We start from the raw sequence: 228,280 nt of genomic DNA, 5'->3' as shown, positions 1-228,280 counted from the left end.
TTGCTGGTTTCATGTTGAACTCCGGTTGAAAAAAGGAAGCTCATTCTAGCCAGCGCCTCCGTCAGATTCTGTCAGGAGTCGTTGCCTGCCTCGGCCGTTGCGGTATCGGCCATTTAGGGTGAGAATGCGTCGCTTGAACATTACGGCGGCGCCATCATGCAGAAACCATCGATCAGATATTTACACCTCGCTCCGGAAAACGAACTGCCGGTGCTGGAAGGCTTGACCGCCTTCAAAGCCATCATCATGGTCGAGGCCGAAGTGCCCGAGATGACGCGCTGGGACGTCAGCCGCTGGCTGGTCGAGTCCGGCTGCAAATACGCGCTCGCGTGGGGCGACCAATGCGAGGCGTGGCGCGAGTCGATCGACGACGCCAGCCTTGAGGCGACGGACTACGAGGACGTGCCGGAAGACCAGCAGTTGATGGCCACCGCGCACGAGGACGAGGACTTGAGCGAAGTCTTCTGGTTCGCCAAACACCGCGCCTCGCATCCGGCGCTGGAGCTGGCCGAGACGTTGATCCTGCACATCGCCGACGAGCCGCGCCGCGAAGCGATCGAAGCGGAGTTCCGCGACGCCTGAGTCTTCGGCTCCTTCATGATGGCGGTCAAACGTGGGCCGCGCCCGGCAAAAGGACGGCGGAAGGCCGGCTTATCATCAAAGCCCATGTTCACGCTGCGACGGAGGCCGGCGTCATGAATCACAAGCGTATCTATTATTCCTGCTGCACGATGCTCGCCTACTTCATTTGTGAGCGCTATAACGGCAAGCATCATTACGTCTGGTGCACGCCTTATTTTGATGCTTCGTCGCGTATGAGCCAGAACAATTGCGTGCCAACGACGTCTAACCCGAGAGAGATTTATTAGTCGTTAAGAAAAGAGGTGGAGGCCGGCGATCTGCATTCGACCAAGGTATTTAGCACCCGGAGAAATATTCAGGGTGGCGCGGACGCCAAACTTAGCGCAGGTCTGATCAGCGCCGCAACGCATAGGGAGATACTGGACGTCGTTTTGCGAGCGCAACTGCACGAGTTTAAGCCGCTGTTGTTGGTGATTCCTGGGCTGCCGGTATGTCGCCTCTTGCGGCCTGTGCCTGTTAGCGAGAGGGCGGCTGTGCTGTCAGAAGAATTTCTTATCGAAAACTTGCCTAGAAAGCTATTCGATGCCATCGAACTGTAACGGGAGATGATGATGAATTGGCGAACCTTGCTTGAATCTGTTCCACGAATGGCCGCGACGGAAGCCGTTGGTTATTGCATGAGCGCCCTGTCGCAGGTCGGCGTACCTGCGATGTCGAAGACAGACTACTTCTTTCCCATGTTCGCAGCATGCCGACGCCTGAAGCTGTTGAGCTTGCCAAGAAAATACTTAGCAAGATTGAAGAAGCGGAGGGCAAGGAAATCGAGGATCTGGACACGAAGATGGCCAATAGGTACATATGTGAGCTTGGCACCGCAAACGATGAACTGATCGAGCGTGTGGAGGGATTAAGCCGGGAGCGCGGCGCCGAGCTAATTCGACGGCTCCATAGTGAACAGTAACGCCGATGCTCACACTGGCTTGTTTCGGTTCATGTCCAACCCCAGCGCCGCCCTGCGCAGGCGGCCGTTGCGGCGCACGTAATCGAAAGCGGCGCGCGTGTCGTACATCAGTTGGTAGTGATAATAGTTGATGTGCTCCAGCGCGGCGAATGCCAGCAGGCCGCACGACCACCACAGGTCTGCGGAGCGGCTACCGGTCAACGCGATAAACATCACCACCCCCGAGATCGCCACGATGTTCGAATATTTAAAGAAGCTGTACAGCGGCTGGAAATACGCGGGCAAGGGCTGACGCCGCACCGTCGACTGTAGCTTCAGCTGCCAGTACAGCATGCCCTGCAACAGGATGTAGACGACCATCGCAATGGCCGCGCCTCGCATGCCCCATGCCACCGGAGCGCCCGATGTTTCCCATACCATTGACAGGACGGTGGGCAAGGCCACGGCGGCGAATCCTTCGCCGTTGCGCAAATAGGTCATCCGGGCGCGTATCGTCTGCATGTGTTGGGCATGTTGTTGCGGAATTGCCAACTCTATCATAGACGAAACAAAATCATGGCATAAAAAAAGCCAGCTTCCGAAGAAGCTGGCTTTTCCATGCAGCGAGGCTGGCTCAGCCTGGGCTGAGCCGGCCGGCAATTACATCATGCCGTCCATGCCACCCATGCCGCCCATGCCACCCATACCGCCCATGCCGCCGCCAGCTGCCTTGTCGTCGGTGACTTCGGCGACCATGCAATCGGTGGTCAGCATCAGGCCGGCGATCGACGCTGCGTTTTGCAGTGCCGAGCGGGTGACCTTGGCTGGATCCAGCACGCCCATTTCAACCATGTCGCCATAGGTGCCGTTGGCGGCGTTGTAACCGTAGTTACCGGTGCCGGCCAGAACCGCTGCAACCACCACCGAAGCTTCTTCGCCGGCGTTTTGCACGATCATGCGCAGTGGCTCTTCCATGGCGCGCAGAACGATCTTGATGCCTGCGTCCTGGTCCGGGTTGTCGCCTTTGACGGTGATCGAAGCGCGGGCGCGCAGCAGGGCCACGCCGCCGCCTGGCACGATGCCTTCTTCCACGGCAGCGCGGGTAGCGTGCAGTGCATCTTCAACGCGGGCTTTCTTTTCTTTCATTTCAACTTCGGTGGCGGCACCGACTTTGATCACGGCAACGCCGCCGGCCAGCTTGGCCACGCGCTCTTGCAGTTTTTCACGGTCGTAGTCCGAGGTCGCTTCTTCGATCTGCACGCGGATTTGCTTGACGCGGCCTTCGATGCCTTCGGCCTGGCCGGCACCGTCGATGACGATGGTGTTTTCCTTGCCGACTTCGATACGCTTGGCTTGGCCCAGCTCTTCCAGCGTGATTTTTTCCAGCGTCAGGCCGACTTCTTCCGCCACCACTTGACCGCCGGTCAGGATCGCGATGTCTTCCAGCATGGCCTTGCGACGGTCGCCGAAGCCTGGCGCTTTGACGGCGCAGGTTTTCAGGATGCCGCGGATGTTGTTCACTACCAGGGTCGCCAGCGCTTCGCCTTCGATGTCTTCGGCGATGATCAGCAGTGGACGGCCGGCTTTAGCGACTTGTTCCAGTACCGGCAGCAGATCGCGGATGTTCGAGATCTTCTTGTCGCACAGCAGGACGAATGGATTGTCCAGGATCGCGACTTGCTTTTCCGGGTTGTTGATGAAGTATGGTGACAGGTAGCCGCGGTCGAACTGCATACCTTCAACGATGTCGAGCTCGTCGTTCAGCGACTTGCCGTCTTCCACGGTGATGACGCCTTCCTTGCCGACTTTTTCCATCGCTTCAGCGATGCGCTCGCCGATCGATGCGTCCGAGTTGGCCGAGATCGAACCGACTTGGGCGATTTCCTTGGTGGTGGTGCATGGACGGGCGATCACGGCGATCTGCTCGACGGTGGCGGCGACGGCCTTGTCGATGCCGCGCTTCAGGTCCATCGGGTTCATGCCGGCGGCCACGAACTTCATGCCTTCGCGCACGATGGCCTGGGCCAGCACGGTGGCGGTGGTGGTGCCGTCGCCGGCGTTGTCGCTGGTGCGGGAAGCAACTTCCTTGACCATTTGCGCGCCCATGTTCTGCAGCTTGTCTTTCAGTTCGATCTCTTTGGCGACCGACACGCCGTCCTTGGTGACGGTAGGGGCGCCGAACGAGCGTTCCAGCACGACGTTGCGGCCTTTCGGGCCCAGGGTGACTTTGACGGCGTTGGCCAGGATGTTGACGCCTTCGACCATTTTGGCGCGCGCTGCGTCGCCGAAGATTACTTCTTTAGCTGCCATGTTGTTTCTCCAGAATTAGGTGAGTACTGTTTGCAAGCGTGCGGTCAATTACTTGACGACGATTGCCATGATGTCTTCTTCGCGCATGACCATCAGTTCTTGACCGTCAACTTTGACGGTCTGGCCGGCGTATTTGCCGAACAGAACGCGGTCGCCTACTTTGACATCCAGCGGACGGACTTTGCCATCTTCGAGAATCTTGCCATTGCCGACGGCGAGCACTTCGCCTTGATCCGGTTTTTCAGCGGCCGCATCAGGGATGATCAGGCCGGACGCAGTTTTGGTTTCCTGGTCGAGGCGTTTGACGATTACGCGATCGTTCAAAGGGCGAAGGTTCATACAAAACTCCTTAATTAGCATTGGTACAGTTTGTTGTCGTGCCAAACTTGCCTAAATGAGCAGATTGCCACAACGGAAAGTTGTCGAGGGTGCTGTTAGCACTCTCTCGGAACGAGTGCCAATTATAGGGACGACCCAACCGTATTTCAAGGCGCATACCTTGAGAAGGCGCAAAAAAGAAGGGGAATGTTGTAAAGATGACTACAAAATGCTAGCGTCCCTCCGGGGATCATCACCGATTTCGCGGAGTTCCGTCAGGGCGAGCGGCGCCAGACGGCCACCTTCGCCAACATCCTGGTCATATTTAAAGCAGGCGGCGCGGCATCGCTGGCGATGGTGGGCTGGACTTCGGAGCGGCTGGGCTACGTGCCCGGCGTGGCGCAGTCGGAGTCCGTGATCCAGGGCATGAAGCTGTTTGCTTACGGCGTTCCCGGTCCTCGGCTCGCTGGTGGTGATCCTGACGTCGCGGCACCTCGCGATCGGGCATAGGGCGCACGCCCGCGTGTTGCGGGCGAACCAGCGGTGAGTTCTAGCGGCCGCGCGAAAAATAACAGTCGAAGGCGTGGCGGATGGCGCACGCGAACAGCATCATTTGCAGGTAGGTTGTGGCCGTGGCCCTTGGTGAGGCGCTGAAGCAGGAAAATAACAGCACCAGCGCGCAGGTGATGAAGCCGAATTGCACCGTCCGGCGCGCCGGGGTGGACAGTGGCGTTCTTCCCGAGAAATACCAGGCGAAGACCGAATACAAGCCGCTGGCGATGGCGGTCATGGGCGCCAGCGTGGTGAGCGCCCAAGGCAACTGTTCCGACGAAAAATACGACGCCCCCACCGACAGGATTGCCGCCAGCAGGGCGATCAGGCCGACCACCCGGTACTGCTTTGGCGCCGCGACGACAGGCGAAGACGAAGGCGGCGGCGATGGCGGTTCGGGTAAGGCGGCCTCCGGTTCGGCCAGATCGCGGATATCGATATCGAAGGCGGCGGCGAGGGCCATCCTGGTTTCCCGCGAGGCGCTGCCGTCGGACTCGACCCGCTGGATTGTGCGTAGGCTGACGTCGGCGATCTCCGCCAGTTGCTCTTGAGACCAGGCGCGTTCGGCGCGCAGGCGCTTGACGGTTTTTGCACTTAACTTCATATCATCATCCATTGTTGGCTCCAGTTGTCAGTAATGAAACTGGAGGATGGGCGAATTATGCCCGAAACACTACGACAGTTTGCCGCCAGACCGCCGACATCGGGCCGCCACACTCGGGATAGGATTGCCGCCACCTGTAACTTGCGCCCTCGGATCGCATGCCTCCGGACCCGACTACCGTATTGGACCCGCGACGTGTTTGAGTTTTCTCAAAACCATCATTACGCAGGGCTCCAATACTAAATCCATCAATCTTGTTGAGAAAAGTTATGAACGTTACACCATCACACTCGGTGCGCCGACTACGTCGGGCGGCAAGGTCATTTCAGCGAGCGCCAATGGCGGTATAAATGGTGTGTCCATCGCCTTGGAAAATGACCTGATTTCTTGTCCGGCATGCAAATCGCAAGGTCAAATTCTGTGTGTCGGTCCAAGAATTCCAGAGCATTGGAACGGTAAGCAAGTGGCGCTGGAAAACGATCTCTGCCTGTGCGGTTGCATCCCCTCGCCCCGTCTTGTTGCAAGCCAATCATTGCGATGTCACGTAGTGGAAGTAACGCGCGGGACTAACGCTTCGTCAAGCGTGGACGTATCAGCTGCGGAACATTCAATTCTGGCGAAAGTGGACGAGGATTACGATCTCGACTTTCTGCTGACGGATAAAGTGTCCGGCGTTCCTATGGTCGACTGGCCTTACGTTATCGAACTCGCTGGTGGCAAGCATTTGGATGGCGCACCAATTCCAGTGGAAGAACCGCGAAGGTCTCCGCTCGACACGCCGACCATGCCATTTTGCGTGTTTTCGCGCCAGAGCCTTGTCCGATCAATCCCAACTGGGACCATTGAAATGACACAGCGGAGACCCGTCAAAACTCACACGGCAAAGCTGACACCTGTGTCCGATACGAAGTCAGAAATAGTAAAAGTAGATGATTCCTCGAAACTAAGGGAAATCAGGGCGCTTGTCGAAGCCAATAATCGATTTTCAGTGGGGACCGACGTTATCATCTGCCAGATTTACATGGAGTCGAGATTTGATAAGGATGCTCGAGCCCAGGGAAGTTCCGCGCGCGGATTAATGCAGTTGCTGAAAGCGCCGTTACGGGAACTCGCACGCTTGAAGAACTTGGAGAGACCGCGCAAGGAGCGGCGCCCAGAGGCCGAACTATACGCAGAAGCAGATGCCTTTCATGACAGTCCAGCGCTCGCTGACGAGGCGGTAAATATTCGCACGGGTACTGCGTATCTTCAGGCGTTAATATCCAAGAACAGCGCTGCCGGCGCGACTTCCCCAGTCGTGGAGGCATACAAGGACTACAGGGGGCTGCGCAACGGAATTTACTATGACAAGATCAAAGCTGCTGCCGAAAAATTATCAGCAAATCCTGATTCGATGGAAGTGTTGCGAGACATGGTCAAATGAAAAAAATCTTCAGTGTTATCGCTGTGTGTCTCGCCACCAGCGCCGTCGCGGCAGAGCAGGTTCTTACCTGTAAGTTGGGGCCTCGACCCTCTCAACATGTCGCTGTGGTTCGGGACTTGAAAATCGCTTCGACGTACATCTATTATCTTCAATATGGAAAAGTGCGCACACCGTTCTTTGGAAGTCTTGATAACTCGCGAGGCGCCATGGTTAATGCGCAGTGCGTGGGCAAGACGCAGCGCGCGCTGATTGTGTCCGGTGAATTTACTGCGAACGCGCTACAGGGTTTCGCCATCACATACTTTGCGGATTCAGACCGTCCAGATCGGTTGGACTTTGCGGAGAAGAACCGTCCAATGAGGTTTTACGTTGCGCCGCACGAGATGCTTATTGTGGTGGCCACGGGTGGCCTTGGCGAGACTGGGGGGAAATATTTGGCCTATCGTCATGTTGCGGGGCGCAGTGAACAAGACGAAGCTCAGGGAATGAACGAACTTCCATCATCGTCAGGATTTGACGTGTTCAACTTGCACGCGCGCTAACGGGGGCCGGCGGTTTATTCGTGGTACAGCTGCGAACGGCCGCCGTCGATCAGGATGTCGGTGGCGTTGATGAACGGGGCTTCGTCGCTGGCGAGGAACAGCGCGGTGGCGGCGACTTCCTCCGGCGTGCCGAGGCGCTTGCAGGGCAGCAGCGCGGCCTGGCGAGTGCGTTCGGCCTCCGGGTCCGGAAAGCCGGCAAAGTGGCGTTCGACCATGTCGGTGACGATCAGCCCCGGCGAGATCGAGTTGACGCGGATGCCGCGCGCGGCGTATTCCAGGCCCAGCGCGCGCGTCAGGCCGATCAGCGCGTGCTTGGCGACCGGGTAGGGGAAGCAACCGGGAATGATCTTGTGGCCGTGGACCGATGCGATGTTGACGATGCTGCCGCCGCCTTGCACCAGCATGGCCGGCAGCACGGCGCGCGCGGCGTTCCAGGCGCCTTCCAGGTCGACGGCGAAGCAGCGCTTCCAGTCGTCGTCGCTCAAGGTCAGCGGATCGCCGAAGACGTTCATGCCGGCGTTGTTGACCAGGATGTCGATTTTGCCGAAGCGCGCCACGGTGCGCGCGACGAGCAGTTCCATCGCGGCGCGGTCGGCGACGTCCGCTGCGATGAAGAAGGCGCGTTCGGGGCCGAGTTCGTCGGCGATGGCGCGGGCATGGTCGTCGTCGCGGTGGCTATTGAGGACGACCAGCGCGCCTTCCGCCACGAAGCGGCGGGCGATGGCCGCGCCGATGCCTTGTGTCGAGCCGGTGACGATGGCGACCTCGTTTGATAAGCGATTTGTCACGCGGGCCCCGGCGAATCACGGTTAGCGGGGTTAATGGCGGTCGCCGCGCGTCTTCAGCTGGTCCAGCAGCACCGCCACCAGCAGGATCACGCCGCGCATCAGATACTGGTAAAACGCGTCGACATCCATCAGGTTCATGACGTTTTCCACCGTGCCCATGATCAGCACGCCGATCAGCACGCCGAAGATGCGCGCCTTGCCGCCCTGTAGCGAAACGCCGCCCAGCACGCAGGCCGAGATCACATCGAGCTCGAAGCCCTGCGCCGCATTCGGCTGGCCACTGGTGATGCGCGAGGCCAGGATCAGGCCCGCCATCGCGGTGACCAACCCTTGCAGCAGGAAGATCCACACGCGCAGCCGCTCGACGCGCACGCCGGCCAGCCGCGCCGCCTCCGGATTGCCGCCGATGGCCAGCGTGTTGCGGCCGAAGACCGTCTGGTTCAGCAAAACACCGAACACCACGAAGCAGCAGGCGCAGATCAGCACCGGCAGCGGCATGCCGAAGATGCGGGTGTCGCCGAAGTCGATGAAGGCGTCGTTGTTGATGCCGACCGCCTGGCCCTGCGAGACGATGAAGGCCAGGCCGCGCACCATCAGCATCGTCGCCAGGGTGGCGATCAAGGCGTTCACCCGCAGGTAGGCGATCAACACGCCATTGAGCGCGCCGATCAGGGCGCCGGCCGCGAGACCGGCGCCCACCGCCAGCGCCACGCTGCCGCTATGTTCCAGCACGATCGCCCCCAGCACGCCGGCGAAGGCGATGGTGGAACCGACCGACAAATCGAAGTCGCGCGAGGCGAGGCACAGCATCATGGTGCACGCGACCATGCCGATCTGCGCCACCGACAGCATCAGCCCGACGACGTTGGTCACCGAGAAGAAGTTTTCGACGGTGACGGCCAGCACCGCGAACAGTACGACATACGCCAGCGGCATGCTGTATTCGATCAGCCATTGACGCGAGACCAGGGGAGCCGCCGGCTTGGCGGCGGGATTGATGGATGAGACGTTCATGCGATGCTCCGGGTATGAAGGGCTGGCGTTTCAATGTGGGCGGGGGCGGGGGCAAGGCCGCCGGCGGTCGCATCGGGCAGCGCCAGGCGCAGCACCTCGGTTTCGCTGGCGTCGGCGCGCGACAGTTCGCCGCAGATGGCGCCTTCGCGCATGACGATCACGCGGTCCGAGATGCCCAGCACCTCCGGCAGTTCGCTCGAGACGACGATCACGCAGCAACCGCGTTCGGCCACCTCGTGGATGATGCGGTAGATGTCGTTTTTGGCGCCGACGTCGATGCCGCGCGTCGGTTCGTCGAGGATCAGCACCTTCAGCCCGGGTTCGGCCAGCCAGCGCGCCAGGATCACCTTCTGCTGGTTGCCGCCCGAGAGCAGGCGGATCTCCTGCTCGCGGTTGGGCGTCTTGATGCGCAGCCGGGCGATGAATTCGTCGGCCAGCGCCGCCTCCTTCTTATGGCGCAGGAACAGGCCCGCGCGCAGGTCGATGCGGCGCACGCTGATGTTGATGTTCTCCGCCACCGAGGCGGTGGCCAGGATGCCTTGCTCCTTGCGGTCCTCCGGACACAGCACGATGCCGGCGGCGATGGCGTCGGTCGGCGCGCCGGTCGGCACGATCGCGCCGTCGAGCAGCACCTGGCCGGCGCTGCGCGGATCGGCGTTGTACAGCAACCGCATCAACTCGCTGCGGCCGGCGCCGACCAGGCCGAAAAAGCCCAGCACTTCGCCGCCGCGCACGGAAAAGCTTTGCGGACCTCGCATGTGGCGGCCGTTGAGGCCTTGTATCCGCAGGCGTTCCGCGCCGAGCGCGCGCGGACGGTAATCGTAGATGTCGCTCAGTTCACGCCCCACCATGTCGCTGATCAGGCGGTCGCGCGGAACCTCGGCCATGACGTGGTGCGTGACGATCTTGCGGCCGTCGCGGAAGATGGTGCAGGCGTCGCACAGCGCGTACAGTTCCTCCAGCCGGTGCGAGATGTAGATCAGCGTGCGGCCGTCGGCGCGCAGTTCGCGCACCAGGCGGAACAGGATTTCGGTCTCGCGGTGCGACAGGCTGCTGGTCGGTTCGTCGAAGGCGATGACCTGGGCATCCTGCATGATGGCCTTGCAGATCTCGACCATCTGCCGCTGCGCGATCGACAGGTCGGCCAGCCTGGCGTCCGGCGCCAGGTCGACGCCGATGGCGGCCAGCTTCTCCGACACCATGCGGTGGGCCTTGGGTTTGTCCAGTATCCCGAAGCGGGTCGGCATGCGGCCCAGCAGCACGTTCTCCGCCACCGTCAGCTCGGGCACGTACTGCAGCTCCTGGTGGATGACGGCGATGCCGGCGCCGATGGCGTCCTTGGCGCTGGTGAAGCGGCACTCGGCGCCGTCGACCAGCAGGCGGCCGCCGTCGGGTTTATATTGGCCGCCCAGTATTTTGAGCAGGGTCGACTTGCCCGCGCCGTTCTCGCCCAGCAGGCCATGCACCTGGCCGGCGTGCGCGTCGAAGCTCACGCCGTTCAGGGCTTTCACGCCGGGGAAGAATTTGCAGACCTCGTCGAATTGGAGGTAAGCCGCCATGGCTTACATCCCCATTTGCTTGCGGACGTCGGCCTGGTTGGCGCGCGTCATCAGCATGCCCTTGGTCAGCACTTCGGCCGGCGGGGTCGCTTTCCCGGTGATCCAGTTGTACATGTTGACCGACGTCTCGTAGCCGTGCTGCCTGGCGCTGATCATCACCGAGCCATAAAAGCCGGTGGGCGCCGGTTTGTTCAGTTCATTCTCGGCGGCCTTGGCGCCGCCGATGCCGACGCCGACCATCGCGTCGGCCTTGATGCCGCGGCCTTCGGCGGCGCGCACGGCGCCCAGCACCGCTTCATCGTTCAGGCCCACGGCCACCCAGTGCTTGAAGCGCGCGTTCTTGGTCAGCGCGATGTTGGCGGCGTTGAAGGCGCTCTCGGTGTCGGTCTTCGCTTGCGGCGCGTCGACGATGTTCGCGACCGGGAAGCCGGCCGCCTTGAGCGCGTCGATGGCGCCGGTGGTGCGTTCCTTGGCGGTCGGCAGCTGGTCGTAGGCGACGCGGATTACGCCCACGTCGGCGATGTTCCATTTGCGGTTCTTGACTTCGGCGGCGATGCCTTCGCCGACCTGCTTGCCGATGGCGTAGCCGGAGATGCCCATGTGCGGGATCGAGGCGATCGGCTTGCCGCTGCCGTCGACCAGCCGGTCGTCGACCGAGATCACCTTGAGGTTGTTGCGCTTGGCCGAGCGCTCGATGGCCTTGCCCAGCTTGACGTCCGGGGCGCAGATGACGAAGCCCTGGGCTTTTTGCGCGGCCAGGTTGTCGATCGCGGCGATCATTTTCTCGCCGTTGGGGATGCCGATCTTGACCAGGGTGAAGCCCTTGTCCTTGGCCGCCTGCTCGGCGTAGCGCCATTCGTCCTGGAACCACGGCTCCTCCGCCTGTTTGACGAGGAAGCCGATCTTGACCGGATCGGCGGCGTGGGCGACGCCGATGAGTTGGGTCGCGGCGATCAGGCATAGCGATGCTGCGGCGAGCAAGGTACGTTTCATGGTAAGTCTCCGTTGATTTTGTTTTCAAGCTTGGTACGATGCGCATATGTTTGCGCATTCGTTTTGTATTTCTTCAGGCAGAAAAAAGCCGGCGTCGAAGCGCCGGCTCGTTCACTACCGCATCACCATTCGGCGACGCTGCCATCCGCATGGCGCCATACAGGATTGCGCCAGTCGGGTGCGTTTTTGCTCGCGGCGATCACCCGTTCCTCGTCCACTTCCACGCCCAAACCTGGTTTAGGCAGCGGCTTGCAGTAGCCGTCGGTGATCGTGAAGTCTTCCTTGTTGATCACGTAGTCGAGCAGCTCGCCGCCCTTGTTGTAGTGGATGCCCATGCTTTGCTCTTGCAGCACGGCGTTGTACGACACGAAGTCGACCGCCAGGCACGAGGCCAGCGCCACCGGACCCAGAGGGCAGTGCGGCGCCAGGGTGATGTCGTAGGCTTCGGCCATCGAGGCGATCTTCAGGCATTCGGTGATGCCGCCGGCGTGCGACAGGTCCGGCTGCACGATCGACAGGCCGCCGGCCGCGAACACGTTCTTGAATTCGAAGCGCGAGTACATGCGCTCGCCGGCGGCCAGCGGAATCGCCGTCATTTCGGCCAGGCGCGCGTAGTACTCGGCCTGCTCGGCCAGCACCGGCTCTTCGACGAACAATGGACGGAACTGCTCCAGTTCGCGCAGCAGCGTCTTGGCCATCGGCGCGGCCACGCGGCCGTGGAAGTCCAGGCCGAATTCGATGGTGTTGCCGAACGCTTCGCGGATCTCGGCCACGCGCTGCACCGCCTTGTCGACGGCCGCCGAGGTGTCGAGCATGCCCAGTTCCTCGGTACCGTTCATCTTGAAGGTGTCGAAGCCGCCGGCCTTGAGTTTGGTGATCTGTTCGATGATGTCGGACGGACGGTCGCCGCCCACCCAGCTGTACATCTTCATGCGGTCGCGCACCAGGCCGCCCAGCAGTTCATAGACAGGCTTGCCCATCACTTTGCCCTTGATGTCCCACAGCGCCTGGTCGATGCCGGCGATCGCGCTCATCAGGATGGCGCCGCCACGGTAGAAGCCGGCGCGGTACATGGTCTGCCACAGGTCGTTGATGCGGGCCGGGTCGGCGCCGATCAGGTATGGTTCCATTTCCTGGACGGCGGTCTCCACGGTGCGCGCGCGGCCTTCGATGACCGGTTCGCCCCAGCCGACCACGCCTTCATCGGTCTCGATTTTCAGCAGCATCCAGCGCGGTGGAACACGATAGGTCGTCAGTTTGGTGATTTTCATAGGAGAAGGAGAATAAGTTCGGGGAACAGCCTTCAGTCTAAGCGTCCCGCCTAGACAGGAAATATGATTAATTCAACACGAGCCATATCATTATCGAATAGCAGAAATAAGCCAGCCAGCTATCTGATATCAGCATAGCTGATAGTTGCAAATTCATACCAATTGTAAACCTTGTCCCTTTAGACTGGCGCAATTCTATCCTCCGGAGCACGGCCAGCATGATCGATTCCAGTACGCATGTCGCGTCGACCCCCGGCATCATGCTGCTGCGCGTCGGCCAGGCCGGCACCGCGCTGCGCTGGGACCCCGCCGGCCGCTGCTGGCGCTGGCCCGATCCGCAGGGCGGCCAGTTGTACGCCTGGCCGGCCCCGGCCGGCATGCCCAGCGGCCAGCGCCTGCAGGAAAACGCCTGCGTGCTGGCGTGCTGCACCTCCGGCCGCGTGCTGCTGGGGCAGGGCAAGCGCCTTGGCATGGTCGAGTTGCCGGCGCCCGGCCAGGCCAGCCGGCCGCTGCAAAGCCAGGTCCTGCTCACCGTCGACGCCGCCGAGCCGCGCACCAGCATCAGCGACGGCTGCACCGACCGCGGCGGCAATTTCGTCTTCGGCACCGCCAACACGGCCAGCGACCAGCGTCCGATCGGCAGTTTTTACCAGTATTCGCACCAGCACGGGCTGCGCCGGCTGGCCTTGCCGGTGGTCGTCAAGGCCGGCGGCATCGCCTTCAGCACGGACGGGCGCCGCATGTACTTCGCCGACACCGCCCAGGGCGACATCATGCAATGCGAATATGATTCGGAGCGCGCCAAGGTGAGCAACGTGAAAACCTTTGCGCCGGTGCTGGCGCGCGGCGCCGGCGCGGCCGTGGTCGACAGCGGCGACCGGCTGTGGAGCGTGCAGGGCGGCGCCCTGGTCCAATACGCGCCGCACGGCGGCGCGCTGCGCCGCATCGGCATGGCGCGCGAGGCGGCCGCCGGCGTGGCGTTCGGCGGCGAGGGCCTGCGCCAGCTGCTGGTGCTCGGCGCGAACGGCGGCCTGTACGGCCTGCCGCCCGACCTGGCGCCAGATTCGCCGGCGGATCTGGCGCGCCATCCGTCCCGGGGCGTGCCGGACGTGCCGTTCGACGATGGCGGCGCCGCCCGCTTCGCCGTTCTGCCCGGACCTGCCATCGGTGATTGACGCTGCACCAGCCCGCCATATATGATGGGCGATCAAGATAATCACCCATATGACCGATTCCCGCTCAGACCGCTTTGTTCGTTCCCATCTAAAAACCCGCCATCTGGTCTTGCTGGTAGAACTGGGCCGCCATGGCTCCATCGCCCACGCGGCGCAAGCCGCCAACCTGACTCAGCCAGGTGCGTCCAAATTACTGGGCGAGCTTGAACACGCGCTCGGCGTTCAGCTGTTCGAGCGGCTCTCGCGCGGCGTCTCGCCGACCTGGTACGGGAAAGTACTGATCCGCCGCGCCGGCGCGGCGCTGGCCGAGATGGACGCCGCCCACCAGGAAGTGATGGAGCTGCTGTCCGGCCTGCGCGGACGCGTGGGCATCGGCACCGTGCTGGCGCCGGCCACCAGCCTGGTGCCGAAGGCGATCAACCTGCTCAAGTCGCGCCACGCGCGCGTGCATGTCGCGGTCAAGATGTCGACCAGTAAAGTGCTGGTCGAGCGCCTGCGCAGCGGCGAGCTCGATCTGGTGGTCGGCCGCATCCTCGACACGGCCGCCGCCGACGAACTCAATTTCGAACCGCTGACCGACGAGCCGCATCTGCTGATCGCGCGCAGCGGCCATCCGCTCGCCGGCCGCACCGACCTGCAACTCGAAGAGCTGATGCACCAGTGCTGGGTGTTGCCGCCTGCCGGCAGCATCCTGCGCGACCGCCTGACCGCGTTGTTTTTATCGCACGGCCTGGAGCAGCCCGGCGAGACGGTGGAGACGCAAGACTTGCCGGTGGTCGCCAGCCTGTTGATGAGCAGCGACATGGTGGTAGCGCTTCCGGCGGACGCCGTGCAAGCGTATCTGCAAGCCGGATTGATGACCGTGCTGCCGTTCGACCTGGGCGTGAGCATGGATTCGTTCGGCATCGTCACGCGCAAACGGCACCAGCTCTCGCCTGGCGCCGATGCAATGTTGTTGGCTTTGCGCGACGCCGCCGCCAGCATGTACCCGCATTACCTGCCGCCGGCTTGATCTTCTTTCTATTCCTGTTGCCATAGCTGAGCTATTGCTGTTTGCGTCATTGTGTATGTCTGATATACGAACTTGATATGGGCAGATTGCAATTAGCTATTGGCTTCTGAACTCGTGTTTCGCTTAGCATCCAGTCTATCCGTCCGCTCTGTACCAGAGACGGAACTCATACAAACACTGGAGATGCACATGAAACACAAGAAAATGAGCTTGCTCATCGCGGCGCTTTTCACCACCCCGTTGATGGCGCAGCAAGCCTTGGCACAAGAAGCCGCAGCGGCAGCCGCCGCGCCCGCGGCACCGTCGGCGCCAGTGGCCGGCGATATCCAGCAAGTCAACGTGACCGGCATCCGCGCCTCCGTGCGCAACGCGCTGGCGGCCAAGGAAGCCAGCAACAGCATGGTGGAAGTCGTATCGTCGGAAGACATCGGCAAGCTGCCCGACACCACCATCGCCGAATCGTTGGCGCGCCTGCCTGGCCTGTCGTCCGGCCTCGATCGCGGCAACGCGTCGCAAATCGTCGCGCGCGGCATGGGCCCACGCTTCATCGGCGCCACGCTGAACGGCCGCGAACTGGCATCGTCGGAGCCTAACCGCGCCGTGCGTTTCGAGCAGTTCCCGTCGGAGTCGCTGAGCGGCGCCACCGTCTACAAATCGCAGAACGCCGAGCTGGTTGAAGGCGGCATCGCCACCTCGATCGACCTGCAAACGGTTTCGCCGCTGAAATACAATGGCCGCCAGATTTCGCTCAAGGCCGACGCCCTGTACTACGCGATCTCCAAGGACATTCCGGGCGCCGACAAGACCGCGCCGCGCCTGGGCGGCGTCTACATCGACCAGTTCCTGAACAAGACATTGGGCGCGGCCATCGCGTTCAGCTATCAGGACCAGCCGTCGGTGCAAAAGAACGTTCGCCACTGGGGCTTTGACGAAGGCGCCAATCCAAAGACGCCATGGGGCTTCCAGGACGATGTCCGTCGTGGCAGCAATGAGCGCAGCAGCGTGCTGGCCAAAGTCGAGTGGAAGCCGAACAACAACGTGCTGATCACCGCCGACACCTATTACGCCAAGTCGTCGGTCGACGAAGACCAGTTGCAGCACTGGACGGATGGACTGAGCAACTTCTCGAACTACAGCAATGTCAACGTGAGCAACGGCTATGTCGCCGGCGCCACCGCCGACTGGACCAAAGTGGTGAACAACCACTCGCGCTGGACCCAGGATAGCAGCGTCGCCGCCAGCGGCTTGAACGGCAAGTTCAACGCCGGCGACTGGAAAGTCGAAACCGATCTGTCGACCTCGCACGCGATGCGCGGCAGCGCCTGGGTAGACGTGCGCCAGACCAGCAACGACTTCACCAAGACCACCTGGAATTTCACCGGCAACGAGAACCAGTCATATAACTTCGGCGGTCTGAATACCGGCAACCCGGCCAACTTCGGCGCCGCCCAACTGTACGTCGATACCGACGGCCACGTGAAGGATCTGCTGAACGCCGCGTCGGTGAGCGCCGCCCGTCCGATCGAGAACAGCATCATCAACCGCATCAAGGTCGGCGTACGCGCGTCCGACCGCGAAAAGAGCTATCGCCAGACCACCTGGCAGTTCGATGGCGTGACCATTCCACAATCGGCTTACGAGACCGTCACCGTCGATGGCTTCCCGTCGTACATCGCGCTCAAGGATTTCAACGGCAGCATCGCCACCGCCTTCGGCCCGAACGCCTCCAATCCGACCGGCCGCGCGCAGACGCAAAACGATCTGCTGTCCGGCTGGAAGGTCAAGGAGCGCAGCACCTCGGCCTACATCCAGGGCGACCTCGATGGCGAAGCGTTCGGCAAGACCTACCGCGGTAACGTCGGCGTGCGCGTCGTGCACACCAAGACCGACAGCTACGGCAACGAGTCGCTGGGCGGCGCTCCGGCGACCCCGGTGTCGGCCGGCACCTCGTACACCGAGATCCTGCCTAGTCTGAACCTGATCCTCAATCTGGACGAGAAGCAGGAACATCAGGTTCGTTTCAGCCTGGCCCGCGCCATGTCGCGCGCGCCGCTGGACGAACTGCGCGCCTCGCGTAATCTGAGCCTGTCGACCGGCGGCCAGCCAATCACCGGCAGCGCCGGTAATCCCGAGCTGAAGCCGATGATGGCCAACCAGGTCGATCTGGCGTACCAGTGGTACTTCTCGAAGGGTTCGTTGCTGTCGGCCGGCGCCTTCTACAAGGAAGTGCAGCGCTACATCGCCATCACCCAGTCGGAGAACATCACCCGTTCGGTCAACGGCAAAGGTGGCAACATCCGTGGCCTGGAACTGGTGTACCAGCAAGCCTTCACCGGTTTGCCCGCGCCGTTCGATGGTCTGGGTATCGCCAGTAACTACGCTTACACGGCCAGCACCATCCGTGAGCAGACCCCGCGCGTGAATCCCTACCCGATCGAGGGCCTGATGAAGCACAACGGCGGCGTGACGCTGTGGTATGAAAAAGCGGGTTACGAAGCGCGCCTGTCGGCCAACTATCACAGCTCGTTCGTGCGCAATCCAACCTGGAGCGCCGGCCAGTTGCTGGTCAACGAAGACGAAACCTATCTGACGCTGAACCTGGCCAAGCAAATCACGCCTAACATCCAGCTGCGCTTCGGTGTCGACAACCTGACCAATCAGAAGGCCGTCTACACCAGTGCTAACAACCCGCTGCAGCAGGAAGTGACCGAGTTCGGTCGCCGCTTCAACCTGGGCCTGTCGTTCAAGCTGTGATGTCCTAGTCTCTTGTAACTTTTTTATCGTGGTTTTACGGAGCGGTGCGTGAGAGCGCTGCTCCGTTTTTTTTAACCCGCACGGCTAGGCGGGGTCGTACCCCCAGGGGTACGACCCCAGGTTTGCGGGTTTCGCCTATCGGGAGTCCAATTTGAATTCCAACATCTTCAATTGGCGGGGCTTTGGCTCCGCTTTTTTGCTGCTGGCGGCCTGCGTGTCGGCCCACGCGGCCACCACCTCCACCACTTCCACCAAGCCTGACGTCAAAGCGGGGCGCGAGCGCCTGTCGCTCGATCGCGGCTGGCTGTTCCACCTGGGCGACGTTGTCCACCCGCCCATCGTCGGCCACGAGGAATCGTATAGCAACGCCAAAGCCGGCAACGCGCCCGGCGCGGCCGGCACCGAATTCGATGACTCCGACTGGCGCCGCCTCGATCTGCCGCACGATTGGGCCGTCGAAGGGCCGTTCGATCCGAAGGCCAATATCTCGCAGGGCTACCGTCCGCGCGGCATCGGCTGGTATCGCCGCTACCTGAAGGTCGACCCGGCCGATCGCGGCCGCCATTTCGAGCTACAGTTCGACGCCATCGCCACCCACGCCACGGTCTGGGTCAACGGCAATGTGGTCAACCGCAACTGGTCCGGCTACAACGCCAGCAACATCGACATCACGCCGTATCTGAATTATGGCGACTCGCTCAACACCATCTCGATCCGCGCCGATGCGGAGGCGATGGAGGGCTGGTGGTACGAGGGCGCCGGCATGTACCGCCACGCGTGGCTGGTCAAGCGCGCGCCGCTGCACGTGGCGACCGACGGCGTGTACGCCGTGCCGCGCGCCGGTAAAGGAAAACAGTGGACCTTGCCGGTGGAAGTCACCGTCAACAACAGCGGCAAGAAGGTCTCCGACGTCACCGTCGAAGTCACGCTGTTCGACCCGGCCGGCAAGCAGGTCGGCCGCCAGACCGCCAAGGCGTCGGTCGGCGTATTGAAGGATGCCGTCGTCAAGCTGCCGTTTTCCATCAACGATCCGGCCCTGTGGTCGATCGAGAAAACCAATCTGTACCGCGTCACCACGCGCGTGATCCAGGACGGCAAGGCGCAGGACGAGGTGTCGCTGCACACCGGCTTCCGCACCATCCGCTTCGACGCCCAGCAGGGCTTCTTCCTCAACGGCCAGCACGTCAAGCTGCAGGGCGTGTGCATCCACCAGGACCACGCCGGCGTCGGCGTGGCGATCCCGGATTCGGTGTGGGAATACCGCCTGCGCCGTCTCAAGGAATTGGGCGTGAACGCGATCCGCTTCTCGCACAACGCGCCGGCGGCCGAGGTGCTGGACATGGTCGACCGCATGGGCTTTGTCGTCATGGACGAGAACCGCAACTTCAATCCGTCGCCGGACTACATGAAGCAGCTGGAGTGGATGGTCAAGCGCGACCGCCACCATCCGGGCATCATCCTGTGGTCGGTCTTCAACGAGGAGCCGGTGCAGGGTTCGGAAGTCGGCTACGAGATGGTGCGCCGCATGGCGGCCGTGGTCAAATCGCTGGACGACACGCGTCCGGTGACGGCGGCGATGAACGGCGGCTTCTTCAGCGACCTGAATGTCTCGCACGCGGTCGACGTGGTCGGCGCCAACTACCAGGTGCCGGATTACGACCGCTATCACAAGGCCTTCCCGGACAAGCCTTTCACCAGCTCGGAGGACACGTCGGCCTTCATGACGCGCGGCGAGTTCAAGACCGTCAAGGAAAAGGGCATCATCGCCAGCTACGACGACCTGGCCGACGCCGCGCAGTGGGGTAATACCCACCGCGACGCGTGGGAGGCGATCGCCACCCGTCCTTACGTGGCCGGCGGCTTCGTCTGGACCGGTTTCGATTATCGCGGCGAACCGACGCCCAACGAGTGGCCCGCTGTCAGCTCGGTGTTCGGCATCATGGACTTGAACGGCTTCCCGAAGAACGCCTACTATATCCATCAGGTGCAGTGGATCAAGGACCGTCCGCTGATCCACATCGCGCCGCACTGGAACTGGAGCGGCAGCGAGGGCAAGGAGATCCGCGTGATGGTGATGGCCAACGTCGAGAAGGTGCAGCTGCTGTTGAACGGCAAAGCGCTCGGCGAGCAGCAGGTCGATCCGTTCCGCATGAACTTCTTCAATGTCGCCTACGCGCCGGGCAAGCTGGAGGCGGTCGGTTATCGCGGCGGCAGGGAAGTCGCGCGCACGTCGGTGGAGACCACCGGCGCCGCCGTCGCGCTGGAGCTGGTGCCGGACCGCGCGCAACTGGCCGGCGATGGCCGCGACGCCATGCCGATCACGGTGCGCGCGCTGGACGCGCAAGGCCGCGCGGTGCCGCTGGCCGACGCCAATGTCACCTTCGCGGTGACGGGCGGCGGCCGCTCGATCGGCCATGGCAACGGCGATCCGACCTCGCACGAGGACGAGAAGGGCGCCACGCGCCGTCTGTTCAACGGCCTGGCGCAATTGATCGTGCAGACCAACTGGGACAGCAATCAGCCGGTAGAGGTGGTCGCCACGGCGCCCGGCCTGCACGCGGCGAAGATCGCGATTCCGGTCAAGGCGGTGGCGCCCGAGCCGTTCGTCGCCAGCGCCGACGCGCCGACGACCTTCGTGCGCAGCTGGCGCGTGGCGCCGGTCAGCGACCAGCGTCCGGACCCGAACCAGAAACTGGCCGGCTTCGATATGAACACCTGGGGATGGGGTTCGCCGCCGCTATGGGCCGACGCCGGCGCGAAATATCACCTGTACCGCTCCAGCTTCACGCCGCGCAAGAACCTCGCCAACGGCAACGGCTTGATCCGCTTCGGAGGCATCCGTGGCAAGGCCGAAGTGTGGGTCGACGGCGCGCTGGTGGGGAAGAAGGACACGTACGCGCCCGCGCCACTGGACCTGTCATTGCCGGCGGGCACTGGCAAACGTGAGATCAATGTGATCGTCGAAGCCGAGCCAGGTCAGGGCAGCGGCATCGAAGGGCACGTCACGATCGAGCCGCGGGTAAAGTGATGACGCTGGCAAAGCAATAAGAATGTGTCTTGTATTCTTAGCCATTAATTAAATCCATCGTAAATCCCGTGTCCGCAGCCCCAAATTGGTGCTGCGGACACGGGATTCGGTTGACGGCGCCCCGCGCGCTGCCTATAGTGGCGGGATGATTTCCGAATTTGAAGAACTATCCGACAAGATCGACCAGTTGGCCGAGATGACCAATGCCTTGCGCCGCGAGAATGCACAGTTGCGTCAAGCGAATGCCGCCATCGTGGCCGAGAACCTGGGCTATCAGCGCCGCCTCAACGACGCCTCCGCGCGCATCGTGGCGCTGCTGGAAAAAGTGCCGTCGCTGGATCAGGAGTCCAAGCCCGAGTCCGACCAGGACGATGCTGAGCAAGCCGCAACCGACAAACTGGCTGAAAAAGAGGATGTACGATGATTCAGCTGGATGTGTCCATCATGGGACAGCCATACCGTCTGGTGTGCAAACCCGAGGAAGAGCGCGCGCTGCGCGAAGCGGCCGCTTTGCTGGACAAGAAGATGACCGGCATCCGCGATGGCGGCAAGATCAAGGGCAACGACCGCATCGCCGTGATGGCCGCGCTGGGCATGGCGGCGGAATTCCTGTCGGTGAAATCGCCGCAAGGTCCGTTGTCTGACATGTCGATCCTGGAAGTGCAGACCAAGATCGCGGCCATGCACAAAGTGCTCGATAGCGCACTTACCCCGCAAGAAACCCTGTTTTAATTCGCTAAACTCCTTCCTTTGCGGCGGACAAGAGAGTAAACTTCTTCGTACCCTGCGGTGTTCGCGATTGCCATATATTCCTTGAACCATTTATGTGCACCGGTTGCGGAATTTTGTTCGATGGGCGTGAGCGTCGCTAGACCGATGAACCCGAAATTGAACTAACTGTGACCACCTTGAACCGTTTGGTTCGGGATGCCGGCAAAGACGGCACAGGCGGGGCCTAATCTTAGAAAGCGGTTGTTAGCATGTGAATGCGCAGCCGCTTTTTTTCGTCTGGAGAAAAGCGATGCAATACTGGTTGATGAAGTCCGAGCCCGATGAAGTCAGTATCGACGACGTGATGGCGTCAAAGGATCAGACCACGCCGTGGTTCGGCGTGCGTAACTACCAGGCGCGCAATTTCATGCGCGACCAGATGCGGGACGGCGACGGCGTGCTGTTCTACCACTCGAGCTGCCCGGAGCCGGGCATCGCCGGCCTGGCGGTGGTGGCGGGCGGGCCGTATCCCGACGCCACGCAGTTCGACAAGACCAGCAAGTACTACGACGCCAAGGCGACGCCGGAGCAGCCGCGCTGGATTTCGGTCGATGTGAAGGGCACGGAGAAAACCCGTTTGCTGTCGCTGGCCGAGATGCGGACCATCCCGGCGCTGGAGGATATGGTGGTGCTGCAGAAGGGCAGCCGCCTGTCCATCACGCCCGTCACGGCGGCGCAATGGAAAGCGATCGTCAAGCTTTTGAAGAAATGACCGGCGCGCGGCCTTTCTGTTTGACCTTGTAGGCCCACACCAGCATGGCGATGGCGCCGACGATCATCGGCAGCGACAGCACCTGGCCGGAGGTGATCGGCATGCCCAGGATGGTGGTCTCCCAGTCCGGCGTGCGGAAGTACTCGGTGAAGAAGCGCGCGCACCCGTACAGCAGCGTATAAAAGGCGCCCACCGCCAGGCGCGGACGCTCCTTGCGGGCGTACAGCCACAGGATCGCGAACACCAGCAAGCCGTCGATCAGCATCTGGTAGATCGGCGACGGATGGCGCAGCCCTTGCAGGAACACGGGGTTGGGGAACAGCGGGTACGAGATGTCCGGCCACATCATCGCCCATGGCAGCGACGGATCGGACACCACGCGGCCCGGCAGCTCCGAGTTGATGAAGTTACCAAGGCGTCCCGCCGCGTACCCGAGCGGCACCAGCGGCGCGATGAAGTCGTAGACGTCGAGCAGATTGCGCCCGGCGCGTCGCGCCCATACGGCCATCGCGATCAACACGCCGATAAAGCCGCCGTGGAACGACATCCCGCCATGCCAGATCTTGAAGATCTCGATCGGGTTGGAGAAGTATTTGACCGGCTCATAAAACAGCACCTCGCCCAGGCGGCCGCCGATGACTACGCCGAGCATGCCGTAGAACAGCATGTCGTCCAGGTCCTCCTTGCGCCAGCCCTGCGCGGCGATGTGCGGCTGCTTGATGCGCACCCGGCCCAGGGTGATGAACAGCGCGAAGGCCAGCACGTACATCAGGCCATACCAGTGGATCGCGACCGGTCCCAGATGAATGGCGACCGGATCGGGCATCGGATGTATCAGCATAGAGCGTTCTTTCCCAAGTTCTTATTCAGTAGTTCCAAAAAGCCGCGCAGCACCGGCGAGGTATTGTCGCGGCGCCAGGCCAGGCCGGTTTCGACCAGCGGGCCTGCGCCGGCCAAGGCCCGGTATTCTACCCCGGGCCGCATCAGGTTGGAGACCGACTGCGGCACCAGCGCCATGCCCATGCCGGCCGACACCAGGCTGACGATGGTCTGCATCTGGATCGCCTGCTGGCCGATCTCCGGCGTGATGCCGGCGTCGCGGAACACCGACAGGATGGCGTCGTACAGCGCCGGCGAGATCGCGCGCGGGAACACGATCAGCGGTAACCGTGGCAGCGCGGCCAGCGCCACCTTGCCCTTCTTCGCCAGCAGGCCGGCCGGCACGGCCAGCACCAGCGGCTCGTTGAGCACCGGCAGATAGTCCAGTTCCAGCCTGGCCTTGTCGGGCAGCGGTGGAATCAGCAGGCCGGCGTCGATGCGGTTGTGCAGCAGGTCGTCGAGCTGCAGGTCGGAGGTGGCCTCCTGCAGCGTGATCTGCACCTGCGGATAGGCGGCGCGGTAGGCGCGCAGGAACGGCGGCAGCACGCTGTAGTCGGCCGAGGAGACGAAGGCCAGCGTCAGGCGTCCCACCTCGCCGGCGGCGGCCCGCTGGACCAGCTGCGGCAGCTCCAGCGCCCGCGCCAGCAGCCGCCTGGCCTCCGGCAGCAGCGCGATGCCGGCCGGCGTCAGCGCCACGCCACGGCGGTTGCGCTCGAACAGCGCCGCGCCCAGTGACTGCTCCAGCGCCTGGATCGTTTGCGACAGCGGCGGCTGCGTCATGTGGAGGCGCAGCGCGGCCTTGCCGAAGTGGAGTTCCTCGGCCACGGTGACGAAGTAGCGCAGTTGCCGGAGTTCCAGGTTCATCCTCGTTCCAGATTCATATGTGTTTGTATTGAAATTTACTCTGGTGATATTTTATACGACTCACAGAGGCGGAAATCATATATTTGACACCGGCGCAGGGGCAAGGCAATCTGTCAGGCTACGCTCAAAGCCTTAGAGCCGCCTTATCACTGGAGAAACATCATGCCTGTATACCGTTCCCGCACCACCACCCACGGCCGCAACATGGCCGGCGCGCGCGCCCTGTGGCGCGCCACCGGCATGAAGGATGGCGATTTCGACAAGCCTATCGTCGCCGTGGTCAACTCCTTCACGCAGTTCGTGCCCGGCCACGTGCACCTGAAGGACCTGGGACAGCTGGTGGCGCGCGAGATCGAGAAGGCCGGCGGCGTGGCCAAGGAATTCAACACCATCGCCGTCGACGACGGCATCGCCATGGGCCACGGCGGCATGCTGTACTCGCTGCCGTCGCGCGACCTGATCGCCGACTCGGTCGAATACATGGTCAACGCCCACTGTGCCGACGCCATGGTCTGCATCTCCAACTGCGACAAGATCACGCCGGGCATGCTGATGGCGGCCATGCGCATCAACATCCCGGTGGTGTTCATCTCCGGCGGCCCGATGGAGGCCGGCAAGGTGGTCAAGGTGGTCAACGGCACGCAGAAGATCATCAAGCTCGATCTGGTCGACGCCATGATCAAGGCCGGCGACCAAACCGTCAGCGACGCCGACGTCGCCGAAATCGAACGTTCCGCCTGTCCGACCTGCGGTTCGTGCTCGGGCATGTTCACCGCGAACTCGATGAACTGTTTGACCGAGGCGCTGGGCCTGGCCTTGCCGGGCAACGGCACCATCCTGGCCACGCACTCGGACCGCGAACAGCTGTTCCTGCGCGCCGGCCGCCTGGTGGTCGAACTGGCCAAGCGCCATTACGAGCAGGACGACTATTCGGTGCTGCCGCGCTCCATCGCCACCAAGGCCGCGTTCGAGAACGCCATGGCGCTCGACGTCTCGATGGGCGGCTCCACCAACACCGTGCTGCACCTGCTGGCGGCCGCGCACGAGGCGGGCGTCGACTTCAACATGGCCGACATCGACCGCATCTCGCGCAAGGTGCCATGCCTGTGCAAGGTCGCGCCGATGACCGACAAATACCACATCGAAGACGTGCACCGCGCCGGCGGCATCATCGGCATCCTGGGCGAACTGGCGCGCGGCGGCCTGCTCGACACCTCGCTGCCGACCATCCACGCGGCCACCATGGCCGAGGCGATCGAACGCAACGACGTCAAACGCAGCGACGATCCGGCGGTGCACCAGCTGTTCCGCGCCGCGCCGGGCGGCGTGCCGACGCAGACCGCGTTCTCGCAGTCCGAGCGTTTCGCGACCCTGGACCTGGACCGCAGCGCCGGCTGCATCCGCGACAAGGCGCACGCCTATTCGCAGGACGGCGGTCTGGCCGTGTTGTACGGTAACCTGGCCGAGAAGGGCTGCATCGTCAAGACGGCCGGCGTCGACGAGAGCATTTTGAAATTCAGCGGCAAGGCGCGCGTATTCGAGAGCCAGGATGCGGCGGTCGAGGCGATCCTGGGCGACACGGTGCACGAGGGCGACGTCGTGGTCATCCGCTACGAAGGTCCGAAAGGCGGCCCGGGCATGCAGGAGATGCTGTATCCGACCTCGTACATCAAGTCCAAGGGCTTGGGCAAGGCGTGCGCGCTGTTCACCGATGGCCGCTTCTCGGGCGGTTCGTCGGGGCTGGTGATCGGCCACGCGTCGCCGGAGGCGGCCGAGGGTGGCGCCATCGGCCTGGTGGAAGAGGGCGACATGATCGACATCGATATCCCGAACCGCAGCATCAACCTGCGCATCAGCGACGCCGACCTGGCGGCGCGCCGCCAGGTGATGGAGGCGAAGGGCGGCGACGCCTGGCAGCCGGTCAACCGCGAGCGTTATGTGTCGCAGGCGTTGCAGGCGTATGCGGCGTTGACCACGTCGGCCGACCGTGGCGCCGTGCGCGATTTGTCGCAGTTGAAGCGTTAAGCCATCACGTCGGGGCGGCCGGCTTCAATCGGTCACCTCGAACGCCGCCGGGTCCAACTCGTCCAACGTGACGATGGTATTGCGTCCCGGATGCGCCGCCTGCTGCGTCAACCTGGCCGCCAGCTGCGCCAAGTAATCGGCGCGGCAGCGGCGCAGCACATAATCCCTGAAATTGTCCAGTTCCAGATCGCGCCACGCGCGCTCGCGCCCCTCGTCCGAGCGCAGGCGCGCCTGCGCCTTGAGTTCCGGCGTGATCTCGGCGTCCCCCGCCGTCAGGCGCGTGTAGCCATAGCGATCCATGTACTCGCCCGTCAGCGTCTCGATGGCGTTGATCTCCGGCGTCGTCAGCTGCTGCTTGAACTTGTCGATATTGGCGGCGATCGGCGGGTAGCAGTTCGACGACCACAGCGCCGACAATTGCGAGAGCTGCCTGGCCTCCTGCGAGCCCGCCACGTCCAGCATTTGCGGCAAAAAGTCGATGCCGAGGAAGACGCACACCTGCCGCAGCGTGACCTCCTGCTGCGACAGGAAATCCTCGTAGCGTATCGTCAGCACCCGGTCGGGCCAGCGCGTGCGTACATGGTCGGCGGCGCGGTGCGCGGCGAGCCAGGTCTGCGCGTTGAGCAAGCTGTCGAAGTCGTGGATGATGGCGCGGTTCATCGACGCCACCTGCGCGCGCGGATCGCGCACCACGTTGACGAACAACATATCCGGATACAGCGCCATTTGCTGGTCCGCGTAGTGCACGCTGTCGAGCGACTTGTCCATCACCACGCCGGCGTGCTGGCGCTCGCCGGCGCGCAGCAGCAGCTCCCACACCACGCGGTGGATGCTGCGCGGCTCATTGCGGATGGTCTCGAAAATCTCGACCGGATCGAACACGGTGCCCGGCCACTTGACCATGCTGACCGCCTGCAGCCCGATCACGTCGGTCACCATGCGGAAGTAGCTGCGGTCGTCGCGCAGGTCGCCGTACAGCGGCACCAGCGGCATCAGGTCGACGATGTGCAGCGGGTAGGGCGAGTAGAACTGCGGCGACATGTTCAGCCGCAGGCGCAGCGCGTGGCTGCCGCAGCGCCGCAACGGTATCATCATCACGGGGCGCGGGCGGGCGCCTTGGGCCGCGTGGAGGCTAGGAGTTTTGGGGGCGGTGGTCATTCCATGTTCCTTTCAATTCGAAATACTCGCAAAAGCGTTTCATGAAGCTGGCCAGTTGCTGGCGCGGCAAGCGGTTGATGCCGGCGGCGGCGACCCTGCCGCCGCCGCTGTCGAATTGCTGGCACAGGCCACAGGCGCTGCGCAGCGACGGCGCCCCGGAGCGCACGCTGACCAGATAGGAGCCGTCGGCCCGCTCATTGAGCACGGCAAAGGAGGCGCCGTCGCGCCGCGCCGCCAGCCGGTTGGCCAGCACGCCGCTGACGCGGCGCGACCAAGCCGTCGCCGGCAGCAGGTAGATGGCGCCACCCGGCCGCTCCAGGTACGGTTGCAGCTCGTGCAGGCGGGCGCAGTCCTCGCGGTAACCTTCGCGCAGGTCGCGGTAGATGGCGCTGGCGGCGACGAAGTCGAACGGATTTTCGTAGCCGCTCAATTCGCGGTACAGCGCTTCGGGGGCGATGTGCAGGTCTTCGGTGCATTCGCCGTAGGCGTTGTAGTTGATGGTCCGGCCCAGCCGCGCCAGGTCGGCGATGGCGTCGTCGCGCAGGCCCATGTCCGTGGCCATGGTTTGTCCGACCTGTTCCAGGTTGTCGCCGAAAGCGGCCGCCACCGCCCACAGCCGGTGGCGGCCGCCGAGCTGGCGGTCGACCAGGATGCTGGTGCAGACGTCGGGCGAGCCGTCGCAATGCAGGCGCAGGTTGGCATGTTCGAAGGCGCAATCGGCCGAGTGGTGGTCGTAGTAGTCGACCCGCGCGCCGCCGTCCAGCAGGCGCCGCAGCTCGCCGGCGTTGGCGTCGAGCGAGATGTCGAGCACCACCACCTCGGCCGCGCCTTGCGGCACGCGCCGCAGCAGGTCGATATCGCGCTTGACGCCGGTGATCAGCGTGGTCTCGGCCGGCGCGTGCAGGCGTAGCTGGTGCAGCGCGCAGATGCCGTCGGCGTCGCCGTTGAAGACGTCGTACTTGGTCGGCGATCCCGTCGCCATCATAGGAACCGGAACGACAGGTGCTCGAGCAACCGTTCGCACGACTGCTCCAGCGACAGTTCGCCGGTGTCGAGCGACATGGCGGGATCGAGCGGCACCTCGTACGGCGCCGAGACGCCGGTGAACTCCGGTATCAGGCCGGCGCGGGCCTTTGCGTACAAGCCCTTGGGATCGCGCTCCTCGCACACCGCGCACGGCGTGCTGACGTAGGTCTCGACAAAATTGCCGCTGCCGATGATGTCGCGCGCAATTTCACGGTCGCTGCGCAATGGCGAGATGAAGGCGCAGATCACGATCAGGCCCGCGTCGTTCATCAGCCGCGCCACTTCGGCGCTGCGGCGGATGTTCTCGCGGCGGTCGGCGGGGGAGAATCCCAGGTCGCGGTTCAGGTGGTGGCGCAGGTTGTCGCCATCGAGGACGTAGGCCATGTGGCCGGCGGCCATCAGCTTTTTCTCCAGCGCGCAGGCCAGCGTGGATTTGCCGGCGCCGCTCAAGCCGGTGAGCCAGATGGTGGCCGCCTGCTGGCCCGCCTGGTGCGTGCGCGCCTGCGCCGTCACCTGGCTGGCATGCCAGAAGAGATGGGGTACGTTGCCGGCCGCGCCGGTGGGTGCGAGTTTGTCCAGTTTGCCCATGATCGTTTCTCCGTTGGCGGGTGGCGTGGCGACTTAAAATTGTTCCCAGCTGTCCGAAGCCAAGGCCGGCGCCTTGGCCTTGGCCGGCTTGGCCGGCGGGCGTGACGGCGCGTGCGCCAGACGCTGAACCGGCGCCGCCTTGGCCAGCGCCTTCATCGGCGGGCGCCGCGCGCCGGCTTGCGCCTCGACGCGGAAGATGCCGACCACCTGATTGAGGCTGTTGACCTGTTCCTGCATCGCCTGCGCGGCGGCCGCCGCCTCCTCGACCAGCGCGGCGTTCTGCTGCGTCACGTCGTCCATCTGGGTGACGGCGGTGTTGATTTGTTCGATGCCGTTCGACTGCTCCTGGCTGGCCGACATGATCTCGGACATGATGTCGGTCACGCGCTTGACGCTGGCGACCACCTCATGCATCGTCGAACCGGCCTGCTCGACCAGGCGGTTGCCCGCTTCGACCTTGTCGACCGAATCGCCGATCAGGTCTTTGATCTCCTTGGCCGCCGCCGCCGAGCGCTGCGCCAGATTGCGCACCTCGGTCGCCACGACGGCGAAGCCGCGTCCCTGCTCGCCGGCGCGCGCCGCCTCGACGGCCGCGTTCAGCGCCAGGATATTGGTCTGGAAGGCGATGCCGTCGATGACGCCGATGATATCGACGATCTTGCGCGCCGAGATATTGATGGCGGCCATCGTGTCGACCACTTGCGCGACCACGGCGCCGCCCTTGACCGCCACCGAGGAGGCCGATTCGGCCAGGCCGTTGGCCTGGCGCGCGTGGTCGGTGTTCAGGCGCACGGTGCTGGTCAACTCCTCCATCGACGAGGCGGTTTCCTCCAGCGTGCTGGCCTGCTGCTCGGTGCGCGAGGACAGGTCGAGGTTGCCGGAGGCGATCTGGCTGGCGGCGGTGGAGATGGTTTCGGTGCTGGCGTGCACCTGGGTGACGATCTGCGCCAGGCTGTCGCGCATCGAGCGCATCGCGAACAGCAGGCTGTGGTCGTCGCCCGGCTTGGTGTCGATCTGCACGGCCAGGTTGCCGGCGGCGATCTGGCCGGCGATCTCGGCGGCGTGCTCCGGCTCGCAGCCCAGTTCGCGCACCACGCCGCGCGTGATCATCACGGCGGCGACCAGGCTGGTCAGCAGGGCCAGCGAGCCGATGATCAGCATCACCGTGCGCGCCCGTTCATAGGCCGCGGCGGCGGCCTGGGTGGCTTCCAGGTTCTGCTGCTCCTCGACGGCGATCAGCTTGCGGATCATGTCCCACCAGGCGCGTTGCACCGGGCGGAATTCGTAGCGCAGCAGTTTGTACGCGTCGTCCTGTTTTTGCTCCAGCGCCAGCGCGGCGGCGCGCGCGATGAAGGGGGCGGCCAGCGCGGCCTGCTTCTTGATCTGGTCCAGCAGCTGCTTTTCCTCGGCCGAGGTTTCCGCCTGCGCGCCGAACATCTGCACCAGCTTGTCCTGGGCGGCGGTGTATTTTTTCTCCTGCTCGGCGATGCGCTTGATCTCGATCTGGATCTCTTTATCTTCTTTCAACAAAATCAGATTGCGCATCGCCAGTGCGCGCTCGGTGACGGTCAAATCCATGGTCTGGGCGAGCCGGGTTTCGACGCCGTTGACGTTGATGATCTCGTCCATGCGGCCCTGGATCTGGCGCATGCTGACCAACCCGAGCGCTATCACTACGATGAGGAACACCGAAACGAGGCCAAATCCCATGCCCAGCCGTTTCGCAATTGTCATGTTACGCGCGTTCATACTTCCTCCTAAGGTCCATCATGATCCGCATATGCAAATAAGAATTCCGCATATCGGACAATTGATCTTAGTGAGTGCTTTGCCTCAAATAGTCTCCAATAGTCACTTTTTGTTGAGATGCAACAATGCGCGCCGGCATTGACGGCGGCCCAAAGAAGGCATAGTTAGAGGCTGTGACAGGCAAGAAGCCGAGCGCGACACTACCGGCGCGGACGGGCGACTTGCATCGTGCAACAGAAAAAGAGCGTGGCGGGCTGTGCGGCCACTGTTGCGGTGTTACGACTTCTTGTCGAAGTTATCTTTTACGCGGGCCTGGCGGCGCCGTTCGTCTTCGTTGTGCGCTTTGCGTTTGTCCAGGCCAAACAGCGGTTCCAGAAATTCGAACCAGACGAAGGCGAACACGCTCAACGCGACGATCCACCACCACGAGAGCTGGGCGAACTTCCACACTTCAAAATAACGCAGCCCGCACAGCGCCACGATGAGCAAAATGATCGGCATGATGGTTTTCCTCCTGCCCTCATCTTACAAAGATTCCAGCTTTACTGGGAGCAATATTCTAATGTCAGGTCAACCCTTGGGTGGTTTATGCGTTAAATGCACAAAGGCAAAACGCGGTAGAATGATTGGCGGATCGAAAACACGAAATTGATAGCACGCATTGATGGACGCATTGATGGCACAAACACTGGAGAGCATGATGAAGCGCAATTTGATGATGGTAGGGATGGTAGTGGCCACGGCTTTTGCATCGTCGTCGGCGATGGCGGATGCCGGCCTGGATCTGGCGAAGGCCAAGAACTGCATGGCGTGCCATGCGGTCGCGACCAAGCTGGTCGGCCCGGCCTATAAGGACGTGGCGGCGAAATACGCCGGTCAAAAGGACGCCGAAGGCAAGCTGGTCACCAAAGTGATCAAGGGCGGCTCGGGCACCTGGGGCGCGATCCCGATGCCGGCCAATCCGCAGGTGAGCGAGGCGGAAGCCAAGACCCTGGTCAAATGGGTACTGGCGCAGAAGTAATCCACTTCTGGTCGGCATAAAAAAACGCACCCTCGGGTGCGTTTTGCGTTTACCCGACGGCGGGCAGTTTATTTGACCACTTCGACCTTGGTTTTCTTGCCGTCGGTGTAGGTGTACAAGGTCAGCGCGCCGTCCTTGATGTCGCCTTTGGTGTCGAACGAGATCAGGCCGGTCACGCCCTGGTACTTGATCTTGTGCAGGAACGGCAGGTACTTGGCCGGCTGCGACGATTTGGCGTCGGCCATGGCGGTGGCCATCGTCATGATGGCGTCGTACACGTACGGCGCGTAGATCTGCACGTCGGCGTTGTATTTCTTTTTGTAGCGGGCGACGAAGTCGTCCATGTTCTTTTGCTGCTCCGGCGAGACGCCGCCCGCTTCGGCGCAAATCACCGTGCCGTTGGTGGCGGCGTCGCCGGCCAGCTTGGCGAACGGCTCGGTGCAGATGCCGTCGCCGCCCATGTACTTGGCCTTGATGCCCAGCGCCTTCATCTGGCGCAGCAGCGGGCCGCCGACCGAGTCCATGCCGCCGAAGAACACCAGGTCCGGATTCTTGCCCTTGATGGTGGTCAGGATGGCGTTGAAGTCGGTGGCCTTGTCGTTGGTGAATTCCTTGCCGACGATTTGCACGCCCGGCAGCGCTTTTTTTGCGCCCTTGATGAATTCGTCGGCGACGCCCTGGCCGTAGGCGGTGCGGTCGTCGATGACGGCGATTTTCTTGGCGCCCATCTTGCCGACCGCGTAGGAACCCAGCGTGCTGCCCAGCTTGGCGTCGTTGGCGACCACGCGGAACGTCGAGTTGAAGCCTTGCTGCGTGTACTTGGTCTGCGTGGTGGCAGGCGAAATCTGTGGAATGCCGGCGTCGTAGTAGATCTTCGAGGCCGGGATGCTGGTGCCCGAGTTCAAGTGGCCGATCACGCCGTTGACCTTGGCGTCGACCAGCTTCTGCGCGACCGCCGTGCCTTGCTTCGGATCGCTGGCGTCGTCTTCCAGTTGCAGAACAAACTTGACCGGCTTGCCGTCGATCTTGAAGCCTTTGGCGTTCAATTCCTCGACGGCCATCTTGGCGCCGTTTTCATTGTCCTTGCCCAGGTGAGCCGACGGACCCGAGACCGGGCCGACGTGGCCGATCTTGATCACTTCTTGCGCACTGGCGCTGCCGGCGAAAGCCAGGGCGATGGCGAGTGGAATGAATTTAGATTTGAACAGCATATACATTCTCCAATGGTTGAATAGTCGACGGCTGTCTTGTGAACGCCGCAGTTTTTTCTGCAAGGCCAAAAGGTACAACAAATAATTGCCCGCGCAAAGGAGGAAACACGAAAGAAGTGCGAAAGTTTTGCGCTTTGCTGATACAGATCCAGAATTGGTACGGCTATCTATGATGCATTACCAAAATTGGTGCGGCGGTGCGCGCAAACGGGGCGATCCGCGCACCGTCCGGGCGCGGATCTGGAGGATGGAGGATTATTTCTTCTGCGCTTGCAGATGCGTCAGTTCCTGCGACACGGCGCGGGCGACGATCTTTTCGATGGTGTCGTGCAGGCCGATGCGGATCTCGTTGGTCAGGCCGTGCAGCGCGTGCGTCAACACCTCGGCCATGCTGTCCTTGATGCGCTGCTCGAGCACGAAGTCGACCCGCGATTGCAGCTTGCCCATGATGCGCTCGGACAGGCGGTGTTCCAGCATCGCCCATTCGGCGTCGCTCCAGCCGTCGACGGCGTCGGCTTCGAGCTGCGCGGCCATCTCGGCGCGGGTGGAGGTGGCGAGCGGCGCGTTGGCCGTCTCGCCGGGCAGCAGGTCCCCGCCCAGCGGCTCGGCTTTGAGGACTTCCGTCAATACAGGGATACTGGCGTCAAACGATTGGGCTTGGCTCATGATTTTCCTGTGACAAAGTGGGTAAGTGGATAGTCTTGCTGCTTGTAGGCGACATAGCGCTTGCGGCCGGCGGCCGCATCATCCTCGTCGGAGGAAATCACTTCGATCATGCGCTCGAACCCGGCAACCCTGGCCGGAGCGCGGCGCGACAAATTTACTAATAATTCGGTGTGTGGTAATTCCGCCTCATCGTTGTCGGTGAGTACGATCGGCGTGTGCGGCGCGAGCGGATCGCCGGCCAGCACGTGGGGCAGGAAGTCGGTCGCCGAAAATGTCCACATCGCCGCGTTAAGTTCGTTCAGTTGTGCCTCATCTTCCGCCATCAGCACCACGCGATGGTTGGCCGCCCAGGCCTTGCGCACCAGCCGGCAGGCGTAGGCGATCTTGTCCGGCACGTTGGTGTGGAAATCGATGCGTGTCATGGCTGTTGTTCTGTTCTGTAGAGGGGAATGCATGCGGCGCGGGCCGCGTGATTCCAGTTTATGCGAAAACCGTTTTTGGCGCTGGCATCGATGTTGCTATCGACCGCGCCGAAAAAGAAAATGCCGCGCGACATCGGCTGGCGATGCGCGCGGCGGTATATCGTTTAGACGAAGTCTGGTCAGGCGGCCATACCGCTGTGCCGCAGCAGCGCGTCGATGCTCGGCTCGCGGCCGCGGAAGGCGGTGAACGATTCGAGCGCCGGCCGCGAGCCGCCGACCGACAGGATCTCGCGCAGATAGCGCTTGCCCGTTTCCGTGGTGGCCGCCGGACCCAGCGCCTTGGCTTCCTCGAAGGCCGCGTAGGCGTCGGCGGACAGCACCTCGGCCCACTTGTAGCTGTAGTAGCCGGCCGCGTAGCCGCCGGCGAAAATGTGGCCGAAGGAATTCTGGAAGCGGTTGAACGCCGGCGGAATGATCAGCGCGAACTTGGCGCGCACTTCGTCGATCAACTGCTGCACGGTTTTGCCGGTGCCGGCGTCGTAGTCGTAGTGCAGGTGCATGTCGAGCAGCGAGAACTCGACCTGGCGCAAGGTCTGCAAGCCGGACTGGAAATTCTTCGCCGCCAGCATCTTGTCGTACAGCGCGCGCGGCAGCGGTTCGCCGGTGACGGCGTGGGCCGTCATGTGCTCCAGCACTTCCCATTCCCAGCAGAAGTTTTCCATGAACTGCGACGGCAGTTCGACCGCGTCCCACTCGACGCCGGAGATGCCCGACACGCCCAGCTCGTCGACCGCCGTCAGCATGTGGTGCAGGCCGTGGCCGAACTCGTGGAACAAGGTGATCACTTCATCGTGCGTGAACAGCGCCGGCTGCGCCTTGCCGTCGACCACGGCCGGTTCGGTGAAGTTGCAGGTCAGGTAGGCGATCGGCGTTTGCACGCTCTGCTTGTCGGCGCGGCGGCCACGGGCGTCGTCCATCCAGGCGCCGCCGCTCTTGCCGGCGCGCGCGTACAGGTCCAGGTAGAACTGGCCGATCAGCTTGCCATCGCGTTCGATGCGGAAGAAGCGCACGTCCTTGTGCCACACCGGCGCGTCGTCCGGCTTGATCTCGACCGTGAACAGGTTCTGGATCAGGCGGAACAGGCCGTCGACGACCTTGTGTTCCGGGAAGTACTGTTTGACTTCCTGGGCGGAGAACGCGTAACGCCGTTCCTGCAGCTTCTCGGACGCGTACGGAATGTCCCACGCCCGCAGTTCGTCGATGCCCAGTTCGGCCTTGGCGAACTGGCGCAGCTCTTCCAGGTCCTTCTCGGCGAACGGACGGGCTCGCTTGGCCAGGTCTTCGAGGAAGTTGACCACCTCGTCCGGCGACTTGGCCATCTTCGGCACCAGCGACACTTCGGCGAAGTTCTTGTAGCCGAGCAGCTTGGCTTCCTCGTCGCGCAGCTTGAGCAGGGTGACGATGTTTTGCGTGTTGTCCCACTCATCCTTCTTGCTGAACACCTCGCCCTGCTCGGACGCCTTGGTGGCGTTGGCGCGGTAGACGGTCTCGCGCAGGTCGCGCTTGTGGGCGAACTGCAGGATCGGGTAGTAGGAAGGGAAGTGCAGCGTGAACTGGAAGCCTTGCTTGCCGTCCTTCTCGGCGGCGGCGCGGGCGGCGGCCTTGGCGTCGTCCGGCAGGCCGGCCAGGTCGGCCTCGTCGGTCACCAGCAACTTGTAATCGTTGGTGGCGTCGAGCACGTTTTCGGAGAAGCGGGTCGACACCGACGCGTGCTCTTCCTGGATGGCGGCGAAGCGTTCCTTCTTATCGGCAGGCAATTCGGCGCCGCCCATGCGGAAATCGCGGATGGCGTTGTCGACGATGCGCTTGCGCGCCGGCGACAAGGTCGCGAACTCGGGCGAGGCGCGCAGCGCCTTGTATTGGTCGAACAGCGCCTCGTTCTGCGCCAGCGCGGTCCAGAACTCGGTGACCTTGGGCTGGTTTTCGTTGAAGGCCGCGCGCAGTTCGGGCGTGTCGACGACATTGTTCAGATGGCTGACGATGCCCCAGGCGCGTCCCAGCAGCTCGGTGGCGTTCTCCAGCGGCGTGACGAAGTTCTCCCACGTCACCTGCGCCGACGGGGTCTGCAACTGCTCGACGACGGCGCGGCTCTTGGCCAGCAGCTCGTCGATGGCCGGGGTGACATGCTCGGGCTTGATCGCGTCGAAACGCGCCAGGCCGGAGAAATCGAGTAGGGGATTGCTTGCGTCTGTGGTCATGTCGGCTTCCAAATAATGTGAGGGATTAACTACGTTCTGCCGCTTCCACCGTGTTCATTAACAGCATCGTGATCGTCATCGGACCGACGCCGCCCGGCACCGGCGTGATGTGCGACGCCACTTCCTTAACACCGGCAAAATCCACGTCGCCGCACAGCTTGCCGGCGTCGTCGCGGTTCATGCCGACGTCGATGACGATGGCGCCCGGCTTGACCATGTCGGCGGTCAAGGTGTTGCGGCGGCCGACGGCGGCCACCACGACATCGGCCTGGCGGGTGTACAGGCCCAGATCCGGGGTCGCGCTATGACAGATGGTGACGGTGGCGTTGGCTTGCAAGAGCAGCAGCGCCATCGGCTTGCCGACGGTGTTGCTGCGGCCGATGACGACCGCGTGCTTGCCGCGCAGGTCGACGCCGGTGCTTTCGATCAGTTTCATGCAGCCGTACGGGGTGCACGGACGGAAGCCTTCCAGGCCCGTCATCAGTTCGCCGGCGCTGAGCACCGAGTAGCCGTCGACGTCCTTGGTGGTCGAGATCGCCTCGATGACCTTGTGCGGGTTGATATGTTTGGGCAGCGGCATTTGCACCAGGATGCCGTGGATGGCCGGATCGGCGTTCAGCGCGGCGATGCGCTCGAGCAGCGCGGCCTCGGTCAGGTCGGCCGGGTATTGCTCCTTCAACGAGTAAAAGCCGGCGTCCTCGCAACCCTTGACCTTGTTGCGCACGTAGACGTGGCTGGCCGGGTCGTCGCCGACCAGGATCACGGCCAGGCCGGGTTTCTTGCCTTGGGCGGTGAGGGCGGCAGCACGTGCAGCAATTTCCGCGCGCAGTTTTTGGGAGAGGGCGATTCCGTCGATCAGTTGAGCAGGCATGATTTAACCAGGTTGGAGAGGAAAGCAGGATTATAAAGCGCCAAGGCGCGCCGCGCCGCGTTTCCGTGGGGTTTGCCATGTTGCGCCGCACAAGATTTTCATAGGGAAATTTCACGATACGAAATGTCGTATCATAGTTTGAAAAACCAAAAAATCACTGTTAGAATCCCCACACGTCATTGAAGTAATAGTAAATAATTCATTAAAGACAGCGTTCCAACGGCCCAGAACGGTATAAACGGGCACTCAACTCAGGAGACTTAATACATGTCAGCTCAACTTGACCAGGTAACGGCAAACACCGACCCTGATTCGCAAGAAACCAAAGAATGGTTGGATGCTCTGGCCGCGGTGCTGGAACAAGAGGGGCCTGAACGTGCTCATTACCTGATGGAACGCCTGATCGACCTGGCCCGCCAAAGCGGCTCGGACATCCCGTTCTCAGCCAACACCGCCTACGTCAACACCATCCCGACCAGCATGGAAGTGCATTGCCCGGGCAACCTGGAATACGAAGAGAAGCTGCGCTCGTGGATGCGCTGGAACGCCATGGCGATGGTCGTCAAGGCCAACCGCGTCGACGGCGACCTCGGCGGCCACCTGTCCTCGTTCGCCTCGCTGGCCAACATGCTGGGCATCGGCTTCAACCACTTCTGGAAAGCGCCGAGCGAAAGCCACGGCGGCGACCTGCTGTACATCCAGGGCCACTCGTCGCCCGGCGTCTACGCCCGCGCGTTCCTCGAAGGCCGCCTGACCGAAGAACAACTGACCCATTACCGACGCGAAGTCGACGGCAAGGGTCTGTCGTCGTATCCGCACCCGAAACTGATGCCGGACTTCTGGCAGTTCCCGACCGTGTCGATGGGCCTGGGCCCGCTGATGGCGATCTACCAGGCGCGCTTCCTGAAGTACCTGCACGCGCGCTCGATCGCCGACACCACCGACCGCAAGGTCTGGGCCTTCTGCGGCGACGGCGAGATGGACGAGCCGGAATCGCTGGGCGCGATCGGCATGGCCGCGCGCGAGAAGCTGGACAACCTGGTCATCGTCGTCAACTGCAACCTGCAGCGTCTGGACGGTCCGGTGCGCGGCAACGGCAAGATCATTCAAGAGCTGGAAGCGGACTTCCGCGGCGCTGGCTGGAACGTCGTCAAAGTCATCTGGGGTCCGGGTTGGGACGCGCTGCTGAAACAGGACAAGGACGGCATCCTGCGCAAGGTGATGATGGAAACGCTGGACGGCGAATACCAGAACTACAAGGCCAAGGACGGCGCCTACGTGCGCAAGAACTTCTTCGGCAAGCATCCGAAGCTGCTCGAGATGGTCGCCAACATGACCGACGACGACATCTGGCGCCTGACCCGTGGCGGCCACGATCCGCACAAGATCTACGCCGCCTTCAAGGTCGCGCAAGAGCACAAAGGTCAGCCGACCGTCCTGCTGGTGAAAACCATCAAGGGCTTCGGCATGGGCAAGCACGGCGAAGCGCGCAACACCGCGCACAACACCAAGAAGCTGACCGACGAAGCCGTGCGCGAAATGCGCGACCGCTACTCGATCCCGATCCCGGACGACAAGCTGGCCGACATCCCGTTCTACAAGCCGGCCGACGACGCGCCGGAAATCAAGTACCTGCACGAGCGCCGCGCCGCGCTGGGCGGCTACCTGCCGGCCCGCCGCCAGCAAGCCGACGAAAAACTGACCGTGCCGCCACTGAGCGCCTTCCAGAACGTGCTGGACGCGACCGCCGAAGGCCGTGAAGTATCGAGCACCCAGACCTTCGTGCGTATCCTGACCACGCTGCTGAAAGACCCTAGCGTCGGTTCGCGCATCGTTCCGATCCTGGTCGACGAGTCGCGCACCTTCGGTATGGAAGGCTTGTTCCGCCAGGTCGGTATCTTCAACCAGCAAGGCCAGTTGTACGAGCCGGTCGACAAAGACCAGGTCATGTACTACCGCGAGGACAAGGCCGGCCAGATCCTGCAAGAGGGTATCAACGAAGCCGGTGGTATGAGCTCGTGGATCGCCGCGGCGACGTCGTACTCGACCAACAACCGCGTGATGATCCCGTTCTACACCTACTACTCGATGTTCGGTATGCAGCGCATCGGCGACTTGGTGTGGGCAGCGGCCGACATGCGTTCGCGCGGCTTCCTGATGGGCGGCACCGCCGGCCGTACGACCTTGAACGGCGAAGGCCTGCAGCACGAAGACGGCCATAGCCACCTGTTCGCGGCGGCCGTCCCGAACTGCATGCCCTACGATCCGACCTTCGGCCACGAAGTCGCCGTGATCATCCAGGACGGTATGCGCCGCATGGTGGAAGAACAGGAAGACGTGTTCTACTACATCACCATCATGAACGAGAACTACCCGCACCCGGGCATCAAGCCTGGCCAGGAACAGGGCATCCTGAAGGGCATGTACCTGCTGCAGGAGGGCGACAAGGCCGCCAAGCAGCGCGTGCAACTGATCGGCTCCGGCACCATCCTGCGCGAATCGATCTTCGCCGCCGAACTGCTGAAGAACGACTGGAACATCGCCGCCGACGTGTGGTCCGCTCCGTCGCTGACCTTGGTGGCCCGCGACGGCCAGGACGCCGAGCGCTGGAACCTGGTCAACCCGACCAAGGAAGCCCGTGTGCCTTACGTGACGCAGCTGCTGAAGGATACCTCCGGTCCTATCGTTGCGACGACCGACTACATGCGCGCCTTTGCTGAACAGATCCGCGCCTTCATTCCGAAGGACCGCACCTACCGCGTGCTGGGCACCGATGGTTTCGGCCGTTCGGACACCCGCGCCGCGCTGCGCGAATTCTTCGAGGTGAACCGTTACTACATCACGGTCGCCGCGCTGAAATCGCTGGCCGAAGAAGGCAAGATCGACGTCAAGGTGGTTGAGGAAGCAGTCGTCAAGTACGGCCTGAATCCGAACAAGCCAAATCCGGTGACCCAATAAATAGAATACGGAGCAAACGCTATGAGCATTGTGGAAGTTAAAGTCCCGGATATCGGCGATTTCAAGGAAGTTGAAATCATTGAGTTGATGATCAAGGTCGGCGACACGATCAAGGTCGATCAGTCGCTGATCACCGTTGAATCGGATAAGGCCAGCATGGAGATTCCTTCGTCCGCCGCCGGCGTGGTCAAGGAAATCAAGGTCAAGGTCGGCGACAAGGTCGCCGAGGGTTCGCTGCTGTTGTTGCTGGAAGCCGAGGGAGCCGCAGCTGCTCCGGCGGCCGCCGCGCCGGCCGCTGCCGCTGCTGCGCCGGCGCCAGCCGCCGCTGCTGCTCCTGCTGCGGCACCGGCACCGGCCGCCGCGCCAGCCGCTTCGGCCGGCCCGGTCGAAGTCAAAGTGCCGGACATCGGCGACTTCAAGGAAGTGGAAGTCATCGAAGTGATGGTCAAAGTCGGCGACACGATCAAGGTCGATCAATCGCTGCTGACCGTGGAATCGGACAAGGCCAGCATGGAAATCCCTTCGTCGCACGCTGGTGTGGTGAAGGAAGTGAAGATCAAGGTCGGCGACAAGGTCGCCATGGGTTCGATCGTGCTGGTGGTTGAAGCCACCGGCGGCGCTGCCGCTCCGGCGGCTTCGGCGCCTGCTCCGGCAGCAGCCGCTTCGGCGCCTGCGCCTGCCGCAGCCGCGCCTGCGCCTACGGCGGCTCCCGCCGCCGCTGCGGCCGCCGCGCCGGCCGCGTCGCAAGGCTCGGTCCAAACCGGCAAGCTGGCGCACGCATCGCCGTCGATCCGCAAGTTCGCCCGCGAACTCGGCGTCGACCTGCTGAAGGTGCCGGGCTCCGGTCCCAAGGGCCGCATCACCCAGATCGACGTGCAGAACTACGTCAAGGGTGTGATCGCCGGCACCGTGGCCGCTCCTTCGGGCGCCGCCAGCGGTGGTTCCGGTGTGGGTGGTGGCGGTAACTTCAGCGTGCTGCCATGGCCGTCGCTGGACTTCAGCAAATTCGGTCCTACCGAACTGCTGCCGCTGTCGCGCATCAAGAAGATCAGTGGCCCGAACCTGCACCGCAACTGGGTTCAGATCCCGCACGTCACGCAGTTCGACGAAGCCGACATCACCGATCTGGAAGCATTCCGCGTCGAGACCAACAACGCCAACGCCAAGAACAAGGACGCCGCCAAGCTGACCATGCTGGCCTTCGTCATCAAGGCATCGGTCGCCGCGCTGAAGAAATTCCCGTCGTTTAATGCCTCGCTCGACGAGAAGGGTGAAAACCTGATCCTCAAGCAGTACTACAACGTCGGCTTCGCGGCCGATACGCCGAACGGCCTGGTGGTCCCGGTGATCAAGAACGCCGACCAGAAATCGGTCTCGCAGATCGCCAAGGAAATGACCGACCTGTCGCTGCAAGCGCGCGAAGGCAAGCTGAAACCGACCGATATGCAAGGCGCCAGCTTCACCATCTCGTCGCTGGGCGGCATCGGCGGCACGCACTTCACGCCTATCGTCAACGCGCCGGAAGTGGCGATCCTCGGCTTGTCCAAGGCGTCGATCAAGCCGGTGTGGGACGGCAAGGCCTTCCAGCCCCGCCTGATGATGGGTACCTCGCTGTCCTACGACCACCGCGTGGTCGACGGCGCGATGGGTGCTCGCTTCTCCGTGTACCTGAGCGAAGTGCTCGGCGACATGCGCAAAATTCTGCTGTAAGGAGCGACTATGACCACAGAAGTGAAAGTGCCGAACATCGGCGACTTCGCAGAAGTTGAAGTGATCGAGGTGATGGTCAAGGTTGGCGACACGATCAAGGTCGATCAGTCGCTGGTGACCGTCGAATCGGACAAAGCGAGCATGGAAGTCCCTTCGTCGCACGCAGGTGTGGTGAAGGAAGTCAAAGTCAAGGTTGGCGACAAGGTCAAGGAAGGCGTGTTGCTGCTGGTGGTCGAGGAGGCGGCAGGTGCCGCCGCCGCGGCTCCAGCCGCGGCCGCGCCGGCGCCTGCCGCCGCTGCACCTGCACCTGCACCTGCTCCAGCCGCCGCTCCGGCAGCCGCGGCGCCGATCGCCGCGCCGGCCGGTAGCAGCTATTCCGGCCAGGTCGACATCGACTGCGACATGATGGTCCTCGGTGGCGGTCCCGGCGGTTACTCCGCCGCGTTCCGCGCCGCCGATCTGGGCCTGAACACGGTCATCGTCGAGCGTTACGAAACGCTGGGCGGCGTGTGCCTGAACGTCGGTTGCATCCCGTCGAAGGCGCTGCTGCACGTGGCGTCGGTGATCGACGAGACGTCGCACATGTCCAACACCGGCGTTACCTTCGCCAAGCCGACCATCGACATCGACCAGGTGCGCAAGTACAAGGAAGGCGTCATCAAGAACATGACCGGCGGTCTGGCCGGCATGGCCAAGGCCCGCAAGACGCAAATCGTCACAGGCGTCGGCCAGTTCCTGAGCGCGAACCACATCGAAGTGACCGCCGGCGACGGCAGCAAGAAGGTCGTGCAGTTCAAGCAGGCCATCATCGCCGCCGGTTCGGCGGTTGTGAAGCTGCCGTTCGTGCCGGAAGATCCACGCATCGTCGATTCGACCGGCGCGCTGGAGCTGCGCCAGATCCCGAAACGCATGCTGGTCATCGGCGGCGGCATCATCGGCCTGGAAATGGCCACCGTGTACTCGACCTTCGGCGCGCGCATCGACGTCGTCGAAATGATGGACGGCTTAATGCAGGGCGCCGACCGCGACGCGGTCAAGGTCTGGCAGAAGTTCAACGAGAAGCGCTTCGATAACATCATGACCAAGACCAAGACCGTCGGCGTTGAAGCGCTGCCGGAAGGGATCAAAGTCACGTTCGAAGCCGCCGAAGCCGGCGCCACCGCGCCGGCGCCGCAGGTCTACGATCTGGTGCTGGTCGCCGTCGGCCGCAGCCCGAACGGCAAGAAGATCGCCGCCGACAAGGCCGGCGTGGCCGTCACCGACCGTGGCTTCATCCCGGTCGACAGCCAGATGCGCACCAACGTGCCGAACATCTTCGCCATCGGCGACCTGGTGGGCCAGCCTATGCTGGCGCACAAGGCGGTGCACGAAGGCCACGTTGCGGCGGAAGCCGCCGCCGGCCAGAAGTCGCACTTCGACGTGAAGGTGATTCCATCGGTGGCCTACACCGATCCGGAAGTGGCATGGGCCGGCATCACCGAGGACGAAGCGAAAGCCAAGGGCATCAAGGTCGAGAAGGGCCACTTCCCTTGGGCCGCAAGCGGCCGCGCCGTGGCCAACGGCCGCGCAGAGGGCTTCACCAAGCTGCTGTTCGACGCTGAAACGCACCGCATCATCGGCGGCACCATCGTCGGCACGCACGCCGGCGACATGATCGGCGAGATCGCCCTGGCGATCGAGATGGGTTGCGACGGCACCGACATCGGCAAGACGATCCATCCCCACCCGACCCTGGGCGAGTCGATCGGCATGGCCGCCGAAGTGTACGAAGGCGTCTGCACCGACCTGCCGCCGCCGCGCAAGCGCTAAGTTATCGCATCATCACGAAACCGGGACTCGTTCCCGGTTTTTTTATTGTCAGGTTCCACATGTCTTCGTTTCCCTCCATCGTCCCGCTGCTGGTCTCGGTCGCGCTTTACACGAGCATCAACAAGCTGGCCGCTTTCTTGTACAAGCGCGCGCGCCTGAGCTGGCGCGACGCCTGTATCTTCAGTTTGATTTTATTGACGGTGCTGGGGTTGGGCACGCTGCTTAACCGCCTATCGGGTAACGCGGTGCCGCTGACGGTGCTGGTGGCGGTCGGGCTGGTGATCCAGGTCGGCCTGGGCGCCTGGTTTCTGTCGTCGCGTGCGCGCACTGCGGCCGGCGCGCCAGTGGGCGGCAAGGGCGGGGCGGTGATGGCCCTTATCGCCTACGCTTTGATGGTTGGCCTTGGCGTGCTGGCTGCGACGTTTTTGACGGCGCTACTTCCGCAGTAGCAGCGCGAACGCCTTCGTCTGGTTTGCCGGAGGCCTTGCCGAACATCTTGGCCAAAAACGACTCGATACTTCTGATCTTCTGCAGTTGCGCGTCGGTTCTTATCAAGAGTATCGTCAGGATGATCAGATTGGCGAGACTTAACAACAGTACGTCGATTAGATCGTTCATGGTTCCTCCGGAATGAATAGTGGTGTGTGTCTATTCATGATGAGCCCGGAGTGATCGGCCGAACTTGCACTTTCGCAAAGAATAGTGATGGTAGTATATTTTCCGGTCAGCCAACGGCTTGCGCCGACGCGGGCAGGCCGAACACACGGTCGAAGACCAGGCTGAACAGGAAAGTGTAGATCATGAAGAACACCACCAGGCCAAGGTCCAGCACCAGCGCTTCCCACAGCGAGATGTCGAGCCACCAGGCGAACAACGGCACCAGTACCGCCACCAGGCCGCCCTCGAAACCGATGGCGTGCGCGGCGCGTCGTGCGACGCTGCGGCCGCGCGTGGCCTGGCGCGATTCCCAGGCCTCGAACAGGTAGTTGTAAATAAAATTCCAGACCACCGCGATGGTGGACGAGGCGATCGCCGCCACCCCCGAATGGGCCGCGTCATGTCCGGCCAGCAGCATCAAAAAGCTGCTGGTGAGCGCGACGGCAAACAGCTCGAACAACGAGACATAGACGATTTTTCTTTTTAAACCCTGCATGATATTTCCTCTCAAAAAACTATGGATGACATCATAGTTGAGTATTTTTGATTGAAAAAGTCGACAGGTATCAGTTTTTCTGACAGTATAGCCCGATGGCCTTTTCCAGCGACAACGTTCAACTTTTCCTTGCCGTCATCGATCACGGTTCCTTCTCCGCCGCCGCGCGCGCGCTTGGACGGGTGCCGTCGGCCGTCAGCATGGCCGTCGGCCATCTCGAGGCGGAGTTGGGGCTGGAGCTGTTCGAGCGCGGCTCGCGCCAGGCGCTGCCCACCCCGATGGCGCGCGCGCTGGAGCCGGAGGCGCGGCAGTTGGCTGGACAGCTGCGCCGCTTGCAGGCGCACGCGCTGTCGCTGCACCAGGGCATGGAGCGGCGTCTGACACTGGTCATCGCGCCGGAGCTGTTATCGGCCGCGTGGAGCGATCCGCTGGCGCGGCTGGCGGACGAATTCCCGTCGCTGGAAGTGGAGGTGCTGTCGGCGCCGCAGGCCGACGCCCGGCGCATGCTGCACGACGGGACGGCGCAACTTGCGCTGCTCTATGAGCGCCCGCAGGTCGATGAACACGAGAGCTTCCAGGAGTTGGGCAGCGAGGTGCTGGTGGCGGTGATTTCGCCGCGCCATCCGCTGGCGCGCGAGCGCAATGGCCACTTTCGGCTGGAGGACCTGGTTGACATGCGGCAGATCGCCATCGTCAGCCGCGAGGCGCACGAGGAGGATATGCGGGTGCTGGTGTCGCGCAAGCTGTGGCGCACCGATAGCCACCTCGCCACGTTGGGCATGGTGCAGGCGGGGCTGGGGTGGGCTTTCCTGCCGCGCCGGCTGGTGGCGCCGCTGGTGGCGGATGGTGAGCTGCTCGGCATCGATTTCGCCAGCATGAGTAATCAGCTGCGGTTGTGGGTGGATGTGGTGTGGCTTAATGACCGGCCGCTGGGGCTGGGGGCGAAGCGGTTGATCGCGCTGATGAAGGATATCGCGGGGCTGGAGGCGCGGCCGGGGCATCCATGAGAGTCACTCTGATGGGTTTTAAATGAGAGGTCAGCGCGTTAGCCGGTAGAGCAGGAGCGCCGTGCGTATCGTGGCACGTTCGACCGAGGCGATCTCCAGGTCCTCGTCTGGCGAGTGCGCGCCGTTGCCGCTCACGCCCAAGCCATCGAGGCTGTCGATCAGCGGCGCGATGAACTGGATGTCGCCGGCGCCGCGCTGGCCCGGCGGCAGGGCGGGGATCTCCCCCAGGCCGGCGTCCTTGCTGGCCTGCGAGTACGCCTTCAAAACCGCGATGTTGCCGGCGGTCGGCGCCATCGGCGGGTAGGCGTCGTGGAAGACGATGCTGGCGCTGGTGCCCGGCAGGTTCTGGTCGACGATGGCGCGCATCCGCGCGCGCGCGCGGTCGCGCTGTTCGTAGCTCAGATAGCGCAGATCGCCCCTGACCGTGGCGACGCGGGAGATGACGTTGGTCTTGCCGGAGGCCTGGCCTTTGTCGCCGACGGCATCGACGTCGACATCGGTGCCGCCCAAAATCAGGCCCGGACTGAAGGTCAGATCCGGTTCGATCACCTGCTGGCGGAAGCCGTCGAGGATGCGCGCGGCCTCGTACACCGCGCCATAGCCGGCTTTCTCGCTGAAGATGCCGCTGGTGTGGCCTTGCCTGCCCTTGACTTCCAGCTCCCACGACGACGACGCGCGGCGGCCTATGGTGCCGGTGTCCTTGCCGTCCTTGTCGCGCACCGTGCCCTCGAAGGCGAGCGCGATATGGCTGCGTTTGGCGGCGGCCACCATGTCCGCGCGCGAGATGTCGATCGGTTCGCCTGCGTCTTCCTCGTCGCCGGTGAACATGACGGTGATGGTGGTGTCGTCCAGCGCCCCGGCCTTGTGCAGCGCCCGCAGCGCTTCGATGATCACGACGTCGCCACCCTTCATGTCGTTGACGCCCTGGCCGCGCACGCGGTCTCCTTCGCGCTTCCACAGCTGCACCGGGCTGTCTTTTTCAAATACCGTGTCGAGATGGCCGATCAGCAGCAGGCGCTTGCCACGCTTGCCCTCGCGCGTGGCCACCAGGTGGCCGGCGCGCCGCACAGCCGGCGGCATGTCGATCCAGCGCGTGGCGAAGCCCAGCTGGTCGAACTGTTCGCGAAACAGCTTGCCCACCTCGCGCACGCCGTCGTGGTTCATCGTGCCGCTGTTGATGTTGACCGAGCGCTCCAGCAGTTGCAGTCCTTGCGGCGCGTGCGCTTTGACCGCGTCGACGATTTTCTGCTCGGTGGGGGAGAGCGCGGCGGCGTGGGCGTGGCCGCAAACGGCCAGCGGCAAGGCCAGCGACAAGGCCAGTGCGGCGAGGGCGAACGGTGTCATTTTCATCGGGGTTCCGGGTGGCGCGATCGGTATCAGTTGTTAGCAATTGTAGCCGACGGCGGTTTTGGGCGGCCACGGTCGCCGCGCGGCGCGGGAAGCTGGTATATTCCCATTGCCGATTTTTTTAAAGGATGACCATGTTTCGCTTGAAATTCGTTTTCGCCGCCGCCGCCTTGATGGCCGGCGCCGCCTTTGCCTCGCCAACCGCGCCGAAGAACGGCGCCGAGTACACCACCTTGAAGGCGCCCCAGCCGGTGCAGGCCGAAGGCAAAAAAGTCGAGGTCATCGAGTTCTTCATGTACCACTGTCCGGCGTGCTACGCGCTGGAGCCGGCCATGCTGGATTGGGTGAAGAAGCAGGGGGATAACATCGTGTTCCGCCGCATCCACTTGCCGCTGACGGGCGCCAACGATCCGGAGGCGCATTTGTTCCTGACCTTGGAGGCGATGAAGCTGGAAGAGTCGATGCACGCCAAAGTGCTGAGCACCTGGCACGTCGAGCGCCAGCGCCTGAAGAGCGACGAGGACAACATCAATTGGGCCGTCAAGAACGGCATCGACAAGCAGAAGTTCTTGGCGGTGTATAACTCGTTTGCGATCATCACCCGCTTGAAGAACGCGGGCCGCGTGGCCGCCACATACGAGGTCAACAGCACGCCGACCTTGATCGTCAATGGCCGCTACCTGACCAATCCGACCATGGTCGATAGCAGCAATCCCGGCCAGATCCCGCGCCAGCAGTTGAACCAGGCCACCTTGCAGGTGCTGGACGCGCTGGTGGCGATGTCGCGCAAGTAAGCTGGCCGCCGACGGCGCCGGCATGGCGGATTACGCGGTTCCCGCTGATCCGCCCTGCGTGTTTTTGCGGTTTGCTTAATTGACCGTGAAACGGGTCGGGATTTCGATGCCGCCCGTGCGCGCGGCTTCGGCATACGCCTTCAATTCCTGGACCACGGCGTCCAGCTGTTCCTGCCCGGGATTGGCCTGGAAGTTCTTGATGCGCTCATTCATGAGCGTTACTTGTTTGCTCCAGTCCAGTCGATTCATTTTGCTCATGTGTGCTCCAATTTAAAAAACAAGTATAGAACAAACCGCAAAGTTGCACAGCTTCTAACGTAGCACGCTGCGCAAGAACAGATCGAGGCCATCGGTCGCGCGCTGGCGCAACTCATCGGTGGTCGGCGACGAGTGGCTGGGGTACAGCAGGCGCGTCATGTGGTCGCCCAGCAGGCAATTGGTCAGGTGAACCGCCACCATTTCCAGCCCCAGTTCCGGCCGCAGCCGGGCGCGGATCTCCGGCCGCACGAACAGGCGCTTCAATTGCTCGCGCGATTGCCGCGGTCCGGCCTGATAGAAAGTGTCCGCCAGCTCCGGCGTGCTGAGCGCCTCGGCCACCACCATGCGGTGCAGGCTGATGAACGACGGCAGCGACACCAGTTCCAGGAACCGCAGCGAGAAGTCGCCGAGGATTTCCTCCAGCGGACGCGGGTCCGTTTCCATGCTGGCCATATCGGCAAAGAAATGCGCGCGGCCCTCGCTGATGATGGCGCTCAACAACCCGGCCTTGCCGCCGAACTTGACGTAGATCGTCCGTACCGCCACATGGGCTTCGCGGGCGATCATTTCAAGACTGACCTTGCTATAGCCCTTTTCCAGGAACAAGTTCTTTGCCGTATGCAGCAGCGCCCGATGGCGTGCTTCCTTGTCGGCCGCGCGCGGGCGTCCCGCAGCCTTGCCGAAGCAGGGCGAGCACGGATCGGCGACGGCCTCGTCGGGGCAGTCGAGCTCCCCAGGCGCGGAAATCGCGCTGGTGTGTAGGTCGGGAATTTTCATGGCGCCTAATGATAACGAATGCGGTCATGCTAGTCCAAATAAAAATGAAATGCAATCGTTTCATTTCTTGACTTTGGAATTGAACAGGCGAATAATGACCTTATTCCATTTCATTTATGCGGAGCAACACATGTCGAATCCACAAGAACAACAAAAGATACTCAGCGCCGTGCCACCGGCACAGGCCGCGGGTGCTCCCGGCGCGCCAGCCGCGACGGCCACGGCGCCCGCCGGTCCGGCCAAGCCGAATCGCAAAGTGCTGGTCATCGCCGGCCTGATCGCCATCGCCGCCCTGGCCGCCGGTGGACGCATGTGGTACCGCAGCCATTATTTCGTCGAGACGGAAAACGCCTACGTCGCCGGCCACGTCACCCCGGTGTCGTCGCGCATTTCCGGCGTGGTCACCAAGGTGCTGATCGACGACAACCAGATCGTGCGCGAGGGCGATGTCATCGCCGAACTCGATCCGTTCGACCAGCGCGTGAAAGTGGAGCAGATCCAGGCGCAGATCGCGTCGGCCGAGCAGCAGGTGGTGCAGTCCGAGGCGCAGATCGCCCAGACCCAGGCCCAGGCCAGCGCCTCGGCCGCGCAGGTGGCGCAGTCGCAGGCCCAGTTGGTGCGCGCGAACCAGGACGCCGAGCGTTTCGGCCAGCTGTATAACAGCCAGATGAAGGCCGTCTCGAAATCGGAACTGGACACCGCCGTCGCCGGCCGCGCCAGCGCCATCGCCGACCTCAATGCACGCAAGGACAGCGCCTCGGCCGCCAAGGCGCAGATCGCGGCCGCCCGGTCGGCGCGCGACGTGCTCAAGGCGCAGGTCGACGTGCTGCGCGTGCAGCTCAAGGACGCGCAGCAGCAGCTGGCCTATAACCAGATCCTGGCGCCGGTCGGCGGCCGTATCGGCAAGCGCACCATCGAAGTGGGCCAGCGCCTGCAACCGGGCCAGCAGATCACCGCCATCGTGCAGGACAACGTTTGGCTGACCGCGAACTTCAAGGAAACCCAGTTGGCCGAGCTGCAAAAGGGCCAGGAAGTCAAAGTGAGCATCGATGCGATGCCGGGCAAGGAATTGATCGGCACCGTCGAGAGCTTCGCGCCGGCGTCGGGCGCGCAGTTCGCGCTGCTGCCGGCCGATAACGCGACCGGTAACTTCACCAAGATCGTCCAGCGCGTGCCGGTCAAGATCGTGTTCAAGCCGGAGGACATCAAGGCCCTGAACGGCCGCCTGGTGCCGGGCATGTCGGCGATCGCCGAAGTGTCGCTGAAGCAGGATAACGAGGCCAAGGCGCACGCCGCGGCACCGTCCAAAGTCGCGGCGCACTAAGGAGCCACTCCATGGCCAGCACCACGATCGATACGCCGGGCGGCGGGAAGCCGCTCGCCCCTCCGCAGGCCCCCGTCATGCCGAGCGAGAAGGTCTCCGCCCGCACCTGGATGGCCGTCGCCGCCGGCATGATGGGCGCCTTCATGGCGGTGCTCGACATCCAGATCACCAATTCGTCGCTCAAGGATATTCTCGGCGCGTTGTCGGCCACGCAGGAAGAGGGCTCGTGGATCGCCACCGCGTACCTGGTGGCGGAGATCATCATCATTCCGATGACCGGCCTGCTGACGCGCGTCTTCGGCCTGCGCAACTACATGATCGGCACCACCGCGCTGTTCCTGGTGTTCTCCACGCTATGCGGCTTCGCGTGGAACCTCGAAAGCATGATCGCCTTCCGCATGCTGCAAGGCTTCACCGGTGGCGCCCTGATTCCGATGGCGATGACCATCGTGATGACGTTGCTGCCGCCGTCTAAGCGCGCCACCGGCATGGCCATCTTCGGCCTGACCGCGACCCTGGCGCCGTCGATGGGCCCGACCCTGGGCGGCTACCTGAGCGAAATCTACGGCTGGCCGTCGATATTCTTCATCAACTGGGTGCCAGGATTGCTGCTGATCTTCGGCATCGGGATCGGCCTGGAAAAGGAAAAGTCGCAACCGTCGCTGTTGCTGACCGCCGACTGGCTGGGCATCGCCTTCATGGCCGTGGGCCTGGGTAGCCTGACGATCTTCCTGGAAGAGGGCAACAGCAAGGACTGGTTCGATTCGTCCTTCATCATCACCTTCGCGGCGATGTCCATCGTCGGCCTGCTTGGCTGGGTGGTCAACAGCGCGCTGCGCCCGCAGCCCTTCGTCAACCTGGGGTTGTACGGCAAGCGCAATTTCGCCGCCGCCACCGCGCTGTCGATGGCGATGGGCATGGGGCTGTACGGTTCGTCGTTCCTGCTGCCGCTGTACCTGGGCCAGATCGCCGGCTACTCGCCGATGCAGATCGGTGAAGTGATCATGTGGTCAGGCTTGCCGCAGTTGTTCATCATGCCGTTCGTGGCCAAGCTGTCGTCCAAGATCGACAACCGCATCCTGTGCAGTTTCGGGCTGCTGCTGTTCGGCGGCTCGTGCCTGATGAACGCCTACATGGACGCCAGCACCGGCTACGACCAGCTGCTGTGGTCACAGGTGGTGCGCGCGCTGGGCCAGCCTTTCGTGATGTTGACGTTGTCGAACTTCGCCATGAACGGCATCCAGCCGAAGGACATGCCATCGGCATCGAGCCTGATCAACATGACCCGCAACCTGGGTGGCTCGATCGGCATCGCCCTGCTGGCGACGGCGCTGACGACGCGCGAGCATTTCCACTCGCAGCGCATCGGCGAATCGGTGAGCAACTTCGCGTTGGCCACGCAGGATCGTCTGGCGGCGTTGACGCAATCGTTCATCGGCCAGGGCATGGACGCCAGCACGGCGTCGGACATGGCGCTCAAGGCGGTCGACGGCATCGTGCGGCGCGAGTCCTTTGTGATGGCCTACAACGACGGCTTCTTCCTGGTGGCGATGGTGCTGTTCGCCTGCATCGGCGTGCTGTGGTTCTCGGATAAAGTCAAAGCCCCTTCGGGCGGTGGCGGCGGCGGTGCGCACTAAATCGATGCGCGCGCCAACTCTAACTAATTTGTGAGGTAACACCATGTTCAATTCAGCTTTGAAGCGCCTGACGCTCGCTGTCTCCATCACCCTGGCAGTCAGCGGCTGCGCCACCGTCGGCAGCGATTTCTCCGCGCCGAAAAACGTCGCCGACGCCTCGTTCCGCCATCTGCCGCAGGCCGGCGCCAGCGAGGCGCATCTGCCGGCTCAGTGGTGGACGGTCTTTAACGACAAGACCTTGAACGATCTTGAACAGACCGCGCTGCGCGACAATCCCAGCGTGAAGGCGGCCGCGCAGCGGTTGGTGCAGGCGCTCGAGCAGGTTGGCGTCAGCCGCGCCAGCCAGCAGCCCTCGCTGAGCGTGAACACCTCGATCGCCAATTCGCGCACGTCGGCGGAGACGTCGCAAGGGCTGGCGCTGGGCGGCCGTTCGATCAAGGGCAACAACTATACGGTCGGCGCTTCGATGTCGTACGAACTCGATCTGCTGGGCCGCGTGCGCCGTCTGGTGGAGGCGTCCGACGCGCAGGCGCTGGCGGCCGAGGCGGACCGCGACGGTGTGCTGCTGGTGCTGTCGTCGCAGCTGGCGACGACCTACTGGCAGCTGCGCGGCCTCGATGCCGAAATCGCGATCCTCAAGGGCGCGCTCGATACCCGCCGCGAAAGCGAGGAGCTGGTGACGGCGCGCTTCGACGCCGGCCTGTCGAACGAGCTCGATGTCTCGCGCGCCCGCATCGAGTATGCGAACGCCAAGGCCGATCTGCAGGAAGTGCAGCGCCAGCGCAACCTGCTGGAACATAGCCTGGCGACCCTGGTCGGCGCCTCGCCGTCGGCGATGCTGACGGCGGCCAACACGGATGCGGCCAAGCTGCCGCAGCCGCCGGCGATTCCGGTCGGCCTGCCGGCCAGCCTGCTGGCGCAGCGTCCGGATCTGGCGGGCAGCGTGGCGACCCTGCGCGCGGCCAACGCGCAGATCGGCGTGGCCGAAGGCGCGTTCTATCCTTCCGTGACGTTGACCGGCAACTTCGGGTACGCGTCGGAGAGCCTGCGCAAGCTGGGCGAGGGAAGTTCGCGCCAGTTCAGCGCCGGTCCGCTGGCGCTGTCGCTGCCGATCTTCGACGGTGGCCGCAACAAGGCCAACCTGGCGATCGCCAAGGCGCGCTATGAGGAGGCGCTCGCCAATCATGAAACCAGGCTGCTGACGGCCTTGCGCGAGGTCGAGGACGCGCTGTCGGATGTACAGCAGCGCCAGTTGCAGGGCGAGGCGCAATCGGCGTCGCAGGTGGCGGCGGCGCGCGGTTATCTGGTGGCGCGTGCGCGCTACGAGCGCGGCGTGTCGACCTATCTGGATGTGACGGATGCGCAGCGCAGCGCGCTGACGGCCGATCGCGCGGCGGTGCAGATCAATACGCAGCGCTTGCTGGCGGCGGTGTCGGTGGCACGCGCGCTGGGCGCAGGCTGGCAGCCGTCGGAGCGGCTGGCGGCGGTGGCCAATTAAGTGTTACGCAGCTAAGTTTTACGCAATTGAGTTTTACGCGATTGTTTTACGGTTACGCGATGAGGCCAGCGGCGGTGCGCCGCTGGTCCTGAGCGTTTTGTCTTCGTGGCCCGGGGACCATGTTGGCCCGAACCGGTCGACGATGAAGTCCACGAATGTGGTCAGCTTCGGCGTGGCTTGCCGGTCGCGCGGGTAGACCAGATTCATCGGACGCGGCGTCGGCATGTAGTCGCATAGCACCGGCACCAGCCGTCCTGCGGCGATGTCCTGCGCCAGCAGCACCTCCGCCTGCATCACCAATCCAAAATCCTGTAACGCGGCCATGCGCAAGGCCTGACCGTTGTTGGCGCGGAAGCGGCTGGCCTCGAGGTTGCGGTTGCCGGTCTGCCCCTGCAGGCGCCAGCGCATGTTGAGCGACCACGCCATGAAATCCAGGCATTCGTGCCGCGCCAGGTCGTCCGGCGTTTGCGGCGCCCCGTGCTTTTCCAGATACGCCGGGCTGGCGCAAATGGCCATCGCGTAATCGAACAGAGGCCGCGCCACCATCGTCGAATCCTCCAGCCGGCCGATGCGGATGGCGGCGTCGTATCCTTCCTCCACCAGGTCCACCGTGCGGTCGCTCAGGCTCAAATCCAGACTCACCTCCGGATGGCGGCGAAGATAGTCCGTCATCGCCGGCGCAATCCATTCGGTGCCGAAGGAAACCGGCGCGGTGATCTTGAGCCGTCCGCGCGGCACGCTGCGCATCGCTTCGGCGCCCGTTTCGGCGGCCGCGATCTGCGCCAGGATGGCCCGGCAACGTTCGACGTACTGGGCGCCGATCTCGGTCAGGCTTTGGCGGCGCGTAGTGCGGGTCAGCAGGCGCGCGCCCAGCGTCGCCTCCAGCTGCGCGATGTGCTTGCCGACCATGACCGGGGAAATCTTGAAGTTGTCGGCGGCGGCCGTGAAATTGCCGGCGTCGACCACCGCGACAAAAATCTCCATGCTGCGCAGCTTGTCCATGATTGCTAACCATAAGTTTGTAATGAACTTAATCTTAGCTCATTTATTCATGCCGTGATTGCCGCGATACTGGTTCCACTTAACCAGACAGGGAGTGGATCATGAAAATCGTCGTTATCGGTGCCTCGGGCACGGTGGGCAAATCGGTGGTGGAAGAATTGGGCAAGCGCCATGAGATCGTGACGGTGGGCGCGGCCAGCGGCCAGTATCGGGCCGACTTCACCGACATCGCCCAGGTGCGGGCGGCGTTCGAACAAATCGGCAAGGTCGATGCGGTGGTGGTGGCCGCCGGCTCGCTGCATTTCGGCCCGCTGGCCGACTTCACGCCGGAGCAGTTCTACGTGGGCTTGAACAGCAAGTTGATGGGGCAGGTGAACGTGGCGCTGGTGGCGCGCGAGTATCTGAACGACGGCGGTTCGATCACGCTCACCAGCGGCATCGTGGCCGAGCAGCCGATCCGCAATGGCGCCAGCGCGACGATGGTCAACGCGGCGGTGGAAGGCTTCGTGCGCGCCGCCGCCATCGAGCTGCCGCGCGGCTTGCGCATCAACGCCGTCAGCCCCACGGTGCTGGCGGAATCGATGGGCAGCTACGGCCCGTTCTTCATCGGCTTCGAGCCGGCGGCGGGCAAGCGCGTGGCACTGTCGTACGCGCGCAGCGTCGACGGCGCCCAGACCGGCCAAGTCTATCGTGCGTGGTAAAGGGGCGGCCATGAAAGTGATCGTGATCGGTGCGACAGGCACCATAGGCTCCGCCGTCGTCGAGCAACTCGGACAACGGCACGAGATCGTCGGCGTCGGTACGCGCAGCGGCCGGTATCAGGCCGACATCGCCGACATCGCCCAGGTGCGGGCGATGTTCGCGCAAGTCGGCAAGGTCGACGCGGTGGTGGTGGCCGCCGGCGCGCTGCACGTCGGGCCGTTCGATGAACTCGCGCCGGAGCATTTCCACGTGGGCCTGAACAGCAAGTTGATGGGGCAGGTGAACGTGGCGCTGGTGGCCCGTGACTATTTGAACGACGGCGGTTCGATCACGCTCACCAGCGGCGTCGACACCGATCATCCGATACGCGGCGCGACGGCGGCCAGCACGGCCAATGCGGCGGTGGTGGGCTTTATGCGCGGCGCGGCGATCGAGCTGCCGCGCGGGCTGCGTATCAACGTCGTCAGCCCGACGGTGCTGCAGGAGTCGATGCCGGTGTTCGGGCCTTTGTTCATCGGCTTCGAGCCGATCGCCGGCAAGCGCGCCGCGCTGGCGTATGCGCGCAGCGTCGACGGCGCGCAAACGGGGCAGGTGTACCGGGCCTGGTAGCGGCAATCCGATAGTTTGGGTCGCGAAGGCGCAAGTACCCGATGCGGCGCGCTAGCCGGAGCATGCGCGGCCGCGCCGCCTTATTGGGTGGACGATCTTGTGCGGTATTGGCGTGGCGAGAAATTCATCACGCGCTTAAACGCAGAGCCGAACGCGCTTTCGGACTCATAGCCGACCGACGCCGCCACATCGGCCAGAGAGCGGCCAGACTTGGCCAGCCGGTCCGCAGCGAGGAACATGCGCCAACGTGTGAGATAGGCAATTGGCGTCTGCCCGGTAACCTGCTCGAAGCGCGCAGCAAAGCTCGATCTCGACATGCCGGCCACGGCAGCCAAATCCTGCAAGGTCCAGCGACGGGCGACGTCGGCATGCATGGCCGTCAGCGCGCGACGCAAGGTTGGCACCGAAAGCGCCGCGAGCCATCCCTGGCTGGCGGTCGCATTCTCCAGGTGCGCGCGCAATGCCTCGACCAGCAGTGCCTGCGCAAGATGACTAGCGATCAATTCACTACCCGGGCGCGGATCCCGCAGCTCGCTCATCAGGCGCTTCACACCGCTGTAGAGGGCGGTCTTGCTGGTCGCGGACTGGACGTGGACGACCGGAGGGATTGCGTCAAGCAAGCCCCTGCCGTCCGTTCCTTCCAGGCCGAAGTAGCCGCCGATACCTCTGCACTCCCCACCGCCATTGAGCGTTGCCACTTCGCCTGGCGGCACTTGGGACAGAAACGCTTGGGCGTCCCGCGATTCCGCCGTCTCACCGGAATACAGATGCACCGCACCGCCACCGGTTAACAACACGACGTCGCCCGCCTCCAGACGCGTCGGCGCCGCCGCATCGGCGAGCCGGAGCCAGCAGCCGCCGGTCTCGATCGCGAAGCAAAGCACGCCGTCGGACGCGGTAAACGCGAGCGCCCAGTTGCCGGCGGCGTCCAGACCGCGAAAGCCGTAATCGCAAGGTCGCATGAGCATGAGAAAGTCAGATAGTGGATCCATCAGATTTGGACGATAGCGATAAATATTGCGACCATCGCGCATGGATGGTCCGAATGTTCGCGCTTATAGTAACCGCTAACCTTCAACGATGAGATGATTATGACTCCACAGACACACCTAGCGCTCCTGCTGCCCGGCAAGCGGGCACAATTAATCATCGCGTCGGTCCCCGACGTCAGTCCGGGTGCCGGCGAGATCGCGGTGAAAGTCCGCGCGCTCGCCGTTAACCCGTTCGATCGCTACGTACAGGCGGTTGGCGATGTCGTCACGGGCTACCTTGCCTATCCCGCAGTCATCGGAACGGATGTGGCCGGCGAGGTGGTGGCCTTGGGACCGGGGGTGAGCCGTTTTCGCATTGGCGATCGCGTGCTTGGGCATGCTGCCGGGATCGAAAAATGTCGCAACAAGGCGGCGGAAGGCGGATTCCAGGAACTCGTGCTGCTGCTTGCGCACATGGCCTCGCCCATTCCGGCGGACCTATCGTTCGAAAACGCGGCGGTTTTGCCGTTAGGTCTGTCCACCGCGGCGTGCGGACTTTTCCAAAAGGACTTTCTGGCACTCGCACCGCCGCGGGTGGACCCCGTGCCAACGCGCGAGACCGTGCTGGTATGGGGAGGCTCCTCCAGCGTCGGCAGCAACGCGATTCAACTGGCGCGCGCAGCGGGCTATGACGTCGCGACGACCTGCTCGCCCGCTAACTTCGATTACGTCCGCCAGCTGGGCGCGGCGCACGTGTTCGACTATCGCCGTCCATCTGTTGATGCGGAGATTGTCGACGCGATGCGCGGTCGCCAGGTGGTCGGGGCCATCACGATCGGCAAGGGCGCGGCCGCCGCGTGCATGCGCATACTTGCACAGTGTGAAGGCAGACGCTTTGTCGCGCAAGCTAGCGCGCCAGCGTCGTTTGATGACGTGACGGGCACGCCGGGCCGTTGGCGCAAACTGCTGCCAGCACTCGCCAAAATGGTGGCCGGCAGCATCGCGCTGAAACTCTTGGCAAAGCGGACCGGGCTCGAGACAAAGATGATCTGGGGCGGCTCGCTCATCGAGAACGAAGTGGGGAAGATGATCTACGGCGCATTCTTGCCGGAGGCGCTGTCGCGCAAAATATATGCGGCGATGCCGCCTTCCGAGGTGGTCGGGCACGGCCTGCAATCTATCTCGGAAGCCATGGCGCGGCAACGCCGCGGCGTGTCGGCGCGCAAGCTGGTGGTGACGTTGTGATGGCGCGGACTGCCGCCGCCGCCGCTGGCAGCGGGGAGGGGATGCCCGCATGGGGTTGGTTCGCCTGGGGCGGCATGGCGCTGATCAGCAGCGTCATCGCGCTCGTCTCCTTGCGCTATCTACCCGGCAAGGGGCCGGTTCCCGAAGTGACCGCGTTGAACCGCTATTTCAATCCTTGGATCAAGGTGCATGCGGCCGGTGCGGCATCGGCTTTGCTGCTGGGCGCGACGCAGTTTCTGCCGGCGATACGTGCACGTTGGCCTGTGTTGCATCGCATCGGCGGCCGCCTGTACGTGCTCGGCTGCCTGATTGGAGGCGTGTCGGCGCTGATACTGGCGGCAGGCACGTCGGCCGGGGCAATTGCCGGCGCCGGATTCGGCGCCCTGGGGTGCGCCTGGCTGGCGACCACCAGTGTCGCGATCTACAACATCCTCAAAGGCAACGTGACCGCGCACCGGCGATGGATGATACGCTCTTTCGCACTCACGTTAGCGGCCGTCACATTGCGTGTCTATCTGCCGTTATCAAGCCTGCTGGCGCTCGACTTCCTGGTGGCCTATCAAGTGGTTTCCTGGCTGTGCTGGGTGCCCAACATCCTGCTTGCGGAATGGTTTCTTGGCCGCCGCGCGTTCGCACAAAAATGAGCCAACGATACCTCGGCTCCCAATACCTGCAAGCCACCGTGATGCAATTTTCGCTGTTTGCGGAGATGGGACGGCGAGCCGCGCCCATATTCATAGCCGGTGTCCTGCTGATTTCATCTATGCTGTGCGGTTGCCAGGCATGGCGGGCGAGCACCGCAGGCGACCGGCCGGCGGCGATTGCGGCGTCTCCCGAGTGGCGCGACGGCCGCTTCCGGAATGCCGAAGGAAGCCACACCGATCTGCCCAAAGCGCTGCTGCGGGCGCTCTCGGGCGCACCCGACGACGTGCCGGCTTCACCCGTACCGGTTGTGATGACAGACCCGGCTATGCTGGCAATGGCGCCTGACAGCGGCTTACGTGTCACGTGGTTTGGCCACTCGTCGACGTTGTTGGAAATTGATGGCATCCGGATCCTGACGGACCCGATCTGGAGTGAGCGCGCGTCGCCGATCGGATGGCTGGGACCGCGGCGCTGGTACGCCCCGGTCATCGCGCTGACGCAGTTTCCACGCATCGACGCGGTCATCATCTCGCATGACCATTATGACCACCTGGACCAGGCTACAATTATAGCGATGCGGCATTGGACCAATCTCTTCATTGTGCCACTCGGTATGGGCGGGCGGTTGGAGCGGTGGGGCATTGCGCGGACGCGCATCGTGGAGCTGGACTGGTGGCAATCGACCCAGGTCGGCGCGCTGGCTGTCGCGATCGTGCCGGCGCGTCATTCGTCGGGGCGTCTCGATCCGCGCAGCGACCACACCTTGTGGGGAGGCTTTGCATTGCTGGGGGCGCGCTACCGGGTGTATTTTTCCGGTGACACCGGATTGCAACATGCGATGACGGAAATAGGAGAACGCTACGGACCTTTCGACCTGGCGCTGATTGAATCAGGTCAATACAGCGAAGCCTGGCCTGATGCGCACCTCGGTCCGGAGCAGGCGGTGCTGACGGCGAAACAAGTCAACGCGCGCGTGCTGCTGCCGGTACATTGGGGCTTGTTCAAACTGGCGCCGCATGCCTGGACCGAACCGGTGGAGCGCGTATTGGCGGCGGCGCGCTGCGCCGACCTGAAAGTGATCACGCCACGGCCTGGCCAATCTGTCGAACCGACCGTGCCGAGACCTGAAGACGTGCAGCGTTGGTGGCCGACGTTGAGATGGACGTCGGCGAACGAAAAGCCGATCGTCGCGACGATCAATGGTAGTCCGGCCCAACGATTTGCGCCGACAACCTGTCCTGTTGTTCCGACACGCGAGGCTGTTCCCGACTAGACCCACGTCGTGGAAAGGTTCAGTCCACAGCGACTGAATGTTCTGCGATAAATTCCCTGAACCAAAGTTGAGCGGGGTTGTTATCGCTGCGTCGATGCCAGATCAGGTGAAAAACGATTTCAGGCAACGCCATGGGCGGCGGGAACAGCATCAGTCGATGACTAGCCTGCGACTCAAGCGCTGCGCGTTTGAGTATGGTGGCGACCCAGTTGGTGCGGGCAATAACCGCAGGCACCGCAAATAGTTGTGGCAAGGTCAATGCGAGCTTGCGCTTCTTTCCCTGTTGGGCGAGGGTTTGATCGACGAGCCCATGCATCTGCCCTTCGGGTGACACCAGCACGTGCTGCAATTGGAGGTAACTGTTCAAGTCCATTGGACGTCCCGCCGCCGGATTATCGCGCGATACGATGGTGACAAACTCGTCGCGCAGCAGTGGCCGCGTCCGGATGCGGGCATCCGTATCCGTCGGCGACACGCCAATCGCGGCATCGATCTCCCCTGCATCGAGCAAATCGACAGCGGCGTCACGGTCATTAAACGCAATGACGTTCAAGGTTACTCCGGGCATGGAGCGTTCAAGTGCGGCGATCAGGGGCGGAAGCACGACCACCGTCGGGTAATCCTGCAGGCCCAGCTTGAACGTCACCGACGCCGTCCCGGGCTGAAAAACGGGCTGGCTGATCATCGCCAATTCAATCTGGCGCAACGCCTCTTCGACCGGTAGCGCCAGATCCCGCGCGCGCGGCGTGGGAATCAAGCCCGTGCTGCTGCGCTGGAAAAGCGGATCGCCGAGCAGGATACGTAGCCGCGACAAGGCCGCGCTCATGGCAGGCTGGCTCACGCCCACCTGTGTCGCGGCACGCGTCACATTTCGTTCGCTCATCAATGCGTTGAAAGCGACCAGTAAATTCAAATCGATGCCATGAAAATCCATGATTCAAATAATCACTTATATAGTTTATTTGTTGGACTGATTGTACTGCAAAGAACACACTGACACTTCCTTCAACTCTGAGCAGATCCTTTCATGACTATCGCAACTACCGACCTTTCCCAGCAATTACGCGCCGAACTCATTGCTGTGCAAACGCTTTATCGGGCTTTCAGCGAACAGAACCCGGACCTCGTGGACGCCGTGCTCGCCCCCGACTGGGACGACATTCCGCTGGCGCCGGGGCAGGAACCCGGCCCGGCAGGCATCAAGCCCATCCTCCGCATGCTTGCCGCCGCATTACCAGACGTGCAAATCACGATCCACGACACGGTCCAGCAGCCTGGCAAGGTTGCCGTGCGCGCCGAGATCAGCGGGACGCATTTGGGTGAGCTGTTCGGCATCGCTCCAACCGGGAAAAAAGTCAGTTTCCGCTTGCACGAGTTTCACACGCTCGCCGACGGCCTAGTCACCACCACGTGGCACATGGAGGACTGGTTCGGCCTCTTCCTGCAACTTGGCCAATTCCCGCCACAAGGTTGAACCCTATATAACGGAGGCACTCATGCAAACAGATCCACAAGTCGTGCTCGTGACCGGCGCCTCGTCCGGCATAGGCCATGCTATTGCATTGGCGCTGGCACGCAATGGCCACATCGTCTATGCCAGCATGCGCGAAACTGAAGGAAAAAATGCCCAGTGCGTCGCGCAGCTGCGGCAACTCGCCAAGCGTGAAAACATTGCGCTTGGCACGCTGGAGCTAGATGTCCTGTCCGAAACCGGTTGTCGGGCGGCGGTGGACGCCATCCTCGGCAAGGATGGACGTCTGGATGTCGTCGTCAACAATGCCGGCATGCTGATGCAAGGGATCAGCGAATCGTTCTCGATCGATCAGGTCGCACGGATCATCGATACCAATGCGCTTTCCTGGTTACGTGTCAATCGCGCCGTCTTGCCGGCGATGCGCCGGCAAGGTCGCGGACTGTTGATGTACGTCGGCAGCACGACCGCGCGTTTGCACGAACCATTTCTGGGGCCTTACGTTGCCAGTAAGGTCGCTGGCGATGCACTGGCTGAAATCATGGGCATGGAGGTACGTCCTTTCGGTATCGAAAGCGTGACACTGGTCCCCGGCGCCTTTACTACAGGGACCGAACACTTCGCACACGCGCAGGCGCCCGCCTATGCGGCGATTGGTGAGCAGTATGGCGATCTTGCCGCGCGCATGGCCACTCTGGGGGACAAACTCAGCGCCATCGACGCGGCCAACGGTGGCGCGCTGACGGTTGAAGACGTGGGCAGTGCCGCGTGCCAGGTATTGTCCATGCCACGTGGCACGCGTCCATCGCGGGTCATCATCGATGGTCAGCAAAAAGGCACGGAGGCCATCGACGCTGTTTACCACGTGAAGCAGACCGCGTTTCTGGCACAACTGGGGTTGGCCGACCTGGCGCCGGCGGTGCCGCAAGCTGTTGCTCCGGGCAGAGGGCAGGGCGACCGGTGGATTACAATGTGACCCTCACTCCACCCGAGGTTCGAATGAAAAAAATCCTGCTCCCATTGGCGCTGGCGCTCGCCTGCGCCGCCGCCTACGCCGCGCCCGCCGACGTCGCCGACCTGAACAAAATGAGCAAGCGGTACGCGCCGATCGCGCTGACCGCCGACACCAGCAAACTCTCCGCCGGCGACAAGAAGGCCATCGTCAAACTGATCGAGGCGGCCAAGATCATCGACGTGCTGCAGTTGCGCCAGCGCTGGTCCGGCAACGAGGCGCTGTGGGCCGCGCTGAAGAAGGACAAGACGCCGCTGGGCCAGGCCCGCCTGGGCTACTTCTGGCTCAACAAGGGGCCGTGGTCGATCCTCGACAGCCATGAATCGTTCCTGCCGGCCGAGATCGACGGCATCAAGATTCCCGCCAAAAAGCCGGAGGGCGGCAATTTCTATCCGGCCGACGCCAGCAAGGCCCAGCTGGAAACCTGGATGAACGCCTTGCCGGCGATCGACAAGGAACAGGCGCAGTGGTTTTTCACGACGATACGCCGCAACGCCGACGGCCAGTTCACCACCGTCAAATATTCGGACGAATACAAGGCCGAACTGCAGCAGGCCGCCGCGCTGCTCAAGCAAGCCGCCGCCGCGACCGACAACGCCTCGCTGAAGAAGTTCCTCGAACTGCGCGCCGATGCTTTCCTGAGCAACGACTATCTGGCCTCCGACTTCGCCTGGATGGATCTGGACGCGCCGGTCGACGTCACCATCGGCCCGTACGAGACCTATAACGACGAGCTGTTCGGCTACAAGGCCGCGTTCGAGGCCTACGTCAACATCCGCGACCAGAAGGAGACGCAAAAGCTCGACTTCTTCGCCAAGCACATGCAGGAGCTGGAAGACAATCTGCCGCTCGACGCGCAGTACCGCAATCCGAAGGTCGGCGCCATCGCGCCGATGGTTGTGGTCAACCAGGTGTACGGCGCCGGCGACGGCAACATGGGCGTGCAGACGGCCGCCTATAACCTGCCCAACGACGAGCGCATCATCAGCCAGCGCGGTTCCAAGCGCGTGATGCTCAAGAACGTACAGCAAGCCAAGTTCAAATCGACGTTGACGCCGATCTCCAAGCTGGTGCTCAAGCCCGCCGACCAGAAGGATGTCGATTTCGACTCGTTCTTCACGCACATCCTGGCGCACGAGATCACGCACGGCCTGGGACCGCACGTGACCAAGGTCGACGGCAAGGAATCGACCCCGCGCCAGGACTTGAAGGAAGCCTATTCGACCATCGAGGAAGCCAAGGCGGACATCACCGGCCTGTACGTGCTGGCCTATATGATGGACAAGGGCCAGCTGGCCGGCACGCTGGGGCAGGGCGAGGCGGCCGAGCGCAAGCTGTACACGACGTTCCTGGCGTCGGCGTTCCGCACCTTGCATTTCGGCCTGACCGATTCGCACGCGCGCGGCATGGCGATCCAGGTGAATTATCTTCTCGACAAGGGCGGCTTCGTGTCGCATGGCGATGGCACGTTCGCGGTGGATTTCAAAAAGATCAAGTCCGCCGTCACCGATCTCGACCGCGAGTTCCTGACCATCGAGGCCACCGGCGACTACGCGCGCGCGCGGGAGATGATGACCAAATACGTCGTGATCCGTCCGGACGTGCAAAAAGCGTTGGATAAAATGAAATCCGTGCCCAACGATATCCGTCCGGAATTCAAGACGGCGCAAAGCCTGCTGGCGAAGTAAGTCCTCACCTTTCCCGAACGGGGGCCGTCCGGTCTCCGTTGTCAATCCGCTTACACAGTGGCGTTTCAAACAAATAGTTCAAGTTTGCCTACGTAGAAAAAAACTTCCGTACGGCAATAAAAGTTTCCGTGGTCGTGATAAAGTTGGTTTGAGGAAACCAAATCATGATCACGCGCCTACTTATCTCCCTGCTGCTGTTTTGCTCCAACTTCGCTTCCGCGGCGGAGTTGACCGACATGGAAACCCGCTGGCTCACCGCCGGATCGGCCATGCTGAAGTACGCCAAGAAAGACCTGAAACTGCCGATCGACATCATCGTCCAGCCCACCGGCAAGCCGACCGACGTGCCGCTGGCTTTGGGCTTCCAGGACGGACGTTGCAAGCTGGTGCTGACGATGCGTAACAAGACCAATGCCGAAGACGTCCTGTCGAGCGTGCCGGCCGAGCAGCGGGCGCTGATGATCGAGGCGATGTTCGCGCACGAAGTGGGCCACTGCTGGCGCTACGTGCAGGGGCAGTGGCACGAGATGCCGGCCGGTTTCGAGGAACACGACCACGCCGCGCACGGTCAAGCCCAAGCCCAAGCGCAGGAACTGGAGCAGACCCGCCGCGAGGAAGGCTTCGCCGATCTGGCCGCGCTGGCGTGGATACAGCAGCGTCACCCGGAGCAGTACGGCATCGTCGCCGCATGGATGCGCCAGGTGCGTCAACCCTCGCCGTCCGGCGCGGTTGTCGGTTCGCACACCACCATGGCGTGGCTGCAACTGGCGTCGAGCGGCGACGCCTTTGCCGCCGAGCTGCCGTTGTTCGAGCAGGCCAGCAGCCTGTGGCAAAAGGGTCTGCTGAACCAGGACGCGCGCCAGGACGCCCGCCAGGGCATGCGCCAGGCGTCGCTTCAGCGCTAGCGATATCGAAGTCACGCCGGCGGTGTGCATAGTCATAAAATAACAATTCCCCAACTCTGTTCGTTCCCGCACAGAGGTTTCTCTGCTGTCGGCGTTTAATGTGTCCACCAACCACCACAACAAAGGGACACATCATGAACAAGCTCCTCTTCCTGGTTCTGGCCGGCGCCGCCAGCGCCAGTTTCGCCGCCACCCCAGCCAACGACACGGTGGCCTACAAGGCAGCCACCAACAAAGCTGCCAACGATTACAAGACCGCCAAGTCCGCCTGCGATGCGCAGTCCGGCAATGCCAAGGACGTCTGCCAGGAGCAGGCCAAAGTCGCCCGCGCGACGGCCGAGGCGAACGCCACGATGCAGTACAAGAACGACAAAAAATCGATTGAAAAAGCTCGCACCGAACTGGCCGATGCCCAGTACGGCCTGGCCAAGGAAAAATGCGATACCTTGGACGGCAACGCCAAGGATAGCTGCCTGAGCACCGCCAAGTCGCAGCAGGTCGCCGCCATCAACGCCGCCAAGGCCGGTAAGGATGCCGCCGACGTCGCCCAGACCGGCATCGACTGCAGCGCCATGACCGGCACCGACAAGGCATCGTGCGAAGCCAAATCGAAAACCGAGCTGGCCAAGGACGCCGTCGCCGACACCGTCATCACCACCAAGGTCAAAACCGAACTGATGGCCGAGCCGGCACTGAAATCGCTGGACGTCAAAGTTGAAACCACCAACGGCGGCGTGGTGCTGAGCGGCTTCGTGCCGTCGCAGGCCGAAGCCGATAAAGCGGTCGACGTGGCCCGCAACGTCAAAGGCGTCACCGACGTCAAGAGCTCGCTGCGCATCAAATAAGCCGTAGCCCGTCTTTCCCCCTGATCGGGGCCTCCGCCGAGGCCCCTTTCTTTTCCTTGCATTCATTATGACCATAATTTAAAATGGCCGGACCGCGCGGTGGTCTGCAACCGCGCATCGCCGCATCCATCGTCATCGCAAGGAACATCATGTTCGCACTATCGCTTTCCAACTGGCTGCGGCGGCGCGGCTGGCATTACTCATGGGTGATCGTCGCCGTCACCTTCCTGACGGGGCTGACCTCGTCGGCGGCGCTCGGCCTGCCGGGCGCGCTGCTGCAGCCGCTGGCCGCCGAATTCGGTTGGAACGTCGAACAAATCTCGTCCGCGCTGGCCGTGCGTTTCGTGCTGTTCGGTTTGATGGGGCCGTTCGCCGCCATCCTGATGGAGCGTTTCGGCCTGCGCCACGTGGTGGTCACCGCGCTGACGCTGGTGGCCACCGGCATGGCGCTGGCCACGCAAATGACGCAGTTCTGGCACCTGGTGCTGTTCTGGGGCGTCATGCTCGGCATCGGCTCGGGCATGACCGCGCTGGTGCTCAGCGCGATCGTCTCCAACCGCTGGTTCGACAGCCACCGTGGCCTGGTGGTCGGCATGCTCACCGCCAGTTCCGCCACCGGGCAGCTGGTCTTCCTGCCGGTGGGCGCCTGGCTGATCGAGCGCTTCGGCTGGCGCATGGCCGTCATTCCGGTGTTTGCCGCCTGCGCGCTGGTCGCCGTGCTGGTGTTGCTGTTGATGCGTAACCGGCCCAACGAACTGGGCCTCACTCCCTACGGCGCCGCGCCGGGCACTGAAGTCGCGCCGCCGACGCCGCCGATGCACATCACGTTCGCCACACCGTTCAAGGTGCTGGCCAGCGTGGCCGGCAACCGCGTGTTCTGGATTCTGTTCGGAACGTTTTTTATCTGCGGGCTGAGCACCAACGGCCTGATCCAGACGCATTTTATTTCGCTGTGCGGTGACGCCGGACTGGCCGCCGTGCCGGCCGCATCGGTGCTGGCGATGATGGGGGCGTTCGACCTGGTCGGCACCATCGGCTCGGGCTGGTTGTCGGACCGCTATGACAACCGCAAGCTGCTGTTCATGTATTACGGCTTGCGCGGGCTGTCGTTGTTCTGGTTGCCGTATTCCGAGTTCACGTTTTATGGGCTGTCCCTGTTTGCCATGTTTTACGGCCTGGACTGGATCGCCACCGTGCCGCCGACGGTGCGGCTGGTGGCGTCCACCTTCGGCAAGGAGCGGGCGGGGATGGTGTTCGGCTGGGTGTTCGCGGGCCACCAGCTGGGCGCGGCCGTGGCCGCCTGGGGGGCGGGCAGGGCGCGCACCATCATGCTCACTTACAACCCGGCGCTGTTCGCCGCCGGCGCGGCCTGTCTGCTCGCCGCCGGCGTCATTTTGCTGATCCGGCGTATGCCGCGTCCTGCCATGTAATCGGCCTGTCACACCGGGGTGCCACAATGCGCACCACCTGAAACAGACTGATGGAGATTGCATGCGCAATGCCTGGAACGCCCGTCGGCCGCTGATCGCGGCCGCCGCCATGATGTCGTTGTTGTCCGCATGCGGCAGCGACCACGTCCCCGCCACCGAGCCGATTCCGGCCGACGGCTACACGTCGACCCCGGTCGCCTTCATGAGCGACGTGCACTTCGAGAACATCTACGGCGACTTCAAGAGCAGCCAGTTTTCCGGCATCCCGACCAGGGACGGCCGCAACGCCACCATCCGCACGATGTACGCGCAGCTGACCTCCACCCGCCTGTTCAACGAAAACTATTTCGCCTTCCGCGCCGCGCTCGACGACGCCTACGGCAAGAACATCCGCCTGGTCGCGCTGCCCGGCGACATCTCCGACGACGCCCAGCCGATCAACATCGACGGCCTGGCCGACATCCTGCGCGAATACCAGGCCAAGGGCATGCGCTTCTTTATCGCGCCCGGCAACCACGACCCCAATGAGCCGTACGACGACGACGAGGCCGGCAAAAACGACTTCCTCACGCGCGACGGCAAGGAACAAAAGATCTACGCGCCCAACAACGCCGCCTGCAAGGCCAAGGACCCGACCGTCGTCTGCACCGCCCAGCTCACCGAGCAGGGCTACGAGCGCCTGCTCACCAAGCTCGGCGACTTCGGCTACATGCCGAACAAGAGCGACGTCTACTGGGAAACCCCGTTCAGCAAATACGCCGACGGCAAATACAGCTTCGACGCCGCGTCGGCCTCGTCGGCGTTGAACAAGCGCCAGTTCGAGATCTGCGCGGAAGGCGAGGGCGGCAGCTACAAGGCCGCCGGCGAGACCAAGCTGGGCAAGTCCTACACGCGCTGCACCAACATCATCGACGCCAGCTACCTGGTCGAACCGGTCAAGGGCCTGTGGCTGCTGGCGGTCGACGCCAACGTCCACGTCCCGAACGGCAAGTTCGACCCGGCCAATCCGACCGCGTTCGCCGGCTTCGACAACGCCGGCAACGCCGGCTGGAATAAGGTGACCACGCACAAGATCCATCAAATGGAATGGATCAAGTCGGTGGCCGCGCGCGCCAAGGCGCAGGGCAAGCAGCTGATGGCGTTCTCGCACTATCCGACGATGGACTTCTACGCCAACCAGACCGACGCGATGAAGGCGGTGTTCAAGCCGGGCGCCTTCCAGACCGCGCGCGTGCCGGACGCGGCCACCACCAGGGCGCTGGCCGCGACCGGCCTGCCGCTGCACGTGGGCGGCCACATGCACTTCAACGGCACCAACGATTTCCAGGACGCCGCCGGCAACTACCTGGTCAATGTGCAGTCGCCGTCGCTGGCCGTGTTCGGCGCGGCGTACAAGATCGTCAGCTACCAGAGCAAGGACCTGGTCGATGTGCAGACCGTTGGCCTCAACAACGTGGCGCGCTATAACGAGCTGTTCCCGCTGTATCAGACCGAGTACGACTACCTGCAGGGCAGCGTGCTGGCCGGCGATGTCGCCAAGCGCTGGAACCGCAATATCCTCGATACGCGCTCGTACGGCGAATTCACCCGCACCTACTTCGGCGAGCTGTCGCGCCTGCGTTTCATGGACGAGTACTGGCCGTGCGAAATGAAGCAGGCGGCGACCGCGCTCGACGCGCGCCAGATGCTGATCCTGTCGCAATTACAGACCAGGGTGACCCTGGCGCAGCTGAAGGACAATCCGGCTGTGGTGCCGTTGACGGCCGCCTGCGCCGCCAAGGGGGCGGTGGCCGACGGGGGCGTGGCGGCGAGCCAGCTGACGGCCGACTGGGCGGCGGCGACCGCCAAGGCCGAGCAGCTGGCGTCGGCGGCGAATCTGAAGCTGGACGACTTCGCCAAGATCAGCGCGTACGAGTTCTACGGCGACTTCCACCGGACGGTGTATGCGGGCGAGCTGGCGCTGCGCGACATGGGCGCGCAGCGGGTGGCGCAGTACAAGGTGCTGATGGCGGCGTTTCCGGCGGCGCCGGCGGCCATCGTCAAGATCGGCGATTTGCCGTCGGACCAGAATCCGGTCAACGTGCTGTTCCAGTATCAGTTCAAGCAGGTGTTCGGGATTTTGAAGGGGCTGGGTTCGGGCAAGCCGAGCGACAGTTTCCGCATCGACCTGAAGGCCAGGACGTTGACCAACACCAGCGCCACGGGCTTGAGTTTCAATTAAGCGGAGGGTATGGCTGTTCGTGCCCCGGCGGGAGCCACGAACAGCCGCTTGCGCGGGGAAAATTACTTCAAATACTTCGCCAGCCAGCCGTGCACTTCGCTGTAGAAGTAGCGGCTGTTATCCCCCTTCAAAATCCAGTGGTTCTCGTCCGGGAACACCAGTAGCTTGCTCGGCACATTCAAGCGCTGCTGCGTCGCGAAGTTCATCAACGCGTTGTTGGCCGGCACCCGGTAGTCGAGCTCGCCGACCGAGATCAAAATCGGCGTCTTGAACCCCGTTCCCTTTTCGTGATTCCCCGCCTGCATCACCGGGCTTTGCTCGCGCCACACCGGCAAATTGCCCCACACCGGTCCGCCGCTGTTGACCTCGCGCCCGAAGATGCTGTCGCTGGTTCCCCACTGCATCACCAGATCCATTTCGCCCGCGTGCGAGACGATCGCCTTGTAGCGCGTGGTGGTCGCCTGCAGCCAGTTGGCCAGGTGGCCCCCGTAGCTGGCGCCGCCGGCCGCCAGCCTGGCGCCATCGACGAAGCCGTACTTGCGCACCGCCTCGTCGACCGCCTCGTTGACCTCGTCGCCCGGACCCTTGAGCGGGTCGCCCTGGATCGCGCGTGCGAATTCCTCGCCATAGCCGGTCGAGCCCTTGTAGTCGGTCAGCAGCACCACATAGCCCGGCTGCGCCAGCAGGTGGTAGTTCCAGCGCAGCACGAACTGGTCGCGCCACATGTTGGCCGCGCCGCCGTGGATCACCGCGAACAGCGGATATTTTTTCGCCGGGTCGAAGCCGGCCGGCTTGACGATCATGTTGTGGATCATGCGGCCGTCGCTGGCCTTGAACCAGAAGTGCTCCGGCGCCTGCCAGTCAATGGCGGCCGCGCGCTCGGTGTTGAACGAGGTCAGGCGCTTGGGCGCGCCATTGCCGAAGGCGTACACCTCGGGCGGGTTGATGGCCGATTCCCACACGCCGACCAGCGCCTTGCCGCCGGCGCTGAGCGAACCGATCGACCCGGTCGGCAGCGACGGCTCGGCGCGCAGGTCGCCGCCCGCGTAGTTGATCGAATGGAGCTGCTCAAGGCCGGCGTGCTCGAAACTGAACACCACGCGGTTGCCGCCATCGGGCAGCACGAAGCGCGAGATCGAGCGGTCCAGCGATGCCGTCAGGATCTTCGGCGCCGGATCGGCGATCGGCCAGGCGAAGCTGGCGATGCGGCTGACGTCGTAGACCTTGCCCGGCTCCTCCGCCTCGGTCAGGCTGAACAAGGTCTTGCCGTCCTTGCTGAACTTGAGCGCGCGGTAGCTGTGCTGGTCGCGCGTGAGCTGTTGCGCCTCGCCGCCGGCGGCCGCCACCGAGAAGATTTGCGTGTAGCCGGCCGCGCGCGCCGCCTCGTCGCGGTTGATCGACGCCGAGAACACCACTTCCCTGCCATCCTGCGACCAGATCGCGTCGAGCGACTGGCCCTCGTCGCCCTGGCCGCCGCCGAAGCCCGGCAGCGCGGCCAGCTTGGTGCCGGCCAGCAGGTCGCGCGGCTTGGCGCCGACCGCCGCGTCCATCACGAACAGGCGCACCTGCTTGTCGTCGAGCCATTTGTCGAAGAAGCGCGGCGGGAAGCTTTCGTACGCGCGCACGTTGTATTTGCGCTCCTTGCGCTCCTTGGCGATTTTCTTGATGTCGTCCTCGCCGGCCGCGCCGGGGAAGGTATCGCTGACGAACAGCAGCTGCTTGCCGTCCGGGCTGAATTTGGGCTGGCGCGCGCCCAAGGTCAAGGTGGTCAGGCGCTGCGCCTCGCCGCCGCCGGCGACGTCGATGCGGTAGATCTGGCCGGTGTCGTCGCCGTCGCGCTTGGCCACGAAGACCAGCTGGCGGCTGTCCGGCGACCAGTTCAGCGCCCCTTCGCCACCCTTGCTGAAGGTCAGGCGGCGCGCCGGCGTGTCGTCGGCCAGCGATTTGATCCACAGGTCCGACCATTGCTCCTTGCTGTCGTAGGCCGGATCGGTCACGGCGAACACCGCCCACTTGCCGTCCGGGCTGGCGGTCGGCGCGCCGACCCGTTTCATCAGCCACACGTCCTCGTGGGTGATGGCGCGTTTGGCGGACGCGTCGGCCGCGTGGGCGTGGCCGCCGAGCGCGGCGGAAAGGAGCAGGGCGAGAAGGGAAAGGCGCGGTGGAGTCATGGCGTGGTCGTTAAAAAGACAAAACGACGATAGTCGCCAAAACGGCGGTTGCTGTCAATCAAGTTCCTGCGGGCCGCGCGCCTGGCCCGGCCGTTCCGTCAATCCCATTTCTTCAGCAGGCGCGCCAGTTCGCCGGTGCGTTCCATCTGCTCGACGGCGCGCCGCACGCGGGCCGTCACCGCCGGATCGACGTGCGTGCCCATCGCCATGTAGGTTTCGGTCTGGTACATCACCATCGGCAGGATCCTGACCTGGGCGCCGTAGCCGGAACGTTGCACGAAATTCTTCAGTCCCGGTCCCCGGTGCAGGAAGAAGCGGCCGCGGCGCGCCACCAGCTTTTGCAGGTTGTTCATCGGGTCGGCCGCGCTGGCGCTGAAGCGCAGGTTGCCGATGCGCTCCAGCGCCTCGGTGGTGCCGAAGCCGCGGTTGGTCAGGATCACGCCGTTCGCGCCCAGCTTGCGCACGTCTTCCCAGCTGTGGATGACGACCGGATCGTCGGCGCGCGCGAGCAGCTGGAAGCGCAGCGGCAGCAGCGGCAGGTCGAGATAGTTGTATTGCACTTCGCGCTCGGGCGTGCGCTGGATCGCGCACAGCGCGTCGTGCTGGTGGTTGGCCACCTCGGCGTGGGCGCGCACCAGCGGCAGCCATTGCTGGTCGCCGACAAACACCAGGCCCGGATCGATGCGCTCGATGGTGCGGAAGATATCGACGCACACGCCGATGACGCGGCCGTCGCCGGCGTCGATGAACTTGGGATCGGTGCCGGCCTGCGCCGCCACCCGCAAGGTGACGACCGGACCGGCCGCCGCCGCGTCCTTGGCCGGAATTGCCGCGAACAGCAGCGAGCAGGCCAATAGCGGCGCTTGCAGCCGTGTCAGCAGCATGGTGTGTTACGGTGGGGTGCGCGGGTTTTCATTGCGTTTTCGATATCGCTTGCGTTCTTAACTTTTAACTACGGGAAAGTATAACAGCCGCGTCATTCCGCGCCACGTGGGTTTGCCTGCGCAGCGCCACCTTCTACACATCGCCATGCCAAAGATAGGCGTCGAGGTCGACCGCGCCGGCCGACGGCACGCCTTCCGCCGCCAGCCGGTCCGCCTGGCCGGCCACGGTGGCGAGCAACTGGCCGCGCGCGCTGACGATGCGATGCAACGGCAGGCCGGTGGCCAGGCTGCGTTTGATATAACCGGGAATGGCGCGGACAAAACTGTTGTCGGCGCCGATCGCCAGCGCCACATCGCTGTAACGCACGACCCTTCCGCGCGGTATCGTCGGCACGAAATCGAGGAATTTTTGGTAGACCGATTCGGCCAAGGCCGGATAGCGGCCGGGGACCAGCTCGAGGGCGTCGCCGCGCCGCAGTGGTCCGCCCGCGACGACCACGCCGAGGATGCCGCGCCGGCCGATCATGCCGGCCAGGTCGCCGACCAGCGGCAGCAGCAGCTTGCACGGTTCGCAGTGCATCGTCAGGCGGATTTCGATGCCGCCGGCGGTCGTGAGCGCGGCGCCGGGCTGGAAGTCCCCGGACCTGTCAGTGCGGATCACCAGGTTCTCGCGCAGCGCCCCCGGAGGCAGGGCCAGGGCCGCCAGTTCCGACGCGGCGGTCACCAGGATTTGGCGCGGGCTGAGGCGGTGGGCGTTGATGTCGTCTGCAATACCGAGCCCGGCGACCAGCGTCAGGCTGTCGACGGCGGCCATGGGCTTGCCATGACGGGCTTTGACGAAGAGATGTTCTGCCGTGGCGGTCATGGCGCCAGTATAGCGTGGCGGGTGGCGATCGCGCTCGACCGCTGGAATTTCACCAGAGAAAAGTGATATTTTTAAATAGACAATTAAATAATTTAACTTTAGCATGGCCTTAATGCCGCGCGCCACGTCTGCCGCGCCTCCCTCCAGCCCCGCCGGACCGCTATGCTTTTCAATTCGTTCAGCTTTATTCTGCTGTTTTTGCCGATAACGGCGTTGGGGTACTTCGCCCTGGCGCGCCGCAGCCAGGTGCTGGCGGCCGGCTGGCTGGCGGCGGCCTCGCTGTTCTTCTACGGCTGGTGGAGCGTCGAGTACATCCCCTTGCTGCTGGCTTCGATCGGCTTCAACTACCTGGCGGGCCGGCGCATCGGCCACGGCGCGGGCGCGGTCAAATGGCGCTGGCTGGCGCTGGCCGTCGGCGCCAACCTGCTGTTGCTGTGCTACTTCAAATACGCGGACTTCCTGATCGCCGGCGTCAACGCCGTCGGCGGCGCCGATTGGCCGTTGTGGCATGTGGTGCTGCCGATCGGAATTTCGTTCTACACCTTCACCCAGATCGCTTTCCTGGTCGACACCTACCAAGGCAAGGTGAAGGAATACCGCTTTGTCCATTACCTGCTGTTCATCACGTATTTTCCGCACCTGATCGCCGGCCCGGTGCTGCACCACGCCGAGATGATGCCGCAGTTCGAACGCAAGGAAAGCTATCGGCTGTCGGCCGCCAACGTCGCGATCGGCTTGAGCATCTTCGCCATCGGCCTGGCCAAGAAGGTGCTGATCGCCGACAACCTGTCGCCGCACGCCAACTTCTTCTTCAACCAGTCCGACCCGCAGGGATTGCTGGTGGCGTGGGGCGGCGTGCTGGCCTATGCCTTCCAGCTGTACTTCGATTTTTCCGGCTACTCGGACATGGCGATCGGGATCTCGCGCATCTTCGGCATCCGCCTGCCGCTCAACTTCGATTCGCCGTACAAGTCGGTCAACATCATCGACTTCTGGCGCCGCTGGCACATGACGCTGTCGCGCTTCCTGCGCGATTACCTCTATATCCCGCTGGGCGGCGGACGCCGGGGCGATGTGCGCCGCTATCTGAATCTGATGCTGACCATGCTGCTGGGCGGCCTGTGGCATGGCGCCGGATGGAACTTCGCCGTCTGGGGCTTGCTCCACGGCGCCTACCTGATGGTCAACCACGCCTGGGCGGCGCTGGCGGCGCGCCTGCGCCTGCCCACCGGCGCGCCGCCGTGGCGGCTGGCGAGCGTCGGGTTGACCTTCGCCGCCGTTTGTTTTGCTTGGGTGTTTTTCCGGGCCACCGATTTCGCGCGCGCGGTGGCGATCGTCGGCGCCATGTGGGGCCACGACGGCATCGCGCTGCCGGCGTCGCTGGCCGGCCATCTGCACGCGCTGCGACCGCTGTTGGACAAGCTGGGCGTGACCTTTTACATCGGCGGCGGCACGCGTTTCGTGCAGACCTGGCTGTGGGTGCTGGTGGCGGCGGCGATCTGCTTCACGATGCCGAACACGCAGCAAATCATGCGGCGCTGCGAGCCCGCGCTGGACTTCCGCGCCGGGGCGGGCGGGGCCTGGAGCCTGCCGGCCGTGCCGCTGACCTGGCTGCCGAACCGGCGCTGGGCGGTCGCGCTCAGCGTGCTGATGCTGGCCTGCCTGCTGTCGCTGGGACGCCCGGCGGAGTTCTTGTATTTTCAATTTTAGGAAGCGCGCATGGCCGAGGATCGCAGCTACGCCGGATTTATCAAGTGGATGGCCGCCGCGCTGCTGGCCGGCGTGCTGTTGACCGTGCTGTTGGTCGTGGTGGTCGATCCGTATCGCTTGTTCCGGCTGGTCGACGTCGCCGGCTTCAACGCCGTCAAGCCGCGTCCCGATCATTACCAGGCGCAGATCAAGCTGGCCGGCGCGCAGGCCATGCGGCCGGCCATCGTCTTGATGGGTAATTCGCGCGTCGACGTCGGCATCGATCCGGATAGCACGCAATTCGGCGCGGCAAGCCGCCCGGCCTACAATCTGGCGATACCCGGAACCGGCGTCGGCACCTCGCGCGAACAGTTCGAGCACTTGCGGGCCGCCGGCGCGGCCCCCGCGACGATGCTGCTGGGCGTGGAGTTTTTCGATTTCCTGCTGGATCCGGAGCGCGCCGACGCGCCGGAGCGGCCGCCGCCGACGGGCCTGGCCCGCCATCGCTGGCGGATCGACACCGCGTTTTCGCTCGACGCGCTACTCGACGCTGTGAAGACGTTACGGATACAGCACGATGCGGACGCCGGCACCATGACCGCGCGCGGCTTCAATCCCTTGTTCGATTATTTGCGCATCGCCCGCGAGGAGGGCTACCACGCCATTTTCCTGCAGCGGGCGCGGGAGAACGCGCGCAGCTTTTCGCAGGCGCCGCACGGCATTGTCCGGACCCGCAGCGACAGTTCGGCCGAATGGCGCGACCTGGGCCGTTTGCTGGACGGCGCCGCGCGCGAAAAAACCGCGATCCACCTGATCATTTATCCTTATCATGCGCAACTGCTGGCGATGCTGGAGCAGACCGGCTTGTGGCCGGTGTTCGAGCAGTGGAAGCTGCGGCTGGCGGGCGAAGTCGCGCGCCTCAACGCGGCCCATCCCGAGGCGCGCGTCGTACTGTGGGACTTCAGCGGCTACGGCGCATTACAATGCGAACCGATCCCTGCCAAGGGCGATGTGGTCCACGCCACCCGCTGGTACTGGGAGTCGGGCCACTTCAAGCCCGCGCTGGGCGAGTTGATGCTCGAGCGCATATTCGGCGCGGCCGGCGCGGGGCCGGCGGACGCCGCGTTCGGCTTCCGGCTGGACGCCGCCAACCGGTCCGCGAACCGCGACCGCATCGCGCGCGAACGCCGGGAATGCCTGGCGGCGCAACCGGCGATGTTCGGCGACGCCGCCGCGCTGGTCGCGGAAGCGCAGGCGGGCCTGCCGGGACGGGCGCGGTAACGCCGTCGTTTTTCATTTTAATCACAGCCAGTCTTATCACGGAGCCTACGTCCTTTCATGACCCAGAAAAAAATCCTGCTGCTCAGCGTCTCCGCCGGCGCCGGCCACATGCGCGCCGCCGAGGCGATCCGCAGCCATGCCGCCGACGGCGGCAGCGGCGCAAGCGCCACCCATCTCGATGTGATGGACTTCGTCAGCGCCGGCTTTCGCAAGATGTACACCGATTTCTACATCAAGCTGGTCAACAAGGCGCCGACCCTGTGGGGCTATCTGTACCAGGCCACCCACGAGGCCCGGGCCGACAGTTCGATGGAGCGTTTGCGGCGCGGCATCGAGCGGCTCAACACCAGCGCGCTGCTCAGGGAAATCAAGCGGAGCGCGCCGGACGTCATCATCTGCACGCACTTCCTGCCGGCCGAAATCCTGTCGCGCCTGACGGCCAAGGCGGGCTTCAAGACGCCGGTATGGGTGCAGGTCACCGACTTCGACCTGCACCGGATGTGGGTGCACGAGCACATGGCCGGCTACTTCGCCGCCAATGACGAGGTGGCGTTCCGCATGCGCGCGCAGGGCATCCCGGCCGAGCGTATCGCCGTCACCGGCATCCCCATCATGCCGGTGTTCGGCGTACCGCTCGAGCGCGCCGTGTGCGCCGCCGAGTTCGGACTGGACCCGGCGCTGCCGACGATACTGCTGATGGGCGGCGGCGCCGGCCTGGGCAGCCTCGACACCATTGCCGCGCGCCTGCTGGCGCTGGAGGGCAACTTCCAGCTGATCGTGCTGGCCGGGAAGAACGCGGCCGCGCTGAGCGCCTTGCAAGCGCTGGCGCGCGCGTATCCGGGCCGCCTGCTGGCCCAGGGCTTCACCGACAAGGTGGAGCGGCTGATGGCGTGCGCCGACCTGGTCATCACCAAGCCGGGTGGACTGACCACGTCCGAATGCCTGGCCATGGGCGTGCCGATGATCGTCAACGCGCCGATCCCGGGGCAGGAGGAACGCAATGCCGACTTCCTGCTGGAGCAGGGCGTGGCGCTGAAAGCGTTCGACGCGGTGACGCTGGAGTACCGCGTGCGCTACCTGCTCGAGCATCCCGCCAAGCTGGCCGACATGCGCGACAAGGCGCGCGCGCTGGGCCGCCCCGGCGCGGCGGCGGCGGTGCTGGCCCGGGTGCTGGGCGGGGGCGCCGTCGGGGCGTCTTCATGAGCACGCTCGGGGCCGTGGGCGCCGGCATCGTCGCGCGCGAACGCGGCGGCGCCTGGGGCATCGTGCTGACGCTGGCATGGGTAGTGATGCTCGGGCTGTTTTTCGCGATGACCGAAATCCAGATCGAGGGCTCGGCCGGCTGGGCCGCCAACCTGCCGACCTGGCGCATCGAGCACCACTGGCTGCTGGATATCTTTTGGGGCGGCCGCCCGATGACCGGCTACCACGCCTGGGTGTTTCCGTTCATGGCGCTGTTCTTCCACTATCCGCTGGTGATGCTGCAACAGTGGTCGCTGCGGCTGGAGGCGCGCGCGCTCGCCAGCATCATGCTGTTCTGGATCGCCGAGGATTACCTGTGGTTTGTGTTCAACCCGGCCTTTGGCGTCGCCCACTTCAGCCCCGCCTTCATCGCCTGGCATAAACACTGGTTCTGGTTCGCGCCCACCGATTATTGGGTATCGCTGCTGGTGGCCGCCGGCCTGTTCTTCTATTCCTATAAAAAACCATGACATCATTTGCCGTATTGTTCCTCCCGCTTAAACGCCTGGCCGCCGCCGCCTGCGCCATGCTCGGCCTGGCCGCCCCCGCGATGGCGGCGGAAGCGGCCGCCGCCGCCGAACGTCATCCCGAATGGGCGCGGCGGGTCGGCACGTCGCCGAACTTCTACCGGGTCACGCCGACGCTGTACCGCAGCGCCCAACTGGGCCGCGATGACGTGGCCGCGCTGGTTCCGCTGGGCGTGCGCACCGTGGTCGGCTTGCGCGCCTTCCACTCCGACAAGAAATGGCTGAAGGAGAGCGGCATCGCCATCCGCCGCGTCAAGATCTACACCTGGGCCATCAGCGACGCCAACGTGGTGGCCGCGCTCAAGGCCATCCGCGAAGCCGAAAAGGACGGTCCGGTGCTGCTGCATTGCTGGCATGGCGCCGACCGCACCGGCTTGATCGCGGCCATGTACCGCATCCTGTACCAGGGCTGGAGCAAGGAGCGGGCGCTCGACGAGCTGGAGAACGGCGGCTACGGCTACCACGCGATGTGGAAAAACATCCCCAAGTATCTGCGCAAGGTCGACATCGAAAAGATTCGCGCGCAGCTCGACGCCGAACCGGCCGGCGCGCCCCGATGAAAAATCGCCGCGCCGGTTGCGGAAAATGCTGACGGCGTCAAATGTTATCAAATATACTGCTCAATTCGGCAATCATGGCGATGGGTATCTTCCCGGGCGCCTTCGCCCTATCGTCACAGGCATCTACAGGAGCAGGTAACAATGACAACTCGAAACAGGCTCGCCTGCGCGCTCGCCGCGCTGGCGGCCGCCATCGCGCTGGGCGGCTGCGCGGTGCAATCGAACGGCAAGGGCGGCATCCTGGTGGGCGTCGACAACGCCCAGCTGTTCGGCACCACGGTCGGCACCTTCCAGGTGAAAAGCGGCGCCGAAGGCACGCTGCGCCGCGCGCCGAACAACGGCGCCTTCTCGGTCAAGCTTAGCGGCAGCATGCGCGTGGTGCCGCTGCCGAACGCGCAGTCGGCCCGTATCGCCCGCGTGCTGGACATGGGCACGCGCACCGTGGTGGTGATCGAAACCCAGGAACGCGCTTGCCCGTTCAAGTACCAGGTGCTGTCGATCGAGGGGAGCGACGTGCTGCAATGGGGCATAGGCAACTGCGGCGACCGTCCGCGCGTCGAAGCGGCCGAGGGCGGGCAGGCGTTGTACTTCGATTTCGCCGCCAACGGCAGGCTGCAGCGCAACATCTATATCGACGGCCGCATGCTCAACGCCGGCACGATGGCGGCGCCGGGCGTCAATCTGACGCAGCGGCCGTTCGCCGATGCCGACCTGCGCGCGCCGGGCGGTGGGCTCGCGCCATGGCAGCCGCAGCCACCAGCGCAGCCACAGTCCGCGCAACCGGCGCGCCCGCAGCAGCGCGCCAACGATCCGGCGCCGTCGCGCACCGCCGCCGTCCCGGACGTCCCGGCGGCGCCCGATGGCGGCCGGGTGGTTCCGCAGCCGCCGCACAAGGCCGACGGCGCGCCGGCGGCGGCGACCGCTGCCGCAGCGCTCCCGCCCGCCGCGCCGGCGCCGGCGCGGCGCGCCACCGCCAAGGCATCGTCATCGCCGGCACAAACCCCGCCGCCGATGACGATGCCGACCGAGGAGGTCAAAGTCATTCATCTCGACCTGCGGCACTAGACCATGCGCGATTACCGTTTCAAGCAGACGCTGTTCCTGATCGTCATCACACTGCTGTATCTGTGCTTCGAGCTGGGCTTCAACGCCCGCCTGCTCGACGTGGTCGGCGGCAACGCCACGCCGGACGATGTCGAGCACATCGAAATCTACGGCCGCTCGCTGTCGGGCATCGCCGCCGCGCTGGTGGCGTTGCAACTGATGCTGCGCCGGCGCACGCCGCAGGGCGGCGGCCCGTCGCTGTTCCGCATCGGCTTGACCTGCCTGGTGATCGCCGTGGTGGTGTTTGTCAGCATCAAGATGCTGGTGGACGGGCTGGTGAATTCGCGCGACGCCGAGTTCCGCCGCACGGCCTACAATTCGGTGCTGCTGCAACGTTCACTGGTGGGCGGCCGGCTGGCGCTCGACGGCCTGGTCGACGACCCCGCCATCTTCGCCCAGCCCGAAGGCAAGGCCTTCCTGGCGTTGTTCCCGTTCCTGGCGGTGTCGGTCGACCGTCTCGACGACCGCATCAAAGGCGTCAAGGACCAGTTGATCGAGGCGGCCATCCGCCACGAGGGCAAAGGCGCGCAGGGCTATTACGACGGCTACGTCAAGGTCATGCAGGGCACGCACGACAACTGGCAGAAGTACGCGCGCATTCCCACCGCGTCCGACGAAGGCTTGCTGCGCGAACAGGACAAGGCGTGGAACGAATATCTGCGGTCGCTGTCGCGCCACGGCTGGACCCCGTCGACGGTGCCGGCCAACCGGCGCGGCGCGGTGGTGGCCAAGGTGCGCAAGAGCGCGCCGGTGCCGCCGGACTGGGACCCCGCCGACGAAGCGACCTTCCGCGAGGCGGTCGAGCAGCGGTATCGCAAGGCCATGTCGGGATCGGCGCGCGCGGTCACCGTCGGCGGCGAGCGCATCGCGCCCGGCCTGGACTACCCGGCCTTTGTCGCCCGCCCCGGCGTGCAAAAGGAGTTGCGCGGCAAGCTGGGCTTGCCGGGCGGCGCCCAGGTGGCGCTGAGCTACGCCAGCCCGCGCGAGTTCAACCGGCTGTATGAACAGTGGGTCGGCAACCAGGTGCGCCAGCGCCGCGGCGGCTACGACGCGCCGGCGGCGCGCTTCGCGCGCGGCGCCAGCCTCGAGCAAGAGGGCGCGCAGGCCGCGCGCGCCACCATCGTGCCGCCGGTAGCGCTGCTATTCTCGCTGCTCGGCGCGATCGGCCACTTTTCCAAGCTGCTGTATCTGGTGGCGACGCTGTTTCTGTTGATGCGCGCCGGCGCCGATGGCCACCTCGGCCGGCGCGCCGCGTGGAGCGCGACGGGGGTGCTGCTGTTGGCGTTCGCCGGCGTCTGGGGCGGCCTGTCGGTGACCGACAACCGCATCACGCGCAGCGAACTGTTCCAGCAAATGCTGGCGTGGGCGCGCCAGCCGGTGCCCGGCGAAGGCGGCTGGACCAGCGCCGGCAAGGGCCTCCTGGCCAATGTCGCCCATGTGGTGGCGGTCGGCCAGGGCCACAGTTATCCGCTCAACGAAGCGATCCGCAGCAACCTCCTGAACGGAATGGAATATGGTTATCACCCGAAAGAAAAATAAGCGCGCCGCGTCGCTGCTGGCCTGGACCCTGATGCTGGCGCTCGCCGCGCAGCCGGCCGGCGCCGCCTGCCTGGGCATGCAGGTGCATGCGCACCGGGGCGCGGTGGCCGGCGCACCGGAGAACTCGCTGAGCGCGCTGCGCGCGGCCTATGACGGCGGCTGGGACGGCGTCGAGACCGATATGCAGATGCTGGCCGACCAGCGCTGGGTGATCCATCACGATCTGCTGACCGGCCGCGTGGTGCAGACCGACCTGCCGCGCCAGGCGCGCCAGCTGACCAGCGCCGACTGGCGCGCCGCCCAGATGAAACTGCGCGGCAACACCACCGGCGAGCCGCCGCCGTTCGTCAGCGACGTCACGGCGCTGGCGTCGGGCTATCCGCAGCGCGCGCTCAACGCCGAGATCAAGGAGGTGGCGCCGTGCGCCCAGGTGCAGGCGCTGGTGCGGCAATTCCAGCAGGAGATGGCGCATGGCAATTGGTTCATGACGTCGGGCCTGGTCGGCAACCTGCGCTGCGCCCGCCAGGCGGACGCCGCCGGCTATCTCGGGCTGCTGGTGTTCGACGGCCGCAACGCCGAGGCCGCCGGCGCCAACGGCGTGACCCGCTATATCGCCAGCCGCGCCCGCGCGCCCAGGCTCGACCAGGCCTGGCTGGCCACTGTCAAGCGCGACGTCGGCATGCCGGTCGGCGTGCATGTGGACGCGCGCAGCCTCGACGCCAATCCGGCGTTGCTGTCGGACGCGGCGATGATGAAGATGCCGGTGTTCGTCTACGCGGTGGAGGGCGACGCGGCGCTGGCGGCCGCGCTCAAGCGCGCGCGGCAGCGCGATGGCCGCTGGCCCAGCGGCGTGATCGTCGACGAGAGCGCGCCGGCCTTTTGCGCGCGCCTGCAATAAGGCGCGCGTCGGGAATCGATCGCCCAAACAAAAAAAGCAGCTGCGATTGCTCGTAGCTGCTTCATCTGATACTGCGAATTCGGTGGTAGGCCGTGCGGGATTCGAACCTGCGACCAACGGATTAAAAGTCCGCTGCTCTACCAGCTGAGCTAACGACCCCCGAAAGAGGCCGTATTATATACAGCCTCCGGAAAACTGCAAAGGGTTTTCTGAAATCATTTTATTGTTTCCTTCATTCCCAGCGCGGCGGTGACCTTGAGCACCTCGTCGGCGGTGGTCGCGCCCTCCTGGATTTTCATCGCGCCGGCGATGCGCAGCGGCTTCATGCCGTCGGCCACGCTCTGGCGCCGCAGCGCGTGGATGTCGGTCTCTTCGCGCACCTGCTCGCTGAACGCCTGGGTGACCGTCAGCAGCTCGTACAGGCCGGTGCGGCCCCGGTAGCCGGTCTGGCGGCATTCCGGGCAGCCGACGGCGCGGTAGATCGTCGCCGGCTTGGGCAAGGCCCAGTCGCCGACGATGCTGTGCCAGATCTCGTCGCCCAGCTCGCCATCGGCGGCCTTGCAGTCGGCGCACAGCGTGCGCACCAGGCGCTGCGCCATGATGCCGATCAGCGTCGCCTCCAGCAGATAATAGGGCACGCCCAGTTCCAGCAGCCGCATCACGGCCGACGGCGCGTCGTTGGTGTGCAGGGTCGACAGCACCAGGTGGCCGGTCAGCGCGGCCTGGATCGCCATCTCGGCCGTGGCCAGGTCGCGGATCTCGCCGACCATGATGATGTCCGGGTCTTGCCGCATCAGCGCGCGCACGCCGTCGGCGAACGACAGGTCGATGCCCGGCTGCACCTGCATCTGGTTGAACGCGGCCTCGACCATCTCGATCGGGTCTTCCACCGTGCAGACGTTCACTTCCGACGTCGCCAGCGCTTTCAACGTCGTGTACAGGGTGGTGGTCTTGCCCGAGCCGGTCGGTCCCGTCACCAGGATGATGCCGTGCGGACGCTTGGTCAGCGCGTCCCAGCGCTCGGCGTCGTCGAGCGGGAAGCCCAGCTCCGGCAGGGTCTTGACCACCACGTCCGGATCGAAGATGCGCATGACCAGCTTTTCGCCGAAGGCCGTGGGCAGCGTCGACAGGCGCAGCTCGACCTCCTGGCCGCCGGCGGTGCGGGTCTTGATGCGGCCGTCCTGCGGGCGGCGCTTTTCGATCACGTCCATGCGCCCGAGCAGCTTGATGCGCGCGGTCATGGCGATCATCACCACCGCCGGCACCTGGTACACCTGGTGCAGCACGCCGTCGATGCGGAAACGGATCGCCGCCAGCTCGCGCTTCGGCTCCAGGTGGATGTCGGAGGCGCGCTGTTCGAACGCGTACTGCCATAGCCAGTCGACGATGTTGATGACGTGCTGGTCGTTGGCGTCGACCTGTTTGTTGATCTTGCCCAGCTCGACCAGTTGCTCGAAGTTGTTGCGCAGCGACAGGTCGTTGCCGTTGGACTTGTTGGCCTTCTTGATCGACTTGGCCAGGCTGAAAAATTGCGTGGTGTATTGGGCGATGTCGAGCGGGTTGGCGATGACGCGGCGGATCGCGCGGCGCGAGACCTTGGAAATCTCCGCCTCCCATTCGATCGAGCAGGGGTCGGCGGTGGCCACCACCAAGGTGTCGTGCGTCAGTTCGACCGGCAGGATGTTGAAGCGGGCGGCGTAGCTGGCCGACATGACGTCGGCCACCTTGGTGAAGTCGATCTTGAGCGGGTCGATGCGGATGAACTGCAGGCCGGTGCGCTGCGCCAGCCATTCGCACAGCGCGTCGAGGGTGAGCATCTTGTGCGGCGGCTGCGCCGACAGCAGCTTGGCGTGCGCCACCGCGCACAGCGGGTGCATCGGGCCGACCGTGTTCTTGAGGATGGCCTGGCTTTGCGCGTACAGCTCCTTGACCTCGGTCTTGCGGATCATGCCGTCGGCCAGCAGCCAGGTGTAGATCTGCTGCAGATCGAGCGGAGACTGCTTGGTGGCGGGCTGGGCGGAAGGCATCGTTGCGGTCACTCTCTAAAGTTGGGCGGAACGGTGATGCGACTTCAACTGCTGTTTATGCGGCGGCCAGGCTTTGCGCTAATCCTTTGACCCATGACTTCGCCGGGAGTTTGGTCTCGGCGACGATTTGCGCGGCGCGCTCGGCCAGCGCTGCCACGTCGATCGCGCGCTTGCGCTTGAAGGCGATGGCGACGACATTGCCGTCATGGACTTCCGGCAGGCACACCACCTGCTCGAACGCGAACTTGATCGCCTTGATGTTGCGCGCGTAGCTCGGGTGGTCGCCGAACAGGTTGACCGTCATGATGCCGTCGTCTTGCAAACAGGCGTTGCAGGACTGGTAGAACTCGGCGCTGTCGAGCACCGGGCCGCGCGCGGTGGCGTCGTACAGGTCGACCTGCAACACGTCGAGCGCGCCGGCGTTGGCTGCGTCGTTGACGTAGTCGAGCGCGTCCATTTCGACCACGCGCAGCCGGGCGTCGTTCGGCGGCAGCTTGAACATCGAGGCGCAGATGGCCATCACCGACGGGTTCAGCTCCACCGCCGTGACCGAGGCGGCCGGGAAGGTCGCGTAACAAAACTTGGTCAACGTGGCCGTGCCCAGGCCCAGCTGGGCGATGGCCGCGGGTTCCTCAAGCCACAGCATCCACGCCATCATCTGCTGCGCGTACTCGAGCTCCGGCCAGTTGGGCTTGCGGATGCGCATGGCGCCCTGCACCCATTCCGTGCCGAAGTGCAGGTAGCGCACGCCATCCTGCTCCGACAAGGTCACCGGCGCATATTTGGCCTTGCGCGCCGGACGGGAGGATTCTTCTTTTTCGATGGATTTACGTTTGATCAGCATGGGGTGGGTTGGGGGAGGGGGCGGGAGTCAATTGGCATTATCCCGCGATGCCTTACGTCAAGGCAAGCCAAAAACGGCAATGCCGGTCGATGGACCGGCATTGTCGGGCGTTGCGTGCGGTTCAGGCGATCAACGCTGCATCGGCTCGACCACCACGCGCAGGCGCACGCGCTCGCCCGGGTCGTACGACATCACGCTGGTGTAGTTGCGGCCGCGATAGTCGTAGGTGACCTCGTACCCCGAGGTGCGCGATTCCCAATGGTCGACGGTGCGGCACTGCTTGACTTGCTGTTCCTGCACGCCGCCGCTGTTGGGCAGGTTCTGGTTGTCGACGCGGTCGCCGACGACGGCGCCAGCGATGGCGCCGGCGGCGGTGGCCACCGAGCGGCCGCTGCCGCCGCCAACCTGGTTACCGGCCAAACCGCCGATCAAGCCGCCGATGATGGCGCCGCCCACGCCGCGCTGCGGCGCCGGCTGCTGGACTTGTACGTATTCGGTACGGCATTCCTGGCGCGGGCGGTTGATTTGTTCGACTTGCGGGGTGACGCGCACCACCCGGCCGTAATCCTCGAAATCGGCAGCCTGGGCGAAAGGCAGTGCACTCACGCAAAGTACGGATGCGATCAATTTGGCTTGCAAGTTCATTTGGTACCTCGTTGTCTGTCAGGGTGTCTTATCAGGGATTCTGATATTGCATGCCTCAATGGTATTCCCGTTGGGGCGCGGGGAACAGTGGCTAAGCGGTATCTGTGGCAACAAATTGTAACAGCGGCCAAGGCCGCCCGCGCGGACGCCGGCAGGCGAATGGCGTCATTCCGTGCCGAAATTGTGCGGATTCGGGGCCGAAACCGTCCAAAATTGTTCTGTTTCTGACAAATATTGCGCGGGCAGTCACATTCGTGTTGATCTGGAAGGAACAACACGTTACCCTAATATGCGTATGGGATTCGAGAAAGATGTTGAATCAGCCACGGCAAGCTTAGACCAGCGGACCGTGTAAAGTGGACAGGTGCTCAAATTATTTACTCATTAATCAACAAGTTAGGCACTCACGACAGCAAAGTGGACACACCGTACATACCAGGTCAAATGGATGAGAACGAGACGTTGCTGATGACCGTGCCGCCCAACCTCGTGCAATCGATCCGCGCCTTCCGCGTGGTCGAGTTGCAGGAGGAGGCGGCCCGTCTGGGCCACCACTTCCTGTACGCGCACTGCAACGCCGGCGCGACCAAGCAGCAGGTGCTGGGCATCATCGCGGAATCGTTTCTGTTTCCCAAAGGTATAGGCAAGAATTTTGACGGACTGCGCGAGACGCTGACCGACACCATGTTCAAGGCCGGCACGCAGGAAGGTTTCCTGGTGGTGCTGGAGCAATTGCCCAATACCCAGAAATTTGACAAGGAAGCGCGGGAAACCTTATTGGACGTGTTCCGCGACGCTGCCGATTATTGGGCCGAAAAGAAAGTTCCATTCCGGGTGTTTTACTCCTTCGAGTAAGCCGGAATCCCCCTCCGCATCCCGCTTCGCGCATGGGGCGGATGCCTGCTGCGCCGCAGCATTTCTCGGCATTTTCTGGTCCGGCCGGTGTGGACAAGGTACAATGTCGGCCTATGAAAAACATCGTCATCCTTATTTCGGGTCGCGGCAGCAACATGGAAGCGATAGTCCGCGCGGCGCGAGCCGAGCGCTGGCCCGCCCGTGTTGCCGCCGTCATCACCAACCGCGCCGACGCCTCCGGGCTGGCGTTTGCCGCTGACCACGGAATCGCGACGGCCGTTGTTGCCAACAAAGACTACGCCAGCCGCGCCGAGTTCGACGCCGCGTTGCAAACCGTGATCGACGGCTTTGCGCCCGACCTGGTGGTGCTGGCCGGTTTCATGCGGATTTTGACGGAGCCTTTTGTCGCGCATTACGCCGGCCGCATGCTCAACATCCATCCATCGCTGCTGCCGCTGTTCCCCGGCCTGGCGACGCATGCGCAGGCGCTCGCCGCCGGCGTGGCCGAGCATGGCGCGACGGTGCATTTCGTCACCGCCGAACTCGATCACGGGCCGATGGTGGCGCAAGCCGCCGTGCCGGTGCTGTCCGGCGACACGGTGGAAACCCTGTCGGCGCGCGTGCTGGAACAGGAGCATGTGATTTACCCGCGCGCGGTGCGCTGGTTTGTCGAGGACAGGTTGACGATAGCGCAGGGAACCGTCCATGTGGACGAACATGTGACCACCACAAAATAATTTAACCAAGGAATTCCATGAGATTGCCACCAGCGATACTCGCCAACGCCGAAGAAGTGTTGCGCGAGATTTTGCGCTTTGCCGCGCCCGCCGACACGACGTTGTCGCGCTATTTTAAAGACCACCCGCGCCTGGGCGGCCGCGAACGCGGCGGCATCGCCGAGTGCATCTACAACGTGCTGCGCAACAAATCGTTCTACACCGATTTCTCCGAAGCGGGCGGTGGCGCCACGATGCGCCGCCTGACCTTGCTGGGCATGGCCGACGCCGTCGGCCTCGATTCGATGGGCGGGCTGACCGAGGACGAGATCGCGTGGGTCGAGCGCATCCTGCAGATCGACCGCAAGGTGATGCACAAGTCGAGCCGCTCGAACATGCCCAAATGGCTATTCGACAAGCTGGTCGAGCAGATGGGCGAAGAGGAAACCCTGGCGCTGGCCGACGGCATGAACCAGCCGGCGCCGCTGGACCTGCGCGTCAACGCCATGAAGGGCACGCGCGAGGAAGTCGCCGCCGGCCTGGCCGAAGCGCCGATCCGCAGCACGCCGACGCCGTATTCGCCGCTGGGCCTGCGCGTGCTGCAAAAGCCCGCGCTGCAAAACCTGCCGCTGTTTAAGAGCGGCCATATCGAAGTGCAGGACGAAGGCAGCCAGATCCTGTCGGCCATCGTCGGCGCCAAGCGCGGCGAAATGGTGGTCGACTTCTGCGCCGGCGCCGGCGGCAAGACCTTGGCGCTGGGCGCGACGATGCGCAACACCGGCCGCCTGTACGCGTTCGACGTGTCCGAGAAGCGCCTGGCCAAGCTCAAGCCGCGGCTGGCGCGCAGCGGCCTGTCGAACGTGCATCCGGTGCAGATCGCGCACGAGCGCGACGCCAAGATCAAGCGTCTGGCCGGCAAGATCGACCGCGTGCTGGTCGACGCGCCGTGCTCGGGCCTGGGTACCCTGCGCCGCAATCCGGACGTCAAATGGCGCCAGCAGCCGAGCGCGATCGGCGAGTTGCAAGTCAAGCAGGCGGCGATCCTGGACGGCGCCGCGCGCCTGCTCAAGGGCGGCGGCCGCCTGGTGTACGCCACCTGCAGCTTCCTGGAAGACGAGAACGACTTCATCGCCAAGCAATTCCTGGAAACGCATGCCGACTTCGAACTGGTGCCGATGAGCAAAGTGCTGGCCGAGCAAAAGATCGACCTGGAGATGGGCGACTACCTCAAGCTGTTGCCGCACAAGCACCAGACCGACGGCTTCTTCGCCGCCGTGTTCGAACGCAAGCCGATGTCGAAGAAAGTGGCGCCGGCGAAGGAAGAAGAAGCAGCGGCCGACGAAGCGTAATCTTCGGCGCGCGCCATCAGTGAAAAGACCGGGAGATCGACCTTGCCCGGTCTTTTTTAACATCCATACGACCGGGCCCGGCGTTTACGTTACGCTACGGCCTCCAGCCACACTCAGCGCTATATATGCCCAAACAACAGCCGCTTTTCAATCTGATCGAAGACCTTTCCGGCGATTTGCGCGATCCGGCGCTGCTATGGCAGATCGCCGCGATCGTCGTGTCGGTGGCGTTGGGATGGACGTTGGCGCGGCTGCTGCGCAAATACACGGGACGCGATGAAACCCGCACCGACATCATGCGCTTCGGCGTCGAAAGCGTCGGCAGGGTGGTGCCGCCGATGCTCGTCGTCGGCCTGCTGACCTTGGCGCGCATCGCGCTGCTGGAGTTTTACAAGCATCCCAACAACCTGCTGAAGGTGGCGATACCGATCTTCGGCTCGCTGGCGGTGATCCGCTTCACCGTCTACCTGTTGCGGCGCGTGTTCGCCCGCCGGGGCGAGATCAGCCCGACCATGCTGGCGTTCGAGAAGCTTTTCCAGGTGCTGGTGTGGCTGGCGTTCGTCGTCTACATCACCGGCCTGTGGGATGACGTGTTCCTCTATATGGACAACACCATCCTGCCGATGGGCAAATACAAGGTATCGATCGCCGACGTGCTGCAAGCGATCGTGTCGGTGGTGGTGATGCTGATGCTGGCGCTGTGGGCCGGCACCGCGCTCGAGGAGTGGCTGATGCGCCTGCAGGGCATGCACACCAGCCTGCGCGTGGTGCTGTCGCGCACGGTCCGGGCGGTGCTGATCCTGGCGGCCGTGCTGGTGAGCTTGTCGCTGGTGGGCATCGACCTGACGGTGCTGTCGGTGTTCGGCGGCGCGCTGGGCGTCGGCCTGGGTCTGGGCTTGCAGAAGATCGCCAGCAACTATGTGTCCGGCTTCATCATCCTGCTCGACCGCAGCCTGACCATCGGCGACATGATCACGGTCGACAAGTACAGCGGCAAGGTCACGCAGATCAACACGCGCTACACGGTGCTGCAGGCGCTCGACGGCATGGAATCGATCATCCCGAACGAGATGCTGGTGTCGGGCGCGGTGCAGAACTCGTCGCTCTCCAGCAGTATGGTCAATATTTCCACCAAGGTATCGGTGGCGTACGACACCGATGTCGACACGGTGCTCAAGCTGCTCGAAGACGCGGCGGCAAGCGTCGAGCGGGTCAGCAAGGAAAAGCTGCCATCGGCCACCTTGCTCAACTTCGGCGCCGATGGTCTTGATTTGCAAGTCGGTTTCTGGATCAACGACCCGGAAAATGGCCGCGGCGGCGTCACATCCGACGTCAACCGTGCGATCTGGCGCGCGTTGAAGGAGCATGGCATTTCGGTACCGTTCCCACAGAGGGAAATGCGCATTTTGGGCGGGTTGCCACCGGCATTGGCCGGCGAAGAAAGCACGACCGTGCCAAAGGAAAACCCTGTTACTGCAGGAAATCCTTCCTCAAATCAGCTTTGATTCAGCGTACAATTGCAGGTTGTTAGCACGACTAATGGACTTCCTGCGCCTGTCGAAAACGCAATATTTGCGGAGCCACCGCGATGCGTGACACGCCCACTTTGGAGTATTAATGAGCTTTAGTTTAAATGCGGTACTGGATTTTCTGTCTAACGGGGTCACCCGATTTAGCGCCTGGGAAGTGTTTTTCTACACCCTGGCCGTTACACACATCACCATTGCCAGCGTTACCATCTATCTGCACCGCCACCAGGCCCACCGCGCGCTCGAATTGCACGCGATTCCGAGCCACTTCTTCCGTTTCTGGCTGTGGCTGACCACCGGCCAGGTCACCAAGGAATGGGCGGCGATCCACCGCAAGCACCACGCCAAATGCGACACCGAGGAAGATCCGCACAGCCCGGTCACCCGTGGCATCAAGAAAGTGTTCTGGGAAGGCGCCGAACTGTACCGCGCCGAATCGAAGAACCTGGAAACCATGGAAAAGTATGGCCACGGCACGCCGACCGACTGGATGGAGCGCAATGTGTACACCCGCTACAGCTGGGCGGGCGTGGTGGCGCTGCTGTTCATTAACTTCGCGCTGTTCGGCGTCATCGGTATTTCCGTGTGGGCCGTGCAAATGATGTGGATACCGGTGACGGCCGCCGGCATCATCAACGGCATCGGCCATTACTGGGGCTACCGCAACTACGACTGCTCCGACGCGGCCACCAACATCATCCCGTTCGGCATCCTGATCGGCGGCGAAGAGTTGCACAACAACCACCACACGTTCGCGACGTCGGCCAAGCTGTCGTCGAAATGGTACGAGTTCGACATCGGCTGGGCCTACATCCGCGCGCTGGAAGTGATGGGCCTGGCCAAGGTCAAGAAACGCGCGCCGGAGCCAAAGTTCGCCAAAGGCAAAGTGGAAGCCGACTTCGACACCTTGCAATCGGTCATCGCCAACCGCTACGACGTGATGGCCAAGTATGCCAAATCGATCAAGGCCGCCTGGCACGAAGAGGTCGAGCACCTGAAAACGAAGGCCGAGCTGGAATCGCGTTTCCTGAAGTCGTCGCGCAAGCTGTTGCAGCGCGAGCCGGGCAAGCTGGAAGCGCCGCAGCAGCAGCAACTGGTGGAATTGTTCCAGCACAGCAAAGCGCTGGAAACCATGCACAACATGCGCGTCGAGCTGGGCGTGATCTGGGAGCGTTCGCACTTCACGCGCGACCAGCTGCTGCACAAGCTGCAGGACTGGTGCAACCGCGCCGAAGCGTCGGGCATCAAATCGCTGCAAGAATTCTCGTTCCGCCTGCGCAGCTACGCATAAAGCAAGCGCTGCAGCAACGACAAAGCCCCGGACGTCAAATCCGGGGCTTTTTTATATCCGGACCCAACCTTCGGGGTCAAGTCTGACATTCGGACACGGGCCCAACATTGAGTGTAAGTTTGCAAGACAAAACGGCGCCTTGTACCTTCGGGGTCAAGTCTGACATTCGGACACGGGCCCAACATTGAGTGTAAGTTTGCAAGACAAAACGGCGCCGAGCCGGTCCTAGCGTTGAGCACGTGTCCGAATGGCAGACTTGACCCCGGCGTTGGGGGCGGGGCGTAAAAAAACCGCCGGGCTTGCGCCGGGCGGTTTCTTTGGAAGCGAAGATCGCGCAGTCGATTACTTGATCTTGGTTTCTTTGAACATGACGTGCTTGCGTGCTTTAGGATCGAACTTCATGATCTCCATTTTAGCAGGCGTGGTGCGCTTGTTCTTGGTGGTGGTGTAGAAGAAACCCGTGCCTGCGGTCGATTCCAGTTTGATTTTGTCGCGGCCAGTTTTTGCCATGGTAGCTCCTAATTAGACTTTTTCGCCACGGGCGCGCATGTCGGTCAGGACGGCGTCGATGCCGACCTTGTCGATGACGCGCAGACCAGCGTTGGACAGACGCAGGGAAACCCAGCGGTTTTCAGATTCAACAAAAATACGACGGTTCTGCAGGTTAGGCAGGAAACGACGTTTGGTTTTGTTGTTTGCGTGGGAAACATTGTTGCCGACCATCGGCTTCTTCCCAGTAACTTGGCAAACACGTGCCATAACGCACTCCTTAAAAGACATTCCACAATTGGAAAAACGAGAGTATATCCAAAAAACTCAGCTTTTTCAATGACTTGTGAAAAACAATTGTGTCTTGATAATCTCAATAAATTTAACAATTGTGATTTCGAGGGGCGGTTGGTACTTCTCCTATGAAATACCTTGGCGGGAGAGCTTGAAACTCACATCTGCCCATGCTCGGCGAACGAGTGGACCTGATGGCCAGCGACAACAAAATGGTCGAGGATGCGGATATCGACCAGGGCCAGCGCCTGCACCAGCGCCCGCGTCAGCAGCAGGTCCGATTCACTCGGGTCGGGCGTGCCGGAAGGGTGGTTGTGCGCGAGCATGACGCTGGCGGCATTGCGCGCCAGTGCTTCCTTGACCACCTCGCGCGGATAGACGCTGGTATGGGTCAACGTGCCGCGAAACAATTCCTTGCTGTCGATCAGGCGGTTTTTGACATCCAGGAACAGCACGTGAAACGATTCGAAGGGTTTGCCGCTAAATAGAAGCAGCAAATATTCCTTCACCGCGCGCGGCGAACCGAGTGTGGTGCCGCTGCGGACTTCCTCCAGCATCGCCCGGCGCGCCAGCTCCATTACCGCTTGCAGTTGGGCGTACTTGGCCGGTCCCAAGCCATGGATCGCCGAGAATTCTTTCAGGCTGGCGCCGAACAGTCGCTGCAGTGATCCAAAATGGTGCACCATGTGCTGACCGAGTTGCACCGCGTCCTGTCCCGGCACGCCGATGCGCAGGAATACCGCCAGCAGTTCCGCATCCGACAGCGCGCTCGCGCCCTCGCGGATCAGTCGTTCGCGCGGACGGCGTTCGGCCGGCCAATCATTGATCGTCATCGATATCCTCCGCAAATCATCACAGGCGGCGGGCGCGAGGGGCAAGGTGGCTTACAATATAGCCTTTGCCAGCTTACCGAACCCAGTCATGTCTAACGCGCAACCTGTCGTCACCCAATCGGCTTATCTCACCCTGCATTATCGTCTGGCCTCCCTGGACGGTACTGATATCGTCACTACCTTTAGTGGAAATCCCGCGACCCTGATGCTGGGCCAGGGCCAGCTGGCGCCGGTGCTCGAGGAATTGCTGATCGGCCTGCCCGAAGGCACGCACAAGACGTTCGAGCTGGAACCGGGTGTCGGCTTCGGCCCGCGCAATCCGGAACTGGTGCGCGAAGTCACGCGCGCCACGCTGGACGAGAACTCCGTGCCCGGCGCCGACTACAAAGTCGGCGACCTGGTCGACTTCGCGGCGCCGGGCGGCGGCCGCTTCGCCGGCATTCTGCGCGAGCTGGGCGATGACACCTGTCTGTTCGACTTCAACCATCCGCTGGCCGGCCAGCCGCTGAAGTTCGAAGTCAACCTTATTTCCGTTCTGTGAGGCAGTGATGAGCGATAAAGAACTCCTGTTGGCCCAGCCGCGCGGCTTTTGCGCCGGCGTCGACCGCGCGATCGAGATCGTCGAGCGCGCGCTGCTGCAGTTCGGCGCGCCGATCTATGTGCGCCACGAAATCGTCCACAACGCCTATGTGGTGGAAGACTTGCGCAACAAGGGCGCGATCTTCATCGAAGACCTCGACGACGTCCCGGCCGGCAACACCCTGGTGTTTTCGGCCCACGGCGTGTCCAAGGCGGTGCGCGCCGAGGCGGAATCGCGCGGCCTGAGCATCTTCGACGCCACCTGTCCGCTGGTGACCAAGGTGCACGTGGAAGTGGCCAAGATGCGCAAGCAGGGCTGCGAAATCATCATGATCGGCCACGACGGCCATCCCGAGGTCGAGGGCACGATGGGCCAGACCGAAGCGGGCATGTATCTGGTGGAAACCGTGGCCGACGTCGAGCGCCTGGAGGTGAGCAAGCCCGAGCATCTGGCCTATGTCTCCCAGACAACGTTGTCGGTTGACGACACCGCCGAGATCATCGAGGCGCTCAAGCGCAAATTCCCGGCCATTATCGAGCCGAAAAAAGGCGACATCTGCTACGCCACCACCAACCGCCAGGAAGCGGTGAAGTTCATGGCGCCGCAGGTGGAACTGGTGATCGTGGTCGGCAGCCCGAACAGCTCCAACTCGAACCGCCTGCGCGAGGTGGCCGAGAAGATGGGTACGCCCGCCTACATGGTCGACAACGCGACGCAGATCAACCCGGCCTGGCTGGAAGGCAAGCTGCGGGTGGGCGTGACCGCCGGCGCGTCGGCGCCCGAGGTGCTGGTGCAGGCGGTCATCGACCGTCTGAAAGAGTGCGGCGTGCGCAGCGTGCGCCCGCTCGACGGTGTGCAGGAGGCGGTGACCTTCCCGCTGCCGAAGGGTCTGGACGGCCCAAAAGCGCCGGCGATCGACGGCGTGGCCTGAGCAGGCGCCGAACCGCGCGCGCCGCGCGCAAAACTTAATTCAGCACTTTTGACGTTATTCCGCAGTTAGTTTTTCGGGAATCTCGCTATCATTGCCTCGCTCGCAAAAACTTGTCGGTTCGGCCCTGAAGCGGGCAGGCCGGCACCCAGCCAGTTCGCTAGGTTTGATGTCGCTCAGGCATGAAACTTGCATGATTATTGTGTAGTCAACCGCGGCACTACGGGGACACCTAACCCCGGGTGCCGTTTTTGTTACTTGGACCGTCTGTGCAACACCAATTTAAAGGCTCTTAATGGATACTTTTATCCAACAAATCATAAATGGACTGGTGCTGGGCAGCATGTATGCCCTGGTCGCGCTGGGGTACACCATGGTGTACGGCGTGCTCAACCTCATTAACTTCGCCCATGGCGACGTGTTGATGGTCGGCGCCATGACCGGCCTGACCATCCTCAAATACCTCAACGAGTACGCGCCGGACCTGCCCGGCTACGTCAAGCTGGCCATCGCCATCGGCGGCGCCATCCCCGTCTGCATCATCGTCAACATCCTGATCGAACGCGTCGCCTACCGCCGCCTGCGCAACGCGCCGCGGCTGGCGCCGCTGATCACGGCGATCGGCGTGTCGATCCTGCTGCAAACCTTCGCGATGATGATCTGGACCCGCAACCCGCTGCCGTTCCCGCAGTTGCTGTCGTCCGAGCCGATCCATGTCGCCGGTGCACTGATCTCGCAGACGCAAATCCTGCTGCTGGTGCTGGCGGCCGTGTCGATGGCCGGGCTGGTGCTGCTGGTGGAAAAAACCAAGATGGGTCGCGCCATGCGCGCCACGGCGGAAAATCCCCGGGTCGCCGGCCTGATGGGCGTCGACTCGAACAAGGTCATCGTGGCCACCTTCGCGCTCGGCGCGGCGCTGGCCGCCGTGGCCGGCGTGATGTGGGGCGCCAACTACGCCTCGATCCAGTTCGCGATGGGCTTCGTGCCGGGGCTGAAGGCGTTCTCGGCGGCGGTGCTGGGCGGCATCGGCAACATCTATGGCGCCATGATCGGCGGCATCGTGCTCGGCATTATCGAGAGCCTGGGCGCCGGCTACATCGGCGACCTGACCGGCGGCTTCCTCGGCAGCCACTACCAGGACATTTTCGCCTTCGTCGTGCTGATCCTGGTGCTGACGGTGCGTCCGTCCGGCATCATGGGCGAGCGCGTCGCCGACCGCGCATAAGGGGACATCATGGCTATTCTCAATTTCGACGTTTCCCGCAATCCGCGCAAGGCCTACGGCAGCATGGCGGTGGTCTTCATCGGCTTGCTGATCTTCCCGTTCTTCGCCGCCCAGTTCGGCAACTCGTGGGTCCGCATCATCGACATGGCGCTGCTGTACATCATGCTGGCGCTGGGCCTGAACATCGTGGTCGGCTTCGCCGGCCTGCTCGACCTCGGCTACATCGCCTTCTACGCGGTGGGCGCCTACATGACCGGCCTGCTGGCCTCGCCACAGTTCGCGTCCTTGCTCGAATCGGTCATCAACCAGTACCCGGTGCTGGGCGAATCGCTGGTGGCCATCTTCGGCCCGGAAATCCAGCAAAACGGCATCCACCTGTCGGTGTGGGTGATCGTGCCGCTGGCGGCCGCCACGGCCGGCCTGTTCGGCGCGCTGCTGGGCGCGCCGACCCTGAAGCTGCGCGGCGACTACCTGGCCATCGTGACCCTGGGCTTCGGCGAGATCATCCGCATCTTCATGAACAACCTGAACGAGCCGATCAACTTCACCAACGGTCCGCAGGGCATCAACCTGATCGATCCGATCCGCGTGTTCGGCGTCAACCTGGCGGGGGAGGCCGGTTCGCGCGCCACCGTCGTCTTCGGCGGCTTCTCGATGCCGTCGGTGAACGCCTACTACTTCCTGTTCCTGTTCCTGTGCATCGCCATCGTGTTCGTCACGTCGCGCCTGCAGCACTCGCGCCTGGGCCGCGCCTGGGTCGCGATCCGCGAGGACGAGATCGCCGCCAAGGCGATGGGCATCAACACCCGCAACGTCAAGCTGCTGGCGTTCTCGATGGGCGCCTCGTTCGGCGGCGTCGCCGGCGCGCTGTTCGCGTCGTTCCAGGGCTTCGTGTCGCCGGAATCGTTCTCGCTGACGGAGTCGATCGCCGTGCTGGCGATGGTGGTGCTGGGCGGTATCGGCCACATCCCCGGCGTCATCATGGGCGGCGCGCTGCTGGCGGCGTTGCCGGAAGTGCTGCGCCACGTCGTCGAGCCGCTGCAGCAAAAGCTGTTCGGCCACATCCTGATCGAAGCCGAAGTGCTGCGCCAGTTGCTGTACGGCCTGGCCATGGTGCTGATCATGCTCAACCGTCCGGCCGGCCTGTGGCCAGCGCCCAAGCATGAAGACCGTCCCGACAGCGATTCGGATACCAAAGATCAATCGTCCGGCACCGTGGCGGCTTGAGGAAATACACAATGAGCGAACAAGTCATTCTCAACATCGCCGGCGTCAACAAGCGCTTCGGCGGCCTGCAGGCGCTGACCGATGTCGGCATCAAGATCCTGAAGGGCCAGATCTACGGCCTGATCGGTCCCAACGGCGCCGGCAAGACCACGTTCTTCAACGTCATCACCGGGCTGTACCAGCCGGACACCGGCACCTTCGAGCTGGCCGGCAAGCCGTATTCGCCGTCCGCGCCGCATGAGGTGGCCAAGGCCGGCATCGCCCGCACGTTCCAGAACATCCGCCTGTTCGGCGAGATGACCGCGCTGGAGAACGTCATGGTCGGGCGCCACGTGCGCTCGCACCAGGGCGTGTTCGGCGCCGTGTTCCGCCACAAGGCGGCGCGCGAGGAGGAGGCGTCCATCCGCAAGCGCGCGCAGGAATTGCTCGACTTCGTCGGCATCGGCCAGTTCGCCAACCGCACGTCGCGCTTCCTGTCGTACGGCGACCAGCGCCGCCTGGAGATCGCCCGCGCGCTGGCCACCGATCCGCAGCTGCTGGCGCTGGACGAGCCGGCCGCCGGCATGAACGCGACCGAGAAACTAGCGCTGCGCGAGCTGCTGGTCAAGATCAAGAACGAGGGCAAGACCGTGCTGCTGATCGAGCACGACGTCAAAATGATGATGGGCCTGTGCGACCGGCTGATGGTGCTGGAATACGGCAAACCGATCGCCGAGGGTCTGCCGGCGGAAATACAAAGCAACAAGGCGGTCATCGAAGCCTATCTGGGAGGATCGCACTAATGAGCGGTATCGGAAGCGCAAACGTTCTAAAAGTATCGGGACTGAAAGTCGCGTACGGCGGCATCAAGGCGGTCAAGGGGATCGACCTGGAAGTGAACAAGGGCGAGCTGGTCGCGCTGATCGGCGCCAACGGCGCCGGCAAGACCACGACCCTGAAAGCCATCACCGGCACCCTGCCGGCCTGCAAGGTCGAGGGCACGATCACCTACGAGGGCGAGTCGCTCAAGGGCAGCAAGTCGTTCCATCTGGTGCAGAAAAAGCTGGCGATGGTGCCGGAGGGGCGCGGCGTGTTCACCCGCATGTCGATCCAGGAAAACCTGATGATGGGCGCGTTCACCCGCAACGACAAGGCCGGCATCGAGGCCGACATCGCCAGGTGGTTCGACGTGTTCCCGCGCCTGAAAGAGCGGGCGGCGCAGATGGCCGGCACCTTGTCCGGCGGCGAGCAGCAGATGCTGGCGATGGCGCGCGCGCTGATGTCGCATCCGAATTTGCTGCTGCTGGACGAGCCGTCGATGGGGCTGTCGCCGATCATGGTCGAGAAGATTTTCGAAGTGATCCGCAATGTCTCGAAAGAGGGCATCACCATCCTGCTGGTGGAGCAGAACGCCAAGCTGGCGCTGCAGGCGGCGCACCGCGGCTATGTCATGGATTCGGGCAACATCACGATGACCGGCAACGCCGCCGACATGCTCGACGATCCGCGCGTCAAGGCCGCCTATCTGGGCGAATAACGGGTCCATTAGCGTGGGCACGCGTTCCAGGTAGGTTCCAGGTACGTTCGAGGTAGGCAGGCAAAAAAAAGCCCCGGCGCGGGCCGAGGCTTTTAAGGACATCCGTCAGGAGGAAACCACGGATGCCGAGGAGACCGCAGAACGGGCGCCGGCGCGCTGGCGCCGGCACTACTGCTGATTACTTGCGTACCGGAGCGACCTTGGCGGCGGCTGCGGAGAACTGGTTCACTGCCTGGGCAACGTTGCTTTCGATCGACTCGGCAGCTTGCTTGGCGGTTTTGCTGAACTGTTCGTAGCCGGCGTTGGCGTTGCCAATGGCCGATTTGAACAGGGCGACGGCGTTCTCGCTGCCGGCCGGGGCGTTCTTGCTTACTTCTTCCACCAGCGAGATGACTTTGCGGTTGGTTTCGGCGATCTGGGTTTCAGCGGCTTTGCTGAACTCGGCGCTGGTGCTCTGGGCGATGTTCGCCAGATGACGACCGTATGCCAGGGTCTTTTCAGCGGCCGGCTGGGCCTGAGCGGATGCCAGCGAGAAGAATTCTTGCGGATCTTTTGCCGACAGCAGCTGCTTGGTGGTGATCGACGACTCTTCCAGCGATGCCTTGGCGGCGGTCAGGTTCAGGTCGACAAACTTCTCCACGCCTTCAAACGCCTTGTTGGTCAGGGCCGAGAAGATAGCGAACTGCGCTTCAAAGTTGGCTTTGGTCGCATTGGAAAATTGCTCAGGGATTGAAAACATTTAACTCTCCAGAAAAATAGTCATTAATTGGATACTGCCGTTCTACGTCGGCGAGAAACAGAAGCACGTTTCGAACCGATCAAATTGTGCAACGCAACAAAGACGATTTTACGGCGTTGGGAAATTAAGTCAAGCGATTTTTTGTGCGTTGCATCAAGGCATGAAACGTCGTTTTGAGGAAGCATTTCCCAGCTAAAACTTATTGCGCTGCAGCGCGGGAAATGGCGTGGTTGCTGGCTGTGGCGACAGCGCCGGTTCGGAAACGCCCGCCGTGATAGACTCGGCCAAACCTGAACCGGCGCCGTTCGCGGCCGCCGGTTTCCTTTCAGCCAGCTAGTCAGTTTTCATGTCCGATACCCCGACCGCCGTTTCCGCTCCCAAACCCGCCGCCACGCCGGCCGCGCATGCGACGTTTCTGTCGCCCATGCCGTTGTTTTTCGTCCTCTTATGGAGCAGCGGCTTCATCGTGGCCAAGTTCGGATTGCCGTATGCGCCGCCGCTGACGTTCCTGTTGATGCGCTTTCTCGGCGTGCTGGTGTTGCTGGTGCCGATCGTCCTGCTGCTGCGCGCGCCCTGGCCGCGCGGCAAGATCCGCCAGGTTGCACTGGCCGGGGTGCTGGTCCAGGCCGGTTATCTGATCGGGGTCTGGTGCGCCATCAAGCTGGGCATGCCGGCCGGCCTGTCGGCGCTGATCGTCGGCATGCAGCCCATCCTGACCGCCTTCGCCGCGCCGTTGATCGGCGAGAAGGTGCTGCCGCGTCAGTGGCTGGGGCTGGTGTTCGGTATCGGCGGCGTCGCCCTGGTGGTGGCCGCCAAGATCAAGCTCACCGGCCTGTCGGTCGAGGCGATCGCGCTGTGCGTGCTGGCGCTGGTGTCGATCACGGTCGGCACCATGTACCAGAAACGCCACTGCCCGCAATTCGACCTGCGCACCGGCACGGTGATCCAGTTCGCCGCCTCCACCGTGGTGGTGTTGCCGCTGGCGATAGTGTTCGAAGGCTGGACGCCGGCGTTTGCTGCGGTGCAGTGGACCACGCAGTTCATCGGTGCGCTGTTGTGGTCGGTTTTAGGCCTGTCGATCGGCGCCATTTTCCTGTTGTTCGCACTGATACGGCGCAGCGACGCCACCCAGGTCACCAGCCTGATGTATCTGACGCCGCCCACCACGGCCGTCATGGCGTGGCTGATGTTCGGCGAAGTGTTCAATCTCCTCGGCGTGGCCGGCATGGCGCTGGCGGTCACCGGGGTGTTTTTCGTGGTCAGCAAGAGCAAATCCAAATAGCGAGGACACATGATTTCTACTCCGGAACAGCAGGCGGTCGATGCCGCGATCACGTCGCGCCGCTCGATCCGCGCCTACCTGCCGCAAGCGGTGGCGCGCGACGACATTTTGACTATCCTGCGGGTGGCGGGCAGGGCGCCGTCCGGCACCAATACCCAGCCGTGGAAAGTGTATGTGCTGGAAGGCGAGCGCAAGCAGGAGTTGTCTTCGGCGATTCTGGCCATATATAACGATCCGGAGCAAGCCAGGCTGCACACCGAGGAGTACGCGTATTACCCAAGCGAATGGGTGTCGCCGTATATCGACCGCCGCCGCAAGGTCGGCTGGGATTTGTATGCGTTGCTGGGGCTGACCCGCGACAACAAGGCCGGCATGGCGGCCCAGCATGGCCGCAATTACGAGTTCTTCGGCGCGCCGGTGGGGTTGATCTTTACGATCGACCGCGTCATGGAGCAGGGGTCCTGGCTCGATTACGGCATGTTCTTGCAAAGCGTGATGGTGGCGGCGCGCGGGCGCGGACTAGATACTTGTCCGCAAGCCGCTTTTACGCAGTATCATCGGGTCATCGCTTCTGTCCTGAACATCCCCGACAACGAGACCGTGGTGTGCGGCATGTCGCTCGGTTACGCCGACATGACAAAAATCGAAAATTCTTTGATCACCGAGCGCATGCCGGTCGAAGAATTTGTTAAATTTGTCGTAAAGGACTAGCTTGCATAAAAGGGTAGCCAAATGCGTATTGCAGATCCGCAACCAAAGATGCTGCCGAGGATAATTTAGCTTGCGCTCCCTCACCATTTTGCTACACTGCAACAGTCGATTGTGAAATCCGGCTTTTCTTCTTTTGGGGATACGAATGTATAAACTAGCGTTAAGTGCGCTCATTTCGCTGATGTTTGCATCCGCCGGCATGACTGCCGCCCAGGCTGCGACCGCCTCCACCGCCGCGCCGAAAAAAGCCGTGGTCAAAAAAGCCAAGGCCCGCCAGACGATGCGGATCGCCGCGGTGGACACCGGCGACCGCATGGTCAAACGTGTGACCAAGGTCAACGGCCGCCGCAAGGTGGTGTACCAGCGCCTCATCACCGCCGCGCCGGCCATGCCGACCATGGGCGACCTGGCCGGGTTGAGTTCGACGCACGATCCGCTGGACCTCAAGTCCAACGTGGCGCTGGTGCTGGACCAGGCCAACTCGGAAGTATTGTTCGAGAAGAATTCCAACGTCGCCTTGCCGATCGCCTCGATCACCAAGATGATGACCGGCCTGGTCGTGGTGGAAGCCAACCAGGACATGGACGAAGTGCTGACCGTGACCGACGCCGATGTCGACCGCGAAAAATTCAGCAGCTCGCGCCTGCGCGTCGGCGCCCAGCTGACCCGGGCCAACATGCTGCACATCGCCCTGATGAGTTCGGAAAACCGCGCCGCTTCGGCACTCGGCCGCAGCTATCCGGGTGGCAAGCCGGCGTTTGTCGAGGCGATGAACGCCAAGGCCCGCGAACTGGGCATGACCGACACGCATTATGTCGATTCCAGCGGCTTGTCGAAAATGAATGTGGCCAGCGCGCGCGATTTGGCCAAGCTGGCGATGGCGGCTTATCAGCATCCGATGCTGCGCCAGTTCTCCACCGATTCCAAGGCCATCGTCGAAGCCAACGGTCGTCCGATGCAGTTCGGCACCACCAATCACCTGGTGGCCAGCCCCGACTGGGCGATCGGCCTGCAGAAGACCGGTTTCATCAACGAAGCCGGCCGCTGCCTGCTGATGCAAGCCGTCATCGAAGGCCGTTCGGTGATCATGGTGTTCCTCGATTCCAAGGGCAAGCAATCGCGTACCGCCGATGCCGGCCGCATGCGCACCTGGCTGCAGGCGCTCAAGCCCGCCGCGCTGACCACCAACAGCAGCTCGCCGGTTTATTCGACCGGCATGTAACCAAGGGTCGCGGAGATCTGGTTGGCGGTTGTCACCAGATCTTCGAGCCAGTCTTCCTGCAGACGGTCGGCCGGCGCCGAGATCGACAGCCCGGCAATCAGCTTGCCGCTGTCGTCATGGATGCCGGCGGCCATGCAACGCACCCCCAGTTCCAATTCCTCGTTATCGCGCGCGTAGCCGCGCGACTTCACCAGGCTGAGCTCGCGCTCGAGCTTGGACAAATCCGTGATCGAATTCTTGTTATGCCCGGCCAGTCCGGTGCGCGTGGCGTAGGCGCGGATGGCTTTCGGCTCGTCCACCGACAGGAACAGCTTGCCGGTCGAGGTCAGGTGCAGCGGACCGCGTCCGCCGATCGCGCGCACCACCTGCATGCCCGAGCGTTCCGAGAAGGCGCGGTCGATGTAGACGATCTCGTCGCCCTGGCGCACCGACAGGTTGATGGTCTGCTGGGTCTTTTTGTGCAATGCACGCATGAAATCCAGCGCCGCCTCGCGCACGGACAGCCGACTCTTGACCACATTGCCCAGTTCGAGCAGGCGCATGCCGAGCCGGTAGGTGCCCGGTTCGATGCGGTCGACAAAGCGCGTCAGCACCATGTCGTTGAGGATGCGGTGGGCGGTGGAAGGGTGGAGCCCGGAGACCTTGGACAATTCCTTCAGGCTGACGGGATCGGGATACTTGGCGAGAGCGTCTAATAACGCCACCATGCGTTCGATCACCTGGATAGTGGTCTTTTGCTCAGGAACGGTTTCGATTTTCATCATGTGGTTGGTGCGGTGCAGTATGCGGTAACTACGTTATACCATAATGTGAAAAAAATGGGAATTGATGCATAATGCGTCATCTTTATCTCGGCTTGTCGTTCATGGAACCTGTCAGCGAATTCAAAAGCAAAAGCGGTCTGAAACGGATTTTTTCCGCCTTTTTCTACTCGGTCGACGGATTGAAGGCCGCCTGGAAGCACGAGCACGCGTTCCGCCAGGAGCTGGGCTTGTTTGTTGCCGGCACCTTGGTCGCGCTGGTGCTCAAGGTGTCGGCGTTCGAGAAACTGGTGCTGATCGCGGTGCTGGTGCTGGTCTTGATCGTTGAACTGATCAACTCGGCGATCGAGGCGGTGGTCGACCGCATTTCGCTGGAACGCCATCCGCTGTCCAAGAATGCCAAGGATCTCGGCAGCGCGGCGGTGCTGCTGGCTTGCCTGTTGGCGGCCGCGACGTGGGCGGTGGTGCTGTTCAACCGCTTTTACTAGTCTTTATGCGTTTCTGGTATATAGAACTGATAAAAGCTTAGTTCTCATTTATAAGGGGCGGCATTACTCTTTGGTCTAACACAACTAGGGGAAACAAATGCTGTCCAAAAAAATCATCGCCGCAGCCATTTTTGCCGCTACGGCCGCTTCATCCGTCATTGCTGCTGAAATCTCTTTGCTCAACGTGTCGTACGATCCGACCCGGGAGCTGTACCAGGACGTCAACGCCGCCTTCGCCAAGGACTGGAAAGCCAAAACCGGCGACACCGTCAAGATCAAGCAATCGCACGGCGGTTCGGGCAAGCAGGGCCGCGCCGTCATCGACGGCCTGGAGGCGGACGTGGTCTCGCTGGCGCTGGCCTACGACATCGACGCCATCGCCGAGCGCAAGATCCTGGCGCCGGACTGGCAGAAGAAACTGCCGCACAACAGCACCCCCTACACCTCGACCATCGTGTTCCTGGTCCGCAAGGGCAACCCGAAGGGCATCAAGGACTGGAACGACCTGGTCAAGCCGGGCGTGGCCGTCATCACCCCGAACCCGAAAACCTCCGGCGGCGCCCGCTGGAACCACCTGGCCGCCTACGGCTACGCGCTGCGCCAGCCGGGCGGCACCGAGGCGAGTGCCAAGGAATTCCTCGGCAAGCTGTATAAAAACGTGCCGGTGCTCGATTCCGGCGCGCGCGGCGCCACCACCACCTTCGTCGAGCGCGGCATCGGCGACGTGCTGATCGCGTGGGAAAACGAGGCGCTGCTGGCCATCAAGGAACTCGGACCGAGCAAGTTCGACATCGTCGCGCCGTCGGTGTCGATCCTGGCCGAGCCGCCGGTGGCCGTGGTCGACAAAGTGGTCGACAAGCGCGGCACCCGCAAGGTGGCCGAGGCTTACCTGAACTTCCTCTACACCGACGCCGCGCAGGAAATCATCGCCAAGAACTACTACCGTCCGGCCGTCGAGAAGGAGGCGAAGAAATACGCCTCGCAATTCCCGGCCGTCAAACTGTTCACGATCGCCGACATTTCCGGCGACTGGGCCAAGGCGCAGAAGATCCACTTCGCCGACGGCGGCGTGTTCGACCAGATCTACCAGCCGAAGTAAGCATCATGCCCGGCCTGGCCAGCGCGGATTTGCGCGGTTTCCGTATCCTGATCGCGCCGGGCTTGCATGACAGCGGTCCGGATCACTGGCAAAGCCGCTGGCAGCGCCTGTTTCCCGCCTTCGAGCGGGTCGAGCAGGACGATTGGCAGGCGCCCGATCTGGCGCGCTGGTCGGCCCGGGTCGACCGCCAGCGTGGCCATGGAACCGCCGCTGGCGATCCGCGTCCAACCATCATCGTCGCGCACAGCTTCGGCAGCCTGGCGAGCATGCACAGCGTGGCGCGCGACCCGTCCGGCGTGGCCGGCCTGCTGCTGGTGGCGCCGGCCGATCCGGACAAGTTCAACGTCGCCGACCAATTGCCGAAGCAGGCGTTGCCGGTGCCGTCGATCATGATCGGCAGCACCAACGATCCGTGGATGGCGGCGCCGCGCGCGGCCTTGTGGGCCGAACGCTGGCACAGCCAATTCATCGACGGCGGCGCGCTGGGGCATATCAACGCCGAGTCCGGCCTGGGCGATTGGCCCGAAGGCCTGGAAATCTTGTATTTTTTAATAGATAGGGTGCAGAATGGAGCCCTCGCGGCGCATTGACGCCCTTGCCATTTAATCCGCCAACCTCTGGAGACCACCATGACACTACGACTCGGCGATACCGCCCCAGATTTTGAACAAGACTCCTCCATCGGCAAGCTCAAGTTCCACGAATGGGCGGGCGATTCCTGGGTGGTGCTGTTCTCCCACCCGGCCGACTTCACGCCCGTCTGCACCACCGAGCTGGGCCTGACCGCCAAGCTGAAACCCGAATTCGACAAGCGCAACGTCAAGGCGATCGCGCTGTCGGTCGACCCGGCCGAATCGCACAAGGGCTGGATCGCCGACATCGAAGAGACCCAGGACACCGTGGTCGGCTTCCCGATCATCGCCGACGAAGACCGCAAGGTCGCCACCCTGTACGACATGATCCATCCGAACGCCTCGACCACGGCCACCGTGCGCACTTTGTTCGTCATCGATCCGAACAAGAAGGTCCGCCTGAGCCTGACCTATCCGATGAGCACCGGCCGCAACTTCGACGAAGTGCTGCGCGTCATCGACGCCCTGCAGTTGACCGACGCCCACACCGTGGCCACGCCCGGCAACTGGAAAGATGGCGACGACGTCATCATTCCGCTGACGGTGCAAGACCCGGAAGTGCTCAAGCAAAAGTACCCGAAAGGCTACACCGCCGCCAAGCCTTACCTGCGCGTCACGCCGCAGCCGAACAAATAAGGCCAACGGATAACGCATAAGCAAATAAGGATTGCGTTGTTTGGATATTTCCCTAGAGTAGGTACCCTGCGGCCTACTCTTGGGGAATTGAATGGATGTATCGTTTGTTATTTCAGGTTTCGCGGTCGGCTTGTTGGTCGGCATGACCGGTGTCGGCGGCGGTTCGCTGATGACGCCTCTGCTGACCTTGTTGTTCGGCGTTTCGCCGGCGGTCGCCGTCGGCACCGACCTGGCCTTCGCCTCGCTGACCAAGGGTGTCGGCACCTTCACCCACCGCCTGCGCGGCACGGTCCACTGGGACATCGTGCGGCGCCTGTGCATCGGCGCCTTGCCGGCCGCCGTTGTCGCCAGTGTCGGCCTCAAATACTTCGGCACCCTCAGCCCGCAACTGGGCCAAATCATCCGCTATTCGATCGCCGGCTCGGTGATGCTGACCGTCTGCGCGCTGCTATTCCGCCGCAAGATGCTGGCATGGATCAACGCCCGTCCGGAGCGCCAGTTGCAGGGCGCCAAGCTGACCGGCGCGACCATTTTCGCCGGCGCCGTGCTCGGCACGTTGGTCACCATCTCGTCGATCGGCGCCGGCGCCGTCGGCGCGACCGTGCTGGTGATGCTGTATCCAAAACTGAGCCCGGCCGAAGTGGCCGGCACCGACATCGCCTACGCGGTGCCGCTGACGGCCATCGCCGCCGTCGGCCACTGGTGGCTGGGCTCGATCAACTGGATGCTGCTGCTGACCCTGCTCGTCGGATCGCTGCCCGGCATCACCATCGGCTCCTACTTCGCCAAATCGGTGCCGGAGCGCCTGCTGCGCGGGCTGCTCGCTTGCATTCTGGTAGCGGTGGCCGCCAAACTCATAATGTGAGTACCTATATAGCCTATTCGTCTAACTTAATGAAAAAAGCTTCGTTTGTAATATGAAGCACAGATGAGATTATGCAGCCCTTATAGAAGAATTTGTAATAAGGGAGCATTCATGTCAGCAGTTCTTGCAGCGCCCGCCACGCCCGCCGTGGCCGCCCGGGGCGCGCCATTCCGCGTGATGCCGGGCTTCCGGCTGTCGCTGGGATTCACGATTTTCTACCTCACGCTGATCGTGCTGATCCCGTTGTCGGCGGTTTTCCTCAAGACTTTCACGATGACGTGGGAAGGCTTCTGGGCTGCCGTCACCTCGGACCGGGTGATGGCGTCGTACCGGCTGACGTTTGGCGCTTCGCTGATCGGCGCGTTTATTAATGTGATTTTCGGCGGCATCGTCGCCTGGGTGCTGGTGCGCTACGAGTTTCCCGGCAAGCGCATCATCGACGCGCTGGTCGACCTGCCGTTCGCGCTGCCGACCGCCGTCGCCGGCATCACCCTGACGGCGCTGTATTCGGCCAACGGCTGGTTCGGCCAGTTCATCGAGGGCGTGCTGGGCATCAAGGTGGCGTTCACGCCGCTCGGCGTGGTCGTCGCGCTGACCTTCATCGGCCTGCCGTTCGTGGTGCGCACGGTGCAGCCGGTTCTGGAGGATGCCGAGCGCGAACTGGAAGAGGCCGCCGCCAGCCTGGGCGCCAACGCCTTCCAGACCTTCACCCGCGTGGTGTTCCCGACCATCATGCCGTCGCTGATGACCGGCTTCGCGCTGGCGTTTGCCCGCGCCACCGGCGAGTTCGGCTCGGTGATTTTCATCGCCGGCAACATGCCGATGATTTCCGAAATCACGCCGCTGTTCATCATCACCAAACTCGAGCAGTACGACTACGCCGGCGCCACCGCGATCGCGGTGGTGATGCTGGTGGTGTCGTTCATCATGCTGTTGACCATCAACCTGTTGCAAGCCTGGGCTCGCGGAAAGTCGGGTAAATAATATGAGCGGACTGCCTCCCGTCCCGGTGCGTCGCGGCGAACTGCCGTCGGCGCCGCAAATCCTCGAACCGCTGTGGGTGCGCGGCGTGCTGATCGCCATCGCGCTGCTGTTCCTGACCGTGTTCCTGTTCGTGCCGCTGGTGGCCGTGTTCGCCGAAGCGTTCCGCAAGGGCTGGGAAGCCTATGTGGCGGCCATCGTCGAGGAAGACGCGATCTCGGCCATCAAGCTGACCTTGATCACCGCCGTCATCGCCGTGCCGCTGAACCTGGTGTTCGGCGTCGCCGCGTCGTGGTGTATCGCCAAGTTCGAGTTCTGGGGCAAAAGCTTTTTGCTGACCTTGATCGACCTGCCGTTCTCGGTGTCGCCGGTGATCTCCGGCCTGATCTACGTGCTGCTGTTCGGCGCGCAGGGCTGGTTCGGTCCCTGGCTGCAGGAGCACGACATCAAGATCCTGTTCGCCGTGCCCGGCATCGTGCTGGCGACCATTTTCGTCACGTTCCCGTTCGTCGCCCGCGAGCTGATTCCGCTGATGCAGGCGCAGGGCAGCGAAGAAGAAGAGGCCGCCATCGTGCTGGGCGCGTCCGGCTGGGATACGTTCCGCCGCGTGACCTTGCCGAACATTAAGTGGGGCCTGCTGTATGGCGTGATCCTGTGTAACGCCCGCGCGATGGGCGAGTTCGGCGCGGTGTCGGTGGTGTCCGGCCACATCCGCGGCGAGACCAACACCGTGCCGCTGCAGGTCGAGATTCTGTACAACGAGTACAACTTCGCCGCCGCCTTCGCCGTGGCGTCCCTGCTGGCCTTGCTGGCGCTGGTGACGCTGGCCCTGAAATCCTTTATCTCTTGGCGCTTGAACGAATCGATCGCCGATGACGCACGTTCCAAGGAGCACTGACATGACGATCGAAGTTAAAAACATCAACAAGCGTTTCGGCGATTTCGTCGCCCTCAACAATGTCTCGCTGGACTTTCCGGCGGGCGAGCTGACCGCGTTGCTGGGACCGTCGGGCTGCGGCAAGACGACCCTGCTGCGCATCATCGCCGGCCTCGAGCATCCCGACTCCGGCCAGGTGCTGCTCGACGCCAACGACGCCTCGCACCGCCACGTGCGCGAGCGCCAGGTCGGCTTCGTGTTCCAGCACTACGCGCTGTTCAAGCACATGACCGTGTTCGAAAACGTCGCCTTCGGCCTGCGCGTCAAACCGCGCGCCGAGCGGCCGTCGGAAGACCAGATCCGCCGCAAGGTCAAGGAATTGCTGGAGCTGGTGCAGCTGGACTGGCTGGCCGACCGTTATCCGCCGCAACTGTCCGGCGGCCAGCGCCAGCGGATCGCGCTGGCGCGCGCGCTGGCCGTCGAGCCGCGCGTGCTGCTGCTGGACGAGCCGTTCGGCGCGCTCGACGCCAAGGTGCGCAAGGAACTGCGCCGCTGGCTGCGCCGCCTGCACGACGATCTGCACGTGACGTCGATCTTCGTCACCCACGACCAGGAGGAGGCGCTGGAAGTGGCCGACCAGGTGGTGCTGATGAACAAGGGTAACGTCGAGCAGATCGGCGCGCCGGACCAGGTCTACAACCATCCGGCCTCGCCGTTCGTGTACGGCTTTTTGGGCAACGTCAACATGTTCCACGGCCGCGTGCAGGATGGCGTGCTGGCCAGTGGCGGCGCGACCTTCCAGGTGCCGGGCCAGCCCGACGCCGACGGCAAGGGCACGGCCTACGTGCGCCCGCACGACCTGGACATCGAGCGCTACACGCCGGGCGCCGAGGGCATCGTCGTCAAGCTGCGCCGCGCGCACGCGATCGGTCCGCTGGCGCAACTGGACCTGGAACGCGACGATACGTCCGAGCTGATCGAGGCGGTGATGTCGAATGAGCGTTTCAGCCATCTGCAACTGAAAGAGGGCGAGACTTTGGTGGTGCGTCCCAAGCGCCTGCATGTGTTTGTTGACGCTGGAGCTTCAATATGAATTTTCAACAACTGCGCTCGATCCGCGAAGCCGCCCGGCGCGGCTATAATTTGACCGAAGTGGCGAACGCCTTGTTCACCTCGCAGCCTGGCGTGAGCCGCCAGATCCGCGAGCTGGAAGACGAACTGGGCGTGGTCATTTTCGAACGTAACGGCAAGCGCCTGACCGGCATGACCGAGCCGGGCAAGGGCATCCTGAAAATCATCGACCGCCTGCTGATCGAGGCGGAGAATTTGCAGCAGGCCAGCCTCGAGTACACCGGCCAGCAAAGCGGCACGCTCAGCGTCGCCGCCACGCACACGCAGGCGCGCTACGCGCTGCCGAAGGTGGTGCAGAGTTTCCGCAGCGCGTATCCGGACGTGCGCATCGCCTTGCAGCAGAGCGCGCCGGAGCACATCGCCGAATGGATTTTGTCGGGCAAGACCGACATCGGCATCGCCACCGAGGGCTTGTCGCAGTTCCCGGACCTGGTGTCCTTCCCCTGCTACCGCTGGAGCCATTTGATCGTGGTGCCGGACGGCCATCCGTTGCTGGGCCGCTCGCCGATCAAGCTGGAGGACCTGGCCGAGTTCCCGTTGATCACCTACGACGTCGGCTTCACCGGACGCGGGCATATCGACGCGGCGTTTTCGCAGGCCGGCGTCAAGCCCGACATCGTGCTGACGGCGATGGATTCGGACGTCATCAAGCAGTACGTCGCGCTCGGGTTGGGCGTGGGCATCGTCGCCTCGATGGCGTTCGACCACGGCCGCGACAAGGGCATGCGCGCGGTCGAGGCGTCGCACCTGTTCGCGCCGAACACCACGCGGCTGGCGGTGCGCAAGGGCGCCTATCTGCGCTCGTACGCCTACCACTTCATCCAGCAATTCGCGCCGGATTTGACACGGGCGGAAATCGACGCCGCCTTGAACGGCGGGGATCTGTCGTGACGCGTTGCATGCGTGTCCACATGGCTACCGTAGCAATGTGGTAGCCATAGAACAGTCCGACAATTTTTATTTCTTGCACTCAAAAACCACCCTATACTAATTTTCAATTGCTGTTGCTGCATCCAGTTATTTAAACCTTCGGTTTTACTCTGGGAGTCAACATGGGAATCGGGAATTGGAAAATCGGCACCCGCCTGGGCGCCGGTCTCGGGGTGGCGATCATCTTCATGCTCGGCATCGCCATCGTCGGCATCGGCAACCTTGGCAAGCTCAACAACAATACCAAGGACCTGGCCACCGACAAGGTGCCCAAGGTCATACTGGCTTACGAAACAATAGGCGGTCTCAACGATATTGCGCGGGCGATGCGCAACGCCATGCTGTCCAGGGACCCGGCGGTGGTCAAGGCCGAGCTGGAGCGCGTCGACAAGCGCAAGATCGAAATCGGCGAGAAGCTCGACCAACTGCGCGTGCTGATTTCCGACGATGACGATCCGCGCAGCGCCGCCAGGTTGCAGGCCGTGCTCGATGCGCGCGAGAAGTATTTGGTGGTGCAAACCGAGTTCCTGAAGAGGTCGGCAGACGCCGACCAGCGCGACGCCGCCATCACTTATCTGCTGACCACGGTGCGCAAGGAGCAGACCGCCTATCTCAACGCGCTCACCGAGCTGGTCAAGTTCCAGAACGCGGCGGTGGAACAGGCCAGCACCGTCGCCGAGCAAGCCTATGCCAGCTCGCGCAATACGATGATCGTGCTGACGGTGCTGGCGGCCGGCATCGCTGCATGGGTGCTGACCATCATCTCGCGCAGCATCACGCTGCCGCTCAACCGCGCGGTCGGCATGGCGCAGGCGGTGGCCGGCGGCGACCTGACCACGCGCATGGAGTGCCATACCACCGACGAGACCGGCCAGTTGCTGCGCGCGCTGATCGACATGAACGACAGCCTGGCGCGCACGGTCGGCCAGGTGCGCTCGGGGACCGACACCATCGCCACCGCCTCCAACGAGATCGCCAGCGGCAACCTCGATTTGTCCAGCCGCACCGAGCAGCAAGCGTCCAGCCTGGAAGAGACCGCGTCGTCGATGGAGGAGTTGACGTCGACGGTGTCGCAGAACGCCGAGAACGCGCGCCAGGCCACCAAGCTGGTGGTGGCCGCATCGGACTACGCCACCAAGGGTGGCAAAGTGGTCGGGCAGGTGGTCGATACGATGGGCGCGATCAAGGAAAGCTCGGGCAAGATCGTCGACATCATCAGCGTGATCGACGGCATCGCCTTCCAGACCAATATCCTGGCGCTGAACGCGGCCGTCGAGGCGGCCCGCGCCGGCGAGCAGGGCCGCGGCTTCGCGGTGGTGGCGTCGGAGGTGCGCAACCTGGCGCAGCGCTCGGCCAGCGCCGCCAAGGAAATCAAGGAATTGATCGGGCGCTCGGTGGAGACGGTCGATGCCGGCTCGGCGCTGGTCGGCGAGGCGGGCGCGACGATGGCGGGCCTGGTGGAATCGGTCAAGCAGGTGGCCGAGATCATGCGCGCGATCAGCGCCGCCAGCAGCGAGCAGAGCACGGGGATCGAGCAGGTCAACCAGGCCATCATCTCGATCGACGACGTGACGCAGCAGAACGCCGCGCTGGTGGAGCAGGCCGCCGCCGCCGCGCAGAGCATGCGCGATCAGGCGGACTTGCTGGCCCAGGCCGTCAGCGTGTTCAAGCTGGCCGGCACGGCCGGATTCGGCGCGGCGCCGCGCCAGGCGCTGGCGCTGCGCTGAGGATCACCAGCTGTAGCCGGCCTTGGCGTAGTAATAGCGGCCGTTGAAGCCGTTCGGCGCCCAGCCGCTGTACAGGTTGATGCCGTTGAGGTTGAGGTTGGCCACCGACGTGATCGTGTCCGGATACTTGTCGGTCACGTTGTCCACGCCTACGCTCAGGCGCCAGTTCTTGCTCAGCTTGACGCTGGCCGACAGGTCCAGCACCCATTGCGGATCGTAGACCTGATCCTGCGTCGGATTGTTTTGCGGCACGGTGAAGCTGCCGTAGCGGGTGATCACGCCGCGTGCGTTCCAGGCGCCCAAGGTGTAGTCGGTCGCCAGGCTGAACTTGTCCTTGGGCGAGCCGACCGTCAGGCGGTTGATGGTCTGGCGGTCGATCAGGGTCAGCGTGTTGGCGGTCAGGATGGCCGGATTGGCGTTGACGTGCTGGACCGTGTTCTTGTTGTGATTGTACGCCAACGTGAAGTCGTAGCGGCCGGCGCCGGCCAGGTCCCAGCGATAGGTGCTGACGACGTCGACGCCGGTGGTGCGGGTGTCGATGGCGTTGGTGAAATAGCGGCCGGCGCCGACCAGGATGCCCTGGTTGGCCAGTGCGTTGCGCAGCGCCGGCGACAATGTCATGCTGGTCGACAGCGCGATGCGGTCGTCGATGTCGATGCGGTAGGCGTCAACCGACGCGCTCCAGTTGCGTGTAGGCTGCGCCTGCAGGCCGATGCTGTAGTTGCGGGCCTTCTCGGCCTTCAGCGGTTCGGCGCCCAGCGCGCTGGCGGCGGCGCTGCCGACGGCGAAGGTGCCGGTCTCGATCGGCGTGTTGACGTTGTTGACCACCGAGAAGTTGGTGGTCGTGATCGTGTAGAACTGCTGCGCCAGCGACGGCGCGCGGAAGCCGGACGAGGCCGTCGCGCGCAGCGACACCTGCGGATTGAACGCGTAGCGGGTCGAGCCTTTGACCGAGGTGGTGTTGCCGAAGTCGCTGTAGCGCTCGTGGCGCACCGCCGCCGACGCCGAGAACTGTTTGGTGATCTCGGCTTCGAAGTTGGCGTAGATTGACTTGTTGTGGCGGCTATTCTTGCCGGCGTTGACCGGACGGAAGCCGGAGAAACCCTGCGCGCCGCTGCGGTCGTAGGAGGCCGGATCGCCGGCGCCGATCTCATATTGTTCATGACGCGCCTCGACGCCCAGCGCCACCGTCAGCGGACCGCTGAAGGCGGCCACCGGGAACTCCTTGGCCACGTCGAAGTTGAACAAGCCCTGCGTGTTCTGCAGCATGCCGGCGTAGAAGTGCGTCGGGGTGCCGGCGCCCAGGTCGAAATTGGCGGTGTTGTCGAGGTTGAGGCGGAACCTGTTGCTGCCGTAGTTCAGGCTGGCGTCCCAGCGCCATCCCGACAGCTCGCCGCGCAGGCCGGTCACCAGCGACTGGTCGGTCGAGGTGCTGTTTTGCAGCGGCAGGAAGCCCTCGGGATACAGCGTGCTGCGCAACACCGGTGGCAAGGCTTGGTTGTTATTGGTAAAGGCGGTGCGCCAGGTGGCGGCGGCCGAGGTCTTGCGCTCGCCGAGGTTGGCGAAGGCGTACCAGTCGATATCGTCGGTCACGCGGTACTGGCTGTTGACGAAGATGCTACGCGGATGGCTTTCCGGATCGCCGTAGCGCTGGTTGACCTGGCCGTAGCGCGGTTCGCGCGAGTCGCGCACGTCGGCGCCGGCGCGGTTGGTCGGATCGCGCTCGGCGGCCTCGATGGCCACGCGTACCCAGCCCTGGTCGCCCAGGGCGAAGCCGGTCGAGCCGCGTACGGTGCGTTGCTTGCCGTCGCCTTCCTTGTACTCGCCGTAGCCGACTTCGACGTCGCCGCCGGCCGCGCCTTTTTTGAGGATGATGTTGATCACGCCGGCGATCGCGTCGGAGCCGTACTGGGCCGCCGCGCCGTCGCGCAGCACCTCGATGCGTTCGATCGCCGCCAGCGGGATCGCGTTCAGGTCGACCGGCGCCGAGCCGCGGCCCTGGGTGCCGTTGACGTTGACCACGGCCGAGGTGTAGCGGCGCTTGCCGTTGACCAGCACCAGCGTCTGGTCGGGCGACAGGCCGCGCAGCTGGGCCGGACGCACGGCGTCGCTGGTGTCGGCGCCGGACGGGCGCGGGAAGTTCATCGACGGCACCAGGCGGCCGAGCACGGTGGCCAGTTCGGTCGAACCGCTGGCCTGCAATTCGCGCGCGCTGATGATGTCGACGGGCGACTCGGAATCGATGGTGCGGCGGTTCTTGGCGTAGGTGCCGGTGACGACCACCGACTGCAGCTCGCCGTCGGCGGGCGCGTCCTGGGCGAAGGCGGGGATGACGATGGTGGCGATCAGCGTGCTCAGCAGAAGCGGTGTGGCGATGTGGCGTGAAGTCATGTGGCGGTCTCGTGTGCGAAGGTGGTGGCACAGCATAGCAGCCGTCCCATTGAACACCAACGAACGATTGCGTCTAACCATATACCCATCCGCCGGGGTCAAGTCTGACATTCGGACACGGCCCGATGTGTACATCCGCCGGGGTCAAGTCTGACATTCGGACACGGCCCGATGTGTAGGCGCGCTGCCACGGCGCCCTACAGTTCAGCTCGTGTCTGATTGACAGACTTGACCCCGGTTATTGTTCAGCTCGTGCCTGATTGACAGACTTGACCCCGGTTATTTTACTGGCCGGGGTTGGGCAGGGTGGCGTGGATGGCGTCGATCTGCGCGATGATGTCCGGCGTGAGCGTGACGTCGTGGGCGTCGATGTTTTCCTTGAGCTGCGCCAGGCTGGTGGCGCCGATGATGGTCGAGGCGACGCACCAGCGGCCGTAGCACCAGGCCAGCGCTAGTTGCGTCGGCGTCAGGCCGTTGTCGCGCGCGAGCTCGGTGTATTGCGCGACCGCCGCCAGCACCGTCGGCCGCAGGTAGCGCGGACTCCACGTCGGCGGGAAGATCGTCAGCCGGCCGCGCGCGTTCGGGTCGTCGTGGTATTTGCCCGTCAACTGGCCGAAGGCCAACGGGCTGTACGCCAGCAGGCCGACGTTCTCGCGGAAGCAGGTCTCGTCGAGCAAACTGGTTTCGTAATGGCGCGCCGTGAGGTTGTACAGGTTCTGGATGCTGGCGATGCGCGGCAAGCCCTTGATTTCCGATTGCTTGATGAACTCGCTCACGCCCCAGCACGATTCGTTGGAGACGCCGATCGCGCCGATCTTGCCTTCCTTGATCAGCTCCCCCAGCGCGGCCAGGGTTTCCTCGACCGCCACGCACTCGCGCTCGAGCTGCGGATTGAAGACGCTGGCGCCGAAGATCGGCACGTTGCGGCTGGGCCAGTGCAACTGGTATAAATCGATGTGGTCGGTTTGCAGCCGTTGCAGGCTGGTGTCGACCGCCGCGCGCAGGTTGGCGGCGTCGAAGTTCTGCTTGCCGCCGCGCACCCAGCCGATGTTCGGATTCGGGCCGGCGGCCTTGGTCGCCAGCACCACCTTGTCGCGCAGGCCCGACTTTTTCAGCCAGCTGCCGATGAAGCGCTCGGTCGCGCCCTGCGTCTCCGCGCGCGGCATGACCGGGTACATCTCGGCGGTGTCGATGAAGTTGATGCCGCGCTCGAGCGCGTAGTCGAGCTGGCTGTGCGCGTCCGCCTCGGTGTTCTGCTCGCCGAACGTCATCGTCCCCAGGCAGATCTTTGTGACCTCCAGCGCGCTGGAACCAAGTTGTACCTTCTGCATGCCCGCTCCTTAATGTCCGCGCACGGCCCGCGCGCAATCGTTGACCAGTGCCGGGCCCGCATAGATCAGGCCGCTGTACAACTGCACCAGTTGCGCGCCGCAGTCCATTTTGACCTTGGCGTCCGCACCGCGCATGATACCGCCAACGCCGATAATCGGCAGGGCGTCGCCCAGTTCGGCCTTGAGCAGGCGGATCACGGTGTTCGACAGCTCGAACACCGGCGCGCCCGACAGCCCGCCCGCTTCGGCGCCGTGGCGCATGCCGGCCACGGCGTCGCGGCTCAAGGTGGTGTTGGTGGCGATGACGCCGTCGATCTTGTGGCGCAGCAGCGCGTCGGCGATGTTCTTGACCTGGTCGCCGTCCATGTCCGGCGCGATTTTCAGCGCCAGCGGCACGTAGCGCTTGTGCTGGTCGGCCAGCCGCGCCTGCGCGTCCTTCAGTTGCGCCAGCAGGCCGTCGAGCTCGGAGCCGCCCTGCAGCTGGCGCAGGTTCTTGGTGTTGGGCGAGGAGATGTTGACCGTCACGTAGCTGGCGTACGGATAGACTTTTTCCAGGCAGTGCAGGTAGTCGTCGGCCGCGCGCTCGATCGGCGTGTCGGCGTTCTTGCCGATGTTCAAGCCCAGCACGCCGGCCTTGTCCTGGTAGAAGCGCGACGCCTGCACGTTGGCGACGAAGGCGTCGACGCCGCCGTTGTTAAAGCCCATGCGGTTGATGATGGCGTGCGCGGCCGGCAGGCGGAACATGCGCGGCTTGGGGTTGCCGGCCTGGCCGCGCGGCGTGACGGTACCCACCTCGATCGAGCCGAAGCCCAGGTCCGCCAGCGCGTCGATGAAGGCGCCGTCCTTGTCCAGCCCGGCGGCGAGGCCGACCGGGTTCTTGAACGTGACACCCATCACGGTGCGCGGGTCGGCCGCCGGTTGCTTGACCAGCTTGGTCAAGCCCAGCGCGGCGGCGCGTTTGAGCGCGGGAAGGGTGAAGTGGTGCGCGGCTTCGGCGTCCATCGAGAACAGCATCGGACGGGCCAGGGAATACAGGAATTTTTCGGACATGGGGGGGCTCTGGTTGTTGGCCCCGGTATTTTATCAGGCCTCCAGCACGCTCCATACGCCCTTGATGCGCGCCTCCAGCGGCTTGAAGTTGGTTTTATAGGACATTTTCGGGCTTTCCCTGATCCAGTAGCCCAGGTAGATGTAGGGCAGGCTCAGCTCGCGCGCCTGGGCGATCTGCCACAGCACGTTGAAGGTGCCGTAGGAGGCGCCCTCGACATCCGGGTCGAAGAAGGTGTACACCGACGACAGGCCGTCCGACAGCACGTCGATGATGCTGACCATGCGCAAGGTGCCGCCGGGCTCGCGGAACTCCACCAGCCGCGTGTTGACCCGGCTTTGCAGCAGGAATTGCGCGTACTGGTCGCGGCTGTCCTGATCCATGCCGCCGCCGGCGTGGCGCTTGCTCTGGTAGCGCAGATACAGTTCGTAGTGCTCGTCGGAGAATTGCAGGGTGGCGACACCGGCGCGCAGGTCGCCATGCCGGGCCCAGGCGCGGCGCTGGCCGCGGTTCGGGACGAACTGTTCGGTCACCACGCGCACCGGGATGCAGGCCTGGCAACCGTCGCAATATGGTCGATATGTAAAGATGCCGCTGCGCCGGAAGCCGTTTTTGACCAGTTCCGAGTAGACGTCGGCGTTGATCAGGTGGGAAGGCGTAGCCACCTGCGAGCGCGCCTGGCGCGCGTCCAGATAGCTGCAAGGGTAGGGCGCCGTGGTGTAAAACTGCAGCGTCGCGAAAGGCAGATCGTTCAGGTGCGTCATGCACGTCCTATCGATGGCGAGGTTCGATTCCTTATGATAGCGCGTAGTTGTGTATGGCGCTTGTCACCTTTAGCTTAACTGCCCGCAGCCAGCGGTGCAATGGGTTCCCACACGGTGATTTGCGGCAATTCAATATTGTTGCGCAGATGCGCCAGGAACTGCGCGCGCGCAATCGGCGCCGCGCCCAGCGAGGCCAGGTGCCCGGTCTCCTGTTGGCAATCGATCATCTTGACGCCATGGCGGCGCAGGAAGCCGACCAGGTAGGCCAGCGCGATCTTGGAGCCGTCGGTCACGCGCGCGAACATCGACTCGCCGTAGAACATGCGGCCGATCGAGACGCCGTAGGCGCCGCCGACCAGCTCGCCGTCCAGCCATACCTCGGCCGAATGCGCGTAGCCGAGCCGGTGCAGGCCGGTGTAGCCGTCGATGATGTCTTCCGAGATCCACGTGCCGGGGCCGTCCCGGCGCGGCGCGGCGCAGGCGCGCATGACGTCCTCGAAGGCGCTGTCGAAGCGCACCTGCCAGCGGCCGCCGGCGGCCATTTCGCGTTCGACCTTGCGCAGCGTTTTCTTCAGGCTGTCGGAGATGCGGAAACGGTCGGTCATCAACACCATGCGCGGGTCGGTGCTCCACCACAGGATGGGCTGGCCCTCCGAGAACCACGGGAAGATGCCGTGCCGGTAGGCCATCAGCAGGCGTTGCGGCGACAGGTCGGCGCCCGCTGCCAGCAAGCCGGGCGCCTCGGACGTCAGCGCTTGCGAGACGTCCGGGAACGGCGTGTCGCGTTCGAGCCAGGGGATCACGTCGGTTCCGCGTCCGAGCGCATCGCGCGCGTGATGTCCTGGGCGTGGAAGCGGTAGCCGGTGCTTTGGTCTTCCCGCATGCGCGCGCGGTCGGCGAAGAACAGTTCCAGCGTGGTGCGGATGGTGGGGAAGGCCAGGTCGTCCCACGGGATCTCGGCCTCGCTGAACATCTGCACGTCCAGGCTTTCCTCGCCGGGCGCGAAGTCGAGGTCGAGCAGGGTGGCCAGGTAGAACATATGGACCTGGTGCACGCGCGCGACGTTCAACAGTGAAAACAGTTTACCCAGTTCGATGTTGGCGCCGGCTTCCTCCTGCGTCTCGCGCATCGCCGCCTCGGCCGTCGTTTCATCGTTTTCCATGAAGCCGGCCGGCAGCGTCCAGTAGCCGTGGCGCGGTTCGATCGCGCGCTTGCACAGCAGGATTTTCAACTCGCCATCGCGTTCCCACACAGGAATCGTGCCCAGCACCATTTTCGGGTTCTGGTAATGGATGGTGGCGCAGCTTTCGCAAACGTAGCGGGGACGGTTGTCGCCGGCTGGGATCAGCAGGCTGACGGGGGAGGCGCATTCGGAACAGAATTTCATAGGGGAAGGTGCTCAGCGGAGGATATTTTTGTTCATGTTGGTTACTTTACACCGATTGCGGCGCGCACGGCATTGGCTACGGTAGCGGGGGAATGCATTTATTTGGACTATCGCGCGCGATTTCAGGATTAACATTGCCTAAATTGCTGAACTGCCCTATAATGATTGCACAGACGCGGGGTGGAGCAGTCTGGCAGCTCGTCGGGCTCATAACCCGAAGGTCACAGGTTCAAATCCTGTCCCCGCAACCAAATTCGAAAGCCGTTGATTCCTTTACAGGAATCAGCGGCTTTTTCTTTTGTGCGGCGGCTTCATGGCAAGTAGTCGCTATCGAGCAATTGTTCCTCACTTTGCGCCCGCTCAAACGGGCGGGCAAGTCAGGCCGGTGGCAACGTGGCGCGGGATGCGCGGATGAAATCGAGCATCGCGGGCGTGACCCATGTCCCGACGAGTAATCGCGGTTCGCGCGTGTGGGCGTGGCGTATCTTTTCCAAGGTCGCCGGGTTGTCGCCGATGCGGGCGCTGAACAAGGTCGTCCATTCGCGGGCCAACGCTTGCGATGCCGGATCGGCGGGATCGGCGCCGGCTTCGAGCTGCCGATGGACCGCCGCGATCAGCGCCATCCACTCCGCGCCGTGCTGGCTGGCCCCGACGCGCATGCGGCGTAATTCGTCGTCGTCGAGATAGTCGGCGTACAGCGCCAGTTTGTGTTCGCCGAACGCTTCGATCACGTACTGCTTCAGTTGCGGCGTGATCCCGGTGTGCAGTTGCGCGGCCGGTTCAATCTCCATCATCACCGTGATGCGGCGCGCGAAGTCGGGATTGGCGGCGGTGTCGCGCTCGAGCATTTGCATCCAGCGCTCGGCCAGTTGGCGCGGCCCGGCGTCGAACGGCGGCACGCCTTTTTCCATCACGTCCCGTATCTGCGCCACGAGCGCGGCCCAGCCGCTGTTGCGGCGCGCGTCCTGCTGCCAGAAGGGCAGGCGGTGCAATTCGTCCTTGGTGAAGTATTTGTCGTAGAGGTTCATCATCTCCAGCGTGGACAGCCAGTCGGCCAGCTCCGGCTCGCCGCCGCCGGCCATTTGCCGGTGCAGGTGCGACAGCTGTTCGCGTAGCGCGCTCGCTTGCGCGATTTGCTGGTCGAGGGTGGCGATCTGCTGGGCGACGATGTCGGCGAACGGCGCGTCGGGACTGGCGAGGAAGGTGCCGATGTCCGCCAGCGACATGCCGAAGCGGCGCAGCGCCTGGATCTGGTGCAGGCGGGCGACGTCGGCCCGGTTGTAGAGGCGGTAGCCGGAATCGGTGTGCGCCGATGGCGTCAGCAGGCCGATGCTGTCGTAGTGGTGCAGCGCGCGCACCGTCAGGCCGGAGCGGGCGGCCAGTTCGCCGATTTTGAGCACGGCGTGATTGCGATGTTCGTTCATGCGCGATAGTGTACGCCGGCCTGGCGGTTCAGGCCACCGCGTCCTTCGGCAGCTTGAGCAGCAAGGCCAGTAGCGAGGCCAGTTCGGCGCGCATGTCGCGGCGGTCGACGATCATGTCGATGGCGCCGCGGTCGAGCAGGAATTCCGACCGCTGGTAGCCCTCGGGCAGCGTCACCCCCAAGGTGCTTTTGATGACGCGCGCGCCGGTGAACGCGATCAGCGCCTTCGGTTCGGCGATCACCAGGTCGCCGAGGAAGCAGAACGAGGCCGATATGCCGCCCGATGTGGGATCGGTCAGTATCGAGACGAACGGCAGTTTTTTCTCCGCCAGCTTTGCCAGCATGGCGGTGGTTTTCGCCATCTGCATCAGCGACAGCAGGCCTTCCTGCATCCGCGCGCCGCCGCTGGCGGTGATGCAGATGAACGGCACGTGCTGGTCGATGGCGGCCCGCACGCCGCGCACGAACCGCTCGCCGACCACCGATCCCATCGACCCGCCCATGAAGTCGAATTCGAAGCAGGCCACCACCACCGGCACCGACAGGATGGCGCCGCCGATGACGATGATCGCGTCGGTCTCGCCGGTCGCTTCCATCGCCGCTTGCAGGCGTGCCGGATAGCTTTTGCTGCCTTTGAATTTGAGCGGATCGACGGACAGCACTTCCTGACCGATCTCGTGGCGGCCGCCGGTATCGAGCAGGGCGTCGAGACGGGCGCGCGCGCGGATGCGCAGGTGGTGGCCGCATTTGGGGCAGACGTGCAGGTTGGCTTCGAGATCGGCGCGGTACAGTACCGCTTCGCACGCCGGACACTTGATCCACAGGCCGGCCGGTATCGATTGGCGCGGTTCGGCGCCGTTGCGGTTGAAGCGGGGCGGCAGCAGTTTTTCGATCCAGCTCATGGCATCCTTGGTAGTGGTCGGAGATGCCGGAATCGTAAAGCCTGACGTTACGTCAGGATCAAGCGGAATCTTTGTCGTCGTCGCCGCGCGGGTGCAGGCTGGCCCACAGGTGTGCGGCGGCCATCGTGCGGTGCGGCGCGTAGCGGGCCAGGATTTGTTCGGTGCGCGGCATGTCGGGTTTGACCTCTTCACCCAATAGCTGTTGCAGCGCCGCGCGGATGGCGACGTCGCCGTGCAGCGAGCAGTCGGCGTAACCGTAGCCGCGCAGCAGGCCATAATTGACCGTCCACGGGCCGATGCCTTTGACCGCCAGCAGCGCCGCCGAGATCTGCTCGATGCTGTTGGTCGGCGTGGCGTCCAGTTGCAGTTCGCCGCTGGCGACCAGGTTCGCCAGGCGCAGCAAGGTCTCCGCCTTGGCGCGCGAGAATTTGCGGCCGGTCAGATCCTCGATGCCCAGTTTGACCGCGTCGGCGGCCTCCGGGTAGCACCACAAGCCGCTGCTGTGCCGGCGGCCCGCCTGCAGGATGAAGGTGCGGCGCAGTGAGATCGCGAACGACAGGTTGATTTGCTGGCCGATGATGGCCCAGGTCAGCGCTTCGAACACGGTGGCCGACTGCACGATGCGCAGTCCCGGCTGCGCCAAGGTCAAAGGGCCGAACATGTCGTCCTTGGCGGCGAAGGCGCGGAACGGTTCGGGATCGATGCGCAGACCGAGGATGCTGAGCGCCGCCTCGCGCACGCGCTGCTGCGTGGCTTTGGACAGCTTTCCGTCGGCGTGCACCGCGCAGCTGGCGCTGGCTGGCGCAAGCCCGATGTCGAGCACCACCGGCACGCCGTCAAGCACCACGCCTTTGCGCAGGCGCTTTGCGCCGACTTCCTCGGCCACGCTTTCGGTGTCGCGGCCGTGGAAGGCCAGTACGTCGCGCAGGCGGTAGTTGGCCGGCAGGTCGAGCGTGAAGCTTTTCATACGGTTTTGGCTTTGCGCAGCGGGCCGAAGTGGGGGCGGAAGCCGGTGACCAGCGCGGTGCCGGCGATGACGATGGCGGCGCCGACGATGGTGTACCAGCCGACCGTCTCGCCGAGGAACAGCGTGCCCCACAAGATGCCGAACAGGGGGCTGAGGAAGGTCACCGTCAGCGCCGACGACGGCCCGACATCCCGGATCAGGCGGAAGTAGATCAGGTAGGCGATGCCGCTGCACAGCACCCCCAGCGCGATCACGGCGCCCATGATGCCGATGCTCGGCTCGCCCGGCGCCGGGAAGAACGGCACCACCGGCAGCACCAGCAGCGTGGAGGCCCACATGGAGCCGTGCGCGTTGGACAGCGGCTCGACGTCCTTGACGGATTTGGCGTAGTTGCTGGCGATGCCGTAGTTGAAGGAGGCGAACAGCACGGCGGCGATCGCGAGTCCGGCGCCGGGTTTGGCGCTGACATGGTCGAAGCCGACCAGCAGCGCGACGCCGCAGGCGCCCAGCACAAGGCCGAGCATGACTTTACCGCCGACCATCTGGCGGGTGAGAACGGCGGCGATCAGCGTGCCCCACAGCGGCGTGGTGGCGTTCAGCACGGCCAGCAGGGAGGCCGACAGCGTGCGCGCGGCGAAGGCGAACATCAGGAACGGCAGCGCGGAGTTGAACAGGCCGAGGATGAAGTAGTGCTTCCAGTGTTTGCGCAGGTTGAGCGGCTGTTTGAGCACCACCGCGATCACCGCCAGGAAGAGGGAAGCGAACAGCACGCGGTATTCGATCAGGACGGCGGCGCCCAGCACCGGCGCGGCGATCCGCATGAACAGGAAGGAGCCGCCCCAGATGGCGGCCAGGAAGATCAGGCGGAGGAGGTTGGCGGTGCTCATGCGGGTTCCAGTTGCGGTTGGCGCGATTGCGTAATTGCGTGACCGCGCTATTGTCCCGTGCCGGCGCCCATCGCACCAGCCGATTGTTGCTTTCGAATTGTCTGCGCCTGCGCTTTTATACCGCGCCGCTGTCGACGGCGCAGACGGTGTCGCCCGGCGCCGCCGGCGAGGCGGCGTGCGGGATCAGCATCGCCGTCGGCACGCCGTTTTTGATCGCCGTCAGCTCCGCCAGAATCGATATCGCGATCTCCGACGGCGTTTTGCTGCCGATGTACAGGCCGATCGGCCCGTGCAGGCGCGCCAGCTGTTCCGGCGTCAGGTCGAACTCCAGCAGCCGCTCGCGGCGCTTGCTGTTGTTCAGCCGCGAGCCGATCGCGCCGACGTAGAACGCGTCCGACTTCAACGCCTCCATCAGCGCCAGGTCGTCGAGCTTGGGGTCGTGCGTCAGCGCCACCACGGCGCTGCGGTGGTCGAGCTTCATCGACAGCACGATATCGTCCGGCATGTCGTGCACCAGCTGCACGCCGTCGACCTGCCAGCCGGCGCGGTATTCCTCGCGCGGGTCGCAGACGATGACGTGGTAGTCCATCGCGGTGGCGATTTGCGCCAGAAAGCGCGACAACTGGCCGGCGCCGATGATCAGCAGGCGCCAGCGCGGTCCGTGCAGGGTGACCATGGCGCGCTCGCTGACCTGCATCTGCGCGCCCGGCGCGGCCTGCGACAGCTCGACGTCGCCGGTGTGCAGATCGAGCCGGCGCTGCACCAGTTCGTGCCGCTCCAGCCGGTCCAGCAGTTCGGCGACGCGGCTGCGTTCCGACAGCGGTTCGATCGACAGTTCGATGGTGCCGCCGCAGGGCAGGCCGAAACGGTGCGCCTCGTCGGCGGTGATGCCGTAGCTGACGATCTCGGGCAAGCTGCGGCTGATGCCTTCGTCGCGCACGCGGGCGATCAGGTCATCCTCGATGCAGCCGCCCGAGACGGAGCCGATCACCGTGCCATCTTCGCAGATGGCCAGGGTGGCGCCGACCGGACGGGGGCTCGAGCCCCAGGTCTTGATGACGGTGATAAGTTCGCAGCGGCGCCCGGAGGCGATCCACGCGGCGCTGGTTTTGAGTACTTCGAGGTCGATGCTGTCCATGGATGGAATATACTACGCCTCTACAAAGCTTGCAGGAACTGCCATGAACGACCACAAGGAAGACGACGGCTCACCAAAATTCGGCCGCCTGCTGATCGTGCTGATTATCGCCGTGGTGTTCTGCGGCGGCCTGACCTGGCTGATGGGGACCGTGTTCCCCGATTTCCCGAACATCCGTTAAGGCTTGCGCGAAGTCAGCGCTTGCACACCTTCGCCAGCGCTTTTTCGAACGGACTGCCCGGCGCCACCTCCTCGGGGCTGAATTTTTCGTAGATATAGTTCTCGACCGGTTCGCCCCTGCCCATCGTTTCGGGATAGAACACCTGCGACAGCATCACCGCCGTGCGGTCCTCGCAGGAATACAGGTGCTGCGCCTTGACCGAGCGGTAAGGCTTGCCCTCGGGCGTCTGCTGCGCCTTGGTATAGGACTGCAGCGACCACACCTTGCGGGTCTTGTCTTTTTTGACGACCTTGGTGCTGTCGATGTAGAAGACGTTGCCCGGGCTCGAACTGACTTTGCGCCATTGCGCCGCTTGGGCGGCGCCCGAGACGGCCAGCGACATCAGCACCACCGCCATCAACGCCGGTGTTCTCATGTGGCTCACGGTACCAGCGGCTTCTTGGCCGCCTGCTTGCCCTTGATTTCGGCCACGGTCTTGTCGATCGCCGACAGGCGGTAGTTGATGCCGGGGTGGTTGGCGGTGTAGCCGTTCAAGACCGAAGCGGGATACTGGCTGGCCAGCCGCTGCCAGAAGGCGCGCGCCTGCGCCGTGCTGAAGCCGGCCCGCGCCACCATGTACAGCGACAGCGAATCGGCCGCCGCGTCCAGTTCCTGCGGCATCGGCTTGATGCCGGCGCTGCCGATCAGCATCGACAGGTCCGGCCGCACCGCGACCAGGTTGTCGATGATGCTGCCGACCGTGTAGGCCGAGCGCGTCTTGGCGGCGTGGCCCAGCACATTGTGGGCGATGTCCTTGGCCAGCACGTAGGCGATGGCTTCGTCGGTTTGCGCGAAGTTGACCATGCCGCGCGTGATCATCACGCGCTGGCCGTCCGAGTAGGCGTTGATGTTGTCCGAATTGCCGATGTCGATCTTGAAGGCGCAGGCGCGCGTGACCGGCACCTTGAGCGCCTGGTTGCTGCCATTGCGTTCGACGATCAGGTTGAGCGACTGGTTGTTGGCCACGAGCGGGCCCAGCACGCCGGCCGCCTCGGTCTCGGCGTGCTGGCCGGTCGGCAGGCTTTTGCCCTCGGCCGCCAGCAGTACGTCGCCCTTGCGCAGGCCCACGCGGGCGGCGCCGCTGCCGGCCAGCACGCTGGCCACTTCCAGGCGGTCGCCGTAGTTCAGCACCGCCTGCGCGGCGTCGACGAATTCGCCCGAGTACGAGTATTTGTTCTTGGCGGTGAAGCCGAGCAGGTTGCGGGCCTGGTTGCGGCACAGGTCGGCGTTGTTGATCAACAGCGGACCGGCGATGCGGTACAGGCGGTCCTGCAGCGCCACCATCTGACCGAGCGCCTGGCGCGCGGCGGCCATCTTGGCGGTGACCACCGGGGCGCCTTCGTCGACCGTGCGCGCGACCACCGGACCCTGCGCGGGTTCGGCCGTCCTGGAGGTGAAGGTCGAACAGGCCGACAGCATCATGGCCGCGGCCAGCAGGGATATAGTGGCGAATTTCTTCGAATTGTGTTGCTGGACCATCCCTAGTCTCCGAGTTCTTTTAGTGTTTTCCGGTGCTTCCGAAACCGCCGGCACCGCGTTCGCTGGTGTCGAATTCTTCGACGACGTTGAAACCGACTTGCAGGACGGGAACAATAATCAGCTGCGCCAGGCGTTCCATCGGGTTCAGCGTGAACGCGCTGTTGCCCCTGTTCCATGTCGAGATCATCAACTGGCCCTGGTAATCGGAATCGATCAAGCCTACCAGATTCCCCAGTACGATGCCGTTCTTGTGGCCCATGCCGCTGCGCGGCAGGATCATGGCGGCGTAGCCCGGATCGGCGACGTGGATCGCCAGGCCGGTCGGGATCAGCACCGTCTGGCCGGCTTCGATGGTGAGCGGCGCGTCGATGCAGGCGCGCAGGTCGAGGCCCGCCGAACCCGGCGTGGCGTAGGCCGGCAACTGGTCTTTCATGCGCGGGTCGAGGATTTTGACGTCGATGTTTTTCATGCGTTGTGCTCTATTATTTTGCGAACAGCGAGTGCTGCGAGATGCGTTTGGAGATTTCGGAAATCAGCTGGCGCGCCAAGGTCAGTTTGTCGGCGCGCGGCAGGATGGTGTGGCCGTTTTCGTCGAACAGGATGATGGTGTTGTCGTCCTGGCCGAAGGTGTGGTGGCCGATGTTCCCGACCAGCAGCGGAATGCCTTTTTTCTCGCGTTTGTCGGCGCCGAACTGGATCAGGTTTTCCGATTCGGCGGCGAAGCCGACGCAGTACGGATGGCCGGCCAGCGAGGTGCGTGCGGCGACCGTGGCCAGGATGTCCGGGTTCTGTTCGAACTTCAGGTCCGGCACCGAGCCGTCCGGATTCTTCTTCAGTTTCTGTTCGCTGGAATTGGACACGCGCCAGTCGGCGACCGCCGCCACGGCGATGAAGATATGCTGGTGGTCGACATTGGCCAGCACCGCGTCGTGCATCTGCACCGCGCTTTGGACGTTGATGCGCTGCACGCCGAACGGCGCCGGCAGCGCCGTCGGACCGGACACCAGCACCACTTCGGCGCCGGCTTCGCGCGCCGCGCGCGCCACCGCGTAGCCCATCTTCCCGGACGACAGGTTGGTGATGCCGCGCACCGGGTCGATCGGCTCGAAGGTCGGGCCGGCGGTGATCAGGATGCGCTTACCGGCCAGCACTTTGGGCTGGAACGACGCGATCAGCTCTTCGAGCAGCTGCGCCGGTTCCAGCATGCGGCCCATGCCCACCTCGCCGCAGGCCTGGTCGCCGGCCGCCGGGCCGAAGATGACGATGCCATCTTCTTCGAGTTGGCGGGCGTTGCGCTGGGTGGCCGGGTTCTGCCACATTTCCACATTCATCGCCGGGGCCACCAGCAGCGGCACGCGGCGCGGACGCGCCAGGCACATGGTCGACAGCAGGTCGTCGCAAACGCCGTGCGCCAGCTTATACATAAAGTCGGCCGAGCAGGGCGCGATCAAAATCGCGTCGGCGTCGCGGGTGACGTCGATGTGGGCCATGTTGTTGTCGACGCGCGGGTCCCACTGGCTGCTGAACACCTTGTTGCCCGACAGGGCCTGCATGGTGACGGCGGTGATGAAGTGGGTGGCGGCGTCGGTCATCACCACCTGCACCGAGGCGCCGGCCTTGGTCAGCGCGCGGCACAGTTCCGCCGCCTTGTAGCAGGCCACGCCGCCGGACAGGCCGAGGACGATTTTTTTACCAGTCAATTCCATGATGCCGCTCTCCCGCTTATTTGTTCACGCGCCGCAGTTCGTCGAGGATGAACAGCGCCGCGCCGATGCAGATGGCCGCGTCGGCGATGTTAAACGCCGGGAAGTGGCCCCAGCCGGCCCAATGGAAATCGAGGAAGTCGATCACGTGGCCGTACAGCAGGCGGTCGATGACGTTGCCGACCGCGCCCCCGAGCACCAGCGACAGCGCCCACGAGAACATGCGTTGCCCACCGTGTTTTTTCAACAGGTAGATGATGTAGGCGGCGGCGGCGATGCCGATGCCGGTGAAGAAATAGCGCTGCCAGCCGCCGGCGTTGTGCAGGAAGCTGAAGGCCGCGCCCTTGTTATAGGCCAGCACCAGGTTGAAGAACGAGGTGATGAATTTTTCCTCGCCCAGCTGGAAGGTGCGGGTGATGGTGATCTTCGACAGCTGGTCGATCAGCATGACGATGAAGGCGATGCCGAGCCAGGGAATCAGGCTGGAGGACGACTTGGTCGGGAAGATTTTTTTAGTGGCCATAAAATATCAGAGAGGTTCGTGGCGACGGCGCCGCCGATCCGACCGCCGCGCGGTCGGAAATCGGCGGGCCCAATATTAAGCGAACTTGCGTTTTTCGCCCGCACCGAACAGATTGCTGTGGCAGCGGCCGCAGAGCGTCGGATGGTCCGCGTGGGCGCCGACGTCGGCGCGGTAGTGCCAGCAGCGCTCGCACTTCTCGGCCGTGGAGGCGGCCACTTCGACCGCTTCATCGGCGTCGGCCGCCACTTCGACGGCTTGCGCCAGCGACGTGATGAAGACGAATTTGAGGTCGTCCTCGAGGCTGGCCAGCAGCCGGTACTTGTCGCCGGCGGCCTTGATGGTCAGCTCGGCCTGCAGCGACGAACCGATCGCGCCCGAGGTGCGCAAGTCCTCCAATTGCTTGGTCACGTCGGTGCGCACCGCGCGCAGGGCCGTGTACTTGGCCAGCAGCGCCTCGGCGTCGGCCGGCTGCGGCAGCTGCCACCAGGTTTGCGTGAAGATGGTCTCGTCGCTGGCCCGGTACGCCTGCTCGCCGGCGAAGATGGCCCAGGCTTCCTCCGCCGTGAACGACAGCGCCGGCGCCATCAGGCGCAGCAGGCTTTGCGTGATGTGCCACAGCGCCGTCTGCGCCGAGCGGCGCGCGTGCGAACCGACGGCCGACGTGTACAGGCGGTCCTTGAGGATGTCGAGGTAGAAGCCGCCCAGGTCCTCCGAGCAGTAGTTCTGCAGCTTCGAATACACCGGCTGGAACTCGTACTGTTCGTAGTGGGCTTCCATCTCCTTCTGCAGCGCGGCCATGTTGGCGATCGCGTAGCGGTCGATCTCCAGCATCTCGGCCACCGGCACGGCGTCGCGCGCGTGATCGAAGTCCGAGATGTTCGCCAGCAGGAAGCGCAGCGTGTTGCGGATGCGGCGATAGGCTTCGGTCACGCGCTTGAGGATCTCGTCGGAGATCGACAGCTCGCCGGTGTAGTCGGTCGAGGCGATCCACAGGCGCAGGATGTCGGCGCCGAGCGTGTCGGAGATCTTCTGCGGCGCCAGCGTGTTACCCAGCGACTTGGACATCTTCTTGCCTTCGCCGTCGACGGTGAAGCCGTGCGTCAGCAGCGCCTTGTACGGCGGCGTGCCGTTGAGCATCGACGACGTCAGCAGCGACGAGTGGAACCAGCCGCGGTGCTGGTCCGAACCCTCCAGATACAGGTCGGCGGGGAAGGCCGACTGCTCCTTGTGCGAACCGCGCAGCACGGTCTGGTGGGTGGTGCCGGAATCGAACCAGACGTCGAGCGTGTCCTTGTTCTTGGCGTAGGCGGCCGCTTCGTCGCCGATCAGGTCTTTCAAATCCAGCGCGAGCCAGGCGTCGATGCCGCCCTTTTCGATCAGCCGGGCCACTTGCTCGAGCAGCTCCGGCGTGCGCGGATGCAGCGCGCCGGTTTCCTTGTGCACCACGAAGGCCATCGGCACGCCCCACTGGCGCTGGCGCGACAGGGTCCAGTCGGGACGGTTGGCGATCATGCCGTGCAGGCGCGCCTGGCCCCAGTCCGGGAAGAACTTGGTCTCGGCGATGCCTTTGAGCGCCGCTTCGCGCAACGTGGCGCCGCCGTCCTTCGGCTTGACGTCCATGCCGGCGAACCACTGCGACGTGGCGCGGTAGATGATCGGCGACTTGTGGCGCCAGCAGTGCATGTAGCTGTGGTCGAACATCTTGACCTCGAACAGCGCGCCGGCCTCGCGCAGCGCGTTGCAGATCGGCTTGGACGCCTCCCAGATCGTCATGCCGCCGAACAGCGGCAGCGCCGGGATGAATTTGCCGTCGCCCATGACCGGGGTCAGGATCTGGTCGTCGGCCATGCCGTGCGCCTTGCAGGAGATGAAGTCGTCCAGGCCATAGGCGGGCGCCGAGTGGACCACGCCGGTGCCGCTCTCGGTGGTCACGTAGTCGGCCAGGTACATCGGCGACAGGCGGTTGTAGAAAGTGTCTGCCGCGTGCAGCGGATGCAGGAAGCTGATGCCCGCCAGGTCTGCGCCCAGGCAGGTGGCGATCGTGACGCCCTCGAGCTTGAAGCGCGCCAGCGACGATTCGACCAGGTCCTGCGCCAGGATCAGCAGCAGCGGCTGGCCGTCGCGCGCGGTTTGCACCAGCGCGTACGTCACTTCCGGGTTGACGTTGAGCGCCTGGTTGGACGGGATGGTCCACGGCGTGGTGGTCCAGATGACGATGTAGCCTTCGTGGGTGGGCAGCTGGACCAGGTCGAAGGCGCTGGCGAGCTTGTCGAACTCGGCGAACTTGAAGCCGACGTCGATCGCCGGATCGCGCTTGTCCTGGTATTCGACCTCGGCCTCGGCCAAGGCCGACTGGCAATCGAAGCACCAGTTGACCGGCTTCAGGCCGCGGTAGACGTAGCCCTTGTCGAGCATCTTGCCGAGGGCGCGCAGTTCGTCGGCCTCGTTCGAGAAGTTCATCGTCAGGTAGGGATTGTTCCATTCGCCGAGCACGCCCAGGCGGATGAAGTCCTTGCGCTGGCGGTCGACCTGTTCGAGCGCGTAGGCGCGGGCCTTGGTCAGCACGTCGGCGGTCGGCAGGTTTTTGCCGTACAGTTTTTCGATCTGGATTTCGATCGGCATGCCGTGGCAATCCCAGCCCGGCACGTAGGGCGCGTCGAACCCGGCCAGCGAGCGCGATTTGACCACCATGTCCTTGAGGATCTTGTTGACGGCGTGGCCGAGGTGGATGTCGCCGTTGGCGTACGGCGGGCCGTCGTGCAGGATGAATTTCGGCCGGCCGGCGGCGGCCTTGCGCACGCGCTCGTAGACTTTCTTATCCTGCCATTGCTGCACCCAGCCCGGCTCGCGCTTGGCCATGTCGCCGCGCATCGGGAACGGGGTTTCGGTCATGTTGACCGGGTACTTGCTTTCAGGCTTCTTCGGGGCTTTGCTTTTATCGGACATGTTTTTTCTTCAGTGATGTATGCGGGAATTCTGTGTAGCCGGCGCGCGTAGCTGGTCGCGCGCTCAAATTCGGTCGGTGGCGTTGGTCGCGCTGACGAGGTCGCCGGAGGCGGCGGCCGCGCCGTCGCGCCGCGCGAAGTAGGCGCGGGCGATGTCGGCGTCGCGGTGGATGGCGGCCGTCAGCGTCGGCAGGTCGACGTATTTTTCCTCGTCGCGGATCTTTTGCAGGAATTCGACCCGCACCTGCCTGCCGTAGCAGCCCTGGTTGAAGTCGAACACGTGCACTTCCAGCAGGACGCGGCCGCTGTCGTCGACGGTCGGGCGCACGCCGAGGCTGGCGACGGCCGGCAGCGGCCGCTCGGCCAGGCCGTGCACCTGGACGATGAAAATGCCCGACAATGCCGGCCGGTGCGACACGCGCAGGTTCAGCGTGGGGAAGCCCAGCGTGCGGCCCAGCTTCTGGCCGTGGATCACGTGGCCGGAGATCGCGTACGGATGGCCCAGCAGCGCCTCGGCGTGGCCGAAGTCGCCTTCGGCGAGCGCGGCGCGCACGGCCGACGACGAGATGCGGGTGCTGCCGTTCATCACCGTCGGCAAGGTCTCGACGTGGAAGCCGTACTGTTTGCCCGCCTCGAGCAGCATCTGGACGTTGCCGGCGCGGCGCGCGCCGTAGCAAAAGTCGTCGCCGACCATCAGCCATTTGACGTGCAAGCCCTCGACCAGCACCTTTTCGGTGAATTCCTGCGGCGTCAGGGCGGCGAACGGCGCCGAGAAGTGCTCGACGATGACGCGGTCGATGCCGTTGTCGGACAGCGATTGCAGCTTGTCGCGCAGGTTGGCGATGCGCGGCGGCGCCTTGGACGGGTCGCCGGCCTTGTTGGCGAAAAATTCGCGCGGGTGCGGCTCGAAGGTCATCACCGCCGCTTCCAGGCCGAGGCCGGTGGCGGCGGCGCGCACGCGGGCCAGCAATGCCTGGTGGCCGAGGTGGACACCGTCAAAGTTGCCGATCGTAAGCGCGCACGGCGCGCGCGCCGCCGCGTTGGGGAGACCTCGAAATACCTTCATGGGAATCTGGGGGAACTGTCGCTAAATGGAGGATTATACGGTTTGTTTCGGCGATGCACATCCGCAATGGGCATGGGCGGGGGCGGGAACGGGCTTTTTGCCCGCTTTCCGGTCGCTGAAATGGAAAAAAGCGCCGCCTGCCGGAGCAGACAGCGCTTTCAGGGTCCCAACGCGGCCGGATTACGCGGCTTTGTTCAGGCCCAGCGTCCAGTAGCGGGCCAGGTCGGCGGTGCCGTCCGTGCCTTTGACCGATTTCAACGTCGACAACGCGGCCGATTTCTTGCCGGCGATCGATTGCGCGATACCGTAGTGCAGCTTGATCGCTTCCGGATTGCGGCCGGTGCCCAGCTTGACGGCTTGGTCCATCAGCGCCAGGCCCTTGTCGGCCTTGCCGGCGGACACCAGCGCGTAGCCCATGTTGGCCAGCGCGTCGGCGTCCTTGGCCTTGACGGCTTCGGCTTCGTCGGTGGCCTGCTTGGCGTCGAACTCGGCCTGGGTCTTGGCGGCCAGGTCTTTCAGACGCTGGTGGCGGGCGGCGTCGGAACCGGTGCCCAGCGCGCCTTTTTTGTAGCCTTCGTTGATGATCTTGATCGCTTCGGCCGGGTTACCCGCCTGCAGCGACAACTGGCTCATTTCCATGTACTCGGAAGGCTTGGTCAGCAGGCCGTTGGCCAGGCGCAGGCGCAGCACGTCGAGCGACAGGGTCGGCGAGAAGCCCGGCTTGGCCTGCACGCGTTGCAGCAGGTCGGCCCAGGTCTGTGGCTTCGGATAGCTGGCCGCCATGCGTTCCAGGGTCTGCACGTAGCCGGCCTTGTCGTTCTGCTTGAGCTGGATGTTGGCCAGCATGCCCAGCTGGGCTTCGTTCAGGTTCTTCGACGCTTGCAGTTCCTTGGCGGCCTCGGGGTATTTACCGCTGATGTAGTAGGTCTGGATCAGCAGTTCGTGCATGGCGCCGTCGTTCGGATTGTCCTTGAGCGCGCGCTGGATCCAGGTGATCGCTTTCGGATAATCCTTGATGCGGTAGTAGATACCGGCCAGCGCCTGGGTGAATTTCGGTTGTTCGGCGGCCGACAGCTTGCCCGAGTTGATCACGCTCTCGAAGGCGCGCGCGGCGGTGTCGTAGTCGCCGGCGGAGGCGGCGGCCGAGGCGCGGGTGCGTTCGATCAGATAGGTTTCGTTGGCGCTCTTGTTACCGACCGAGTCGGTTTCCTTCAGTTTTGCTACCGCTTCTTTGTTCTTTCCTGCCGCAGCCAGTTTCTGTGCTTCCTGCAATGGTTTGCCGATTTCAGCGCGCACCGCTTCGGCAGCGTAGGCGACCGACGAAAAACCTGCAATTGGAGCTGCTGCTGTAAAACCAATAGCGGCCATTACCAGGCCGAGATGAGCGAGACGAAACTTGGTCATGGGTAAGTTTTCTTTCTTCAAAATGCGAAATAGGCAGGAATGGTCCTGCCTATCGTTGAACATAGAACAAATTTATTGGAACTGTTCGTTGCCGACCAGGCCAATTTTGGTGACGCCGAGACGCTGCGCTGCCGCCATGACGCCGGCGACGGCCTTGTATTCGACCAGCTTGTTCGGACGCAGATGCACTTCCGGTTGGTCGGCTTGGGCCGCGACTTCGGTCAGTTTCGCTTCCAGGGATGCGCGGTCGGGAACGACGTTGTTATCCCACAGAATCGTACCGTCGAAGTCAACGTCGATCGTGATGACCACTGGGTCCTTGGTCGGTGGCGGCGGGGTGCCGACCGGCATGTTCAAGTTGACCGAGTGGTTGGCTTTCGGAATCGTAATGATCATCATGATAATCAGCACCAGCATCACGTCGATGAGGGGCGTCATATTCATTTCCATCATTGGTTCCGGATCCGCGCCGGCGGCCGCCGGAGAGCCGACATTCATACTCATGATGTTTCCTTTTAAGAAGGGCAGGCCGGGTTCCGGCCTGCGGTGCGCTAACGGGGATTAACCCTTATCAGGCGGTTCGGTGATGAAGCCGACCTTCTGGATACCAGCGCGCTGGGTAGTGAAAATAACCTTGCCGATCGCTTCGTAGCGTGTTTCTTGGTCGCCACGTACGTGTACTTCCGGCTGCGGCAATTTCACTGCTTCCACCTTCAGATTGTCGAACAGCTCATTCGCGTCGCGCATCTTCTTCTGGTTCCAGTAGATGTCGCCATCCTTGCTCACAACGATGTTGACATCTTCCGGCTTAGTCTGAATGACCTGGTTGGTTTCTTCTGGCAGCTTAATCTTGATCAGCTTCAGAACAACCGGGCTCGTGATCAGGAAGATAATCAGCAGAACCAACATGATGTCCACGAGGGGCGTCGTGTTGATTTCCGACATGACTTGATCTTCGTCTCCGCTATCGGAGCCTACGGACATCGACATGATTAATTATCCAATCTTTTTAGCGCCGGCCAGACGGCCAGCTTCGCTGGTGGACATCGCGCCCGAGATCAGCACCGAGTGCACGTCGGCCGAGAACGAACGGACATCTTCCATCGCGGCTTTGTTACGACGCACCAGCCAGTTGTAACCCAGAACGGCTGGAACGGCGACGAACAGACCGAAGGCGGTCATGATCAGTGCTTCACCGACCGGACCTGCAACCTTGTCGATCGAAGCGTTACCCGACATGCCGATGGCGATCAGCGCATTGTAAATACCCCACACGGTACCGAACAGACCGATGAACGGCGAGGTCGAACCGACGGTTGCCAGGAACGACAGGCCGTCTTGCAGACGCGACTGAACTTTGTCGACAGCGCGCTGGATCGACATCGTCACCCAGGTCGACAGGTCGATTTGTTCCAGCAGGGCGCCGTCATGGTGCACGGTGGCCTTGGTGCCGGTCTCGGCGATGAAGCGGAATGGCGAGCCTTCTTTCAGGGCAGCCGAACCAGCAGCGATCGACGATGCTTTCCAGAACTTGGCCGAGGTTTCTTTCGACTGTTTGAAGATCTTGGCCTGATCGATCAGCTTGGTGATGATGATGTACCACGAACCCATCGACATGATCGACAGGATGATCAGCGTGCCGCGCGAAACGAAGCCTGCGTCCCACACCGCCTTGAAGCCATATGGATTTTCCACTTCTTCATGGCCGCCGGCGGCTTTTGCCGGAGCTGCGTCTGCTGCTGGCGCAGCAGCGGCGTCGGCCGCCGGTGCTGGTGCTGCTGCCGCATCCGCTGGAGCGGCTGCTGGAGCCGAAGCTGCCGAGGCTGGCGCGTCAGCGAAAGCTGGGGCGCTTACCAGGGCGGTGGCTGCGGTCACGGAAAACAGCACAGCGGCCAGTACAGCGGACAAACGGGTATTCTTAAACATGCTTCCTCCAAATTGATAAAATAATCAGATCGCTGAATGTATGACAACGAAACTTACTAAGTGAGACGACACAGCTGTCTCGGTTTTTACTCCAGCGTCCAGACGTATTGCATCTGCATCCACGCTTCCGTCGGTTTCCCGTCGGTCAGACCCGGTTTGAAACGGCATTTGCTGATGCCGCTAACCGCTGCCTTGTCCAGATCCCTAAAGCCACTCGATTTGACGACTTTGGAGTCGGCAACGCGGCCATCGGCAGCAATCAGGAACGACAACGTCACCGTTCCCGTTTCTTCGTTACGCAGCGACGACTTCGGCCATTCCGGCTTGGCGCAAGTGCTGAAGTCGGCGACCGCGGCAACGTTGACAGCCTTGGCCGGACCAGGGGTCGGCGGCGCTGTTGGTGCCGGCGGCGCTTTCTGGATCTCGGTCGTCGGCGGCTTCACGTTGGTCGCGTTGGCGATCACGTTCTGCTGCGGCGGCGGCTGCTGCACGTTCACCTCGACTGGCGGGATGAATGGTGGCGGGGGAGCCTTCATCTCTGGCGGAGGTGGCGGTGGGGGGAGTTCCTTTGGTGGAGGAGGTGCTACTTCCTCGATGATCTTTGTCTCCACTGGGGCGACCATCTTTGCCACCAGGCGGGTTCCCAGGCCCGTTATGATTCCATAAGCAACCAGGACGTGCAACAAAACGACAATGGTAATGCCTGTAAAGTTCTTCCCGGTGCTTTTCTCGTTGTGCGTGAAATTCATGCCTGCTTTCTCCAATACCAACTCTTTTTGTTGCTACTAAACCCCAAAATGGCGACACAAAACAACAGCCGCATCCGGGACGTCGGCGAATTATACATACGAATTCTTGATTTTACATAGAATTTTCATCCCTAAAACCGGTTAAATTTCATAGGGTTTTCCTATGTGATAGCGCTCACTTTGCACCAAATTGGTTCACCGGGCAAGCGTGCACGGCGCAGAATTGGGGCATGGCAGGCTACCACGTTACTTAGTTTTCCCTTAAGCCCATTCACGGAATATTATCAGCGTAATTTTACTACCAACAGTTGATAATTTGGCCGCGAATGTTTCGTTCATGAAATTGTTGCGAGAGGTAATTTCTCAAAAGCCGTAAAAAGCTGTTGACTTCCCGACCGCGTCATGCATTTACCAAAAAAAACCGGGGCCAGAGCACCGCCCCTGACCCCGACTTAGACCTTGCAAGAGCCGTGCCTGACTTCGCACGGCCGCTCGCGAGCGCACTCTATATATGTTGGTCAACTTCCCCGGGCGCGTTTCTCCCGTTTGACCTCCATCGTGCTGACCACCTCGCCGTTCGGCGCCACCGTTTCCAGGTGGACGTCGAAGCCCCACAGCCGCGCCACATGCTTGAGCACCTCGCCGGCCTGCTGGTTCAGCGGACGGCGTTGGAACTGCGTGTGGCGCAACGTCAGGGCGCGGTCGTCGCGGGTATTGACCGACCAGACCTGGATGTTGGGCTCCCGATTGCCGAGATTATATTGTTCTGCAAGCTGCTGGCGCACGTAACGATAGCCGAGGTCGTCATGGATGGCCGAGATCGCCAGTTTCTCGTTGTTGTCGTCGTCGAGCACGGCGAAAAAGTGGAACTCGCGGATCAGCTTGGGCGACAGGTACTGGGCGATGAAGCTCTCGTCCTTGAAGTTGCGCATGGCGAAGTCGAGGGTCTTGCGCCAGTCGCTGCCGGCGATGTCTGGGAACCATTCGCGGTCCTCCGGGGTCGGGTTTTCGCAGATGCGGCGGATGTCCGTCATCATCGCGAAGCCGAGCGCGTACGGGTTGATGCCGCTGTAATAGGGGCTGTTGACGGGCGGCTGGTAGACCACGTTGGTATGGCTCTTGAGGAACTCCATCATGAAGCCGTCGGCGACCACGCCCTCGTCGTACAACTGGTTGAGGATGGTGTAATGCCAGAACGTGGCCCAGCCCTCGTTCATCACCTGGGTCTGGCGCTGCGGGTAGAAGTACTGGCTGATCTTGCGCACGATGCGCACCATCTCGCGCTGCCACGGCTCGAGCAGCGGCGCGTATTTCTCGATGAAGTACAGCAGGTTTTCCTCCGGCTCGGGCGGGAAGCGCGGCGCCGCCTTTTCGGCCTCCTCCTCCTCGCGCCGCGGCAGGGTGCGCCACAGGTCGTTGATCTGCGATTGCACGTACGCTTCGCGCTCCTTCTGGCGCGCCCGTTCCTCCATCATCGACAGCTTGGCCGGCCGCTTGTAGCGGTCGACGCCGTAGTTCTGGATCGCGTGGCAGGAGTCGAGCAGCAGCTCGACGGCGTCGATGCCGTGGCGCTGCTCGCACTCGGCGATGTAGTTCTTGGCGAACACCATGTAGTCGACGATGGCCTCGGCGTCGGTCCAGGTGCGGAACAGGTAATTGCCCTTGAAGAAGGAGTTGTGGCCGTAGGCCGCGTGCGCGATCACCAGCGCCTGCATGGTCAGGCTGTTCTCCTCCATTAAATAGGCGATGCACGGGTCGGAGTTGATGACGATCTCGTAGGCCAGGCCCATCTGGCCGCGCTTGTAGCCCTTTTCGGTCGACAGGAAATGCTTGCCGAACGACCAGTGGTTGTACGACACCGGCATGCCGACCGACGTGTAGGCGTCCATCATCTGCTCGGCGGTGATGATCTCGAGCTGGTTCGGATAGGTGTCGAGCCCGAAGTTCTCGGCGACCCGGCGGATTTCCTGGTGGGCCTGTTCGATCAGTTCGAACGTCCATTCGGACTGCTCGGGCAGGGCGCGCGGATGGCGCGGCTTGGGGGAGGGCTGGTGCGTCATGTCGTTCATGGGGCGCTCGCTAGGTGGGCGGCCGGCGCGGCCGCCTATTTCGGCTGTTTCTTGAACAGTTCGCGGAACACCGGATAGATATCGGCCGGCGTGACTATTTTCTGCATGGCGAAGTTGGCGTGGTGGTCCGGGATCTGCGAGTACTGCTCCCACAGGTTTTGCGGCGGGCCGTCGGTGATCTCGACATAGGTGTAGTACTGCACCTTGGGCATGATGGTGTTGATCAGCAGTTGCCGGCACAGCACCGAATCGTTGTCCCAGTTGTCGCCGTCCGACGCCTGCGCCACGTAGCTGTTCCAGCTGCCGGCGCCGTAGCGCTCCTCGATGATCTTGTCGAGCAGGTGCAGCGCCGACGACACCACCGTGCCGCCCGATTCGCGCGAGTGGAAGAATTCCTCCTCGTCGACCTCGGCGGCGGCCGTGTGGTGGCGGATGAAGACCACGTCGATCTTGTCGTAGACGCGCTTGAGGAACAGGTACAGCAGGATGAAGAAGCGCTTGGCCGTGTCCTTGCGGGTCTCGTCCATGGAGCCGGACACGTCCATGATGCAGAACATCACCGCCTGCGTCATCGGCTTGGGCACCTTGATGCGGTTGCTGTAGCGCAGGTCGAACGGGTCGATGAAGGGGATCGCCAGCAAGCGCGTGTGCAGGTGGTGAATTAATTTCTTAAGCTCCAGCACGTGCGGGGCGTCGAGCGCCTCGCCGTCGCGCAGCAGTTGCTCGAGCTCGGCTTCGGCTTCCTGCAGCCGCTTGCGCGAGTTGCCGCCGACGGCGATGCGCCGGCCGAGCGCGCCGCGCAGCGAGCGCAGCACGTGGATGTTGGACGGCGTGCCCGACATGTTGTAGCCGGCGCGCTGGTTCTTGAATTCGGTCGTCGCGGTCAGCTGCGTCTTGACCATGTGCGGCAGTTCCAAGTCCTCGAAGAAATAGTTCATGAACTCTTCGCGCGACAGCTCGAAGATGAAGTCATCCTCGGTCATCTGGTCGCTGTTGCCGGCCTTGCCGCGGCCGGAGCCGGCGCCGCCCTTGGGCCGGTTGATCAGGTCGCCTTTCTGGTATTCCTGGTTGCCGGGGTTGATGGTTTCCCACACGCCGCCATGGGCGTGGCCGAACGAGGGCTCGCCCACGTCCTTGACGGGGATCGAGACCTTCTCGCCGTTTTCAATGTCGGTGATGGAGCGGCCCTTGATGGCCCGTCCCACCGCGTCCTTGATCTGCGACTTGTAGCGCCGCAAGAAGCGCTCGCGGTTGACCGCGGATTTGTTCTTGCCCTGCAAACGTCGATCGATGAGGTAAGTCAAAAGATGCCTCCTGCTGCGATGGGTCGGCGCCGCGCCGGCCGCCGCCGTGGCGGGTCGGCGCGGCTGCGGCAATACTGCTTAAGAGGACTTCCTCACGCGCAAATACCATTCGCACAGCAAACGGACCTGTTTGGCCGTGTAGCCTTTTTCCACCATGCGCGCGACGAAGTCGGCGTGCTTGTTGGCGTCCTCGGCGCTGGCCTTGGCGTTAAAGGAGATCACCGGCAGCAGTTCCTCCGTATTGGAGAACATCTTCTTCTCGATCACCGTGCGGAATTTCTCATAACTGGTCCAGGCGGGATTCTTGCCGCCGTTATTGGCGCGCGCCCGCAGGCCGAAGTTGACGATCTCGTTGCGGAAATCCTTGGGATTCGAAATGCCGGCCGGCTTCTCGATCTTCTCGAGCTCGTTGTTGAGCGACTCGCGGTCGAAGCTCTCGCCGGTGTCCGGATCGCGGTATTCCTGGTCCTGGATCCAGAAGTCGGCGAACGTGACATAGCGGTCGAAGATGTTCTGGCCGTATTCGGAATAGCTTTCCAGGTACGCGGTCTGGATTTCCTTGCCGATGAACTCGACATATTTCTGCGCCAGGTGCTCCTTGATGTACGAGAAGTATTTCTGCTCGGTCTCGGGCGGGAACTGCTCGCGTTCGACCTGCTGCTCGAGCACGTATAACAGGTGCACCGGATTGGCCGCCACCTCGGTGTTGTCGAAGTTGAAGACCTTCGACAGGATCTTGAACGCGAAGCGCGTCGACAGCCCGTTCATGCCCTCGTCGACGCCGGCGTAGTCGACGTACTCGTGCATGGACTTGGCCTTCGGATCGGTGTCCTTGAGGTTTTCGCCATCGTAGACCAGCATCTTGCTGAAGATGCTGGAATTTTCCGGGTCCTTCAGGCGCGACAGGATCGCGAACTGCGCCATCATCTTCAAGGTGCCGGGCGCGCACGGGGCCTGGTACAGCGACGAGTTGGCCACGAGCTTGTCGTAGATCTTGATCTCGTCGGTCACGCGCAGGCAGTACGGCACTTTGACGATGTAGATACGGTCGAGGAACGCTTCGTTGTTGCGGTTGTTGCGGAAGGTTTTCCATTCGGACTCGTTCGAGTGGGCCAGGATGATGCCGTCGAACGGGATCGCGCCGAAGCCCTCGGTGCCCTTGTAGTTGCCTTCCTGCGTGGCCGTCAGCAGCGGGTGCAGCACCTTGATCGGCGCCTTGAACATCTCGACGAATTCCATCAAGCCCTGGTTGGCCAGGCACAGGCCGCCCGAGTAGCTGTAGGCGTCCGGATCGTCCTGCGAATAATCCTCGAGCTTGCGGATGTCGACCTTGCCGACCAGCGAGGAGATGTCCTGGTTGTTTTCGTCGCCCGGCTCGGTCTTGGAAATGGCCACCTGTTTCAACACGGACGGGTAGCGCTTGACCACGCGGAACTGGTTGATGTCGCCGTTGAATTCGTGCAGGCGCTTGACGGCCCACGGGCTGGGGATGTTGCGCAGGTAGCGGCGCGGGATGCCGTAATCCTCTTCCAGCAGCACGCCGTCCTCTTCCTCGTTGAACAGGCCGAGCGGCGATTCGTTGACCGGCGAGCCCTTGAGGCAATAGAAGGGCACGTGTTCCATCAGCGACTTGAGCTTTTCGGCGATCGACGATTTGCCGCCGCCCACCGGACCGAGCAGGTAAAGGATCTGCTTGCGTTCCTCCAGGCCCTGGGCGGCGTGGCGGAAGTAGGAAACCACCTGCTCGATCACTTCCTCGGTGCCGTAGAACTCGCGGAACGCGGGATAGATCTTGATGACCTTGTTGGCAAAAATGCGCGACAGCCGGGTATCGTTGCGGGTGTCGACCAGGGTTGGTTCGCCGATGGCGGCCAACATGCGCTCGGGGGCGCTCGCGTAGGTGAGTCGATCTTTTTTGCAGAGGTCGAGATATTCCTTCATCGACATCTCTTCTTCCTTGGTCCGTTCGTACCGTGCGGCGTAGTTGTCAAAAATGGTCATTTGGGTGTCCTTTAATGTAAGCCTACCAGTCACGGGTCACCGGCAGTTACGGCTGCCCTGGCCCTAATTCGTGTGTTCCCTTTCGATCTTGTTTTTCTTGTCTCCAGCTTCCTTTGATGGCACGGATTGCCCGTGTCCTTGAGCTGGCTTTATTGCCGCTGGCTGCATGCCGGTGGACGGCTTTTATGTGTCGGTCGTAATGCTTCTTACGTCTATGAAATTTATTATTGCTCTATTGCCGCAGGAAGTCAAAAGATATGTCGTAATATCGTTAATACTCTTTCGTAACATGCTGATTTTAAAGAATATTATTGCGAAATTTTTGACGTTTCCCGTGAGTTGAATGGCATTTTTTTCGCTCGTTTTTACCACACTAATGCCACAGTATCACGCCTGTGCGCGCCGTGCCGATCGCGCCTCGTAATAGATAAATTTTGCCGCAACCCGGCGCCCGCTGTCGCACCGCGCGAAGCGCCGCGGTGAGCCCGACGCCGGGATAAGATAAGATGTCCAGCTAGCGTCACCCCTCTCGCCACCCGTACCAGGAAAAAGAACATGTTGAACCCACAATTGCGCGCCGTCCTCGAGGGCATGCCCAAGGCCGAACTGCACATCCATATCGAAGGCTCGCTGGAGCCGGAACTGATCTTCGCGCTGGCCAAGCGCAACAACGTCAGCTTGCCATATGCGTCGGTCGAGGCTTTGCGCGCCGCCTATGCCTTCACCGATTTGCAATCGTTCCTCGATATTTACTACGCGGGCGCCAGCGTGCTGCTGCAAGAGCAGGACTTCTACGACATGACGGCCGCCTACCTCCAGCGCGCCGCGGCCGACAACGTGCGCCACGCCGAGATCTTCTTCGATCCGCAAACGCACACGGCGCGCGGCGTGCCGATCAAGACCGTCATCGACGGCATCTACCGCGCCTGCCAGGACAGCCCGGTCAGCGCCACCTTGATCCTGAGCTTCCTGCGCCACCTGTCGGAGGAGGACGCCTTCGCCACGTTGGAGGAGGCGCTGCCGTACCGCGACAAGTACCTGGGCATCGGCCTCGATTCATCCGAGCTCGGCAATCCGCCGGAGAAATTCGCCCGCGTGTTCGCGCGCTGCAAGGAGCTCGGCTTCCGCCTGGTCGCCCATGCCGGCGAGGAAGGCCCGCCGGCATACATCGAAACGGCGCTCGACGTGCTCAAGGTCGAGCGCATCGACCACGGCGTGCGCTGCCTCGACGACGCCGCGCTGACGCAGCGCCTGGCGCGCGAGCGGATCGCGCTGACCGTGTGTCCGTTGTCCAACGTCAAGCTGTGCGTGTTCCAGCACATGGGCCAGCACAACCTGCTCGAGCTGCTCGACGCCGGCATCGTGGCGACCGTCAACTCCGACGACCCGGCCTATTTCGGCGGCTATATGAACGACAACTTCATCGCCACCTTCGAAGCCTTGCCGCTGGGCCTGTCCCACGCGCAGCGGCTGGCGCGCAACGGCTTCACCGCCGCCTTCCTGCCGCCCGCCGAGAAACAGAAGTTCCTCGACGAGGTGGACGCCTACTTCGCCGCGGCCGCCGTCTAAGCACCGGATCGACACCAAGGGTCACACCAATGTTCAAGCTTGCCCTGAAAATGACGGCGCGCGACTGGCGCGCCGGCCAGTTGCGCTTCCTGCTGATCGCGCTGACGGTGGCGGTGGCCGCGTTGTCGGCCACCGGTTTCTTCGTCGACCGCCTGCGTAGCGGCCTCGACCGGGACGCGCACCAGTTGCTGGGCGCCGACGTCGTCATCAGCGCCGACAATCCCGTGCCTGCCGCGTGGCGCGCCGAGGCGCTGCGGCGCGGCCTGGTGGCGACCGACACCGTGGTCTTCCCCAGCATGGCGCAGGCGGGCGCGGGCGAACAGTCGACCTCGATGCTGGCCTCGCTCAAGGCGGTCGGCCCCGGCTATCCGCTGCGCGGCAAGCTGAAGCTGACCACCGATCCGGCCCGGGCCGATCAAAGCGACGGCGCCCCGGCCGCCGGCATTCCCGCGCCCGGCACCGTGTGGATCGACGCCGGCCTGCTCGGCAGCCTGAACACCAACATCGGCGACGAGCTCAAACTGGGCGACAAAAGCTTCAAGATCGCCCAGCTGATCGCCTCGGAGCCGGATCGCGGCGCCAACTTCCTGGCGTTCGCGCCGCGCGTGATGCTGGCGCTGCAGGACCTGCCGGCGACCGACCTGATCCAGCCCGGCTCGCGCGTGACCTACCGCCTGCTGCTGGCGGCGCCGGCGACGCTGGACAACGGCCCGGCCGTCGCCGCGTCGTTGCAGAAATGGCTCGACGACAAGATCAAGGCCGACAACATCAAGGGCGTGCGCGTCGAGTCGCTGGAAAACGGCCGTCCCGAAATGCGCAACACGCTGGACCGCGCCGACCGTTTCCTGTCGCTGGTGGGCCTGCTGTCGGCGATGCTGGCGGCCGTCGCCGTGGCGATGGCGGCGCGCCGCTTCATGCAGCGCCATCTGGACGCCTGCGCCATGCTGCGCTGCCTGGGCCTGACGCAGAACCAGGTCACCGCGATGTACCTGTATGAATTCCTGATGGTCGGCCTGGCCGGCAGCGCCATCGGCGTGGCGGTCGGCTTCGGCGCGCACTACGTGCTGCTCGAGGTGCTGGGCAAGCTGGTGTCGGCCGACCTGCCGGGGCCGACGATCTATCCGGCGCTGCAGGGCCTGGCCATCGGCATGCTGCTGCTGGCCGCGTTCGCGCTGCCGCCGATCCTGCAATTGCGCAAGGTGCCGCACAACCGCGTGATCCGCCGCGAGCAGGAGCCGCCGCAGGTGGCGGCGCTGGCCACCTACGGCCTGGGCATGGGCGGCTTCGGCTTGCTGCTGCTGTGGCAGGCTGGCGACGCCCAGCTGGCCGGGTACACGGCGGCCGGCTTCCTCGGCGCCTTCGTCGTGTTCGGGCTGGTGGCGTGGCTGGGGTTGAAGGCGCTCAAGCCGCTGCGCGGCGCCATCGACCATCAAAGCTGGCGCTTCGCCATCACGTCGCTGCAACGGCGTCCGGGGGCGACCATCGTGCAGGTGGTGTCGTTGGCGCTGGGCATGATGGCGCTGCTGGTGCTGACCGTGGTGCGCGAGGATTTGATGTCGGCCTGGCGCAACGCCACGCCGCCGGACGCGCCGAACCGGTTCATCATCAATATCCAGCCGGAACAGCGCGAGCAGGTCGCCAAGCGGCTGGAGGCGGCCGGCGTCGGCTACGCGCCGCAGTATCCGATGATACGCGGCCGCCTGACGGCGGTGAACGGCCAGCCGGTCACGGCGGAAACGTACACCGAGGACCGCGCGCGCGGCCTGGCCGACCGCGAGTTCAATCTGTCGACGATGGCGCGGATGCAGGCCGAGAACAAGATCAGCGCCGGCAAGTGGTTCGCCGACACGCCCGGTTCGGCCGAGGCGTCGGTGGAGGAGGGCATCGCCAAGACCTTGCGCTGGAAGCTGGGCGACAAGTTGCGCTTCGACATAGCCGGCGCGCCGGTCGACGTCACCATCACCAGCCTGCGCAAGCTGGAGTGGGGATCGATGCGGGTCAATTTCTTCGTGATCATCAATCCGGCGGCGATGATGGAAGTGTCGCAAAGCTGGATCACGGCGTTCCACCTGCCGCCGCAACAGGGCGGCGTGATGAACGCGCTGACGCGCGATTTCCCGAACTTGACCATTGTCGATGTCGGCGGCCTGCTGCGGCAGGTGCAGTCGGTGCTGGACCAGGTGGTGACGGCGATCGAGTTCCTGTTCATCTTCACGCTGGCCTCCGGCTTGCTGGTGCTGTACGCGGCGTTGATGGGATCGCAGGATGAGCGCACCCGCGAGTCCGGGCTGTTGCGGGCGCTGGGGGCCACGCGCAAGCAATTGTCGCAGGCGCAGTTGATCGAGTTCTCGCTGGTCGGCGCGCTGTCGGGCGTGCTGGCGGCGACCGGCGCGGCGGCCATGGGATGGGCGCTGGCGACGTATCAGTTCAAGTTCGCCTGGGCGTTCAGTCCGTCGGTGTGGCTGGTCGGATTGGTGGCCGGCGCGGCGTGCGCGATCGCCGGTGGCTGGCTGGGCTTGCGCAACGTGCTGCGCCAGCCGCCGTTGCAAACCTTGCGCGAGGCGTAATCGCCAGCGGCAAGCCGCCGGCGTCGGCGGCTTGTTGCCTTGCAATCACGCGGCCACGCTTTCCTGCGCCGCGTGCTCCTTTAAAAACTGCGCATACGCGTACGGCAGCTTGTCGAAATAGTGCGCCGGCAAGTCGAACAGCGCCCAATAATACGTCTCGCGCCCATGGCACAGCTGCGGCGCCGCGCAGTAGCGGTGCCAGCTGTCGCCGACTTCGCGCGCGTACATCCCGTCGCCCTCGGCATCCGAAAAGAACGGCAGCACCCGCCGCGCCAGCAGCGCATCGAGCAACGACGGCGGCGCGTCGCTGTCGCGGGCGATCTCGTACTGCGCGTACATGCCCTGTTCGGTCTCGATCATCATCAGCTTGGCCTTGCCGTGTTTGTCGAGGAACAGGATGCCGGTCGGATTCGGGAAAATGTAGTGCTCGACGAATCCCATCGACGCCATCAAATGCTGCACCAGGCCGGCCAGCACCGGGTCGCCCAGGAAATGATAGTTATGCAGCAGCACCAGCTCGCGCAGGGTTTCCGACTTGCCGTCGAAGTAGCTGCGTTGCAGCGCGGCGATCTCCACCTCCAGGATGTCGAGCGCGTGGTCGTCGCTCTTCTTGATGTAGCGGTCGATCAGGCCGCGGTTGAAGGCGCTGACGGCGATTTTTTCGTCGGCCGTGCCGGTGAACAAAATCTTCTTGCACGGCAGGTGGCTGACCGCCTCGCAAAATTCCAGTCCGTTCATTTGCGGCATCGAATAGTCGACCACCAGCACCGACGGCGTGGAGAAGCGCCGGCGCTGCTCGCCGATGCGGTAAATGCGTTCCAGGTCGAGCGCGATGTTGCACTGGTCGCCGGTGAGGTTTTGCATGTCGAAGTTCACCTGCAGCAGCACGCCGTCGTCCGCCTCGCTTTGGCGCAGCCATTGCAGCGCCGCCGAGGTGTCGTGGAAGGTTTTGCTCGCCAGCATGGGGTCGAGCTGGAACGACAGGCTTTTCAGGAACGAGCCGCTGTCGTCGACGAGCACGGTCAGCGTGGGGTGGGAATAGACGGGCAGATGCATAAATTCACCTCGAAGTGGACAACTGCTGGGGAAACTCCAGCACGAAGATGGCGTACGCGCTTTCGCGCGACACGCACCGGATGGTGGCGTTCCACGCTTCCATGATTTCCTGGCACAGCGCCAGGCCTATCCCGGCGCCATTGTGCGGCGGATAGGAATAGAAGCGGCGAAAAATCAGCGACATCTGCGGCGCCGGAATGCCGCAGCCGGTGTCGATGAACAGCAGGCGCGGCGGCTCGTGGGCGCCGTCGACGACGATGCGCACGCGGCCCTTGCCGGCGCGCTGCACCGCCTTGAGCGCGTTGCGCAGCAAATTGAGCAGGATCACCACCGACAGCTCGGCCTGGCCGGCGAAGCGGAAATTGCGGCGCACCTCCAGCGTGACCATTTTTTGCTGGCCGGCGCTGGAGAACGGGTAGCGCTTGAGCACCGCCTCGACCGCCGTCTCCATCGAGACCGCCTCGACCGGGCGCAGGTTTTGCCGCACCGCCGTGGCGCTGAGCAGGAACAGGTCGATCATGTGGTTCATGTGCCGCACCTCGAACTGGATGCGGGCCAGCGCGTCGATCGTGCCGAGCCGGTCTTCGGCCACGCGGCCGTTGATGTCCGAGAACAACCTGAGCAGGCCGCGCACGTTGGCGTCGACGCTGGTCAGCGGCGTGCGCAGCTCGTGGGCCACGGTGGCCAGCCCCGCGCCCAGCCCGGCCAGCTTTTCCTGCGCCAGCACGTTGCGGCTGATCTTGGCCGCCGACAGCACGGCGATGGTGAACCATTGCACCGGCAATTGCTGCAACACCGGCTTGCCGAGCAGGGTGGCGGCCTCACCGAGCGCGACGACGACCACGCACGCCAGCGCGGTGCCGATCACATAGGCCCGCAGCGCCAGGCCGGTATCGAAGTGGAACAGCACGACCAGGCCGATCAGCAGCGACTCGGCCCACACGCCCGAGGCGTGGTTCATGACGAACATGAATGTGAAGAAGAACGGAAAGATGTAGCTCAGCGCCACCAGCAGGTACAACTCGAGCATGCGGCGCGTGAACTGGCGCGCGAACAGGCCCAGCGCGCACAGCAGGATGCCGACCATGCGCAGCGGCAGGCTTTCATATTCCTGCGGGAAAAAATGCTGCCAGATCACGTAATACAGCGGCATGCCCACCGTGCCGATGCACGCCAACAGCAGCACGCGCACCGTCGCATGGTCCTCGCGGCCATGATAGAGCAGCAGCGACTGGACCACTCCGTGTTGCCAACGTTTCCAGCGTGCTTGCAGGGGATGCTTCATGGCCGATGTGACGTGTATCAAGTTTGCATCATCGCCTGAAATCGGAACATGCCCGGCCATATCAAATCACAAGTTGATTTGCATCAATCTCCCTCTCTTTATTTGCTGCAAGGTGCGACATGAGATTCACAAATTGCAACCTTTCCACTTCCGAGGAGATCATAAAATGTCCCGAGCTATCGCTGAAAACCGCATGCGTGGCAATGCCACCTCCCTTTCCCATGGCTTGACCCTATCCGCCGAGCAAGCCATGCCGGACTATGTCAACGCCCGCATGGACCAGCATTACATCACCCGCATCGAACAATTGCTGGGCGGCGAGCACCCGCACGCGTGGCAGCCGACGCCGCGCGGCACGGTGTTCTTGGCCGGCAACGACTATCTGTGCCTGGGCGGGGAGCCGGCGCTGGTGGGCGCGCAGATCGCCGCGCTGCGCGACAGCGGCGGCGGAATGCTGATGTCGGCCGTGTATTTGCAGGAGGGCAGCGCCCAGCACCGGCTGGAGCGCCGGTTCGCCGCGCTGATGGGCGCGCAGGACGGCATCCTCGCGCAATCGGGCTGGGCCGCCAATGTCGGCCTGGTGCAGACCCTGGCCGCGCCCGGCATCCCGGTGTACCTGGACATCCAGGCCCACGCGTCGCTGTGGGAGGGCGTGCAGTCGGCCGGGGCGGCGCCGGTGTCGTTCCTGCACAATGACATGCAGCACTTGCGCAAGCAACTGGCGCGCCATGGACGCGGGCTGATCGCCGTCGACGCGCTCTACAGCACCAACGGCAGCGTGGCGCCGCTGCGGGAGCTGGTGGAGATCGCGGAGCAACACGGCTGCCTGCTGATCGTCGACGAATCGCATTCGCTGGGCACGCACGGACCGCGCGGCGCCGGGCTGGTGGCGGCGCAGGGCTTGAGCGAGCGCGTGCATTTCCGCACGGCGTCGCTGGCCAAGGCCTTCGCCGGGCGCGCCGGCTTCATCACGTGTTCGAACAAGTTCAAGGGTTACTTCCTGTCGGAATCGCGGCCGGCCATTTTCAGCTCCTGTCTGCTGGGTCACGAACTGGCCTGGTTCGACGCCGCCATCGATTTCGTCGCGGCGGCCGACGACCGCCGCGCCGCCTTGCGCGCGAACGCGCTCGAGCTGCGCGAGGAGTTGGGCGCGCTCGGCTACAACGTCAGCGAGGGCAGCGAGCAGATCATCGCGCTGGAGCCGGGCCCCGAGCCCAAGACCTTGGCGCTGCGCAAGCTGCTCGAGACGCACGGCATCTACGGCGCCATGTTTTGCGCGCCCGCCACCGCCAAGAACCGTTCGCTGGTGCGGCTGACGCTCAACTCGGGCCTGGACGGTTCGCAATTGGCGCGCATCGTCCAGGCGTGCGAGGATATCCGCCCGCAGGTCGACCTGGAGAGCTGGTCGTCGACGCGGCGTCTGGACCGGCTGGCGCTGGTGTAAGGGGCGGTGGCGCGCATTGTGTACGTTGCGCGCCCGGCGCCCCGGTACGCTATCATGACGGCTATGACTGAACCACAAACCCCACAAACCCCGCAATCCCTTTACGAAGTGATCGGCGGCGAATCGCGCGTGCGCGAGATGGTCGACCGTTTTTATGATTTGATGGAACTCGAGAGCGAGTTCGCGCTGCTGCGCGCGGCCCATCCGCCGACGCTCGACAACGCGCGCGAGCGCCTGTTCATGTTTCTCAGCGGCTGGATGGGCGGGCCGGACCTGTACATCGAGGCGCACGGCCATCCGCGCCTGCGGATGCGGCACATGCCGTTCGCCATCGGCACGCGGGAGCGCGACCAGTGGCTGCGCGCGATGGCGTGGGCGATGGAGGATGTCGGCATCGACGAGGCGCTGCGGGTGCGGCTGATGGAGTCGTTCTACCAGACCGCCGACTGGATGCGCAACAAGCCGGATTGACACGATGACCCAGACCGAATTTCTGCTGGCGGCGCTGGCGCTGTTTCTCCTCCTTGTGCTTGTGATGCAGGTGGTGGCGCTGCTGCGCGGGCGCGCCGGCGGCGCCCAGGCCGACGCCGGCCTGGCCGAGCGCATCGAGCGCGTCGAGCGCGAGGTGCGGATGCAGCTGCAAACGACGGCCCAAACCACGCACGCGGCCACCGTGCAGCAGTTCGAGGACATGCGCCGCCAGCTCCAGGCGCAAGGGCTGGTCGGACGCGAAGAGCAGAGCCGGGGCCTGAAGCAGTTCGCCGACAGCATGAACCAGGCGCTGGCCCGGCTGACCGAGTCGAACGCGGCGCGCATGCAGGAGGTGCGCGCGACGCTGGAGGCCAAGATCAAGGATCTGCAGGCCGACAACGGCGCCCGGCTCGAAGAGATGCGCAAGACCGTCGACGAGAAGCTGCACGCGACGCTGGAGACGCGCCTGACGGCGTCGTTCCTGCAGGTGTCCGAGCGGCTCGAACGCGTCCACCAGGGGCTGGGCGAGATGCAGCAGCTGGCGCTGGGCGTCGGCGACTTGAAGCGGGTGCTGACCAACGTCAAAACGCGCGGCACCTGGGGCGAGGTGCAGCTGGAGATGCTGCTCGAGCAGGTGCTCACGCCGGAGCAATACGGGAAAAACGTCGAGACCATCGCCGGCAGCGGCGCGCGGGTCGAATTCGCGCTCAAGCTGCCGGGCCAGGTGGAGGGCGGGGCGCCGGTGTGGATGCCGATCGACGCCAAATTCCCCAAGGAGCAGTACGAACGCCTGCTGGACGCCGCCGACCGCGCGGACGCCGAGGGCGTGGCGTTGGCCGGGCGCGAGCTGGAACGGGCGGTGCGCGGCGAGGCCAGGACGATCTCCGAGAAATACGTGTCGCCGCCGCACACCACCGATTTCGCCATCCTGTTCCTGCCGACCGAGGGGCTGTACGCGGAAGTGATGCGCCGTCCGGGGCTGGCCGATGAACTGCAACGGCTGCACCGCATCAGCATCGCCGGGCCGTCGACGCTGTCGGCGCTGCTCAACAGCCTGCAGATGGGCTTCCGCACCTTGGCGCTGGAAAAGCGCTCGTCCGAGGTGTGGCAGGTGCTGGGCGCGGTGAAGACGGAGTTCGCCAAGTTCGGCGACGTGCTGGCCGCGACCAAGCTGACGTTGGAACGCGCCGCCAAGAACATCGAATCGGCGGAGACCCGCAGCCGCCAGATGGCGCGCAAGCTCAAAACGGTGGAGGCGCTGCCGAGCGAGGCGGCGCAGTTGCTGCTGGGGCCTGAACTGGATAAGCCAGATCTCGAGACCGACTAGAACGCGGGACTAAAAAACGGAGCCGATCATGCCAGGACGTAGCCTTGATTTTTCCACCGTCGGCATGCCGGCCGTCCAGCGCGACAAGATCGTCAGCGCGGCCGACGCGGTCGGCCTGATACGCGACGGCGACACCATCGCCACCGGCGGGTTTGTCGGCGTCGGTTTCGCCGAAAATATCGCGGTGGCGCTGGAGCGGCGCTTCCTGGCGCCGGCGTCCGACGGCGGCGGCCATCCGCGCGACCTGACCCTGGTCTACGCGGCCGGGCAGGGCGACGGCAAGGATCGCGGCCTCAATCACCTGGCGCACGAGGGCATGCTCAAACGCGTCGTCGGCGGCCACTGGAGTTTGGTCCCCAAGCTGCAGCAGCTGGCCATCGCCGGCAAGATCGAGGCGTACAACCTGCCGCAAGGCGTCATCAGCCAGCTGTTTCGCGACACCGCCGCCGGCAAGCCGGGATTGCTCACGCACGTCGGCCTCGGGACGTTTGTCGATCCGCGCCACGGCGGCGGCAAGATCAACGACCGCACCACCGAGGAGCTGGTGGAGGTGGCCACCATGGGCGGCAACGAATACCTGTTCTACAAGGCGCAGCCGGTGCACGTGGGGATCATCCGCGGCACGACGGCCGACGCCAACGGCAACGTCACCATGGAGCGCGAGGCGCTGACCTTGGAGGCGCTGGCGATCGCGATGGCGGCGCACAACTCCGGCGGCATCGTCATCGTGCAGGTCGAGCGGATCGCCGAGCGGGGCACGCTCAACCCGCGCCAGGTCAAGATACCCGGCATCCTGGTCGACTGCGTGGTGGTGGCCGAGAAGCCCGAATACCACATGCAGACCTTCGCCGAGCCCTACAACCCGGCCTTCGCCGGCGAGCTGCGCGTGGCCTTGTCGGCGATGGCGCCGATGCCGCTATCGGAGCGCAAGATCATCGCGCGCCGCGCGCTGATGGAGCTGCGGCCGAACAATGTCGTCAACCTCGGCATCGGCATGCCCGAGGGCGTGGCCAACGTCGCGGCGGAGGAGAAGCTGCTCGACCTGGTGACCTTGACGGCCGAACCGGGCGTGATCGGCGGCCTGCCGGCCGGCGGCTTGAACTTCGGCGCGGCCACCAACGCGGACGCCGTCATCGACCAGCCGTACCAGTTCGATTTCTACGACGGCGGCGGGCTCGATGTGGCCTTCCTCGGCCTGGCGCAGGCGGACCGGCACGGCAATCTGAATGTCAGTAAGTTCGGCAGCAAGCTGGCCGGCGCCGGGGGCTTCATCAATATCAGCCAGAACGCGCGCAAGGTGGTGTTCGTCGGCACCTTCACCGCCGACAAGGGGCGCACGCGCAAATTCGTCGCGGAGGTAGAGCATCGCACCTACAGTGGCGAATATGCCGCGCGGCGGGGGCAGGAAGCCTTGTTCGTCACCGAGCGTTGCGTGTTCAAGCTGGTGCTCGATGGCGGCATGTCGGGATTGGAGTTGATCGAGATCGCGCCCGGCGTCGATCTGGAGCGCGACATCCTGGCGCAGATGGATTTCAAGCCTTCGATCAGCGCGCAGCTGAAACTGATGGACGCGCGCATTTTCGCGCCGTTGCCGATGAACTGGCGGGTCGATTTCCTCGCGCGGCCGCTGGAGCAGCGGCTGGTGTACGACGCGCAGCAGCAGCTGTTCTTCGTGAACTTCGAAGGTTTCGAGGTGGGCGACGCGGCCACCATCGAGCGTATTTGCGCGCTGGTGTCGGAGCGCCTGGCGCCGTTGGGACGCAAGGTGCCGGCGGTGATCAACTACGACAATTTCTCGATCGCGCCGGACTTGATGGACCAGTATGTGGAGGCGGTCAACCAGCTGGCGGAGCGCTACTACAGCAAGGTCACGCGCTACGCGCACAGCACCTTCATGCGCGCCAGCCTGGGGCGGGCGTTCCGCCGCATCGAGAAGGACGCGGCGCTGTTCGCCGATTCGGCCGAGGCGCTGCTGCGGTTAAGGCAGCAAGAGTAGGCGCGGCGCTAAATCAACCCGTCAAACAGGATGATGTCGACCGGGTCGCCAACGGCGACGCCGGCCTGCCCGTGCCGCAGCACGACAATGCAATTGGCCTCCGTCATCGAACTGAGGATGCCCGAGCCCTGCGCGCCGGTCAGCCGCACCTGCGCGCCGCCATCGACGCCGGTCGAGACGATGCCGCGCTGGTACTCGGTGCGGCCGGGGCGTTTGCGGATCGCTTCCGTGGCCCGCGCGCGCGTCGTTTGCGGCATGGTCCGCGCCTCGTCCACGCCCATCATGCGCAACAGCGCCGGCCGCGCGAACAGATAGAACGACACCATCACCGCCACCGGATTGCCCGGCAATCCGAACAGCCAGGCGGCGCCGTCGCCGGTCCGCACCTCGCCGAAGGCGAGCGGACGGCCCGGCCGCATCGCCAGCTTCCAGAAAGCGACGTCGCCGAGCAGCGCCATGATGTCGCGCGTGTAGTCGGCCGCGCCCTCGGACACGCCGCCCGAGGTGATGATGGCGTCCGCCTCCCGGCATGCCGACCGCAGCGCCGCCTGCAGCGCCGCCGGGTCGTCGCGCACGATGCCCAGGTCGACGACCTCGCAGCCGAGGCGCGTGAGCATGCCGAACAAGGTGTAGCGGTTGCTGTCGTAGACGCAGCCCGTATCGAGCGTGTCGCCCAGCGAGCGCAGTTCGTCGCCGGTGGAGAAGAACGCCACGCGCAGGCGGCGCCGCACCGTCACTTCGGCGATGCCGAGCGACGCGACCAGACCCAGATCGGCGGGACGCATGATTTTGCCTCGCGCCAGCGCGACGCCGCCGGCGGTCAAATCTTCGCCGGCGAAGCGGCGGTTGGCGCCGGCGCGGATCGTGCCGTGCGCGATGGTCACGCTCGATTCGCCGATCGCCGCCGCCAGTTCCTGCGGCAGCACGCTGTCGCAACCGGGCGGCATGGCGGCGCCGGTCATGATGCGCACGCATTCGCCGGGCGCCGCCGTTTTTTCGAAGGGACGGCCGGCGTAGGCGGCGCCGATGACCTTGAGGGTGACCGGTCCGGCGCCCGCGTCGAGCGGCAAGTCGGCGCCGCGCAGCGCGTAGCCGTCCATCGCCGAGTTGTCGTAGGCGGGGACGTTGATCGGCGAGATGATGTCCTCGGCCAGCACGCGGTCCAGCGCCGAGCATACAGCGACTTTTTCGGTCGCCGCGACAGGCGTGACGCGCTGGGCGATCAGCCGGCGCGCCTCGTCGACGGGCAGGGCGTCCGGGTCGCCGGCCGGGGATGCGGCGGGGACCGGCGTCGCGGCGGGTGTGGCCGCTTCGGGCTCGTGCCGCTTCAACTCTTCCAGCGTATTGATATTGCGGAAGGCGGAGGCGTCGTCGAACATCACCTCGGCCACGCGCAGCGATTTGTGCCAGCCCTCCACGCGGCGCGCGCCGGTGGCGAGGTAAGCCTCCAGTTGCGGCAGCAGGCTGGCCTTGAGCAGGCTGAATACGGGATGCGGCTGGCGGTAGGGGGCGCCGCCATCCTGTTCGTCCGTTTCCATGGTCACGGCGACGGCCAGGTCGGCATTTTCGGTCTCCAGCGCGGCGTACAGGCGCGCGGCCAGGTCGGCCGGCAGGAAGGGCGAGTCGCACGGCGCCGTCAATAGCAACTCGGTGGCGCAGTAATGCAAGCCCGCTTGCAGGCCGGCCAGCGGGCCTTCGAAGCCGCTCATTTGGTCGGGCATGACGACGGTGTCGGCGCCGGCGGCGGCCTGGTATTGCGGCAGATTGCGGTTGGCGTTGATGGCGACGGTGTCGACCTGCGGCGCCAGGCGGCGCAGCACATGGGCGATCATGGTGGTGCCGCGGAACGGCTGCAAGCCTTTGTCGACGCGGCCCATGCGGGTGCCGCGCCCGCCCGCGAGTATCAGCCCGGTGATCTTGCTCTTCACAGACACTACCCTCCGATGTAAGACATTTCGACCTTGTTGGCGCTGCGTGGCAGGCCGTCGGTATTGTTGGTGCGCAGTTCGGAATAGCGGTCGCCGCGCGCGCGCCACAGGTGCGCCAGCACGGTGCTGATTTCCTCGTCGCTGCGGCCCTCGCGCAGCAGCGCGCGCAGATCGTGGCCGCTGGTGGCGAACAGGCAGGTGTAAAGCTTACCCTCGGTCGACAGGCGTGCGCGCGAGCAGTTCGCGCAGAAGGCTTGCGTGACGCTGGAGATCAGGCCAATCTCGCCGGCGCCGGCGCCGGCGCCGTCGTTGTCCACGTAGCGCCAGCGCGCCGCCGTTTCGCCGGCGTAGTTGGCGGCGACCGGCTCGAGCGCCATCTCGGCCTGGATGCGGCGCACCACCTCGGCCGACGGAATCACCTCGTCCATCTTCCAGCCGTTGGAGGCGCCGACGTCCATGTATTCGATGAAGCGCAGGATGAACGGCGTGTTGCGGAAGTGGCGCGCCATCGGCAGGATCTGGTCGTCGTTCATGCCGCCCTTGACCACCATGTTGATCTTGATCGGGCCCAGGCCCACCTGGTGCGCCACGTCTATGCCCTTGAGCACGTCGTCGACCGAGAAGTCGACATCGTTCATGCGCTGGAAGGTGGCGTTGTCGAGCGCGTCGAGCGAAACGGTCACGCGTTGCAGGCCGGCGTCCTTGAGCGATTGCGCCTTGCGCGCCAGCAGCGAGGCGTTGGTGGTCAGGGTCAGGTCGAGCGGCTTGCCGTCGATGGTTTTGAGTTCGGCGAGCATGCCGATCAGGCGTTCGAGGTTCTTGCGCAGCAGCGGCTCGCCGCCGGTCAGGCGGATTTTCTCGACGCCGTGGGCGATGAAGGTCTTGGCCAGCCGCGTGATCTCCTCGAACGACAGCAGCGAGGTGTGCGGCAGGTACTGGTAATCGTTGTCGAACACCGCCTTCGGCATGCAATAGACGCAGCGGAAGTTGCAACGGTCGGTCACGGAGATGCGCAGGTCGTGCAGCGGCCGCGCCAGCTGATCGCTCAGCAGGCCGGTGGGCGCTTCCAGGATCGCGGGAATGGCCGGCGCGCCGCGGCGCTGCTGGGCCATCATGATGATTTTTTCTGCCATGACTCTACAATATTGCTGTTAAGGAAATTCGCTTACCGCCGAAGGAGCTACGATAGCACGATGGCGCCGAGCGGGTTTAGCGGCCATATCAAACCACGTCGGCAGAATGAAAAAAGGGAAGCGCGCGGCTTCCCTTTTTTTTTCGCTACTTCACCAGCTTAGCGGCGGGTGTCGACTTGAACCAGCGGCTCGTCCGCTTGCGGTGGCAGTGGCTTGCGTTCGCGTGGAACGCGCACCGGGGCCGCTACCTTGGCGGCGGCTTCCTGCGCCGCGCGCAGCTTGGCCGGGTCGGTGGCTGCCAGGGTCAGGCCGGCGGAGCCGAGCACTGCCTGCAGGTCGATCGGGGCGGCTGGAGCGGCAGGGGCTGCTACAGGGGCGGGTGCCGGGGCGGCCACTGGTGCCGGCGCCGGGGCTGGCACTGGTGCTGGCGCGGCAGCGACTGGCTCCGCGACGGCAGGCGCTTCAACCGGTGCCGACACTGGCGCTTCGACCTTGGCTTCCACTGGCGCTTCGATCGGAGCGACCTCGGCTGCCACTGGCGCGGCGGCTTCGGCGACCGCCGCTGGCGCGGCGACCGGCTCGGCGACCGGGGCCGCAAAGGCGTCCTCGGTTTGAACCGGCGTTGCCGCTTCGGCTGGCGCCTGGGCTTGCATCACAACGGTGCCGTCGAGCGAGGCTGCGGCCGGCTCGGCCACTGGCGCCGCTTCGATCGCTGGCGCCGGGGCCGCGGCTGCAGCGGTCTCAACCACAGGTGCCGGCTCGGCCGCTTCAACGTTCGCGGTAACCGGCTCGGCCGTCACGGATGCTTCGACCGGCGCCGGTGCGACATCGGCGTCGGTTGCCACGGCGGCCGCTTCGGCCGCCGGAGCGACGCTGAAGCTCGGCGTTTTGTGCTCGCCGTGCTCGCCAGCTTCGCCGGCCGCTTCGGTTTCCTGGCCGTCGATACCTTCGACGCCCTCGCCACCTTCGCGGTCGCGGCGGTTGCGGTTGCGACCGCCACGACGGCGGCGGCGGCGCGGTTCTTCGCCGTCGGCCGTCACGTCGTTGTCATCGCCCTCGGGACCGGCGTTCGGCGCGGTCTTCAGGATGCTGGTGGCGGCGTCGGCGCCGGTCAGCGGACCGGTCGATGCCAGACCCGCGTTCAAGGCCAGCTCTTCCACTTTGGCTTCAACCGGGGCCTTGTCGGCGCGCGGTTCGCGTGGTGGACGCGGAGTGCGCTCGGCACGTTCCGGACGCTCGGCGCGCTCGGGACGTTCGGCGCGCTCGCGCGGCGCCTGGCCGTCGGCGGTGATGCCGGCGCCGGTGTTCTCACGCGGCTCGCGCGGTTCGCGCGGCGGACGTGGCGGACGGGCCGGGCGGCCGCTGGCGTCGACCGGCTTGGCGTCATCCGCCGCCGGACGGGCCGCGCCCGGTTCGCGCTCTTCGCGCTCGCCACGGGCGCCTTTGCCGTTACGGCTGCGGCCGCGCGGGCCGCGGGCGTTGCGGTCGCCACGGTCCGGCGACGGCGCCTTGACGACGATGGTCGGCTGCTGCGGCTGCGCGACCGGGGCCGGTTTCGGGCTCAGGAAGCTGAACAGCTTGGCGAAGAAGCCTTGCTCGGCCGGTGCGGGCACCGGCGCCGGGGCCGGCGTGATGACGGTTTCGGCCGGCTTGCGCTCGACCAGCGGGGCCGGCTGGTCAGGCGTGATGGTCTTGACCATGGCTTCCTGGCGCGGCTTGGCTTCTTCCTTCTGGCGCTTGCTGTAGGCCATGTCGGTTTCGGCGCTCTCGGCCAGGGTGTAGCTGGCCTGGCTGTCTTCCAGACGCGGATCGTCGTGCTTGATGCGCTCGAGCTTGTAGTGCGGCGTGTCCAGATGCTTGTTCGGGATCAGGATCACGGCGATGCGGTGGCGGTTTTCGATCTTCAGCACTTCGCCGCGCTTTTCGTTGAGCAGGAAGGCGGCGACGTCCACGGGCACCTGCACGTGGATGGTGGCCGAGTTTTCCTTCATCGCCTCTTCCTGGATGATGCGCAGCACTTGCAGCGCCGACGATTCGGTGTCGCGGATGTGGCCGGTGCCGGAGCAGCGCGGGCACGTCACGTGCGAACCTTCCGACAGCGACGGACGCAGGCGCTGGCGCGACAGTTCCATCAGGCCGAAGCGGGAAATCTTGCCCATCTGAACACGGGCGCGGTCGTGGTGCAGCGCGTCCTTCAGGCGCTGTTCGACTTCGCGCTGGTTCTTGGCCACTTCCATGTCGATGAAGTCGATCACGATCAGGCCGCCCAGGTCGCGCAAGCGCAGCTGGCGCGCCACTTCCTCGGCCGCTTCGCAGTTGGTGTTGAAGGCGGTGGTCTCGATGTCCGAGCCGCGCGTGGCGCGCGCCGAGTTGACGTCGACCGACACCAGCGCTTCGGTGTGGTCGATGACGATGGCGCCGCCCGATGGCAGCGGCACGGTGCGCGAGTACGCCGTTTCAATCTGGTGTTCGATCTGGAAACGCGAGAACAGCGGCACGTCGTCGCTGTAGCGCTTCACGCGGTGCACCATGTCGGGCATCACGTGGCTCATGAACTGGTGCGCTTGTTCGTAGATATCGTCGGTATCGATCAGGATCTCGCCGATATCGGGCTGGAAGTAGTCGCGGATCGCGCGGATCACCAGCGACGATTCCTGGTAGATCAGGAACGCGCCGGAGGCCGACTTGCCGGCGCCTTCGATCGCGCGCCACAGTTGCATCAGGTAGTTCAAGTCCCACTGCAGCTCGTCGACGTTGCGGCCGATGCCGGCGGTGCGGGCGATGACCGACATGCCAGGCGGCAGGTCCAGCTTGTCCATGGTTTCGCGCAATTCCTGGCGCTCTTCACCTTCGACACGGCGGGAAACACCGCCACCGCGCGGGTTGTTCGGCATCAAGACCAGATAGCGGCCGGCCAGCGAGACGAACGAGGTCAGGGCGGCGCCCTTGTTGCCGCGCTCTTCCTTTTCGACCTGGACCATGATTTCCTGGCCTTCGCGCAGCGCTTCCTTGACGGAGGCGGTACGGACGTCGACACCTTCACGGAAATAAGTGCGGGCTACTTCTTTGAAAGGGAGGAAACCGTGGCGATCTTCGCCGTAACTGACGAAGCACGCTTCCAGCGAGGGCTCGATGCGGGTGATCACGCCTTTGTAGATGTTGGACTTGCGCTGTTCGCGTCCGGCGGTTTCGATGTCGATATCGATCAGTTTCTGACCGTCGACGATCGCTACGCGCAGCTCTTCTTGCTGCGTAGCATTAAACAACATGCGTTTCATTTTTATTAACTCCGCGACCCGTGGGCCATCTCTATGCCGTTCGCCCTGGAGCGAAACGGCGAGGTACAGGGATATACGCGAGAATTAAGACGATTGCGGTGGGTATGCCCATCCTGTGCGGCGCAGCGACGCGGGCGGTGAGCCAGCATTGCGGCCGCAACTGGGCGCATGAAAGTCGATCGACATGCCGAGTGCCCGCATCACCTGCAACTCTTCCATGCGGCCCGTAGGGGAGGCAGAGAAATGCAGGCGGTGGGCAGCGTCGTTGAAAGCCAAATCCTGACCAGGCTTACGTACTACAAGTATTACAACTTCGATATTTACAACTTCGCGAAGTTGCAATGTAACCAGGCTGGTTTTAGCCTTCCGTCGCTTGCAGCAAAGCATGGGGTCTGGCGAAAACGGCAAGCGTTATCAACTTCATCAACCGGCCAGCCTGGCTCGAAGCCAGGCTGGCCGGACTTTATCCTTACAATCCAATCATTTTAATTCTGCATCCATGCCGGCATCCGATTACAACAACGGTGCAACCTTGATTCCCGCATGGCTGGTGCGTATACATATTTTCCTCTGAATTTGCAATTTGGCGAGGCCAGTGGTGACGCCCCTGTGTAAAATGTGCTTTTATTCTTACACTTGCCGCAGTTCGAACCGCAGCGAAACAATTATATATTCAAAATGAAGGACTTAGAGAGATTTCTGGGAAGACAGAGCAAATGAAGATGCAAAATGATGTTGTTCCCCCTTCAACACCGCTGCCGCTGCAAGCACAATTCGTCACCATCACTGAAGAAGAAGCCGGCCAACGCATCGACAACTACTTGTTGCGTATTTGCAAAGGCGTGCCGAAAAGCCACGTTTACCGCATCCTGCGCTCGGGCGAAGTGCGCGTCAACAAGGGCCGTATCGACCAGTTGTACCGTCTGGTGCAGGGCGACGTGGTGCGCATTCCGCCGGTGCGCATCGCCGAAAAAGCCGACACCACGCACGTGCCGGCCGCCGAATTCAAGGTCATTTTCGAAGACAGCCACTTGTTAGTCATCGACAAGCCGGCCGGCGTGGCCGTCCATGGCGGCTCTGGCGTGTCGTTCGGCGTCATCGAACAGCTGCGCGCCTCGCGTCCGGACGCCAAGTTCCTCGAACTGGTGCACCGGCTCGACCGCGACACCTCCGGCTTGCTGTTGCTGGCCAAGAAACGCTCGGCGCTGACCAACCTGCACGAGCAGATGCGCGACGGCCATACCGACAAGCGCTATCTGACCATGGTGGCCGGCGACTGGAAAAACGCGCGCCAGCACGTCAAGCTGCCGCTGCACAAGTACACGACGGCCGACGGCGAGCGCCGCGTGGCGGTGCAGGCCGAAGGCTTGCCGTCGCACACGGTGTTCTCGCTGCTGAAGAAATTCAAGGAGTTCGCGCTGCTGGAAGCCGAGCTGAAGACCGGACGCACGCACCAGATCCGGGTTCACCTGGCATCGTCCGGCTTCGCCATCCTCGGTGACGACAAATACGGCGATTTCGCCCTGAACCGGGTCCTGCTGAAGGCCGACGCGACGCGTGGCGCGCTCAAGCGGATGTTCCTTCACGCCCATCAGATTACGTTCACCCACCCTGATTCCGGAAAAATCATGACGTTGAACGCGCCATTGGCCGCCGAATGTGAACGATTCTTGGTAAGCTTGGGAAAACCTCTTAACTAATCGCAAATATTCTAAGGAGCCGGCCGCCGTTAGCGGCCGGAACACATGGCAAGAAAGCAATTTGATCTGATCGTCTTCGATTGGGATGGCACCCTGATGGATTCCACCTCGACGATCGTGAAGTGTATCCAGGCGGCGGCGCGCGATTTGTCGCTGCCGATCCCGCGCGACGACGTCGCCGCCCACGTCATCGGCCTCGGCTTGCACGAGGCGATGCAGGCGGTGCTGCCGGAGGTGGACCCGTCGTACTATCCGCGCATGGTGGAGCGCTACCGCTACCATTTCCTGTCGCGCGACCATGAACTGGCGTTGTTCCCCGGCGTGCAGGATATGTTGGTGGAGTTATCCCAGAGCGGCTATTTCCTGGCCGTGGCCACCGGTAAAAGCCGGGTCGGCTTGAACCGGGCGATGAACGACGTTAAGCTGTTGTCGATGTTCGATGCCACGCGTTGTGCCGACGAAACGTTCTCCAAGCCGCACCCGGCCATGCTGCAGGAATTGACGCGGGAATTGGGGCAGGATATGCGCCGTACCGTGATGATCGGCGATACTTCGCATGATTTGCTGATGGCAAACAACGCCGGCGCGTCCGGCATCGCGGTGCAGTATGGCGCCCATCCGGCCGACCAGCTGGCGGCCTGTCAGCCGCTGTACTCGGCGGCCACCGTGGCCGAACTGCATCAATGGTTGAGCGAGCACGCTTGATGAACGAAGAAATACTGGTCTGTGCGTCGGACGCGGTGCTGGAAGGCGGCAAGGGCGTGCGCTTCGCCGTCACCGCCGGCGGCGCCGACGGTACCGGCTTCGTGGTGCGCTACGGCGGCATGGCCTACGCGTACCTGAACCGCTGCGCCCACGTGCCGATCGAGCTCGACTGGGCGGAGGGCGAGTTTTTCGAGTCCAGCGGCCTGTATCTGATGTGTTCCACCCACGGCGCGATCTACGTGCCGGAGAGCGGTCTGTGCGCCGGCGGCCCGTGCCGCGGCGGACGGCTGCGGCCGATCGGCGTGGTCGAACACGATCAGCGCATCTTCTGGCAGCCCGACGACTACGTACGCCCGCTTGTCCCGAAAACGCCTGAAAACCTCCAACCTAAGTAATCCATGAGCGACAACATCGACAGCCACCATCTTCCACCGACGCCGGCGCCACCGGTGACCCCGTCCGTACCCGCTGCCAACTGGGAGCGCGAGGTGCTGGAAAAACTGGTGTTCGCCACCTTGAAAGAGCAAAAATCGTCGCGCCGCTGGGGGATCTTCTTCAAGTTCGCCACCTTGCTGGTGATCGTCGTCGCGCTGAGCACGTACTTCGATTTCAGCTGGACCGGCTCCGAGGAGACGCTGGGCCGCCACACGGCGCTGATCGAAATCGAAGGCGCCATCGAATCGGAGGGCAGCGGCGCCGCCTCGGTGGTGATCCCGGCGCTGAACAAGGCGTTTTCCGATTCCGGCTCGGTCGCCGTCGTCATGCACATCAACAGCCCGGGCGGCAGTCCGGTCCAGGCCGGCATGATCGTCGACGAGATGAACCGCCTGCGCAAGGGTTATCCGGGCAAGCCGCTGTATGTGGTGGTCGACGAGATTTGCGCCTCCGGCTGCTATTACATCGCCGCCGGCGCCGACCGCATCTATGTCAACAAGGCCAGCATCGTCGGTTCCATCGGCGTGCTGATGGACGGTTTCGGCTTCACCGGTTTCATGGACAAGGTCGGCGTCGAGCGCCGCCTGCTGACGGCCGGCGAGAACAAGGGCTTCATGGACCCGTTCACGCCGCTCACGGACAAACATAAACAGTACGCGCAGGCGATGCTCGACGAGATCCACCAGCAGTTCATCCAGGTGGTGCGCAACGGCCGCGGCAAGCGGCTCAAGGAAAGCCCGGAGATGTTCTCCGGCCTGTTCTGGACCGGCGCCAAGTCGATCGACATGGGCCTGGCCGACGCCCTGGGCACGGTCGACAGCGTCGCGCGCGACGTCATCCGCGCCGAAGACATCGTCGACTACACCCAGCACGAAGGCCTGCCAGAGCGCGTGCTGAAGAAATTCGGCGCGGCGATGGGCGCCGGCGCGATGAAATCGGCGGTCGGCACCGCGACGCCCAGCCTGCGCTGACGCCTTAGCCGCCAGGGCCGGATGTCTGGCGTAGCGATAAACATTAACAATCCGGTCTTATTTAGGCTTGCATATCCGACTTGGTGGACTATAGTAAGGGGGTAGTTCTTTCCAAGGGAGGCCGATATAAACAGTTTATCTCGTTGTCAGCAGATCTTGATTCAATGTGATTGAACTACTTAAACCGCATCATGGATGCGGATTTGAGAGAATTTCGATTCCTCGTCAGAGTCCCTTCAGGGGACTGAAAACAGCGGCGCAATGCCGCTGTTTTCTATTGGGCGCAGCATCGCCGGGTCGGTGTCGGCATGCAAGTCCGGGGCCGGGCCGCCGTCGCGCAGCGCGTGTCCGACCGCTTCGCGCTGCCGGTCTTCGTGGTGCCGCTCCGGATCGGATTGCGCGAAGCCGCCCGCTTCCAGCCAGGCGAGAAAATGGGCTTGGCGCTGCTGATGCCAGCGGGTCTGGACGTCCGTCACCAGGGGAGGGGTGCAGCCGCGGCAGCGGGCCAGCAGTAGTTTGGTTCGGTGCATGGCGGCCTGCTCCTGTGCCGCCGGGTTAACCTTGAGTACGGTGGTCATATTGTCGTCCTGCTGAGTATTTCCTAGTCCATTAGGCGGATTCCTAATGAGCTTTGAGTCTACCCATTCAATCTTCGGGGCACTTGATGCGGATCAATAAAACAAGCTGTCCAGGACATTGCACTGTCGCGCGGACGCGACCTTTCCGCCATCGTCCCCGCATCCTTCCCGCTGCCTGGCGCATCCTGTAAAATCCGGCCATGAGTAAATTATCCCTGGACCGCATCCTGCAATCGCAGGGTTATGGCACCCGCAAGTACTGCCGCTCCCTCATCGAGGATGGCGAAGTGAGCATCGACGGCGTCGTGCACGACAATTACAAAGCCAGCATCGAGACCGATGGCCTGGTGTTGACCATCTTCGATGAGCAGTGGGTCTATCGCGAACATTTGTACATCGCCCTGCACAAGCCGGCCAATTTCGAGTGCTCGCGCAAGCCGAGCCACCATCCCGGCGTGCTGACGTTGCTCCCCGAACAGTTCACCTGGCGCGACGTGCAGCCGGTCGGCCGGCTCGACCACGACACCACCGGCATGCTGCTGATGTCCGACGATGGCCCGTTTATCCACGCACAATCGTCGCCGAAGCGGCATGTTCCAAAGATTTACCAGGCCACGACGCAAGACCCGGTCACCGACGAGCTGGTCGCGCAGCTGCTGGCCGGGGTGCAATTGCACGACGAGCCGGCGCCGCTGGCCGCGCAAACCTGCGTGCGCCGCGGCGAGCATTTGCTGGAGATTGTGCTCGAGCAGGGCAAATACCACCAGGTCAAGCGCATGCTGGCGGCTGCCGGCAAACATTGCAGCGCGCTGCACCGGTCGGCCATCGGCGGCCTGACCCTCGAATCGCTCGGCATCGCCGAAGGCGAGTGGTGCTACCTGACGGCCGAACAGCTGGCGCTGCTGGCGCCTGCCGCGGCGCCCACCGCCGCATGAAGCTGGCGACGCTGAAGGACGGCACCCGCGACGGCCAGCTGGCCGTCGTCGCGCGCGACCTCAAAACGGCGCAACTGGCCGACGGCGTGGCGCGCAGCCTGCAGCGCGCGCTCGACGACTGGGCCTTCATCGCGCCGCAACTGGAGGCGATCTACCACGACCTGAACCAGGGGCGCGCGCGCCGCGCCTTCGATTTCGATCCGGCCAACTGCATGGCGCCGCTGCCGCGCGCGTTCCAGTGGGCCGACGGCTCGGCCTACGTCAACCATGTCGAGCTGGTGCGCAAGGCGCGCGGCGCCGAGATGCCGGACGCCTTTTGGGAGCAGCCGTTGATGTACCAGGGCGGCAGCGACGAGCTGCTGGGTCCGACCGACGATATCGAACTGTTCCACGAGCAGTGGGGCATCGATTTCGAAGCGGAAGTGGCCGTGATCACCGACGATGTGCCCATGGGCGCGACGCCGGACCAGGCGCACCAGCGCATCCGGCTGCTGATGCTGGTCAACGACGTGTCGCTGCGCAACCTGATTCCGGAAGAGCTGGCCAAGGGGTTTGGCTTTTTGCAAAGCAAGCCGGCCACCAGCTGTTCGCCGGTGGCGGTCACCCCGGACGAGCTCGACGACGCCTGGAAGGGCGGCAAGGTGCATTTGCCGCTGCGCTCGACGTGGAACGGCAAGCTGGTCGGCCAGCCGCATGCCGGCGTCGACATGGTGTTCAACTTTCCCCACTTGATCGCCCACCTGGCGGCCACGCGCAACGTGCGGGCCGGGACGATCGTCGGCTCGGGCACGGTGTCCAACAAGGACGCCAAGCGCGGCTATTCGTGCATCGCCGAACAGCGCGCGCTGGAAATGATCGCCGGCGGCGCGCCGCTCACGCCGTTCATGGCCTTCGGCGACACCATCCGCATCGAGATGCTCAACGGCGACGCCAAGTCGGTGTTCGGCGCCATCGACCAGAAAGTCGTTCAAAAGGCAAGCTAGCCAAATAGACAATTGCCGTGCGGAATCAGTGAGCAAGCACTGAAATACCGCCGTATTCGACCGATGGTCGGGTCCTGCCGCACTCGATAATGGCAACATCGAAATACATCACGCGGCAGGCCGACCATGTCAGAAGATAGCGACGCAGAAAAGACCGAACCCGCGTCAGCGAAGCGCCTCGAGCAGGCGCGCGAGGAAGGCGACGTTCCGCGATCGCGGGAAGTGGCCACGTTTACCGTGCTGATGGCCGCCGGCGCGGGCCTGTGGCTGACCGGCGACGGCCTGATACGGCAACTCAATTCCGCCCTGGTGTCCGGACTGACCTTGACCCAGGAGCAAATCTTCAATCCCGACGTGCTGATCAACCGCATCCTGGTCGACGTGGTGCGGGTGATGATCGCCTGCCTGCCACTGGGCGTGGCGGTGATGGTCGTGGCGCTGGCGTCGCCGCTGCTGGTGGGCGGCTGGCTGTTTTCCGGCAAGGCTTTCATGCCCAAGTTCAGCAAGCTCAATCCCATCACCGGCATCGGCAATATGTTTTCCAAGAACGCGCTGGTCGAACTGTTCAAGGCCATCGCCAAGGCGCTGGTGGTCGGCGTGGTCGCCTACATGGTGGTGATGCGGCAGAAGGACGCGGTGATCGGCCTGGCCGTCGAACCGCTCAAGCTCGGCACCGTCCATTTGATCAATATGCTCGGCAGCAGCTTCCTGTTCATCGTCGGCGCGCTCGGCCTGATCGCCGCCATCGACGGCCCGTACCAGATGTGGCATTACGCTAACAAGCTGAAGATGACCCGCCAGGAGATGATCCAGGAATCGAAGGAGTCCGACGGCAATCCGCAAATCAAGGGCAAGATCCGCCAGCTGCAGCGCGAGATGGCCAAGCGCCGCATGATGGCCGACGTGCCGACCGCCGACGTGGTGGTGACCAACCCGACCCACTACGCGGTCGCGCTCAAGTACAGCGACGGCATGCGCGGCGCGCCGAAGGTGGTGGCCAAGGGGACCGACGAGGTGGCCGCCAAGATCCGCGAAATTGCCAAGGACAGCAAGGTCACCTTGCTGGAGGCGCCGGCGCTGGCGCGCGCGCTGTACCAGCACACCGAGATCGGCGACGAGATTCCCGAACAGCTGTACGCGGCCGTGGCCGAGGTGCTGGCCTACGTCTTCCAGCTGCGCCTGTTCAGCAAGGGCGGCAGCAACCGTCCGGACGTGCCGAAGACGCTGGACGTGCCGCCGGAGCTCGATCCGCTGAACCCGGCCTTTATCCCCAAATACGGCAAGAAACCAGAGTCGAATAACGGAGCTTCCGCATGAACGCAATAAGCAACATCAAACTGCCGCCGTGGTTGCAAGGCATCGCCAACAGCAAGAACAAGGCGAGCCTGGCGGCGCCTATCCTGATCATCATGCTGCTGGGGATGATGGTGCTGCCGCTGCCGGCGTTCGTGCTCGACATCTTTTTCAGTTTCAACATCGCGCTGGCGGTGATCGTGCTGTTGACCAGCCTGTACACGGTCAAGCCGCTCGACTTCATGGCCTTTCCGACCATCCTGCTGGTGTCGACCATGCTGCGCCTGTCGCTGAACGTGGCCTCGACCCGCGTGGTGCTGACCGAGGGCCACTCGGGTCCCGACGCCGCCGGCAAGGTGATCGAGGCCTTCGGCCACTTCCTCATCGGCGGCAATTACACGGTCGGCCTGGTGGTGTTCATCATCCTGACCATCATTAACTTCACCGTCGTGACCAAGGGCGCAGGCCGGATCGCCGAAGTGGGCGCCCGTTTCGCGCTGGACGCGATGCCGGGTAAGCAAATGGCGATCGACGCCGACCTCAACGCCGGTTTGATCGGTGAAGCCGACGCCCGCAAGCGCCGCAGCGAAGTGTCGCAGGAAGCCGAATTCTATGGCGCGATGGACGGCGCCAGCAAGTACGTGCGCGGCGATGCCATCGCCGGCATCCTGGTGACGGTGATCAACGTCGTCGGCGGTCTGCTGGTCGGCGTGATCCAGCACGAGCTGGCGTTCGGCGAGGCGATCAAGCTGTACACGCTGCTGGCCATCGGTGACGGCCTGGTGGCGCAAATCCCGTCGCTGATCATCTCGGTGGCGGCCGGTATCGTGGTCTCGCGCGTGGCCAGCGACGAGGACATCGGCACCCAGATGGTGGGGCAGTTGTTCGCCAAGCCGCAGGTGCTGTACATCACCGCCGCCATCATCGGCGGCATGGGCATCATTCCGGGCATGCCGAACCTGGTGTTCCTGCTGCTGGCCGGCGTGCTGGCCGGTTCCGCCTACCTGATGACCAAGCGCGCCAAGGCCGGCGGCGGGGCGGCCGCCGAGGCCGCCGCGGCCGAGGCCGCCGCGCCGGCCGCCGCGCCCGAGCAGGAAGAGGCCAGCTGGCAGGACATCATGCCGGTCGACACCTTGGGGCTGGAAGTGGGCTACCGCCTGATTCCGCTGGTCGACAAGACCCAGGGCGGCGAGCTGCTCAAGCGCATCAAGGGCATCCGCAAGAAGTTCGCGCAGGAGGTCGGCTTCCTGGCGCCGCCGGTGCACATCCGCGACAACCTGGAACTGAAGCCGTCGGCCTACCGCATCACGCTCAAGGGCGTCGAGGTCGGCGCGGGCGAGGCCTTCAACGGCCAGTTCCTGGCGATCAATCCGGGCATGGCCAGCGGCACCCTGCAGGGCCTGGTGACCACCGATCCGGCCTTCGGCCTGCCGGCCACGTGGATCGACGCCGGCCTGCGCGACCAGGCGCAGGGCATGGGCTACACCGTGGTCGACGCCGGCACGGTGGTGGCCACCCATCTGAACCATTTGATCACGACCCACGCGTCCGAGCTGCTCGGCCGCGCCGAGGTGCAGTCGCTGCTCGACCACCTGGGCAAGGAGGCGCCCAAGCTGGTGGAAGACCTGGTGCCGAAGATGGTGTCGCTGTCGACCTTGCAAAAGGTGCTGCAAAACCTGCTGATGGAAGGCGTGCACATCCGTGACATGCGCTCGGTGATCGAGACCCTGGCCGAGCACGCCGTGCACACGCAGGACCCGAACGACCTGACGGCGCTGGTGCGCATCTCGCTGGGCCGCGCCATCGTGCAGCAATTGTTCCCGGGCGCGTCCGAGCTGTCGGTGATGACCCTGGATAACCGCCTGGAACGCTTGTTGATGCAGGCGCTGGCGGCCAGCGGGCCGGACGGCGCGGGCATCGAGCCGGGCCTGGCCGACACCATCGCCCAGCAAGCCCAGCAGGCGGCGCAGCAGCAGGAGGCGCTGGGCCTGACGCCGGTGCTGCTGGTGCCGGGGCCGCTGCGCGCCTTGCTGTCGCGCTTCCTGCGCCGCGCCTTGCCGCAGTTGAAGGTGCTGTCGCACGCGGAGATTCCGGAAACTAAAACCATCCGCGTGACGGCGTTGGTGGGGCAGCAGTAACGGCAAGATTGAGCGGTTCGGGATCGTCGCTCGTGCGGGCGGCCTAGACTGCGGTATGGACGACGACTACGACACGCCGTGGAAGGAAGTGGTCACGCATCACTTTCCCGAGTTCATGGCCTTCTATTTTCCGCAGGCGCACGCCGCGATCGACTGGTCGCGGCCGCCCGACTTTCTCGACCGGGAGTTCGCCGCGCTGACGCGTGATGCCGAGCTCGGCCTACGCGTGCTCGACAAGCTGGTGCGCGTCCAGTTGCATACCGGCGGCGAGCAATGGGTGCTGGTGCATCTGGAAGTACAGGGGCGGCACGACAAGGATTTCGCCGAGCGCATTTTCGTCTACAACTACCGCGTCGTTACCGGCGCCCCGTTGCCAGCCTGGCGTTGCTTACCGATGCCAGTTGGCGTTGGCGGCCCTGCGCCTTCTCTTACAAGCTTCTCGGTTGCGAGATGCGCATCGATTTCCCCGTCGTCAAGCTGCAAGATTACTCCGACCGCGTGGACGAGCTGCTAGCGCTGGACAATCCTTTTGCGCTGGTCACCGTCGCGCATTTGCTCGCGTTGCAAACCAAGCGGGACGCGCGTCGCCGATGTATCGCCAAGTGGCGTTTGACCAAGCTACTGTATCAGCGGAACTGGGATCGTCAGCGTATCATCAACCTGTATCGCGTAATCGATTGGATCATGGCGCTGCCACAGGAACTGGACGCCCGGCTGCGCCATGGCATCTTGCACTGGGAAAGGAGAACGACCATGACTTACATGTCTTCAATTGAACGCATCGGCATGGAGATCGGCAGGAAAGAAGGACGGCAACTAGGGCGGCAAGAAGGACGGCAAGAAGGACGGCAAGAAGGACGGCGCGAAGCGCTCGCCGACATGTTGGCGGTGTTGCTAACCGAGCGCTTCGGCGAACTCGACGCGGTGAGCCGTGCCAGTTTGGCAATGGCCGATGCCGACCAGCTCACCGTCTGGACTAAAAATGTGCTTGCCGCCCGCAGTTTGTCCGAGGTATTCGCTGATAAATAGGCAATCTCCACGGCCGGGGGGAAATGCGGCCCCTTTCCGCCCTTGTTCATCGGATCGTTTCCTGAGTGCATCGTCAATAATGGCACTGTCCGAGTAGAAAAGCGTCTCGTCCGGAAGACGCGCTACTCACGCTACAGGAGTCGATGATGGCCACACCTACCTCGCAAGCACGCGCCACCCCGTTCCCGGGGAGCCAGCCATGAACGTCAAAAAATTCAGCGCGCCGACTTCGCGCGAGGCGTTGCGCAAGGTGCGCGAATCGCTCGGCCCGGACGCCGTGATCCTGTCGAACCGCCAGTCCGACGGCGGCGTCGAGATCCTCGCGCTGGCCAACGACGACGCCGCGTCGCTGTCGTCGCCGGCGCCGCATTCGCCGATGGCCGAACCGGCGCCGTCGCTGGACCTGGGCCTGGGCCTGCCGGCGGGCCGCCTCGAACAACGCATGGAACCGCGCTTCGACAACCGCGCCGGCGAGATGCCGGCCGAGCCGGTGCGCCGCGTCGTCGCCTCGCCGTCGTCGTACGCCAGCAAGACCGCCGCCGCGGCCGCCGCGCCGTCGGCGCCGGCCCAGCCGCGCGCGCCGTCGCTCGACGTCGACCAGATCACCGCGATGGTCGCTTCGGCCGTCGCCAGCGCCAAGCAGAACGCCGCCGCCGAGATGCAGGTGATGATGGGCGAGATCCGCGCCATGCGCGGCATGATGGAAACCCAGCTGGCCGAAATCGCCTGGGGCAGCACCCAGGCGCGCGAGCCGCAAAAGGCCGCCGTGCTGCGCGAAATGCTGGCCGCCGGTTTCTCGGCCAGCCTGGCGCGCTACCTGATCGAAAAGCTGCCGGCCGACCGCGACGCCGCCGACAGCATGCGCTGGATTAAAACCGTGTTGACCCGCAACCTGTCGGCCATGGCCAACGAGGACGCGCTGATCGACCAGGGCGGCGTGTTCGCGCTGGTCGGCCCGACCGGCGTCGGCAAGACCACCAGCACCGCCAAGCTGGCCGCGCGCTGCGTGATGCGCCACGGCCCGGACAAGCTGGCGCTGATCACCACCGACGCCTATCGTATCGGCGCCCACGAACAGCTGCGCATCTACGGCAAGATCCTCGGCGTGATGGTGCACTCGGTCAAGGACGAAGCCGACCTGCGCATCGCCCTCAAGGAGCTGCGCAACAAGCACACGGTGTTGATCGACACCGTCGGCGTGAGCCAGCGCGACCAGATGGTGACCGAACAGGTCTCGATGCTGCAAGGGGCCGGCTCGGACGTCAAGCGCCTGCTGTGCCTCAACGCCACCGCCACCCAGGAGACGCTCAACGAAGTGGTGCGCGCCTACCAGGGCAGCGGCCTGGCCGGCTGCATCATGACCAAGCTCGATGAGGCGGCGGCGATCGGCAACGTGCTCGATGTCGTCATCCGCCAGAAGCTCAACCTGTTCTACGTCTCGAACGGCCAGCGCGTGCCGGAAGACCTGCACCTGGCCGATCCGGCCTACCTGATCGACCGCGCTTTCAAATTGAAACGCGACGCCGTCAGCACCCAATACCTCGATGCCGAACTGCCGATGCTGATGTCCAATGCCAGCAACGACCTGTCGATGCGCGAGGTGCACCTTGGCTAATTTCGATTTCGACCAGGCGGAGGGACTGCGCCGCATGCTGGCGGGGCCCAAGCCCCGCATCGTCACCTTCCTGTCGGCCACGCCGCAGGACGACAAGGGCGCCATGCTGGTCAACCTGGGCGCCTCGCTGGCGCGCGCCGGCAACGACGTGTTGATCATGGACGCCTGCGCCAGCGCGCACGGCGTGGCCACCCGCCTCGGCGTCGACGGCGGCGCCAGTTTGCTCGATGTGGCGCGCCAGGAGTGCGCGCTCAACCAGGTGATCCACCAGGTGCCGCAGGGCTTCGCTGTGGCGTCGATGACACGCGGCGCGCTGCGCAGCGGTCCCGATGAAACGCGCCGCCTGGCCAAGGCTTTCGATGTGCTGGTCAAGCAGACCGGCATCGTCATCGTCGACGGCGAATTCGACGGCGAGGCTTTCCCGGTGCCGGTCATGGCCAGTTCCGAGATCGTGGTGCAGGTGTCGAACAGCGCCACCTCGATCAAGGCCGCCTACAGCATGATCAAGCGCCTGAACCAGGAACTGGGCCGCCGCCCGTTCGGAATTCTGGTCACCGGGGCTTCCGAATCGGAAGCAAAAGTGGTATACGATAATATGGCGCAAGCGGCAAGCCGCTATCTGGCCGTGAACCTGGTCTCGATGGGATCGGTGCCGGCCGACGAATACCTGCAGCGCGCCGCGCGCCTCGGTCGCGCGGTGGTCGACGCCTTTCCGCTGGCCGGCGCCTCGGTCGCGTTCCGTCAACTGGCGGGGCGCTTCGCGCTGGCCGGTTCGCCGTCGGTCGCACGTTCGCTGTGAGCGGAACGGGGGCGCGGGCAGCGGCGTGGCGAAGATCTTGGCGCATAGCTAACTATCAATGAACTATAAATAAGAATACAAACATCAGGCTATGTACACGGTCAAAGGGAAAGCGGACAAGAATTCTTTGCTGACGGAGCATATGCCGTTGGTCAAGCGCCTTGCCCATCACATGAAGGCGAAACTGCCGCCCAGCGTCGAAGTCGACGATCTGGTGCAAGCCGGGATGATCGGCCTGCTCGACGCCATCAGCCGGTACGAGGACACCCATGGCGCCCAGTTCGAGACCTATGCGGTGCTGCGCATCCGTGGCGCCATGCTCGATGAACTGCGCAACAGCGACTGGCTGCCGCGCTCGATGCGCCAGAACATGCGCAAGATCGAAACGGCGATGAGCACGCTGCAGCAGCGCCTGGGCCATCCGCCGACCGAGTCGGAGGTGGCCAAGATGCTCAAGCTGTCGCTGGCCGACTACCAGGAGATGCTGTCCGACGGCGGCGGCCACCAGCTGGTGTACTACGAGGATTTCCACGACGACGACGGCAACGACAGCTTCCTCGACCGCTATTGCTCGGACGAGGAGAGCGACCCGCTGCGCTCGCTGCTCGACGGCGACTTCCGCCAGGCCGTGATCGACGCCATCGACGCGCTGCCGCCGCGCGAAAAAATGCTGATGGGGCTGTACTATGAAGAGGAGCTCAACTTGAAAGAAATCGGCGCCGTGATGGGCGTATCGGAATCGCGCGTATCGCAATTGCATACGCAGGCCGTCGCGCGCCTGCGCGCCTCGCTCAGGGAGAAGTCGTGGACTGGGCCAGTGTAATCGGGGTGCTGCTGGCGCTGGCCGGCGTCGCCGTCGGCCAGACGCTCGAAGGCGGCAAACTATCGTCGCTGCTGCAGCCGGCCGCCTTCGCGATCGTCGTCATCGGCACCGTCGGCGCGGTGCTGCTGCAGACCAAATTCCGCACCTTCATGCGCGGCGTGCGGATGCTGCGGCTGGTGTTCGCGCCGCCCAAGGACACGCGCGCCGCGCTGGCGCGCGACATCAGCGCCTGGAACCTGGCCGCGCGCCGCGACGGCCTGCTGTCGCTGGAGCGCTACATGCTCGCCTCCAAGGACAAGTTCAACACCAAGGGCTTGCGCCTGATCGTCGACGGCATCAATCCGGACAAGCTGCGCCACCTGCTCGACACCGAGATCACCGCCTACGAAACCGAGGAGCGCCAGGCGGTGCGGATCTGGGAATCGGCGGCCGGCTACTCGCCGACGATCGGCATCCTGGGCGCGGTGCTGGGCCTGATCCACGTGATGGAAAACCTCACCGATCCCAGCAAGCTGGGCGCCGGCATCGCCGTCGCCTTCGTCTCGACGATCTACGGCGTCGGGCTGGCCAACCTGTTCTTCTACCCGGTCGCCAACAAGCTGAAGGCCATCGTCACGCAGGCGGTGCACCAGCAGGAGATCGCCGCCGCCGTGTTCTACGACATCGCCACCGGCGACCATTCGCGCGTCATCGACGAGCGCATCGCCACCTTGCTGCGGGAGCACTGACGTGCAGTACCAGTACCGGCGCGCGCGCAGGAAGTTCGACGACGACGTGGAGAACCACGAGCGCTGGCTGATTTCCTACTCCGACTTCATCACCTTGCTGTTCGCGTTCTTTGTCGTGATGTACGCCATCTCCTCGGTCAACATCGGCAAATACAAGGTGTTCTCCGACGCCCTCGGCGACGCCTTCGGCGGCGCCGGTTCGGCCGAGCCGATCAACACGCAGGTGCAGAACCTGCCGATCCCCAATCCGGGCCTGAAGCGCCGCACCGAAATGCTGCGCAAGGAAAAGGAGCAGATGACCAAGCTGGCGCAGGATCTGCTGTCCACCTTGGCGCCGCTGGTCAAGGAGGGCAAGGTGCGGGTGACGCAGAACAGCCGCGGCGTCAGCGTCGAGATCAACGCCAGCGTGCTGTTCGATCCGGCCGAGGCGCGCTTGACCGCCGATTCGGTCGAGGCGTTGCGCGCGGTCGCCGCGCTGCTCAAGGACGACAGCCACAACGTGCAGGTGGAGGGCCACACCGACAATCTGCCGATCAGCACTTCGCTGTATCCATCGAACTGGGAATTGTCGGCGGTGCGCGCCAGCAGCGTGGTGCGTCTGTTCATCGACGCCGGCGTGGCGCCGGCGCGGCTCACGGCGGTCGGCTTCAGCTCCAACGTGCCGGTGGCGCCCAACGACGACCCGATCGGCCGCGCGCGCAACCGCCGCGTGGCCGTCACCATCCTGTCGGGCATCCCCGACACGGTCACCGAATTGCCGACGACGCCGGTGGCGCCAACGGCCCCGGCCCCGGCCCCGGCACCGGCCCCGGCGCAATAAATCTTCTGAACCACGCACGGCCGATTAGCGCGGCGTAATCGGCCATGCCCGCGTCGACGCAGCGCACGCAGCGCCAATCAAGGCGCGCCGCAACAAAAGGACATGATATGAGGGGAGGGGTCAGCCGGCCAAGAAGCCGCGGCTGCGCGGAATCGTGCTCGACATCCCGCTGGCGCTATAGACGTTGTTCGCGCCGGAAGACAATGGCTGCAAGGCTTGCAACGCGCCCTGCGTGTGGCCCATCTGCTTATTGATCAGCATGCCGTTGATGCGGTTCAATTCCTTGGCCTCGCGCGTGTGTTCGAGCAACAGCTTCCACGACTGGGCGATCCGGTCGTCGGCGCTGGCGGCGATCCACGCCTCCATGCCCGACTCCTCGGCCGCAAAACCGGCCTTGCCCAGCGCGCGGTGGCGCTGGGCCGACAACAACGTCATCTGCGCGATCAGCGCGGTTTTTTTCGCCGTGACGGCCGGCAGGCCGTCGGTGTCCGCCGTCACCAGCAATTGCTGCTCCTGCTTGAGCAGCTCCAGCAGCGTGGCCATGATCTGCTCTTCTTCGCGCAGATTGTTGAGCGGGGTGACGGTTGACATGACTATCCTAACGCTTTCGTGAGTGCAGCAGATCCTTGACCGTATCGAGCAAGCCATCCGCTACTTTTTCCGAGTTGACCTGGAACTGGCCGTCGGCGATGGCCAGCTTGATGCGCTCGACCTTTTTGGTGTCGAACACGCCGCTGCTGCCGCCGGCCGCGCTGGCCGCCATGGCCTGGCCCTGGGGCGACAGGCGCACACTTTCCGAACTGGTGGCGGTCGGCGCCGGCGCCGCCTTGTCCGCGCCGCGCGCGGTCGAGGCGGGGGCCGCGTTCGACGCCGGCAAGCCGGTCGTGTTCTTTAAAGTATCGTTGATTTTCACAGCATCATCCTTCTCTGGTTGGGGCCTAAAGCCCCGGGATCTGAGTATGTAACGGCGCGCGCCGGGAAAACTTTAGCCCCGCGCGTCATCAGAACCCGGCGTTCGCTCAAAACGCCACCTCCACCAGTCCGCCCGCCTTGGCGATCCCGGTGATTTGTTGCCCACCGGAAGTTTTTACTTGGACCACCTGACCGTCGCCCGCCGTGCCCATGGCGCGCGCCTCGGCCGACACGCTGAAACCCGAACCGCTCGACACCAGCCGCACCAGTTGTCCGGATTGCACCACCGGCTTGGTGCGCAGGGTGTCGATACGCATCGGTGTGCCCGGCGGCAACGAACTATTGCTGCTGCGGCCGACCACCTGGCTGATGTCGGTGGCTATCCCGGCCGGCAACATTGTCAAATCGCCCTTCAGCATCACCAGCTGGCCGGCGTCGATGGCCTGGCCCTGGGCCAGCGGCGCGGCGCTGGCGACGTACTCGCCGATCACCGTCACGCTGGCTTGAATATATACCGTCCACGCCGACGGTGTCGCACAGCGCACGCCGACGGTGGTCTTGCCCCAGGCGCGCGCGCCGGGCATGAAAAAGGCTTGCGGCGCCGGGCAGGGGGCCAGGCTCATACGCGGGTCGATGGCGCCCACGGCGACCGTCACCTGGCCCGGCAGGCCGCCGGTCTGCACCTGCAGGAACTCCTCCACGGTGCGCTTGAGGGCGGCGCGGTCATGGTAGGCGGCCTGGCGCGGCTGCGCCGGCTGGCCGGCCTGGTTGGCCGGATTCTGCTGGCCGTGCGCGGCCGCTGCCGCCGCCGACAACAGAGCGAGGGCGGCCAGGCGGATGGCTGGACGTGCTTTGGGTGTGAGGCGTGATGTCATGGCGTAGGTTTCCCCTTCAATATTGCCATCATAGTCCGGCGGCCCCGACTTGAAAGCTTGAATAGCGCGGAAAAGCGGGTGCTTCTCTGTCGATGGTTCACTGGAGCAACTCCGTATGATGAATCCTGTCATAACAAGTTCGTCCACTGTTTGGGCGGTATCCGGAGGTTGTCATGCTTGGTAAACTCGACGATTACATGCGCTTTAACGAAGCCGCTCTGAGCCTGCGCTCGCAGCGGCAGACGGTGTTGGCGTCCAACATCGCCAACGCCGATACGCCCAATTACAAGGCCCGCGACGTCGATTTCGGCAGCGCGCTCAAGGCCGCGCTGGACAAGGCCAGCCCGAGCGCGAACGCCACGCTCAAGACCACCGCCGCCAAGCATTTCCCCAACCCCCAGCAAACCGGTGGCACGCTGGGCGACGGCACGCCGCTGTTGTACCGCGGCGTGGTGCAGGGCGCCGTCGACGGCAACACGGTCGACATGGACGTCGAACGCAACCAGTTCGCCGACAACGCCATCCGCTACGAGGCCGGCGTCACCATGATCAACGCCCAGATCAAAGGGATGATGGCGGCGATCCAGTCAGGGAACTAATCATGTCATTATTTAAAATCTTCGATGTCTCCGGTTCGGCCATGAGCGCCCAGGCGCAGCGCCTCAACGTGGTCGCCTCCAACCTGGCCAACGCCGACAGCGCCACCAGCGCCAGCGGCGAGGCCTACCGCGCCCGCCAGGTGGTGTTCGAGGCCACGCCGACGGCCAATGGCGATTCGACCGGCGTGCGCGTGCGCAAGGTGGTCGAGGACCAGTCGCCGATGAAGCAGATGTACGACCCCAAGCATCCGATGGCCGACGACAAGGGCTACGTCACCATGCCCAACGTCAACGTGGTCGACGAGATGGTCAACATGCTGTCGGCGTCGCGCTCGTACCAGACCAACGTCGAGACGATGAACGCGGCCAAGTCGCTGCTGGCGAAAACGCTGACCATCGGCCAGAACTAACACGTATCCTAAGAGAGCCCCACCATGGCCACCACCAGCGGCATCATCGACACGCCCAAGGCGTCGACGTACAACACCACCAACAGCGCCACCAGCAACACGGCGTCGACCAGCAACGACATCGGCGCCGACCAGGACAAGTTCATGAAGCTGCTGATCACGCAGCTGAAGAACCAGGATCCGCTCAATCCGATGGACAACGCCGCCATGACCAGCCAGCTGGCGCAGCTGTCGACGGTGACCGGCATCAACAAGGTCAACGCCACGCTCGAATCGCTGCGCACCGACCAGGCCAGCGCGCAATCGATGAACGCGGTCAGCCTGATCGGCAAGGGCGTGCTGGTGGCGGGCAAGGGTATCGAACTGAGCACCAGCACCGACGCGGCCGGCGTCAAGACCAGCAGCAGCGTGTTCGGCGTCGACCTGGCTTCGCCGGCCGAGACGGTCGACATCAGCATCATGGACAAGACCGGCAAGGTGGTGCGCACGATGTCGATGAAAAACGTCGACGTCGGCACCTACCCGATCACCTGGGACGGCACCATGGACGACAAGGCCGCGGCGCCGGCGGGCAGCTACACCTTCAGCGTCAAGGCCGCCAGCACCGGCAAGACGCTCACCGACGCCACGCAGTTGCAGTTGGCGGCCGTCGCCAGCGTGTCGACCGGCGCGGCCGGCGTCAAACTGAATACCTCGCTCGGCCATTTCACGATGGCCGAAATCAAGGAAGTTTTGTAAGTCTCACACCATAGGGGAATACCATGTTCCAACAAGGACTGAGCGGCCTGAACGCCGCATCCAAATCGCTGGACGTCATCGGCAACAACATCGCCAATGCCAGCACGGTCGGGTTCAAGGGTTCGCAAGCCCAGTTTGCGGACCTGTACGCCAACTCGCTCAACGGCGTCTCCGGCAACAACCCGGGCATCGGTGTGACGACCTCCAAGATCGCCCAGCAGTTCACCCAGGGTAATATCGAAACCAGCAACAACCCGCTGGACGTGTCGATCAACGGCGGCGGCTTCTTCCGCATGGTGGTCAATGGCGCGGTGCAGTACTCGCGCAACGGCCAGTTCCACGAAGATAACACCCACACGCTGGTCAACGCCCAGGGCGCGCAGCTGACCGGTTACCTGTCGAACACGGCCGGCGTGATCCAGCTCGGCGCGCCGGTGCCGCTGACCCTGGACAAGTCCGACCTGACGCCGGTGCAGACCACCAAGGCCAACTTCCAGATGAACCTCAGTTCGGCCGAGAAAGTGCCGAAAGTGAACCCGTTCAATGCGAACGACCCGAACTCGTACAACAAGCAGACCGTGCTCAACGTCTACGACAGCCTGGGCACCTCGCACATCATGACCACGTACTACGTCAAGACCGACGCCAATACCTGGGACGTGTATGCATCGGCCGACAACAAGGAAATCGTGTCCGCCGGCGTGGTCGCGTCGATCAACCTCGAACCCGGCGTGGTCGCGGCCCGTACCGCCTACAATGACGCTGTGCGCGCCGCGCCGCCCGACCAGGACATCATCAACCAGACCGCCTTCGCCTACGCGACAGCCGCCCACGCGGCGATGACCACCGCGGCCACCACGCCGCCGGCCGCGGCCACGCCCGAACAGCTGGCCTCCCTGGACGCCGCGCTCGCCGCGCTCGACCCGACCAGCAGCGGCGCGATTGTCGACATGACGCCGGACGACATCGCCGCCAAGCTGGCCGCCGCCGTCACCGTGCCAGCCGTCAAAGTCGGCACCCTGGTGTTCGACCGCAATGGCGCGCTCAGCCCGGGCGCCATGGCTGCCCTGGTGCCGGCGCAAACCCTGCCGTTCTCGATCACCTTGCCGATCTTCCCGGACACCGGCGCGGAACAGCCGATGACGGTGCTGACCACGTTCGACAAGACCACCCAGTACGGCAGCGTGACCAACGACCTGGGCTCGACCCAGGACGGTTACTCGGCCGGTTCGTGGCAGCGTTACGCGATCGACGAGAACGGCGTGATCCTGGGCCAGTACAGCAACGGCAAGTCGCGCGCCATGGGCCAGATTGCCATGGCCAACTTCGCCAGCGTCGACGGCCTGACCCCGCTGGGCAATAACGCCTGGGCGGAAAGCTCGAACTCGGGTCCTCCGCAAGTGGGCGTACCGAACGCCGGTTCGATGGGATCGTTGCGCGCCAGCTCGGTGGAAACGTCGAACGTCGACCTGACGGCCGAACTGGTCAATATGATCACCGCGCAGCGCGTCTACCAGGCCAACGCGCAAACGATCAAGACCCAGGACGGCATCATGCAGACCCTGGTGAATCTGAGGTAATAAGCTGCGTTAATGAAGGAGTAAACCATGGACCGTCTGATCTACACCGCGATGACCGGGGCGCGGCACGTGCTGGAGCAGCAAGCGACCACGTCCAACAACCTGGCCAACGTCAACACCACCGGCTTTCGCGCGCAGCTCGACAGCTTCCGCGCCGTGCCGGTGGTGTCGGAGGGCTTGCAAACGCGCGCCTTCGTGGTCGATTCGACGGTCGGCGCCGACATGCGCGCCGGGCCGATCCAGACCACCGGCCGGCCGCTCGACATCGCCATCCGCGACCAGGGCTGGATCGCCGTGCAGTCGCCGGACGGTTCCGAGGCCTACACCCGCAACGGCAGCCTGAAGGTTAGCGAAAACGGCCTGCTGCAAACGGCCGGCGGCCAGACCCTGATCGGCGACGGCGGCCCGATCGCCATTCCGCCGGACGTGACGGTGATGATCGCCGGCGACGGCACCGTCAGCACCGTCTCGACCGACTATCAGCCCGGCCCGTCCAACACGCTGGGCCGCATCAAGCTGGTCAATCCGGACCCCAAGGGCCTGGTGCGCGGCAACGACGGCCTGTTCCGCCAGAAGGACGGCACGCCGGCGCAGAACGATCCGCTGGTGCGCGTGGTCGACGGCGCGGTCGAGGGCAGCAACGTCAATCCGGTCGATTCCATGGTCAATATGATCAGCTTGGCAAGGCAGTTCGAGATGCAAATGAGCCTGTTGAAGAACGCCGAGAATAACGCCGCAAAAGCCACCCAGATCCTCGCTTTGGGTTGATGACCTCTCCCGCATAATGGTGGTGTGGGATGAGTAGCTGTCGCTTCTGGCCGCTCCCATCCATGCTACGGGAGAAGGAAAATGATACGTTCACTTTGGATCGCCAAGACGGGCATGGAAGCGCAGCAGACCGCGCTCGACGTCACGTCCAACAATCTGGCCAACGTCAGCACCAACGGGTTTAAAAAGTCGCGCGCCGTCTTCGAAGACCTGCTGTACCAGAACATCCGCCAGCCCGGCGGCCAATCGTCGCAACAGACCAACCTGCCATCGGGCATGCAGCTCGGTACCGGTGTGCGTCCCGTCGCGATCGAACGCGTCCACACCCAGGGCAATCCGCAGTCGACCGGCAACGACAAGGACCTGATGGTCAACGGCAACGGCTTCTTCAACGTGCTGCTGCCCGACGGCACCACCGCCTACACCCGCGACGGCTCCTTCCAGCGCGACAACAACGGCCAGATGGTCACCTCCAGCGGCTTCGTGCTGCAGCCGGCCATCACCATCCCGATCACCGCGCAAAGCATCACCGTCGGCCGCGACGGCACCGTTTCGGTGACGTTGCCCGGCCAGGTCGCGCCGCAGCAGATCGGCAGCATCCAGTTGTCGACCTTCATCAACCCGACCGGGCTCGAGTCGAAGGGCGAGAACCTGTACGTCGAGACCGGCGCGTCGGGCAATCCGCAGACCAACACCCCGGGCACCAACGGCACCGGCGTGATCCTGCAGGGCTTTGTCGAAACGTCCAACGTCAACGTGGTCGAGGAGATGGTCAACATGATCCAGAACCAGCGCGCCTACGAAATCAATTCCAAGGCCATCACCACGTCCGACCAGATGCTGGCCAAGCTGGCGCAGCTGTAAGGGGCAGACCATGAAACACGCATTTTCCGCACTCTCGATCATCGCCGCGGCCGCCCTGGGCGGTTGCATGAGCACGCCGACCTCGATCGTCAACACGCCGATGTCGGCGCGCCCGCTCAACGCCGAGCAACTGGCCGCCAAGCCCAACAACGGCGCCATCTACCAGGGCGCGGCTTTCCGCCCGATCTTCGAGGACCGCCGCGCGCGCCAGGTGGGCGACGTGCTGACCCTGGTCATTACCGAACGCACCACCGCCAACAAGGCCGGCACCAGCTCGGGCAACAAGTCCGGCAATGTCAGCGTGGCGCTGCCCAAGCCGCTGCAATCGACGTTCGGCAACCCGCTGGCCGTGACCAACGAAAGCAAGTACAGCGACGGCGACAACCAGACCGCCAGCAACGCCTTCACCGGCACCATGGGCGTGACGGTGGTCGAGGTGCTGTCGAACGGCAACCTGATCGTGGCCGGCGAGAAGCAGGTGGCGATGAACAAGGGCGTCGAATTCATCCGCTTCTCCGGCATGATCAATCCCGACAACATCGCCACCGGCAACACCGTGGCCTCGACCGCCGTGGCCGACGCCAAGGTCGAATACCGCACCAGCAGCCAGGTCGACCGCGCGGAAATGGCCTCGATGGCCTCGCGCTTCTTCCAAAGCCTGCTGCCGTTCTGAGGCCATGATGAACAACCTGACCCACGCCCCGCGCCGCGTCGTCAAAATCTGCAAGCTGGTGGCGATCGCGCTGGCGTTCGTGCTGCTGGCGTCGATGGTGCAAAGCGCCCACGCCGAGCGCCTGCGCGACCTGGCCAGCATCGCCGGCGTGCGCCAGAATCAGCTGATCGGCTACGGCATCGTCGTCGGCCTTGACGGCAGCGGCGACCAGACCACGCAAACCCCGTTCACCGTGCAAAGCGTGGTGTCGATGCTGCAGCAACTGGGCGTGAACCTGCCGCAGGGCACCCAGCTGCAACTGAAGAACGTCGCCGCCGTCATGGTCACCGCCTCCTTGCCGCCGTTCGCGCAGCCGGGCCAGACCCTGGACATCACCGTCTCGTCGATGGGCAACGCCAAGAGCCTGCGCGGCGGCACCTTGTTGATGACGCCCTTGAAGGGCGCCGACGGCCAGGTCTACGGCATGGCCCAGGGTAACGTGCTGGTGGGCGGCGTCGGCGTCGCCGCCGGTGGCGCCGGCGGCAGTTCGCTGACCGTCAACCACCTGAGCGTGGGCAAGATTTCCGCGGGTGCAACGGTCGAGCGCGCCGTCGCCTCCAACCTGGGCGAGGGCAACCAGATCAAGCTGGAACTGAACACCGCCGACTTCGCCACCGCCAGCCGCGTGGTCGAGGCCATCAACGACAAATACGGCCCGGGCATCGCCTACGCGCTCGACAGCCGCGTGATCCGCGTGCAGTCGCCCAGCGGCAGCGACCAGCGCGTGACGTTCATCGGCACCTTGCAGGACATGCAAGTCAATCCGGCCGAGCAGCCCGCCAAAGTCATCATGAACGCGCGCACCGGCTCGGTGGTGATGAACCGCGCCGTGACGCTTGAAACGTGCGCCATTTCCCACGGGAATATGTCAGTCTCGGTGACAGCCGATCCGCAGGTGAGCCAGCCCAACGCGCTGGCCGGCGGCCGCACCGTCGTCACGCCCAACCAGAGCGTCGATATCAAGAAGGATAGCGGCAAGGTGATGATGGTCAAGGGCGGCGCCTCGCTGGCCGAAGTGGTCAAGGCGCTCAACGCCATCGGCGCCACGCCGCAGGACCTGCTGTCGATCCTGCAGGCCATGAAAGCCGCCGGCTCGCTGCGCGCCGAGCTGGAAATTATTTAAGCGGAGTTCGCCATGACCAGTCCCAAGACATCCAACGACCTCGGCAGTAATCTGAGCAGCAAGTTCGCGCTCGACGTCAAGGACATGGGCGCGCTGCGCCAGTCGGCCAAGGCCGGCGGCGCCGAGTCGCTGAAAACCGCCTCCACCCAGTTCGAGGCCATGTTCGTCAACATGATGATGAAGAGCATGCGCGACGCCTCGCCGCAGGACGGCATGATGAACAGCGAGCAGACCAAGATGTTCACCACCATGCTCGACCAGCAGACCAGCCAGAACATCGCCAAGAAGGGCATCGGCCTGTCCGACGTGCTGATCCGCCAGCTGACCAAGACCGCCGACGCCAAGGCGCTCGACATCGGCGGCGCCGGCGACGGCGCCAGCGGCGCCAACGCGGGCAGCTTCAGCGGCGTGGCCAGCCTGATGGACGCCAAGCTGCAAAAGGCCATCGCGGCGGCCGGCGGCGCCGGCGCCGCCAACGTCGCCCCTAAAACGGGGGCGGTCGACGACAACAGCGCAGGGGTGGGTAAAACCGCGGCGACGGTCAGCGGCAACCGCGGCTCGCAGGCGCCGCACGTGCGCAGCTTCCAGGAGAAGCTGTCGGCCCACGCCGAGGAGGCCAGCCTGGCCACCGGCATTCCGGCCAAGTTCATGCTGGGCCAGGCGGCGCTCGAGAGCGGCTGGGGCAAGCGCGAGATCAAGGGCCGCGACGGCACCAACAGCCACAACCTGTTCGGCATCAAGGCCGGCGGCGACTGGAAGGGCAAGACGGTCGACGCCACCACCACCGAATACGTCAACGGCAAGGCCCAGACCCGCGTCGAGAAATTCCGCGCCTACGACAGCTACGCCGACAGCTTCAAGGATTACGCGAAATTGTTGTCGAACAATCCACGCTACGAGAAGGTGCTCGCCAGCGGCGGCGACGCCAGCAGCTTCGCCCGGGGCTTGCAGAAGGCGGGCTACGCCACCGACCCGCAATACGCGGCCAAATTGACCAGCATCATCACGCGCTCGCTGGCCGGCTGACCGGTGGCGGCCGGGCGCGCCGTGGCGGTTCATGCAACGTTGATTCAAGTTTTCCGGCGCGCCGCCGTTACCAATAATAACTAAGAGTAAAACATCATGAGTCTTCTCAGCATCGGCAAAAGCGGTCTGTTGGCAGCGCAGGTGGGGCTGGCAACCACCGGCAACAACATCACCAACGCTGGCGTGCCCGGTTACAGCCGTCAGGTGGCGATCCAGGTCGACACGCCGACGCAGGACAAGGGCTTCGGGTTCGTCGGCACCGGCACCGAGGTGGCGGCCGTGCGCCGTTACTACGACAACTTCCTCGCCACCCAGCTGCGCAACGCCGAGTCGAACCAGGCCTCGCTCGATGTGTACAGCAAGCAGATCAGCCAGATCGACAACCTGCTGGCCGATCCGACCGCCGGCTTGTCGCCGGCGATGCAGGACTTCTTCAACGGCGTCCAGGACGCCACCTCCAATCCGGCCTCGGCCGCGTCGCGCCAGGCCATGCTGTCGAGCGCCGAGTCGCTGGCGGCGCGCTTCCAGGGCATGAGCGCGCGCCTGTCGGAAATCGCCTCCGGCGTCAACGGCCAGATCGTCTCGAACGTCGGCGAGATCAATTCCTTCGCCCGCCAGATCGCCGAACTCAACAATACTATCGCCGGGCTCAGCACCGACGGCAAGGCGCCCAACGACTTGCTGGACCACCGCGACGCGCTGCTGACCGAACTGAACAAGCTGGTCAAGACCACCGTCATCGCCGGCGACAACAATTCGCTGACGGTGCAGATGGGCACCGGCCAGCCGCTGGTGGTGGGCAACAAGGCCTTCACCCTGGGCACGTCGACCTCGCCGACCGACGTTTCGCGCGTCACGGTCGGCTACCTGGCCGACACCGGCGGCTTCAGCCCGCTGCCGGACCGGGTGCTGACCGGCGGCCAGCTGGGCGGCCTGCTGGAGTTCCGCAACGGCGCCATGGACCGCGCGCAAAATTCGCTGGGCCAGGTGGCGGCCGCCATCGCCGTCACCTTCAACGCCCAGCACGAGCTGGGCCAGGACCAGAACGGCGCCCTCGGCACCGCCTTCTTCGGCCCGATCAACGCCTACGTCGGCACCAATGCGAACAACCTGGCGAGCAGCACCGCCGACGTCACCGCCGTGGTCAAGGACGCCAGCGCCTTGACGGCGAGCGACTACAGCGTCGACTTCGACGGCACCAGTTTCAGCGTCAAGCGCCTCAGCGACGGCCAGGTCACGCAGATCAACCCGTTCCCGCAGACCGAGCCGCAAGTGATCGACGGCGTGGCCTACACCATCACCGGCACGCCGGCCGCCAACGACAATTTCCTGGTGCGGCCGACCTACAACGCCGCCAAGGATTTCGACGTGCTGGTCGAGGACCGCACCAAGATCGCGCTGGCCGCGCCGATCTCGACCACTGCGCCGACCACCAACGCCGGCAACGCCAAGATCACGGCCGGCACCGTCGACGCCAACTACCTGACGCCGGGCAACGCGCTGACCGCGCCGGTGACCTTGACCTTCGACAAGGCCAGCGGTTCGCTGTCGGGCTTCCCGGCCGGGCAGGACGTGACGGTGACGGTCAACGGCACGGCCACAGTGTATCCGGCCGGCACGGCGAGCATTCCGTACACGGACGGCGCGGCCATCAGCTTCGGCGGCATCAACCTGGCCATCAGCGGCACGCCGGCCGATCTGGACAAATTCACGGTCGGCCCCAACACCAGCGGCGTGGGCGACAGCCGCAACGGCGCCTTGCTGGCGGCGCTGCAGACCAAGAACACGATGGACAACGGCAATGCCAACTTCCAGACCACCTATGCGCAGATGGTCAACTATGTCGGCAACAAGGCGCGCGAGGCGCAGATCGGCGGCGCCGCCGCCGACGCCGCCGTGGCGCAGGCCACCAACGCGCAGCAAAGCGTGTCGGGCGTGAATCTGGATGAGGAAGCGGCCAATCTGTTACGCTACCAGCAGGCCTACCAGGCGTCGGGCAAGGTGATGCAGGTGGCCAGCCAGCTGTTCGACACCTTGCTGAGCCTGGGCAATTAAGTGGAAACCAAGTGGCAAAACCAAGTGGCAAAACCAAGTCGCACCGAATGGGCGAAACCAGCGGGCGGCTCGGCGCCCGATACAGAATATTGACGAGGTAGCATCATGATCATGCGCATCAGTTCCAAGACCATCTACGACGTCGGCGTCGGGCAGATCAGCTCGCTGCAGTCGGCGCTCGCGCGCACCCAGTCGCAGTTGTCCACCGGGCGCAAGAACCTGACCGCCGCCGACGATCCGATCGCCACCGCGCGCGCGCTCGAAGTGACGCAATCGCAGGGCATCAACACGCAGCTGGTGACCAACCGCGCCAACGCCAAGGGCATGCTGTCGCTGGAAACGGTGGCGCTGCACAGTTCGGGCACGATCATGCAGGACATTAAGACGCTGCTGGTCAACGCCGGCAACGGCAGCATGACCCAAAAGGACCGGGAGTCGCTGGCCGTCGAGCTCGAGGGCAGGCTGCAGGATTTGCTGGGCCAGGCCAACAGCTCGGACGGGGTCGGCGGCTATGTGTTCTCCGGCTACAAATCGACGACGTTGCCGTTCACGCAAACGGCCACCGGCGCCGCCTACCAGGGCGACCAGGGGCAGCGCTCGCTGCAGGTGGGCTCGACGCGCACCTTGCCGATCAGCGATTCGGGCGCGTCCGTGTACGAGAACAACGCCACCGGCAACGGCACCTTCGTCACCGGCGCGGCGCCCGGCAATCTGGACCGCGGCGGCAGCGGCATCATCAGCGGCGGCTCGGTCAAGGACGCCACCCAGCTGACCGGCAACCGCTACCAGATCGATTTCCAGGTGGTGCCGGCCTCGCCCGGCGTGCCGAAGGTGACCACCTACACCGTCACCGACCTGACCTTGAACCAGCCGGTGCCGGCCACGCCGGTGCCGGCCGTGCCGCAACCGTATGTCAGCGGGCAAAACATCACCTTTGACGGCATGCAATTCGATATCAAGGGCGATCCGGCCGACCTCGACAGCTTCAGCGTCGAGCCCAGCACCAAGCAGTCGGTGTTTACCACCATCACCGACATCATCTCGGCGCTGCGCGCGCCCGGCGACGGCCCGGCCGGCCAGGCCAGCCTCAGCAACAAGCTCAACCAGGCGCACCTGAACGTCGACAGCGCCTACGACAACATGCTGTCGATCGAGTCGGCGGTCGGCTCGCGGCTCAAGGAGCTCGACTACCTCGACAGCTCCGGCGACGACCTCAACTTGCAATACGCGACCACCTTGTCCGGCCTGCAGGACGTCGACGTGGTCAAGGCGATCTCGCTGTTCACGCAGCAGCAGACCAACCTGGACGCGGCGCAAAAGTCGTTCAAGACCTTGTCCGGCCTGTCGCTGTTCAACTACATCAGCTAGTCGTCCCGGCTAGTCGAAGCCCAGGTCCGCGACCGGCACCGCCAGCGGCGCCGACGGCGAGCGGCCCAGCACCCGGTTGATGGTGCGGCCGAGCACGCGGATATCGTTGTCGAAGCCGCCGTGGCTGGCCTGTTCGCTGCGCGTCGCCGACACCCGGACCCGGTCGCTCGTGACCTCGCAGGCGGCGGCGCCGTCGGCCTGCGGCGGCAGCGCCGCCACCCACGCGCGCCACGCCTTCACCCGCGGCCAGTCGGCCGGCTTCCACAGATCGTCGTCGTGCTGGTTGGCGCCCCGGTACAGCAGGCGCTGCAGGCCCGCCAGCGGCGTCTTGCGGACGTTTTCGAACCCCCGGCTCACCAGATACAGCAACGATTTGCCGTACGGCCCGACCGTGTCGGCGCGCTCGCTCACGTCCGACAGCAGGTGCAGCCAGAAGCGGTCGGCGGCGATGAAGCCGTCCGCCACCCTGGCCTGGTAGTGGCGCGCCGCGAAGTCGAGCGAACAGGCCGGCGCGTACAGCGTCACCGAGGCCACCGGCAGGCCGGCGGCCTGGCACAGGTCGAGCAGGTGGCCGTGCACGAAGGAACCAGCCGAATGGCCCACCAGGTGCAATTCCAGCCCGGGATGGGCGCTGCGCAGGCGCACCAGGGCGGCCGCCAGCAGGTGCAGCGCGCCGCCGTCCAGCGCGGCCCCGGCGGCGTTGGCCTTCATCTCGTTCCACGCCCACTTGACGTTGTGGGCGGCCGCCTCCAGCAGCTTGTCGCGGGCCTCGGCCGCCAGGCCGCCGAACAGCGACTGGCCGGCGACGGCGCCGAGCGCGTCGTCCAGCGCGCCGGCGACGGTGTCGAGGATGCCGGTGCGCCAGGTGTAGAACAGCGGATAGACGCCGTTGGCCATGAAGTACGGGCCCATGACACGGATGCGCCGGATCGCGTCGGCTTCCGCGTTGAGGCCGCCATGGGCGTAGACGACGATTTTCTTGCTGGCGCCCTCGGCGCCGCGCAGCCAGCGGTCGACGTTTTCCAGCGCCACCCGTTCGACCAGGTCGCCGGCGCGGCCGATGTCGGGACGGCCGATGCGCACCGCGCCGTTGTTGCCGGCCACCAGCGCGTGCTCGTAGGCGGCCTCGGTGCTCCACGGCTGGGCCGCCGTGGCCGCCGCGGCGGCCAACCCGGCGCGCGGCGCGGCACGGGGATGCGTGTCGCCCGACGCCAGCGACTGGCCGATGCGGCGCGCGCGCGACGGCGGCAGCGCCTGTTCCACCCGCGGCACGCCCAGCGCGGCGACCCAGGCGTCGGTGCCGTTGGCAAGCCAGTCCGGATAAGCCAGCACGGCGAAGCCGCCCGCGCCCCAGTCCGCGCCCCAGGAATTCTGCACCACGAAGCCGCGCTCGTTGTAGCCGACCAGCGCGAACGCGTGGCCGCCGGTCGCCTCGGCGCCGTCGCGCCAGGCGATGTCGGGCAGGCCGTCGTGGCCTTGGCCCGGCGCCTGTGACCGGCTGGGGCCGAGCGCCCAGCCCTCGTGCACGGCCGCCGACACATAAATGGCGCCGATCTCGTGGATGGCCGCCTGCATGTCGGTCAGCGAGGCGCTGTCGACGCGGTAGTAGGTGCCCAGCGGGCGCGCCAGCGCGTCGCGCGCCCAGTCGTCGGCGGGGCGGTAGGCGCTGGCGCCGGCCGCGTGCACGCTGCGGGTCCACAGCGCATCTGCGCAGCTGCCGTGCTTGTTCCACCCCTTCATGGCGCCACGGCAGCTCGAGCCGTCGTAATCCTCGCCCGGCCATTCGTCGTAGAAGCGCGCCAAGTCGTACAGCATGTGCGGGCTGACGCCGGTGAAATCCTTGTTGTTTTTCGCGTTCGTCCACAACAGGAAGTTGACGGTGGCCGCCAGGCCGTAGCCGGTGCAGGCGCCGTCCTTGTCCTGGTCCAGCACCAGTCCCCGTTTGATGTACGGCGGCAGCAGCCGGCGCAGCGTGGCGTCGTCGGGCCAGCGCGGCGGCAGCGAGGCGATCGGCGGCGCGTAGCGGCGGTCGCGCAGGTCGAGCCGGTCCGCGCGCGCGTCCAGTTGTACGGTTTTGGCGCCGAGCTTGATTTTTCGCGTGGGCATGCTGGTCGACCGGTGGAGGTATCGACGCTAGTCTACGAAGGAATCAACGTTGTGTAAATTACAAAGTGCAAACGGACGGCGCAAAAAAAACGGCAAGCACGAGGCTTGCCGCTGTCGGATGCCGCGCCGGCCCTACCTGGCGGCCAGCATACCGGCCGGCGCCGGCTTGCGGAACCACTCGTCGCCGTGCGCCGTCGCCGCGCCGCTCAAGCCGGTGCCGGCATGGTATTGCCGCATCTGGTCGCCGAGGGCGGCGACACTGCTGTCCAATGCGCTCGCGGGTGCCGTCATGCCGGCCGCCATCGTCAATTGTCCGGCAGCGGTGGGCGCCGCCTGCGCCTGCGCGTAGCCGCCCAGCGCCTGCGCCATCGCGCTCACCTGTGTGGCAACCCCGGTGGCAAACCCGGTGGCAACCCCGGTGCCGCCCCCGCCAGCCGGCGCGCCGGCGCGCTCGGCCCGGAACCAGACGTCGGCCACCTGGTGGACGGCGCCGTCGGCGCTGGTGTAGCCCGATTCCAGTCCGATCCAGTTGCCGTTGTCCAGTGCGCTGGTCCTGGTGGCGCCGACGTTCACGCTGGCGATGCCGAGCGCGTCCAGCGTGCGCAGCTCGCCGCTCTGGCTGACGCCGTCCGCGTTGGCGTCCACCCACACCCGCAGGTCGCCGAACTGCGCGTCCTTCGCGTCGACGACGCCGTCGCCGTTGGCGTCGAGCTCGGCCAGCGCGGCGAAGCCGTCGCGTGCCTTGCCGCCGCCGGCGGTGGCCGTGCTGGTTCCGAACAGCTCGCCGCCGTCGTTGATGGCGCCGTCGCCGTTGCGGTCCAGCGCGAGCAGGCCGTCGCCCTGGCCGACCCATCCGGTGGCGACCTGCCGGCCGTCGGCGTGCAGGTCGAAGCGGACGCCGGCCTCCAGCGCCAGGGTGCGCACGCCGTTGCCGTCGAGGTCGAGGATCAACGGACTGGTCAGCAACGCCGCGCGCTGCTCGTCGCTCAGCGCGGCCAGCTGGTCGGCGCTGAACGCGCCGGCCTGCGCCATCGTGAAGGCCGACAGCTCGGCCACCGTCAGCGCGGCGACCTGGTCGGACGTGAGCGCGGCGATCTGCAGCGCCTTGAGCGAGCGCACCTGCGCCGTGGTGAACGCGGCGACCTGGTTGGCGCTCAGGTTGGCGATGGTGGCGGCCGATAGCGCCGCCACCTGCGCCGTGCGCAGCGCGACGATGTCGTTGGCGTCGAGCATCTGGATCTGGTCGGAATTCAAGGCGTTGAACACCGACGCGTTCAGCGCCACGACCTGCGGCGCCTCCAGGCTGGCCACCTGGGCGGTGGTCAGGCCCAGCGCCTGCGCCGCGCCCAGCGCGGCCAACTGGTTGGTGCGCAGGTTGCCGATCATCTCGGCGCCGAGGCCGGCGATCTGGGACGACGTGAAGCCGGTCATCTGGCCGGCGGTGAAGGTATTAAGCGAGCTCAGCGAGCCGAGCTGACTGGTGGTCAGGCCGCGGATCTTGGTCACGTCCAGGCCGGCCAGGGCGCGCGTGCTCAGCGCCGTGAACTGCTCGATCGTGAGCGCGCCCAGCTGGCTGGTCTTGAGCGAACTCAGTTGCACCGAGCTCAGGGCGGCGACCGCCGCCAGGTTCAGCGTGCCGATTTGCAGCGTGCTCAGCGCGACCAGGTTGAGGCCGGGCAGCTGGCGGGTGCTCAGCGCGCCGAGCTGGCCGGCGGTCAGCTGCGCCACCTGGCCCAAGCTCAGCCCGCCGAGCTGCGCCGAGCGCAACGTGGCGAAGTGGTCGCCGTCGATGGCGCTTACCTGCTGCGTGGTCAGCGCCGCCACCTGGCCGAGGTTGAGCGCGGACAGCGTGCGCAGGCTGTTGATCTGCCCGGTCGACAACGCGCCGACGTCGGCCACGCTGATGGCCTCGATCTGCGAGGTGTTCAGGACGCCCACCTGCGCCAACGTCAGCGCGGCGATCTGCGGCCGGGTCAGGGCGTCGACCTGGGCGTCGCTGAGCGCGCCGATGTCCTCGATCTCCATGCTGGCGATCTGGTCGGTGCTCAGCCCCGCCAACGCGGTCAGGTTGATGGCGCGCACCTGGCCGGTGCTGAGCGCGGCCAACTGGTCGGTGCTGATGCCGCGCAACTGCGTCAGCGTCAGCGCGGCGACCTGGGCCGGCCGCAACGTGGCGAGCTGGTCCATACCGAGCGCGATCAGCTGGTCGGTCGTCAGCGCGGCGACCTGGGCGCTGGTGAAGGCCGACAACGTGCTCAGGCCGGCCAGCTGGGCGTTCGACACGGCCTTCATCTGGGCCGCCGTCAGCGCCGCCAGTTCGGCCGTCGACAGCACGCCGAACTGCTCGACGCTCAGCTGCGAAATCTGCAATGTCGACAGCGCCGCGAACTGCTGCGAGCGCAGGCCCGCCAGGTCCTCGATCTCCAGCGCGGCGATCTGCTCGCTCGACAGGCCGCGCAGGGCGGCGGTGCCGAGGGCGCGCCACTGCTCGACCGACAGCGCCTGGATCTGGTGCGTGGTCAGCGCCTGCACTTGCCGGCTGGTGAGCGCGCCGATCTGCCGGCTGTTCAGCGCGGCCAGCTGGGTGTCGCTGAGCGCCTGGATGCGCTCGGTGCTCAGCGCGGCCACCTGGGCCGTGCTGAACGAGCCGATCACGTCGAGCAGCGCGAACTGCTCCGGCGTCAGGTAGCCCAGCTGGGCGGCGCTGAGCGCGGCCACCTGGGCCGCCGTCAGCGCCATCAGCTGGACGCTGGTCATGCCGCTGACCTCGGCCGAGGTCAGCGCGCGGATCTGCGCGGTCTTGAGCGCGGCCAGGTCGAGCGGTTCGAGCGCGGCGAACTGGTCGACGCTGAGCGAGGCGATGGCCCGGGTCGACAGCGCGGCCGCCTGCGTCGGCGTCAGGTTGATGATCTGGTCGGCGCTCAGCGCGCGCGCCTGGTTGACCGTCAGCGCCGAGATCGCGCCGGTCGAAATGGCGGCGATCTGGTCCAGGCTGAGCGCGGCGATCTGGTCGGTGGTGAGCGACATCAGCTGCGTCGAGCGCAGCGCGGCGATGTCGCCCAGCTCGATGGCGGCGATCTGTTCGGCGGTCAGTCCGGCCAGCGCGCGCGTGGTCAGCGCCAGCAGTTCGGCGGCGGTCAGCGCGACGATCTGGTCGGTCGTCAGCAGGGCGGCCTGGGCGGCGCTCAGCGCGGCGATCTGCGCGGTGCGCAGCGCGGCGATCTGCTCCGGCAGCAGCGCCTGCAATTGGTCGCCGCTCAGCGCGCGCACCTGGGCCGTCGTCAGGCCGCCGATGTTGGTCAGCGCGCGCAGCTGGTCGGCGCTGAGCGCGGCCACCTGTTGCGTCTTGAGGCTGGCCACTTCCTGGGTGGTCAGCGCGCCGACCTGCTCGGCGGTGAAGGCCAGCAACTGGTCGGTCGACAGCGCCTGGATCTGCGCCGTCTTCAGGCCGGGGATGTCGGCCGCCTCGATGGCGGCGATCTGGGCGGCGCTGAGCGCGCGCAGCGCCGGCAGGCTCAAGGCCCCGACCTGGGCCGCGCTCAAGGCGACGAGCTGCTCGGCGCTGAACACGGCGATCTGCGCGGTCTGCAGCGCGCCGATCTGGCGCGAGTTGAGCAATTCGATGTCGAGCGCGGTCAGCGCGGCGATGCGCGCCAGCGACATGGCGGCGATCTGCGCGGTCGAGTAGTCGGCCAGGTTGCCCAGCGCGGCGGCCTGCTCGGGCGTCATCGCGCCCAGCTGGGTCTGCGAGAAGGCGGCGATGTCGGCGCTGCTGAGCGCGTGCAACTGGTCCAGCGTCAGCGCGACGACCTGGTCGGTCGTGAGCGAGCGCAGCTGCGCGGTGGTGAACGCGGCCAGGTCCTCGACCTCGATCTGCGCGATCAGGGTCGGGTCCAGGCGCGACAGCAGGGCGGTGGCGATGGCGCGGATCTGCCCGGTCGACAGCGTGATCAGCTGGGCGGCGGTCAGGCCGCCGGCCTGGTTCTTGGTCAGCGCGGCCAGCTGGCGCGTGCCGAAGGTGGCGAAGCGCTCGGCCGTCATCGCGCCCAGCTGGTCGGTGCTGAGGGCGGCGATCTGCACGCTCGTCAGCGGCTTCAGGCTCGACAGCGCGGCCAGCTGGTCGGCCGTCAGGTAGCCGATCTGGCGCGTCGTCAGCGCCGAGATCTCGGTGCTGGTGAGGGCCCCGTACTGGTCGGCCGACAACGCCGCCAGCTGGTCGCTGCCCAGCACCACCAGCTGGCTGGTCTTGAGCGCGGCCAGGTCGTCGCCGGCCAGCGCGGCGATCTGGTCGGTGGTCAGCGCCGCGATGGCCGCGTTCGACAAGGCGCGGATCTGCGCGGTGGTCAGCGCCGGGATCTGGTCGGTGGTGAAGTACTGGATCTGGCTGGTCGTGAACGCGGCGATCTGGGCGGTGCGCAGCGCGGCGAACTGCTCCGGCGTGAGCGCGAGGATCTGGTCGCTCGACAGGCCGGCCACCTGGCGCGTGCTCAGGCTGGCCAGGCTGCCCAGCGCGGCGAACTGGGCGTTGCTGAGCGCGGCGATCTGGCGCGTGGTCAGCGCGCCGATTTCCTGGCTGGTCATGCTCGCCAGTTGCACCAGGGTCAGCGCGGACACCTGGTCGGTCGTCAGCGAGGCGACCTGGTCGGTCCTGAGCACGACGATGTCGGCCAGTTCGATCGCGGCGATCTGGTCGGTCGTCAGCGCCGCCAGCGCCGCCGTCGACAGGCCGCGCACCTGGCGCGTCTCGAGCGCGATGATCTGGTTGGTGTTGATCGCCTGCAGCTGGGCGCTGCTCAGCGCGTTGAGCTGGCGCGTGGCCAGGGTGGCGATCTGGCCCAGGCCCAGGCTGTCGATCTGGGTGCTGGTCAGGGCCCGGATCTGCAGCGTCGTCAGCGGCGCCAGCGATGCCAGGCTGCCCAGCTGGGCGGTCGACAGCGCGGCGATCTGCGCGCTCTTCAGGCTGGCCATGGCGCGCGTGCTCAGCGCGGCGAACTGGCCGGCGGTGAGCGCGGCCAGCTGGTCGCTGCTGAGGATGGTGATCTGGTTGGTGCCCAGCGCGGCGATGTCGATCGCCTCGATCGCGGCCACCTGGTCGGTCGACAGCGCGGCCAGGGTGGCGGCGTTCAGGCTGCGCACCTGTGCGGTGCTCAGCGCGACGATCTGGTTGGTCGTCAGCGCCCCCACCTGGACGCTGGTCAGGCCGGCGATCTGGTTGGTGCGCAGCGTGGCGATCTTGTCGAGCGCCAGGCTGGCGATCTGGTCGGTGGTCAGCGCGCCGATCTGGCGGCTCGTCAGCGGCGCCAGGTTGGCGAAGCTGGCCACCTGGTCGGTCGTGAGCGCGGCGATCTGGACGGTGGTCAGGGCGGCGATGTGTTGCGTGCTCAGCGTCGCGAACTGGCTGTTGGTGAGCCGGCCCAGCTGGTCGGTGGTGAGCGCCGCGATTTGCCGCGTCGACAGCGCCAGCACGTCGGCCAGCTCGATCGCCGGCACCTGGTCGGTGGTCAGCGCGGCGATCTGGGCCGAGCCGAGCGCGCGGATTTGCGCGGTGGTCAGCGCCACCACCGCATTGGTGCTCAGGGCGCCGATCTGGTCGGTGGTGAGCGCGGCGATCTGGCGCGTCGTCAGGCTCGCGACGATGGCCAGCGACAGCGAAGCGATCTGGTCGGTGGTGAGCGCGGCGATGGCCGCCGTCGAGAAGCTCGCCAGCGACGACAGCGCGCCGAGCTGGTCGCTGGTGAGGGCGGCCTTCTGCGCGGCCGTCAGCGCGGCGATTTCCTGGGTGGTCAGCACGGTGATCTGGCGGGTCGTCAACGACGCCACCTGGTCGGTCGACAACGCGGCGATCTGGCGCGTTGACAGGCTGGCCAGCACCGTGTTGCCGAGCGCGACGATCTGGTCGGTCGTCAACAGGCCGATGTTGGCGGTCGACACGCCGCGCACCTGGGCGGTGGCCAGGCCGGCGATCTGGGCGGTGGTCAGCGCGATCAACTGGTCGCTGTTGAGGGCGGCGATCTGCTGCGAGCGCAAGGTGCCCAGGTCGGCCAGGTTCAGGTGCGCCAACTGGTCGGTGCTGAACGCGCCCAGTTGGCGCGTGGTCAGCGCCGACAGCGTGGCCAGCGCGTCGATTTGCGCGTCGTCCAGGCTGGCGATCTGGGCCGCCGTCAGCGCGGCCACCTCGGCGGTGGTGAGCGCGCCCAATTGGCGGCTGGCCAGCGCGTCGAGCTGGTCGCTGCCGAGCGCGGCGATCTGGCGCGTGCTCAGCGCCATGATCTCGTCGAGGCGCAGCGCGGCGATGCGGTCGGTGCCGAGCGCGGCGATGCGGTCGGTGCCCAGCGCGCGCAATTGCGCCGTCGTCATCGCCTGCACCTGGTCGCTGGTCATGGCGGCGGCCTGCTCGATGCTGAGCGCGGCGATCTGCGCCGTTTGCAGCGAGACGAAGTCGGCCGTGCCCATCTGGGCGATCTGGTCGGTCGTCAACGCCGCCATCTGGCGCGAGCTCAGCGGCGTGAGCGCGCTCAGCGCGGCGATCTGGTCGCTGTTGAGCACGGCCAGTTGCCCGGCGTCGAGCGCGCGGATGCCCGCCGTGCCCAGCACGGCCAGCTGGGCGGTGGTCAGCGCGACGATCTGGTCGGTGCCAAGGTGCGCCAGTTGCGCCGTGCGCAGCGCGCGGAAGTCGCGCGTCTCGATGGCGGCGATGGCGTCGGTGCTCAGCGCGGCGACGGCCTCGTCGCCCAGCGCCGCCAGTTGCGCGCTGTTGAGCGCGACGATCTGGTCGGTCGTGAGCGCGGCCAGCTGGCCGCTGTCGAGCGCGCCGACCTGGCGGGTGGCCAGCGCGCTGACGTCGGCGGTCGTGATGCTGGCGACCTGGGCGGTCGTGAGGGCCCGCACCTGGCGCGTGCTCAGCGCGGCGATGAAGCGCAGCGCGTCGATCTGGTCGGTCGACAGCGCGACGATCTGGTCGGTCGACAGCGCGACGGTGCCGGCGGTGTCGAGCGCGGCGACCTGGGCGGTGCCCAGCGCGGCGATCTGGTCGCTGGTGAGCTGGTTGATCTGGATGGTGTCGAGGCCGGCGATGTCGCGCGTTTCGATGGCGGCGATCTGGTCGGTGGAGAGGGCGGTGATCGTCACCGAACCCAGCCCGCGCAGCTGCGCCGCGCTCAGCGCGACGATCTGGTCGGTCGTCAGCGCCTGCGCCTGTTCCAGCGACAGCGCGCGCAACTGGCCGCTGGTGAGCGTGCCGAGGTGGCGCGTCGTCAGCGACGCCAGCTGGCCGGTGGTGATGCCGCCGATCTGCGCGCTCGACAGCATGGCCAGGCTCGACAGGGCGTTGACCTGGTCGCTCGTGAGCACGCCGATCTGGTCGGTGCTGAGCACGGCGACGGCCGCGCTCGTCAACGCGCCGAACTGGTCGCTGTTGAGGGCGACGATCTGGTCGGTCGACAGGCGCGCCACCTGCGCCGATTGCAGCGCGGCGATGTCGCGCGTTTCGATCTGGCCGATCTGGGCGCTGGTGAGCGCGTTGAGCATGTTGGTGCTCAGGCCGCGGTACTGGGCGGCGGTCAGGTCGACGATCTGGGTCGCCGTCAGCGCCTGCGCCTGCTCGGCCGTCAGCGCCGCCAGCTGGGTGCTGGTCAGCGCCACCAGGTCGCGCGTCTCCAGCGACACGAGCTGGTCGGTCGTGAGCGCCGCCATCTGCAAGGTGCCCAACGGCGCCAGGCTCTTGAGCGCGGCGATCTGGTCGGTGCTGAGCGCGGCCAGCTGCCCGGGCAGCAGCGCGGCCAGGTTGTCGCTGGCCATGGCGGCCATCTGGTCGGTGGTCAGCGCCGCCAACTGGTCGTTGTTGAGCACGCGGATCTGGACGCTGGTGAGCCGGGCCAGGTCGCGCGTCTCGAGCGCGGCCACCTGGTCGGTGGTCAGCTGGGCCACCATGGCGGTGGTCAGCGCCACCACCTGGGCGGTGCCCAGGGCGGCGATCTGGTCGGTGGTGAGCGCCTGCACCTGCTCGGGCAGCAGCGCGGCCAGCTGGGCGCTGCCGAGCATGGAGACGGTGCGGGTCGTCAGCGCGGCCAGCTGGTCGGTGGTGAGCGCGGCCATCTGCGCCGCGTTCAACGGCGCCAGCGACGCCAGCGCCACGATCTGGTCGGTCGTCAGCACCGGCAACTGGTTGACGGTGAGGGCGGCGATGGCGTCGCTGCGCAGCGCGTGCACCTGGTCGGTGCTCAGGCCGGCGAGCTGGTCGCCGTTGAGCAGGGCGATCTGGGCCCCGCTCAGCGCGATCAGGTCGCGCGTCTCGATCGCGGCGATCTGGTCGCTGGTGAGCACGGCCAGCGAGGCCGTCGCCAGCGCGCCGATCTGCACGCTCGACAGGCCGGCGATCTGGTCGGTCGACACCAGCGCCAGTTGTTCGGCCGTCAGGGCGTTGATTTGCTGCGTGGCCAGGCGCGCCATGGCCGCCGTCGCCAGCGAGGTCAGCTGATCGGCGCCGAGCGCCTGGATGGCGCCGGTGCTCAGCGCCACCAGTTGCCGGGTGGCCAGCGCGTTGAGCTGGTCGGTCGTCAGCGAGGCGACCTGGTTCGACCCCAATGTGGCGATCTGCAGCGTTTGCAGCGCGCGCAGGTCGTCGGTTTCGAGCGCGGCCACCTGCAGGTGGTTGAGGGCGTTGAGCTGGCGGCTGCCGAGGGCGGTCATCTCGCGCGTGCTCAGCGCGACCAGCTGGTCGGTGCTCAGCAGGGCGATCTGGAGCGTGGTCAGCGCGGCCACCTGCGGCAACGTCAGCGCCGGCACCTGGTCGGTGGTCAGGCCGGCCAGGCCGTCGGCGCTCAGGAAGCCCAGCTGGCGGGTGCCGATGGCGCGCAGTTGCGCCGTGCTCAGCACGGAGAACTGGTCGGAACTGAAGGCTTGCAAGTCCTCGGTCGACAGGCTCGCGATCTGTGCCGTCGACATGCTGGCGATCGCGTCTGTGGTAAAGCCTGTGATAATCGAAGTCATTGCTTGGTCTCCCGGGAGCTTCCATGATACGCACTAAATTGCCACATGGAAACCAAATACTACCGAAAGGCGATTGAACCTCGCTATGGCGCCGGGCCCGGTTGTCGGTTCGGCAAGCTTGCCGGCGCGACGGGAGGGGGCCGCTGGGACCAGGTGCGCGGCATCAGCCGCGCCCGTTCAATGCCATCCAAAAAGAGGTTCTGTACCGGCGTCGCCAGGTACGGCAGTGTCATGGCGACCACTAGCAAACCCACACCTAAAGTGATCGGAAAACCGATCCCGAACAAATTCAACGCCGGCGCCGCGCGCGTCAAGATCCCGAGCGCGACGTTGGTGATCAACAACGCCGCCACGATCGGCAGCGACAGCTGGACGCCGGTGCTGAAGATCCGTCCGCCCCAATCGGCCAACTGCTTGAAGCCGCCGCTGTAGAGCGGCGTGGCCGACACCGGCAACGACGAAAAACTTTCCACCAGCGCCGACAGCAGCACCAGATGGGCGTTGACGGACAGGAAACCCAAGGTCGCCACCAGCGCCAGGAACTGGCTGATCGCCGACGAGCGCCCCTGCGTGTTCGGATCGAAGAACGTCGCGAAGCCCAGGCCCATCGTCAGGCTGGAGATTTCCCCTGCCATCTCCACGGCGGCGAAGATGATGCGGATGCTAAAGCCCATCGCCAGCCCGACCAGCATCTCCTGCGCCAGGATCAGCAGCCCGGCCAGCGACATCGGATCGGCCGCCGGCAGCGCCGGCACGGCCGGCGCCACGATCGCCGCCAGCATCACGCCCAGCATCACCTTGACGCTGGCCGGCACCGCCTTGTTGCCGAACAGCGGCGCGGCCGCCAGCAGGCCGAGGATCCGCGTGAGCGGCCACAGCAATCCTGCGATCCACATGTTGATATCGGCACTGGCGACGGTAATCATGAGGGTTTGTTACCCACAGTTACATTTCTTTTCGGAACTAATAGCATCTAGCCAACAAGGTTGGGAATGCCGCCGAACACCTCGCGCATATAGTCGAGCATGACCGACAACATCCACGGGCCGGCCACCACCAGCGCCACGAAGATGCCGACCAGCTTGGGGATGAACGACAACGTGGCCTCGTTGATCTGCGTGGCGGCCTGGAAGATGCTGACGATCAGGCCGATGATCAGCGCCACCAGCAGCATCGGCGCGGCGATCATCAGGGTCACCTCCATCGCGTGGCGGCCCAGGGTCATGACGCTTTCGGGTGTCATCGCGCGCTCCTAGTAAAAACTTTGCGCCAGCGAGCCGAGCAGCAACTGCCAGCCGTCGACCAGCACGAACAACATCAGCTTGAACGGCAGCGAGATGACCGCCGGCGACATCATCATCATCCCCATCGACATCAGGACCGACGCCACCACCATGTCGATGATGAGGAAGGGGATGAAGATGGCGAAGCCGATCTGGAACGCGGTCTTCAGTTCGCTGGTGACGAAGGCCGGCACCAGGATGCGCAGCGGCACGTCCTCCGGCCCCTGCAGGGCCGGGCTGCGCGACAGTTTGACGAACAGCGCCAGGTCGGCCTGGCGGGTCTGTTTCATCATGAAGGTCTTGAGCGGCGCGGCGCCCTTGTCCATCGCGTCGGTCATGGTGATCTTGTTTTCCTGCAGCGGCAGGTAGGCCTCGTTGTAGATCTTGTCGAACGTCGGTCCCATCACGAACAGGGTCAGGAACAGCGCCAGCCCGACCATCACCTGGTTCGGCGGCGCCGACTGCGTGCCCAGCGCCTGGCGCAGCAGCGACAGCACGATGATGATGCGGGTGAAACACGTCATCAACAACAACGCCGCCGGGATGAACGACAGCGCCGTCATCAACAGCATGGTTTGCAGCGGCAAGGTGTAGTTGGTGCCGCCGCCCGGCGCCGGCGTCGCGTTCAGCGCCGGGATGCCGATGTTGGACTGGGCCGCCGCCAGCAGCGGCAGCGCCAGCGCGCCCACCAGCAGCAGCGATTTGAGCGCGGCGGACTTGGTACCCTGCGGTTTATTTCGCATTGCGCTTGTCGATCGTTTGTTTGAACCACTCGGCGAAGTTGGCCGTTTGCAGGGTGGCGGGAACGGCCGCGTCGTTGTTTTCCTGGCGCGGCATCGTCGCCAGCGCGTTCATGCGGCCCGGCGAGGCGCCGACGACGATCCATTGGTCGCCGACCTCGACCACCAGGATGCGCTCGCGCGTGCCCAGGCTCAGCGAGCCGACCAGCTTGACGGTGCCGCCGGCGCCGCCCAGGTTCCTGGGGCCGAAGCGCTTGAGGAACCAGGCGCCGCCCACCAGCAGGGCCAGCACGAACAGCAGCGCGAAGGTGGTTTGCATCAGGCTGCCGGCGCCGGCGGCCGGCGGCGGCGTCGGAACCGTCATCGCCAGCGGGCCGGGGCGCGTGGCCGGCGCGGTGGCCGCGGCCGGGGTGGCCGCCTCGGTGGCGGCGGGTACGGGTGGCGCGGCGTCGGCGGTGGCCGGGACGGCCGGCGGGGCGGTGACAGTTGGCGCCGGCGCGGCCGTCGTCGCGGCCTTGCCGGCGGCCGGCGCGGTGGTCTGCGCCATCGCCGGCGCGGCGGCCAGGGCCGCCGCGAGGATCAGGGAAAGGGTCGGTCCGTGCTTCATTTATTCAGTTTTCGGATGCGTTCGGAAGGCGTGATGATGTCGGTCAGGCGGATACCGAACTTGTCGTTGACCACCACCACCTCGCCCTGGGCGATCAGGCAGCCGTTGACCAGCACGTCCATCGGCTCGCCGGCCATGCCGTCGAGCTCGACCACCGAGCCCTGCGCCAGTTGCAGCAGGTTCTTGATGGCGATCTTGGTGCGGCCCAGTTCGACCGTCAGCTGGACCGGGATGTCGAGGATGAAGTCGATATCGTTGTGCGTCTCGGTCTTGCTCGGCGTGCCGGAGAAGTCCTTGAAGACGGCCGCGCTGGCGGCCTGCTGCGCTTGCTGCGCCTGCAGCGCTTCCGCTTCCGCCTGGGCTTGCTCGGCGATCGCGGCGCCCCAAGGGTCGTCCATGCTTTGATCGTCGTCTTGATTATCCGACATGTTTCTCTCCTGTGTTGCGGTTACCGGCGGCCAACGCCCCGGTCTTATTTAAGGTTTTCTGCATTGGAGAGCAATTTCTCGACCTTCAACGCGTATTGTCCGTTCATCACGCCGTAGCTGCAGTCCATCACCGGCACGCCGTCGACGGTGGCCGAGATCATTTCCGGGATCGTCAGCGGGATGATGTCGCCCACCCGCATGTTGAGGATCTCGTCGAAATTGACCTTGGCCGTGCCCAGCGAGGCGACCACCTCGACCTCGGCGATCTGGATTTGCTGCGTCATCAGGCGGATCCAGCGCTTGTCGACTTCCAGCGCCTCGCCCTGCAGGCTGGAGGTGAGCGAATCGCGGATCGGCTCGATCATCGAATACGGCATGCAGAAGTGGATCTGGCCGGACACCGATCCCAGCTCCACCGTGAAGGTCGACGCCACCACCACCTCGTTCGGCGTGGCGATGTTGGCGAACTGGGTGTTCATCTCCGAGCGGATGTACTCGAACTCGACCGGATAGACCGGTTCCCACGACTTGGTGTAGGCCTCGAACACGATATCGAGGATGCGCAGGATGATGCGCTGCTCGGTCTGGGTGAAGTCGCGCCCCTCGACGCGCGTGTGGAAGCGGCCGTCGCCGCCGAACAGGTTGTCCACCAGCAGGAACACCAGGCCCGGATCGAACACCATCAGCGCCGTGCCGCGCAGCGGCTTCATGTGCACCAGATTGAGGTTGGTCGGCACCACTAGGTTGCGGATGAATTCGCTGTACTTGGAGACCCGCACCGAACCGACCGAGACCTCGGCGCTGCGGCGCAGGAAGTTGAACAGGCCCACGCGCAGCAGGCGCGCGAAACGCTCGTTGATAATCTCCAAGGTCGGCATCCGGCCACGGACGATGCGTTCCTGCGTGGCCAGGTTGTAGGTCCGTACGCCGGCGACGTCCTCTTGCTGCTGGGCGTCGTCCTGGTCGCCGTTGACGCCCTTCAGAAGGGCATCGACTTCTTCCTGGGAGAGAAAATTATCGGCCATGGTGGATTACTTACCTGTCAACTGCTGCTTACTGGATGATAAACGACGTGAACAGCACATCGATGATGTCTTGCTTGTCGCCGCGGTGTTCGAACGGTTCCGACAACTGCTCGGTGATTTCCTTCGACAGCTGGACCTTGCCCTCGGGCGTGTTGATGTCGGCGGCTTTTTTGCTCGACAACAGCAGCAGCACGCGGTTGCGCACCTTGGCCATGTTCTTCTTGACGTTGTCCGCCTCTTCCAGGCTCGACACTTCCAGCGTGAACGCCAGTTGCAGGTACTGGTCGCTGACGCCCGATTCGCCCGGTTGCAGGTTGACGGTGAACGGCTCGACCGGAATGTACTCGGACGGTCCGGCCTTCTTGGCCGATTTTTTCTTGACCGGCTTGTCTTCTTCCTCGTGCGCGTCTTCCTTGCCGTGCATGAAGAACCAGGCCGCGCCGCCGCCGGCCGCGCCGAGCAACAGCACCACCGCGACGATGATGATGATCAGCTTTTTGCTGCCGCCACCCGCGGGCGCTTCGACTTTCTGATCAGCTTTCACTTTTGGATTCGCTTTCAAAATTACCCTTGCCTTTGCCCGTATGGGACGAATGGATCATTTCACCATTATGTCATTATCGGTTGTGCCTGCGCGGTTGGAAATGCCGAAAAGAACCATGATCCAGTGGCTGCTTGACGCTTCCATAGTTGAACCGACAACAAACCGGCAGGGCCGCGCCGCCGTTCCCGGCGCGCCGGCCGCCGTCCGCCGCCGCTTAGGCGAAGGTGTCGACCGCGCCGGCCGGCAGGCGGCGCGCCGGGGCGCTGGCGCGCGCGGCGTTGCCGCCATCGTCGCCGTCGCCACGGCCGGCAACAGCGCCGCCGCCGGCGCGGGCGCCGCGCTGGCTGCCACTATCGTTTTGCATCGAAGCGGCTTGCTGGTTGAAACCGTTGTTCTGGTCCGACATTCCGGCCGATACCGTCGCGCTGCCGAGCTGAATGCCGGCCTCGCTCATCATTTCGCGCAGCTTCGGCAGCGCCGCTTCGAGCGCCTGGCGCACTTCCGGCTGCGCCGAACTGAAGGCGGCGGTGGCCTGGTCCTTGTTCACGCTCAGCACGACCTGCAGCGGGCCCAGGTCCGGCGGATTCAATTCCATGGTGGCGCTCTGTTCGCCGCCGGCGGCCATGAAGATCACCTTCTGGCCCAGTTGCTGGTCCCAGGCCTGGGTACCGACGCGGCTGGTGAGCTTGTCGGCCGGCGCGGCGACGGCCGCCTTGGCCGTCTCGAGCGCCGCTTGCGCCGTCGGCGCGATGGCGGCGGCGGTGTCCATCAGCGCGGGCAGGGCCTCGGCGTTGGCGGCGCCGGCGCGCGGCGCGGCGGCGGCCAGGGCAGTGTCGGATTGATGCTGCCGGGCTTGCTGTGACTGGGTCAGTTGTTGCTGGAAGTCGGCGGCCGGCGCGGCCTTGCCGGTGGCGGCCGCGTCGGCGTCGGCGCTGGTCGCGGCCGTGTCTTTCAACACGGCGCTGGCGCCGGCCTTGTCGTCCAGGCCGGCCGCGCCCGGATCGGCGTCGGTGGTGGCCGTCGGTTTGGACAAGGCGCTGGAAGGTACCGGCGTCAGCTTGCCGGCGGCGCTGGCGGCAGCGGCGGCGGCCTTGGCGCCAGCAGCGGCCGCGGCCGCATCCGCCACCGCTTGCGCGTTGGCGCCGGCGCTGGTCAGCGCGGCCTTGAAGTCGGCGGCCGCATCGGCGCCGGCGCCGGCTTTCGCCGCCAGCAGCGCGGCGTCGTCGAGCGCGGCGGCGTCGGCGCTGTCGACCGGGCCGGCCGTTGCGGCCAGGCCGTCGGCGTCGATGGCCGCGTCGCCGGCTTTGGCGGCGGCCAGTTCGGCGGCGGCGGCGGCCGCTTCGGCGGCGAGGGCGGCGGCGCTGGCGCCGCTGTTGCCGCCGATCGCGGCCGAGGCGTCGGTACCGGCGCTGGCGGCCGGGGCGGGCGGTTGATTGAACGCGGCCACCAGGGCCAGCATATCGGCCACCGGGTCGGCCGATTTGGCGGCCTGGGCGTCGCTGGTCGCGCTGTCGCCGGCGCCGTCGGTGCCGCTGTCGCCGGCGCTGGTTTTGACCGGGGCTGGCGCGGCGGCGCTTGCCATCGCGTCGGCGCGGCTAGCCGGCTGGGCGGCTTTGTCGGCGGCGTCCGCTTGCTGGTTCTGCGGCTGCGCCGGCTTGGCCGGCGCGGTCTGTTTGGGCGCCGACGGGCGCGACGCGGGCGCCGGGCGGTCCGGCGTCTTGGCGATCATGTTGGCCTGGCGTTGATCCATCTCGCGCGACAGCGCCTTTTTGAACGCGTTGTTGTCGCCGCCGGCACCCAGGTTCAGATTGGCCTTCGGTGCCGCGACCGCGTTGGCGTTCAGCGTCGGAAGTTGGAGATTGGTGGTTTGCATGATCGCGCCGTGTCGGTAGGGTTCAACTAGTGTGGGTCAACGCTTGTAATAAGCCTGTCGTGCTGCGTGTTCGTCCATCTGCTTCTGGTCGCGCTTGTTTTCCAGCTTAAGCGCCTCGGCGTCCGCCCGCTCGTTCAAGGTCGAGTAGGACATGCGCTTGCGCTCGGCGGTCTGCCACGCGGCTTTTTCCTGGTCGGCGCGGTATTCGGCGTGCCGTATCATCTCCAGCTGGCCCTTGACGGCCACGTCCAGCTTTTCCATGAATGCCTGGAAATTGCGGTAGGCCATCGGCGTGATGCCGGCCGCCTGCGCCTCCTCGAAACGTTTGACGTATTCGTCGCGGTAGCCAACCAGCATCTGGTGCTTTTGCGTGGCCTCGTCGACCGCTTTGAGGGACGCGCCGAGCCGCTTGGCCGCATCGTCGGTTTCCCGGCGGGCCAGGTCGATCAATGTTTCAAGTTGCGCTTTGGATGCCATAGTGAATCAATTATAGGGGGCGGCGCACCGCGTCCATCAGTCGAACAGAGAGGTAAGTTGGCCCAAACTCTCGTCCATGGTGACCCGTTCGGTGATCTGCTGCTGAAGGAAATTTTCTATCCGATCGTGGAGCACGATAGCCTGGTCCAATACCGGGTCGGTGCCGGGCGCGTAGGCGCCGACGCTGATCAGGTCGCGGCTGCGCTCGTAGCGCGAAAACAACTGTTTCAGGTGGCGGGCGCGCTGCTGGTGTTCGTGCGTGGTGATCGAGTGCATCGCGCGGCTGATCGATTGTTCGATGTCGATGGCCGGGTAGTGGCCCGACTCGGCCAGGCGGCGGTTGAGCACGATGTGGCCGTCCAAAATCGCCCGCGCCGAGTCGGCGATCGGGTCCTGTTGATCGTCGCCCTCGGTCAGCACGGTGTAGAAGGCGGTGATCGAGCCGCCGCCGACTTCGCCGTTGCCGGCGCGTTCGACCAGCACCGGCAGCTTGGCGAACACCGACGGCGGATAGCCCTTGGTGGCCGGCGGTTCGCCGATCGCCAGCGCGATCTCGCGTTGCGCCATCGCGTAGCGGGTCAGCGAGTCCATGATCAGCAGCACGTTCTGGCCCTTGTCGCGGAAGTGCTCGGCGATGGCGGTGGCGTACGCCGCGCCTTGCAGGCGCATCAGCGGCGGCGTGTCGGCCGGCGCGGCCACGACCACCGAGCGCGCCAGGCCCTCGGGGCCGAGGATCTGCTCGATGAATTCTTTTACTTCGCGGCCGCGTTCGCCGATCAGGCCGACGACGATGACGTCGGCCTCGGTGTAGCGCGCCATCATGCCCAGCAGCACGGACTTGCCGACGCCGGAGCCGGCGAACAGGCCCATGCGCTGGCCGCGTCCCACCGTCAGCATGGCGTTGATCGAGCGCACGCCGACGTCGAGCGTGTCGACGATGGGCGCGCGGCCCAGCGGGTTGGCGGGGCGGGTGTTGATCGGCGCGCTGTCGGAGGCGTTGAGCGGGCCGAGGTTGTCGAGCACGCGGCCGGCGCCGTCGAGCACGCGGCCCAGCAGTTCCGGGCCGACCGGCAGGTGGCGCGCGCGGTCGCTGGGGCGGCGGCGCGGATGGGCCACGGTGCCCGGTTTCGGGATCGCCGGCTCGACCGGGAACACGCGGGTGCCCGGCACCACGCCTTCGACATCGCTTTGCGGCATCAGGAACAGGCGGTCGCCTTCGAAGCCGACCACTTCGGCCTCGATCTTGCCGCCGCCCGGCAGCGGCACGGTGCAGGCGGCGCCGACGGCCAGGCGCAGGCCGACCGCCTCCATCACCAGGCCGGCCACGCGGGTGACGCGGCCGGAGATTTGCATCGGTTCGACGAAGCCGACCAGCGCGCCGCAGTCGCCCAGGTAGGATTTCCAGCGGCCGGCATGCGTGGCCGGGCTGGCGGCGGGGGCGGCCGCGTCGTTCGGGCTTTTGTCGCGGGCGGCGTTCATGTCAGTCCAGCCAATCGACTTCTTTGCCCAGCGCGTGGCTCAGGCGCTGCCAGCGCGCGGCGGCGGTGGCGTCGATCTGGTTGCTGGCGGTATCGACCTTGCAGCCGCCGCGGCCGACGGCGGCGTCCTCGATCACGCGCCAGCCGCCCTTGTCGAGCTCCTCGCCGATGGCGGCGCGCACGATGACGGCGTCGTCCGGATGCAGGTGCAACTGCGCCGGCTGTTGCAGCGCCGGCAGGTAGTCGATGGCGTCGCGCACGATCGGCAGCACCAGTTCCGGCTTGACCTGCAACGCGTTCTTGAGCATGCCCTTGGCCAGTTGCAGCGCCAGGTCCAGCACGTCGTTGGCGATTAGCTGGTCGGCGTCGCGCAGCGCGCCGCTGAAGCCGTCGGCCAGCGCGCGCATCTGCTGCAGTTCTTCCTTGGTGGCGATTTCGCCGGCGGCGAGGGCGTCGGCGTGGCCGGCCGCGTGGCCTTCCTCGTAGCCGGACTGGCGCGCCTCTTCGCGGATGTGTTCGAGTTCTTCGACGGTCGGATATTCCAGCGGCGGCGGCAGCGGCGGTCCGATCTCGACCAGCTCCTGCTGCTCCAGCAGCGCCTCGTGCACGCGCTGCTCGGCGTCGATCCTGGCCTGCTCGGCGTCGCGTTCGCGCTGTTCGGCGTCGCGCAGCGCCACCACGCTGGGGCGCTCGTCGCCGAACGAGCGCATCTCCCAGCGCTGGAACGCGGTTTGCTGCTCTTTGGGCAAATTAGACAAACGAATCCTCGCCTTTGCCGCCTAACACGATCTGGCCTTCGTCGGCCAGGCGGCGGACGATTTGCAGGATCTGTTTCTGCTGGGTTTCCACTTCGGACAGGCGCACCGGTCCTTTCGATTCCAGGTCTTCGCGCATCATCTCGCTGGCGCGCGCCGACATGTTCTTGAAGATCTTGTCGCGCAATTCCTGCGACGCGCCCTTGAGCGCGATGATCAGCATTTCCGACTGCACTTCGCGCAGCAGCAACTGGATGCCGCGGTCGTCGATGTCGATCAGGTTGTCGAACACGAACATCTCGTCCATGATCTTCTGCGCCATGTCGTTGTCGTAGTTCTTGATGTTGTCCATCACCGAACCTTCCTGCTCGCCGCTCATGAAGTTGAGGATCTCGGCGGCCGTGCGCACGCCGCCCAGCGACGATTTCTTGATGTTCTCGTTGCCGGACAACAGCTTGGTCAGCACGTCGTTCAGTTCGCGCAGCGCGGCCGGCTGCACGCCGTCCAGGGTGGCGATGCGCAGCACGGCGTCGTTGCGCAGGCGGTCGGTAAAGTGGCTCAAAATTTCGCAGGCCTGGTCGCGTTCCAGGTGGACCAGGATGGTGGCGATGATCTGCGGGTGCTCGTTGCGGATCAGCTCGGCGACGGACTGCGAATCCATCCACTTCAGCGATTCGATGCCGGAAGCGTCCTTGCCGCCCAGAATGCGCGACAGCAGCACCGAGGCCTTGTCGTCGCCCAGCGCCTTGGTCAGCACCTGGCGGATGTACTCGTCCGAATCGAGGCCGACCGTGGAGGCGGCCGCGACCATCTCGCGGAAGTTGTCCAGCGTGCCGACCACTTCCTCGTGCGGCACGTTCTTCATGGTCGCCATGGCCGCGCCGAGTTTCAGCACTTCGCGCGGGCCGAGGTACTTCATCACTTCGGCCGCTTCGCTCTCGCCCATCGCCAGCATCAGGATGGCGGCTTTTTGGAGTCCGGTATTCTCAGTCATTTGCGCCTATCCATTCCTTGATCACGTTGGCAACGATGCGTGGGTCCTCGACGGCGAGTTTTTTCGCCATCGCCAGGTTTTCGCGGTAAGTCTTGACGGTGTTCTCTTCCATCTTGCGCAGTTCTTCCTCGGCGATGAGGGCCTCGTCGGGGCCTTCCTCGACGACTTCCTCCGGCTCTTCCGGTTCCGGCTCCGGCGCGTTGATCTCGTCGATCTTCTTGAAGACCGGACGCATCATCGGACGCACGATGCGCAGCACGATGTACAGCAGGATCAGCGCGGTGATCAGGAACTTGGCCAGGTCCTTGGCCATCGGCAGGTTGGCCGGATCGCGCCACCAGTCGAGCGCCGGCTCGAACGGCCGGTCGACGCCGTCGAACGGCGAGTTGGCCACGCTGACGGCGTCGCCCCGGTCCTGGTTGTAGCCCATCGCCTGCTTGACCAGATCGTTGATCTTGGCCATCTCCTCTGGAGTATAGGCTTTAATGGTGACTTTGCCGTCCTTGTCGACCAGGCGTTTGTAATTGACCACAACGGCCACCGTCATGCGGCGCAGGCCGCCCATGCCGCGCGTCTCGTAGCGCACGGTCTTGTCGACTTCATAATTGGTAGTCGATTCCTTGTGTTTCGGACCGGCCGCGTTGGCGTTGACGCCGCCCGGCGGCGTGCCCGGCGCCGGCGCGTTGGGGCCGTTGGCGACGGCCTGGTCGAGCGGGGCGGTGGCGGTGCCCGGCGGCTGGTTCGACAGCGCGCCCGGAATGCCGCCCGGATTGGCGTTGGCGTCGCCGCTGGTCTCGCTGCTTTGCTGGCTGCGGATGGCCGAGGCCGCCGGCGGCGAGTTCGGCTTGTAGGTCTCGGCGGCCTGCTCGATCTTGGAGAAGTCGACGTCGGCGGTGGCTTCGGCGCGCACGTTGCCCTCGCCGACGATGGGCACGATGATCGATTCGACCTGCTTGATGACTTGCAGCTGCATGTCCTTGACATACTTGAGCTGGGTTTCATCCATGTTCTTGGCGTTCAGGCCGCCGTTGCCGTTCTTGTTCTGGTCGGAGATCAGGTTGCCGGCCTGGTCGACCACGGTGACGTTGGCCGGCATCAGTTCCGGCACGCTGGAGGCGACCAGGTGGACGATCGCGGCGGTCTGGGCCGGGTCGAGCATGCGGTTCGGGTGCAACGTCAGCAGGACCGACGCGGTCGGCTTTTGCTGGTCGCGCACGAACACGGACGGTTTCGGCAGCGCCAGGTGGACGCGGGCGTTCTCGACGGCGGCCAGCGACTGGATCGAGCGCGCCAGCTCGCCTTCGAGGGCGCGCTGGTAATTGACTTGTTCGAGGAACTGCGACACGCCCAGTTTCTGGTTTTCCATCAGCTCGAAGCCGACGTTGCCGCCCTTGGGCAAGCCTTGCGCGGCCAGTTTCAGGCGGGCGTCGTGGACTTGCTCGGTCGGCACGAGGATGGCGCCGCCGTTCTCCGAGAACTTGTGCTTGATGTTCAGTTTGTCCAGCTCGGCCGTGATGGCGCCGCCGTCGCGGTCGGTGAAGTTGGAGAACAGCACGCCGTAATCGGGCGGTTTGTTCCACAGGTACAGGCCGATCAAGACCGCCACGATCGCGGCGGCGGCGGCCGCGCGCATGAAGTTGCGGCCCATCGGGGTGCGGATAAAGGGCAGCCGTTCCGCACCGTCGTCGCCGGGTGCTGGCGGGGCTGCTGTGTCGTTGTCGATTGCTTCGGCTGCGGCCATGATGGTTGGGTTCCGGGTAACTGGGTCTGAGATGGGGGAGCGCAGAACAGATTATTGCTTGTCGTCCGGAAATTTAATGCTTGGAATAGAGCGCCCTTTACCGTCTTGCTCGTCCATGTGCCGTTGTGCCGGGCTTGGTATTCTGGCAGGACTGATAGAGCCGTTCCGTATTGTAACGCCGGGCTCGGCCATGTCGCGGAATTTGTTTCGCGGCAGCAACAGATAGGAGCATCAAATGAAGACAGGTGGCATCGACAGCAGCCAGATCCAGGCCATGATCGCCCAGTTGAAGGCGCACGCCACGCGCCCGAGCCTGACGCCGCCGGTGATCCAGACCGAGGCGCCGGCGGTGCCGAAGGCGCAGTTTTCGGACGCGCTGGAAAAATCGCTGGCGGCGGTCAACGCCAGCCAGGTGCAAGCGGCCGACATGGGCAAGCGCTTCGCCATGGGCGACGACAGCGTCAGCCTGTCGGACACGATGATCGCCATGCAAAAGGCCAGCATTAACTTCCAGGCAACAATCCAGGTTCGCAACAAGCTGGTCTCGTCTTATCACGAGATCATGAATATGCAGGTATAACCGCGCACCCTCACCGCGCGGGGTCAGTGCCGACATTCGGACACGAGCTCGACTTTACAAGCATTACCGCGGGGTCAGTGCCGACATTCGGACACGAGCTCGACTTTACAAGGGCGTTTACCGATCAGCCCGTGTCCGAATGTCGGCACTGACCCCGGGGTTATTGGGGGTTTCGGGCGCGTTGATTGGAGAGATAGATGTTGTCGCGCTCGATGGACCGGCCTGCCTGCACGGCTTTTACCCAGTCGGCGGTACTCGTCACCGCCGCGAAGTTCGAATGGAACACCGTGCTGTAGACGCGGTGTATCTCCTCCGCACTGGCCTGGCCCGCCGCGTTTCGGTAGGGCAGCGAGCCGGTCGCATCCGCCAGAAACTCCACCGTCAAACCGTCGTGCGCGGCGTGGTAGATCGTTGCCGCGTCGCAGTTGTGCGTCATGTAGCCGGCGATCGTCAAGGTGTCGATCTGCTTGTCTTTGAGCCATTGCGCCAGGCCGGTGCCGGCGAACACGCTCGACGCTTGCTTGTGGATGTGATGGTCGGCGTGGCGGCCGGCCACGTCCGGATGCAATCGCCATGCCGGCGAGCCGAGCGCGAACACCGGCGATTCGGCCGGCGCGTCGTGCTGCACCGTGATCACCGGAATGCCCGCCGCGCCGGCGCTGTCCATCGCCAGCGTGATGTTGGGCAGCGAGGTCGACACTGGCGGGAATTCGATCGGCAACTGGCCGGTGAAGTATTCGTTTTGCACGTCGATGACGAGCAGGGCGCGGCGCGGGGAGCTGGACATGGCTGATTCCTTCGGGTGGTGGATGACGGCGTCCATTGTCGGCCCAGTCGCCGGTCCCGGCCAGTGGCCCGAAGGCGCCGTTTCGGTATAATCGGGCCATGCCTACTTCCGACCGCCCCATCCGCGTCGCCGTGATCGCCTACGACGGCATCACGCCGTTCCACCTTTCGGTGCCGTGCCTGGTGTTCGACGCCGGCCAGGACGGCGGCTTCGACGTGCGCGTCTGCGCGGCCGACGGCACGCCGCTGCGCACTTCCGCCGGCTTCGCCATCGCCACCGACCACGACCTGCGCGCGCTCGACGATGCCGACATCGTCATCATGCCGTCGTGGCACAGCGATTGCCGGACGGCGCCGCCCGCGCTGCTGGCCGCCTTGCGCGCCGCCCACGCGCGCGGCGCCCGCGTGGTGGGGCTGTGCCTGGGGGCGTTTGCGCTGGCCGAGGCGGGCCTGCTGGACGGCAAAAGCGCGACCACCCACTGGCAATTCGCGACCGCCCTGGCCGCGCGCCATCCGCGCATCGACGTCGATCCCGACGTGCTGTACGTCGACGCCGGGCAGGTGCTGACGTCGGCCGGTGTCGCCGCCGGCCTCGATTGCTGCTTGCATCTGCTGCGCCAGCTGCGCGGCGCCGACGCCGCCAACCGGGTGGCCCGGCAACTGGTGATCGCGCCGCACCGGCAGGGCGGGCAGGCACAGTTCATCGAACGGCCGTTGCCGGTGTCGAGCAGCGACGGCCGCTTCGCCGGGGTGCTGGAATGGGTCACGCAGCGCCTGGCGCAAGCGCACAGCATCGACGCGCTGGCCGAACGGGCGGCCATGAGCCGGCGCAATTTCACGCGCCACTTCCGCCAGGCCACCGGCACCTCGTTCAAGCAGTGGCTGCTGGGCCAGCGGCTGGCGCATGCACAATGGATGCTCGAAAGCGGCGACGCGTCGATCGAGGTGGTGGCGCAGCAGGCGGGGTTCGGTTCGGCGTTGTCGTTGCGGCAGTATTTCCGCACCGTGTTGCAGACGTCGCCGTCGGCCTACCGCGGGGCGTACCGCCGCTGACCCGGCGCCGCTTACATCATGCCGGCGATGCGGGCGTTGCGTTCGCGTTCGAGTTTGGTGATGTAGCGCTGCACATAGGCCAGCGTGCTGCGCTGGATGTCGACGAACTCGCAGCCAAGGCGGCGGTTGGTCTTGTTGTTGAGCAGGGTCAGGTCGAGCGAGTTGCGCACCTGCAGCGCGGTGGTCACTTGGCCGATCTCCGGCAGGTCGATGCGGCAGTTCGGGTATTCCCTGCCGATGGCGTCGCCCAGGATCATCTTGTTGTCCAGGATGGCGATGCCGCCGCAGCTGATGTCGGCCAGCGGGAAGGTGGTGATGCCGCCCAGTTCGTCCGGCAGCGTGACGACCACGCGCACCGGATTGGTCACCGGCGTGGCGATGCGGTAATACTCGCGCCGTTGCAGGCGGATCAGGGTCGGCGGCACGGTGATTTTAAAGGCCGGATTGCCTTCGAAAACGGTGGCCTCGACCCGTTCGGCCGCGAACAGGATGCGCACCTTGTCGAGCGTGGTTTCAAACGACAGCCCCTGCGCGGCCAGGATGCGCTTGTTCTGTTCCGGGTCGATCGAGCTGTCGAGCACAACCGTGTCGAGCTGGTCGTCGACCTCGAGGATGGAGGTGACGCAGACGTCGGATTCGCCCTGGATCAGCATGCGGATCAGCTGGTTCTTCTCACCGATGCCGCGCAGCAGGGACACGATCTCCTTGCGCGACTCGATTTCATAGTCATGCCAGTTTTCCAATTCGACATCCTGAAAGTGTGGATACATCTGGGCCGGCGTCAAATTTCGGTGAGGGGGAGGCTGGTGTCCGGCGCCTCGGGAAGCGGCAAGCCGGACTTTTGCGCTGATTCAATATGATATAGCCACGCCAATAGTTCCGCAATCGTCCTATAGAGCGTGGGCGGAATTTGTTGATCCAAATCCACATCCATGAGTAAAGACACAAGTTCCTTGGACTCATGGATGAACACGCCGGCTTCCCTGGCGACGCCGATGATCTGCTCGGCCACCAGACCGCGCCCCTTGGCCACGACCTTGGGCGCCGGCGCGCCTTCCTGATAGGCCAGGGCCACCGCCTGCTGCAGCGGCCGGCGCGGGGTGTCATCGGCCATCGCCGCCTCCATCGTCGCCGGCATTGTCGCGCGTGATCAGCAGCGACGACAGCGGCGCTCCGGCCGCCTCCATCGCCTGCTCCAGCCGGCCGGCGTGCAGGCGCAGCGTGTCGGCGCTGTCGTCGCTGCCGGTTTGCACCTGGATGTGGACCTGGCCGCCGACCAGGGTGACCGCGGCCGACACCTCGCCCAGGAGCGGGAAACGGAAGCGCACGCCGCTGCGCCAGATCTGTTCCGGCGTGTCGTCGCCGGCGCCGCCGTCCTGCCGGCCTTTTTCGCGCTGTTCGCGGCGCACGTCCCATTGCATCGGCTGGCCGGGCCAGGCCTCGCCCTGCCACTGGACCCGGCCCTGCTCGTGCGTGTGCAGTTGCTGGTTGATCATCTGTGCGGCGGACAGGTCGGGACCGTTGGCGGCCGCGCGCGCGGCCGCCTGCTCGCCGGCGTGCGCCATGCGCTGCATCTGCGGTTCGCGCATCAGCTCGGGCAAGGTGCGCTCGCCCTTGACCCATTCGGTCACATGCGATTCATAGAACAGCCCGCTTTTGGAGATGGTGTCCTGCAGCTTTTGCGCCAGCGCGTCGGTGTCCGGCAACGCGCCGCCGAACAGCGCGGTCTTGCCGATCAGCGCCAGTTGCGCCACCTGGCCGCCCTGCGCCGTCGTCAGCACGGTGGTCAGCGCGCGGGCGGTGTTGCTGAGTGTCGATTGCGGCGTGGTGTGGTCGAGTTCGGGGAGTTCGCTGGACGGCGTCAGGGGCGCCTTGCCCAGCAGCGTGGCCGCCAGGCTGTGCGGCTTGACGGCGTCGGCCGGCAACGGCGTGCCGGCCGCTTGCGCGCCGGCCGGCAACGGCCGTCCCGCCGCTGCGGCGTCGCCGGGTTTGCCCTGCGCGGCGGAGGCAGGGTCGGCGCCGGGGCGCGCGAGGGCGGGCGGCGTGGCGGCCTGCGCGGCGGGGGCGCCGGGCGGGACGCCGGGGCGAAGCTGGCCGGGCACGGCGTCCGCGTCGGCCGCGTCAGCTTGAGCCTGGCCCGGCTGGCCGGGGACGGCGGCGGCCGGCGCGCGGCCGGTGCCGGGTTGGCCGGCCGCTGGCGGCGACGGCGAATACAGGGCCTCGCCGCCATCGGCGGGCGCGCCCTCGCTGTAGACCACGGTGGGGGAGGCGCCGGGCGTGCCGGTGCCGAGCTGGAAGGTCGGACGGGGCGAGGCGGTCAGCACCGTCAGCGGCACCTGGTCGCCGACGTTGACGCCGGGCGGCAACATCATGCGCACCGCGTTGTCGGCCACCTTGACCAGTGAGCTGCCGTCGTTGAAGCGCGACATGACCTCGGCCGTCACCGACTTGCCGACCATGCCCTGCAGCACGCGCTGGAACGCGGCCTGGCGCTCGTCGCCGACGGCCGCGCCGGCGCCGAGGCCGTCGGCCGGGCGGACGGGCATGACGGCGGCGTCAAAGCGCGGCAGCATGACGCCGGCCTGCGTTAAACGCTGCCGTAGGCGCTCACCACGCGCCGTTCCGTGCCCGTCGAGTTGATCAGTTTGGACAATTGCTCCATCCACGGCATCGTCAGGTCGCGGATGCGGCGGTCGGCGTTGAGCATCTGGCGTATCAGTTCAATCTTGCGTTCGCGCTCGGCGCCGCGCATCGGCGCCGCCGGCTCCTGCTCGCGCAGCGATTTGGCGTGGGCGGCGACGCGCTCCTCGAGCAGCACCAGCATGTCCCAGTCGCTGCGGGTGGCGGCCTGCACCATCTGCTCGGTCAGGGCGGCCATGGCGGCGTACACGGATAAAATTTCTTGGCTGGTCATCATGGATCAGGCGCTCGCGAGGTTGGGTTGTTTGATGCCGCTGGCGGCGGGGGTGTCGGCGATGGCGTTCCAGGCGTCGCGCAGTTCGATGAGCAGGCGCTGCACTTCCTCCAGGATGGCCGGCTCGTTGGTGATGTTGGCCGTCACCAGGCGTCCGCTCATGTACTCGTACAGCGAGTCGAGCCCCTCGGCGATCTCGCCGCCGGCCTTTTTGTCGAGCGCGGCGCGCAGGCCGCTGTCGATGATCATGATGGCCTTGGAGATCGACTTGCCCTTCTCGGCGATATTGCCACTGCGCATGCCGTTCAACGCCGTGCTCAGCGCGACGAGCGCGCCGTCGAACAGCATCACGATCAGCTTGTGGGGGCTGGCGGCCACAACGCCTGTTTCCATGCCGACCTTGGCATAGGCATGCACGCCAGTGTGTCGAGATCCGAACATATTCCGTCTCCTGTGAAGGGCTTCGTGTTAATTGTTGGCCGCCAGGGCGGCCAGTTGTTGGGTCAAGAACGACGTCGTCGTGTTCATGCTGGCGATCATGGTGTCGAGCGCCGAATATTGCTTGCGGTAGCGCGCCTCGATGTCGACCAGCCGCACGCTGAACGCGTCGCGTTGCTTGGTGATGTCGGCCACGGTTTTATTCAGGCCGGTGGTGCGGCTGGTCAGCGCGCCCTGGGCGCCCAGATAGCCGGCCGCCAGCGAGTTGAGCTGGTAGGCGTAGCCTTGCGAGAAGCCGAAGGTGCCGCGCGAGCCGATCTGGTCGCCCTCCACCGTCAGTTTCAGCCCGTCGACATCGGCGCCGGGGGCGCCGGTGAGGGTCTGGCCGTCACCGGTGGCGGAGTAGCCGCCGATGGTGCCGGCCACGTCGACGCCCTTGACCGGGGCGCCGGCGCCGAACACGGCCGAGACCGGGCTGCCGCTGTCGCTCGAGACGGTGATATTCGACTTGGAACCGTAGCGCGTCGATTCGAGCTTGAGCTTGCCGTCATCGCCGATCGTCGCCGCGACGGTGGCACCGGCCGTGGAGAACTGGCTCACGCCGTTGATCGCCGACTGCAGCATGGTGGCCAACTGGCTGGGATTGTAGGTGCCGGCCGGGATGCTCACCGATTGCGTGTTGTTCAGGTTGGCCGGCACGGTGTCGTTGAGCGTGATGGTCCAGGTGGTGCCCGCGTCGATCGTGGTCTCGGCCGGCAGCGCGGCGCTGCCTTGCAACGTGCCCTTGGTGGCCAGTTGCGTGATATTGACGGCGTAATCGCCGGCCTTGGTCTTGGCGCTGGAGCTGACGAATTTCACCTCCGGATCGGTACTGCGCCCGACCGCCGCGAACAAGCCGGCGATATCGTTGTAATTGTTGTCGATGGCCTTTTGCAGCTTGGAGCTGTCCAGCGACAGCGTGCCGTCCTTCTGGAACGCGATGCCGATCTGCGACAGGTTCGTCAGGCTGGTCCCTTGCAGGCCGGTGATGGTGCTCGACATCTGGGCGCGGATGGACGATTGTAGATTGCGCAAGGTGGTGTCGCCGAGCAGCGGGCCGCCGGTCTTGGTCTCGGCGTTGTAGCCGCCCAGCGCGGTCATCTGCGTATTGAGTTCGTTGTACGCCTTGACGAAGCCGTTGACGGAATTGGTCAACGCCCCGGTGTCCTTGGACACCGTCAAGGTCGACGCGCCGACCTTGAGCGTGCTGATGGTCACGCCCTCGATCGCGCCCGAGATGCCCAGGCTGGAGCTGGTGACGTCGATGCCGTTGACGGTGGCCTTGGTGTCCGAGGCGGCCGCTTTCTGGCTCAGGTTCTGCACGCCCTTGGGATCGTAGGCCAGCAGGCTCTCGAGCGCCGGATCGGCCGGGTCGCCGCCGGTGCCGGACAGCGTGATTTTCATCGTCGAGCTTTGGCCGCTGTTGGTGGACGTCAGGATCAGGCGGTTCGGGGTGGCGTTGGCGCCGGTCGAACCGTCCTTGACGATCGAGGCGGTAACGCCGAAATTGCCCTTGTTGATGGCGTCCCGGATGCCTTCCAGCGTATTGTTCGTGCTGTCGATGACGATGTTGCCGCTGGTACGGTCGGCGTCGGCCGCGAAGTCGGCGCCCAGGTAGGCGCCGCCGGTGCCTTCGGCCAGGCCCGCGCCGGCCGGGTTGGTGCCGCCGACCTTGATCGGGCTGCCGTCGGCCGACACCAGCGAAATCGACGCGACGGCCGTGGTGCTCGAACCGATATTGGGCGCGCCGTTGTTGCCGATGCCGCCCGTGACCGTGCCGGAGACGGCTTCGGCGATGGCGATGTTGCTGCCGTCGGCGTTGGTGAATTGCAAAGTGCCGTCGGCGGCGCTGCCGGTGAAGGTGATGTTGGCGTCGGCCAGCGCGCGCGCGGTGGCCGTGTTGCCGGTCAGGGCGGCGTCGATCGAGGCCGCCGTCACGCCGGCGCCGCCGGCCACGCCGGTCGCTTGCATGGCGATTTCCACGCCGCCCACGGACAGCGAATAGCTGCCGCCGCCGCTGGTGTCGACCTGGCCGAAGCTCGAGGCGCCGGCGGCGCCGAACAAGGTGGCGCTGGTGACGGTGGCCGCCGCCTTGGCCGACACGCCGGTGGTGGTGCTCTTGGCGTTGATGGCGTCGGCCAGCAGGCGCGCGCTGCGCGTGGTGCCGTCGGTGGCGATGGCCGTGCCGTTGATGCTCAGCGCGCCCGGCGTCAGGCCGCCGGTGCTCAGGCTGGCGCCGAGCGCGCCGCCGGTGATGCCGAAGGTGCCGCCGCTGACGGCGCCGAGCGAGAAATTGATGGTGGTCTTGGCGCCCAGGCCGATGGCCGCCGTGGTCGATTTGTAGCCGTTCGAGGCCAGCACCTGGGCCTGGGCGATCTGCGTGACGTTGACGCGGTAGCTGCCCGGTTTGGCGCTGCTGGTGGCGGTGGCGGTGAAAATCGAGGCGTCGCCCGGCGTCGTCGACATGGTCTGGAAGCCGCTCAGCGACGTCAGGCTCGACAGCGACGACTGGAACGCGCCCAGCGCGCTCGACAGGTTGCCGAACGCCGACACCTGCGCCAGATAGCTGGCGGACTTCTTGTCGAACTGCGCCAGCGGCGCCGACTCCGCCACCATCAGCTTGCTGATGATGTCGTTGACCGGAAGGTTCGAGCCGATGCCTGGTGATGAGATGGCCACAATGCGCTCCTAAGTAAAGCAATAATATAAGACAATATCGGCAGAATCAAACCGGACTTGAGAGGGGAGATTACCGGCCTGTTCGGGCAAAGCGGAAAAAACAGGCGGCGCTGCCGCGTCGGCGGGCGCCAACCAGGTTGGCGCGATGGGGAATGCTGGGCATTGCCTCAGAAAAGCATGCCCGAAAAGAAAAAAAGCGGCGCGCCCATGGCGCGGCCGCTTCATGCGGTCTGCTGGATCAGCAGGCCGGCGGTGCTGGATTTCGATTCCAGCGCTTTGGCGATTTCCAGCGCTTCCGGGGTCGGAATCTGGCGCAGCACTTCCTTGGTGGTCTGGTCGATCACCTTGACGACGGTGCGCTTGCTGTCATTGTCGATGGAAAACTCCAGGCCCTGCGACTTGTCCTGGGACGCCTTGTTGAGCTGCGATACGGCTTCCTTGAGCTGCTCGGCGTTCGGCACGGTGGACGGCCCCTTGACGGCCGCCGCCGTGTCGACCGCGCTGGCCGGCGCGCGCGGGGCGCCCGGCAACGCCGCCACGTCGCCGCTGGCGGGGGCGCGATCGGCCTGGCGGGCCGGTGTGGCCGAGCCTATGGTATCGATAGTCATGATGTTTCCTTTACGAAAAATCCCCGGCTGACAAAATCAGCCGGGGAACCTGGTCAGAGAGACGGTACGACGTCAACCCATCCCCGGATCTTAACCACGCAGCAGCGACAGCACGCCGTTCGGCAGCGAGTTCGCCTGCGCCAGCATCGCGGTACCGGCTTGTTGCAGGATCTGGCCACGGGTCAGGGTTGCCGTTTCCGCGGCGAAGTCGGTATCTTGAATCCGGCTACGCGAAGCGGACAGGTTTTCCGTCGTCGTGTTCAGGTTGGCGATGGTCGACGCGAAACGGTTCTGGATCGCACCGAGCGCGGCGCGGTTGCTGTTGATCTGGTTCAGCGCCGAGTCGATGGTCTTCAGTGCCGCGTTCGAGCCTTCGACGGTGCTCACGTCCAGCTTGGCGACCGATTGCAGATCCGAACCGAACGAGTCGCCGGCGGTGCCGCCGAGGATCGCGTTGCCGGTCGATTTGATCGAGAAGCCCGAGTCCGACGAGAAGTCGAGCTTGCCGCCCACGACCACCGAAGCGTTGGTGCCGGTGGCGTCGCCTTGCGGGATGGTTTGGGTGGCGGCTGGCACGGCTGCGGCGGTGCCGTTGGCCGGCGTGGCCGCGCCGGCGATCGAGGCGGCGCCCAGACCGGTGGCGGTGTCCGCCAGCTTGTTCTTCAGGTTGATATCATCGCCGTTGGAGTTGCTCAGTACCAGAGAGGCGACGCCTGCGCCATCCTTTTTAATCGACGCGGTGACGGCGGTGGTGCCGCTTTGCGAATTGATGGCTTGGGCCAGTGCCGACAGGTCGCCGCCGACCACTTTGGCGGAGATGGTGACCGCCTTCGAGGTCGAGTCGTTGGCCACCGAGTTGGCGCCGCGCAGTTCGAACTGCACCGCGCCGTCGGTGATGCCGGTGATGGTCGCGCTGGTCGACGCCTTGGCCGTGACGCCGGTCGTGCCACTCTGGGCGTTGATGTTCGAGGCGATCTTGGCGGCGCTGTCGGCCTGCAGTTTCGGCGGCGTGGCACCGGCGTTCGGGCCGTTGACCACGACGTCGGTGGAGACGCCCTTGCCGGAGGTGATGGTCAACGTTTCGCTGGCGGCGATGTTGTTGGTGCCGTCAACGTTCGATGCCGCTTGCGACAGCGAGGTGGTCAGGGTGCCGCCGGTGGCCGATTTGAGTGCGTTGTTGCCCAGATCGGTTGCCTTGGCCGAGCCGACGCCGACGTTGATGGTCTGGCCGGAGTTGGCGCCGACCTGGAACTGGGCCGAGGTCAGCGAGCCGTCCAGCACGTTTTGGCCGTTGAACTGGGTGGTGTTGGCGACGCGGTCCAGCTCTTGCGACAGGGCCGATACCTCGTTTTGAATCGACGAACGGTCCGAATCGGAGTTGGTGCCGTTGGCGGACTGGACAGCCAGTTCGCGGATACGTTGCAGCAGATCGCCAGCAGTGCTCAAGCCACCCTCGGCCGTTTGAGCCAGCGAGATACCGTCGTTGGCGTTGCGCGCAGCCGTTTGGTTACCGCGAATCTGCGACGTGAAGCGCTCGGAAATGGCCAGACCGGCGGCATCGTCCTTGGCGCTGTTGATGCGCAGGCCGGAGGACAGACGCTGCAACGAGGTCGACAGGGAAGCTTGCGAGCTGCTCAGGTTACGTTGCGAGTTCAGCGATGCGATGTTGCTATTGATGACTTGTGCCATGATGATTCTCCAGATTACTTCGATTTGGGCTAGGTGCTCATTTCACTTTGGTCTGTCTCCCCGTTCCGAGACAATCAAACCGCTGTTGTAATGATTAACGGTTGCCCTGCGGGAAGCTTTAGGGTGGGCAACAGCAGGAAATCGTCGCTTTCCACCGTCGAGCTGGTCCCGGGTGCCCGCTTAAACGACCGCGAAACGCGAATCTTTAGGGCCAAAATAATTATTTTTCACGCTGTTTTCGATGAAAAAAAACCCGGCGAAGGCCGGGTTGCAGGGGTTTCGAGGGGGCGCCGCCGCGCTTTCGTGGTCGAATCGACCACAGGTCGACGCTATTCGGCGGTCACCACCCGGTTCTTCCCGGTCTGCTTGGCAGTGTACATCGCTTTGTCGGCCCGCTTGACCAGTTCGGTTTGCTCCTCGTTGGGGCGGCGCAACGCCACTCCGGCCGAGAACGTGATCAAGACCTTCTCGTTATCGTGCAGGAAGAAATGCTTGGTCAGCTCGCGCTGCAGGCGCGTCATCGTGGTGGCGGCCGCCTCGACCGAGGTTTCCGGCATCAGGATCAGGAATTCCTCGCCGCCGAAGCGGGCGATCACGTCCATCGAGCGCAAGGTGTCCTTGACGATCTTGACCAGGTGCTTCAACGCCGCGTCGCCGGCGATGTGGCCGTAGGTGTCGTTGAGCTTTTTAAAATCGTCGAGGTCGAGGATGGCGATGCACAGCGGCGTGCCGCGGCGGTCGGCGCGGGCGGTCTCGCGCTCGAAGACGTCGTCCAGGCCCCGGCGGTTGAGGCTGCCGGTCAGCTGGTCTTCGCGCACCAGCTCGCTCAAATGCTGCAGCTTGGCCTCGAGCGCGTGAATGCGCGATTCGGCGTCCTGCACCTCCTGGCGCGCCAACACCATCTTGTCGCGCGCCTTGAGCGCTTCGCTCTGCACCAAGCGGGTTTCCTTGAGCACCTCGTCGAGAATGGTGTTGAGCTCGGAGATATTGTCGGCCTTGCTGATCTTTTCCGAGTAGCCGCCGATTTTCTCGTGGAAGTCGCCGGTCGAGGCGGCGACCTGGCTGAGGCGGTCGATAAAGGTCATCATCATGTTCTTGACGGTGAGCTTGACGTCCGACAGGCTGTGCTTGAGCTGGCCCTGCTTATAGATCACTTCCTTGAGGCTGCGCGTGGCTTCCTCCAGCGCGCGCACGTCGAGCGGGCCGGCGATCAGGTTTTGCACCGATTCGATCTGGCCGCGCAGCCAGCTGTCGTCGTCGAGCAGCTCGCTGACGTTCTCGAGCAGCAGTTTGAACAGGCGCAGCAGCAATTCCTGCTGTTCGCCGCTGTCGCCGCCGCGCAGTTCGATCTGGAAGCACAATTGTTTCAGCCGCAGGCCGATCTCGGCCAGCGCCTCTTCGCTGTGGGCCAGCTTGGTGGCCGCGCCCAACGATTCGGCCTCGGCCACCAGCACCGGCGCGCCGCTCAGCAGCGAGGCGACGGCGAACGTCAGCGTGCGGCTCAGCAGGTCGCGCAGCACGCGGCTTTGCTCGTTGTCGGCGTCGGCGCCGGCGATCTCGATGCCCTTCCTGGCGACGAAGTGGCGCTCGACCAGCTGCGACAGCGTCTTGGCGTAGCCTTCCCAGTCGCGCGTTTTGACGGCGCGGTTGAAGCGGCGCCCGAAGTCGGCCAGGTCGCCGGTGTTTTCGGCCAGGCGGGTGGCGAACTGGCTGAGCACCGATTCCGGGCCGGGATCGACGCTGCCCAGCGGCGCCGGGGCCGCCGGCGCGGCGGCGGCGGCCGGCTCGGTGATGCCGGCGATCTCGTTATAAATATCCCGGTACGCTTCCGGCGTCGGCGCGATGCGCCGCACGGCCAGGCGCTTGAACGCCTCGCGCGCGATATCGGCCGGATTCTGCTCGGGAGTGGATGGTTTGGACATAGATGACACGCGGCCTTTTAAAAGGTTTTCTGATTACACCAATGATAAGTCCGTGTCACGATAGGCAATGCCCGGAGCAGGGGGCGGAAGATGCCTTTCATCACGGCATTAGATATGTGTAATCAGTCAACCATGTCGGACGGGCGCCGACGATGGATCACCCGCCATCTTACCCGCGCCGCCGCGACGCCCGCGCCCGATTACTCGATCAGTTGGTTTTTGATCGCATAGTGCGTCAATTCGGCGCTGTTTTTCAGTTTCATCTTGACCAGCAGGCGCGCGCGGTACTCGCTCACGGTCTTGACCGACAGCGACAGTTCCTTGGCGATCATGCCCACCGTCTTGCCGGAGGCGATCATCGTCAGCGTCTGGTATTCGCGGTCCGACAGCGTGTCGTGGGGCGGCGCCTCGTGGTCCTCGCCGACGTGGTTGGCCAGTTCCTGCGCCAGCGCCGGGCTGATGTATTTGAGGCCGCCGGCCACCTGGCGGATCGCCGTCACCAGCTCGCGCGGCGCGCTCTGCTTGGTCAGGTAGCCGGAGGCGCCGGCCTTGAGCGAGCGGATCGCGTACTGATCCTCGCGGTGCATCGACAGCATCAGCACCGCCAGCTCGGGCTTTTCTTTCTTGATCTGTTTGAGCACCTCGATGCCGCTGCGGTCGGGCATCGAAATGTCGAGCAGCATCACCTGGCATTCCGACTTGCGGAACAGCTTGACCGCGTCGAGGCCGTTCTCGGCCTCGCCGGCGACGACGATGTCGCGCGTCTCGGCCAGGATTTGTTTCAAGCCCTCCCGCACGATGGCGTGGTCGTCGGCGATGAAGACCTTGATGATGGCTTTTTCTGTCATTTGTTATTTTTCTCTAACGCTTTCCGGATATCCGCCGTGACATTATTTCACAATGGTAATTTTTACTCCAGCTATTGTAGTGCCGGCCGCCGCCGCGATGAGCGTTTTCGCGCGCGCGATGGTGCTTAATCTTGCTTAATCTTGATGGCAACAACAGTTCCGCCCCCGGCCGCGTGGCTCAGCGTTAACGTTCCGCCGAGCGCGCGGGCCCGTTCGGCCATACCGCGCAGGCCGAACGAGGCCGCCTTGGCGCGGTCGGCCTGGCCGATGCCGCGGCCGTTGTCGCTGATCTTGAGCGAGACGTGGTGCCGCAACCGCGCCAGCTTGACCGTCACCCGGGTGGCGTTGGCGTGCTTGGCGATGTTGGTCAGCGCCTCCTGGGCGATGCGGAACAGCGCCGTGGCCTGGTCGTTGTCGAGCGCGATGTCGCGCTGGTTGGCGCAGAAGGTGCTCGGCACGCCGGCCTGCTTTTCGAATTCCTTGACCTGCCACTCCAGCGCCGCCACCAGGCCCAGGTCCAGCAGGGCGGGGCGCAGGTCGAGCGAAATGCGGTGGACGGCGTCGATGGTGCGGTCGACCAGCGCGTCGACATAGTCGGTTTTTTCGCGCAGCGCCGGGTCGGCGTCGTCGAGGCGGGCGGCCAGCATCGCCAGCGCCATCTTGATCGCGGTCAGGTTGCCGCCTAGTTCATCGTGGATTTCGCGGGCGATGCGGGTGCGCTCCTGCTCCTTGACGCGGTCGGTGTGGGCGCTGAGCTCGGCCAGCCGGGCGCGCGACTGGCGCACCTCCATCTGTTCCAGCTTGCTCTCGGTGATGTTGGTCATCATGCCGTCCCAGCGCACGTCGCCGCCGGGCAGCAGGTGCGGCGTGGCGCGCAGGTTGATCCATTTGACGTCCTTCCAGGCGTCGACCCAGATGCGGCCTTCCCAGTTCCAGCTCCACATCGCCGACGCCGATGCTTGCATCGCCTCGCGGTAGGCGCGGCGGTCGTCGGGCAGGATCAGGTCGAGGAAGCGGCCGGGCTCGGCGTGCAGCTCGGGCGCCGTCACGCCGAGCAGGGCCAGGCAGCCGTCGCTCAGGTAAGGAAAGGAGACGCCGCCGTCGGCGTGCAGCACGAACTGATAGACCAGGCCGGGCGTGTTGGAGACGATGGCGTCGAAGCGGGCGCGCACCTCGGCCAGCTCGGCCGCCAGCGCGGCGCCGCCGGTGGAATTATCGGAAGGTGGGTTCATCGGTAGGCCGTCGATCATGGTGTGGTAGGCGTCAGCGCGCGCGGAAACGTTTTAACAGGCGGCGAAAGCGCGCCGTCCAGCTGCCGGGCGCGGGCACGGGCAGCGCCCGGCGCCAGCGGCGCACCCCGGCCGCGACGGCGTCGACCCGGCGCCAGGCGGCGGTGGCGCGCAGGCTGGCCACCCAGCGCTGTTTCAAGGCCAGGAACCAGCCCAGCAGCCGGGCGAACCAGAGGATGGTCAGCAGCACCGGCCGCGTGAGCAGGTACAGCCGCGCCACGGCGGCCGCGCCGACGACCTTGGCGACGACGATGACGATCAGGCCGGTCAGCGCATGGCCGTTGCCCATCGCCCACAACGCCAGCAGCTTGACCGGGAACAGCAGCACCGCCGGCAACGCGAACAGCACCAGCGCGGCGTACGGCCCCAGGCGGCAGATCCACGCCTCGAGCCGGTGCAGCGGCGGCCATGCGGTGAGCCTGGCCATCAGGCGCGCGCCGACCGTCCAGAGCCAGTCTTCCAGCAGCAGTAACACGGCGGCGAGATACACCAGCGGCGCGAACAGTCGGCGTGCGTATCGGCGGATGGGTTTCATTGTTGGTTATGTTGTTCCTCTGACAGCATGATACGTGAAAGCGCCGCCGGCGCGGGGAATGTCGTCTCGCGTGCGGCGCGCCGGCGCGTGCCGGGGGTGACAGGGGGTACAATGGCCCGCATGAATAAAGCATTTGTCAAAGAATCGGACGGGGACGACGACGAGGAAGCCGCCGCGCTGGCGCTGGCCATCCCGGCCGGGTCGAAGAACTACATCACGCCGGCGGGCTACCAGCGCATCAAGGATGAGCTGCTGCAACTGATCGACGTCGACCGCCCGGAGGTGGTGCGCATCGTGCACTGGGCGGCGTCGAACGGCGACCGCTCCGAGAATGGCGACTATATATATGGCAAGCGGCGCCTGCGCGAGATCGACCGGCGCATCCGCTTCCTGACCAAGCGCATGGATTCGGCGGCCATCGTCGACCCCAGCGTGCACCATGGCAGCGACCAGATCTTCTTTGGCGCCACCGTCACCTACTGCAACCAGCACGACGAGACCCGCACGATCACCATCGTCGGCATCGACGAGCTCGACCCGCTGAACGGCAAGATCAGCTGGGTGGCGCCGGTGGCACGCGCGCTGACCAAGGCGCGCGAGGGCGATCTGATCACCTTCCAGGCCCCGCACGGGGTCGAGGAGCTCGACATCCTCGAGGTCAGCTATCCGGCGCCCGTGGCGGACTAATTGTCTGTTTGTGAAATCGCTGGGAATTCCGGCCGCATAGCGCGGGTCGATTTCCCGGTTGCGGGGTCGTGCGGCAAGAAAACTTAACTTCTTATACACTTCGTGCCAGAGATTTCTTGAGGTTGACCGCATGGCAACATCGACTCTGGAACAAATTACTGGCGCGCTGGCGGAATTCACCAGCGCCACCCGGCTGTACGCGCTCAGTCTAGGCGACGAAGCCCCCGCCTTGATGGTCGAAGCCTTTGCCGCCGACGAGGGGCTGCAAGCGATCGGACATCGCGACATCATCGCGCTGTCGACCGACGCGTTTATCGAACTGGCGCCCCTGCTGGGCAAGCCGGC

Annotated in this window: 208 protein-coding genes, 2 tRNA genes and 1 other RNA gene (1 of these 211 cut by a window edge); 107 read left to right on the top strand and 104 right to left on the bottom strand. The window is 64.6% G+C overall.

What is annotated here, in order from left to right; genetic code table 11:
- On the bottom strand, nt 1-13 hold the 5' portion of the coding sequence (locus BMX85_RS20390; protein WP_090322979.1) for a VOC family protein. The gene continues 422 nt to the left of window position 1, outside the view; the window shows 13 of its 435 coding nt (coding positions 1-13); its start codon is at nt 11-13; its stop codon lies off the left edge, out of view.
- Nucleotides 14-156: 143 nt separating this feature from the next.
- On the opposite strand from BMX85_RS20390, the gene BMX85_RS20385 reads away from it, so the two are divergent.
- Together BMX85_RS20385 and BMX85_RS20375 are read left to right on the top strand one after the other, a co-directional pair.
- Nucleotides 157-582 carry a DUF7684 family protein gene (locus BMX85_RS20385; protein WP_090322976.1) on the top strand — a complete coding sequence of 142 codons (426 nt, stop codon included), beginning with the start codon at nt 157-159 and terminating at the stop codon, nt 580-582.
- Between the two features lie 748 nt (nt 583-1,330).
- Nucleotides 1,331-1,543: a hypothetical protein gene (locus BMX85_RS20375; protein ID WP_090322970.1), complete on the top strand. Its 213-nt coding sequence runs from the start codon at nt 1,331-1,333 to the stop codon at nt 1,541-1,543.
- Nucleotides 1,544-1,552: 9 nt separating this feature from the next.
- Here BMX85_RS20375 and BMX85_RS20370 read toward each other — a convergent pair whose 3' ends face one another.
- The 3 genes from BMX85_RS20370 to groES all read right to left on the bottom strand — a co-directional run bounded on the left by BMX85_RS20370 (nt 1,553) and on the right by groES (nt 4,171).
- A complete protein-coding gene (locus BMX85_RS20370) occupies nt 1,553-2,044 on the bottom strand; it encodes a hypothetical protein (RefSeq protein WP_090322968.1) in 492 nt (163 codons plus the stop codon).
- A gap of 138 nt (nt 2,045-2,182) precedes the next feature.
- A complete protein-coding gene (groL, locus tag BMX85_RS20365) occupies nt 2,183-3,832 on the bottom strand; it encodes a chaperonin GroEL (RefSeq protein ID WP_090322965.1) in 1,650 nt (549 codons plus the stop codon).
- 48 nt (nt 3,833-3,880) lie between these two features.
- The gene (gene groES / locus BMX85_RS20360; protein ID WP_008451606.1) at nt 3,881-4,171 is read right to left on the bottom strand and encodes a co-chaperone GroES; all 291 of its coding nucleotides are present in this window, start codon (nt 4,169-4,171) and stop codon (nt 3,881-3,883) included.
- Nucleotides 4,172-4,399: 228 nt separating this feature from the next.
- Here groES and BMX85_RS31585 point away from each other — a divergent pair, with 228 nt between their 5' ends.
- Complete coding sequence (locus BMX85_RS31585) at nt 4,400-4,660, top strand: MFS transporter (RefSeq protein ID WP_143068046.1); 261 nt, start codon at nt 4,400-4,402, stop codon at nt 4,658-4,660.
- A gap of 40 nt (nt 4,661-4,700) precedes the next feature.
- Here the strand turns inward: BMX85_RS31585 and BMX85_RS20355 are convergent, their stop codons facing one another.
- On the bottom strand, nt 4,701-5,306 hold the full coding sequence (locus tag BMX85_RS20355; protein ID WP_090322961.1) for a helix-turn-helix transcriptional regulator: 606 nt from the start codon (nt 5,304-5,306) through the stop codon (nt 4,701-4,703).
- Nucleotides 5,307-5,505: 199 nt separating this feature from the next.
- Here BMX85_RS20355 and BMX85_RS30805 point away from each other — a divergent pair, with 199 nt between their 5' ends.
- Together BMX85_RS30805 and BMX85_RS20340 are read left to right on the top strand one after the other, a co-directional pair.
- Nucleotides 5,506-6,729 (top strand): PAAR domain-containing protein, encoded by a 1,224-nt coding sequence (locus tag BMX85_RS30805; RefSeq protein WP_229210583.1) that lies wholly within the window; start codon nt 5,506-5,508, stop codon nt 6,727-6,729.
- Nucleotides 6,726-7,271 carry a hypothetical protein gene (locus BMX85_RS20340; RefSeq protein WP_090322959.1) on the top strand — a complete coding sequence of 182 codons (546 nt, stop codon included), beginning with the start codon at nt 6,726-6,728 and terminating at the stop codon, nt 7,269-7,271. Before BMX85_RS30805 ends, BMX85_RS20340 begins: the two co-directional genes overlap by 4 nt.
- A 14-nt stretch (nt 7,272-7,285) precedes the next feature.
- Here BMX85_RS20340 and BMX85_RS20335 read toward each other — a convergent pair whose 3' ends face one another.
- From BMX85_RS20335 to dgoD, 5 genes are all read right to left on the bottom strand, one after another.
- Nucleotides 7,286-8,059 carry an SDR family oxidoreductase gene (locus BMX85_RS20335; protein ID WP_090322957.1) on the bottom strand — a complete coding sequence of 258 codons (774 nt, stop codon included), beginning with the start codon at nt 8,057-8,059 and terminating at the stop codon, nt 7,286-7,288.
- Nucleotides 8,060-8,089: 30 nt separating this feature from the next.
- Nucleotides 8,090-9,073, bottom strand: coding sequence for an L-arabinose ABC transporter permease AraH (gene araH / locus BMX85_RS20330; RefSeq protein WP_090322954.1), 984 nt, complete (start codon nt 9,071-9,073; stop codon nt 8,090-8,092).
- Nucleotides 9,070-10,632, bottom strand: a complete 1,563-nt coding sequence (gene araG / locus BMX85_RS20325; protein WP_090322951.1) for an L-arabinose ABC transporter ATP-binding protein AraG — start codon at nt 10,630-10,632, stop codon at nt 9,070-9,072. The genes araH and araG overlap by 4 nt, the downstream gene beginning before the upstream one ends.
- Nucleotides 10,633-10,635: 3 nt before the next feature.
- Nucleotides 10,636-11,625 carry an arabinose ABC transporter substrate-binding protein gene (locus BMX85_RS20320; RefSeq protein WP_090322946.1) on the bottom strand — a complete coding sequence of 330 codons (990 nt, stop codon included), beginning with the start codon at nt 11,623-11,625 and terminating at the stop codon, nt 10,636-10,638.
- Between the two features lie 122 nt (nt 11,626-11,747).
- Nucleotides 11,748-12,896 carry a galactonate dehydratase gene (gene dgoD / locus BMX85_RS20315; RefSeq protein WP_090322942.1) on the bottom strand — a complete coding sequence of 383 codons (1,149 nt, stop codon included), beginning with the start codon at nt 12,894-12,896 and terminating at the stop codon, nt 11,748-11,750.
- A 218-nt stretch (nt 12,897-13,114) separates the two neighbouring features.
- Here dgoD and BMX85_RS20310 point away from each other — a divergent pair, with 218 nt between their 5' ends.
- From BMX85_RS20310 to BMX85_RS20275, 8 genes are all read left to right on the top strand, one after another.
- Nucleotides 13,115-14,071, top strand: coding sequence for an SMP-30/gluconolactonase/LRE family protein (locus BMX85_RS20310; protein ID WP_229210582.1), 957 nt, complete (start codon nt 13,115-13,117; stop codon nt 14,069-14,071).
- A gap of 109 nt (nt 14,072-14,180) precedes the next feature.
- Nucleotides 14,181-15,083 carry a LysR substrate-binding domain-containing protein gene (locus BMX85_RS20305; protein ID WP_229210581.1) on the top strand — a complete coding sequence of 301 codons (903 nt, stop codon included), beginning with the start codon at nt 14,181-14,183 and terminating at the stop codon, nt 15,081-15,083.
- Nucleotides 15,084-15,272: 189 nt separating this feature from the next.
- Nucleotides 15,273-17,837, top strand: coding sequence for a TonB-dependent receptor (locus BMX85_RS20300; protein ID WP_090322933.1), 2,565 nt, complete (start codon nt 15,273-15,275; stop codon nt 17,835-17,837).
- Between the two features lie 151 nt (nt 17,838-17,988).
- Nucleotides 17,989-20,865 (top strand): beta-galactosidase GalA, encoded by a 2,877-nt coding sequence (gene galA, locus BMX85_RS20295; RefSeq protein WP_090322928.1) that lies wholly within the window; start codon nt 17,989-17,991, stop codon nt 20,863-20,865.
- Between the two features lie 145 nt (nt 20,866-21,010).
- On the top strand, nt 21,011-21,289 hold the full coding sequence (locus BMX85_RS20290; RefSeq protein ID WP_090322922.1) for a hypothetical protein: 279 nt from the start codon (nt 21,011-21,013) through the stop codon (nt 21,287-21,289).
- The gene (locus tag BMX85_RS20285; RefSeq protein ID WP_090322921.1) at nt 21,286-21,597 is read left to right on the top strand and encodes a cell division protein ZapA; all 312 of its coding nucleotides are present in this window, start codon (nt 21,286-21,288) and stop codon (nt 21,595-21,597) included. The genes BMX85_RS20290 and BMX85_RS20285 overlap by 4 nt, the downstream gene beginning before the upstream one ends.
- Nucleotides 21,598-21,643: 46 nt before the next feature.
- A non-coding RNA gene (gene ssrS / locus BMX85_RS20280) (6S RNA) lies at nt 21,644-21,824 on the top strand.
- Nucleotides 21,825-21,886: 62 nt separating this feature from the next.
- Nucleotides 21,887-22,348, top strand: a complete 462-nt coding sequence (locus tag BMX85_RS20275) for an EVE domain-containing protein (protein ID WP_090322916.1) — start codon at nt 21,887-21,889, stop codon at nt 22,346-22,348.
- Here the strand turns inward: BMX85_RS20275 and lgt are convergent.
- Both lgt and BMX85_RS20265 read right to left on the bottom strand, forming a co-directional pair.
- Nucleotides 22,329-23,189: a prolipoprotein diacylglyceryl transferase gene (gene lgt / locus BMX85_RS20270; protein WP_090322913.1), complete on the bottom strand. Its 861-nt coding sequence runs from the start codon at nt 23,187-23,189 to the stop codon at nt 22,329-22,331. The genes BMX85_RS20275 and lgt overlap by 20 nt on opposite strands.
- Nucleotides 23,183-24,091 carry a LysR family transcriptional regulator gene (locus BMX85_RS20265; protein ID WP_090322909.1) on the bottom strand — a complete coding sequence of 303 codons (909 nt, stop codon included), beginning with the start codon at nt 24,089-24,091 and terminating at the stop codon, nt 23,183-23,185. The genes lgt and BMX85_RS20265 overlap by 7 nt, the downstream gene beginning before the upstream one ends.
- Before the next feature lie 162 nt (nt 24,092-24,253).
- Between BMX85_RS20265 and ilvD the strand changes: the two genes are divergently transcribed.
- A complete protein-coding gene (gene ilvD / locus BMX85_RS20260; protein WP_090322905.1) occupies nt 24,254-26,116 on the top strand; it encodes a dihydroxy-acid dehydratase in 1,863 nt (620 codons plus the stop codon).
- A 24-nt stretch (nt 26,117-26,140) separates the two neighbouring features.
- Here the strand turns inward: ilvD and BMX85_RS20255 are convergent, their stop codons facing one another.
- The 5 genes from BMX85_RS20255 to BMX85_RS20235 form a co-directional block, all read right to left on the bottom strand.
- Entirely contained in the window at nt 26,141-27,274 is a 1,134-nt protein-coding gene (locus BMX85_RS20255; protein ID WP_090322901.1) for a sulfotransferase family protein, read from the bottom strand.
- Complete coding sequence (locus BMX85_RS20250) at nt 27,249-28,259, bottom strand: hypothetical protein (protein ID WP_229210580.1); 1,011 nt, start codon at nt 28,257-28,259, stop codon at nt 27,249-27,251. The genes BMX85_RS20255 and BMX85_RS20250 overlap by 26 nt, the downstream gene beginning before the upstream one ends.
- Nucleotides 28,256-28,888, bottom strand: a complete 633-nt coding sequence (gene cysC, locus BMX85_RS20245; RefSeq protein ID WP_090322895.1) for an adenylyl-sulfate kinase — start codon at nt 28,886-28,888, stop codon at nt 28,256-28,258. Before cysC ends, BMX85_RS20250 begins: the two co-directional genes overlap by 4 nt.
- Nucleotides 28,889-28,921: 33 nt before the next feature.
- Complete coding sequence (locus tag BMX85_RS20240) at nt 28,922-30,622, bottom strand: methyl-accepting chemotaxis protein (protein ID WP_229210579.1); 1,701 nt, start codon at nt 30,620-30,622, stop codon at nt 28,922-28,924.
- Nucleotides 30,623-30,913: 291 nt separating this feature from the next.
- Nucleotides 30,914-31,138: a TIGR04438 family Trp-rich protein gene (locus tag BMX85_RS20235; RefSeq protein WP_090322889.1), complete on the bottom strand. Its 225-nt coding sequence runs from the start codon at nt 31,136-31,138 to the stop codon at nt 30,914-30,916.
- A 199-nt stretch (nt 31,139-31,337) separates the two neighbouring features.
- Here BMX85_RS20235 and BMX85_RS20230 point away from each other — a divergent pair, with 199 nt between their 5' ends.
- A complete protein-coding gene (locus BMX85_RS20230; protein ID WP_090323828.1) occupies nt 31,338-31,658 on the top strand; it encodes a c-type cytochrome in 321 nt (106 codons plus the stop codon).
- 68 nt (nt 31,659-31,726) lie between these two features.
- Here the strand turns inward: BMX85_RS20230 and BMX85_RS20225 are convergent, their stop codons facing one another.
- From BMX85_RS20225 to folD, 5 genes are all read right to left on the bottom strand, one after another.
- The gene (locus BMX85_RS20225) at nt 31,727-32,869 is read right to left on the bottom strand and encodes a branched-chain amino acid ABC transporter substrate-binding protein (protein ID WP_090323826.1); all 1,143 of its coding nucleotides are present in this window, start codon (nt 32,867-32,869) and stop codon (nt 31,727-31,729) included.
- A 255-nt stretch (nt 32,870-33,124) separates the two neighbouring features.
- Nucleotides 33,125-33,535 (bottom strand): hypothetical protein, encoded by a 411-nt coding sequence (locus BMX85_RS20220; protein ID WP_090322886.1) that lies wholly within the window; start codon nt 33,533-33,535, stop codon nt 33,125-33,127.
- Nucleotides 33,532-33,957, bottom strand: coding sequence for a DNA polymerase III subunit chi (locus tag BMX85_RS20215; protein ID WP_090322883.1), 426 nt, complete (start codon nt 33,955-33,957; stop codon nt 33,532-33,534). Before BMX85_RS20215 ends, BMX85_RS20220 begins: the two co-directional genes overlap by 4 nt.
- Nucleotides 33,958-34,136: 179 nt before the next feature.
- Nucleotides 34,137-36,215: a M3 family metallopeptidase gene (locus BMX85_RS20210; RefSeq protein ID WP_090323823.1), complete on the bottom strand. Its 2,079-nt coding sequence runs from the start codon at nt 36,213-36,215 to the stop codon at nt 34,137-34,139.
- A 25-nt stretch (nt 36,216-36,240) separates the two neighbouring features.
- Nucleotides 36,241-37,086: a bifunctional methylenetetrahydrofolate dehydrogenase/methenyltetrahydrofolate cyclohydrolase FolD gene (gene folD, locus BMX85_RS20205; RefSeq protein ID WP_090322880.1), complete on the bottom strand. Its 846-nt coding sequence runs from the start codon at nt 37,084-37,086 to the stop codon at nt 36,241-36,243.
- A gap of 267 nt (nt 37,087-37,353) precedes the next feature.
- Between folD and aceE the strand changes: the two genes are divergently transcribed.
- Genes aceE through BMX85_RS20185 form a run of 4 tightly spaced genes read left to right on the top strand, consistent with a single transcriptional unit; the run spans nt 37,354 to nt 44,012 of the window.
- Entirely contained in the window at nt 37,354-40,044 is a 2,691-nt protein-coding gene (gene aceE / locus BMX85_RS20200; protein WP_090322875.1) for a pyruvate dehydrogenase (acetyl-transferring), homodimeric type, read from the top strand.
- Nucleotides 40,045-40,065: 21 nt separating this feature from the next.
- The gene (gene aceF / locus BMX85_RS20195; protein WP_090322870.1) at nt 40,066-41,754 is read left to right on the top strand and encodes a dihydrolipoyllysine-residue acetyltransferase; all 1,689 of its coding nucleotides are present in this window, start codon (nt 40,066-40,068) and stop codon (nt 41,752-41,754) included.
- Between the two features lie 9 nt (nt 41,755-41,763).
- Nucleotides 41,764-43,563, top strand: coding sequence for a dihydrolipoyl dehydrogenase (gene lpdA, locus BMX85_RS20190; RefSeq protein WP_090322867.1), 1,800 nt, complete (start codon nt 41,764-41,766; stop codon nt 43,561-43,563).
- Nucleotides 43,564-43,622: 59 nt separating this feature from the next.
- Nucleotides 43,623-44,012 carry a hypothetical protein gene (locus BMX85_RS20185; protein WP_090322864.1) on the top strand — a complete coding sequence of 130 codons (390 nt, stop codon included), beginning with the start codon at nt 43,623-43,625 and terminating at the stop codon, nt 44,010-44,012.
- Between the two features lie 275 nt (nt 44,013-44,287).
- Here BMX85_RS20185 and BMX85_RS20180 read toward each other — a convergent pair whose 3' ends face one another.
- Nucleotides 44,288-44,716, bottom strand: coding sequence for a PACE efflux transporter (locus BMX85_RS20180; RefSeq protein WP_090322860.1), 429 nt, complete (start codon nt 44,714-44,716; stop codon nt 44,288-44,290).
- Nucleotides 44,717-44,811: 95 nt separating this feature from the next.
- On the opposite strand from BMX85_RS20180, the gene BMX85_RS20175 reads away from it, so the two are divergent.
- Entirely contained in the window at nt 44,812-45,723 is a 912-nt protein-coding gene (locus BMX85_RS20175; RefSeq protein ID WP_090322855.1) for a LysR family transcriptional regulator, read from the top strand.
- 30 nt (nt 45,724-45,753) lie between these two features.
- Here BMX85_RS20175 and BMX85_RS20170 read toward each other — a convergent pair whose 3' ends face one another.
- Entirely contained in the window at nt 45,754-47,073 is a 1,320-nt protein-coding gene (locus BMX85_RS20170; protein ID WP_090322852.1) for a M20/M25/M40 family metallo-hydrolase, read from the bottom strand.
- 131 nt (nt 47,074-47,204) lie between these two features.
- On the opposite strand from BMX85_RS20170, the gene BMX85_RS20165 reads away from it, so the two are divergent.
- Nucleotides 47,205-47,864, top strand: coding sequence for a thiol:disulfide interchange protein DsbA/DsbL (locus tag BMX85_RS20165; RefSeq protein ID WP_090323820.1), 660 nt, complete (start codon nt 47,205-47,207; stop codon nt 47,862-47,864).
- A 75-nt stretch (nt 47,865-47,939) separates the two neighbouring features.
- On the opposite strand, the gene BMX85_RS30200 is transcribed toward BMX85_RS20165, so the two are convergent.
- Complete coding sequence (locus BMX85_RS30200) at nt 47,940-48,122, bottom strand: hypothetical protein (RefSeq protein WP_143068037.1); 183 nt, start codon at nt 48,120-48,122, stop codon at nt 47,940-47,942.
- 54 nt (nt 48,123-48,176) lie between these two features.
- On the bottom strand, nt 48,177-48,899 hold the full coding sequence (locus BMX85_RS20160) for a TetR/AcrR family transcriptional regulator (protein WP_090322847.1): 723 nt from the start codon (nt 48,897-48,899) through the stop codon (nt 48,177-48,179).
- A 130-nt stretch (nt 48,900-49,029) separates the two neighbouring features.
- Here BMX85_RS20160 and BMX85_RS20155 point away from each other — a divergent pair, with 130 nt between their 5' ends.
- From BMX85_RS20155 to BMX85_RS20145, 3 genes are read left to right on the top strand one after another with little or no spacing between them, the layout of a single operon-like run.
- The gene (locus BMX85_RS20155; protein WP_090323819.1) at nt 49,030-50,223 is read left to right on the top strand and encodes an HlyD family secretion protein; all 1,194 of its coding nucleotides are present in this window, start codon (nt 49,030-49,032) and stop codon (nt 50,221-50,223) included.
- Between the two features lie 11 nt (nt 50,224-50,234).
- On the top strand, nt 50,235-51,860 hold the full coding sequence (locus BMX85_RS20150; protein ID WP_090322842.1) for a DHA2 family efflux MFS transporter permease subunit: 1,626 nt from the start codon (nt 50,235-50,237) through the stop codon (nt 51,858-51,860).
- A 43-nt stretch (nt 51,861-51,903) separates the two neighbouring features.
- Nucleotides 51,904-53,358 (top strand): efflux transporter outer membrane subunit, encoded by a 1,455-nt coding sequence (locus BMX85_RS20145; protein ID WP_090322838.1) that lies wholly within the window; start codon nt 51,904-51,906, stop codon nt 53,356-53,358.
- Between the two features lie 33 nt (nt 53,359-53,391).
- On the opposite strand, the gene BMX85_RS20140 is transcribed toward BMX85_RS20145, so the two are convergent.
- Complete coding sequence (locus tag BMX85_RS20140; protein WP_090322834.1) at nt 53,392-54,360, bottom strand: LysR family transcriptional regulator; 969 nt, start codon at nt 54,358-54,360, stop codon at nt 53,392-53,394.
- 101 nt (nt 54,361-54,461) lie between these two features.
- Between BMX85_RS20140 and BMX85_RS20135 the strand changes: the two genes are divergently transcribed.
- Entirely contained in the window at nt 54,462-55,061 is a 600-nt protein-coding gene (locus tag BMX85_RS20135) for a short chain dehydrogenase (protein ID WP_090322830.1), read from the top strand.
- Between the two features lie 10 nt (nt 55,062-55,071).
- Nucleotides 55,072-55,671, top strand: coding sequence for a short chain dehydrogenase (locus BMX85_RS20130; RefSeq protein ID WP_090322827.1), 600 nt, complete (start codon nt 55,072-55,074; stop codon nt 55,669-55,671).
- An 80-nt stretch (nt 55,672-55,751) separates the two neighbouring features.
- Here BMX85_RS20130 and BMX85_RS20125 read toward each other — a convergent pair whose 3' ends face one another.
- Nucleotides 55,752-56,705: an AraC family transcriptional regulator gene (locus BMX85_RS20125; RefSeq protein ID WP_218147386.1), complete on the bottom strand. Its 954-nt coding sequence runs from the start codon at nt 56,703-56,705 to the stop codon at nt 55,752-55,754.
- Between the two features lie 57 nt (nt 56,706-56,762).
- Between BMX85_RS20125 and BMX85_RS20120 the strand changes: the two genes are divergently transcribed.
- From BMX85_RS20120 to BMX85_RS20110, 3 genes are read left to right on the top strand one after another with little or no spacing between them, the layout of a single operon-like run.
- The gene (locus tag BMX85_RS20120; protein WP_090323817.1) at nt 56,763-57,887 is read left to right on the top strand and encodes a zinc-binding alcohol dehydrogenase family protein; all 1,125 of its coding nucleotides are present in this window, start codon (nt 56,763-56,765) and stop codon (nt 57,885-57,887) included.
- Nucleotides 57,887-58,531 carry a DUF2306 domain-containing protein gene (locus BMX85_RS20115; RefSeq protein WP_218147385.1) on the top strand — a complete coding sequence of 215 codons (645 nt, stop codon included), beginning with the start codon at nt 57,887-57,889 and terminating at the stop codon, nt 58,529-58,531. Before BMX85_RS20120 ends, BMX85_RS20115 begins: the two co-directional genes overlap by 1 nt.
- Nucleotides 58,528-59,805, top strand: a complete 1,278-nt coding sequence (locus BMX85_RS20110; protein WP_218147384.1) for an MBL fold metallo-hydrolase — start codon at nt 58,528-58,530, stop codon at nt 59,803-59,805. Before BMX85_RS20115 ends, BMX85_RS20110 begins: the two co-directional genes overlap by 4 nt.
- Before the next feature lie 19 nt (nt 59,806-59,824).
- Here BMX85_RS20110 and BMX85_RS20105 read toward each other — a convergent pair whose 3' ends face one another.
- Nucleotides 59,825-60,739: a LysR family transcriptional regulator gene (locus BMX85_RS20105; protein ID WP_090322818.1), complete on the bottom strand. Its 915-nt coding sequence runs from the start codon at nt 60,737-60,739 to the stop codon at nt 59,825-59,827.
- A 93-nt stretch (nt 60,740-60,832) separates the two neighbouring features.
- Here BMX85_RS20105 and BMX85_RS20100 point away from each other — a divergent pair, with 93 nt between their 5' ends.
- The 7 genes from BMX85_RS20100 to BMX85_RS20070 all read left to right on the top strand — a co-directional run bounded on the left by BMX85_RS20100 (nt 60,833) and on the right by BMX85_RS20070 (nt 69,377).
- Entirely contained in the window at nt 60,833-61,279 is a 447-nt protein-coding gene (locus BMX85_RS20100; protein WP_090322813.1) for an ester cyclase, read from the top strand.
- Nucleotides 61,280-61,301: 22 nt separating this feature from the next.
- Nucleotides 61,302-62,252 carry an SDR family NAD(P)-dependent oxidoreductase gene (locus BMX85_RS20095; RefSeq protein ID WP_090322808.1) on the top strand — a complete coding sequence of 317 codons (951 nt, stop codon included), beginning with the start codon at nt 61,302-61,304 and terminating at the stop codon, nt 62,250-62,252.
- A gap of 23 nt (nt 62,253-62,275) precedes the next feature.
- Entirely contained in the window at nt 62,276-63,976 is a 1,701-nt protein-coding gene (locus BMX85_RS20090; RefSeq protein WP_090322804.1) for a dipeptidyl-peptidase 3 family protein, read from the top strand.
- Nucleotides 63,977-64,140: 164 nt separating this feature from the next.
- Nucleotides 64,141-64,881, top strand: coding sequence for a hypothetical protein (locus tag BMX85_RS20085; protein WP_090322800.1), 741 nt, complete (start codon nt 64,141-64,143; stop codon nt 64,879-64,881).
- Nucleotides 64,882-65,015: 134 nt separating this feature from the next.
- Nucleotides 65,016-65,726: a BON domain-containing protein gene (locus BMX85_RS20080; protein ID WP_090322798.1), complete on the top strand. Its 711-nt coding sequence runs from the start codon at nt 65,016-65,018 to the stop codon at nt 65,724-65,726.
- Nucleotides 65,727-65,875: 149 nt separating this feature from the next.
- Complete coding sequence (locus BMX85_RS20075; protein WP_090323813.1) at nt 65,876-67,156, top strand: MFS transporter; 1,281 nt, start codon at nt 65,876-65,878, stop codon at nt 67,154-67,156.
- 61 nt (nt 67,157-67,217) lie between these two features.
- A complete protein-coding gene (locus BMX85_RS20070) occupies nt 67,218-69,377 on the top strand; it encodes a metallophosphoesterase family protein (RefSeq protein WP_229210578.1) in 2,160 nt (719 codons plus the stop codon).
- A 62-nt stretch (nt 69,378-69,439) separates the two neighbouring features.
- Here BMX85_RS20070 and BMX85_RS20065 read toward each other — a convergent pair whose 3' ends face one another.
- The 3 genes from BMX85_RS20065 to BMX85_RS20055 all read right to left on the bottom strand — a co-directional run bounded on the left by BMX85_RS20065 (nt 69,440) and on the right by BMX85_RS20055 (nt 73,246).
- Entirely contained in the window at nt 69,440-71,548 is a 2,109-nt protein-coding gene (locus BMX85_RS20065; RefSeq protein ID WP_090322793.1) for a dipeptidyl-peptidase 5, read from the bottom strand.
- 98 nt (nt 71,549-71,646) lie between these two features.
- On the bottom strand, nt 71,647-72,432 hold the full coding sequence (locus tag BMX85_RS20060; protein WP_090322789.1) for a substrate-binding periplasmic protein: 786 nt from the start codon (nt 72,430-72,432) through the stop codon (nt 71,647-71,649).
- A 133-nt stretch (nt 72,433-72,565) separates the two neighbouring features.
- Nucleotides 72,566-73,246, bottom strand: coding sequence for an MGMT family protein (locus BMX85_RS20055; RefSeq protein ID WP_143068036.1), 681 nt, complete (start codon nt 73,244-73,246; stop codon nt 72,566-72,568).
- A gap of 213 nt (nt 73,247-73,459) precedes the next feature.
- Between BMX85_RS20055 and BMX85_RS20050 the strand changes: the two genes are divergently transcribed.
- From BMX85_RS20050 to BMX85_RS20015, 8 genes are all read left to right on the top strand, one after another.
- Nucleotides 73,460-75,007: an MBOAT family O-acyltransferase gene (locus BMX85_RS20050; protein WP_090322781.1), complete on the top strand. Its 1,548-nt coding sequence runs from the start codon at nt 73,460-73,462 to the stop codon at nt 75,005-75,007.
- A 9-nt stretch (nt 75,008-75,016) separates the two neighbouring features.
- Entirely contained in the window at nt 75,017-76,267 is a 1,251-nt protein-coding gene (locus tag BMX85_RS20045; RefSeq protein WP_090322778.1) for a hypothetical protein, read from the top strand.
- A 57-nt stretch (nt 76,268-76,324) separates the two neighbouring features.
- Nucleotides 76,325-77,470, top strand: a complete 1,146-nt coding sequence (locus BMX85_RS20040; protein WP_090322774.1) for an MGDG synthase family glycosyltransferase — start codon at nt 76,325-76,327, stop codon at nt 77,468-77,470.
- Between the two features lie 86 nt (nt 77,471-77,556).
- Entirely contained in the window at nt 77,557-77,979 is a 423-nt protein-coding gene (locus BMX85_RS20035; protein ID WP_090323807.1) for a hypothetical protein, read from the top strand.
- Nucleotides 77,976-78,596 (top strand): dual specificity protein phosphatase family protein, encoded by a 621-nt coding sequence (locus BMX85_RS20030; protein ID WP_218147383.1) that lies wholly within the window; start codon nt 77,976-77,978, stop codon nt 78,594-78,596. The genes BMX85_RS20035 and BMX85_RS20030 overlap by 4 nt, the downstream gene beginning before the upstream one ends.
- 141 nt (nt 78,597-78,737) lie before the next feature.
- Nucleotides 78,738-79,661, top strand: a complete 924-nt coding sequence (locus tag BMX85_RS20025) for a hypothetical protein (protein ID WP_090322771.1) — start codon at nt 78,738-78,740, stop codon at nt 79,659-79,661.
- Between the two features lie 3 nt (nt 79,662-79,664).
- Nucleotides 79,665-81,239 (top strand): hypothetical protein, encoded by a 1,575-nt coding sequence (locus BMX85_RS20020; protein ID WP_090322765.1) that lies wholly within the window; start codon nt 79,665-79,667, stop codon nt 81,237-81,239.
- Nucleotides 81,214-82,137 (top strand): glycerophosphodiester phosphodiesterase, encoded by a 924-nt coding sequence (locus BMX85_RS20015; RefSeq protein ID WP_229210577.1) that lies wholly within the window; start codon nt 81,214-81,216, stop codon nt 82,135-82,137. Before BMX85_RS20020 ends, BMX85_RS20015 begins: the two co-directional genes overlap by 26 nt.
- 83 nt (nt 82,138-82,220) lie before the next feature.
- Here BMX85_RS20015 and BMX85_RS20010 read toward each other — a convergent pair.
- From BMX85_RS20010 to BMX85_RS19995, 4 genes are all read right to left on the bottom strand, one after another.
- Nucleotides 82,221-82,296: transfer RNA gene (locus BMX85_RS20010), tRNA-Lys, on the bottom strand.
- 56 nt (nt 82,297-82,352) lie between these two features.
- The gene (locus BMX85_RS20005; protein WP_090322762.1) at nt 82,353-84,164 is read right to left on the bottom strand and encodes a type IV pilus assembly ATPase TfpB; all 1,812 of its coding nucleotides are present in this window, start codon (nt 84,162-84,164) and stop codon (nt 82,353-82,355) included.
- Between the two features lie 55 nt (nt 84,165-84,219).
- A complete protein-coding gene (locus BMX85_RS20000; RefSeq protein WP_090322759.1) occupies nt 84,220-85,008 on the bottom strand; it encodes a spermine/spermidine synthase domain-containing protein in 789 nt (262 codons plus the stop codon).
- Nucleotides 85,009-85,137: 129 nt separating this feature from the next.
- Complete coding sequence (locus BMX85_RS19995) at nt 85,138-85,653, bottom strand: glycine zipper 2TM domain-containing protein (RefSeq protein WP_090322756.1); 516 nt, start codon at nt 85,651-85,653, stop codon at nt 85,138-85,140.
- Between the two features lie 468 nt (nt 85,654-86,121).
- Between BMX85_RS19995 and BMX85_RS19990 the strand changes: the two genes are divergently transcribed.
- The 5 genes from BMX85_RS19990 (at nt 86,122) to BMX85_RS19970 (ending at nt 91,393) form a co-directional block, all read left to right on the top strand.
- On the top strand, nt 86,122-86,508 hold the full coding sequence (locus BMX85_RS19990; RefSeq protein ID WP_090323799.1) for a barstar family protein: 387 nt from the start codon (nt 86,122-86,124) through the stop codon (nt 86,506-86,508).
- A 113-nt stretch (nt 86,509-86,621) separates the two neighbouring features.
- Nucleotides 86,622-87,245 (top strand): phosphoribosylglycinamide formyltransferase, encoded by a 624-nt coding sequence (purN, locus tag BMX85_RS19985; protein ID WP_090322753.1) that lies wholly within the window; start codon nt 86,622-86,624, stop codon nt 87,243-87,245.
- Between the two features lie 17 nt (nt 87,246-87,262).
- Nucleotides 87,263-88,573 (top strand): RsmB/NOP family class I SAM-dependent RNA methyltransferase, encoded by a 1,311-nt coding sequence (locus tag BMX85_RS19980; RefSeq protein WP_090322750.1) that lies wholly within the window; start codon nt 87,263-87,265, stop codon nt 88,571-88,573.
- 125 nt (nt 88,574-88,698) lie between these two features.
- A complete protein-coding gene (locus BMX85_RS19975) occupies nt 88,699-90,078 on the top strand; it encodes a mechanosensitive ion channel family protein (protein ID WP_090322747.1) in 1,380 nt (459 codons plus the stop codon).
- A 112-nt stretch (nt 90,079-90,190) separates the two neighbouring features.
- On the top strand, nt 90,191-91,393 hold the full coding sequence (locus BMX85_RS19970) for a DesA family fatty acid desaturase (RefSeq protein ID WP_090322742.1): 1,203 nt from the start codon (nt 90,191-90,193) through the stop codon (nt 91,391-91,393).
- A gap of 342 nt (nt 91,394-91,735) precedes the next feature.
- Here the strand turns inward: BMX85_RS19970 and rpmG are convergent, their stop codons facing one another.
- From rpmG to radC, 3 genes are all read right to left on the bottom strand, one after another.
- A complete protein-coding gene (gene rpmG, locus BMX85_RS19965) occupies nt 91,736-91,903 on the bottom strand; it encodes a 50S ribosomal protein L33 (protein WP_008451489.1) in 168 nt (55 codons plus the stop codon).
- A gap of 12 nt (nt 91,904-91,915) precedes the next feature.
- Nucleotides 91,916-92,152, bottom strand: coding sequence for a 50S ribosomal protein L28 (gene rpmB, locus BMX85_RS19960; protein ID WP_026637479.1), 237 nt, complete (start codon nt 92,150-92,152; stop codon nt 91,916-91,918).
- Between the two features lie 182 nt (nt 92,153-92,334).
- On the bottom strand, nt 92,335-93,009 hold the full coding sequence (gene radC / locus BMX85_RS19955; protein WP_090322736.1) for a RadC family protein: 675 nt from the start codon (nt 93,007-93,009) through the stop codon (nt 92,335-92,337).
- An 88-nt stretch (nt 93,010-93,097) separates the two neighbouring features.
- On the opposite strand from radC, the gene BMX85_RS19950 reads away from it, so the two are divergent.
- The 6 genes from BMX85_RS19950 to BMX85_RS19925 all read left to right on the top strand — a co-directional run bounded on the left by BMX85_RS19950 (nt 93,098) and on the right by BMX85_RS19925 (nt 98,485).
- A complete protein-coding gene (locus BMX85_RS19950) occupies nt 93,098-93,550 on the top strand; it encodes an FKBP-type peptidyl-prolyl cis-trans isomerase (protein ID WP_090322731.1) in 453 nt (150 codons plus the stop codon).
- Between the two features lie 7 nt (nt 93,551-93,557).
- Complete coding sequence (gene ispH / locus BMX85_RS19945; RefSeq protein ID WP_090322728.1) at nt 93,558-94,520, top strand: 4-hydroxy-3-methylbut-2-enyl diphosphate reductase; 963 nt, start codon at nt 93,558-93,560, stop codon at nt 94,518-94,520.
- A gap of 292 nt (nt 94,521-94,812) precedes the next feature.
- Nucleotides 94,813-95,742, top strand: coding sequence for a branched-chain amino acid ABC transporter permease (locus BMX85_RS19940; RefSeq protein ID WP_090322725.1), 930 nt, complete (start codon nt 94,813-94,815; stop codon nt 95,740-95,742).
- A 9-nt stretch (nt 95,743-95,751) separates the two neighbouring features.
- Nucleotides 95,752-96,969, top strand: coding sequence for an ABC transporter permease subunit (locus BMX85_RS19935; protein ID WP_090322721.1), 1,218 nt, complete (start codon nt 95,752-95,754; stop codon nt 96,967-96,969).
- Between the two features lie 11 nt (nt 96,970-96,980).
- Nucleotides 96,981-97,751 (top strand): ABC transporter ATP-binding protein, encoded by a 771-nt coding sequence (locus BMX85_RS19930; RefSeq protein WP_090322717.1) that lies wholly within the window; start codon nt 96,981-96,983, stop codon nt 97,749-97,751.
- Nucleotides 97,751-98,485, top strand: a complete 735-nt coding sequence (locus BMX85_RS19925; protein WP_090322713.1) for an ABC transporter ATP-binding protein — start codon at nt 97,751-97,753, stop codon at nt 98,483-98,485. The genes BMX85_RS19930 and BMX85_RS19925 overlap by 1 nt, the downstream gene beginning before the upstream one ends.
- Before the next feature lie 178 nt (nt 98,486-98,663).
- Here the strand turns inward: BMX85_RS19925 and phaP are convergent, their stop codons facing one another.
- Nucleotides 98,664-99,224 (bottom strand): TIGR01841 family phasin, encoded by a 561-nt coding sequence (gene phaP, locus BMX85_RS19920; protein ID WP_090322710.1) that lies wholly within the window; start codon nt 99,222-99,224, stop codon nt 98,664-98,666.
- A gap of 346 nt (nt 99,225-99,570) precedes the next feature.
- Between phaP and BMX85_RS19915 the strand changes: the two genes are divergently transcribed.
- From BMX85_RS19915 to pbpG, 3 genes are all read left to right on the top strand, one after another.
- Nucleotides 99,571-100,506, top strand: coding sequence for a DMT family transporter (locus BMX85_RS19915; protein ID WP_090322707.1), 936 nt, complete (start codon nt 99,571-99,573; stop codon nt 100,504-100,506).
- A gap of 9 nt (nt 100,507-100,515) precedes the next feature.
- Nucleotides 100,516-101,217 carry a nitroreductase gene (locus BMX85_RS19910; RefSeq protein WP_090322704.1) on the top strand — a complete coding sequence of 234 codons (702 nt, stop codon included), beginning with the start codon at nt 100,516-100,518 and terminating at the stop codon, nt 101,215-101,217.
- A 145-nt stretch (nt 101,218-101,362) separates the two neighbouring features.
- Complete coding sequence (pbpG, locus tag BMX85_RS19905) at nt 101,363-102,439, top strand: D-alanyl-D-alanine endopeptidase (protein WP_090322701.1); 1,077 nt, start codon at nt 101,363-101,365, stop codon at nt 102,437-102,439.
- On the opposite strand, the gene BMX85_RS19900 is transcribed toward pbpG, so the two are convergent.
- On the bottom strand, nt 102,421-103,200 hold the full coding sequence (locus BMX85_RS19900; RefSeq protein ID WP_090323796.1) for an IclR family transcriptional regulator: 780 nt from the start codon (nt 103,198-103,200) through the stop codon (nt 102,421-102,423). The two genes, pbpG and BMX85_RS19900, sit on opposite strands and share 19 nt — an antisense overlap.
- A gap of 104 nt (nt 103,201-103,304) precedes the next feature.
- Here BMX85_RS19900 and BMX85_RS19895 point away from each other — a divergent pair, with 104 nt between their 5' ends.
- From BMX85_RS19895 to BMX85_RS19850, 10 genes are all read left to right on the top strand, one after another.
- Nucleotides 103,305-103,688, top strand: a complete 384-nt coding sequence (locus tag BMX85_RS19895) for a diacylglycerol kinase (RefSeq protein WP_090323794.1) — start codon at nt 103,305-103,307, stop codon at nt 103,686-103,688.
- Nucleotides 103,689-103,785: 97 nt separating this feature from the next.
- Nucleotides 103,786-104,787: a sulfate ABC transporter substrate-binding protein gene (locus BMX85_RS19890; protein ID WP_090322697.1), complete on the top strand. Its 1,002-nt coding sequence runs from the start codon at nt 103,786-103,788 to the stop codon at nt 104,785-104,787.
- Nucleotides 104,788-104,792: 5 nt separating this feature from the next.
- Nucleotides 104,793-105,377 carry an RBBP9/YdeN family alpha/beta hydrolase gene (locus BMX85_RS19885; protein WP_090322693.1) on the top strand — a complete coding sequence of 195 codons (585 nt, stop codon included), beginning with the start codon at nt 104,793-104,795 and terminating at the stop codon, nt 105,375-105,377.
- A 39-nt stretch (nt 105,378-105,416) separates the two neighbouring features.
- Nucleotides 105,417-106,055: a peroxiredoxin gene (locus BMX85_RS19880; protein ID WP_090322689.1), complete on the top strand. Its 639-nt coding sequence runs from the start codon at nt 105,417-105,419 to the stop codon at nt 106,053-106,055.
- 91 nt (nt 106,056-106,146) lie between these two features.
- Entirely contained in the window at nt 106,147-106,920 is a 774-nt protein-coding gene (locus BMX85_RS19875) for a sulfite exporter TauE/SafE family protein (RefSeq protein WP_090322685.1), read from the top strand.
- Nucleotides 106,921-107,031: 111 nt separating this feature from the next.
- Nucleotides 107,032-107,904 (top strand): sulfate ABC transporter permease subunit CysT, encoded by an 873-nt coding sequence (cysT, locus tag BMX85_RS19870; RefSeq protein WP_090322681.1) that lies wholly within the window; start codon nt 107,032-107,034, stop codon nt 107,902-107,904.
- 1 nt (nt 107,905) lies between these two features.
- A complete protein-coding gene (gene cysW, locus BMX85_RS19865) occupies nt 107,906-108,799 on the top strand; it encodes a sulfate ABC transporter permease subunit CysW (RefSeq protein ID WP_090322679.1) in 894 nt (297 codons plus the stop codon).
- Between the two features lies 1 nt (nt 108,800).
- Nucleotides 108,801-109,871 carry a sulfate/molybdate ABC transporter ATP-binding protein gene (locus BMX85_RS19860; protein WP_090322674.1) on the top strand — a complete coding sequence of 357 codons (1,071 nt, stop codon included), beginning with the start codon at nt 108,801-108,803 and terminating at the stop codon, nt 109,869-109,871.
- On the top strand, nt 109,868-110,800 hold the full coding sequence (locus tag BMX85_RS19855; protein ID WP_090322671.1) for a CysB family HTH-type transcriptional regulator: 933 nt from the start codon (nt 109,868-109,870) through the stop codon (nt 110,798-110,800). The genes BMX85_RS19860 and BMX85_RS19855 overlap by 4 nt, the downstream gene beginning before the upstream one ends.
- A 161-nt stretch (nt 110,801-110,961) precedes the next feature.
- Nucleotides 110,962-112,566 carry a methyl-accepting chemotaxis protein gene (locus tag BMX85_RS19850; protein ID WP_090322668.1) on the top strand — a complete coding sequence of 535 codons (1,605 nt, stop codon included), beginning with the start codon at nt 110,962-110,964 and terminating at the stop codon, nt 112,564-112,566.
- Between the two features lie 3 nt (nt 112,567-112,569).
- On the opposite strand, the gene BMX85_RS19845 is transcribed toward BMX85_RS19850, so the two are convergent.
- From BMX85_RS19845 to BMX85_RS19820, 6 genes are all read right to left on the bottom strand, one after another.
- Entirely contained in the window at nt 112,570-114,957 is a 2,388-nt protein-coding gene (locus BMX85_RS19845; RefSeq protein WP_090322664.1) for a TonB-dependent receptor plug domain-containing protein, read from the bottom strand.
- A 284-nt stretch (nt 114,958-115,241) separates the two neighbouring features.
- Nucleotides 115,242-116,288: an aldo/keto reductase gene (locus BMX85_RS19840; protein ID WP_090322661.1), complete on the bottom strand. Its 1,047-nt coding sequence runs from the start codon at nt 116,286-116,288 to the stop codon at nt 115,242-115,244.
- Nucleotides 116,289-116,297: 9 nt separating this feature from the next.
- On the bottom strand, nt 116,298-117,338 hold the full coding sequence (locus tag BMX85_RS19835) for a quinone-dependent dihydroorotate dehydrogenase (RefSeq protein WP_090322657.1): 1,041 nt from the start codon (nt 117,336-117,338) through the stop codon (nt 116,298-116,300).
- 33 nt (nt 117,339-117,371) lie between these two features.
- Nucleotides 117,372-118,100 (bottom strand): arginyltransferase, encoded by a 729-nt coding sequence (locus BMX85_RS19830; RefSeq protein ID WP_090322652.1) that lies wholly within the window; start codon nt 118,098-118,100, stop codon nt 117,372-117,374.
- 74 nt (nt 118,101-118,174) lie between these two features.
- Entirely contained in the window at nt 118,175-118,903 is a 729-nt protein-coding gene (gene aat / locus BMX85_RS19825) for a leucyl/phenylalanyl-tRNA--protein transferase (RefSeq protein ID WP_090322647.1), read from the bottom strand.
- Nucleotides 118,900-119,487, bottom strand: a complete 588-nt coding sequence (locus BMX85_RS19820; protein WP_090322642.1) for an NUDIX hydrolase — start codon at nt 119,485-119,487, stop codon at nt 118,900-118,902. Before BMX85_RS19820 ends, aat begins: the two co-directional genes overlap by 4 nt.
- Before the next feature lie 174 nt (nt 119,488-119,661).
- Between BMX85_RS19820 and BMX85_RS19815 the strand changes: the two genes are divergently transcribed.
- A tRNA-Met gene (locus BMX85_RS19815) sits at nt 119,662-119,738 on the top strand.
- 126 nt (nt 119,739-119,864) lie between these two features.
- Here BMX85_RS19815 and BMX85_RS19810 read toward each other — a convergent pair.
- The 5 genes from BMX85_RS19810 to BMX85_RS19790 form a co-directional block, all read right to left on the bottom strand.
- Nucleotides 119,865-120,911, bottom strand: coding sequence for a MerR family transcriptional regulator (locus tag BMX85_RS19810; protein WP_090322638.1), 1,047 nt, complete (start codon nt 120,909-120,911; stop codon nt 119,865-119,867).
- A 28-nt stretch (nt 120,912-120,939) separates the two neighbouring features.
- On the bottom strand, nt 120,940-121,812 hold the full coding sequence (accD, locus tag BMX85_RS19805) for an acetyl-CoA carboxylase, carboxyltransferase subunit beta (protein WP_090322634.1): 873 nt from the start codon (nt 121,810-121,812) through the stop codon (nt 120,940-120,942).
- Between the two features lie 58 nt (nt 121,813-121,870).
- Nucleotides 121,871-122,779 (bottom strand): DNA-3-methyladenine glycosylase family protein, encoded by a 909-nt coding sequence (locus BMX85_RS19800; protein WP_090322631.1) that lies wholly within the window; start codon nt 122,777-122,779, stop codon nt 121,871-121,873.
- Complete coding sequence (locus tag BMX85_RS19795; RefSeq protein WP_090322627.1) at nt 122,776-123,666, bottom strand: DMT family transporter; 891 nt, start codon at nt 123,664-123,666, stop codon at nt 122,776-122,778. Before BMX85_RS19795 ends, BMX85_RS19800 begins: the two co-directional genes overlap by 4 nt.
- Nucleotides 123,667-123,781: 115 nt before the next feature.
- A complete protein-coding gene (locus tag BMX85_RS19790; protein WP_090322624.1) occupies nt 123,782-124,804 on the bottom strand; it encodes an XdhC family protein in 1,023 nt (340 codons plus the stop codon).
- Nucleotides 124,805-124,847: 43 nt separating this feature from the next.
- Between BMX85_RS19790 and BMX85_RS30555 the strand changes: the two genes are divergently transcribed.
- Nucleotides 124,848-124,985 (top strand): hypothetical protein, encoded by a 138-nt coding sequence (locus BMX85_RS30555; protein WP_177196831.1) that lies wholly within the window; start codon nt 124,848-124,850, stop codon nt 124,983-124,985.
- A 13-nt stretch (nt 124,986-124,998) separates the two neighbouring features.
- On the opposite strand, the gene BMX85_RS19785 is transcribed toward BMX85_RS30555, so the two are convergent.
- The 15 genes from BMX85_RS19785 to BMX85_RS19715 form a co-directional block, all read right to left on the bottom strand.
- Nucleotides 124,999-125,400 carry a surface-adhesin E family protein gene (locus BMX85_RS19785; RefSeq protein ID WP_090323791.1) on the bottom strand — a complete coding sequence of 134 codons (402 nt, stop codon included), beginning with the start codon at nt 125,398-125,400 and terminating at the stop codon, nt 124,999-125,001.
- A gap of 5 nt (nt 125,401-125,405) precedes the next feature.
- The gene (locus BMX85_RS19780) at nt 125,406-126,503 is read right to left on the bottom strand and encodes a M48 family metalloprotease (RefSeq protein ID WP_090322618.1); all 1,098 of its coding nucleotides are present in this window, start codon (nt 126,501-126,503) and stop codon (nt 125,406-125,408) included.
- A 19-nt stretch (nt 126,504-126,522) separates the two neighbouring features.
- Entirely contained in the window at nt 126,523-126,972 is a 450-nt protein-coding gene (gene dut, locus BMX85_RS19775; protein ID WP_090322612.1) for a dUTP diphosphatase, read from the bottom strand.
- Nucleotides 126,973-126,985: 13 nt separating this feature from the next.
- Complete coding sequence (gene coaBC / locus BMX85_RS19770) at nt 126,986-128,209, bottom strand: bifunctional phosphopantothenoylcysteine decarboxylase/phosphopantothenate--cysteine ligase CoaBC (RefSeq protein ID WP_177196830.1); 1,224 nt, start codon at nt 128,207-128,209, stop codon at nt 126,986-126,988.
- Nucleotides 128,210-128,225: 16 nt separating this feature from the next.
- On the bottom strand, nt 128,226-128,729 hold the full coding sequence (lspA, locus tag BMX85_RS19765; protein ID WP_090322605.1) for a signal peptidase II: 504 nt from the start codon (nt 128,727-128,729) through the stop codon (nt 128,226-128,228).
- Between the two features lie 75 nt (nt 128,730-128,804).
- A complete protein-coding gene (gene ileS, locus BMX85_RS19760; RefSeq protein ID WP_090322602.1) occupies nt 128,805-131,675 on the bottom strand; it encodes an isoleucine--tRNA ligase in 2,871 nt (956 codons plus the stop codon).
- A 63-nt stretch (nt 131,676-131,738) separates the two neighbouring features.
- Nucleotides 131,739-132,740: a bifunctional riboflavin kinase/FAD synthetase gene (locus BMX85_RS19755; RefSeq protein WP_090322598.1), complete on the bottom strand. Its 1,002-nt coding sequence runs from the start codon at nt 132,738-132,740 to the stop codon at nt 131,739-131,741.
- A gap of 180 nt (nt 132,741-132,920) precedes the next feature.
- Nucleotides 132,921-134,144 carry a tetratricopeptide repeat protein gene (locus BMX85_RS19750; protein ID WP_229210576.1) on the bottom strand — a complete coding sequence of 408 codons (1,224 nt, stop codon included), beginning with the start codon at nt 134,142-134,144 and terminating at the stop codon, nt 132,921-132,923.
- 72 nt (nt 134,145-134,216) lie between these two features.
- Complete coding sequence (locus tag BMX85_RS19745; protein ID WP_177196829.1) at nt 134,217-134,648, bottom strand: ExbD/TolR family protein; 432 nt, start codon at nt 134,646-134,648, stop codon at nt 134,217-134,219.
- A 57-nt stretch (nt 134,649-134,705) separates the two neighbouring features.
- Entirely contained in the window at nt 134,706-135,134 is a 429-nt protein-coding gene (locus BMX85_RS19740) for an ExbD/TolR family protein (RefSeq protein ID WP_090322587.1), read from the bottom strand.
- 6 nt (nt 135,135-135,140) lie between these two features.
- Complete coding sequence (locus BMX85_RS19735; RefSeq protein WP_218147382.1) at nt 135,141-136,070, bottom strand: MotA/TolQ/ExbB proton channel family protein; 930 nt, start codon at nt 136,068-136,070, stop codon at nt 135,141-135,143.
- Between the two features lie 86 nt (nt 136,071-136,156).
- Nucleotides 136,157-136,819, bottom strand: coding sequence for an energy transducer TonB (locus BMX85_RS19730; protein WP_090323785.1), 663 nt, complete (start codon nt 136,817-136,819; stop codon nt 136,157-136,159).
- Nucleotides 136,820-137,337: 518 nt separating this feature from the next.
- Nucleotides 137,338-138,888 carry a SpoVR family protein gene (locus BMX85_RS19725; protein ID WP_090322583.1) on the bottom strand — a complete coding sequence of 517 codons (1,551 nt, stop codon included), beginning with the start codon at nt 138,886-138,888 and terminating at the stop codon, nt 137,338-137,340.
- 35 nt (nt 138,889-138,923) lie between these two features.
- Complete coding sequence (locus tag BMX85_RS19720) at nt 138,924-140,192, bottom strand: YeaH/YhbH family protein (protein WP_090322580.1); 1,269 nt, start codon at nt 140,190-140,192, stop codon at nt 138,924-138,926.
- A gap of 78 nt (nt 140,193-140,270) precedes the next feature.
- Complete coding sequence (locus BMX85_RS19715; RefSeq protein ID WP_090322575.1) at nt 140,271-142,193, bottom strand: PrkA family serine protein kinase; 1,923 nt, start codon at nt 142,191-142,193, stop codon at nt 140,271-140,273.
- 555 nt (nt 142,194-142,748) lie between these two features.
- Here BMX85_RS19715 and BMX85_RS19710 point away from each other — a divergent pair.
- Entirely contained in the window at nt 142,749-143,762 is a 1,014-nt protein-coding gene (locus BMX85_RS19710) for an adenosine deaminase (protein ID WP_090322571.1), read from the top strand.
- Between the two features lie 29 nt (nt 143,763-143,791).
- On the top strand, nt 143,792-146,329 hold the full coding sequence (locus tag BMX85_RS19705) for an ABC transporter permease (protein ID WP_090322568.1): 2,538 nt from the start codon (nt 143,792-143,794) through the stop codon (nt 146,327-146,329).
- 45 nt (nt 146,330-146,374) lie between these two features.
- Here BMX85_RS19705 and BMX85_RS19700 read toward each other — a convergent pair whose 3' ends face one another.
- Both BMX85_RS19700 and BMX85_RS19695 read right to left on the bottom strand, forming a co-directional pair.
- Nucleotides 146,375-147,385 (bottom strand): response regulator, encoded by a 1,011-nt coding sequence (locus BMX85_RS19700; RefSeq protein WP_090322563.1) that lies wholly within the window; start codon nt 147,383-147,385, stop codon nt 146,375-146,377.
- A 4-nt stretch (nt 147,386-147,389) separates the two neighbouring features.
- Nucleotides 147,390-148,670 (bottom strand): sensor histidine kinase, encoded by a 1,281-nt coding sequence (locus BMX85_RS19695; protein WP_090322558.1) that lies wholly within the window; start codon nt 148,668-148,670, stop codon nt 147,390-147,392.
- Between the two features lie 166 nt (nt 148,671-148,836).
- Between BMX85_RS19695 and cqsA the strand changes: the two genes are divergently transcribed.
- The 4 genes from cqsA to BMX85_RS19675 are packed head-to-tail and all read left to right on the top strand — an operon-like array spanning nt 148,837 to nt 153,908.
- A complete protein-coding gene (gene cqsA, locus BMX85_RS19690) occupies nt 148,837-150,114 on the top strand; it encodes an alpha-hydroxyketone-type quorum-sensing autoinducer synthase (RefSeq protein ID WP_373923895.1) in 1,278 nt (425 codons plus the stop codon).
- Between the two features lie 54 nt (nt 150,115-150,168).
- Nucleotides 150,169-150,585, top strand: coding sequence for a group II truncated hemoglobin (locus BMX85_RS19685; RefSeq protein WP_090322546.1), 417 nt, complete (start codon nt 150,169-150,171; stop codon nt 150,583-150,585).
- A 4-nt stretch (nt 150,586-150,589) separates the two neighbouring features.
- Nucleotides 150,590-151,912 (top strand): DNA recombination protein RmuC, encoded by a 1,323-nt coding sequence (rmuC, locus tag BMX85_RS19680; protein WP_090322541.1) that lies wholly within the window; start codon nt 150,590-150,592, stop codon nt 151,910-151,912.
- 28 nt (nt 151,913-151,940) lie between these two features.
- Nucleotides 151,941-153,908, top strand: coding sequence for an acyl CoA:acetate/3-ketoacid CoA transferase (locus BMX85_RS19675; RefSeq protein WP_090322537.1), 1,968 nt, complete (start codon nt 151,941-151,943; stop codon nt 153,906-153,908).
- Between the two features lie 8 nt (nt 153,909-153,916).
- On the opposite strand, the gene glp is transcribed toward BMX85_RS19675, so the two are convergent.
- From glp to BMX85_RS19660, 3 genes are all read right to left on the bottom strand, one after another.
- A complete protein-coding gene (gene glp, locus BMX85_RS19670; protein WP_307173877.1) occupies nt 153,917-155,836 on the bottom strand; it encodes a molybdopterin molybdotransferase MoeA in 1,920 nt (639 codons plus the stop codon).
- 5 nt (nt 155,837-155,841) lie between these two features.
- Complete coding sequence (moaA, locus tag BMX85_RS19665) at nt 155,842-156,969, bottom strand: GTP 3',8-cyclase MoaA (RefSeq protein ID WP_090322531.1); 1,128 nt, start codon at nt 156,967-156,969, stop codon at nt 155,842-155,844.
- Nucleotides 156,970-157,127: 158 nt separating this feature from the next.
- Nucleotides 157,128-160,247, bottom strand: coding sequence for an Rne/Rng family ribonuclease (locus BMX85_RS19660; protein WP_090322526.1), 3,120 nt, complete (start codon nt 160,245-160,247; stop codon nt 157,128-157,130).
- Nucleotides 160,248-160,415: 168 nt separating this feature from the next.
- On the opposite strand from BMX85_RS19660, the gene BMX85_RS30195 reads away from it, so the two are divergent.
- From BMX85_RS30195 to BMX85_RS19640, 5 genes are all read left to right on the top strand, one after another.
- Nucleotides 160,416-160,736, top strand: coding sequence for a hypothetical protein (locus BMX85_RS30195; protein WP_143068035.1), 321 nt, complete (start codon nt 160,416-160,418; stop codon nt 160,734-160,736).
- A gap of 227 nt (nt 160,737-160,963) precedes the next feature.
- The gene (locus tag BMX85_RS19655; RefSeq protein ID WP_090322522.1) at nt 160,964-161,947 is read left to right on the top strand and encodes an RluA family pseudouridine synthase; all 984 of its coding nucleotides are present in this window, start codon (nt 160,964-160,966) and stop codon (nt 161,945-161,947) included.
- A gap of 45 nt (nt 161,948-161,992) precedes the next feature.
- Nucleotides 161,993-162,652 carry an HAD-IIIA family hydrolase gene (locus BMX85_RS19650; protein WP_090322517.1) on the top strand — a complete coding sequence of 220 codons (660 nt, stop codon included), beginning with the start codon at nt 161,993-161,995 and terminating at the stop codon, nt 162,650-162,652.
- Nucleotides 162,652-163,047 carry a Rieske (2Fe-2S) protein gene (locus tag BMX85_RS19645; protein WP_090322514.1) on the top strand — a complete coding sequence of 132 codons (396 nt, stop codon included), beginning with the start codon at nt 162,652-162,654 and terminating at the stop codon, nt 163,045-163,047. Before BMX85_RS19650 ends, BMX85_RS19645 begins: the two co-directional genes overlap by 1 nt.
- 3 nt (nt 163,048-163,050) lie before the next feature.
- Nucleotides 163,051-164,058: a S49 family peptidase gene (locus BMX85_RS19640; RefSeq protein WP_090322511.1), complete on the top strand. Its 1,008-nt coding sequence runs from the start codon at nt 163,051-163,053 to the stop codon at nt 164,056-164,058.
- Nucleotides 164,059-164,294: 236 nt separating this feature from the next.
- Here BMX85_RS19640 and BMX85_RS19635 read toward each other — a convergent pair whose 3' ends face one another.
- Nucleotides 164,295-164,636 carry a hypothetical protein gene (locus BMX85_RS19635; RefSeq protein WP_090322507.1) on the bottom strand — a complete coding sequence of 114 codons (342 nt, stop codon included), beginning with the start codon at nt 164,634-164,636 and terminating at the stop codon, nt 164,295-164,297.
- 200 nt (nt 164,637-164,836) lie between these two features.
- Between BMX85_RS19635 and BMX85_RS19630 the strand changes: the two genes are divergently transcribed.
- From BMX85_RS19630 to motD, 11 genes are all read left to right on the top strand, one after another.
- A complete protein-coding gene (locus BMX85_RS19630; protein WP_090322504.1) occupies nt 164,837-165,571 on the top strand; it encodes a pseudouridine synthase in 735 nt (244 codons plus the stop codon).
- Nucleotides 165,568-166,554: a fumarylacetoacetate hydrolase family protein gene (locus BMX85_RS19625; RefSeq protein ID WP_090322501.1), complete on the top strand. Its 987-nt coding sequence runs from the start codon at nt 165,568-165,570 to the stop codon at nt 166,552-166,554. The genes BMX85_RS19630 and BMX85_RS19625 overlap by 4 nt, the downstream gene beginning before the upstream one ends.
- Before the next feature lie 126 nt (nt 166,555-166,680).
- A complete protein-coding gene (flhB, locus tag BMX85_RS19620) occupies nt 166,681-167,871 on the top strand; it encodes a flagellar biosynthesis protein FlhB (RefSeq protein WP_090322498.1) in 1,191 nt (396 codons plus the stop codon).
- A complete protein-coding gene (gene flhA, locus BMX85_RS19615; RefSeq protein ID WP_090322494.1) occupies nt 167,868-169,985 on the top strand; it encodes a flagellar biosynthesis protein FlhA in 2,118 nt (705 codons plus the stop codon). The genes flhB and flhA overlap by 4 nt, the downstream gene beginning before the upstream one ends.
- A gap of 55 nt (nt 169,986-170,040) precedes the next feature.
- The gene (locus BMX85_RS31515) at nt 170,041-170,499 is read left to right on the top strand and encodes an RpnC/YadD family protein (RefSeq protein ID WP_307173868.1); all 459 of its coding nucleotides are present in this window, start codon (nt 170,041-170,043) and stop codon (nt 170,497-170,499) included.
- Complete coding sequence (locus tag BMX85_RS31510; protein ID WP_307173866.1) at nt 170,436-171,014, top strand: RpnC/YadD family protein; 579 nt, start codon at nt 170,436-170,438, stop codon at nt 171,012-171,014. Before BMX85_RS31515 ends, BMX85_RS31510 begins: the two co-directional genes overlap by 64 nt.
- A 199-nt stretch (nt 171,015-171,213) precedes the next feature.
- Nucleotides 171,214-172,629: a flagellar biosynthesis GTPase FlhF gene (gene flhF / locus BMX85_RS19605; protein ID WP_090322488.1), complete on the top strand. Its 1,416-nt coding sequence runs from the start codon at nt 171,214-171,216 to the stop codon at nt 172,627-172,629.
- Nucleotides 172,622-173,428: a MinD/ParA family ATP-binding protein gene (locus tag BMX85_RS19600; protein ID WP_090322484.1), complete on the top strand. Its 807-nt coding sequence runs from the start codon at nt 172,622-172,624 to the stop codon at nt 173,426-173,428. Before flhF ends, BMX85_RS19600 begins: the two co-directional genes overlap by 8 nt.
- 91 nt (nt 173,429-173,519) lie before the next feature.
- Nucleotides 173,520-174,251: an RNA polymerase sigma factor FliA gene (locus BMX85_RS19595; protein WP_090322480.1), complete on the top strand. Its 732-nt coding sequence runs from the start codon at nt 173,520-173,522 to the stop codon at nt 174,249-174,251.
- Nucleotides 174,233-174,979 carry a flagellar motor protein gene (locus tag BMX85_RS19590; RefSeq protein WP_090322477.1) on the top strand — a complete coding sequence of 249 codons (747 nt, stop codon included), beginning with the start codon at nt 174,233-174,235 and terminating at the stop codon, nt 174,977-174,979. The genes BMX85_RS19595 and BMX85_RS19590 overlap by 19 nt, the downstream gene beginning before the upstream one ends.
- Nucleotide 174,980: 1 nt before the next feature.
- Nucleotides 174,981-175,799: a flagellar motor protein MotD gene (motD, locus tag BMX85_RS19585; protein ID WP_090322467.1), complete on the top strand. Its 819-nt coding sequence runs from the start codon at nt 174,981-174,983 to the stop codon at nt 175,797-175,799.
- A 120-nt stretch (nt 175,800-175,919) separates the two neighbouring features.
- On the opposite strand, the gene BMX85_RS19580 is transcribed toward motD, so the two are convergent.
- The 3 genes from BMX85_RS19580 to flgA form a co-directional block, all read right to left on the bottom strand.
- Nucleotides 175,920-176,390, bottom strand: a complete 471-nt coding sequence (locus BMX85_RS19580) for a flagella synthesis protein FlgN (RefSeq protein ID WP_090322462.1) — start codon at nt 176,388-176,390, stop codon at nt 175,920-175,922.
- Between the two features lie 7 nt (nt 176,391-176,397).
- The gene (gene flgM, locus BMX85_RS19575; protein ID WP_090322458.1) at nt 176,398-176,712 is read right to left on the bottom strand and encodes a flagellar biosynthesis anti-sigma factor FlgM; all 315 of its coding nucleotides are present in this window, start codon (nt 176,710-176,712) and stop codon (nt 176,398-176,400) included.
- A gap of 106 nt (nt 176,713-176,818) precedes the next feature.
- Nucleotides 176,819-177,586 (bottom strand): flagellar basal body P-ring formation chaperone FlgA, encoded by a 768-nt coding sequence (gene flgA, locus BMX85_RS19570; RefSeq protein ID WP_090322455.1) that lies wholly within the window; start codon nt 177,584-177,586, stop codon nt 176,819-176,821.
- 173 nt (nt 177,587-177,759) lie between these two features.
- On the opposite strand from flgA, the gene flgB reads away from it, so the two are divergent.
- The 11 genes from flgB (at nt 177,760) to flgL (ending at nt 188,829) form a co-directional block, all read left to right on the top strand.
- Complete coding sequence (gene flgB, locus BMX85_RS19565; RefSeq protein ID WP_090322449.1) at nt 177,760-178,185, top strand: flagellar basal body rod protein FlgB; 426 nt, start codon at nt 177,760-177,762, stop codon at nt 178,183-178,185.
- Nucleotides 178,186-178,187: 2 nt separating this feature from the next.
- The gene (flgC, locus tag BMX85_RS19560; RefSeq protein WP_090322445.1) at nt 178,188-178,595 is read left to right on the top strand and encodes a flagellar basal body rod protein FlgC; all 408 of its coding nucleotides are present in this window, start codon (nt 178,188-178,190) and stop codon (nt 178,593-178,595) included.
- Between the two features lie 24 nt (nt 178,596-178,619).
- The gene (locus BMX85_RS19555) at nt 178,620-179,333 is read left to right on the top strand and encodes a flagellar hook assembly protein FlgD (RefSeq protein ID WP_090322441.1); all 714 of its coding nucleotides are present in this window, start codon (nt 178,620-178,622) and stop codon (nt 179,331-179,333) included.
- A gap of 23 nt (nt 179,334-179,356) precedes the next feature.
- Nucleotides 179,357-180,913: a flagellar hook protein FlgE gene (locus BMX85_RS19550; protein ID WP_090322437.1), complete on the top strand. Its 1,557-nt coding sequence runs from the start codon at nt 179,357-179,359 to the stop codon at nt 180,911-180,913.
- Nucleotides 180,914-180,940: 27 nt separating this feature from the next.
- Nucleotides 180,941-181,681 (top strand): flagellar basal-body rod protein FlgF, encoded by a 741-nt coding sequence (flgF, locus tag BMX85_RS19545; protein WP_090322432.1) that lies wholly within the window; start codon nt 180,941-180,943, stop codon nt 181,679-181,681.
- An 81-nt stretch (nt 181,682-181,762) separates the two neighbouring features.
- Nucleotides 181,763-182,545 carry a flagellar basal-body rod protein FlgG gene (gene flgG, locus BMX85_RS19540; protein ID WP_090322427.1) on the top strand — a complete coding sequence of 261 codons (783 nt, stop codon included), beginning with the start codon at nt 181,763-181,765 and terminating at the stop codon, nt 182,543-182,545.
- A gap of 10 nt (nt 182,546-182,555) precedes the next feature.
- Nucleotides 182,556-183,218 carry a flagellar basal body L-ring protein FlgH gene (locus BMX85_RS19535; protein WP_090322424.1) on the top strand — a complete coding sequence of 221 codons (663 nt, stop codon included), beginning with the start codon at nt 182,556-182,558 and terminating at the stop codon, nt 183,216-183,218.
- A 7-nt stretch (nt 183,219-183,225) separates the two neighbouring features.
- The gene (locus BMX85_RS19530; RefSeq protein WP_090323782.1) at nt 183,226-184,380 is read left to right on the top strand and encodes a flagellar basal body P-ring protein FlgI; all 1,155 of its coding nucleotides are present in this window, start codon (nt 183,226-183,228) and stop codon (nt 184,378-184,380) included.
- Nucleotides 184,381-184,392: 12 nt separating this feature from the next.
- A complete protein-coding gene (gene flgJ / locus BMX85_RS19525) occupies nt 184,393-185,406 on the top strand; it encodes a flagellar assembly peptidoglycan hydrolase FlgJ (protein ID WP_090322420.1) in 1,014 nt (337 codons plus the stop codon).
- Between the two features lie 96 nt (nt 185,407-185,502).
- On the top strand, nt 185,503-187,461 hold the full coding sequence (flgK, locus tag BMX85_RS19520; RefSeq protein ID WP_090322416.1) for a flagellar hook-associated protein FlgK: 1,959 nt from the start codon (nt 185,503-185,505) through the stop codon (nt 187,459-187,461).
- Between the two features lie 105 nt (nt 187,462-187,566).
- On the top strand, nt 187,567-188,829 hold the full coding sequence (gene flgL, locus BMX85_RS19515) for a flagellar hook-associated protein FlgL (RefSeq protein ID WP_090322412.1): 1,263 nt from the start codon (nt 187,567-187,569) through the stop codon (nt 188,827-188,829).
- 9 nt (nt 188,830-188,838) lie between these two features.
- On the opposite strand, the gene BMX85_RS19510 is transcribed toward flgL, so the two are convergent.
- From BMX85_RS19510 to fliF, 15 genes are all read right to left on the bottom strand, one after another.
- Nucleotides 188,839-190,935 carry a C1 family peptidase gene (locus BMX85_RS19510; protein WP_090322409.1) on the bottom strand — a complete coding sequence of 699 codons (2,097 nt, stop codon included), beginning with the start codon at nt 190,933-190,935 and terminating at the stop codon, nt 188,839-188,841.
- Between the two features lie 132 nt (nt 190,936-191,067).
- Nucleotides 191,068-199,923, bottom strand: a complete 8,856-nt coding sequence (locus tag BMX85_RS19505; protein WP_090322403.1) for an iron-regulated protein frpC — start codon at nt 199,921-199,923, stop codon at nt 191,068-191,070.
- 83 nt (nt 199,924-200,006) lie between these two features.
- The gene (gene fliR, locus BMX85_RS19500; RefSeq protein ID WP_090322399.1) at nt 200,007-200,849 is read right to left on the bottom strand and encodes a flagellar biosynthetic protein FliR; all 843 of its coding nucleotides are present in this window, start codon (nt 200,847-200,849) and stop codon (nt 200,007-200,009) included.
- A gap of 47 nt (nt 200,850-200,896) precedes the next feature.
- Entirely contained in the window at nt 200,897-201,166 is a 270-nt protein-coding gene (gene fliQ, locus BMX85_RS19495) for a flagellar biosynthesis protein FliQ (protein WP_090322394.1), read from the bottom strand.
- 9 nt (nt 201,167-201,175) lie between these two features.
- The gene (gene fliP, locus BMX85_RS19490; RefSeq protein ID WP_090322391.1) at nt 201,176-201,949 is read right to left on the bottom strand and encodes a flagellar type III secretion system pore protein FliP; all 774 of its coding nucleotides are present in this window, start codon (nt 201,947-201,949) and stop codon (nt 201,176-201,178) included.
- Nucleotides 201,939-202,553 (bottom strand): flagellar biosynthetic protein FliO, encoded by a 615-nt coding sequence (gene fliO / locus BMX85_RS19485; RefSeq protein WP_090322386.1) that lies wholly within the window; start codon nt 202,551-202,553, stop codon nt 201,939-201,941. The genes fliP and fliO overlap by 11 nt, the downstream gene beginning before the upstream one ends.
- Nucleotides 202,550-202,981 carry a flagellar motor switch protein FliN gene (fliN, locus tag BMX85_RS19480; protein ID WP_090322382.1) on the bottom strand — a complete coding sequence of 144 codons (432 nt, stop codon included), beginning with the start codon at nt 202,979-202,981 and terminating at the stop codon, nt 202,550-202,552. The genes fliO and fliN overlap by 4 nt, the downstream gene beginning before the upstream one ends.
- 44 nt (nt 202,982-203,025) lie before the next feature.
- Nucleotides 203,026-204,006, bottom strand: coding sequence for a flagellar motor switch protein FliM (fliM, locus tag BMX85_RS19475; RefSeq protein WP_090322379.1), 981 nt, complete (start codon nt 204,004-204,006; stop codon nt 203,026-203,028).
- Between the two features lie 28 nt (nt 204,007-204,034).
- The gene (gene fliL, locus BMX85_RS19470; RefSeq protein ID WP_090322373.1) at nt 204,035-204,550 is read right to left on the bottom strand and encodes a flagellar basal body-associated protein FliL; all 516 of its coding nucleotides are present in this window, start codon (nt 204,548-204,550) and stop codon (nt 204,035-204,037) included.
- 214 nt (nt 204,551-204,764) lie between these two features.
- Nucleotides 204,765-206,423: a flagellar hook-length control protein FliK gene (locus BMX85_RS19465; protein WP_090322368.1), complete on the bottom strand. Its 1,659-nt coding sequence runs from the start codon at nt 206,421-206,423 to the stop codon at nt 204,765-204,767.
- Between the two features lie 36 nt (nt 206,424-206,459).
- Entirely contained in the window at nt 206,460-206,900 is a 441-nt protein-coding gene (fliJ, locus tag BMX85_RS19460) for a flagellar export protein FliJ (protein WP_090322363.1), read from the bottom strand.
- 36 nt (nt 206,901-206,936) lie between these two features.
- Complete coding sequence (fliI, locus tag BMX85_RS19455; RefSeq protein ID WP_090322355.1) at nt 206,937-208,379, bottom strand: flagellar protein export ATPase FliI; 1,443 nt, start codon at nt 208,377-208,379, stop codon at nt 206,937-206,939.
- Between the two features lies 1 nt (nt 208,380).
- Nucleotides 208,381-209,136: a flagellar assembly protein FliH gene (locus BMX85_RS19450; protein ID WP_090322351.1), complete on the bottom strand. Its 756-nt coding sequence runs from the start codon at nt 209,134-209,136 to the stop codon at nt 208,381-208,383.
- On the bottom strand, nt 209,129-210,127 hold the full coding sequence (gene fliG / locus BMX85_RS19445) for a flagellar motor switch protein FliG (RefSeq protein WP_090322347.1): 999 nt from the start codon (nt 210,125-210,127) through the stop codon (nt 209,129-209,131). The genes BMX85_RS19450 and fliG overlap by 8 nt, the downstream gene beginning before the upstream one ends.
- Complete coding sequence (gene fliF, locus BMX85_RS19440; RefSeq protein ID WP_090322343.1) at nt 210,120-211,868, bottom strand: flagellar basal-body MS-ring/collar protein FliF; 1,749 nt, start codon at nt 211,866-211,868, stop codon at nt 210,120-210,122. Before fliF ends, fliG begins: the two co-directional genes overlap by 8 nt.
- A 235-nt stretch (nt 211,869-212,103) precedes the next feature.
- On the opposite strand from fliF, the gene fliE reads away from it, so the two are divergent.
- Nucleotides 212,104-212,448 (top strand): flagellar hook-basal body complex protein FliE, encoded by a 345-nt coding sequence (fliE, locus tag BMX85_RS19435; protein WP_090322339.1) that lies wholly within the window; start codon nt 212,104-212,106, stop codon nt 212,446-212,448.
- 160 nt (nt 212,449-212,608) lie between these two features.
- On the opposite strand, the gene BMX85_RS19430 is transcribed toward fliE, so the two are convergent.
- Complete coding sequence (locus BMX85_RS19430; protein WP_090322335.1) at nt 212,609-213,235, bottom strand: cysteine hydrolase family protein; 627 nt, start codon at nt 213,233-213,235, stop codon at nt 212,609-212,611.
- Nucleotides 213,236-213,333: 98 nt separating this feature from the next.
- Between BMX85_RS19430 and BMX85_RS19425 the strand changes: the two genes are divergently transcribed.
- Nucleotides 213,334-214,287: a GlxA family transcriptional regulator gene (locus BMX85_RS19425; protein WP_090322333.1), complete on the top strand. Its 954-nt coding sequence runs from the start codon at nt 213,334-213,336 to the stop codon at nt 214,285-214,287.
- Nucleotides 214,288-214,298: 11 nt separating this feature from the next.
- Here BMX85_RS19425 and BMX85_RS19420 read toward each other — a convergent pair whose 3' ends face one another.
- The 12 genes from BMX85_RS19420 to BMX85_RS19365 all read right to left on the bottom strand — a co-directional run bounded on the left by BMX85_RS19420 (nt 214,299) and on the right by BMX85_RS19365 (nt 227,248).
- Nucleotides 214,299-215,057, bottom strand: a complete 759-nt coding sequence (locus tag BMX85_RS19420; protein WP_090322329.1) for a flagellar brake protein — start codon at nt 215,055-215,057, stop codon at nt 214,299-214,301.
- A gap of 11 nt (nt 215,058-215,068) precedes the next feature.
- Nucleotides 215,069-215,401 carry an EscU/YscU/HrcU family type III secretion system export apparatus switch protein gene (locus tag BMX85_RS19415; protein WP_090323779.1) on the bottom strand — a complete coding sequence of 111 codons (333 nt, stop codon included), beginning with the start codon at nt 215,399-215,401 and terminating at the stop codon, nt 215,069-215,071.
- The gene (locus tag BMX85_RS19410; protein WP_090322326.1) at nt 215,391-216,860 is read right to left on the bottom strand and encodes a flagellar hook-length control protein FliK; all 1,470 of its coding nucleotides are present in this window, start codon (nt 216,858-216,860) and stop codon (nt 215,391-215,393) included. Before BMX85_RS19410 ends, BMX85_RS19415 begins: the two co-directional genes overlap by 11 nt.
- Nucleotides 216,861-216,874: 14 nt before the next feature.
- Entirely contained in the window at nt 216,875-217,204 is a 330-nt protein-coding gene (locus BMX85_RS19405; protein ID WP_090322322.1) for a flagellar protein FliT, read from the bottom strand.
- 3 nt (nt 217,205-217,207) lie between these two features.
- The gene (gene fliS, locus BMX85_RS19400) at nt 217,208-217,642 is read right to left on the bottom strand and encodes a flagellar export chaperone FliS (protein ID WP_090322319.1); all 435 of its coding nucleotides are present in this window, start codon (nt 217,640-217,642) and stop codon (nt 217,208-217,210) included.
- Between the two features lie 27 nt (nt 217,643-217,669).
- Entirely contained in the window at nt 217,670-220,357 is a 2,688-nt protein-coding gene (gene fliD, locus BMX85_RS19395) for a flagellar filament capping protein FliD (protein WP_090322313.1), read from the bottom strand.
- 221 nt (nt 220,358-220,578) lie between these two features.
- On the bottom strand, nt 220,579-220,965 hold the full coding sequence (locus BMX85_RS19390) for a flagellar protein FlaG (RefSeq protein ID WP_090322308.1): 387 nt from the start codon (nt 220,963-220,965) through the stop codon (nt 220,579-220,581).
- A gap of 90 nt (nt 220,966-221,055) precedes the next feature.
- Nucleotides 221,056-222,654 (bottom strand): flagellin N-terminal helical domain-containing protein, encoded by a 1,599-nt coding sequence (locus tag BMX85_RS19385; protein ID WP_090322303.1) that lies wholly within the window; start codon nt 222,652-222,654, stop codon nt 221,056-221,058.
- A gap of 329 nt (nt 222,655-222,983) precedes the next feature.
- Entirely contained in the window at nt 222,984-224,576 is a 1,593-nt protein-coding gene (locus BMX85_RS19380; protein ID WP_090322293.1) for a GGDEF domain-containing protein, read from the bottom strand.
- 200 nt (nt 224,577-224,776) lie between these two features.
- Nucleotides 224,777-225,424 carry a response regulator gene (locus tag BMX85_RS19375; RefSeq protein WP_090322288.1) on the bottom strand — a complete coding sequence of 216 codons (648 nt, stop codon included), beginning with the start codon at nt 225,422-225,424 and terminating at the stop codon, nt 224,777-224,779.
- Nucleotides 225,425-225,549: 125 nt separating this feature from the next.
- The gene (locus BMX85_RS19370; RefSeq protein WP_090322285.1) at nt 225,550-226,656 is read right to left on the bottom strand and encodes a sensor histidine kinase; all 1,107 of its coding nucleotides are present in this window, start codon (nt 226,654-226,656) and stop codon (nt 225,550-225,552) included.
- Between the two features lie 31 nt (nt 226,657-226,687).
- On the bottom strand, nt 226,688-227,248 hold the full coding sequence (locus tag BMX85_RS19365; RefSeq protein WP_090322282.1) for a hypothetical protein: 561 nt from the start codon (nt 227,246-227,248) through the stop codon (nt 226,688-226,690).
- 120 nt (nt 227,249-227,368) lie between these two features.
- Between BMX85_RS19365 and greB the strand changes: the two genes are divergently transcribed.
- Nucleotides 227,369-227,935 (top strand): transcription elongation factor GreB, encoded by a 567-nt coding sequence (greB, locus tag BMX85_RS19360; RefSeq protein WP_090322276.1) that lies wholly within the window; start codon nt 227,369-227,371, stop codon nt 227,933-227,935.
- Between the two features lie 130 nt (nt 227,936-228,065).
- On the top strand, nt 228,066-228,280 hold a 215-nt coding region (locus BMX85_RS19355; RefSeq protein WP_143068034.1), incomplete at its 3' end, for a hypothetical protein.

Origin of the sequence: Duganella sp. CF517 (assembly GCF_900110275.1) — a bacterium.
Classification (GTDB): domain Bacteria; phylum Pseudomonadota; class Gammaproteobacteria; order Burkholderiales; family Burkholderiaceae_D; genus Rugamonas.
This window is presented reverse-complemented; position numbering and strand designations above follow the sequence as displayed.

Bases quoted from the DNA above. Each gene is read 5' to 3' on its own strand.
- BMX85_RS20230 (WP_090323828.1), top strand. From the start codon at position 31,338: ATGAAGCGCAATTTGATGATGGTAGGGATGGTAGTGGCCACGGCTTTT.
- BMX85_RS19840 (WP_090322661.1), bottom strand. From the start codon at position 116,288: ATGCAGAAGGTACAACTTGGTTCCAGCGCGCTGGAGGTCACAAAGATC.
- BMX85_RS20075 (WP_090323813.1), top strand. From the start codon at position 65,876: ATGTTCGCACTATCGCTTTCCAACTGGCTGCGGCGGCGCGGCTGGCAT.
- greB (WP_090322276.1), top strand. From the start codon at position 227,369: ATGAATAAAGCATTTGTCAAAGAATCGGACGGGGACGACGACGAGGAA.
- BMX85_RS19430 (WP_090322335.1), bottom strand. From the start codon at position 213,235: ATGTCCAGCTCCCCGCGCCGCGCCCTGCTCGTCATCGACGTGCAAAAC.
- BMX85_RS20070 (WP_229210578.1), top strand. From the start codon at position 67,218: ATGCGCAATGCCTGGAACGCCCGTCGGCCGCTGATCGCGGCCGCCGCC.
- BMX85_RS19895 (WP_090323794.1), top strand. From the start codon at position 103,305: ATGGAACCTGTCAGCGAATTCAAAAGCAAAAGCGGTCTGAAACGGATT.
- BMX85_RS20125 (WP_218147386.1), bottom strand. From the start codon at position 56,705: ATGCGCGATGGTCGCAATATTTATCGCTATCGTCCAAATCTGATGGAT.
- flgF (WP_090322432.1), top strand. From the start codon at position 180,941: ATGGACCGTCTGATCTACACCGCGATGACCGGGGCGCGGCACGTGCTG.
- BMX85_RS20145 (WP_090322838.1), top strand. From the start codon at position 51,904: ATGTTCAATTCAGCTTTGAAGCGCCTGACGCTCGCTGTCTCCATCACC.
- BMX85_RS20180 (WP_090322860.1), bottom strand. From the start codon at position 44,716: ATGCAGGGTTTAAAAAGAAAAATCGTCTATGTCTCGTTGTTCGAGCTG.
- BMX85_RS19385 (WP_090322303.1), bottom strand. From the start codon at position 222,654: ATGGCACAAGTCATCAATAGCAACATCGCATCGCTGAACTCGCAACGT.
- BMX85_RS20110 (WP_218147384.1), top strand. From the start codon at position 58,528: ATGAGCCAACGATACCTCGGCTCCCAATACCTGCAAGCCACCGTGATG.
- flgA (WP_090322455.1), bottom strand. From the start codon at position 177,586: ATGACATCACGCCTCACACCCAAAGCACGTCCAGCCATCCGCCTGGCC.
- BMX85_RS19890 (WP_090322697.1), top strand. From the start codon at position 103,786: ATGCTGTCCAAAAAAATCATCGCCGCAGCCATTTTTGCCGCTACGGCC.
- flhA (WP_090322494.1), top strand. From the start codon at position 167,868: ATGAACGCAATAAGCAACATCAAACTGCCGCCGTGGTTGCAAGGCATC.
- BMX85_RS19885 (WP_090322693.1), top strand. From the start codon at position 104,793: ATGCCCGGCCTGGCCAGCGCGGATTTGCGCGGTTTCCGTATCCTGATC.
- BMX85_RS19415 (WP_090323779.1), bottom strand. From the start codon at position 215,401: ATGGCCGATGACACCCCGCGCCGGCCGCTGCAGCAGGCGGTGGCCCTG.
- BMX85_RS20080 (WP_090322798.1), top strand. From the start codon at position 65,016: ATGAACAAGCTCCTCTTCCTGGTTCTGGCCGGCGCCGCCAGCGCCAGT.
- cysT (WP_090322681.1), top strand. From the start codon at position 107,032: ATGTCAGCAGTTCTTGCAGCGCCCGCCACGCCCGCCGTGGCCGCCCGG.
- BMX85_RS19810 (WP_090322638.1), bottom strand. From the start codon at position 120,911: ATGAACGAACATCGCAATCACGCCGTGCTCAAAATCGGCGAACTGGCC.
- flgJ (WP_090322420.1), top strand. From the start codon at position 184,393: ATGACCAGTCCCAAGACATCCAACGACCTCGGCAGTAATCTGAGCAGC.
- groL (WP_090322965.1), bottom strand. From the start codon at position 3,832: ATGGCAGCTAAAGAAGTAATCTTCGGCGACGCAGCGCGCGCCAAAATG.
- cysW (WP_090322679.1), top strand. From the start codon at position 107,906: ATGAGCGGACTGCCTCCCGTCCCGGTGCGTCGCGGCGAACTGCCGTCG.
- fliO (WP_090322386.1), bottom strand. From the start codon at position 202,553: ATGAAGCACGGACCGACCCTTTCCCTGATCCTCGCGGCGGCCCTGGCC.
- BMX85_RS20135 (WP_090322830.1), top strand. From the start codon at position 54,462: ATGAAAATCGTCGTTATCGGTGCCTCGGGCACGGTGGGCAAATCGGTG.
- fliM (WP_090322379.1), bottom strand. From the start codon at position 204,006: ATGGCCGATAATTTTCTCTCCCAGGAAGAAGTCGATGCCCTTCTGAAG.
- BMX85_RS19405 (WP_090322322.1), bottom strand. From the start codon at position 217,204: ATGATGACCAGCCAAGAAATTTTATCCGTGTACGCCGCCATGGCCGCC.
- BMX85_RS19750 (WP_229210576.1), bottom strand. From the start codon at position 134,144: ATGACCAAGTTTCGTCTCGCTCATCTCGGCCTGGTAATGGCCGCTATT.
- BMX85_RS19685 (WP_090322546.1), top strand. From the start codon at position 150,169: ATGACGGCTATGACTGAACCACAAACCCCACAAACCCCGCAATCCCTT.
- aceE (WP_090322875.1), top strand. From the start codon at position 37,354: ATGTCAGCTCAACTTGACCAGGTAACGGCAAACACCGACCCTGATTCG.
- araH (WP_090322954.1), bottom strand. From the start codon at position 9,073: ATGAACGTCTCATCCATCAATCCCGCCGCCAAGCCGGCGGCTCCCCTG.
- ileS (WP_090322602.1), bottom strand. From the start codon at position 131,675: ATGTCCGATAAAAGCAAAGCCCCGAAGAAGCCTGAAAGCAAGTACCCG.
- BMX85_RS20025 (WP_090322771.1), top strand. From the start codon at position 78,738: ATGACAACTCGAAACAGGCTCGCCTGCGCGCTCGCCGCGCTGGCGGCC.
- moaA (WP_090322531.1), bottom strand. From the start codon at position 156,969: ATGGCAGAAAAAATCATCATGATGGCCCAGCAGCGCCGCGGCGCGCCG.
- BMX85_RS19675 (WP_090322537.1), top strand. From the start codon at position 151,941: ATGCCAGGACGTAGCCTTGATTTTTCCACCGTCGGCATGCCGGCCGTC.
- BMX85_RS19915 (WP_090322707.1), top strand. From the start codon at position 99,571: ATGTCCGATACCCCGACCGCCGTTTCCGCTCCCAAACCCGCCGCCACG.
- rpmG (WP_008451489.1), bottom strand. From the start codon at position 91,903: ATGGCAAAAACTGGCCGCGACAAAATCAAACTGGAATCGACCGCAGGC.
- lpdA (WP_090322867.1), top strand. From the start codon at position 41,764: ATGACCACAGAAGTGAAAGTGCCGAACATCGGCGACTTCGCAGAAGTT.
- BMX85_RS20045 (WP_090322778.1), top strand. From the start codon at position 75,017: ATGGCCGAGGATCGCAGCTACGCCGGATTTATCAAGTGGATGGCCGCC.
- BMX85_RS19550 (WP_090322437.1), top strand. From the start codon at position 179,357: ATGTTCCAACAAGGACTGAGCGGCCTGAACGCCGCATCCAAATCGCTG.
- BMX85_RS19745 (WP_177196829.1), bottom strand. From the start codon at position 134,648: ATGAGTATGAATGTCGGCTCTCCGGCGGCCGCCGGCGCGGATCCGGAA.
- groES (WP_008451606.1), bottom strand. From the start codon at position 4,171: ATGAACCTTCGCCCTTTGAACGATCGCGTAATCGTCAAACGCCTCGAC.
- cysC (WP_090322895.1), bottom strand. From the start codon at position 28,888: ATGGGCAAACTGGACAAACTCGCACCCACCGGCGCGGCCGGCAACGTA.
- BMX85_RS19820 (WP_090322642.1), bottom strand. From the start codon at position 119,487: ATGAAATTCTGTTCCGAATGCGCCTCCCCCGTCAGCCTGCTGATCCCA.
- BMX85_RS19535 (WP_090322424.1), top strand. From the start codon at position 182,556: ATGAAACACGCATTTTCCGCACTCTCGATCATCGCCGCGGCCGCCCTG.
- flgL (WP_090322412.1), top strand. From the start codon at position 187,567: ATGATCATGCGCATCAGTTCCAAGACCATCTACGACGTCGGCGTCGGG.
- BMX85_RS20285 (WP_090322921.1), top strand. From the start codon at position 21,286: ATGATTCAGCTGGATGTGTCCATCATGGGACAGCCATACCGTCTGGTG.
- BMX85_RS19845 (WP_090322664.1), bottom strand. From the start codon at position 114,957: ATGACTTCACGCCACATCGCCACACCGCTTCTGCTGAGCACGCTGATC.
- BMX85_RS31510 (WP_307173866.1), top strand. From the start codon at position 170,436: ATGCGCATCGATTTCCCCGTCGTCAAGCTGCAAGATTACTCCGACCGC.
- BMX85_RS19700 (WP_090322563.1), bottom strand. From the start codon at position 147,385: ATGCATCTGCCCGTCTATTCCCACCCCACGCTGACCGTGCTCGTCGAC.
- BMX85_RS19950 (WP_090322731.1), top strand. From the start codon at position 93,098: ATGTCTAACGCGCAACCTGTCGTCACCCAATCGGCTTATCTCACCCTG.
- BMX85_RS20030 (WP_218147383.1), top strand. From the start codon at position 77,976: ATGACATCATTTGCCGTATTGTTCCTCCCGCTTAAACGCCTGGCCGCC.
- BMX85_RS20020 (WP_090322765.1), top strand. From the start codon at position 79,665: ATGCGCGATTACCGTTTCAAGCAGACGCTGTTCCTGATCGTCATCACA.
- BMX85_RS20115 (WP_218147385.1), top strand. From the start codon at position 57,887: ATGGCGCGGACTGCCGCCGCCGCCGCTGGCAGCGGGGAGGGGATGCCC.
- BMX85_RS19935 (WP_090322721.1), top strand. From the start codon at position 95,752: ATGGCTATTCTCAATTTCGACGTTTCCCGCAATCCGCGCAAGGCCTAC.
- BMX85_RS20120 (WP_090323817.1), top strand. From the start codon at position 56,763: ATGACTCCACAGACACACCTAGCGCTCCTGCTGCCCGGCAAGCGGGCA.
- flgG (WP_090322427.1), top strand. From the start codon at position 181,763: ATGATACGTTCACTTTGGATCGCCAAGACGGGCATGGAAGCGCAGCAG.
- BMX85_RS20310 (WP_229210582.1), top strand. From the start codon at position 13,115: ATGATCGATTCCAGTACGCATGTCGCGTCGACCCCCGGCATCATGCTG.
- BMX85_RS20385 (WP_090322976.1), top strand. From the start codon at position 157: ATGCAGAAACCATCGATCAGATATTTACACCTCGCTCCGGAAAACGAA.
- BMX85_RS20160 (WP_090322847.1), bottom strand. From the start codon at position 48,899: ATGAAAATTCCCGACCTACACACCAGCGCGATTTCCGCGCCTGGGGAG.
- BMX85_RS20235 (WP_090322889.1), bottom strand. From the start codon at position 31,138: ATGCCGATCATTTTGCTCATCGTGGCGCTGTGCGGGCTGCGTTATTTT.
- BMX85_RS19850 (WP_090322668.1), top strand. From the start codon at position 110,962: ATGGGAATCGGGAATTGGAAAATCGGCACCCGCCTGGGCGCCGGTCTC.
- BMX85_RS30200 (WP_143068037.1), bottom strand. From the start codon at position 48,122: ATGAGCAAAATGAATCGACTGGACTGGAGCAAACAAGTAACGCTCATG.
- fliR (WP_090322399.1), bottom strand. From the start codon at position 200,849: ATGATTACCGTCGCCAGTGCCGATATCAACATGTGGATCGCAGGATTG.
- lgt (WP_090322913.1), bottom strand. From the start codon at position 23,189: ATGCTGATACATCCGATGCCCGATCCGGTCGCCATTCATCTGGGACCG.
- BMX85_RS20085 (WP_090322800.1), top strand. From the start codon at position 64,141: ATGATCACGCGCCTACTTATCTCCCTGCTGCTGTTTTGCTCCAACTTC.
- BMX85_RS20215 (WP_090322883.1), bottom strand. From the start codon at position 33,957: ATGACACGCATCGATTTCCACACCAACGTGCCGGACAAGATCGCCTAC.
- dut (WP_090322612.1), bottom strand. From the start codon at position 126,972: ATGAAAAACATCGACGTCAAAATCCTCGACCCGCGCATGAAAGACCAG.
- fliJ (WP_090322363.1), bottom strand. From the start codon at position 206,900: ATGGCATCCAAAGCGCAACTTGAAACATTGATCGACCTGGCCCGCCGG.
- BMX85_RS19390 (WP_090322308.1), bottom strand. From the start codon at position 220,965: ATGACTATCGATACCATAGGCTCGGCCACACCGGCCCGCCAGGCCGAT.
- ilvD (WP_090322905.1), top strand. From the start codon at position 24,254: ATGCCTGTATACCGTTCCCGCACCACCACCCACGGCCGCAACATGGCC.
- fliF (WP_090322343.1), bottom strand. From the start codon at position 211,868: ATGGCCGCAGCCGAAGCAATCGACAACGACACAGCAGCCCCGCCAGCA.
- BMX85_RS20105 (WP_090322818.1), bottom strand. From the start codon at position 60,739: ATGGATTTTCATGGCATCGATTTGAATTTACTGGTCGCTTTCAACGCA.
- ispH (WP_090322728.1), top strand. From the start codon at position 93,558: ATGAGCGATAAAGAACTCCTGTTGGCCCAGCCGCGCGGCTTTTGCGCC.
- BMX85_RS19925 (WP_090322713.1), top strand. From the start codon at position 97,751: ATGAGCGGTATCGGAAGCGCAAACGTTCTAAAAGTATCGGGACTGAAA.
- BMX85_RS20150 (WP_090322842.1), top strand. From the start codon at position 50,235: ATGGCCAGCACCACGATCGATACGCCGGGCGGCGGGAAGCCGCTCGCC.
- araG (WP_090322951.1), bottom strand. From the start codon at position 10,632: ATGGCGGCTTACCTCCAATTCGACGAGGTCTGCAAATTCTTCCCCGGC.
- BMX85_RS20240 (WP_229210579.1), bottom strand. From the start codon at position 30,622: ATGACAATTGCGAAACGGCTGGGCATGGGATTTGGCCTCGTTTCGGTG.
- BMX85_RS19660 (WP_090322526.1), bottom strand. From the start codon at position 160,247: ATGAAACGCATGTTGTTTAATGCTACGCAGCAAGAAGAGCTGCGCGTA.
- BMX85_RS20265 (WP_090322909.1), bottom strand. From the start codon at position 24,091: ATGAACCTGGAACTCCGGCAACTGCGCTACTTCGTCACCGTGGCCGAG.
- BMX85_RS20340 (WP_090322959.1), top strand. From the start codon at position 6,726: ATGAAAAAAATCTTCAGTGTTATCGCTGTGTGTCTCGCCACCAGCGCC.
- BMX85_RS19830 (WP_090322652.1), bottom strand. From the start codon at position 118,100: ATGACGCACCTGAACGATCTGCCTTTCGCGACGCTGCAGTTTTACACC.
- BMX85_RS19980 (WP_090322750.1), top strand. From the start codon at position 87,263: ATGAGATTGCCACCAGCGATACTCGCCAACGCCGAAGAAGTGTTGCGC.
- BMX85_RS20140 (WP_090322834.1), bottom strand. From the start codon at position 54,360: ATGGACAAGCTGCGCAGCATGGAGATTTTTGTCGCGGTGGTCGACGCC.
- BMX85_RS19410 (WP_090322326.1), bottom strand. From the start codon at position 216,860: ATGCTGCCGCGCTTTGACGCCGCCGTCATGCCCGTCCGCCCGGCCGAC.
- BMX85_RS19855 (WP_090322671.1), top strand. From the start codon at position 109,868: ATGAATTTTCAACAACTGCGCTCGATCCGCGAAGCCGCCCGGCGCGGC.
- fliI (WP_090322355.1), bottom strand. From the start codon at position 208,379: ATGAACGCCGCCCGCGACAAAAGCCCGAACGACGCGGCCGCCCCCGCC.
- BMX85_RS19755 (WP_090322598.1), bottom strand. From the start codon at position 132,740: ATGAAGGTATTTCGAGGTCTCCCCAACGCGGCGGCGCGCGCGCCGTGC.
- BMX85_RS20300 (WP_090322933.1), top strand. From the start codon at position 15,273: ATGAAACACAAGAAAATGAGCTTGCTCATCGCGGCGCTTTTCACCACC.
- fliE (WP_090322339.1), top strand. From the start codon at position 212,104: ATGAAGACAGGTGGCATCGACAGCAGCCAGATCCAGGCCATGATCGCC.
- BMX85_RS20065 (WP_090322793.1), bottom strand. From the start codon at position 71,548: ATGACTCCACCGCGCCTTTCCCTTCTCGCCCTGCTCCTTTCCGCCGCG.
- BMX85_RS20100 (WP_090322813.1), top strand. From the start codon at position 60,833: ATGACTATCGCAACTACCGACCTTTCCCAGCAATTACGCGCCGAACTC.
- BMX85_RS20355 (WP_090322961.1), bottom strand. From the start codon at position 5,306: ATGAAGTTAAGTGCAAAAACCGTCAAGCGCCTGCGCGCCGAACGCGCC.
- BMX85_RS19695 (WP_090322558.1), bottom strand. From the start codon at position 148,670: ATGAAGCATCCCCTGCAAGCACGCTGGAAACGTTGGCAACACGGAGTG.
- BMX85_RS19800 (WP_090322631.1), bottom strand. From the start codon at position 122,779: ATGAAAAGCTTCACGCTCGACCTGCCGGCCAACTACCGCCTGCGCGAC.
- BMX85_RS20090 (WP_090322804.1), top strand. From the start codon at position 62,276: ATGAAAAAAATCCTGCTCCCATTGGCGCTGGCGCTCGCCTGCGCCGCC.
- flhB (WP_090322498.1), top strand. From the start codon at position 166,681: ATGTCAGAAGATAGCGACGCAGAAAAGACCGAACCCGCGTCAGCGAAG.
- lspA (WP_090322605.1), bottom strand. From the start codon at position 128,729: ATGGCCACTAAAAAAATCTTCCCGACCAAGTCGTCCTCCAGCCTGATT.
- BMX85_RS19940 (WP_090322725.1), top strand. From the start codon at position 94,813: ATGGATACTTTTATCCAACAAATCATAAATGGACTGGTGCTGGGCAGC.
- BMX85_RS19420 (WP_090322329.1), bottom strand. From the start codon at position 215,057: ATGTATCCACACTTTCAGGATGTCGAATTGGAAAACTGGCATGACTAT.
- BMX85_RS20370 (WP_090322968.1), bottom strand. From the start codon at position 2,044: ATGCAGACGATACGCGCCCGGATGACCTATTTGCGCAACGGCGAAGGA.
- BMX85_RS20060 (WP_090322789.1), bottom strand. From the start codon at position 72,432: ATGCTGCTGACACGGCTGCAAGCGCCGCTATTGGCCTGCTCGCTGCTG.
- BMX85_RS19580 (WP_090322462.1), bottom strand. From the start codon at position 176,390: ATGTCAACCGTCACCCCGCTCAACAATCTGCGCGAAGAAGAGCAGATC.
- BMX85_RS19795 (WP_090322627.1), bottom strand. From the start codon at position 123,666: ATGAGCACCGCCAACCTCCTCCGCCTGATCTTCCTGGCCGCCATCTGG.
- BMX85_RS20155 (WP_090323819.1), top strand. From the start codon at position 49,030: ATGTCGAATCCACAAGAACAACAAAAGATACTCAGCGCCGTGCCACCG.
- BMX85_RS30195 (WP_143068035.1), top strand. From the start codon at position 160,416: ATGAAAGTCGATCGACATGCCGAGTGCCCGCATCACCTGCAACTCTTC.
- flhF (WP_090322488.1), top strand. From the start codon at position 171,214: ATGAACGTCAAAAAATTCAGCGCGCCGACTTCGCGCGAGGCGTTGCGC.
- BMX85_RS19715 (WP_090322575.1), bottom strand. From the start codon at position 142,193: ATGACCATTTTTGACAACTACGCCGCACGGTACGAACGGACCAAGGAA.
- fliP (WP_090322391.1), bottom strand. From the start codon at position 201,949: ATGCGAAATAAACCGCAGGGTACCAAGTCCGCCGCGCTCAAATCGCTG.
- cqsA (WP_373923895.1), top strand. From the start codon at position 148,837: ATGTCCCGAGCTATCGCTGAAAACCGCATGCGTGGCAATGCCACCTCC.
- BMX85_RS19910 (WP_090322704.1), top strand. From the start codon at position 100,516: ATGATTTCTACTCCGGAACAGCAGGCGGTCGATGCCGCGATCACGTCG.
- BMX85_RS19650 (WP_090322517.1), top strand. From the start codon at position 161,993: ATGGCAAGAAAGCAATTTGATCTGATCGTCTTCGATTGGGATGGCACC.
- BMX85_RS19380 (WP_090322293.1), bottom strand. From the start codon at position 224,576: ATGTCCAAACCATCCACTCCCGAGCAGAATCCGGCCGATATCGCGCGC.
- BMX85_RS19990 (WP_090323799.1), top strand. From the start codon at position 86,122: ATGACCGTGCCGCCCAACCTCGTGCAATCGATCCGCGCCTTCCGCGTG.
- BMX85_RS20225 (WP_090323826.1), bottom strand. From the start codon at position 32,869: ATGCTGTTCAAATCTAAATTCATTCCACTCGCCATCGCCCTGGCTTTC.
- BMX85_RS19740 (WP_090322587.1), bottom strand. From the start codon at position 135,134: ATGTCGATGTCCGTAGGCTCCGATAGCGGAGACGAAGATCAAGTCATG.
- BMX85_RS20000 (WP_090322759.1), bottom strand. From the start codon at position 85,008: ATGCTGATCAAACGTAAATCCATCGAAAAAGAAGAATCCTCCCGTCCG.
- BMX85_RS20175 (WP_090322855.1), top strand. From the start codon at position 44,812: ATGGCCTTTTCCAGCGACAACGTTCAACTTTTCCTTGCCGTCATCGAT.
- BMX85_RS20055 (WP_143068036.1), bottom strand. From the start codon at position 73,246: ATGGCCGCCGTCGACAGCCTGACGCTGGTCGCCGGGCTCGGTATTGCA.
- accD (WP_090322634.1), bottom strand. From the start codon at position 121,812: ATGAGCTGGATCGAAAAACTGCTGCCGCCCCGCTTCAACCGCAACGGC.
- BMX85_RS19785 (WP_090323791.1), bottom strand. From the start codon at position 125,400: ATGAGAACACCGGCGTTGATGGCGGTGGTGCTGATGTCGCTGGCCGTC.
- rmuC (WP_090322541.1), top strand. From the start codon at position 150,590: ATGACCCAGACCGAATTTCTGCTGGCGGCGCTGGCGCTGTTTCTCCTC.
- aceF (WP_090322870.1), top strand. From the start codon at position 40,066: ATGAGCATTGTGGAAGTTAAAGTCCCGGATATCGGCGATTTCAAGGAA.
- purN (WP_090322753.1), top strand. From the start codon at position 86,622: ATGAAAAACATCGTCATCCTTATTTCGGGTCGCGGCAGCAACATGGAA.
- BMX85_RS19725 (WP_090322583.1), bottom strand. From the start codon at position 138,888: ATGAACGACATGACGCACCAGCCCTCCCCCAAGCCGCGCCATCCGCGC.
- BMX85_RS19710 (WP_090322571.1), top strand. From the start codon at position 142,749: ATGTTGAACCCACAATTGCGCGCCGTCCTCGAGGGCATGCCCAAGGCC.
- BMX85_RS19705 (WP_090322568.1), top strand. From the start codon at position 143,792: ATGTTCAAGCTTGCCCTGAAAATGACGGCGCGCGACTGGCGCGCCGGC.
- fliQ (WP_090322394.1), bottom strand. From the start codon at position 201,166: ATGACACCCGAAAGCGTCATGACCCTGGGCCGCCACGCGATGGAGGTG.
- BMX85_RS20170 (WP_090322852.1), bottom strand. From the start codon at position 47,073: ATGAAAATGACACCGTTCGCCCTCGCCGCACTGGCCTTGTCGCTGGCC.
- BMX85_RS20040 (WP_090322774.1), top strand. From the start codon at position 76,325: ATGACCCAGAAAAAAATCCTGCTGCTCAGCGTCTCCGCCGGCGCCGGC.
- radC (WP_090322736.1), bottom strand. From the start codon at position 93,009: ATGACGATCAATGATTGGCCGGCCGAACGCCGTCCGCGCGAACGACTG.
- BMX85_RS20005 (WP_090322762.1), bottom strand. From the start codon at position 84,164: ATGCCTTCCGCCCAGCCCGCCACCAAGCAGTCTCCGCTCGATCTGCAG.
- BMX85_RS19970 (WP_090322742.1), top strand. From the start codon at position 90,191: ATGAGCTTTAGTTTAAATGCGGTACTGGATTTTCTGTCTAACGGGGTC.
- BMX85_RS31515 (WP_307173868.1), top strand. From the start codon at position 170,041: ATGGACGACGACTACGACACGCCGTGGAAGGAAGTGGTCACGCATCAC.
- BMX85_RS19630 (WP_090322504.1), top strand. From the start codon at position 164,837: ATGAGTAAATTATCCCTGGACCGCATCCTGCAATCGCAGGGTTATGGC.
- BMX85_RS20250 (WP_229210580.1), bottom strand. From the start codon at position 28,259: ATGATGGCGACGGGATCGCCGACCAAGTACGACGTCTTCAACGGCGAC.
- BMX85_RS20130 (WP_090322827.1), top strand. From the start codon at position 55,072: ATGAAAGTGATCGTGATCGGTGCGACAGGCACCATAGGCTCCGCCGTC.
- BMX85_RS19900 (WP_090323796.1), bottom strand. From the start codon at position 103,200: ATGAAAATCGAAACCGTTCCTGAGCAAAAGACCACTATCCAGGTGATC.
- rpmB (WP_026637479.1), bottom strand. From the start codon at position 92,152: ATGGCACGTGTTTGCCAAGTTACTGGGAAGAAGCCGATGGTCGGCAAC.
- flgK (WP_090322416.1), top strand. From the start codon at position 185,503: ATGAGTCTTCTCAGCATCGGCAAAAGCGGTCTGTTGGCAGCGCAGGTG.
- BMX85_RS20185 (WP_090322864.1), top strand. From the start codon at position 43,623: ATGTCTTCGTTTCCCTCCATCGTCCCGCTGCTGGTCTCGGTCGCGCTT.
- BMX85_RS20375 (WP_090322970.1), top strand. From the start codon at position 1,331: ATGCCGACGCCTGAAGCTGTTGAGCTTGCCAAGAAAATACTTAGCAAG.
- BMX85_RS19640 (WP_090322511.1), top strand. From the start codon at position 163,051: ATGAGCGACAACATCGACAGCCACCATCTTCCACCGACGCCGGCGCCA.
- BMX85_RS19465 (WP_090322368.1), bottom strand. From the start codon at position 206,423: ATGCAAACCACCAATCTCCAACTTCCGACGCTGAACGCCAACGCGGTC.
- BMX85_RS19625 (WP_090322501.1), top strand. From the start codon at position 165,568: ATGAAGCTGGCGACGCTGAAGGACGGCACCCGCGACGGCCAGCTGGCC.
- fliS (WP_090322319.1), bottom strand. From the start codon at position 217,642: ATGTTCGGATCTCGACACACTGGCGTGCATGCCTATGCCAAGGTCGGC.
- BMX85_RS19790 (WP_090322624.1), bottom strand. From the start codon at position 124,804: ATGGACAGCATCGACCTCGAAGTACTCAAAACCAGCGCCGCGTGGATC.
- BMX85_RS19875 (WP_090322685.1), top strand. From the start codon at position 106,147: ATGGATGTATCGTTTGTTATTTCAGGTTTCGCGGTCGGCTTGTTGGTC.
- BMX85_RS20050 (WP_090322781.1), top strand. From the start codon at position 73,460: ATGCTTTTCAATTCGTTCAGCTTTATTCTGCTGTTTTTGCCGATAACG.
- BMX85_RS19370 (WP_090322285.1), bottom strand. From the start codon at position 226,656: ATGAACCCACCTTCCGATAATTCCACCGGCGGCGCCGCGCTGGCGGCC.
- BMX85_RS19735 (WP_218147382.1), bottom strand. From the start codon at position 136,070: ATGTTTAAGAATACCCGTTTGTCCGCTGTACTGGCCGCTGTGCTGTTT.
- BMX85_RS19635 (WP_090322507.1), bottom strand. From the start codon at position 164,636: ATGACCACCGTACTCAAGGTTAACCCGGCGGCACAGGAGCAGGCCGCC.
- BMX85_RS19975 (WP_090322747.1), top strand. From the start codon at position 88,699: ATGCCCAAACAACAGCCGCTTTTCAATCTGATCGAAGACCTTTCCGGC.
- BMX85_RS19365 (WP_090322282.1), bottom strand. From the start codon at position 227,248: ATGAAACCCATCCGCCGATACGCACGCCGACTGTTCGCGCCGCTGGTG.
- BMX85_RS20290 (WP_090322922.1), top strand. From the start codon at position 21,011: ATGATTTCCGAATTTGAAGAACTATCCGACAAGATCGACCAGTTGGCC.
- BMX85_RS20255 (WP_090322901.1), bottom strand. From the start codon at position 27,274: ATGACCACCGCCCCCAAAACTCCTAGCCTCCACGCGGCCCAAGGCGCC.
- BMX85_RS19425 (WP_090322333.1), top strand. From the start codon at position 213,334: ATGCCTACTTCCGACCGCCCCATCCGCGTCGCCGTGATCGCCTACGAC.
- BMX85_RS19780 (WP_090322618.1), bottom strand. From the start codon at position 126,503: ATGGTCCAGCAACACAATTCGAAGAAATTCGCCACTATATCCCTGCTG.
- BMX85_RS19530 (WP_090323782.1), top strand. From the start codon at position 183,226: ATGAACAACCTGACCCACGCCCCGCGCCGCGTCGTCAAAATCTGCAAG.
- BMX85_RS19930 (WP_090322717.1), top strand. From the start codon at position 96,981: ATGAGCGAACAAGTCATTCTCAACATCGCCGGCGTCAACAAGCGCTTC.
- BMX85_RS19505 (WP_090322403.1), bottom strand. From the start codon at position 199,923: ATGACTTCGATTATCACAGGCTTTACCACAGACGCGATCGCCAGCATG.
- BMX85_RS19880 (WP_090322689.1), top strand. From the start codon at position 105,417: ATGACACTACGACTCGGCGATACCGCCCCAGATTTTGAACAAGACTCC.
- BMX85_RS19375 (WP_090322288.1), bottom strand. From the start codon at position 225,424: ATGACAGAAAAAGCCATCATCAAGGTCTTCATCGCCGACGACCACGCC.
- BMX85_RS19555 (WP_090322441.1), top strand. From the start codon at position 178,620: ATGGCCACCACCAGCGGCATCATCGACACGCCCAAGGCGTCGACGTAC.
- BMX85_RS19595 (WP_090322480.1), top strand. From the start codon at position 173,520: ATGTACACGGTCAAAGGGAAAGCGGACAAGAATTCTTTGCTGACGGAG.
- BMX85_RS19860 (WP_090322674.1), top strand. From the start codon at position 108,801: ATGACGATCGAAGTTAAAAACATCAACAAGCGTTTCGGCGATTTCGTC.
- BMX85_RS19730 (WP_090323785.1), bottom strand. From the start codon at position 136,819: ATGAATTTCACGCACAACGAGAAAAGCACCGGGAAGAACTTTACAGGC.
- BMX85_RS20220 (WP_090322886.1), bottom strand. From the start codon at position 33,535: ATGAGCCAAGCCCAATCGTTTGACGCCAGTATCCCTGTATTGACGGAA.
- BMX85_RS19510 (WP_090322409.1), bottom strand. From the start codon at position 190,935: ATGCCCACGCGAAAAATCAAGCTCGGCGCCAAAACCGTACAACTGGAC.
- phaP (WP_090322710.1), bottom strand. From the start codon at position 99,224: ATGTTTTCAATCCCTGAGCAATTTTCCAATGCGACCAAAGCCAACTTT.
- BMX85_RS20275 (WP_090322916.1), top strand. From the start codon at position 21,887: ATGCAATACTGGTTGATGAAGTCCGAGCCCGATGAAGTCAGTATCGAC.
- BMX85_RS20210 (WP_090323823.1), bottom strand. From the start codon at position 36,215: ATGACCACAGACGCAAGCAATCCCCTACTCGATTTCTCCGGCCTGGCG.
- flgB (WP_090322449.1), top strand. From the start codon at position 177,760: ATGCTTGGTAAACTCGACGATTACATGCGCTTTAACGAAGCCGCTCTG.
- folD (WP_090322880.1), bottom strand. From the start codon at position 37,086: ATGCCTGCTCAACTGATCGACGGAATCGCCCTCTCCCAAAAACTGCGC.
- BMX85_RS19835 (WP_090322657.1), bottom strand. From the start codon at position 117,338: ATGTCCGAAAAATTCCTGTATTCCCTGGCCCGTCCGATGCTGTTCTCG.
- BMX85_RS20165 (WP_090323820.1), top strand. From the start codon at position 47,205: ATGTTTCGCTTGAAATTCGTTTTCGCCGCCGCCGCCTTGATGGCCGGC.
- BMX85_RS20320 (WP_090322946.1), bottom strand. From the start codon at position 11,625: ATGAAACGTACCTTGCTCGCCGCAGCATCGCTATGCCTGATCGCCGCG.
- BMX85_RS30555 (WP_177196831.1), top strand. From the start codon at position 124,848: ATGAACGACCACAAGGAAGACGACGGCTCACCAAAATTCGGCCGCCTG.
- BMX85_RS19995 (WP_090322756.1), bottom strand. From the start codon at position 85,653: ATGAACTTGCAAGCCAAATTGATCGCATCCGTACTTTGCGTGAGTGCA.
- dgoD (WP_090322942.1), bottom strand. From the start codon at position 12,896: ATGAAAATCACCAAACTGACGACCTATCGTGTTCCACCGCGCTGGATG.
- coaBC (WP_177196830.1), bottom strand. From the start codon at position 128,209: ATGGAATTGACTGGTAAAAAAATCGTCCTCGGCCTGTCCGGCGGCGTG.
- BMX85_RS19645 (WP_090322514.1), top strand. From the start codon at position 162,652: ATGAACGAAGAAATACTGGTCTGTGCGTCGGACGCGGTGCTGGAAGGC.
- BMX85_RS20095 (WP_090322808.1), top strand. From the start codon at position 61,302: ATGCAAACAGATCCACAAGTCGTGCTCGTGACCGGCGCCTCGTCCGGC.
- pbpG (WP_090322701.1), top strand. From the start codon at position 101,363: ATGTATAAACTAGCGTTAAGTGCGCTCATTTCGCTGATGTTTGCATCC.
- flgC (WP_090322445.1), top strand. From the start codon at position 178,188: ATGTCATTATTTAAAATCTTCGATGTCTCCGGTTCGGCCATGAGCGCC.
- BMX85_RS20035 (WP_090323807.1), top strand. From the start codon at position 77,557: ATGCTCGGGCTGTTTTTCGCGATGACCGAAATCCAGATCGAGGGCTCG.
- BMX85_RS19655 (WP_090322522.1), top strand. From the start codon at position 160,964: ATGAAGATGCAAAATGATGTTGTTCCCCCTTCAACACCGCTGCCGCTG.
- fliN (WP_090322382.1), bottom strand. From the start codon at position 202,981: ATGTCGGATAATCAAGACGACGATCAAAGCATGGACGACCCTTGGGGC.
- fliG (WP_090322347.1), bottom strand. From the start codon at position 210,127: ATGACTGAGAATACCGGACTCCAAAAAGCCGCCATCCTGATGCTGGCG.
- BMX85_RS20015 (WP_229210577.1), top strand. From the start codon at position 81,214: ATGGTTATCACCCGAAAGAAAAATAAGCGCGCCGCGTCGCTGCTGGCC.